At 59.8% G+C, this 211,334-nt stretch carries 161 protein-coding genes, 2 tRNA genes, 2 pseudogenes and 1 riboswitch; of the genes and pseudogenes, 71 read left to right on the top strand and 94 right to left on the bottom strand.

What is annotated here, in order from left to right:
* Positions 1–165: 165 nt before the first annotated feature.
* The 8 genes from JJD74_RS14570 to JJD74_RS14605 all read left to right on the top strand — a co-directional run bounded on the left by JJD74_RS14570 (position 166) and on the right by JJD74_RS14605 (position 10,792).
* A complete protein-coding gene (locus JJD74_RS14570) occupies positions 166–1,047 on the top strand; it encodes an EI24 domain-containing protein (protein WP_200614980.1) in 882 nt (293 codons plus the stop codon).
* Positions 1,048–1,081: 34 nt separating this feature from the next.
* Positions 1,082–1,960 (top strand): 50S ribosomal protein L11 methyltransferase, encoded by an 879-nt coding sequence (gene prmA / locus JJD74_RS14575; protein WP_200614982.1) that lies wholly within the window; start codon positions 1,082–1,084, stop codon positions 1,958–1,960.
* Positions 1,961–1,990: 30 nt separating this feature from the next.
* Positions 1,991–3,253 (top strand): DUF3426 domain-containing protein, encoded by a 1,263-nt coding sequence (locus JJD74_RS14580; RefSeq protein WP_200614984.1) that lies wholly within the window; start codon positions 1,991–1,993, stop codon positions 3,251–3,253.
* Positions 3,254–3,438: 185 nt separating this feature from the next.
* A complete protein-coding gene (dusB, locus tag JJD74_RS14585) occupies positions 3,439–4,449 on the top strand; it encodes a tRNA dihydrouridine synthase DusB (RefSeq protein WP_042557469.1) in 1,011 nt (336 codons plus the stop codon).
* A complete protein-coding gene (fis, locus tag JJD74_RS14590) occupies positions 4,446–4,766 on the top strand; it encodes a DNA-binding transcriptional regulator Fis (protein WP_003221275.1) in 321 nt (106 codons plus the stop codon). The genes dusB and fis overlap by 4 nt, the downstream gene beginning before the upstream one ends.
* A gap of 82 nt (positions 4,767–4,848) precedes the next feature.
* Positions 4,849–6,456 carry a bifunctional phosphoribosylaminoimidazolecarboxamide formyltransferase/IMP cyclohydrolase gene (purH, locus tag JJD74_RS14595; RefSeq protein ID WP_200614986.1) on the top strand — a complete coding sequence of 536 codons (1,608 nt, stop codon included), beginning with the start codon at positions 4,849–4,851 and terminating at the stop codon, positions 6,454–6,456.
* A 166-nt stretch (positions 6,457–6,622) separates the two neighbouring features.
* Positions 6,623–7,918: a phosphoribosylamine--glycine ligase gene (purD, locus tag JJD74_RS14600; protein WP_042557467.1), complete on the top strand. Its 1,296-nt coding sequence runs from the start codon at positions 6,623–6,625 to the stop codon at positions 7,916–7,918.
* Between the two features lie 99 nt (positions 7,919–8,017).
* Positions 8,018–10,792 carry a hybrid sensor histidine kinase/response regulator gene (locus JJD74_RS14605; protein WP_200614989.1) on the top strand — a complete coding sequence of 925 codons (2,775 nt, stop codon included), beginning with the start codon at positions 8,018–8,020 and terminating at the stop codon, positions 10,790–10,792.
* A 5-nt stretch (positions 10,793–10,797) separates the two neighbouring features.
* Here JJD74_RS14605 and JJD74_RS14610 read toward each other — a convergent pair whose 3' ends face one another.
* From JJD74_RS14610 to JJD74_RS14620, 3 genes are read right to left on the bottom strand one after another with little or no spacing between them, the layout of a single operon-like run.
* Positions 10,798–11,439 (bottom strand): hypothetical protein, encoded by a 642-nt coding sequence (locus JJD74_RS14610; RefSeq protein ID WP_200614991.1) that lies wholly within the window; start codon positions 11,437–11,439, stop codon positions 10,798–10,800.
* Positions 11,424–12,137 (bottom strand): hypothetical protein, encoded by a 714-nt coding sequence (locus tag JJD74_RS14615; RefSeq protein WP_200614993.1) that lies wholly within the window; start codon positions 12,135–12,137, stop codon positions 11,424–11,426. Before JJD74_RS14615 ends, JJD74_RS14610 begins: the two co-directional genes overlap by 16 nt.
* Positions 12,138–12,194: 57 nt before the next feature.
* Positions 12,195–12,983, bottom strand: a complete 789-nt coding sequence (locus JJD74_RS14620) for a hypothetical protein (protein WP_200614995.1) — start codon at positions 12,981–12,983, stop codon at positions 12,195–12,197.
* A gap of 231 nt (positions 12,984–13,214) precedes the next feature.
* On the opposite strand from JJD74_RS14620, the gene JJD74_RS14625 reads away from it, so the two are divergent.
* Entirely contained in the window at positions 13,215–13,808 is a 594-nt protein-coding gene (locus tag JJD74_RS14625; RefSeq protein WP_042557462.1) for a MarC family protein, read from the top strand.
* A gap of 56 nt (positions 13,809–13,864) precedes the next feature.
* Here JJD74_RS14625 and JJD74_RS14630 read toward each other — a convergent pair whose 3' ends face one another.
* The 5 genes and pseudogenes from JJD74_RS14630 to cobG all read right to left on the bottom strand — a co-directional run bounded on the left by JJD74_RS14630 (position 13,865) and on the right by cobG (position 25,673).
* Entirely contained in the window at positions 13,865–21,007 is a 7,143-nt protein-coding gene (locus JJD74_RS14630) for a TcdA/TcdB pore-forming domain-containing protein (protein WP_200614997.1), read from the bottom strand.
* A gap of 306 nt (positions 21,008–21,313) precedes the next feature.
* Positions 21,314–23,011, bottom strand: a complete 1,698-nt coding sequence (gene cobJ, locus JJD74_RS14635) for a precorrin-3B C(17)-methyltransferase (protein WP_200614999.1) — start codon at positions 23,009–23,011, stop codon at positions 21,314–21,316.
* The gene (locus JJD74_RS14640) at positions 23,011–23,745 is read right to left on the bottom strand and encodes a precorrin-2 C(20)-methyltransferase (protein ID WP_390896383.1); all 735 of its coding nucleotides are present in this window, start codon (positions 23,743–23,745) and stop codon (positions 23,011–23,013) included. Before JJD74_RS14640 ends, cobJ begins: the two co-directional genes overlap by 1 nt.
* On the bottom strand, positions 23,742–24,368 hold the full coding sequence (locus tag JJD74_RS14645; RefSeq protein ID WP_042557460.1) for a precorrin-8X methylmutase: 627 nt from the start codon (positions 24,366–24,368) through the stop codon (positions 23,742–23,744). Before JJD74_RS14645 ends, JJD74_RS14640 begins: the two co-directional genes overlap by 4 nt.
* Positions 24,361–25,673: pseudogene (gene cobG / locus JJD74_RS14650) on the bottom strand (precorrin-3B synthase). The gene JJD74_RS14645 and the pseudogene cobG overlap by 8 nt, the downstream one beginning before the upstream one ends.
* A gap of 132 nt (positions 25,674–25,805) precedes the next feature.
* Between cobG and cbiE the strand changes: the two are divergent.
* From cbiE to JJD74_RS14695, 8 genes are all read left to right on the top strand, one after another.
* Entirely contained in the window at positions 25,806–27,017 is a 1,212-nt protein-coding gene (gene cbiE, locus JJD74_RS14655) for a precorrin-6y C5,15-methyltransferase (decarboxylating) subunit CbiE (RefSeq protein WP_200615001.1), read from the top strand.
* The gene (locus JJD74_RS14660; RefSeq protein ID WP_200615004.1) at positions 27,010–28,107 is read left to right on the top strand and encodes a cobalt-precorrin-5B (C(1))-methyltransferase; all 1,098 of its coding nucleotides are present in this window, start codon (positions 27,010–27,012) and stop codon (positions 28,105–28,107) included. The genes cbiE and JJD74_RS14660 overlap by 8 nt, the downstream gene beginning before the upstream one ends.
* Entirely contained in the window at positions 28,104–28,832 is a 729-nt protein-coding gene (locus JJD74_RS14665) for a cobalt-precorrin-6A reductase (RefSeq protein ID WP_200615007.1), read from the top strand. Before JJD74_RS14660 ends, JJD74_RS14665 begins: the two co-directional genes overlap by 4 nt.
* A 701-nt stretch (positions 28,833–29,533) precedes the next feature.
* Positions 29,534–29,932, top strand: coding sequence for a DUF2946 domain-containing protein (locus tag JJD74_RS14675; protein WP_042557454.1), 399 nt, complete (start codon positions 29,534–29,536; stop codon positions 29,930–29,932).
* Between the two features lie 48 nt (positions 29,933–29,980).
* Positions 29,981–30,460: a copper chaperone PCu(A)C gene (locus JJD74_RS14680; protein WP_042557453.1), complete on the top strand. Its 480-nt coding sequence runs from the start codon at positions 29,981–29,983 to the stop codon at positions 30,458–30,460.
* 21 nt (positions 30,461–30,481) lie between these two features.
* Positions 30,482–30,913 (top strand): DUF2946 domain-containing protein, encoded by a 432-nt coding sequence (locus JJD74_RS14685; protein ID WP_200615010.1) that lies wholly within the window; start codon positions 30,482–30,484, stop codon positions 30,911–30,913.
* A gap of 84 nt (positions 30,914–30,997) precedes the next feature.
* Entirely contained in the window at positions 30,998–33,118 is a 2,121-nt protein-coding gene (locus JJD74_RS14690; RefSeq protein WP_200615020.1) for a TonB-dependent copper receptor, read from the top strand.
* A 125-nt stretch (positions 33,119–33,243) separates the two neighbouring features.
* Positions 33,244–34,617 (top strand): PepSY-associated TM helix domain-containing protein, encoded by a 1,374-nt coding sequence (locus JJD74_RS14695; RefSeq protein ID WP_047299524.1) that lies wholly within the window; start codon positions 33,244–33,246, stop codon positions 34,615–34,617.
* A gap of 125 nt (positions 34,618–34,742) precedes the next feature.
* Here JJD74_RS14695 and JJD74_RS14700 read toward each other — a convergent pair whose 3' ends face one another.
* The gene (locus tag JJD74_RS14700; protein ID WP_200615023.1) at positions 34,743–39,431 is read right to left on the bottom strand and encodes a DUF4329 domain-containing protein; all 4,689 of its coding nucleotides are present in this window, start codon (positions 39,429–39,431) and stop codon (positions 34,743–34,745) included.
* A gap of 319 nt (positions 39,432–39,750) precedes the next feature.
* Between JJD74_RS14700 and urtA the strand changes: the two genes are divergently transcribed.
* From urtA to ureC, 11 genes are all read left to right on the top strand, one after another.
* Positions 39,751–41,016: an urea ABC transporter substrate-binding protein gene (gene urtA, locus JJD74_RS14705; RefSeq protein ID WP_042557449.1), complete on the top strand. Its 1,266-nt coding sequence runs from the start codon at positions 39,751–39,753 to the stop codon at positions 41,014–41,016.
* Positions 41,017–41,177: 161 nt separating this feature from the next.
* Positions 41,178–42,680 carry an urea ABC transporter permease subunit UrtB gene (gene urtB, locus JJD74_RS14710; RefSeq protein WP_115145909.1) on the top strand — a complete coding sequence of 501 codons (1,503 nt, stop codon included), beginning with the start codon at positions 41,178–41,180 and terminating at the stop codon, positions 42,678–42,680.
* Positions 42,680–43,759, top strand: a complete 1,080-nt coding sequence (gene urtC, locus JJD74_RS14715; RefSeq protein ID WP_042557447.1) for an urea ABC transporter permease subunit UrtC — start codon at positions 42,680–42,682, stop codon at positions 43,757–43,759. Before urtB ends, urtC begins: the two co-directional genes overlap by 1 nt.
* Positions 43,756–44,625: an urea ABC transporter ATP-binding protein UrtD gene (gene urtD / locus JJD74_RS14720; RefSeq protein ID WP_200615031.1), complete on the top strand. Its 870-nt coding sequence runs from the start codon at positions 43,756–43,758 to the stop codon at positions 44,623–44,625. The genes urtC and urtD overlap by 4 nt, the downstream gene beginning before the upstream one ends.
* 140 nt (positions 44,626–44,765) lie before the next feature.
* Positions 44,766–45,464 carry an urea ABC transporter ATP-binding subunit UrtE gene (gene urtE / locus JJD74_RS14725; RefSeq protein WP_042557445.1) on the top strand — a complete coding sequence of 233 codons (699 nt, stop codon included), beginning with the start codon at positions 44,766–44,768 and terminating at the stop codon, positions 45,462–45,464.
* A gap of 43 nt (positions 45,465–45,507) precedes the next feature.
* Positions 45,508–46,347, top strand: coding sequence for an urease accessory protein UreD (locus tag JJD74_RS14730; protein WP_200615033.1), 840 nt, complete (start codon positions 45,508–45,510; stop codon positions 46,345–46,347).
* A gap of 157 nt (positions 46,348–46,504) precedes the next feature.
* A complete protein-coding gene (gene ureA, locus JJD74_RS14735) occupies positions 46,505–46,807 on the top strand; it encodes an urease subunit gamma (RefSeq protein ID WP_042557443.1) in 303 nt (100 codons plus the stop codon).
* A 9-nt stretch (positions 46,808–46,816) separates the two neighbouring features.
* Positions 46,817–47,350: a GNAT family N-acetyltransferase gene (locus JJD74_RS14740; protein ID WP_200615035.1), complete on the top strand. Its 534-nt coding sequence runs from the start codon at positions 46,817–46,819 to the stop codon at positions 47,348–47,350.
* A gap of 5 nt (positions 47,351–47,355) precedes the next feature.
* Positions 47,356–47,889, top strand: coding sequence for a GNAT family N-acetyltransferase (locus JJD74_RS14745; RefSeq protein ID WP_200615038.1), 534 nt, complete (start codon positions 47,356–47,358; stop codon positions 47,887–47,889).
* Entirely contained in the window at positions 47,889–48,194 is a 306-nt protein-coding gene (locus JJD74_RS14750; RefSeq protein ID WP_042557440.1) for an urease subunit beta, read from the top strand. The genes JJD74_RS14745 and JJD74_RS14750 overlap by 1 nt, the downstream gene beginning before the upstream one ends.
* A gap of 123 nt (positions 48,195–48,317) precedes the next feature.
* A complete protein-coding gene (ureC, locus tag JJD74_RS14755) occupies positions 48,318–50,018 on the top strand; it encodes an urease subunit alpha (RefSeq protein WP_042557439.1) in 1,701 nt (566 codons plus the stop codon).
* Positions 50,019–50,087: 69 nt separating this feature from the next.
* Here ureC and JJD74_RS14760 read toward each other — a convergent pair whose 3' ends face one another.
* The 3 genes from JJD74_RS14760 to JJD74_RS14770 all read right to left on the bottom strand — a co-directional run bounded on the left by JJD74_RS14760 (position 50,088) and on the right by JJD74_RS14770 (position 52,922).
* Positions 50,088–51,425: a hypothetical protein gene (locus JJD74_RS14760; protein WP_200615040.1), complete on the bottom strand. Its 1,338-nt coding sequence runs from the start codon at positions 51,423–51,425 to the stop codon at positions 50,088–50,090.
* Positions 51,426–51,642: 217 nt separating this feature from the next.
* The gene (locus tag JJD74_RS14765) at positions 51,643–51,948 is read right to left on the bottom strand and encodes a chaperone modulator CbpM (protein WP_042557437.1); all 306 of its coding nucleotides are present in this window, start codon (positions 51,946–51,948) and stop codon (positions 51,643–51,645) included.
* Positions 51,949–51,971: 23 nt separating this feature from the next.
* Positions 51,972–52,922, bottom strand: coding sequence for a DnaJ C-terminal domain-containing protein (locus JJD74_RS14770; protein WP_042557436.1), 951 nt, complete (start codon positions 52,920–52,922; stop codon positions 51,972–51,974).
* A 291-nt stretch (positions 52,923–53,213) separates the two neighbouring features.
* On the opposite strand from JJD74_RS14770, the gene JJD74_RS14775 reads away from it, so the two are divergent.
* The gene (locus JJD74_RS14775) at positions 53,214–54,482 is read left to right on the top strand and encodes an Hsp70 family protein (RefSeq protein ID WP_200615042.1); all 1,269 of its coding nucleotides are present in this window, start codon (positions 53,214–53,216) and stop codon (positions 54,480–54,482) included.
* A 102-nt stretch (positions 54,483–54,584) separates the two neighbouring features.
* Here JJD74_RS14775 and JJD74_RS14780 read toward each other — a convergent pair whose 3' ends face one another.
* The 3 genes from JJD74_RS14780 to JJD74_RS14790 all read right to left on the bottom strand — a co-directional run bounded on the left by JJD74_RS14780 (position 54,585) and on the right by JJD74_RS14790 (position 57,009).
* The gene (locus tag JJD74_RS14780; protein ID WP_042557434.1) at positions 54,585–55,598 is read right to left on the bottom strand and encodes an AI-2E family transporter; all 1,014 of its coding nucleotides are present in this window, start codon (positions 55,596–55,598) and stop codon (positions 54,585–54,587) included.
* A 247-nt stretch (positions 55,599–55,845) separates the two neighbouring features.
* A complete protein-coding gene (locus JJD74_RS14785; RefSeq protein ID WP_042557433.1) occupies positions 55,846–56,151 on the bottom strand; it encodes a PsiF family protein in 306 nt (101 codons plus the stop codon).
* A gap of 63 nt (positions 56,152–56,214) precedes the next feature.
* Complete coding sequence (locus JJD74_RS14790; protein WP_042557432.1) at positions 56,215–57,009, bottom strand: AraC family transcriptional regulator; 795 nt, start codon at positions 57,007–57,009, stop codon at positions 56,215–56,217.
* A 96-nt stretch (positions 57,010–57,105) separates the two neighbouring features.
* Here JJD74_RS14790 and JJD74_RS14795 point away from each other — a divergent pair, with 96 nt between their 5' ends.
* On the top strand, positions 57,106–57,993 hold the full coding sequence (locus JJD74_RS14795; protein ID WP_200615044.1) for a DMT family transporter: 888 nt from the start codon (positions 57,106–57,108) through the stop codon (positions 57,991–57,993).
* Between the two features lie 121 nt (positions 57,994–58,114).
* On the opposite strand, the gene JJD74_RS14800 is transcribed toward JJD74_RS14795, so the two are convergent.
* Together JJD74_RS14800 and JJD74_RS14805 are read right to left on the bottom strand one after the other, a co-directional pair.
* Positions 58,115–58,993 carry an esterase/lipase family protein gene (locus tag JJD74_RS14800; RefSeq protein WP_200615046.1) on the bottom strand — a complete coding sequence of 293 codons (879 nt, stop codon included), beginning with the start codon at positions 58,991–58,993 and terminating at the stop codon, positions 58,115–58,117.
* A 120-nt stretch (positions 58,994–59,113) separates the two neighbouring features.
* On the bottom strand, positions 59,114–59,761 hold the full coding sequence (locus JJD74_RS14805; protein ID WP_200615048.1) for an FMN-dependent NADH-azoreductase: 648 nt from the start codon (positions 59,759–59,761) through the stop codon (positions 59,114–59,116).
* A gap of 120 nt (positions 59,762–59,881) precedes the next feature.
* On the opposite strand from JJD74_RS14805, the gene JJD74_RS14810 reads away from it, so the two are divergent.
* Together JJD74_RS14810 and JJD74_RS14815 are read left to right on the top strand one after the other, a co-directional pair.
* Positions 59,882–60,829, top strand: a complete 948-nt coding sequence (locus JJD74_RS14810; RefSeq protein WP_042557428.1) for a LysR substrate-binding domain-containing protein — start codon at positions 59,882–59,884, stop codon at positions 60,827–60,829.
* Positions 60,830–60,920: 91 nt separating this feature from the next.
* Complete coding sequence (locus tag JJD74_RS14815; protein WP_042557427.1) at positions 60,921–61,454, top strand: ferritin-like domain-containing protein; 534 nt, start codon at positions 60,921–60,923, stop codon at positions 61,452–61,454.
* Positions 61,455–61,571: 117 nt separating this feature from the next.
* Here JJD74_RS14815 and JJD74_RS14820 read toward each other — a convergent pair whose 3' ends face one another.
* Complete coding sequence (locus JJD74_RS14820) at positions 61,572–63,647, bottom strand: AsmA family protein (RefSeq protein ID WP_200615050.1); 2,076 nt, start codon at positions 63,645–63,647, stop codon at positions 61,572–61,574.
* Between the two features lie 385 nt (positions 63,648–64,032).
* Here JJD74_RS14820 and JJD74_RS14825 point away from each other — a divergent pair, with 385 nt between their 5' ends.
* The 7 genes from JJD74_RS14825 (at position 64,033) to JJD74_RS14855 (ending at position 69,272) form a co-directional block, all read left to right on the top strand.
* On the top strand, positions 64,033–64,410 hold the full coding sequence (locus tag JJD74_RS14825) for a hypothetical protein (protein WP_200615052.1): 378 nt from the start codon (positions 64,033–64,035) through the stop codon (positions 64,408–64,410).
* Between the two features lie 170 nt (positions 64,411–64,580).
* The gene (locus JJD74_RS14830) at positions 64,581–65,213 is read left to right on the top strand and encodes a TetR family transcriptional regulator (protein WP_042557424.1); all 633 of its coding nucleotides are present in this window, start codon (positions 64,581–64,583) and stop codon (positions 65,211–65,213) included.
* Positions 65,214–65,514: 301 nt separating this feature from the next.
* On the top strand, positions 65,515–66,015 hold the full coding sequence (gene ureE / locus JJD74_RS14835; protein ID WP_115145917.1) for an urease accessory protein UreE: 501 nt from the start codon (positions 65,515–65,517) through the stop codon (positions 66,013–66,015).
* Complete coding sequence (locus JJD74_RS14840; RefSeq protein WP_115145918.1) at positions 66,012–66,686, top strand: urease accessory protein UreF; 675 nt, start codon at positions 66,012–66,014, stop codon at positions 66,684–66,686. The genes ureE and JJD74_RS14840 overlap by 4 nt, the downstream gene beginning before the upstream one ends.
* Positions 66,687–66,724: 38 nt before the next feature.
* Entirely contained in the window at positions 66,725–67,339 is a 615-nt protein-coding gene (gene ureG / locus JJD74_RS14845; protein ID WP_042557421.1) for an urease accessory protein UreG, read from the top strand.
* Between the two features lie 27 nt (positions 67,340–67,366).
* Positions 67,367–67,939, top strand: a complete 573-nt coding sequence (locus tag JJD74_RS14850) for a HupE/UreJ family protein (RefSeq protein WP_200615055.1) — start codon at positions 67,367–67,369, stop codon at positions 67,937–67,939.
* A 199-nt stretch (positions 67,940–68,138) separates the two neighbouring features.
* Entirely contained in the window at positions 68,139–69,272 is a 1,134-nt protein-coding gene (locus JJD74_RS14855; protein ID WP_200615057.1) for an AGE family epimerase/isomerase, read from the top strand.
* A 94-nt stretch (positions 69,273–69,366) separates the two neighbouring features.
* Here the strand turns inward: JJD74_RS14855 and JJD74_RS14860 are convergent, their stop codons facing one another.
* From JJD74_RS14860 to amaB, 9 genes are all read right to left on the bottom strand, one after another.
* Positions 69,367–70,272 (bottom strand): cation diffusion facilitator family transporter, encoded by a 906-nt coding sequence (locus tag JJD74_RS14860; protein WP_042557418.1) that lies wholly within the window; start codon positions 70,270–70,272, stop codon positions 69,367–69,369.
* A gap of 198 nt (positions 70,273–70,470) precedes the next feature.
* Positions 70,471–71,235: an SDR family oxidoreductase gene (locus tag JJD74_RS14865; RefSeq protein ID WP_115145921.1), complete on the bottom strand. Its 765-nt coding sequence runs from the start codon at positions 71,233–71,235 to the stop codon at positions 70,471–70,473.
* Between the two features lie 837 nt (positions 71,236–72,072).
* Entirely contained in the window at positions 72,073–72,789 is a 717-nt protein-coding gene (locus JJD74_RS14870) for an ABC transporter ATP-binding protein (RefSeq protein ID WP_042557417.1), read from the bottom strand.
* Positions 72,786–73,658, bottom strand: coding sequence for an ABC transporter ATP-binding protein (locus JJD74_RS14875; protein ID WP_016985385.1), 873 nt, complete (start codon positions 73,656–73,658; stop codon positions 72,786–72,788). Before JJD74_RS14875 ends, JJD74_RS14870 begins: the two co-directional genes overlap by 4 nt.
* Positions 73,655–74,956 carry a high-affinity branched-chain amino acid ABC transporter permease LivM gene (gene livM, locus JJD74_RS14880; protein WP_115145922.1) on the bottom strand — a complete coding sequence of 434 codons (1,302 nt, stop codon included), beginning with the start codon at positions 74,954–74,956 and terminating at the stop codon, positions 73,655–73,657. The genes JJD74_RS14875 and livM overlap by 4 nt, the downstream gene beginning before the upstream one ends.
* A 3-nt stretch (positions 74,957–74,959) precedes the next feature.
* Positions 74,960–75,874 carry an ABC transporter permease subunit gene (locus JJD74_RS14885; RefSeq protein WP_042557415.1) on the bottom strand — a complete coding sequence of 305 codons (915 nt, stop codon included), beginning with the start codon at positions 75,872–75,874 and terminating at the stop codon, positions 74,960–74,962.
* Between the two features lie 240 nt (positions 75,875–76,114).
* Positions 76,115–77,248, bottom strand: a complete 1,134-nt coding sequence (locus JJD74_RS14890; protein ID WP_042557414.1) for an ABC transporter substrate-binding protein — start codon at positions 77,246–77,248, stop codon at positions 76,115–76,117.
* Between the two features lie 368 nt (positions 77,249–77,616).
* On the bottom strand, positions 77,617–78,900 hold the full coding sequence (gene amaA / locus JJD74_RS14895) for an L-pipecolate oxidase (RefSeq protein ID WP_200615060.1): 1,284 nt from the start codon (positions 78,898–78,900) through the stop codon (positions 77,617–77,619).
* Between the two features lie 152 nt (positions 78,901–79,052).
* The gene (gene amaB, locus JJD74_RS14900; RefSeq protein ID WP_042557412.1) at positions 79,053–80,543 is read right to left on the bottom strand and encodes an L-piperidine-6-carboxylate dehydrogenase; all 1,491 of its coding nucleotides are present in this window, start codon (positions 80,541–80,543) and stop codon (positions 79,053–79,055) included.
* Positions 80,544–80,706: 163 nt separating this feature from the next.
* On the opposite strand from amaB, the gene JJD74_RS14905 reads away from it, so the two are divergent.
* The 3 genes from JJD74_RS14905 to nadE all read left to right on the top strand — a co-directional run bounded on the left by JJD74_RS14905 (position 80,707) and on the right by nadE (position 83,875).
* Positions 80,707–81,609, top strand: coding sequence for a LysR family transcriptional regulator (locus tag JJD74_RS14905; RefSeq protein ID WP_200615069.1), 903 nt, complete (start codon positions 80,707–80,709; stop codon positions 81,607–81,609).
* 210 nt (positions 81,610–81,819) lie between these two features.
* Positions 81,820–83,043 (top strand): nicotinate phosphoribosyltransferase, encoded by a 1,224-nt coding sequence (gene pncB / locus JJD74_RS14910; protein ID WP_042557410.1) that lies wholly within the window; start codon positions 81,820–81,822, stop codon positions 83,041–83,043.
* A 4-nt stretch (positions 83,044–83,047) separates the two neighbouring features.
* The gene (gene nadE / locus JJD74_RS14915; protein WP_042557409.1) at positions 83,048–83,875 is read left to right on the top strand and encodes an ammonia-dependent NAD(+) synthetase; all 828 of its coding nucleotides are present in this window, start codon (positions 83,048–83,050) and stop codon (positions 83,873–83,875) included.
* A 173-nt stretch (positions 83,876–84,048) separates the two neighbouring features.
* Here nadE and azu read toward each other — a convergent pair whose 3' ends face one another.
* On the bottom strand, positions 84,049–84,495 hold the full coding sequence (azu, locus tag JJD74_RS14920; protein ID WP_042557408.1) for an azurin: 447 nt from the start codon (positions 84,493–84,495) through the stop codon (positions 84,049–84,051).
* 344 nt (positions 84,496–84,839) lie between these two features.
* On the opposite strand from azu, the gene JJD74_RS14925 reads away from it, so the two are divergent.
* Complete coding sequence (locus JJD74_RS14925) at positions 84,840–85,427, top strand: TIGR00730 family Rossman fold protein (RefSeq protein ID WP_047299503.1); 588 nt, start codon at positions 84,840–84,842, stop codon at positions 85,425–85,427.
* A 68-nt stretch (positions 85,428–85,495) separates the two neighbouring features.
* Positions 85,496–85,684, top strand: a complete 189-nt coding sequence (locus tag JJD74_RS14930) for a hypothetical protein (RefSeq protein WP_042557406.1) — start codon at positions 85,496–85,498, stop codon at positions 85,682–85,684.
* Between the two features lie 133 nt (positions 85,685–85,817).
* Here the strand turns inward: JJD74_RS14930 and JJD74_RS14935 are convergent, their stop codons facing one another.
* The 4 genes from JJD74_RS14935 to JJD74_RS14950 all read right to left on the bottom strand — a co-directional run bounded on the left by JJD74_RS14935 (position 85,818) and on the right by JJD74_RS14950 (position 95,148).
* Positions 85,818–86,708 carry a transglutaminase family protein gene (locus tag JJD74_RS14935; protein WP_200615072.1) on the bottom strand — a complete coding sequence of 297 codons (891 nt, stop codon included), beginning with the start codon at positions 86,706–86,708 and terminating at the stop codon, positions 85,818–85,820.
* Complete coding sequence (locus JJD74_RS14940) at positions 86,708–89,194, bottom strand: circularly permuted type 2 ATP-grasp protein (RefSeq protein ID WP_200615074.1); 2,487 nt, start codon at positions 89,192–89,194, stop codon at positions 86,708–86,710. The genes JJD74_RS14935 and JJD74_RS14940 overlap by 1 nt, the downstream gene beginning before the upstream one ends.
* A gap of 88 nt (positions 89,195–89,282) precedes the next feature.
* The gene (locus JJD74_RS14945; RefSeq protein ID WP_200615077.1) at positions 89,283–92,558 is read right to left on the bottom strand and encodes a transglutaminase family protein; all 3,276 of its coding nucleotides are present in this window, start codon (positions 92,556–92,558) and stop codon (positions 89,283–89,285) included.
* 277 nt (positions 92,559–92,835) lie between these two features.
* Entirely contained in the window at positions 92,836–95,148 is a 2,313-nt protein-coding gene (locus JJD74_RS14950; RefSeq protein WP_047299499.1) for a YgiQ family radical SAM protein, read from the bottom strand.
* A 221-nt stretch (positions 95,149–95,369) separates the two neighbouring features.
* On the opposite strand from JJD74_RS14950, the gene JJD74_RS14955 reads away from it, so the two are divergent.
* From JJD74_RS14955 to JJD74_RS14970, 4 genes are all read left to right on the top strand, one after another.
* Positions 95,370–97,157: a leucine-rich repeat domain-containing protein gene (locus JJD74_RS14955; RefSeq protein ID WP_200615079.1), complete on the top strand. Its 1,788-nt coding sequence runs from the start codon at positions 95,370–95,372 to the stop codon at positions 97,155–97,157.
* Positions 97,158–97,251: 94 nt separating this feature from the next.
* Positions 97,252–99,825, top strand: a complete 2,574-nt coding sequence (locus JJD74_RS14960; RefSeq protein ID WP_200615082.1) for a hypothetical protein — start codon at positions 97,252–97,254, stop codon at positions 99,823–99,825.
* Positions 99,826–99,912: 87 nt separating this feature from the next.
* On the top strand, positions 99,913–102,522 hold the full coding sequence (locus JJD74_RS14965; RefSeq protein ID WP_234451756.1) for a hypothetical protein: 2,610 nt from the start codon (positions 99,913–99,915) through the stop codon (positions 102,520–102,522).
* Positions 102,523–102,588: 66 nt separating this feature from the next.
* A complete protein-coding gene (locus JJD74_RS14970; protein WP_234451757.1) occupies positions 102,589–107,235 on the top strand; it encodes an NEL-type E3 ubiquitin ligase domain-containing protein in 4,647 nt (1,548 codons plus the stop codon).
* Positions 107,236–107,280: 45 nt separating this feature from the next.
* On the opposite strand, the gene dnaB is transcribed toward JJD74_RS14970, so the two are convergent.
* The 7 genes from dnaB to rnr all read right to left on the bottom strand — a co-directional run bounded on the left by dnaB (position 107,281) and on the right by rnr (position 114,578).
* Complete coding sequence (dnaB, locus tag JJD74_RS14975) at positions 107,281–108,678, bottom strand: replicative DNA helicase (protein WP_042557399.1); 1,398 nt, start codon at positions 108,676–108,678, stop codon at positions 107,281–107,283.
* A gap of 121 nt (positions 108,679–108,799) precedes the next feature.
* On the bottom strand, positions 108,800–109,246 hold the full coding sequence (gene rplI / locus JJD74_RS14980; protein WP_042557398.1) for a 50S ribosomal protein L9: 447 nt from the start codon (positions 109,244–109,246) through the stop codon (positions 108,800–108,802).
* A gap of 18 nt (positions 109,247–109,264) precedes the next feature.
* Positions 109,265–110,158 (bottom strand): hypothetical protein, encoded by an 894-nt coding sequence (locus JJD74_RS14985; RefSeq protein WP_042557397.1) that lies wholly within the window; start codon positions 110,156–110,158, stop codon positions 109,265–109,267.
* A gap of 36 nt (positions 110,159–110,194) precedes the next feature.
* Positions 110,195–110,425 carry a 30S ribosomal protein S18 gene (gene rpsR / locus JJD74_RS14990; RefSeq protein ID WP_003171373.1) on the bottom strand — a complete coding sequence of 77 codons (231 nt, stop codon included), beginning with the start codon at positions 110,423–110,425 and terminating at the stop codon, positions 110,195–110,197.
* A gap of 28 nt (positions 110,426–110,453) precedes the next feature.
* Positions 110,454–110,876: a 30S ribosomal protein S6 gene (rpsF, locus tag JJD74_RS14995; protein ID WP_003236224.1), complete on the bottom strand. Its 423-nt coding sequence runs from the start codon at positions 110,874–110,876 to the stop codon at positions 110,454–110,456.
* A gap of 307 nt (positions 110,877–111,183) precedes the next feature.
* On the bottom strand, positions 111,184–111,951 hold the full coding sequence (gene rlmB, locus JJD74_RS15000; RefSeq protein WP_042557396.1) for a 23S rRNA (guanosine(2251)-2'-O)-methyltransferase RlmB: 768 nt from the start codon (positions 111,949–111,951) through the stop codon (positions 111,184–111,186).
* A complete protein-coding gene (rnr, locus tag JJD74_RS15005; protein WP_042557395.1) occupies positions 111,948–114,578 on the bottom strand; it encodes a ribonuclease R in 2,631 nt (876 codons plus the stop codon). The genes rlmB and rnr overlap by 4 nt, the downstream gene beginning before the upstream one ends.
* 225 nt (positions 114,579–114,803) lie before the next feature.
* On the opposite strand from rnr, the gene JJD74_RS15010 reads away from it, so the two are divergent.
* The 4 genes from JJD74_RS15010 (at position 114,804) to JJD74_RS15025 (ending at position 118,044) form a co-directional block, all read left to right on the top strand.
* Positions 114,804–114,890 (top strand) — tRNA-Leu (locus JJD74_RS15010).
* Positions 114,891–115,071: 181 nt separating this feature from the next.
* Positions 115,072–115,158 (top strand) — tRNA-Leu (locus JJD74_RS15015).
* A 310-nt stretch (positions 115,159–115,468) separates the two neighbouring features.
* Positions 115,469–116,479 carry an iron ABC transporter substrate-binding protein gene (locus JJD74_RS15020; protein ID WP_200615084.1) on the top strand — a complete coding sequence of 337 codons (1,011 nt, stop codon included), beginning with the start codon at positions 115,469–115,471 and terminating at the stop codon, positions 116,477–116,479.
* Complete coding sequence (locus JJD74_RS15025; RefSeq protein WP_200615086.1) at positions 116,479–118,044, top strand: ABC transporter permease; 1,566 nt, start codon at positions 116,479–116,481, stop codon at positions 118,042–118,044. Before JJD74_RS15020 ends, JJD74_RS15025 begins: the two co-directional genes overlap by 1 nt.
* Before the next feature lie 90 nt (positions 118,045–118,134).
* On the opposite strand, the gene JJD74_RS15030 is transcribed toward JJD74_RS15025, so the two are convergent.
* The 12 genes from JJD74_RS15030 to JJD74_RS15085 form a co-directional block, all read right to left on the bottom strand.
* Positions 118,135–120,069, bottom strand: coding sequence for a methyl-accepting chemotaxis protein (locus tag JJD74_RS15030; RefSeq protein ID WP_115145934.1), 1,935 nt, complete (start codon positions 120,067–120,069; stop codon positions 118,135–118,137).
* A gap of 139 nt (positions 120,070–120,208) precedes the next feature.
* The gene (locus tag JJD74_RS15035) at positions 120,209–121,498 is read right to left on the bottom strand and encodes an adenylosuccinate synthase (protein ID WP_042557391.1); all 1,290 of its coding nucleotides are present in this window, start codon (positions 121,496–121,498) and stop codon (positions 120,209–120,211) included.
* 54 nt (positions 121,499–121,552) lie between these two features.
* The gene (locus JJD74_RS15040) at positions 121,553–122,740 is read right to left on the bottom strand and encodes an ATP phosphoribosyltransferase regulatory subunit (RefSeq protein WP_042557390.1); all 1,188 of its coding nucleotides are present in this window, start codon (positions 122,738–122,740) and stop codon (positions 121,553–121,555) included.
* 313 nt (positions 122,741–123,053) lie between these two features.
* On the bottom strand, positions 123,054–123,923 hold the full coding sequence (gene hflC, locus JJD74_RS15045) for a protease modulator HflC (protein ID WP_200615094.1): 870 nt from the start codon (positions 123,921–123,923) through the stop codon (positions 123,054–123,056).
* Complete coding sequence (gene hflK / locus JJD74_RS15050) at positions 123,923–125,092, bottom strand: FtsH protease activity modulator HflK (protein WP_042557388.1); 1,170 nt, start codon at positions 125,090–125,092, stop codon at positions 123,923–123,925. Before hflK ends, hflC begins: the two co-directional genes overlap by 1 nt.
* Positions 125,093–125,188: 96 nt before the next feature.
* Positions 125,189–126,490: a ribosome rescue GTPase HflX gene (hflX, locus tag JJD74_RS15055; protein WP_042557387.1), complete on the bottom strand. Its 1,302-nt coding sequence runs from the start codon at positions 126,488–126,490 to the stop codon at positions 125,189–125,191.
* Between the two features lie 12 nt (positions 126,491–126,502).
* Complete coding sequence (gene hfq, locus JJD74_RS15060; RefSeq protein ID WP_007902656.1) at positions 126,503–126,763, bottom strand: RNA chaperone Hfq; 261 nt, start codon at positions 126,761–126,763, stop codon at positions 126,503–126,505.
* Positions 126,764–126,857: 94 nt separating this feature from the next.
* Entirely contained in the window at positions 126,858–127,829 is a 972-nt protein-coding gene (gene miaA, locus JJD74_RS15065) for a tRNA (adenosine(37)-N6)-dimethylallyltransferase MiaA (protein ID WP_047299491.1), read from the bottom strand.
* Positions 127,829–129,739, bottom strand: a complete 1,911-nt coding sequence (gene mutL, locus JJD74_RS15070; RefSeq protein WP_200615095.1) for a DNA mismatch repair endonuclease MutL — start codon at positions 129,737–129,739, stop codon at positions 127,829–127,831. The genes miaA and mutL overlap by 1 nt, the downstream gene beginning before the upstream one ends.
* On the bottom strand, positions 129,736–131,166 hold the full coding sequence (locus JJD74_RS15075; RefSeq protein ID WP_042557384.1) for an N-acetylmuramoyl-L-alanine amidase: 1,431 nt from the start codon (positions 131,164–131,166) through the stop codon (positions 129,736–129,738). Before JJD74_RS15075 ends, mutL begins: the two co-directional genes overlap by 4 nt.
* On the bottom strand, positions 131,167–131,637 hold the full coding sequence (gene tsaE, locus JJD74_RS15080) for a tRNA (adenosine(37)-N6)-threonylcarbamoyltransferase complex ATPase subunit type 1 TsaE (RefSeq protein ID WP_042557383.1): 471 nt from the start codon (positions 131,635–131,637) through the stop codon (positions 131,167–131,169).
* Positions 131,625–133,124, bottom strand: coding sequence for an NAD(P)H-hydrate dehydratase (locus JJD74_RS15085; protein ID WP_200615096.1), 1,500 nt, complete (start codon positions 133,122–133,124; stop codon positions 131,625–131,627). The genes tsaE and JJD74_RS15085 overlap by 13 nt, the downstream gene beginning before the upstream one ends.
* Positions 133,125–133,187: 63 nt before the next feature.
* Here JJD74_RS15085 and queG point away from each other — a divergent pair, with 63 nt between their 5' ends.
* Positions 133,188–134,249, top strand: a complete 1,062-nt coding sequence (gene queG, locus JJD74_RS15090; RefSeq protein ID WP_047299486.1) for a tRNA epoxyqueuosine(34) reductase QueG — start codon at positions 133,188–133,190, stop codon at positions 134,247–134,249.
* A 63-nt stretch (positions 134,250–134,312) separates the two neighbouring features.
* On the opposite strand, the gene JJD74_RS15095 is transcribed toward queG, so the two are convergent.
* The 6 genes from JJD74_RS15095 to orn form a co-directional block, all read right to left on the bottom strand.
* The gene (locus JJD74_RS15095) at positions 134,313–138,893 is read right to left on the bottom strand and encodes an RHS repeat domain-containing protein (RefSeq protein ID WP_200615197.1); all 4,581 of its coding nucleotides are present in this window, start codon (positions 138,891–138,893) and stop codon (positions 134,313–134,315) included.
* 348 nt (positions 138,894–139,241) lie between these two features.
* Entirely contained in the window at positions 139,242–140,183 is a 942-nt protein-coding gene (locus JJD74_RS15100; protein WP_042557379.1) for a hypothetical protein, read from the bottom strand.
* Positions 140,184–140,540: 357 nt separating this feature from the next.
* Positions 140,541–142,931: a leucine-rich repeat domain-containing protein gene (locus tag JJD74_RS15105; protein ID WP_200615097.1), complete on the bottom strand. Its 2,391-nt coding sequence runs from the start codon at positions 142,929–142,931 to the stop codon at positions 140,541–140,543.
* A gap of 189 nt (positions 142,932–143,120) precedes the next feature.
* Complete coding sequence (locus JJD74_RS15110) at positions 143,121–144,152, bottom strand: hypothetical protein (RefSeq protein WP_047299483.1); 1,032 nt, start codon at positions 144,150–144,152, stop codon at positions 143,121–143,123.
* A gap of 175 nt (positions 144,153–144,327) precedes the next feature.
* On the bottom strand, positions 144,328–144,939 hold the full coding sequence (locus tag JJD74_RS15115; RefSeq protein ID WP_042557376.1) for a trimeric intracellular cation channel family protein: 612 nt from the start codon (positions 144,937–144,939) through the stop codon (positions 144,328–144,330).
* Positions 144,940–145,021: 82 nt separating this feature from the next.
* The gene (orn, locus tag JJD74_RS15120) at positions 145,022–145,564 is read right to left on the bottom strand and encodes an oligoribonuclease (protein ID WP_042557375.1); all 543 of its coding nucleotides are present in this window, start codon (positions 145,562–145,564) and stop codon (positions 145,022–145,024) included.
* Between the two features lie 107 nt (positions 145,565–145,671).
* Between orn and rsgA the strand changes: the two genes are divergently transcribed.
* The 4 genes from rsgA (at position 145,672) to JJD74_RS15140 (ending at position 148,769) form a co-directional block, all read left to right on the top strand.
* Complete coding sequence (rsgA, locus tag JJD74_RS15125; protein ID WP_042557374.1) at positions 145,672–146,703, top strand: small ribosomal subunit biogenesis GTPase RsgA; 1,032 nt, start codon at positions 145,672–145,674, stop codon at positions 146,701–146,703.
* Between the two features lie 211 nt (positions 146,704–146,914).
* Positions 146,915–147,322 (top strand): TIR domain-containing protein, encoded by a 408-nt coding sequence (locus tag JJD74_RS15130; RefSeq protein WP_200615098.1) that lies wholly within the window; start codon positions 146,915–146,917, stop codon positions 147,320–147,322.
* A gap of 2 nt (positions 147,323–147,324) precedes the next feature.
* A complete protein-coding gene (locus tag JJD74_RS15135) occupies positions 147,325–148,284 on the top strand; it encodes a caspase family protein (protein WP_042557372.1) in 960 nt (319 codons plus the stop codon).
* Entirely contained in the window at positions 148,284–148,769 is a 486-nt protein-coding gene (locus JJD74_RS15140) for a toll/interleukin-1 receptor domain-containing protein (RefSeq protein WP_047299480.1), read from the top strand. The genes JJD74_RS15135 and JJD74_RS15140 overlap by 1 nt, the downstream gene beginning before the upstream one ends.
* 212 nt (positions 148,770–148,981) lie before the next feature.
* Here JJD74_RS15140 and JJD74_RS15145 read toward each other — a convergent pair whose 3' ends face one another.
* The 3 genes from JJD74_RS15145 to motA all read right to left on the bottom strand — a co-directional run bounded on the left by JJD74_RS15145 (position 148,982) and on the right by motA (position 152,128).
* Positions 148,982–150,115, bottom strand: a complete 1,134-nt coding sequence (locus tag JJD74_RS15145; protein ID WP_200615100.1) for a sterol desaturase family protein — start codon at positions 150,113–150,115, stop codon at positions 148,982–148,984.
* Between the two features lie 90 nt (positions 150,116–150,205).
* Positions 150,206–151,273 (bottom strand): flagellar motor protein MotB, encoded by a 1,068-nt coding sequence (motB, locus tag JJD74_RS15150; RefSeq protein WP_200615102.1) that lies wholly within the window; start codon positions 151,271–151,273, stop codon positions 150,206–150,208.
* A gap of 3 nt (positions 151,274–151,276) precedes the next feature.
* Positions 151,277–152,128: a flagellar motor stator protein MotA gene (gene motA, locus JJD74_RS15155; RefSeq protein WP_200615104.1), complete on the bottom strand. Its 852-nt coding sequence runs from the start codon at positions 152,126–152,128 to the stop codon at positions 151,277–151,279.
* Between the two features lie 166 nt (positions 152,129–152,294).
* Here motA and JJD74_RS15160 point away from each other — a divergent pair, with 166 nt between their 5' ends.
* From JJD74_RS15160 to JJD74_RS15175, 4 genes are all read left to right on the top strand, one after another.
* Positions 152,295–153,833, top strand: a complete 1,539-nt coding sequence (locus JJD74_RS15160) for an HDOD domain-containing protein (protein WP_200615107.1) — start codon at positions 152,295–152,297, stop codon at positions 153,831–153,833.
* 42 nt (positions 153,834–153,875) lie between these two features.
* The gene (gene rhdA / locus JJD74_RS15165; RefSeq protein ID WP_042557366.1) at positions 153,876–154,691 is read left to right on the top strand and encodes a thiosulfate sulfurtransferase; all 816 of its coding nucleotides are present in this window, start codon (positions 153,876–153,878) and stop codon (positions 154,689–154,691) included.
* 18 nt (positions 154,692–154,709) lie between these two features.
* Positions 154,710–155,570, top strand: a complete 861-nt coding sequence (gene asd, locus JJD74_RS15170) for an archaetidylserine decarboxylase (RefSeq protein WP_042557365.1) — start codon at positions 154,710–154,712, stop codon at positions 155,568–155,570.
* 166 nt (positions 155,571–155,736) lie between these two features.
* Positions 155,737–157,488: a molecular chaperone gene (locus JJD74_RS15175; protein ID WP_200615111.1), complete on the top strand. Its 1,752-nt coding sequence runs from the start codon at positions 155,737–155,739 to the stop codon at positions 157,486–157,488.
* Between the two features lie 129 nt (positions 157,489–157,617).
* Here the strand turns inward: JJD74_RS15175 and serB are convergent, their stop codons facing one another.
* Entirely contained in the window at positions 157,618–158,832 is a 1,215-nt protein-coding gene (serB, locus tag JJD74_RS15180) for a phosphoserine phosphatase SerB (RefSeq protein ID WP_047299476.1), read from the bottom strand.
* A 134-nt stretch (positions 158,833–158,966) separates the two neighbouring features.
* Between serB and JJD74_RS15185 the strand changes: the two genes are divergently transcribed.
* Complete coding sequence (locus tag JJD74_RS15185; RefSeq protein ID WP_047299475.1) at positions 158,967–160,478, top strand: AhpA/YtjB family protein; 1,512 nt, start codon at positions 158,967–158,969, stop codon at positions 160,476–160,478.
* 259 nt (positions 160,479–160,737) lie between these two features.
* Here the strand turns inward: JJD74_RS15185 and JJD74_RS15190 are convergent, their stop codons facing one another.
* The 9 genes from JJD74_RS15190 to JJD74_RS15230 form a co-directional block, all read right to left on the bottom strand.
* The gene (locus JJD74_RS15190) at positions 160,738–161,451 is read right to left on the bottom strand and encodes a PqiC family protein (RefSeq protein ID WP_042557361.1); all 714 of its coding nucleotides are present in this window, start codon (positions 161,449–161,451) and stop codon (positions 160,738–160,740) included.
* 176 nt (positions 161,452–161,627) lie between these two features.
* Positions 161,628–163,892, bottom strand: a complete 2,265-nt coding sequence (gene parC, locus JJD74_RS15195; protein ID WP_042557360.1) for a DNA topoisomerase IV subunit A — start codon at positions 163,890–163,892, stop codon at positions 161,628–161,630.
* Positions 163,893–163,899: 7 nt separating this feature from the next.
* On the bottom strand, positions 163,900–164,424 hold the full coding sequence (locus tag JJD74_RS15200; RefSeq protein WP_042557359.1) for a retropepsin-like aspartic protease family protein: 525 nt from the start codon (positions 164,422–164,424) through the stop codon (positions 163,900–163,902).
* Positions 164,421–165,410: an esterase-like activity of phytase family protein gene (locus tag JJD74_RS15205; RefSeq protein ID WP_200615114.1), complete on the bottom strand. Its 990-nt coding sequence runs from the start codon at positions 165,408–165,410 to the stop codon at positions 164,421–164,423. The genes JJD74_RS15200 and JJD74_RS15205 overlap by 4 nt, the downstream gene beginning before the upstream one ends.
* Positions 165,410–167,314, bottom strand: coding sequence for a DNA topoisomerase IV subunit B (parE, locus tag JJD74_RS15210; RefSeq protein ID WP_150602659.1), 1,905 nt, complete (start codon positions 167,312–167,314; stop codon positions 165,410–165,412). Before parE ends, JJD74_RS15205 begins: the two co-directional genes overlap by 1 nt.
* Before the next feature lie 41 nt (positions 167,315–167,355).
* Positions 167,356–167,964: a YqiA/YcfP family alpha/beta fold hydrolase gene (locus JJD74_RS15215; RefSeq protein ID WP_200615116.1), complete on the bottom strand. Its 609-nt coding sequence runs from the start codon at positions 167,962–167,964 to the stop codon at positions 167,356–167,358.
* A gap of 222 nt (positions 167,965–168,186) precedes the next feature.
* A complete protein-coding gene (gene cpdA / locus JJD74_RS15220) occupies positions 168,187–169,002 on the bottom strand; it encodes a 3',5'-cyclic-AMP phosphodiesterase (RefSeq protein WP_200615119.1) in 816 nt (271 codons plus the stop codon).
* A gap of 98 nt (positions 169,003–169,100) precedes the next feature.
* On the bottom strand, positions 169,101–169,553 hold the full coding sequence (locus JJD74_RS15225; protein WP_042557354.1) for a DUF1249 domain-containing protein: 453 nt from the start codon (positions 169,551–169,553) through the stop codon (positions 169,101–169,103).
* On the bottom strand, positions 169,544–170,161 hold the full coding sequence (locus tag JJD74_RS15230; protein ID WP_042557353.1) for an NUDIX domain-containing protein: 618 nt from the start codon (positions 170,159–170,161) through the stop codon (positions 169,544–169,546). Before JJD74_RS15230 ends, JJD74_RS15225 begins: the two co-directional genes overlap by 10 nt.
* Positions 170,162–170,389: 228 nt before the next feature.
* Between JJD74_RS15230 and JJD74_RS15235 the strand changes: the two genes are divergently transcribed.
* The gene (locus JJD74_RS15235) at positions 170,390–171,136 is read left to right on the top strand and encodes an RsiV family protein (protein ID WP_042557352.1); all 747 of its coding nucleotides are present in this window, start codon (positions 170,390–170,392) and stop codon (positions 171,134–171,136) included.
* Here the strand turns inward: JJD74_RS15235 and cytX are convergent.
* Complete coding sequence (gene cytX / locus JJD74_RS15240) at positions 171,105–172,397, bottom strand: putative hydroxymethylpyrimidine transporter CytX (RefSeq protein WP_047299470.1); 1,293 nt, start codon at positions 172,395–172,397, stop codon at positions 171,105–171,107. The genes JJD74_RS15235 and cytX overlap by 32 nt on opposite strands.
* 103 nt (positions 172,398–172,500) lie before the next feature.
* Entirely contained in the window at positions 172,501–174,390 is a 1,890-nt protein-coding gene (gene thiC, locus JJD74_RS15245; RefSeq protein ID WP_042557350.1) for a phosphomethylpyrimidine synthase ThiC, read from the bottom strand.
* Positions 174,391–174,536: 146 nt separating this feature from the next.
* Positions 174,537–174,642, bottom strand: a riboswitch (TPP riboswitch).
* A 196-nt stretch (positions 174,643–174,838) separates the two neighbouring features.
* Between thiC and JJD74_RS15250 the strand changes: the two genes are divergently transcribed.
* A complete protein-coding gene (locus JJD74_RS15250; RefSeq protein ID WP_115145951.1) occupies positions 174,839–176,272 on the top strand; it encodes a TolC family outer membrane protein in 1,434 nt (477 codons plus the stop codon).
* A gap of 84 nt (positions 176,273–176,356) precedes the next feature.
* On the opposite strand, the gene waaA is transcribed toward JJD74_RS15250, so the two are convergent.
* Positions 176,357–177,631 carry a lipid IV(A) 3-deoxy-D-manno-octulosonic acid transferase gene (gene waaA / locus JJD74_RS15255; RefSeq protein ID WP_200615121.1) on the bottom strand — a complete coding sequence of 425 codons (1,275 nt, stop codon included), beginning with the start codon at positions 177,629–177,631 and terminating at the stop codon, positions 176,357–176,359.
* A gap of 11 nt (positions 177,632–177,642) precedes the next feature.
* On the bottom strand, positions 177,643–178,545 hold the full coding sequence (locus tag JJD74_RS15260; protein WP_115145953.1) for a LysR family transcriptional regulator: 903 nt from the start codon (positions 178,543–178,545) through the stop codon (positions 177,643–177,645).
* A gap of 102 nt (positions 178,546–178,647) precedes the next feature.
* On the opposite strand from JJD74_RS15260, the gene JJD74_RS15265 reads away from it, so the two are divergent.
* The 4 genes from JJD74_RS15265 (at position 178,648) to JJD74_RS15280 (ending at position 182,160) form a co-directional block, all read left to right on the top strand.
* Positions 178,648–178,980: a DMT family transporter gene (locus JJD74_RS15265; protein WP_042557345.1), complete on the top strand. Its 333-nt coding sequence runs from the start codon at positions 178,648–178,650 to the stop codon at positions 178,978–178,980.
* A 201-nt stretch (positions 178,981–179,181) separates the two neighbouring features.
* Complete coding sequence (locus JJD74_RS15270) at positions 179,182–180,357, top strand: NAD(P)/FAD-dependent oxidoreductase (RefSeq protein ID WP_200615130.1); 1,176 nt, start codon at positions 179,182–179,184, stop codon at positions 180,355–180,357.
* Positions 180,354–181,166: an aldo/keto reductase gene (locus JJD74_RS15275; RefSeq protein ID WP_047299466.1), complete on the top strand. Its 813-nt coding sequence runs from the start codon at positions 180,354–180,356 to the stop codon at positions 181,164–181,166. The genes JJD74_RS15270 and JJD74_RS15275 overlap by 4 nt, the downstream gene beginning before the upstream one ends.
* Before the next feature lie 31 nt (positions 181,167–181,197).
* A complete protein-coding gene (locus JJD74_RS15280; protein WP_047299465.1) occupies positions 181,198–182,160 on the top strand; it encodes a hypothetical protein in 963 nt (320 codons plus the stop codon).
* 7 nt (positions 182,161–182,167) lie between these two features.
* On the opposite strand, the gene JJD74_RS15285 is transcribed toward JJD74_RS15280, so the two are convergent.
* The 7 genes from JJD74_RS15285 to msbA all read right to left on the bottom strand — a co-directional run bounded on the left by JJD74_RS15285 (position 182,168) and on the right by msbA (position 190,411).
* Positions 182,168–182,968, bottom strand: a complete 801-nt coding sequence (locus tag JJD74_RS15285) for a hypothetical protein (RefSeq protein WP_200615132.1) — start codon at positions 182,966–182,968, stop codon at positions 182,168–182,170.
* 49 nt (positions 182,969–183,017) lie between these two features.
* On the bottom strand, positions 183,018–183,704 hold the full coding sequence (locus JJD74_RS15290) for a hypothetical protein (RefSeq protein ID WP_115145957.1): 687 nt from the start codon (positions 183,702–183,704) through the stop codon (positions 183,018–183,020).
* Entirely contained in the window at positions 183,705–184,679 is a 975-nt protein-coding gene (locus JJD74_RS15295) for a glycosyltransferase family protein (RefSeq protein ID WP_200615134.1), read from the bottom strand. It abuts the gene before it with no gap.
* Between the two features lie 130 nt (positions 184,680–184,809).
* Positions 184,810–186,231, bottom strand: a complete 1,422-nt coding sequence (gene hldE / locus JJD74_RS15300; RefSeq protein WP_200615143.1) for a bifunctional D-glycero-beta-D-manno-heptose-7-phosphate kinase/D-glycero-beta-D-manno-heptose 1-phosphate adenylyltransferase HldE — start codon at positions 186,229–186,231, stop codon at positions 184,810–184,812.
* A gap of 64 nt (positions 186,232–186,295) precedes the next feature.
* The gene (locus JJD74_RS15305) at positions 186,296–187,696 is read right to left on the bottom strand and encodes a PIG-L deacetylase family protein (RefSeq protein WP_200615151.1); all 1,401 of its coding nucleotides are present in this window, start codon (positions 187,694–187,696) and stop codon (positions 186,296–186,298) included.
* Positions 187,697–187,700: 4 nt separating this feature from the next.
* A complete protein-coding gene (locus tag JJD74_RS15310) occupies positions 187,701–188,597 on the bottom strand; it encodes a GNAT family N-acetyltransferase (RefSeq protein WP_047299462.1) in 897 nt (298 codons plus the stop codon).
* The gene (gene msbA / locus JJD74_RS15315; protein ID WP_200615160.1) at positions 188,591–190,411 is read right to left on the bottom strand and encodes a lipid A export permease/ATP-binding protein MsbA; all 1,821 of its coding nucleotides are present in this window, start codon (positions 190,409–190,411) and stop codon (positions 188,591–188,593) included. The genes JJD74_RS15310 and msbA overlap by 7 nt, the downstream gene beginning before the upstream one ends.
* A gap of 124 nt (positions 190,412–190,535) precedes the next feature.
* Between msbA and JJD74_RS15320 the strand changes: the two genes are divergently transcribed.
* Positions 190,536–191,189: a lipopolysaccharide kinase InaA family protein gene (locus tag JJD74_RS15320; RefSeq protein ID WP_200615162.1), complete on the top strand. Its 654-nt coding sequence runs from the start codon at positions 190,536–190,538 to the stop codon at positions 191,187–191,189.
* Between the two features lie 3 nt (positions 191,190–191,192).
* On the opposite strand, the gene JJD74_RS15325 is transcribed toward JJD74_RS15320, so the two are convergent.
* The 12 genes from JJD74_RS15325 to JJD74_RS15380 all read right to left on the bottom strand — a co-directional run bounded on the left by JJD74_RS15325 (position 191,193) and on the right by JJD74_RS15380 (position 206,260).
* Entirely contained in the window at positions 191,193–192,632 is a 1,440-nt protein-coding gene (locus tag JJD74_RS15325) for a hypothetical protein (RefSeq protein WP_325166995.1), read from the bottom strand.
* A 74-nt stretch (positions 192,633–192,706) separates the two neighbouring features.
* Positions 192,707–193,615 carry a glycosyltransferase family 2 protein gene (locus JJD74_RS15330; protein WP_042557332.1) on the bottom strand — a complete coding sequence of 303 codons (909 nt, stop codon included), beginning with the start codon at positions 193,613–193,615 and terminating at the stop codon, positions 192,707–192,709.
* A complete protein-coding gene (locus JJD74_RS15335; protein WP_042557331.1) occupies positions 193,608–195,362 on the bottom strand; it encodes a carbamoyltransferase family protein in 1,755 nt (584 codons plus the stop codon). The genes JJD74_RS15330 and JJD74_RS15335 overlap by 8 nt, the downstream gene beginning before the upstream one ends.
* Positions 195,363–195,708: 346 nt before the next feature.
* The gene (locus JJD74_RS15340) at positions 195,709–197,157 is read right to left on the bottom strand and encodes a lipopolysaccharide kinase InaA family protein (protein ID WP_200615168.1); all 1,449 of its coding nucleotides are present in this window, start codon (positions 197,155–197,157) and stop codon (positions 195,709–195,711) included.
* Positions 197,157–197,909 (bottom strand): lipopolysaccharide kinase InaA family protein, encoded by a 753-nt coding sequence (locus JJD74_RS15345; protein ID WP_042557329.1) that lies wholly within the window; start codon positions 197,907–197,909, stop codon positions 197,157–197,159. The genes JJD74_RS15340 and JJD74_RS15345 overlap by 1 nt, the downstream gene beginning before the upstream one ends.
* On the bottom strand, positions 197,906–198,640 hold the full coding sequence (locus JJD74_RS15350; RefSeq protein ID WP_042557328.1) for a lipopolysaccharide kinase InaA family protein: 735 nt from the start codon (positions 198,638–198,640) through the stop codon (positions 197,906–197,908). Before JJD74_RS15350 ends, JJD74_RS15345 begins: the two co-directional genes overlap by 4 nt.
* Positions 198,640–199,446 (bottom strand): lipopolysaccharide core heptose(I) kinase RfaP, encoded by an 807-nt coding sequence (rfaP, locus tag JJD74_RS15355; protein WP_200615170.1) that lies wholly within the window; start codon positions 199,444–199,446, stop codon positions 198,640–198,642. The genes JJD74_RS15350 and rfaP overlap by 1 nt, the downstream gene beginning before the upstream one ends.
* Positions 199,447–200,568: a glycosyltransferase family 4 protein gene (locus JJD74_RS15360; RefSeq protein ID WP_200615172.1), complete on the bottom strand. Its 1,122-nt coding sequence runs from the start codon at positions 200,566–200,568 to the stop codon at positions 199,447–199,449.
* Positions 200,568–201,629, bottom strand: coding sequence for a lipopolysaccharide heptosyltransferase I (gene waaC / locus JJD74_RS15365; RefSeq protein ID WP_047299457.1), 1,062 nt, complete (start codon positions 201,627–201,629; stop codon positions 200,568–200,570). Before waaC ends, JJD74_RS15360 begins: the two co-directional genes overlap by 1 nt.
* A 1-nt stretch (position 201,630) precedes the next feature.
* Positions 201,631–202,665 (bottom strand): lipopolysaccharide heptosyltransferase II, encoded by a 1,035-nt coding sequence (waaF, locus tag JJD74_RS15370; RefSeq protein WP_042557324.1) that lies wholly within the window; start codon positions 202,663–202,665, stop codon positions 201,631–201,633.
* 461 nt (positions 202,666–203,126) lie between these two features.
* The gene (gene glnE / locus JJD74_RS15375) at positions 203,127–206,066 is read right to left on the bottom strand and encodes a bifunctional [glutamate--ammonia ligase]-adenylyl-L-tyrosine phosphorylase/[glutamate--ammonia-ligase] adenylyltransferase (RefSeq protein WP_200615181.1); all 2,940 of its coding nucleotides are present in this window, start codon (positions 206,064–206,066) and stop codon (positions 203,127–203,129) included.
* The gene (locus tag JJD74_RS15380; RefSeq protein WP_150596034.1) at positions 206,063–206,260 is read right to left on the bottom strand and encodes a hypothetical protein; all 198 of its coding nucleotides are present in this window, start codon (positions 206,258–206,260) and stop codon (positions 206,063–206,065) included. The genes glnE and JJD74_RS15380 overlap by 4 nt, the downstream gene beginning before the upstream one ends.
* A 190-nt stretch (positions 206,261–206,450) precedes the next feature.
* On the opposite strand from JJD74_RS15380, the gene aceE reads away from it, so the two are divergent.
* On the top strand, positions 206,451–209,096 hold the full coding sequence (gene aceE, locus JJD74_RS15385) for a pyruvate dehydrogenase (acetyl-transferring), homodimeric type (protein ID WP_042557322.1): 2,646 nt from the start codon (positions 206,451–206,453) through the stop codon (positions 209,094–209,096).
* A gap of 11 nt (positions 209,097–209,107) precedes the next feature.
* A complete protein-coding gene (gene aceF / locus JJD74_RS15390; protein WP_200615189.1) occupies positions 209,108–211,078 on the top strand; it encodes a dihydrolipoyllysine-residue acetyltransferase in 1,971 nt (656 codons plus the stop codon).
* Between the two features lie 137 nt (positions 211,079–211,215).
* Here the strand turns inward: aceF and JJD74_RS15395 are convergent.
* Positions 211,216–211,334: pseudogene (locus JJD74_RS15395) on the bottom strand (IS30 family transposase); the annotation flags it as partial.

Consider the following 211,334-nt stretch of genomic DNA (forward strand, 5'->3'; position numbering starts at 1 on the left):
CCATGCCACCCCCTTACACAAATTACATGGATTATACTATTTACCTATATGGCGGAAAGATCAAGAAAAAGCCACCCGAAGGTGGCTTCTTATCAAAATTACGCACTTTTACGTGCTATATGTAACACACTGCGGCCTTTTCTCATTCTGCAAGGACGCAAAACGATGACACTAAAAACCCGCTGCCAAGCCATTGGCAGTGCCTTCGGCGAAGCCATGACCTGCCTGGCCCTGGCATTACGCTCCAGCCTGCGCACCGGCATCCTGTTTCGCTCGAGCCTTCTGTGCCTGCTGGCTTTCGGCCTGTGGACCTGGCTGTTCTATAACCACTTCGAACTGATCAGCGTGGCCTCCGGCTACCTCTCGGTGTTTATCGTCGCCGGCGGTGCGGTGCTGGGCTTTATCCCCACCGGCAGTCTGGGGCTGGGACTCGGAGGTGTAGGGGCCGGCGGCGGTTTCACCGGGATGGCCAGCGGCGCCGGCGCTCTTGGCATGCTGTTGGTTTATGCGGCCCTGCTGACACTGGCGGTGATCGCCCTGTTATATCTCATCCTGATTGTGCTGAGCATCCGCCTGGCCATGCGCTGGGTGCTGATGGGTAGCCTGCGTGAGCGCGCCCTTGAGCAATACCCACACCTGACACAGCGGACACGCGGATCTTCGGAGTTGCTCAGCGGCGCACGCTACTACCTCGCCCCGTGGTTGGGCCTGGGTATCGGGCCGCTGCTGTGTCTACTGGTTCCGCTGATCAATGGCGTACTGCTGATCGCGCTGCTGGCATACCTGAATGTGCGTTTTCTCAGTGCCCCCGCGCTCTCGGGCATCGCCAGTGGCAGCGAACAACTGCAAGCCGTCCGGCAGCAACGAGGCGCGATGATTGCCTTCGGCCTGCTAATCTTTCTGATCGCACTGGTGCCGGTACTCAATTTGCTGGTCCCTGCGCTACTGGGTGCTGGCTCTTGCCATCTGGCCTATCGCGGGATGGACCGCGCACAAAGCCCGGCTGGCGTGGCCTGCGCACCTCAAGTAAGCTTGCCGCCCCTGTAAAGGTCCATTTTTTCAGCGTCTTCGAGGTTCCGCCATGCCCTGGTTACAAGTCCGTCTCGCCATCACCCCGCAACAGGCCGAGACCTACGAAGACGCTTTCCTTGAAGTGGGCGCTGTTTCGGTGACCTTCATGGACGCCGAAGACCAGCCGATCTTCGAGCCGGAACTCAACACCACACCCCTGTGGGCACACACTCACCTGCTGGCCCTGTTCGAGGGCGGCACCGAGCCTGCCCCGGTGCTGGCCCACCTCGAATTGCTGACCGGTAGCCCGCTGCCCGAGCACCACAGCGAAATTATCGAAGACCAGGATTGGGAACGCAGCTGGATGGATGGTTTCCAGCCAATGCGTTTCGGCCAGCGTCTGTGGATCGTCCCGAGCTGGCATGCCGCGCCCGAGCCTGACGCAGTCAACCTGCTGCTGGATCCGGGCCTGGCGTTCGGCACCGGCACCCACCCGACCACCGCGCTGTGCCTGGAATGGCTCGACGGTCAGGACCTCAAAGACTGCAACGTGCTGGATTTCGGCTGCGGCTCGGGGATTCTGGCCATCGCCGCCCTGCTGCTCGGTGCCAAGGAAGCCGTCGGCACCGACATTGACGTGCAGGCGCTGGAAGCCTCGCGCGACAACGCCGGGCGCAACAATATCGCCGATGAGCTGTTCCCGCTGTACCTTCCGCAAGATCTGCCGCAGGTCAAAGCCGACGTGCTGGTCGCCAACATCCTCGCCGGCCCGCTGGTTTCGCTGGCACCGCAATTGTCCAGCCTGGTCAAATCCGGCGGGCGTCTGGCGCTGTCGGGCATCCTCGCCGAACAAGGTGATGAAGTCGCTGCTGCCTACGCTCAGGACTTCGATCTCGACCCGATCGCCAATCGCGATGGCTGGGTGCGCATCACCGGGCGTCGGCGCTAGAATGGCCGCCTGCATAATCCGGATCGCCGCATGACCGACAGCTTCGTCACTCAGTGCCCGCATTGCCAAACCAGTTTCCGCGTCAGCCACGCTCAATTGAGCGTGGCCCGCGGGGTGGTTCGCTGCGGCTCCTGCCTGCAAGTGTTCAACGCCGCCAAACAGCTGCTTGAGCAGCACGCGGGCAAGGATGCGGTGACGCCGGTTGCACCCGCCAATGCCGAACAACTGCCGGTTGCACCACCGCCGGTGGTTGAATCGCCCGCGGTCGTCGAGCCACCCGTCACCCGCGCCATCAGCCAAAAGCAATGGAGCGCCTCGGAGCTGGACCTCGACAGTCTCGACCTGGACGAAGAACTCGCCCGCCTCGAACAACGGGAAATCCAGCCGACCACCGAATTCGGTCGCCCGCGCGAAGACTCCCTGAGTGCCCGCCGCGACAGTCCGGAACCGGATGAAGCGGTCTGGCCCGACAGCCTGTTCAGCCAGCCTGCCGATGAGAGAGCAGAGCCTGAAGCCGAACCGCAAGTGATCGAGGATCCGATCAAACCCGCACGCACCGAGCCCTCGCTGTCGCTGGAGCCGGTGGATCTGGATGATGAACCGGCGATCCCGCAGTTGCGCCTGCACGATCCAATCGATCCGAATGCCCGCCGCGAACGCTTGTCCGCCAGTGACGACAGCGATGACGATCTGCCATTGCTCGAACCGCAGCGCAAAAAACGTGAGCGCGCAGACTCCGGCGTACGCGCCGAAGTCTTGCAGGACCTGACTGACGACCCGCTGCAACTGGACTGGCAAAAGCGCCGCTCACCCTGGGCCCGTCGCCTGCTGTGGCTGGTGTTGGTGTTGCTCGCCGCTGGCGGCCTCGCCGCCCAGTACATCAGCTACCATTTCGACGAACTGGCGCGGCAGGATCAATACCGGCCATGGTTCCAGCAAGTCTGCCCGCAAATCGGCTGCACGGTGCCGTCCAAGGTCGACATTGCCAGAATCAAAAGCAGCAACCTGGTCGTGCGCAGCCATCCGGAGTTCAACGGCGCGCTGGTAGTCGACGCGATCATTTATAACCGCGCAACGTTCTCCCAGCCGTTTCCTTTGCTGGAGCTGCGGTTTGCCGACCTCAACGGCCACCTGATCGCCAGTCGGCGCTTCAAACCCGGCGAGTACTTGAGCGGCGATCTCGAAGGTTTGGCGGAGATGCCGCCACAAACGCCGATCCACATCGCGCTGGATATTCTCGATCCAGGCCCTAAAGCGGTGAATTACAGCCTGAGTTTTCACTCGCCCGAGTGAATCGCTTCATCGTTTCTGAATTGACGGCAATTTTCTGACTTCGCGCCGGGCTACCGAACCGCTGGCGATAAGAAAATAACTGTTCAGATTTTGTTCAATTCAGCCTTTATCCAGTCATCGAGAGCGGGTATCATGCCAACCCTTTTTCGAACTCTCATGATCCGGCCCCACTTCAGGGAAGTCCTATGTCGGCGGTACGCATCGGCCCATATACATTACAGAACGGCTTGATTCTCGCCCCGATGGCGGGGGTCACCGACCAGCCCTTTCGTCAGCTTTGCAAGCGTTTGGGCGCAGGGCTTGTGGTCTCGGAAATGGTCACCAGTGACATGAGCCTGTGGAACACCCGCAAGTCGCGCATGCGCATGATCCACGAAGGCGATCCCGAGCCACGCTCGGTGCAGATTGCCGGTGGTGATGCACAGATGCTGGCAAATGCGGCCCGCGCCAACGTCGAACTGGGCGCACAGATTATTGATATCAACATGGGTTGCCCGGCAAAGAAGGTCTGCAACAAGGCCGCCGGCTCCGCGTTGTTGAAAGATGAAGCACTGGTGACCGAGATCCTGCAGGCCGTCGTGGCTGCGGTTGATGTGCCGGTCACCCTGAAGATCCGCACTGGCTGGGATCGCGACAACAAGAACGGACTGACTGTGGCGAAGATCGCCGAGCAGGCCGGGATCACCGCGCTGGCAGTGCATGGCCGCACTCGCGCCGATCTTTATAAAGGTGAAGCCGAGTACGACACGATTGCCGCGATCAAGCAGGCCGTGTCGATCCCGGTGTTTGCCAATGGCGATATTGATTCGCCGGAAAAGGCCCGTTACGTGCTCGACGCGACCGGTGCCGATGGCCTGTTGGTAGGCCGAGCCGCCCAAGGGCGGCCATGGATTTTTCGCGAGATCGATCACTTCCTGCGCACTGGCGAGAAATTGCCGGCACCGGAGCTGACCGAGGTGGAACACATTCTGCTAGAGCATCTGGCCGCACTTCACGCTTTCTATGGGGATGTGATGGGCGTGCGTATTGCTCGAAAGCATGTGGGCTGGTATCTCGCAACCTTGCCGGGCGCCAAGGAGTTTCGCGCCCACTTCAATCGTTTGGATGGTACGGAAACACAATGCGCCAACGTTCGGGAGTTCTTCGCCGAGCGTTACAAGAGCCTGACAGGGGACGAAGAAGGGGTGGCCGCATGACGATGATGACCGAGACTTTAGTGAGTGGAACAGCACCCGTGAGCGACAACGTGAATTTGAAACAGCACCTCAATACGCCGAGCGAAGAAGGTCAGACCCTTCGCGGGAGTGTTGAGAAGGCGCTGCACAATTATTTCGCCCACCTTGAGGGCGCGTCCGTCACGGATGTGTACAACCTTGTGCTCTCCGAAGTCGAGGCTCCCCTGCTCGAAAGCGTGATGAACTACGTCAAGGGCAACCAGACCAAGGCCAGCGAGCTGCTCGGACTCAACCGAGGCACGCTGCGCAAGAAACTCAAGCAGTACGATCTGCTGTAAGCATTCAATCAAACCAGAAAGGCGCCCGCGTAAAACCGGTCGCCTTTTTTGCTGACTTCCTTTGCTTTTGATGGAAATTGAGATGACCGACCAGACTACCCGCCTGCCGATCCGCCGCGCCTTGATCAGCGTTTCCGACAAGACCGGGATCCTCGAATTCGCCAAGGAGCTTGAAGCCCTGGGCGTCGAGATCCTCTCCACCGGCGGAACGTTCAAGCTGCTGCGCGACAACGGCGTTGCCGCAGTGGAAGTCGCGGATTACACCGGTTTCGCGGAGATGATGGACGGTCGGGTGAAGACCCTGCACCCGAAAATCCACGGTGGCATCCTCGGTCGTCGCGGTATCGACGACGCCATCATGAACGAACACGGCATCAAGCCGATCGATCTGGTAGCGGTCAACCTGTACCCGTTCGAAGCGACCATCAACAAGCCAGGTTGCGACCTGCCGACCGCCATCGAGAACATCGACATCGGCGGCCCGACCATGGTCCGTTCGGCAGCAAAAAACCATAAAGATGTCGCGATCGTGGTCAACGCCAGCGATTACGCCAACGTCCTCGAAAACCTCAAGTCCGGTGGCCTGACCTACGCTCAGCGTTTCGACCTGATGCTCAAGGCGTTCGAACACACCGCCGCCTACGACGGCATGATCGCCAACTACATGGGCACCGTGAACCAGGCCGCTGAAACCCTCAGCACGCAAGGTCGCAGCGAATTCCCGCGCACCTTCAACAGCCAGTTCATCAAGGCTCAGGAAATGCGCTACGGCGAGAACCCGCACCAGAGCGCGGCGTTCTATGTGGAAGCCAAACCTGCCGAAGTCGGCATCGCTACCGCGACCCAACTGCAAGGCAAAGAGCTGTCGTACAACAACGTGGCCGACACCGACGCTGCGCTGGAATGTGTGAAGAGCTTCGTCAAGCCAGCCTGCGTGATCGTCAAGCACGCCAACCCGTGCGGCGTTGCGGTGAGCCCAGACGCCGAAGGCGGCATCCGTCAGGCCTACGAACTGGCTTACGCTACCGACACCGAATCGGCGTTCGGCGGCATCATTGCCTTCAACCGTGAACTGGATGCCGAGACCGCCAAAGCGATCGTCGAGCGTCAGTTCGTTGAGGTGATCATCGCCCCTTCCGTGAGCGAAGAAGCCCGGGCCATCGTTGCCGCCAAAGCCAACGTGCGCCTGCTGGCCTGTGGCGAGTGGTCGGCTGACCGCGCTGCCGCGTGGGACTACAAGCGCGTCAACGGCGGCCTGCTGGTGCAAAGCCGCGACATCGGCATGATTGGCAGCGAAGACCTGAAAGTCGTGACCAAGCGCGCGCCGACCGAACAGGAAATCAACGACCTGATCTTCGCCTGGAAAGTGGCCAAGTACGTCAAATCCAACGCGATCGTCTACGCCAAGAACCGCCAGACCATCGGTGTCGGCGCTGGCCAGATGAGCCGCGTAAACTCCGCACGAATCGCTGCGATCAAGGCTGAACACGCGGGTCTGCAAGTGGCGGGGTCGGTAATGGCATCGGACGCGTTCTTCCCGTTCCGCGACGGTCTGGACAATGCGGCCAAGGTCGGCATCACTGCGGTGATCCAGCCAGGTGGCTCGATGCGTGATGCTGAAGTGATTGCCGCTGCCGATGAGGCAGGGATTGCGATGGTGTTCACAGGTATGCGCCACTTCCGCCATTGAAGCAGCCACAAGTTTCAAGCTGAAAGCTGCAAGAAAGAGCAGACAGGTGTCGCTCCCTCTTGCAGGTGCAGCCTTATTAATTCAAAGCACAAGCTGTAAATGAGCGCCACGCAGTCGCTCCAACTTGCAGCTTGTAGCTTGCAGCTTTCTCCGAAGGAGTCTCTCTTTGAATGTTTTGATCATTGGCAGCGGTGGCCGTGAACACGCTCTGGCCTGGAAAGTGGCTCAGGATCCGCGCGTGCAGAAGGTTTTCGTTGCCCCGGGCAACGCCGGTACGGCGATTGAAGCCAAGTGCGAGAACGTCGCCATCGACGTGCTGGCCCTTGAGCAGCTTGCCGATTTCGCCGAGAAAAACGTTTCCCTGACCATCGTCGGCCCGGAAGTGCCGCTGGTGGCTGGCGTTGTCGACTTGTTCCGTTCCCGTGGCCTGGACTGCTTCGGTCCGACCGCTGGCGCTGCACAGCTGGAAGGCTCGAAGGCGTTCACCAAGGACTTCCTGGCGCGCCACAAGATCCCGACCGCCGACTACCAGAATTTCACCGAGATCGAGCCAGCCCTGGCTTATCTGCGTGAAAAAGGCGCACCGATCGTGATCAAGGCCGATGGCCTGGCCGCCGGTAAAGGCGTGATCGTTGCCATGACCCTGGCTGAAGCCGAAGACGCCGTGCGCGACATGCTTGCCGGCAATGCTTTCGGCGATGCCGGTTCGCGCGTGGTCATTGAAGAATTCCTCGACGGCGAAGAAGCCTCGTTCATCGTCATGGTTGACGGCAAGAACGTCCTGCCGATGGCCACCAGTCAGGACCACAAACGCGTCGGCGACGGCGACAGCGGCCCGAACACCGGCGGCATGGGTGCTTACTCCCCTGCCCCGGTAGTGACCGCCGACGTGCACAAGCGCGTGATGGACCTGGTGATCTGGCCGACCGTGCGCGGGATGGCCGATGAAGGCAACGTCTACACCGGTTTCCTCTATGCCGGTCTGATGATCGACAAGGCCGGCAACCCGAAAGTCATCGAGTTCAACTGCCGTTTCGGTGATCCGGAAACCCAACCGGTGATGCTGCGTTTGCAGTCGAGCCTGGTGCTGTTGGTTGAAGCTGCCCTGGCGCAAGCGCTGGACAAGGTCGAGGCGCAGTGGGATCCACGTCCGAGCGTTGGCATCGTGCTGGCCGCTGGCGGCTACCCGGGCGACTACGCCAAAGGCGCCGCGATCAACGGTCTGGACGCTGCGGCAAGCCTGGAAGGCAAAGTCTTCCACGCCGGCACTGCGCTGAAAGATGGCCAGGTCGTAACCGCCGGTGGTCGCGTACTCTGCGCCACCGCAATGGGCGCCAGCGTCAGTGATGCGCAACAGCAAGCCTACAAGCTGGCGGCCGCGATCGACTGGGAAGGCAGCTTCTACCGCAAGGACATTGGCTACCGCGCCATTGCCCGTGAACGTGGCGAAACCCAGGAATAAGCTGTCCATGAAGTCCGGCGAGGGATACCGCTCCTCGCCGGGCTGTTCCGCCGCCGCGCGTCGTTATACTCTGGCATCAACCTAAGAAGGGATTTCGCCGTGCGCTGGCTCAGGATTGCCATAAGCTTCACCGTCACGTTGCTGACCTTGCTCTGCATGCTCCCGGCCCAGGCCACGCAAGGCAGTGGCTGGTCGGTATTGCTCGACGATCAGGGCAATCTGCAACTGAGCGATATCCGCTCAGCCCGTTACACCAACCAATTCAGCCCCATCGACCTTGACCGCCTCACCGCGGCCGAGCCCGAGGGAGCACTGTGGCTGCGCTTCAGGCTCGCGCCCGGCAAGCACGAACAAGTGCTGCGGATCTTCGCCCCGGACCTGTCACACCTCAATCTGTACGTGCTCGACGGCGACCAACTGATCGAGCAACGCAACACCGGCACCGACCAACCCCAGGCTGAACGGCCGCTACCGAGCAGCGACTTCATGCTGCCGCTGCCGCAAAGTAGCAAGCCTCTCGACGTCTACGTGCGGCTGGTTTCCGACCATCAGTTACGCCCGCACATCACCCTGCAATCGGCGGTCATGAGCGCGGCCGACCAGAACCAGACACTGATCTTCGGCCTGCTGTTCGGCTGCCTCGCCATGCTGTTGCTGCACAATCTCGTGCGCTACGCCTACTCCCGTTCACGCAGCAGCCTGTGGCTGGCGATCTGCGAGGGTCTGTTGGGACTCAGCCTGTTGCTGTTGCTCAACCTCGCCGGCCCCTGGCTACCTAACTGGCATGCGATCCAGACGCCCGGAGCTTATCTCGCGTTGCTGCTGACCGCGCCGGCCGGTTTGATGTTTGCCCTGCGCTTCTTCGCCCCGCTGGGCCCGCATCCGCTGAACAAACTGTTGCTGGGCGACATTCTGTTCATCGTGACGTGCAGCTTGCTGCTGTTGTTCGTCAACACCTTGCCCCTGAACATCATCACTTACGCGCTGGTGGCACTCGCCGGTCTGAGCATGTTGTTCGTCGCGTTCTATCACTGGCAGAAGGGCTACCGCCCGGCGCGGTTGTTTGTTGCTGCCATGGTGGTGTTCAACATCGGTACGCTGATCATTCTTCCGGCATTGCTGGGCCTGACACTGGTCGCGCCGCAAGGCCTGATCATGACGTTGATGGTGTTTATCTGCATCAGCGGGCTGTTGATGAGCATTGCGCTGGGCGAGCGTCAACGCAGCATCACCGAAAGCCGTTTCAGCATCAGTCGCGACCTCGCCGCAAGCAACGCCGAGATCAACGCCAAAGCCGAATTCCTCGCCAAGATCAGTCACGAGATTCGCACGCCAATGAACGGCGTGCTGGGCATGACCGAGTTGCTGCTCGGTACCCCGTTGTCGGTCAAACAGCGCGATTACGTGCAGACCATCCACAGTGCCGGCAACGAACTGCTGACATTGATCAACGAGATTCTCGACATCTCCAAACTCGAATCCGGGCAGATCGAACTGGACGACGTGCAGTTCGATCTCAACGCGTTGATCGATGACTGCCTGAGCATCTACCGCGCCAAGGCCGAACAGCAGAACGTCGAGTTGATCAGCTTCATTCAGCCGCAAGTGCCGCGGGTGATCAGCGGCGACCCGACCCGTCTGCGCCAGACCCTGCTGAGTCTGCTGGAAAACGCCCTGAAAAAAACCGACGAAGGCGAAGTGCTGATCGTCGTCGCCCTCGATGAGCGCAGCAGCAAACCGCGCCTGCGCATCGCCGTGCAGGACAGCGGCCAGCCGATGGAGCAGGAAGAGCGTGACGCGCTGATGCACGCCGAGCTGCACAGCAAGCATTTCCTTTCGGCCAATCGACTGGGTGGCAATCTGGGCCTGGTGATCGCGCGGCAACTGATCCGGTTGATGCAGGGTGAATTCGGCATCAAAAGCGGCACCAATCAGGGCAGCACCCTGTGGCTGACGCTGCCGCTGGACCCGGATCGCCTTGAACACCCGACCTCCGACCTCGACAGCCCGTTGCAAGGCGCGCGGGTGTTGGTGGTCGATGACAACGACACCTGTCGCAAAGTGCTGGTGCAGCAATGCAGTGCCTGGGGCCTGAACGTCAGCGCCGTGCCGTCGGGCAAGGAAGCGCTGGCGCTGCTGCGCACCAAGGCGCACCTGCGTGATTACTTCGATGTGGTCCTGCTCGATCAGAACATGCCCGGCATGACCGGCATGCAACTGGCGGCCAAGATCAAGGAAGACCCGAGCCTGAACCACGACATCCTGTTGATCATGCTCACCGGCATCAGCAACGCGCCGAGCAAGATCATCGCGCGTAACTCGGGGATCAAAAGGATTCTGGCCAAACCGGTGGCCGGGTATACGCTCAAGACCACCCTCGCGGACGAACTCAACCAGCGCAACAAAGGCCAGGTGGTGTTCCAGCCGCAAGTGGTGACCGCGGCCACCGTGGCCAAAGTGCCGAGCGATTTCCGCATCCTCGTTGCCGAAGACAATACGATTTCGACCAAAGTGATTCGCGGCATGCTCGGCAAGCTCAACCTGCAACCCGACACCGCCAGCAACGGTGAGGAAGCACTGCAAGCGATGAAAGCCCAGCGTTACGACCTGGTGTTGATGGACTGCGAGATGCCAATCCTCGACGGTTTCTCCGCAACTCAGCAATTGCGCGCGTGGGAAGTCAGCAACCAACGCATCCGCACGCCGATCGTCGCGTTGACCGCGCACATTCTCGCCGAGCACAAGGAGCGCGCACGCCAGGCCGGAATGGACGGGCACATGTCCAAACCGGTCGAGCTGTCGCAATTGCGCGAATTGATCGAGCATTGGGTGGCCCAACGTGATCAACAGAACCGCACGGCGTCGACCTTCTGATTCGCTCAGATCTCCAGACTGCTCAGGTAGTTGAGCGAGCCGGTCAGCACCGACTTTTTGACCCTATCCCGAAACTGGGCGTAATGAAGGGTGTTGAACGTGATGGCGGCGATCTGTTCGACGCTGTTGTGGATGAGTGTCTCGTCTTCGCCAAACAGAAATCCCGAGACCTGTCGCCTGATCCTGAACTGACGATGGTAGATGCCCATCTCAACCTTGTTCGGGCCGCTCATGACGCAGGGAATTATCTGAAAGTAACCGGCATCGCCACGAATGCTCGTGGACTCGAACCGTTTGAGCGCCAGGGTATTACGCTCAATTGCCAGCAGCGCACGACGCATTGGCTCGGAAAATTCCTCGCCCATGATGGTTGAGATCCGTTGCGTCGCCTGGCCGGCCATCAGACTGTTGCGTGATGGCGTCAGGGTCTGTGGTTTCGGCACATCCCAACCGATAAACCTGAGTACCTTGCAGTAGTACTCAAACCAGTCAGTCGCTAGCCCGTCCTCAATTGCCGCGCGTGTCGCCATTTGTGCATGAGCGGTGCTCATGTAGATGTCATCTCGATGGGGCGTCGGCACACCGCTGGCGAATGCGACAACACTGGCGCCCACCACGGCGGCCTGAGGTGTCACGGGATCCGACATGACTTCACCTCCGCTGGCAGGGTCAACGTCGCAACATTGCCCGCAAGCCTGTCCCTGACTTTCACAGCAATCGCCGCACGCACAGGACCGTAGAGCTGTTCAACAAGGGTTTCACACGCGTGATGCACATGAACCAAACCGTGCAAATCATCAGATTGATACGACGGCTGGAATGGATTGGGGCTCAATACTTTTCGCGTCTTGAACTCGACATACGCACTGGTAATCGAGGTGGGAGATTTCGCGTCTATCACCAGCAAACGTACACTCGTCAACGGAGCTGACACTTTGGCTGGCGCAGGCTCAACTAATGCTTGCATGTGACTTCGCAGCAGTTGGAGCGCCGGCTCTTTGTCCGGCAACTTTGCAATTCGCGCCAGAACCGCGGCGATTGTATGGGCGTCACCTAATGCACCGTGATTCAACATAGCGGTAAACACATTTGGCACGAGTTCTTCTGTGTTGTGTCTGAACCCCCATGTCTGATGCGCCTTTTCTGGACGTAACCAGTAGGCATCGAGTACTTCCATATAGGCGTCATACCAGATTAACCCAGGCGTTTTTTCAATCTTTTTATTAGCTACCAGTTGTGCAAGCAAGATCGAGTTGATCAGATCATCGTAAGCCGCCGCACCATCAACTTCAGGCACAAGCACAATGGAATTTCCCACCACCATCGTCAAACATTCGTCGACCATGTCACCCTCCCGAATATAAAAAAGGGCAGCCGACCCCGACCGCCCTTCCAGCACTGATTAAATCTCGAACTCTTCGATTTTAGAAAGTGCATTCAGACCCAACTTGGTGCGTATATAGTCGCGAGTCGCATTGGCGGTATCCGTATTTTTTTCAAATACGGTCTCGCCCCGATACATTTTCACGTTACGAACATCCACATCGACGAACAGCACTTTGTCCGACGTATTGCGGCGCTGAAAACGAACTGCACCGACAGCCATCAAGGGCACACCATTTACTTCGGTGCAGGCTCCGGTCGAGATGCCACCCACGCCGTTATTCAAAAGGTTTCGCTCATACAGCGTTAAGGCGGTCTCACGTTTGCTCAGTGCTGCAATTGCATCGGTTGCCACTTTCAGCATCAATGCACTAGTCGGACCGGGCAATGCCAGACCCGAGATAACCGAACCCAGAATTTCCAGTACCAGTTTGTCCATACGGACACTGGTACCGCCGACTTCAAGGTTATTGTAATAGATGCTGGTAGAAGACCAGCCCGCTTTGTTCATCACGTCACGGAACAACAAGTACCAATCCTGGCCCTGGTCTTCCCGCGGATACTTTTTGTTCGCTACCAGACTTGCGAAAAGATAGGCATTTTGTGCATCGGTTCGATTTACCTCACTGAGATAACCCGTAAAGGTCAAAATACCTTCACCAACGATAGAGGCTTTTTCCGGCACCACAACAGTAACGCCCGATGAAAAACTGCGGCTACGAATAGCAGGCATGTCACCAACATCATATTGCTGAATATCGCTCAAACACTTATCAACAAACGCCTTCTGCATTACCTGGTCACTCATCACGAATTCCTTATCATTATTAAAACAAGTCCTCATGAACTTGCGAGAGCAACCATAACCAGCCAATCAAGAACATACAAACCTGAACATGTAACACAATCATCAAGCAAACAAAACTACAACTAACTACCAAACAACAGCAACTCGAAACACTTTAAAAAGTCGCTACCGACAAAAACCTGAACGACTGATAGACTCCATTCCCACACTCTCCTGTCGTGAGCCCAAACCATGCTCCACGTGTTATTCAGCGTTTACCTGAAGATGCTGGTGCTCTACAGCCCGTTCTTCGTGTTGTCCTGCTTCATCAGCCTGACCCGTGGTTATTCGCGCAAGGAGCAACGGCGCCTGGCGTGGAAAGTGGCGATCGCTACCCTGGTTTCCAGCGTCCTGCTGTATTTGTTCGGGCGAGTGATCTTCGACGTGTTCGGCATCACCGTGGACGCGTTCAGGATCGGTGCCGGCAGCGTGCTGTTCATCTCGGCGCTGGGCATGGCGCAAGGCAAGTCGGTGGTGCAAACCGACAATGTGCAGCAGGATGTGACCATCGTGCCGCTGACCATTCCGTTGACCGTCGGCCCCGGCACTATCGGCGCCTTGTTGGTCATGGGCGTCAGCCAGCCACACTGGGACGACAAACTCACGGCGATCGTGAGCATTGCGCTGGCCAGTTTCACCGTCGGCGTGGTGCTGTACCTGTCGAACCGCATCGAGCGGATTCTCGGCGATCAGGGTTTGCAGATTGTCAGTCGTTTGATGGGACTGTTTGTGTGCGCACTGGCGGCGCAGATCATCTTTACCGGGATCAAGGGTTATCTGGGGTAAAAAGGGTCGTGAGCTGATCCGCTCACGACCCTTCGTGTTCAGTTTGCCGTGAAATGTCAGGTGATCTTTTCAACGACTGCTTTGAGCGTGGCAACCCCTTGGTCATTTTTGGTTTGTGAAATGGCGCTCAGCCATTGTTCGACCGGGAATGCGCAATGCTCGTCTGCAACTCTGACGCTTATCTGCATCGACATGCCCGGTTTGCCCTCTTCGGGTATGACATGTCGCACGATCAGACTGTGTGCGTTGTCCGGATCGGTGAACACCAGTTGCCCATCAACCTGCGACATCAGCAGGCGCTCATTGCCAGCCATGTCCAGAACCAGCGTGCCCTCACCGGCGACTTGCCGGGCGGATGGCCGGCGACTATCAACCACAATGCAATCCAGGCGCTGCCACGCGTCATCCAGGATCCGGTAGCTTGACGTCTGCGCACCAAAAGCCAGTACCAACGTGTTGATCCCGTCCGGCAGCAGCGCCACGAGATCGATGACCTCGCCACTCACTTCAAGCGACAGCAACTCCCCTTCACGCTGTGCGTAACTGCCCGCCAGCCAGATGTCCTTCTGCGCACCACGGCTGAAAATCAAGCCGTCCACCGGATCGAACAGCAGCGGCACCGACTCATCGCGATTCCCCAGAAACACCGCCCACTGCCCGTCGGCACGACCGGTAACATCGAACAGCCGGTCCAGTTGCGGCACGTAGTACGTGTAGCGACCCGCATGACGTTTGATTGGCAGGAACGGCGCGTGGTTTTGCTTGTTCAATAGTGCTCGCAAGCGCTCCTGCAACTGTTCGGGACGTTGGCCGGCCCCATCCGACCATTTGTTTTCGAAACTGATAATGCGTGCAGGCTGCTGATCTATCAGTTCCAGGTTGACGCCTTCGCGGGTTTGTCCGATCAGGCCTTGGCCGTCCATCAGCACTTGGGTAAAGGACCATTGCGACCAAACCATTTCCGCATCTGGCAAATGCTCCGGATGTAACAGGCGACTGCCACCGGCAAACGCCCGACGCAGTGCCTCGATATTCGTCAGAGGCTGGCGATAGAGCCGTCCCCAAATATCCATCAACCACGCGGCCTGTTTGTCAGGGGTCAGTCCAACCAGATCCAGCTCCGTGGTACCAGCGATTTTGGCCAGCAAGAACTTGTCGTCGACGCACCACATTGCCAGCGAATGTGTGCCGCCGACATTTTCCAGACCATTGATCGAGAACGGCGCAGTTTTCCACGTTTCGGCAAGCGCCGGTAAAGCGGCGAGCCAATCCGTATGTTTGTGCAACCACTGCGTCCCGACGCCCACAAACTTCATCACGCCTTGCTTGTTGACCTCGAACAACAGGCCGTCTTCCCGGGTGGCGATGAAACGCTGAGCGAATTGGCTGACATCGATGACGTCGGTTGCGATAACTTGCGAGTCATCCGTTCCGGCCCCCCGCTGCAGCAGTCCGGCGCTTTTGCTGTAGAACAGCGGGAGATCACCCAGACCTGCATCCCAAACCAGCATCTTCGTATCCAGATCGAGGCCACTGGCACGGTCTAACTGGAAATGCAGACCATCGGCCAGACGAATCCAGCCAACATCTCGAACCTCTTGCTGGACGTGACCGCGTATCTGCACAAACTGAGCTGGCCGCCAAATGGCCAGGCCCGCCGCCATGCCGGGGGTGCTGTCGGCGTAGTCACGCGGCGTTTTGAAGCGATCAACCAATGAGCGCCAGTAACTGGCCGGCCGGCGCGGTGTGTAATCGCCCCAGGCAGCCGAAGTGTTGATGCACTCAAGCGTTACCGTGGACTCAGTCAGAAAATATTCAAAACCGGTCTCTACGCCGCTGTCGACCGCAAGCATCGTTTGCCGCACCCGAATGCCGCCGACAGTCTGTTCACAACCGACAATCCTTGAGCCACTGGCGGGATTCATCAACCGGTAGCGCTGGTTGACCGTGCCGGTGATCATGTCGACGCGCCAGACCGTCGCATGCTCGGGGTGATAGAACCAGGCGTGCCTGGCATCGACTGCCGCCAGTGTCACGCCATCATTGATGGCCTCAGGCAGGTTGCGCGCATACAACAACCGCGCGTTCGCCACGTCATAGTAGGCGGTGACGAACACCGGTTGGTTTGCCGCGCTCAGCGGCACCCTGAACTTGTTCAATGGCACATAAGCGGTGGCGACGCGTTGCTCTGCCGCCAGCATTCGAATTCGCGCCAGCACCGCTGCCTGCGAAGTTTCTCTGCCTATCGAAATTTGCAATGTAGAAGCATTGGCCAAGGCAGTGGGATGCTCCAGCGTGATGGACACCAGCATCAGCCGCACGGCTTTCCAGTCGAGACGGAACAACTCACCGTTCGCCAGCTCGATGAAATCCACATGACCTTCGATGCGAATCCCGTCGACGTTGAGCGACACGCCGTCAAAACCAACGCTTTTTTCGCTGGCCCACGGCGCATGAAGTATCCACTGCGTCGCCGCATAGTTGCGCAGGGAAACCGCAACAAGGCCCGGCGTCAGCCAGAGCTGACGCGTGCCTGGGGAGTGGCTGAAGATCTCGTAGGAAATGCACTGCTTCCACTCCTTCGGCAACTGCGGGACGACCAACTGACGGACATGTTCATCCAGCTGCACGTCTATGTTTGTCGGCTTATGGACCGGTAGCAGTTTGTAGAGGATGTGTTTCAGCGATGGAGTGCTGTACAGGTAAAACCGTTGGTTACCTTGTTTGTCATACTCCAACTTGTAAGCCGCACTGTTGCGTAACTGGGGATAGCGGGTATAGATGCCATCGTTGAAGCTGTCGACAATCGCTTCAAGGGCCACAGCAATAGGCGAACGGTATGAATACCAATGCGGCCCGGGGGCCTCACTCGAGGTACGCGGCGCAACCACCTCTCCTGGCTTTGGCACGTACTTGTGTCCCGTGCCCCCCAGTTGATACTCGTATCCGTAAAAGCAGACAGGCGTACACGGCAGCACGACCGTATGGCGATCGCCGGCTCGGCCCTTGTCGAGCGTCATGACTTCGGGCAGTTCGAATGCCTCCCGAATGTTGATGGCGCGGTGCATGTGCTCTGGGGCAGAGGTGGACTGTGGTAACTCCGACCAACTGCCCACCCACGGGTAAAAACTCTGGCTGTTGAACCGGACCTGATTATCTTGCAGATCAAGGCTCGTGATGACCGCCTCGGCCGGGAACTGCAAAACCCCGTGTTCGAGGGTATAGGCGCCGGGAGTGTAGGCATTCTGGATATCGCGCAGATGGTTGCCGACGGCCGTGGCCTTGTCCCGGATCTGCCCCAGATTGCTGGCGATGGCTGTCACGCCGATGCCGATACCGAGCAAAGGCACAGACAGGAAAGCCGCTGCCCCGCCAACGACGCCACCGGCCGCCAGCGCAACGATATCCAGCCCCAGCGCCGCCACGTTGAAGGCCAGCGACGTGGAAAACCTCGATCGCTGCTCATGGTTTTCGGCAATCGACAGGTTGTAAATATCGAACCCGATATTCGCCAAGGAAAATACGAAGCCGGCGCCAGTGGCAGCACGACCGGCCAAGCGCCCCGAAACCGAGGTCTGTTTCAGCGCTTGCTCGGCAGCCGACACCTGTTGCACCAGCCGGGCGATCTGCACCACATCGCTGACCACGCCGAAACCCAGCTGTGCATAGTTCACATACACCTGAACCTGAAGGGCAATCGCCAATGTCGGCATCTGTCCTTCACCGTCCTGGTAATCCCGTTGGCGCATTTCGGTAATCAGCGTCTGAATCGCAAAGGCAAAACTCAAGCGGCTCCCGCCGTCGGCTTCACCCGCATGGGTGGGCTCGCCGGCCAGGGTTTTCACCAGTCGCTGAAGGTGGTGCCTGATCTTGCTGAACCGCGCGTCGGTGGTGGAAACCTTGAGTGTGTTCTGCGGGTGAAGAACGTCAGCCATGGTCAGCGAGTAACCCGCCTCCGGCGTTTTTTCGACGGTGTCCAGCAACGGCAGATATTCACGTCCCAGTTTGTATTCGGCACGCAAAAGGTCGGTGGCCTGGGCAAATTCCTGCGTCCAGTAACGAGCATCCAGCTGCGCCAGACTGGACCCCATTCGAGCGTTTTCACTCAAGGAGCGGGTGCGCCCGAGCGCCTGCTTTTCCCAGACCGAAACACCTTGAACATCCGTAATCGCCTGATTTTTCAGAAAGCTGTCGAGTCGCAGATTCGAAGAAAGCACTGTGTCGGCAATCTTCGTGGTGTTCAGTTCGGTCACATTGAATTGTGCTTTGGCGATGTCGCCCAGACCGTAAAGCCTGGCCATCGCGCCGTTTCCGGCACTCAAGTAGAGCGCCATGCCCAGCGACAACTGTTGCGCCCCGGCAAAGCCGAAAATCGCGAAGTTGGGGTCGTAAAAACGAAAAACCGGCGTGTCGCCCTGCATGACTTTGGCCACCAGCAACGCGTGATTACCGGTATCGAGCAGCATGACGGCGGGTGCCGTTTTCGCTTGCAGCATCTGCACGACAGCCTCAACCCCCTGCAGACCGTGCGCGGTTCCGTGATCGGTGACTGGCGTTTGATGCAGCTCATCCAGCGCCAGCAGCAACGCTCGGGAATCAGCGTCAGCCGGTGTCTTGCCAGCGTTGGCAACACGCCCGATCAGTGCCCGCTCGGCCGCATCGCCCTGGGCCAGAGCCGACGCCGTCAGCAGGGCCAGCGGATAGCAACGCCGGCCGGGATCGCCCGCGGTGTTCATCAGCAGATCCTGCGGCATTTGCCGGGTGGAAATGGCCCCGGCCTTGAAAAACAGTTCACGCACCTGACCGCCGCGCTGAAGGATTTGCCCGCGGTATTCACGTTGCGCAGTGCGGCTGATCTGCTCGATCCGTTCATGCCATCTGTTCAGCGTCAGCGGCTCGGTCAAGGCGAGCACCTTGAGCTCCCGCGTGGTGTGCGTGTCAGGCTGGCCGCGCGGCACTGGTGCGCTTTCGTTGTCTGCAGACTGGCGCTGACGCACGGCGTTCTCGATGGCGTTGTAGCGAGCGAACACACCGCCTTCCGAGGTTTGCCTAGCGATATTCGACACTTGCTGCCAAGCGTCGACGAATCCCGCGTCACCCAGGCTCGTGGCGCCGAAGATGCCACCCAGTATCACCCGCAGCATCGGGCTCAAGTGCTCAGGGTGGAGCGAGCCGTGGGCGACGTGGGTAAACAGTTCATTCAGGTTGCTGGTGAGCTCGACGCCATGGGATGCGGGAATCTGGGTGTCGGATTGCGCGATGATTTGCTGACGCGTTTCAAAATCAATGGTGAAGGCTGTGTCGAAGGTGAAGTCACCGCTCAACTTGTCCTTCATCACGCGAATGAAGGAACCGCCCAGTTCATCCATCAAGTGTTGCAATACCGAAGTCAGCAACACCGGTTTGCCTTCGATCACCGGCCAGCCTTGCTTGAACGTCAGGGTCTTTTGCTTCAGCAGGTCAGCCAATTGGCCGGCGTAACGCGCTTTCAGTTGTCCGGTTTGCCATTTTTCCTGCTCTTTAGCCAGCCATTGCTCGGGGTCGTCGTTGACGGTCCAGCCGGAGATCCTTTCCTCTTCCGTGACATCGTTATAGCCTTCGAGCAACTGCAGGTGATGGCTTATCTGATCAATCTGATCGGGCATCAGTTGCTGCTCGATGTACTGGGTCAGCCCCGAACTTGCGGCACCGGGACCGGTAAGAGTGACGGTGCCTCTCGCGCCGATTCGAATGCCGTCCGCGTAGTAGCTACCAATGGCATCAATGAGTTTGTACGCACGAAAAAGCGCGTCTGATTCAGGCAGTTTGCCCCGCGCCTGCATTTCATTGACCACGTCTTGAATTACATCAAATAACCGACCTTCATCCGCTGTGTCGATTCCGGCTTCAATGGAACGGCGCTCTACTTCCTGCAGACAATCATAATTCACCCGGATCATCTGCAAATACGCCATGGTCATGGCACTGCCCGGATGAGCAATGAAGTGAGCATTGACTTGCCCATTCTTCGAAAAGCCATGGAGCGTGCCGAGGCGAAGAGCGTCTAACGGGGCAGAGCGATCTTGCGGTGCAACAAAGATTTCATGAGCGGCGGGTTTGCTGCGCGCGAATGTGGTTAACGCCTCTGCATACTGAACAGGAATTTCTCCGGTAATGTCTTTGTAGCGAACTGCGTCGCGACCCGGCATCAACGCTTCGTTGTGATCCAGTAAAAGTTTCAGAACCCAAAGTTGCTGGTTGACATCAAAACCACTGATATCCACGCCACCCAACTTGCTGGCCAACGGTGGCAAGTAATCCATGTCACTGTAACGGCCACCTTCCAGATGCACGGCCTGCAAACGCACGACATCGCTCGCCGCTGCAAAGTTACCGCGCATGGCGATTTCGCGCTGATAGACATCCTGTAAAAAGTGCCCGGCGAACTCTTGGCGAACATCTCGCAATTGCAGGTCGGGACCGACTATTGCCAAATGCGTTTCCAGGCGTCGTTGGCGAAGGGCTTCGAGCGTCGATCGATCCATGCCGTAGGCGCGGACCATCAGGTCAATACGCGCATCATCTGCCCTGCCGCGCCACTGCGGTTGTTCGATGTACGCGAACATCTGCTGTTTCAACACCCGCGCCCGTTCCTCGATCATCTGCGACAACCGGGTGGATTTGGTGGCTTTATCGCCTCCCGATTCCATCGCATCAGCTCGTGCACTTTCGAGAATTACCCGATTCATCTCATGCGCCAACATTGCATCGCTGTCGTACCAGAGATTGAACTTGTATTCCTGAGACTTCAGCACCTCGCGCCAGATGTTCATATAGTCACGCTGGATACCGCCGACTTCACCACCGCCCACCCAGACAAAGTGCATGATTTTCGGCACGGGTTTGCCTACTCCAGCAAGCAGGTCCGCCGTCGCTGAAAGCCTCGCGATGTATTGACTCAATTCGGACTGAATCCGATTGATCGCCACGGGGGCGGATGGCCTGCTTTGGCTCAGTAATGACCCAAGCTTCTCCTGAAACAGCTTCACCGCCAGCAGCTTTTCGGCGGCATCGACGGTTTGACTGGCAACTTCATGAAGCGCAATCAGCGCCGCATATTCCGTAGAGCCGGCAAGCTCGACCAACGCCTGTTGCAGTACTAAAAAATCTTCCGCCGAAACAAACCCACTCTTGTTTGTAGAACTATTCAAAGTCCCCATCAGCCTTCATCCTTGAATCAATAGTTAATAGATCAAACAAAACTATTGATTAAGTCGGACGAGCTCAAATATCAAAAAAAACAATCAGTGTCGCGTGCAACATCGATCAACATTCAAACTGCATAACGGTAGGATCCAGCGACAAGTTCATCCGCAATACTTTCACCTGCAAACGCACAAGGCCGCGAACCCAAAGGGGTCGCGGCCTGGTTTTAGTTATCGCACTTTAAAATTGAAAGTATTAACCCAATGTCACGCCAACTGTAAGTTACTTACAACTTACCTCCGTGATCAACGGGCGACTGTTCAAGAAATCGGCTTTTCACCATACCAACGTGGCGTATAAACCCATTCCCCTCCTCCAGCCCGCGCAAAAGTGCAAGTAGTGGAGGAACCGATCAACACCATGGTGCGCATGTCCACCTGGTCCGGCATCAAAGCGCCGAGAGTCGTGGTGCGCAGGGTCTGCCCCGGCCGCCCGATGTCACGTCCCAGCACCACAGGGGTTTGCGGTGTGCGATGTTGCGCGACGATTTCCAGGGCCCGCCCCAGTTGCCACGGACGGGCGCGCGAGATCGGGTTGTAGAACGCCAGCGCCAGATCCGCCTGCGCGGCCAGGTCGAGACGCTTCTCGATGATCGACCACGGTTTGAGGTTGTCCGACAGCGACATCACACAGAAGTCATGGCCCAGCGGCGCGCCTGCCTGGGCAGCGGTGGCGAGGGACGCTGAGACGCCCGGGAGGATTTCCAGATCGACACGGTGCCACGCCGGATCATCGGACTCGTGCAACGCTTCGAGCACCGCCGCCGCCATGGCGAATACGCCCGGATCGCCGGACGACACCACGATCACCGAACGGCCCTCGGCCGCCAGTCTGAAGGCGTGGCGGGCGCGCTGCATTTCTTCGCGGTTGTCGGTGCAATGCTGCACTTGATCGTCGCGGAACGGGCCGGCCATGCGCACGTAGGTTTCATAGCCGAGCACGTCGGTGGCGCGAGCCAGTTCCGCTTTTACCGCAGGCACCATCAGTTCGGCAGCGCCGGGGCCAAGGCCAATCACAGCAAGACGACCGCGCGGGCGACCGATGTGCGCGACGTCCAGTGGCTGCTCGGCGACAACGATGGCCAGGCCGTTTTGCTCAATGATTTTGGCCTCTGGCACCGCAACGCGCGCCAGTGCGCCGATGTCGCTTTGCGCCGTGACAAACCGCAATGGCACATTCAGTTCAAGTGCGGCGTCGCGCAGGTTCGCCGAAGCCATCTCGGTATCAGCCGCCACCAGACAAGCCAACGCCTGAACCGCTACGTTCGCCTGCTGCAACGCCGCACGAATCACACTCGGCAAATCCGCCACGTCTGCGCTCACCGCCACCGCCACACTGCGCGGATAGATCAGCAACTCATTGGCACTCGCCGCACGCTCGGCACTGCCGACATGAATCGAACGCTGCGCCTGTGGATCTTCCAGCAGTTGCGCCTGATCCAGCCACGGCGCCGCGCCTTCGATGCGCACGCTATGCCCGGCCAGCAGATCGGAGACGAAGCGTTTACCCAGCTCCAGATCCGCCAGCGCGTAGCCGCTCGGAGGATTGAGCAGGCAGGTGCCAAAGCGCAGTTCGCCGCTGGTGGTGATCGCTGCCGCGACTTGCAGCCCCGCAGCGATCTCCCGCGCCATGACATTCACCCCGCCAAGGCCACCGAGCAACGGCACCACGGCGCTGCCGTCTTCGGCGACGGCCAGTACCGCAGGCTCGGCGCCTTTCTCCAGCAACAGCGGCGCCAGTGTGCGGATGACAATGCCGGCTGCGCACAGGGCAATGATCGGCGTGGCCTGCTGGTACAACTCGCGCAGGGTCGCGCCGAATTCCTGATACGTGCAGTCGGCGCCTTCGACACGACCGGCGAGACCGTGGATCTGCGCCGGATACACCTGCTGGATGCGCCGGGCAGTGGCCAGGCTACCCTGACCAAGAATGACAATCGCGGGAGTGGATGAAGTCATCAGCCTTGCCACCGTTCGCCGGGCACGATGATCAGCGAGAAGTACGGCGACGACATCGGCTCGACCTGGTCGATCGGCACGATCTTCTGATTGGCCATGGTCGCACGCTCGACGTACAGCGCCCGTTCGGCCAGGCCAAGTTCTTCCAGCACCTGCCGCACTTTGTGGAAATTGCGTCCCAGCTTCATGATCACTGCCGCGTCGGCATCGGCCAGACGTCGCTTCAATTCTTCATGAGGCAACACGCCGGAGAGCACCGACAAACTCTGATTGCGATACACCAACGGCGCGCCCAGCACCGACGCGCCGCCAAGCATCGAGCAAACACCCGGCACCACTTGCGCCTCATAGCGGGTGGCCAGTCGATCATGCAAATACATGTAGGAGCCGTAGAAGAACGGATCGCCTTCACAGATCACCGCTACGTCACGGCCGGCGTCCAGATGCGCCGCAATCGTCTCGGCGGCTTCATCGTAGAAATCACTGATCACCTGTTCATACGACAGCGGCGCCGGCAGCGCTTCGGTGGTCACCGGGTACACCAGCGGCAGCAGATTCTGCGCGTCCTGCAAGTGCGCTTCGATGATGCCGAACGCGTTGCCCTTCTTGCCCTTGGCGACGAAGTACGCCACCACCGGCGATTCGCGCAGCAGGCGCAAGGCCTTGACGGTGATCAGTTCCGGATCACCGGGGCCGACGCCCAGACCAATCAAACGTCCTTTGGCCTGCATCATTCGATCTCCGTCGCGAGGGCGTTGACCGCCGCAGCCGCCATGGCGCTACCGCCGAGTCGACCTTGCATGATCACAAACGGCACGCCACGGCTGTCGGCGGCCAGCGCCGCTTTCGATTCTGCCGCGCCGACGAAGCCCACCGGGAAGCCGAGAATCAGCGCCGGTTTCGGTGCGCCGGCATCGAGCATTTCCAGCAGATAAAACAGCGCGGTCGGCGCGTTGCCGATCACCACGACGCTGCCCTCCAGGTGCGGGCGCCACAGTTCCAGCGCGGCGGCGGAGCGGGTGTTGCCCAGTTCACGCGCCAACCCCGGCACGCTGTCGTCGCGCAGGGTGCAGATCACTTCATTGTTGGCCGGCAGGCGCGCGCGGGTCACGCCTTCGGAGACCATTCGCGCATCGCAGAGGATCGGCGCACCCGCGGCCAGCGCAGCACGTCCGGCCTTGCCCGCCCCCTCAGAGAATTGCAGACCGTCGATGGCCTCGACCATGCCGCAGGCGTGAATGACTCGCACCGCGAGTTTCTCCAGATCGGCGGGGATGCGCGCCAGATTGGCCTCGCTGCGAATGATCGCGAAGGAGTTGCGATAGATCTCCTGACCATCGCGGATGTAATCAAGCATCAAGGGGGCTCCGGGAGCGGGCGTCGGGCAAGCATCGATAAGGACTGCCGCGGCCGCTTCAATAGTAAGGTTGCGTGCGTGCAGCGTGCCGAAACCCGGCTGTGCTGCATCGCGAAAATAGAGGTCGTATTGACCGGCACTGACGGCCAGCAAGGTCGCCGGGGCACAGTGCGCGGCGGCGCACGAACGCGTGCAACCGGACAGGTGCACGCTTTGCGCTTGCGGCAGCAGCGTCGCCAACAGACGGGCATCGCTTTTGGTGTCGGCCAGGCCTTTGCCACAGCCGTTGGCGCCGGTGCAGGCGATCATTCTCGACAGTGGCTCAGCGGCATCGGTCAGCAGGTGCAGTTGTTTGAGGCCTTCGATCACCTGGTTTACGTCGGTCTGCGTCACGTTCGGCAGCAGCAGGCTTTGCCACGGCGTGAAACGCAGGCTGCCGTCGCCGAAACGACGAGCCAGTTGGGCTACACCGCGCAGCATGGTCGGGTCGAGGCGACCGAGTGGCGGCACGCCTGCGACGTAGACAAGGTTGTTGGTGTTTTGCGGATGAGGGCCGATGTGCAGATCGTCCGCAACCGGCAGACGTTGCCAGCCGCTGATCGCTTTGATCGGCAGGCGTGCTCTGAGCTGCTCAAGAAACGCCAGCATCGGCAGTTCATCGAGCAAATGGCGCATGCGCGTTTGCTCGGGCCGCGCCAGTTCGAGGAACAGCTCCAGCACCGCGACCACCAGCGCATGGCCATTTTCCAGCGTCACCGCCCCGACCGCGCGATCGGTCGGGCACCCGGCCAGACCAAACGCCAGCAACGTCTCGCCATCGCGCTCGAACGCCGACAACCACAGGTCGTGGGGATGTTCGAGCATCGCCAGCGCTTCACCGCCATCGAGTTGCACGGCGAACTTGGCGCTCAACTCGTGGAAACGTGGATGGCTTTGCAGCGTGTCGAGGATCTGCTGGGCGAGTGCGCGGGTGTCGAAGCGCATCTGCCGGTCGATCCCCGCGGTTGGGCTGAGCATCAGATTGCGCACATCATCGCCTGCGGCGGTGCGCGGCCCGAGTCCGGCAGCCAGCAAACTGTCGATCAGGGCAGCGGATTGCTGGCCGATGCCACGAATTTGCAGGTTGGCGCGATTGGTCGCCTCAATCGCCCCGCCAGCGAACTGCTCGGCGGCATTGGCCACCGCGTCAGCCTGATCGGCGCTGATTGAGCCGCCATCGAGCTTGATCCGGCAGATGCCCCCGTCCAGTGCCTGGACGATACGCAGCAACCCCGGGCAAGCCGAGGGGCGTATGGCGGTGGACATCGGGCGTTCGTTCAAGGGGCTGACCGGCTGCGTGGGAAAGGCGCTTCGCGGGCGAAGGCGCGGTATTATGCCTGCTTTGTCCGGCGGCATGAAAAGACTGCCCGTCGGAACGGCATGTTTAGAGGAATATAGATGTCACCCTGGCTGACGGTTGTGGGAATCGGTGAAGACGGCTTCAAGGGCCTGGGCAAAAACGCCCGGCGTGCCCTGATGGGCGCCTCGCGGATCGTCGGCGGTCAGCGCCAACTGGACTTGTTGCCGCCGTGCATTGGCGGCGAGCGGCAGTTGTGGCCGAGCCCCTTTTCGCTGGCGCCGGTGCTTGAGCAGCGCGGTGCAGCGGTGTGCGTACTGGCCAGCGGTGACCCGATGTTCTACGGCGTCGGCGCCAGCCTCGCGCGACAACTGCCGAGCGACGAGATGCTGATCCTGCCCGCGCCATCCTCCTGCTCGCTGGCCGCCGCCCGCCTCGGCTGGCCATTACAAGACGTCGTGACACTGTCGCTGGTCGCCCGTCCGCTGGCCGCGCTCAATGCGCAGTTGTTCAGCGGCGTGCGTCTGTTGCTGCTGAGCAATGACGGCGCCAGTCCCGCGGCAGTCGCGCAATTGCTGCGTGAACGCGGCTTTGGTTCGAGCCGCATAAGCGTGCTGGAACATCTGGGCGGCGACGCCGAGCGGCGCATCGACGGCAGCGCCAATGACTGGTGCGACCCGCCGATTGCCGATCTGAACGTGATCGCCATCGAATGCCGCGCCAACGCCGACACCCCGAGGCTGTCGCGTCTGGCCGGCCTGCCCGACTCGGCATTCCAGCATGACGGCCAACTGACCAAACGCGACGTGCGCGCGATCACCCTCGCCCGCCTCGCCCCGACTCCCGGCGAACTGCTGTGGGATGTCGGCGCGGGCAGTGGTTCGATTGGCATCGAGTGGATGCGTGCTCACCCAAGCTGCCGCACGCTGGCCATCGAAGCCGATGACGGCCGGCAGCAATTGATCGAACACAATTGCGATGCGCTGGGTGTGCCGGGGCTGCAATTGATTCGTGGCAAAGCACCGCAGGCATTGGCCGGACTGGAGCGACCGGACGCCATTTTCATCGGCGGTGGCGTGACCCGCGACGGTGTGTTCGAGGCCTGCTGGGAGCAACTCAAACCCGGCGGTCGACTGGTCGCCAACGCGGTGACCCTGCAAAGCGAAGTCACCCTGATGCACTGGCGCGAACGCTACGGCGGCGAGCTGACGCGCATCCACGTCGCTCAGGCGCAACCGCTCGGCGAGTTCGACACCTGGCGTCAGGCGCTGCCGATCACGCTGCTCGATCTGGTCAAACCTTTCGATGCGTGACGAAACCGCCGAACAACCCGCGCCCCTGCGCAGCGGCCTGACCACCGGCAGCTGCGCCACCGCCACCAGCCTCGCCGCCGCCCGCCTGCTGCTTGGCGGAGCCTGCGCCGATGCCGTGCAAATCATCTTGCCCAAGGGCAAACAGGTGCAGATGCGGCTGGAGTTCTGCCGATTGACCGACGACGGCGCCGAAGCCGGGACGATCAAGGACGCCGGCGACGACCCGGACGTGACCCACGGCGCCTTGCTCTATTCGCGGGTGCGGCTGTCGGCCGAACCGGGGATTAGCTTCAGTGCCGGTGCGGGCGTTGGCACCGTGACCCGCCCGGGACTTGTGCTGGCCGTGGGGGAGCCGGCGATCAATCCGGTGCCGCGCAAGATGATCAGCGACCACTTGAGCCTGCTCGCGGCCGAGACCGGTTATGCCGGCGGCTTCGAGGTCACCGTCAACGTCGAGGGCGGCGAAGCCCTGGCGCTGAAGACCATGAACCCGCGCCTGGGCATTCTCGGCGGCTTGTCGATCCTCGGTACCAGCGGCATCGTCCGGCCATTTTCCTGCGCGGCGTATATCGCCTCGATTCATCAAGGCATCGATGTCGCCAAGACCAACGGCTATCTGCACATCGCCGCCTGCACCGGCAACGCCAGCGAAGACACCATGCGCCGGGTGTACAACCTGCCGGAAATCGCCCTGATCGAAATGGGCGACTTCGTCGGCGCGGTACTCAAGCATTTGCGCAAAGTGCCTGTGGATAAACTCAGCCTGTGCGGCGGTTTCGGCAAAATCAGCAAACTGGCGGCCGGGCACATGGATCTGCACTCGCGCCATTCCAGCATTGACCTGCCGCAACTGGCCGACTGGGCGGCGGCGATCGGCGCCGATGAGACTTTGCAGCAGAATATTCGTGAGGCGAACACCAGCCAGCAGGCGTTGGCGATGGCCAGTGCCGTGGGCATCGCACTGGGAGATGAGGTGTGTCGTCACGCGTTGGAGTTTGCTCGCAGCGTGGTGCCGGCGCAGGTGCAGGTCGAGGTGTTTGCGATAGATCGTCAGGGCGGTGTCGTTGGCCATGCCGGAGGTTTTGCATGAAGCGGATTCTGTTGTTGGGCGGCGTGACTGAGGCGCTGGCGATTGCCCGTACCCTCGACCCGCAACATATTTACAGCCTGGCCGGGGTTGGTCGTGTGCCCACCGATCTGCGCTGTCAGGTGCGCGTCGGTGGCTACGGTGGCGCTGAAGGTCTGGCGCAGTTCATTCGGGATGAAGGCGTTGATCTGCTACTCGACGCCACCCATCCCTATGCCGCACAAATCAGCCAGAACGCCGCCACCGCCGCGCAACAGACCGGCATCCCCTGCTGGGCCCTGCGCCGTCCGGCGTGGCAGCCGCAGCCCGGTGATGACTGGCGTGAAATCAGCGACTGGTCCGAACTGATCGACGCCCTCAAACCGTTTCGCCGCCCCCTGTTCACCTTGGGCCGCGAACCGTTACAACACCTCGACGAAATCCCCGCCGAACAATTCTGGACCCTGCGCGCCCTCGACGTTTATCCCGGTAACGAACGCTGCGAAGTCATCGGCGCACGTGGGCCGTTTGTGCTTGAGGATGAACGGGCGCTGTTCGAGCGGCGCCAGATTGATGTGCTGATCAGCAAGAACAGCGGCAGTACGGCGACCGAACCGAAGCTGGAAGTGGCGCGGGAGCGTGGGGTGCCGGTGATTGTGTTGAAGCGGCCGGAGTTACCGGGGGTTGATCGGGAGTTTGCCTCGGTCGACGAAATTCTCGCTGCCCTCTCGACCTTTAACCGTATCTGAAAATAAGCACAGATCTCACGGCCGCCTGCGCGGGCAAGTCGAATCGTCGCACCGCCCCTCCCACTGTGTTCGCGGGGTAAACAGGTTATGTGGTCGCCACCGACCACTGTGGGAGCGAGCCTGCTCGCGAAGACGTCGGCAAAGTTTGCACATCCATTGCCTGACCCAATGCTTTCGCGAGCAGGCTCGCTCCCACAATGTCACGGGCTCGGCTGGATATCTGACGTGAATCCTACAACCAAGGCAGACACTGCCCACAACAACTTAACGAACCGCTGATTATCGGCAGCCAGGGTCTACATTTACGCTCACCGTCTTTGATTCCAAAGGCGTATACATCCAATGTCAGAAAAATTCTCCCGTTTCGACGTCAAGGATTACCTGAAAACACCTGTCGATCTTAGCGAATACATCAAGGGCTGTGAGATCGAAGACTCCGGCGATGGGTAGCTCAACCGGGTAGCACTTCGAGACGTCAAGCAGACCATTCGCGCACGAATGGAAAGCGACTCGGATTTCGCCCAGGCAATGCGAATCGAAGCCGCTACACTCATTTATAACGGCGAAATCGAGCTGGGCCGCAGACTTCTCAAACTCTTGCAGGAAGCTCTGCGACACCAAACCGCACGACGCTTTTTTACTTATCGACCCTGATCAGGCTAAATAGCCACGCCTGATCGCCCACCCTATGGATCTGTCCCATGAACCGACAACGGCTCGCGCTTGCCTGGATTGCCTGCTTTGCAGTGCTGTTCAACATGCTCGCCATGCCGATGACGGGAGCGATGGCACAGGCGGCCAATTCACCGGCCGAGCAATTGTTGTGGAGCAGTTTCTGCACTGGCAGCGGGACGAAAATGGTAGCGATCAACATCGGCACCACGGATCAGCAAGCCCCGCCGAATGACACCCATTCCAACATGCAGCATTGCTGGTGTTGCTCAGGCTCAGCGCCGCTGGTTGCGCTGCCGGGGCATGCACCGCAGCTGTATTTCGCGCGTTTCGAAAGCAATCGCAGCGTGGCGCCCGTCTCATTGCAAACCCCCACGCCGCGCCAGCAATGGCCGAGCCTGAACCCCCGCGCCTCCCCTCTGGTTTGATTTGTTCGCGCAATTAATCTGCGTTTCAAATCGTTCTGGAGAACTGCCATGTTGAACAAATTCATCGTCATCGCTGCGCTGTTGCTGCCTGCGTGCTTCGCCCATGCCCACGAATACAAGGCCGGCGAGCTTGAAATTGCCCACCCGTGGTCACAGGAATTACCGCCCAATGCTCCCACGGTTGCCGCGTATTTCGTGATTCACAACAACGGTAAAACCGCCGACCGTTTGCTCAGTGTCGACTCGCCCATCGCCCCCGAAGCACAGCTGCATGAGCATGTGATGCAGGGCGATCTGATGAAGATGCAGCAGGTGCCGAGTGTCGCTATTCCTGCGGGCGGCAACGTGACCTTCGCGCCAATGGCCTATCACGTCATGCTGCTCAACCCGACGGACCGCAGCCTGCTCAGCGACGGCAAACGCTTCCCGTTGACCATGCACTTCGAGAAAGCCGGGGACGTCACCGTCGAAGTCGCCGTGCAGAAGAAACCGCCGGAAACTACAAAGGCCCACGCGCACGCTCAGTAATCAGCCCGGCTGATCCTGCCCATGCGCCCGCCTCGCGCCAGGTCCATCGACAACCGCCGTCAGCACGGCAGTTGGATCGCCCTGTTCGCCATGTTGATGATCTTCATCGGCCCACTGATTTCTCAGTCGATGCCGATGAATCAACACGCCTCGACATCCACGCCAATGAGCATGGACATGTCGATGGACATGCCCGGCATGGATCACGCCGGGCATGGCGCAAAACCCTCCGCCGAACATTGCCCGCCACAATCCTCGCAGCATGTGCTGTGGGAAAAATGCGGCTATTGCAGCCTGCTGTTCAATTGCCCGGCACTGACCGGCGGCGGCGATTTCGTTGCCTTCAATATCCTGCCGCTGAGCACCTACACTTCACCCTCGCCACGCCTGGGTCATGCCCGGCCAACCTTCTTTCCCGGCGCCCGCCCCCGCGCCCCGCCCGTCACAGCGTAAACACGCACCTTTGATTGCACACGGTTGAGAAGACAGCCTCAGGCTGCCGGCCGTGTCGTTTACGACTGTTTGATGGAAATTGTCATGTCCAGGTTTTCTGCTGTTCCCCGCTCGGGCTCTGCCCAGGCGTCCTTCGCTTTGAACGAATCGCGCATTCGTTTCAGGCACGCTATCGCCGTCCTTTGCGGCATCCTGCTGTCCCCGCTGGTGCTGGCCGATGATCACGCCGATCACCGTGAAGAACTGAGCCCGACGGTGATTACCGCCATCGCCCCAAGCTCGCCGCTGAACATCGTCACCAACCCCAAAGACCCGCGCCAGCCAGTGCCGGCCAGCGATGGCGGCGATTACCTGAAGACCATTCCGGGCTTTGCGCTGGTGCGCAACGGTGGCACCAACGGTGATCCGGTACTGCGTGGCATGTTCGGGTCGCGCCTGAATATTCTTACCAACGGCAGCATGATGCTCGGCGCCTGCCCAGGCCGGATGGACGCGCCGACCTCGTACATCTCGCCGGAAACCTACGACAAACTCACCGTGATCAAAGGCCCGCAAACCGTGCTCTACGGCCCGGGCGCCTCGGCCGGCACCGTGCTGTTCGACCGTGAACCGGAAAGCTTCGGCGAACTCGGCACGCGGGTGAACGCCAGCATTCTGGCCGGCTCCCACGGGCGCTTCGACAAAGTCGTCGACGCCGCTGCCGGCGGGCCGCTGGGCTACGTTCGGGTGATCGGCAACACCGCGCACTCCGACGACTACCGCGACGGCAACAACGACATCGTCGCCTCGCGCTACGACAAGTGGAACGGCGATGTCGCCGTGGGCTGGACGCCGGACGCCGACACTCTGATCGAGCTCACTGCCGGCAAGGGTGATGGTGAAGCCCGCTACGCCGGACGCGGCATGGACGGTTCACAGTTCCTGCGTGAAAGCCTCGGCCTGCGTATCGAAAAATCCAACATCACCGACGTGCTGGAAAAGCTGGAAGCGCAGGTCTATTACAACTACGCCGACCATGTGATGGACAACTACACCCTGCGCACCCCGTCCGGCACCGGCATGATGGCGGGGCCAATGGCATCCAATGTCGACCGCCGCACCCTTGGCGCACGGGTCAAAGCAACGTGGCGCTGGGCGGACATTCAACTGATCACCGGTCTCGACGCGCAGACCAACGAACACCGCCAGCGCAGCGGCATGGGCATCAATACCTACAAGGATCAGCCCTACACCAAGGACGCCGACTTCCATAACTACGGCGTATTCAGCGAAATGACCTGGTACGCCGCCGACCGTGATCGGCTGATCACCGGCGCCCGCGTTGACCGTGCATCGGCCAAGGATTACCGCCAGACCAGCGGTTCGGGAATGATGGCCCGGCCCAATCCGACCGCCGATGACACCCGCGCCGACACCTTGCCGAGCGGCTTCGTGCGCTACGAGCATGATCTGGCCGACAGCCCGACCACGCTCTACGCCGGGATTGGCCACGCGCAGCGCTTCCCGGATTACTGGGAGCTGTTTTCGCCGAAATCCGGACCTGCCGGCTCGGTCAATGCATTCGACTCGATCAAACCGGAAAAGACCACCCAGCTGGATTTCGGCGTGAACTACAAGAGTGCCGATCTTGAGGCCTGGGCCTCTGGGTACATCGGCGTGGTGCGCGACTACATCCTCTTCGACTACACCCCGGGAATGATGGGCATGAGTACTTCGCGCGCCGAGAACATCGACGCGCGGATCATGGGCGGTGAACTCGGCGCCGCGTACAACCTCACCGACCACTGGAAGGCCGATGCGACCCTGGCTTACGCCTGGGGCAAGAACAGCAGCGACGGTTCGGCCCTGCCACAAATGCCGCCGCTGGACGCACGTTTGGGCCTGACCTATAGCGAAAACAACTGGAGCGCCGGCGCACTGTGGAGGGTGGTTGCTGCGCAAAACCGTATCGATCAGAACAAGGGCAACGTGGTCGGCAAGGATTACGACAAGAGTTCGGGCTTCGGCGTGTTCTCGCTCAACGGTGCCTACCGGATCAACAAAAACTGGAAGGTCAGCAGCGGCGTCGACAACCTGTTCGGCAAAGCTTACGCCGAACACCTGAACCTGGCGGGCAACGCCGGTTTCGGCTACCCGGCCAACGACCCGCAAGCCATCAATGAGCCGGGGCGCACGCTCTGGACCAAGGTGGACATGAGTTTCTAACAAAAAAATCAAAAGATCGCAGCCTTCGCCAGCTCCTACAGGTTGAACGCTGTCCCCATGTAGGAGCTGGCGCAGCCTGCGATCTTTTGATCTTGAAAAATGATTCGCCAAGCGGAGCAAACGTGATGCAAAAGCCCAAACCGAATTTCTACAACCTGGCCTGGCGTTGGCATTTTTATGCCGGATTGTTCGTCGCGCCATTCATGGTGATGCTGGCCCTGACCGGCATCATTTACCTGTTCAAACCGCAACTCGATTCGCTGATGTACAGCAGTCTGCTCAACGTCCCGGCCGGTCATCACACCGTGCCCGCCGATGACCTGCTGCAGCGGGTCAAAAGTGCTTATCCCCAAGGCCAGATCACTCAGTACCTGCCACCGGTCAACCCCGAGCGCAGCGCGCAATTTGTCGTGACCAATGCCGGGCAGGAGCTGAACGTATTCGTCGATCCGTACCACGGCGACATCCTCGGCGAACAGGATGCCAAGCAGAATCTGCAAGCCATCGCCCGCGCCATCCACGGCGAGTTGATGATCGGCACCGTCGGTGACCGACTGATCGAAATGGCCGCCGGTTGGGGCGTGGTGCTGGTGGTGTCGGGGCTTTTCCTGTGGTGGCCGCGCGGTCAGGCGGCGGGGATTCTGTGGCCACGCCTGAACAGTCGCGGCCGCGTACTGTGGCGTGATCTGCATGCGGTCACCGGGTTCTGGGGCGCGACACTGCTGCTGGTGATGCTGCTCAGCGGCATGACCTGGACCGGTTTCTGGGGCAAGCAATACGCGCAGGTGTGGAACGTGTTCCCGGCGGCGATGTGGGAAAACGTGCCGACCTCCGACGTCGAGGCCCGCAGCCTCAACAGCGCCACGCGCCAGACCGTGCCATGGGCGATGGAAAACACGCCGATGCCAATGTCCGGCGACCACGCCGAACACATGGCCCACGGCGCTGCCCCGGCCGGCCCGGCCGCGCCGAGCATCAGCCTGCAAGATGTGCAGAACATCGCCTCTGAACGCAAAGTCGAACCGGGCTACAGCATCACCCTGCCCACCACCGCGACCGGTGTGTTCACCATCGCCGTGTTTGCCGACGACCCACGCAACGACGCCACGCTGCATGTCGATCAGTACACCGGCAAGGTGCTCGCCGACGTGCGTTTCGAGCATTACGGCACGGTCGCGCGAGCCACGGAAATCGGCGTGATGCTGCACGAAGGCAAGATGTTCGGCACCTTCAACCAGATCGTCGTGCTGCTGATCTGCCTGATGATTCTGCTCAGCGCCGTCAGCGGCGTGGTGATCTGGTGGAAACGTCGCCCACAGGGCAAGTTCGGCGTGCCACCGCTGCGTCATGACCTGCCGAAATGGAAAACCGGCGTGGTGATCATGCTTGCGCTGGCGGTGATCTTTCCGCTGGTGGGGGCTTCGCTGGTGGTGGTGTGGTTGTTGGATAAGTTTTTTATCGCACGGCTCAGTCAGCAAACCGCGGATTCGGTTAACTGACCGTTCTCTGAGCCTCTCCCTGATGGCGTTGCCATGGGCGGCGATTGTTTGATCCTGACACTGAATCAAACAATCGCAACTTGTGGCAGCCCATCAGAGATTCAGCATTGCGCGCTCAGCCGTAATCAGAGTTCGTCATGGCTGCGGGTCAGTCCGGCGCTCGGCGGTTGCTGGCGATGGGTTCTCCAGTGGTTTGCGATGCGACCGGTCTGCCTCCAGTAATAGCCTGCTACCAGTACCCTTAATTCACCAAGTTCGCTGAGCCTGGAAATGAATTCGCCGGGGCTCAATCGACTGATCCACCGCCCGCCTTCGAATGCCACCGTTCGGGTCAACAGCAGATCTCGCTCCTCGTCCTTATAGACGGGGGTGTATTTGAGCAGCACACCGCCAGGGCTTGAATAGTAGTAATCCAGAATCGCAAAACCCTGTTTTTTCAATTCATGCGTATGCGCGTACAAGAGGGCGGGCGCGGCGAAATTCGCATGGACTTCGTCAGCGTCACCGCCGAGTGTGGTGTTCCCTGACAGATGGAACTGGTGGCTGGCGACAAAGGTATAGCCTGCAGGATAGCGTGGTTCCGGATTGCGCAAATTGGTCGCCGGATCGCCGGGAGCGCGGAATATCCGGTTCAGCGGACTGTCCCCATTAGCCGAGTAGGCAATCGGTTCCAGCGGGACAAACCGGTTGGCCGCAGACGTTACGAGAATCGCCCCCTCGTAACCGATACCCAAGACCGGCTCGCGACCCGCTTTCGTGCCTGCATGGCGTGCGGCGTCATCGGCATGATGAAAAATCGGCCCCAGCGCCGGAGAGTGGTTGCCTATCCATCTATCAGCGCTGGACACGTCGCTCATGCGAGGCTGCCAGTCATCACCCAGTACGCCATGGCGGGACCAGTGTTCACTGGTTTCGATAACCTCCAGCGTACCGGCCCTGGCCATGCGCCGAACGTAATCGGTGAAATTGAATGTCCCGCTGGCAATGTCACGCTCATCGTTCGCGGCTTGTTCCGGCGTAGCAAACGAGTTGGGCCGCAATTCAATCTGGCCGAGCCGGTCGAAGAAGGTTCCGGGCTCGTACGAATGCAGTGACAGCTTGAGCAGCGCGCCATCGGCGCAGGAGAAGTAAACGGGTTTGTACCCGTGGGGAGCGTCGGCCCTGGCGCGTGCCTGCTGCACGTCAGTGGGCATGACGAATACATGCCGGACGTCATCAAAACCCGAGCCCAGAGGTGGCAGCGCTGCGCGAATACAGATCGAGTCCAGCTCAAAACCGGCAGGCAGCTGGCCGTTCTGGAATACCCGATCCAGCGCTAACGACGAACGTTGAACCTCGACGGGCACACTGGCCATGAACGAACCTTCCGCGGGACGGAGGATGAAGCCAAAGGTCTGGTTGTTTCGGCTCAGCCCGGCTTCATGAACGTAGCGGGCGGCTGCATCTGCCTGGATGAACAGCGGACTGCATACTGGCGCGTTGAGGGCTTTGCGGTACTGCGTCGGCGCAAGCGAATCTGCGGAAAATGCCGTCCAATGGGTCACGGCTCGTGGAGCACCCCATAACTGACTGCCGACGATGACTCGCAGATTGCCGGCCTTGGCCAATGAGTCGATCCAATCTCCCGATTTCAATTCTCCGGTGCGGATGAACTGTTTGATTGCCTTGGCGTCGAGATCGGCGGGCAGCCCCTTGTAGTCTTTCAACAAACTGGCGATATGCGCGCGAACGCGATCGAGTACTCCGCACTGGTAGCAAACGAGCGAACCGTCGGGGTTGAACAGGTACTCGTCCAGTGCGTCGATCGAAGCCTGCGTGAGCGCCGTGAAGAGGGTATCCACCGATAGCATGTTCAGATACGCCTGTTTCTCGACTGACGAAAGCAAGACTGACACGCCCCTGCCGATGCGGGATCGATATCGCGCCATGACCTGGCAGCCGGCGGGAAACAGCCCCGTGGTCTTGCTGCTTTCGGGGTAGATCTCAGTAACGTCGAAATCCTCTCGGGAAACTTCGATCGGTACAGTGGCCACGTATAACCCATCAGGTCTTTTCAGGATCAGGCCGCCGTGGGTCTTTTTCGCAAAAGCGGGTATTTGCGAGCGGGCATGGACTGCCGCGTCGCCTGGGCTCTGAAAAACCGGGCCGAGCCACCGCCGCTCAAGATTCATCCAGGGCCTCCAGTCTGCATCAACGCGGCCCGCTCCATTCCAGCACAGGCTCGTACGAAGAACGTTGAGTTGGCCACTGCCGGCAACAATCCGGACAAACTCCTCGGGCAGCAACTTGCCCTGCTTCAGATTTCTATTGATGAATTCCAGGGTCAGGTCGAGATTCGGTGCGGCGGCGTCGAACAGCCGACTGCTACTGCTTCGTTCATATTTCAGCAAGGCGCCGTCTTGGGTCGACATATACAGAGGGATGCCTTTATTGGACTCCACCACGGAACGGCGTTGGGTGTAATACGTTGCGATGGCGATGTCTTCTGGCGGGATGAAGTACTGCGCCAACCAGGAGCGGGGATCGCTCAGCGAATGTTTCACTCGTTGGCGCGAATAAAAAAACGCGTGCCGATCGAAGCCTTCGGGGAACTGGTACCACGGCGGTGCCAGTTGTCGAGCAAACATGCTTTGTAGCTGGAACACGTTGTTTCTGGACTCGCCGACGGGAAACATCTCCGTGGCGACGTATTCCTCGCGATCCTTGTGCTTGAGGATAAATCCGAACCAGGCACGCTCGGAGTCATGCAGACGCGTGTCACGAGCATAGCGTTCCTGCGCGGCCTCATCGGCCGACGCCCAGACCGCGCCGAAGGCGACGTGCTCGGGACGCTTCCACGCCCAAGGCGCGGCAGGCGAAATCCAGTCAGGCGTTATCTGCCCTCGCTCTCCCCATAGCTCACTGTTGAGCAGTACCGTCAAGCGACCGGCCGACGCTTGCTCCTTGATGAACGCCTGCGGCAGGGTTTCGCCAGTCGCCAGCGAACGGGCCAGTGCACCGGGATGTTTTGCAGTGCCCAAACGTCGGGCCAGGTCCTGGGCCATTGCAGTCTGGTCGGGCACGAACATGACCAGCCCATTCTGCGCGGCGGACACATACAGCGGGATGTTATCCAGAAAGACCTGTCGCGCTTCCTCGACGCTGACCATTTGCAGACTCAAAGCAGCATCCTGCCGGCTCCATCGGCGTACCAGCAAATCCGTGGGCTCAAGCTGCGAGAGTGCTTTGTGAGACACATAACGGGCATACAGAACATGATCGTCAGGGAAAACCGGATTGCCCTTGGTGTCGCAGGGATAAAGCTCACCGCGGCTGATGACAGCGATGTCACCTTCGAGCGGTTCGGTCACCACGAAGCGTTTGTCTTCGCGCTGAAAAACATAGCCTGCGTACGTGTGCTCGCGCCGCTGGCCAATCTGCTCATGGGCATATCTAACGGCGTCGTCGGCCGTTAAAAATGCACGGCTCAATATTGGCCAGGAGAAGTTCGCAAACGGCGTCCAGTCGATATCCACTGGACCGAGTCGCGCCCACAGGGCACTTCCGCGCAACACCTGCAGGCTTCCGGCGAGAATCACGACAGAGACGAACTCCCGCGTGCGCAGAGAGCCACTGCGAAGTCTGGCTTGCAGGCCCGCCCCGTCAGTTCCCTTGACGCCAAGCGCGGTCTCGACCTGACTGCCGCTGAAGGTGTACTTCAACAACGCGTCATCTTTTGCCTGCATGTACAGCGACAGAGGTTGGCCCGACGCGGCCAATCGTTCGGCCTTGGCGCGGCTGGCGATGGCATCGGCCATCTCCTGCGGGGTGAAGAAATTCTCGTAGAGCCAGTGCTGGGAAGGCGGAAACTCCTCGGGACGGGGACGTGAAGCGAAGTAAAAACCCTCCAGCGCATAGCCTTTGGGCAGCTTTAATTGCCCGTCGGATCCGGGAGGGAACCAATTTTCCGGATCCCACGCCGCCAGCCCCGCCGGACGCGGATGGGTCGCCACGTATTTTTCATCTGTCAGGCTCTTGAGCACCAGACCTGAAGTCTGTGCGTCAACAGTCTTGAGCGCGGCACGAACCGCCCCTTCGGCACTGACACAAACCCGGGTCATGAGGGGAAAGTCCGACACTGTCCCTCCAGAAAAGGACTGCCCGGCTTTCCAGTCCGCTGGCACGCGGCCGACGGAATTGCCCCAGTCTGCATTCGAGGCAATGACCTTGAGCTCCCCCACCGATGCAACCTTGTTGATGATACTCATCACGTCATAGGTACCCACCGGATTGCCGGTGGGCGAACCCGCCCGACGCCAAAGGTAATAACTGTGCTCAGCGCTCGAGCCGCTGGGGGAATACTTGAGCAACGTCCCGTCGGGACCGGAGAGGTAGGCGGCGGGAAAAAAATCCCGTGCAGCCACATCAGCCACAAAATCGAGATCAGAAAAAAAGCTGATGAATAACCTGACCAGCAATTCGTCCCACTTCGGATTGTGCTCGCGGATCTTGTCGTGAAGCGCCGCGTGGCAATGCAAATTCGCGACACATTTATAACCGTTGGGATGAACGTAACTTCCCTTTGCGTCGACTTCGATAACAGTGCCGAAATCGAAACGGGTAACCTCCCCCGCGATCGGCACAGTGGCGACAAATCCGCCATCGGGTCGCTGCAGGATTACGCTGCCATATTCCCTGTCCGGCTTGAGTGGAATTTTGCGGTGAGCCCAATAAGCGGCATCTTCCTGCGTTAAAAAAGCCGGGCCCACTTGCGGTAACTTCGGCTTTCCGGGGGGATTGGCGGCACGGTCGATCCGGCCTGGTACATCGTCCATGATAAAAATCCTGCGAGTAAAATCGGGATATCGAATCAGTGACTGTGCGCGCACGCCCCTCGTGATTTGCATTACATAATTATTGGTTGTGTAACCATTCTTGTGCGTGAGGCCTTTTCTTACGCACAGCACCATTTGCGCGCAAGGCCCTGCACTCGTGTGGCCATCCTGCCTGTTTTTAGTGCGGTGTCCGCCGGCTTACGGGCCTGCATCCTCAAGATCACGCCATTCCCTTTTTGGGCACAGCCCTTGCAAAACACCCTTCAGTCGTCCGCATCTGCCAACCATAAAAAACTTTAACGTTCATGGAGATCGCACAATGAAGCGTCGCAGTTTGATCAAGGCTTTCACACTCACGGCATCCATTGCCGCGATGGGCATGACCTGGACTGTCCAGGCAGCCGAGACCATCAAGGTCGGGATTCTGCATTCGTTGTCCGGGACCATGGCGATCTCCGAAACGTCGCTCAAAGACATGGCGCTGATGACCATCGACGAGATCAACGCCAAGGGCGGCGTGAACGGCAAGATGCTCGAACCGGTGGTGGTCGACCCGGCCTCGAACTGGCCGCTGTTTGCGGAAAAGGGCCGACAGTTGCTGACCCAGGACAAGGTTGCGGTGGTGTTCGGCTGCTGGACCTCGGTGTCGCGTAAATCGGTGCTGCCGGTGTTCGAAGAACTCAACGGTCTGCTGTTCTACCCGGTGCAATACGAAGGCGAAGAGATGTCGCCGAACGTGTTCTACACCGGCGCCGCGCCGAACCAGCAGGCCATCCCCGCTGTTGAATATCTGATGAGCGAAGAAGGTGGCAGCGCCAAGCGCTACTTCCTGCTCGGCACCGATTACGTCTACCCGCGCACCACCAACAAGATCCTGCGTTCTTTCCTGCATTCCAAAGGCGTCGCCGACAAGGACATCGAAGAGGTCTACACCCCGTTCGGACACAGCGACTATCAAACCATTGTTGCCAACATCAAGAAATTCTCGGCCGGCGGCAAGACTGCGGTGATCTCGACCGTCAACGGCGACTCCAACGTGCCGTTCTATAAAGAACTGGCCAACCAGGGCCTGAAAGCTACCGATGTACCGGTGGTGGCGTTCTCGGTAGGCGAAGAAGAATTGCGCGGTATCGACACCAAACCGCTGGTGGGCAACCTCGCCGCGTGGAACTACTTCGAGTCGGTGGAGAACCCGGCGAACAAGAAATTCGTCGCCGACTGGAAAGCCTACGCGAAGAAACACAACCTGCCGGGTGCTGACAAAGCGGTGACCAACGACCCGATGGAAGCCACTTACGTCGGCATCCACATGTGGGCGCAGGCCGCAGAGAAAGCCAAATCCACCGACGTCGACAAAGTCCGCGAAGCCCTCGCCGGCCAGACTTTTGCCGCACCGTCGGGCTACACCCTGACCATGGACAAGACCAATCACCACCTGCACAAACCGGTGATGATCGGCGAGATTCAGGCCGACGGTCAGTTCAACGTGGTGTGGCAGACCGAGGGGCCGATTCGGGCGCAACCGTGGAGTCCGTTTATCGATGGCAACGACAAGAAGCCGGATTATGCGGTGAAGAGCAACTGAGTCACTGGATGTCGGTCTTGCGCCTGACGCAAGGCTGACGCAATTCCCTGTGGGAGCGAGCCTGCTCGCGAAGACGTCGGCACATCCAACATTGATGTGACTGACAGAACGCTTTCGCGAGCAGGCTCGCTCCCACAATGTCCGCGTCAAGGCGACTGACTATGCCCACTGCCCTCTACCGATTCATCTGTGCCATCGCACTGCTGTTGCCGATGGCTGCCTTTGCCGGCGACGCCGAAGACTTCGTCGCCGCCAATCCCATGCAACAAGCCAAACTGCTGGAAACCTGGGCCGCGCAGCCCGACCCGGCCCGTATCGAACTGATCAACGCGCTGCAACAAGGCGAGTTGACCGTCGACGGCCAACCGAAAACCCTGCGCCTGAACAATCGCCTGCGGGGTCTGATCGACACCGCTCTGGCCAGCCACCAATTGCTCGCCGCCGACGCCAAAATCCGTCTGAGCGCCGCGCAGCAATTGCAGAAAAGCGCCAAACCGGCGCAGCTGAAATTCCTCGACCAGCAACTGGCTGGCGAAAAAGATGAAAGTGTCCACGCGGCCCTGAGCCTGGCGCTGGCCAATCTGCAACTGGTCGACAGTGATCCGGCAGTGCGACTCGCCGCAGTGCGGCTGCTCGGTGAAACCGGCGACCCACTGGCGCGTACTCGCCTCGAAGGTTTGCTCGAACCCGGCGTCGAAACCGATGCCGGCGTGCGCACCGCCGCGGAAACCAGCCTCGCCCAGGTCAAACGCAAACTGCTGATCGGCGAAGTGCTCGGGCAGGCGTTCAGCGGCATGTCGCTGGGTTCGATTCTGCTGCTTGCGGCACTGGGTCTGGCGATCACGTTCGGCCTGCTCGGCGTGATCAACATGGCCCACGGCGAGATGCTGATGCTCGGCGCGTACTCCACGTATGTGGTGCAGTTGATGTTCCAGCGCTACGCCCCGCAGGCCATCGAGTTCTATCCGCTGATCGCACTGCCGGTGGCGTTTTTCGTCACCGCCGCCATTGGCATGGCGCTGGAGCGAACGGTGATTCGTCATCTCTACGGCCGACCGCTGGAAACCCTGCTCGCCACCTGGGGCATCAGCCTGATGCTGATTCAGTTGGTGCGTTTGCTGTTCGGTGCGCAGAACGTCGAAGTGGCCAACCCCGAGTGGCTGTCCGGCGGGATTCAGGTGCTGCCCAATCTGGTGCTGCCGTACAACCGCATCGTCATCATCGCTTTCGCGTTGTTTGTGGTTGTCCTCACCTGGCTGCTGCTGAACAAGACACGCCTGGGCCTCAACGTTCGCGCGGTCACGCAGAACCGCAACATGGCCGCCTGCTGCGGCGTGCCCACCGGTCGCGTCGACATGCTCGCCTTCGGCCTCGGTTCCGGTATCGCCGGACTCGGCGGCGTGGCGCTGAGCCAGATCGGCAACGTCGGCCCGGATCTGGGCCAGAGCTACATCATCGACTCGTTCCTGGTGGTGGTGCTCGGCGGTGTTGGCCAGTTGGCCGGTAGCGTACTCGCGGCATTCGGCCTGGGCATCGCCAACAAGATTCTTGAACCGCAGATCGGTGCGGTGCTCGGCAAGATCCTGATCCTCGCGTTGATCATTCTGTTCATCCAGAAACGTCCGCAAGGCCTCTTCGCATTGAAAGGACGGGTGATCGACTGATGAACCAGCCCCTGCTCGTTACGGCCACGCAAAAGGCCGGCCCGAAAATCACGATTGCGGTGGGTGGTGTGATCCTCGCACTGCTGATCGCCCTGCCGCTGCTGTCACTGTTATCGCCGGACAATGCGCTGCATGTCTCGGCGTACACCCTGACGCTGGTCGGCAAAATCCTCTGCTACGCCATCGTCGCTCTGGCGCTGGATCTGGTCTGGGGGTACGCCGGTTTGCTGTCGCTGGGCCACGGGCTGTTCTTCGCCCTCGGCGGTTATGCGATGGGCATGTACCTGATGCGTCAGGCTGCCGGCGATGGCCTGCCGGCGTTCATGACCTTCCTGTCGTGGAGCGAATTGCCGTGGTACTGGACCGGCACCAGCAGCTTCCTCTGGGCCATGTGTCTGGTGGTGCTGGCGCCGGGATTGCTGGCGCTGGTGTTCGGCTTTTTTGCCTTCCGCTCGCGGATCAAAGGCGTGTATTTCTCGATCATGACCCAGGCCCTGACCTTCGCCGGCATGCTCCTGTTTTTCCGCAACGAGACCGGGTTTGGTGGCAACAACGGCTTCACCAATTTCCGCACGATTCTGGGTTTCGGCATCACTGAGCCGGGCACTCGCGCCGTGCTGTTTCTGGCGACGGTTCTGTTGCTGGTGGCGAGTCTGTTTATCGGCTGGCGTCTGGCGCGCAGCAAGTTCGGTCGGGTGCTCACCGCGCTGCGTGATGCGGAAAACCGTCTGATGTTCTGCGGCTATGACCCCCGCGGTTTCAAGCTGTTTGTCTGGGTGTTGAGCGCGGTGCTGTGCGGCTTGGCCGGTGCGTTGTACGTGCCGCAAGTCGGGATCATCAACCCGAGTGAAATGTCGCCGACCAACTCGATTGAAGCGGCAGTGTGGGTCGCCCTCGGCGGACGCGGCACCTTGATCGGCCCGTTGCTGGGCGCTGGCGTGGTCAATGGCATGAAGAGCTGGTTCACCGTGGCGTTCCCTGAATACTGGCTGTTCTTCCTCGGTGCGCTGTTCATCATCGTGACCCTGTATTTGCCCAAAGGCGTGATCGGTCTGCTGAAAAAACGAGGTGAATCATGAGAGTCACAGCCAGCGCAGAATTCATGCTTGAACCCGCCTTCTTTCCCGTCGAGCCGAACAAGGATGCCGGCACCAGCCGCGATTCCATCGGCCTCGGCCAAAGCGTCGGCCCGGGCCTCGATACCCGCCATGGGACGATCCTGACCCTGGAAGACATCAGCGTCAGCTTCGATGGCTTTCGCGCACTGAACAATCTCAACCTGTACATCGGCGTCGGCGAATTGCGCTGCATCATCGGCCCCAACGGCGCAGGCAAAACCACGTTGATGGACGTGATCACCGGCAAGACCCGTCCCAGCCACGGCAAAGCCTGGTTCGGCGAAACCCTGGACCTGACACAGATGAGCGAAGTGCAGATCGCTCAGGCCGGCATCGGTCGCAAATTTCAGAAACCCACGGTGTTCGAAGCGCTGAGTGTGTTTGAAAACCTTGAACTGGCGCAGAAAACCGACAAATCGGTGTGGGCCAGTTTGCGTGCGCGCTTGAGCGGCGAACAACGTGATCGCATCAGCGAAGTGCTGGACACCATTCGCCTGACCACCTCGGTCAATCGTCAGGCCGGGTTGTTGTCCCACGGGCAGAAACAGTTTCTGGAAATCGGCATGTTGCTGATGCAGGACCCGCAACTGCTGCTGCTCGATGAACCGGTGGCGGGCATGACCGATGCCGAAACCGAGTTCACGGCAGAACTGTTCAAGCGCCTGGCCGGCAAGCATTCTCTGATGGTGGTGGAGCATGACATGGGGTTTGTCGGCTCGATTGCCGACCACGTGACGGTGTTGCACCAGGGCAGCGTGTTGGCGGAAGGATCGCTTGAGCAGGTGCAGGAAAACGAGCGGGTGATCGAGGTCTACCTCGGCCGCTAAGGTTTGCGAATACAAAACCTGTGGGAGCGAGCCTGCTCGCGAAAGCGGTGCATCAGGCGCTGAAATGGCTGAATGTCATGCCGCCTTCGCGAGCAGGCTCGCTCCCACAGGGTTCTGCGTAGAACAGAAGGAATTTGGACATGCTGCAAGTCGAAAAGCTGCACCAGTATTACGGTGGTAGTCACATCCTGCGTGGCCTGAGCTTTGACGTGAAGGTCGGCGAAGTTACCTGCCTGCTCGGGCGCAACGGCGTAGGCAAGACCACGCTGCTCAAATGCCTGATGGGCCTGCTGCCGGCGAAAGAAGGCGCGGTAAATTGGGAAGGCAAACCCATCACCACGTTCAAACCGCACCAACGGGTCCACGCCGGAATTGCCTACGTGCCCCAGGGTCGCGAGATCTTCGGCCGGCTGACGGTGGAGGAAAATCTGCTGATGGGCCTTTCGCGGTTCCCCGGCAGCGAAGCCAGGGAAGTTCCTGCGTTCATCTACGAATTGTTTCCGGTGCTGCTGCAGATGAAACAGCGTCGCGGCGGCGACTTGTCCGGCGGGCAGCAACAGCAGCTTGCCATCGGCAGAGCACTGGCCAGCCGTCCGCGCCTGCTGATCCTCGACGAGCCCACCGAAGGCATTCAGCCGTCGGTGATCAAGGAGATCGGTGCGGTGATCAAGAAGTTGGCGGCGCGTGGCGACATGGCGATTCTGCTGGTGGAGCAGTTCTACGATTTCGCCGCGGAGCTGGCCGATCAGTACCTGGTGATGTCCCGGGGCGAGATCGTGCAACAGGGTCGCGGCGAAAATATGGAGGCCGAAGGTGTGCGCGGGCTAGTCACGATTTAACGATACGATCTAACCTGTAGCTTCCTAACGATAATTACAAACCATGAATTTACCCATTTCCACTGCCCTGTTTACCCCGAGCTGGCACGCTGAGCTGGAGCTGGCCTACGCACGCTTCGGCGATTGCACGCGCCCGGTCATGCGCCGTCACCTCGGCCCGCTGCGGGTGCAAAAGCATCTGTACGCCGAAGGTCCTGAAGTGTGCCAACACATCATCGTCCACCCGCCCGGCGGGATCGCCGGCGGCGATCGGCTGAACATCAGCGCCCGCGTCGAACAACACGCCTGGGCGCAGATCACCAGCCCCGGCGCGGCCAAGTGGTACCGCGCGGCAGGTCCTGCGTATCAGCAGCTGGATCTGAAGGTTGCTGCCGGGGCGACGCTGGAATGGTTGCCGCAAGAGACTATCGTCTACAGCGCCGCGCAGGCTGAACTGACGACGTCGATTGATCTTGAAGGCGATGCACGGTTGTTCTACTGGGACGTGGTCGCGCTGGGTCGTCCGGCCAGTGGCGAGCGCTTTGATCTGGGCCATTTTCAGAGTCATCTGGATATTCGTCGTGATGGTCGATTGCTCTGGCATGAACGTCAGCGCATTGTCGGCGGTGACGGTTTGCTCGACTCGCCGATCGGGCTGGACGGGCAACCGGTGTTTGCGACGTTGTTGGTGACCGGTGAAATCGATGCTGAATTGCTTGAGCGTTGCCGCTCGTTGGACCACGAGGTACGTGGGGATCTGACTCAGCTGCCGGGGCTATTGGTCGCTCGGTGTCTGGGGTCTGAAGCTCTGCTCGCGCGTGCTTGGCTGATCGATTTATGGCGCTTGCTGCGCCCAGCCTTGCTAGGCCGCGACGCCCAGCCGCCGCGAATCTGGAACACCTGAAATGCAATTCAATGTGGGAGCGAGCCTGCTCGCGAAAGCGCTGTGTCAGCCAACACATGTGCTGAATATGAGTCCGTATTCGCGAGCAGGCTCGCTCCCACAGGGATCTGTGCCAACAGTCCCGACTCTTTTCAATCTGCCCTGATGGAACCCCACAATGGACCTGACCCCACGCGAAAAAGACAAGCTGCTGATCTTCACCGCCGGCCTCGTCGCCGAGCGGCGTTTGGCTCGCGGCGTGAAGCTCAACTACCCGGAAGCCATGGCCTACATCTCCGCAGCCCTGCTCGAAGGCGCCCGTGACGGCCGCACCGTGGCCGAGCTGATGCACTTCGGCACCACCCTGCTCAGCCGCGATCAAGTGATGGAAGGCATCCCGGAAATGATCCCGGAGATTCAGGTTGAGGCAACGTTCCCCGACGGCACCAAACTGGTCACCGTCCACCAACCGATTGTCTGAGGCCGCGCCATGACTTACGCCATTCGCGATGCCCTCCACGCCGACCTGCCGGCGATCCGCGATATCTACAACGACGCGGTGCTCAACACCACGGCGATCTGGAACGAATCGGCCGTCGACCTCGGCAACCGGCAAGCGTGGTTCGCCGCACGCCAGGCTCAGGCTTACCCGATTCTGGTGATCGTCGACAGCGACAACACGGTGCTCGGCTACGCTTCGTTCGGTGACTGGCGGCCCTTCGACGGCTTTCGCCACACCGTCGAGCATTCGGTTTACGTGCGCAGCGACCAACGCGGCAACGGCCTCGGTCCGCAACTGATGACGGCACTGATCGAACGCGCAAAAACCTGCGGCAAACACGTCATGGTCGCTGCCATCGAAAGCGGCAACGCCGCCTCCATTCGATTGCACGAGCGCGCCGGTTTCCTCGTCACCGGGCAGATGCCGCAAGTCGGTACCAAGTTCGGCCGTTGGCTGGACCTGACCTTCATGCAACTGACCCTCAACCCTGGCGCGGAGCCGCCCGACACCAACAAGGAGTGACACCGATGAACGCCGCCCAACTGCGCCGCGTCAACGCTGAAAGTTTTGCGCATTATCGTCAGGGACTGATCGATCTGCTGCTTGATGCCGTGGGGTATGGCGCCAGTGTCGGCTTCATGGCCGACCTCGATGCCGCGCAGGCCCGCGCCTATTTCGATGAGGTGCAAGACAACATCAACAAGGGCAGCGTGTTGCTTTGGGTGGTGGTCAACGACGAGCAAGTGCTGGCCAGTGTGCAGTTGGGTCTGTGCCAAAAGGCCAATGGCCTGAACCGTGCCGAGGTGCAGAAATTGTTGGTGCGCGAACACGCCCGTCGTCGCGGCCTCGGTCAGCAATTGATGAGTGCGCTGGAGCTCGAAGCGCCCAAGCACAAGCGCGGCATGCTCTACCTCGATACAGAAGCGGGTTCGCCGGCTGAAGATTTCTATAAAGCCCTGGGTTACACCCGCGCCGGGGCCATCCCCGACTACGCCTGCGACCCGCACGGCACGTATCGACCGACCGCCCTCTATTACAAAATTCTGCAAGGAGCCCAGTGATGATTCCTGGCGAATACCAGATCCAGCCCGGCGACATTGAACTCAACGTCGGCCGCCGCACCCTCAGCCTGAAAGTCGCCAACAGCGGCGATCGGCCGATCCAGGTCGGCTCGCACTATCACTTTTTCGAAACCAACGACGCCCTGACGTTTGATCGCGCGGCCAGCCGTGGCATGCGCCTGAACATCCCGGCGGGCACGGCGGTGCGCTTTGAGCCGGGGCAGAGCCGGGAAGTCGAGCTGGTGGATTACGCCGGGCATCGGCGGGTGTTCGGTTTTGCCGGGCGGATCATGGGTGAACTCTAAAAAGGCAGCTTCAAGCTGCAAGCCGCAAGCTGCAAGAAAAAGCAGTCTTGTGGCGCTCGCACATTCGCTTTTACTTGAGGCTTGCAGCTTGAAGCTTGCAGCTCAGTTCCGAGGAACGAGGAAATGAAGATCTCCCGCCAAGCCTACGCCGACATGTTCGGCCCCACCGTCGGCGACAAGGTGCGCCTGGCCGACACCGAACTGTGGATCGAAGTCGAACAGGACTTCACCACCTACGGCGAAGAAGTGAAATTCGGTGGCGGCAAAGTCATCCGCGACGGTCAGGGCCAAAGCCAACTGCTGGCCGCCGAAGTCGTCGACACGCTGATCACCAACGCGCTGATCATCGATCACTGGGGCATCGTCAAAGCTGACGTCGGCCTCAAGGATGGGCGCATCGCCGCAATCGGCAAGGCCGGCAACCCGGACGTGCAGCCCAACGTGACCATCGCCATCGGCGCCAGCACCGAAGTCATTGCCGGTGAAGGCATGATCCTCACCGCGGGCGGCATCGACACGCACATCCACTTCATCTGCCCGCAGCAGATCGAAGAAGCGCTGATGAGTGGCGTCACCACCATGATCGGCGGCGGCACTGGCCCGGCCACCGGCACCAACGCCACGACCTGCACTTCCGGGCCTTGGCATCTGGCGCGCATGCTTCAGGCCGCCGACGCGTTCCCGATGAACATCGGCCTCACCGGCAAGGGCAACGCCAGCCTGCCGGAGCCGTTGATCGAGCAGGTCAAGGCCGGTGCCATCGGCCTCAAGCTGCACGAAGACTGGGGCACCACCCCGGCGAGCATCGATAACTGCCTGAACGTCGCCGATCAGTACGACGTGCAGGTGGCGATCCACACCGACACGCTCAACGAATCCGGTTTTGTCGAAACCACCCTCGGCGCGTTCAAGGGCCGCACCATCCACACCTATCACACCGAAGGTGCCGGGGGCGGCCATGCACCGGACATCATCAAGGCCTGCGGTTTCGCCAACGTGCTGCCCAGCTCGACCAATCCGACCCGACCGTTCACCCGCAATACCATCGACGAACACCTCGACATGCTGATGGTCTGCCACCACCTCGACCCAAGCATTGCCGAAGACGTGGCGTTCGCCGAGAGCCGCATTCGCCGCGAAACCATTGCCGCCGAAGACATTCTCCACGACCTCGGCGCGTTCTCGATGATCAGCTCCGACAGCCAGGCCATGGGTCGCGTCGGCGAAGTCATCACGCGCACCTGGCAGACTGCCGACAAGATGAAAAAGCAGCGCGGCCCGCTGCCACAGGACGGCGCCGGCAACGACAACTTCCGCGCCAAACGCTACATCGCCAAATACACGATCAACCCGGCGATCACCCATGGCATCAGCCATGAAGTGGGCTCCATCGAAGTGGGGAAATGGGCGGATCTGGTGCTTTGGCGTCCGGCGTTTTTCGGCGTGAAACCGACGTTGATTCTCAAGGGCGGCGCCATTGCGGCAAGCCTGATGGGCGACGCCAACGCCTCGATTCCTACGCCGCAACCCGTGCACTACCGGCCGATGTTCGCCAGTTATGGCGGCTCGCTGCACGCCACCAGCATGACGTTTATCAGTCAGGCGGCGCAGGAAGCCGGGTTGCCGGAACAACTGGGACTGAAGAAGAAAATCGCGGTGGTCAAAGGTTGCCGCGATGTGCAGAAAACCGATCTGATCCACAACGATTACTTGCCGAACATCGATGTCGATCCACAGACCTATCAGGTCAAGGCCGACGGTGTGTTGTTGTGGTGTGAACCAGCAGAAACCCTGCCGATGGCGCAGCGTTACTTTCTGTTCTGATCGCGACCTGTCTTCGGGAGGTGGAAAGCTCGACACCTCCCCAAGCACATGGCGCGCCTCAGTCGCTCGTTATGGGAAGAGCAGCTTCATCGCTTCATCAGAGTAGTTGTAGTCCCAGCGCAATTCCGTTCCGGCCGCAATATCCTGCGTCGCAAAGAATGCATTCAACGAGTATTTGTTGCGGTTCGGTTTGTCGCCCATCAACAGGTCAGCCTCGACCGTGAAGCCGACCACCTGAAGGTTATAGCCATCGCGCGCCTGCGCGATGGGCTTGCCAGCGGCATCGTAAATAAAACAGGTGTTGATTCTGGAGATGATGTTGTCCCCGGCGACATGCATTCCGGGGATGGCTACGCTGGCCTTAAGCGTATTGTCGGAGACAGACATGGCGAACGTCAGCTCGTTGGGCTGCAGGAACCGTCCTGGGCGTAATGTGCCGCCGTAAACACCGATCAACTCGCCACTGGCGATGCGTCTGTTGGCAACCACCATGGATTGTCCGATCAGCGCAGCCTCGCCGGGGACCTTTACATCCGCTTCGGTGAACCGCCGCCACTGCAACTTTTCTTCGTACAACCTGGCGACCTGCTCATATCCCTGAAACTTGATATAGGGCTTGATCTGCTCGGACGTGTAGCGCTCGCCTGATTCCAGAACGACTTCGCGCTCAAGCTTGCGAATGCGCACAGGCCTGCCAAAACGGTCTCTGAACGGGTACTTGCCATTGTTGATGCGGTCGTAGGAACCCAGCGTGTTGGTGTCGGCGGAGTAGTGCTCTTCGCGCCTCATGCCCACCAGCTCCCGCTCAGTGAAGTGCGCGATCAGCATCGATTCGGAAGCCAGCTCGAACTCGTCATCAGATCGACCCGTATCAGGCTCCCTGGTCGACTTGTTCGTTGCCGCCTCAGCCTGGCCGGACGCTCGTTTCAGCGTGGAAGGGACCCAGAACTTGCTGACAGGGTCGAACACAAGCTCCGGACCTGAGGGAATCCGCTCACTCGGTTTCTTGGCGCGGTATCGCCCGGTTTGCGGGTCGACACCGATTTGCAGAACGCCGTCAGGCAAATCGACGTACAGGCGATCCTTGAACATCCGGAACCCTTGGGCATCCGCCTCGGGCAGGCCGAACTGCGCAATAACCGGTCGGTGACGCTCACCCAATGCAGCGGCGGAGTCGGTCGTTGGCGTAAATATCTCTGTGACCCGGATCGAAGCAGTCGCCGTCGGCAGGTCGGGGTCGACTGAGCCTGTTACGGGCTCTCTGGAGGATGAGGAACGCAAGGTGTGCGATGAGCCGACGTCGACACGTAGCGGCGGTTCTGATCGCGAATGTGCATCGGTGGTCTGGGCGGGGCGAGGGTGTACATCGGCCGAGCCGCTCGCTCGGCGGGAGGGTCTTTTGAGCATTGCTGTTCATCCTTGAAAGGTTATCTGGCGTCGTGGCCCGTTGAGGCGGCACCGGCAAAGCCGCAATGCTCGTAATCAACGGTGTCACTGGCGCGCATATCCATATGCGCGGCGCCGACTTAATCACACCCGGATGAAAAAATGAAACCGAATAATCGATACTGAAAGTGGCTCGCTGACGGAAAATTACGCCCGCCCATACCGAGGCGCGATTCGATTATTCGACGACCAGTCGCCCCAACCGCTGCTTGAGCATAAGGTTCTCGGCGCGCAGTTCACGAACCTCTTCGAGCAGGTCAAGCGCCAGTGCGACGCCTTCCCACTCCAGATCGAGATCGCGCCGCAGCTTGGCGGCGCGTTTGGCCAAAGCCAGTTCGTAATCGGTGAAGCGCCATTCCCGGGGCTGCGCGCCCTGAGGTTCGAGGATGCCGTGTTCGACGATTTCGATCACGTAGACGTCCGACAAATCGGCCGCCTCACAGAATTCTGCCATGTCCAGTTGAACGATCAGGGGGCTGCTCATGATGGGCTACTCCGTCGTCGGGTTCAGAAGTTCTCTCGCGGATTGAAAGCGGCTTTCTTCGCCAGTTCCTGCCACAGCGCCTTGACCTCGTCATCGGCGGTCTTTGGCATGACGGCTTTGAGCTGCACGAACAGATAACCACGCTCACCGGCCTTGTTTTTCAGACCATGGCCCTTGGCGCGCATGCGCTGGCCGTTCTGGCTGCCGGCCGGCACCTTGAGGTTGATCTTGCCGGTCAGGGTCGGCACGGCCACTTCGGCACCCAGCGCCAACTCCCACGGTGCCAACGGCAGCGTGATGATCAGGTTCTCGCCTTCGACATCAAATTTTGGGTGCGGCGCCAGACGGATGGTCAGGTACAGGTCGCCACTCGCTCCCCCCCCCACACCCGGTGCACCCTGGCCCTTGAGGCGGATGCGCTCACCGTCGGTCACGCCCGCTGGGATCTTCACGTTCAGGCTTTTGCTGGTGTTGCTGACGTGCTGGCCCGCTGCGTTGTATTGCGGCACCTGGAAGGTGACCTTTTTCGATTCGTTCGAAAGGGTTTCTTCGAGGAAGATCGGCAGTTCCATTTCCACGTCTTGCCCTCGGCGCCCTGCACTGCGTTGTTGCCGACCGTCACCGCCACCGAAACCGGGGCCGCGATTGCCGAAGATCGAACTGAAGAAGTCCGAGAAGTCGCCGGTGTCCTGACCGCCGCCGCCAAAACCGCCACGGCTCTGCCAGCCCGGTGGCCCCTGGAACGGCTGACCGTGCTGGCCGTAGCGGCGCAGCTCGTCGTATTCGGCGCGTTTGTCGGCGCTTTTCAGCGCTTCATAGGCTTCCGACGCGTCCTTGAATTTGGACTCGGCGTCTTTTTCCTTGCTGACATCGGGGTGGTACTTGCGCGCCAGCTTGCGATAGGCAGCCTTGATAGCCTTGTCGTCTGCTGTCGGCTCCACGCCGAGTATCTTGTAATAGTCTTTGAAGTCCATTGAAGGAATCACCATCCGTTATCGATTTCGCGCCCATGCAGCATGCGCCGATTCGCGCGTGCCGGGTTGACCGATCTCAAGTTTGTGACCGGGTGGCGCTGCAGAAGTTTATCGGCAGTGGACGGCGGTTCTTGCGACCGCCGGTGTATCTGCCGGCCCATGCCAGCAAGTTTGGGGCAAAGCTGCGAGTTTCAAGCGAGATTAGTCATCAAATAGCAGATGACCGGCCTACGAATCTGCCGCGCACTGACATACACTGCGCGGCCGTTTTTTTGACCGGAACCGAAAGACATGAAAGACGCCTCTCCAGCCCGTGCCTGCGGCATCGACTTCGGCACGTCCAACTCCACCGTCGGCTGGCTGCGCCCCGGCATGGAAACGATGATCGCGCTGGAAGACGACAAGATCACCCTGCCGTCGGTGGTCTTCTTCAACTTCGAGGAGCGCCGCCCGGTGTACGGTCGCCTGGCGCTGCACGAGTACCTGGAAGGCTACGAAGGCCGCCTGATGCGCTCGCTGAAAAGCCTGCTCGGCTCCAAGCTGATCAAGCACGACACCAGCGTCCTCGGCACGGCGATGCCGTTCAAGGACCTGCTCGGCCTGTTCATCGGCCAATTGAAGAGCCGCGCCGAAACCGCCGCCGGTCGGGAATTCGAGCAAGTGGTGCTCGGCCGCCCGGTGTTTTTCGTCGATGACGATCCGCTGGCCGACCAGGAAGCCGAAGACACGTTGGTGGACGTGGCGAAAAAGATTGGTTTCAAAGACGTCTCGTTCCAGTTCGAACCGATCGCTGCGGCCTTCGACTACGAGTCGACCATCGAAAAGGAAGAGCTGGTCCTGATCGTCGACATCGGCGGTGGTACATCCGACTTCTCGCTGGTCCGCCTGTCGCCCGAGCGTCGCGGTGTGGATAACCGCCACGACGACATCCTCGCCACCGGCGGCGTGCACATCGGCGGTACCGACTTCGACAAACAGCTGAGTCTGCAGGGCCTGATGCCGCTGTTCGGCTACGGCAGCCGCATGAAGAGCGGCGCCTATATGCCGACCAGCCACCACATGAACCTGGCGACCTGGCACACGATCAACTCGGTGTACTCGCAAAAATCGAGTTTGGCGCTGGGCAGCATGCGCTACGACATCGAAGACACGGGCGGCATTGATCGTCTGTTCAAGTTGATCGAACAACGCGCCGGGCACTGGCTGGCGATGGAAGTCGAGGAAACCAAGATCGAGCTGACCCACGCCGACAGCCGCCATGTGCCGCTGGACCGCATCGAAGCCGGGTTGAGTGTGGAACTGACGCGAGCATTGTTTGAATCAGCGATCGATGCGCTGCTGGAGCGGGTGCGCGGCAGCGTCACGAATTTGCTGAACGACGCCAATGTGCGCGTCGATCAAGTCGATACGGTGTTCTTCACCGGTGGTTCCAGCGGCATCCCGGCGCTGCGCAACAGTGTTTCGGCGATGTTGCCGAATGCGCGACATGTCGAGGGGAACATCTTCGGCAGCATTGGCAGCGGCTTGGCGATTGAAGCCCGTAAACGGTATGGCGTTTAACGCCAGCTGCAAGTTGCGAGCTTCAAGCTGCAAGCAGGATCAAAAGCGCATCTGCTTTTGCCCTTACTTGCAGCTTGCAGCTGAAAACTCGAAGCTGCCGTTTTAAACCATTCCGCCGAGCTTCAACTCACTCTTCAGATACGCATAATAAATCGGCCCCGCCACTACGCCCGGCAGGCCGAATGCGGCCTCGAACACCAGCATTGCCAGCAGCAACTCCCACGACTTGGCACTGATCTGCCCGCCGACAATGCGCGCGTTGAGGAAGTATTCGAGCTTGTGGATAAAAATCAGATAACCCAGTGCGGCCATCGCCACCCAGATCGACAGCGACAGGCCGACGATGGTGATCAGCGTGTTCGATATCAGGTTGCCGATCACCGGCAACAGGCCGAGCAGGAAGGTCAGGACGATCAGGGTTTTGGTCAGCGGCAGATGAATGCCGAACAGCGGCAGGACCACCGCGAGGAAAATCCCGGTGAAAAACGTGTTCAGCAGAGAAATCTTGATCTGCGCGAAAACAATGTTGCGAAAAGCCTGAACCAGCAGGTGCAGACGGTCGAACAGTGCGGCGGCCAACGGTTTGCGCTTGGTCACGTCCGGTATGCGCTGCAAGGCTATGATCGCGCCGAGCACCATGCCGATCAGCAAGGTCACGAACATGTGCGCCGCGTCTTTGCCCACCAGTTGCAGATCGGACAGGTGTTTGCTCATCCATTCGCCGATGGCCACGCGAAATTCAGCGGCGCTGGCCGGCAAATAGGCGTCGATGAACGGCGGTAATTGACCGCGCGCACGGTCGACCACGCCCATGAATTTGTCCAGAGAGGCGCCGGGATTCTCCGCCTCGTGCAGGAGGAAACTGATAGCCCCGGCGAAGAGCAAAGCCAGCGCACTGACCACCAGCGTACCGAGCAGTGCCACCGCCAGCCAACGGGCACGCCGGCCTTCGATCAGCCGTTGCAGTTGTGGGGTGAGCATGTTGACCAGCTCGAATACCAGCAACCCGGCCAGCAGGCTGGGCAACAAACGCAGCGGCAGGACGAGCAGCAACCCGCCGAAAATGATGATGCAACTGACCCAGAACACAACATGACGCTCAGAAAACGTTGGCATACAGCCTCAAAACGAACGGCGTTAAAGGATGGGCAGTCTGCCAGCGATCGAGGGGGAGCACTAGGGATATGCTGGGGCAAGCCTGATCGGGGCCATGAGTCAAAAGCTCAGGGGGCTATCTGGCCTCATCGCTGGCAAGCCAGCCCACAGTGATTGCGTCGTACACAAATTATCTGAGCCCACCAAAACCCTGTGGGAGCGGGCTTGCCCGCGATGAGGCCGGCACGCTCACCACAAGGTCAGAGGATCACTTTTTCTTCAGGCACTCACTCATGAATGCCTTGCGCGCATCGCCGCTCAGGGCTTTGGTTTTCGCATCGGCGTTGCACGTGGTCATCTTCTGCTGCTGCGGGGTCAGGGCCTTGGCGTCATTGGCCGCTGGCGCTGCCTTGAGGCAAGTGCTCATGAAGGTTTTGCGCTCATCGCCTTTCAGACTCTTGGCGGTCGCATCGGCATTGCAGGTGGTCATCTTGTTCTGTTGCGCCGTGGCGGCGAAACCCTGGGAACACAGGAGCAAACCAATCATCAACAAAGGGACACGCAACATCTTCATGGAGTTTTCTCCTTGTCGCCGCTTCGATGGAGGCGGCCTTCGCTGGAGTGTAGCCAAATCCTGTTACATCTTCCTGCCTTCCAGGTGACTGCGGCGGTACTGCTCCGGCGTGCAGCCGGCCTGCCGCGCGAACATGGCGATAAACGCCGAGCCGCTGCTGTAGCCGAGATCAAAAGCGATTTCCTGCACGCTGCGCGGCGTTTCCAGCGCTTCAATGGCCGCGAGATAACGCAGGCGCTGGCGCCACTCACCGAAACTCATCCCCAGTTCTCGAACAAACTGCCGCGCCAACGTGCGCTCGCTGACATGCACCTGCAACGCCCAGTGCGCCAGCGGCTGGTTGTTGCCTGGCTCCGCTTGCAGGGTCTCAAGAATCGCCAGCAGTCCGGGGCTGCTTGCATACGGCAGATAACACTCATGCACCGGCGCCTGTTGCAGTTGATCGACCAGCACCTGAGCCAGACGCTGATCAGCCTCCCGTTCGGGAATCTTCACGTCACGGGCGGCGAAGTCCTTGAGGATCGCCTTGAGGATATCGCTGATCGCCAGCGTACAGGCCCGCGCCGGCAGCTCGGCGCAAACCTTGGGATCGAGACATACCGCCCGGTAATTGACCGGTTGATGACTGTAGAAACTGTGCTCGACCTGCGGTGGCACCCACACTGCGTATTGCGGCGGCGACATGAAACGACTGCCGTCGACGTCCATGTGCAACACCCCGTGAGCGGCGTATTCCAAAGTGCCCCACGGGTGACGGTGCGGCGCGGCAAACTCATGGGCGTTGAAATCGGCGTAACGGAAGTACACCGCTGACGGCAGTTCGCTGAAGTCGAGCAGATCGATGTGTTTACTGTTCATGCTGTCCGCTTTCAGTGGCAGGTTGTCTGGTTCGAAGTATAGGGCTGCATCCAGACAGGGGATAATCACGTTTCATCAACGTACTGGTTTCAACGCATGCAATACGCTTTTCCCCTGCTGACGATCTTTATCTGGGCCGGCAACACCGTGATCAACAAACTCGCGGTCGGCGCGATCTTCCCGGCCGAGATCGGTTTCTACCGCTGGCTGCTCGCCGGTTTGCTGTTCACCCCGTTCATGCTCAAACAAGTGATCGCGCATTGGCCGCAGATCCGCCCCAACCTGGGCAAGATTTTCGTCCTCGGCGTGCTCGGCATGGCGGTGTATCAAAGCCTCGCCTACTTCGCCGCGACCCTGACCACGGCAACCAACATGGGCATCATCCTGTCGCTGATGCCATTGATGTCGCTGGCCATGGCAATCATCAGCCTCGGCCAGCGCCTGACTGCCGGTGCGTTGGTGGGCGCGGTGCTGTCGTTTGCCGGTGTGCTGGTAGTGGTGTCGTCGGGCAGCCTCGGCGCGTTGCTGCAACACGGCGTGAACCTGGGCGATGCGATGATGCTGATCGCCACGCTGGCCTATGCGATTTACAGCACGTTGCTGAAGAAATGGCAGCTGCGTCTGCCACCGCTGGTGTTGCTGTATCTGCAGGTGCTGGTGGCGATTGTGGTGTTGTTTCCGCTGTTTGCCGCCTCACCGAAAACCGGGCTGACGCTGCAGAATATTCCGCTGGTGTTGTATGCGTGCCTGCTGGCCTCGATGCTCGCGCCGTTGGCGTGGATGCAAGCGGTAATGCGCCTGGGGCCGAGCCGGACGACGTTGTTCTTCAACTTGCTGCCGTTGATTACCGCGCTGATTGCCGCGCTGGTGTTGAAGGAGCAACTGGCGATGTATCACCTGGTGGGTGGTTTGCTGACGTTGGGCGGGGTGATTCTGTCCGAGCGGTGGACGACGGTGTTGGGCCGCAAACTCAGCGTTGCCTGATCTGGCCTCAATCGCTGGCAAGCCAGCTCCCACAGTTTTTGTGTCGAACGCAACTTTTGTGAACGACCTCATCACTTGTGGGAGCTGGCTTGCCAGCGATGAACGATGACTCGGTTGTGAGTTAAAGCCCGGCAGCTTTCAGACGCGCCGCATGCTCGACAAACAGCCGCACCGGATCCGCGCCCTTGCCCACCAGCCCCAGCGACTGGTTGACGATGTCGAAGTGATCCAGCGGATAGTCGTCGCCAATCACCGTGCCCAGGTGCGAGCTGTAACGCCCGACCATCCCGTCGCACTGCCCCGGCTCACGGACAAAGGTTTTCGCAAACAACCGACAGCTGCGATTGGTCCCGTCGAACAAATTGCCGCCACGATCCGTCTTGCCCGGCTGCAAGGTCCCTGACCACGAGTAATACCGAACGCCGTTGACCTCTTCCGGCCCGTGGCCGCCCCAGGTTTCAGGCAGGCCCTGTGGATAACGCTGATTGAACAGCGCCACGCCTTCAGTGGTCAGCGATTGATGCGAGGCATGGATATCCACCGGCAGTTTCGGCCCGTGATAACCGGTATCCAGCAACGCCATCAGCCAGCCGACAACACGCAGCAGCACCTCGAGGATACGACCCTTGGCGCTGTCTGCAGGATAGTGTTTGTGCAGATAGTCGGCCAGTTCCGAACCATGATTGGGCCCGGCCACCGAAGTGACCGACGCCACCAGATCCGGACGTTTAGCTGCAGCGTAACGCGCCGTCAACGAGCCCTGACTGTGGCCAAACAGGTTGACCTTCTGCGCCCCGGTTTCACGCAAAATCTCGTCGATGCGCGCGAGCAACTGCTCGCCACGCACCTCGGTCGAATTGAGCGGCGACACCTGCACCGCAATCACGGTTGCACCACCGCGGCGCAACGCCTTGATGATCCCGTACCAATATGGATAAATCACCAGCCGGATAAATCCGAGCATTCCCGGCACCAGCACCAATGGATAACGCGTCGACATAGGCAAACATCCTTGTAGTCGGTGAGTGGATGCAAGGCGTGCAAAACACCCGCCAAGCATCCGCTGTAATGATGACAACGCAGCGTCCAGCCTACTTCAGCCCTGCAACCCCCGCCACAATCAGGCCACCTGGAACTCCCTCGCGAGTTCGAGCAGGCGCTGCTCCGCCTCGGCCACCGATACTGCGAAAGTGCGTTCGGCAGACTCCTCGCCTTCGGCCGCGACCACCGTGACGTCGTTGATACCGATGAAGCCCAGCGCCGTGCGCAGCCATGGGTCGGCGTGATTCAGTGCCTCCAGCTCTGCGCCCGGACCGAACCCGAAGCCGCCGCGACTGGTGACGATCAACGCCCTCTTGCCCTGCAACAGCGGCGTGTACTGGGCCACACCGTTGTCGAGCGTGTGATCGAAGGTCAGGCCCAATCGCACAATCTGATCGACCCAGGCCTTGAGGCCGCTGGGCACGCTGAAGTTGTACATCGGCGTGGAAATCAGCAGCAGGTCGTTATCGAACAACTCGCCGACCAGTTGATCGCTGAGCGCCAGATCAGCCTGCATCGACAGCGAACGAGCTTCGGGCTCGGGATGGAATGCCGCCGCGACAAAGGCCTCGTTGACCGCCGGAATCAACGTCCGGCCGACTTCACGACGAGTCACTTGGGCCTGTGGATAACGCACCTGCCAAGCGCTGAGAAAACCTTCCGCCAGACGCCGCGAGTGCGAACGGTCGCCACGCGGGCTGGCATGAATTACAAGAATTTTGCTCATCTGTACGTCCTCCGGACTAGAATCCAACTGCTTGTGGCTTGCAGCTTGAGGCTCGTAGCCGCCCGTCTTCAAATGAGCAAAAATCATTCAGGATGAATCCATTTCATCCATGGAGTTTCAATGTTCGCCTCCTTGCCGTTGACCGCCCTGCGCGCCTTCGAATCCGCTGCACGCTTGCTGAGCTTCAAGGCTGCAGCCGAAGAATTGTCGGTAACGCCCACGGCGATCTCCCATCAGATTCGGGTGCTGGAGGATTGGCTCGGCGTTGCCCTGTTCGAACGTCTGCCGCGCAAGGTGCGCCTCACAGAGGGCGGCGAGCGGCTGTTTCGCAGCCTGCATGGCGCGCTGCTGGAAGTGGCGCAAAGCGTCGACACCCTGCGCCCGCAACGCAGCGGCAGCAGCCTGACGCTGTCGACCACTGCCGCGTTTGCCGCGCTGTGGCTGGTGCCGCGCCTCGGGCGGTTTTATGCCAGGCACCCGAACATCAATGTGCGCCTGGACACGCACTGCGAAGTCATCGATCTGCATCAGGACGCCAGCGTCGATCTGGTGCTGCGTTACAGCCTCGACGACTACTCGAACCTGTATGGCCTGTGTCTGTTCGATGAATCGTTCGGGGTCTATGGATCGCCCGAACAAGTCGCGTTGGCCGGGCGACGCACGCCGACGCTGATCAGCGTGCGCTGGCACAACTCGAAGCTGTATGCCCATGGCTGGGAAGCGTGGTGCGCGAAGTCCGGTGCGAACTGGCTGAATCAGCATCCAGCGATTCGCGAATACGATGAAGAGCATTACGCGTTGCAAGCGGCGATCGCCGGGCAAGGCTTGGTGCTGGCGAGCAATATTCTGGTTTCGGAAAGCATCGCCAGTGGTTTGCTGGTGCCATTTCAAGGCGATGTGCAAGTCGACGGTGCCGGCTACAGCGCGCTGTGTGTGCCGGGGCGCGAGCGGCATCCGCCGGTGCGGGCGTTTTTTGCGTGGTTGCAGGAAGAGGCACTTTTGTCAGGGCTGGCACCAAGGTCACAGCCTTTGGCAACGCACACAGGGCAAGCCTCGCAAATCTCATAAAACTTTTTGCATCGCGTATGACTCACAACCTGGGTAGGCGATCGCGCCTGTAGAGCGTGGCGCCAATCGGATTAGCCTCCAGGAGACTGAAATGAGCGACGACCTGCATCTGTCTGATGTCCAAACCCTGCGCGAACGTGCGCGCCAACACGTCGAGAACGGCGCCGTAACCGAAAGCTACAGCGCCAACCGCGAAGAAGTGCTGCGTTTGCTCAACGAATCGCTGGCCACTGAACTGGTCTGCGTCTTGCGCTACAAACGTCACTACTTCATGGCCAGCGGTCTGAAGGCCAGCACCGCTGCCGATGAGTTTCTCGAACACGCCAAGCAGGAAAGCGAACACGCTGACCGACTGGCCGAGCGTATTGTGCAATTGGGCGGCGAACCGGAGTTCAATCCGGACATGCTGTCGAAAATGTCCCACGCACAATATGTAGCCGGCAACAGTTTGAAGGAGATGGTCTACGAAGACCTGGTGGCCGAGCGGATCGCGATCGATAGCTATCGCGAAATCATTCAGTACATCGGCGAAAAAGACCCGACCACCCGCCGCATCTTCGAAGACATCCTCGCGCAGGAAGAAGAGCATGCGGATGACATGGCCGACATTCTGAAAGATCTGTAAACCTTCAAAATCTCATTCGCGAGCAGGCTCGCTCCCACAGTTGACCGCATTCCTTCAGATGGATGCGGTTAAATGTGGGAGCGAGCCTGCTCGCGAAGGGGCGCTTATGGGCACTCGCTATTTTGTAGGTTTTACGGTCACCGGTGCCTTACCGGCCTTCATCTGCTCCAGCAACGGCGCACACTGATTCGGCTCGCCACCGCTCGGCGCCACCAGTGCCAGCAGCCCAGCCGCCGGCGCCGCAATCACTCCCAACGCCACCATCCCCGCGCCGCGCAACAACAGCGGGACTGGTTTAACGCCAGCGTCGGGTTTGATGAACTTGCCGCGTACATACAGCGGCGAACGCAACGAGATCAAACGCCAGCCCTTGGATTCCGGCGTCACCGTCAGGTCCAGTTGCTCGGTCGCCATGTTCGCCGTGCCGTCGATATAGATGATCGCGTTCTCGGTATCGAAGACAAACAGCCGCGTGGACGCCAAACCAGTCTTGATATCGAAGTCCGCCGCCGCGCAGTTGATCTTCACTTCTTTGTCGCCAAAGATTTTGCCGACCACGTAGTTGCCGACGTTGAGACCTGCAAGCTCCATCAGTTCGCGACTGATCGCGCCGTCGTTGATCAGCATCTTCAAGCTGCCGTTAGCGCCGCCCAGCAGTTTCGCCACCGAGTTACCGCGCCCACTGATATTGGCGTCGCCATTGAGCTCGCCGAAGCTGGTTTTCATCGGCTCGAAGGTCGGGAACAGTTCCTTGAGTTTGAACCCGCGCGCCGTCAACTTGGCCCGGCCTTCCAGCGGCTCGGTGCGCCCGTTCAGACGAATTTGCGCATCGAGTTTGCCGCCAGCCACGCCGAAGCGCAGCGGCTCCAGACTGAGTTCGCCGTCGTTGAGTATCAGATGGGTATAAAGGTCGGTGAACGGCAGTTTTTCGCTGTGGACGATACGCTTGCCAGTGAACTCGACATCGGCATCCATCGCGCGCCAGCGGTCAGTCTTGAATTCGTCCACCGGCAGGACTTTGTCCGCCGGTTGCTTGCTCTGTGCACTGCCAGTTTTTGGCTTGTCGTTGGAGTCGGCACCGATCAACGGCCCGAGGTCAGCGAACAGCAGTTGGTTGGACACCAGCGCGCCGCTGAGCTTGGGCCGAGGCTGACTGGCAACGTAAGTCAGGTCGCCGTGGATGTCGCTGCTGCCGATCTTGCCGTTGAATTTTTCATAGGTGAATTTCGCGCCGGCATCATCGTGCAACTTGGCGATGAGATGACCATCGGTGGCGTACGGAGGCGTGTCCGGCAGGGTCACTCCGGTCAGCGGATAGAGGTTACCGAGGCTGTCACCGGCCAGTTTCAGACGCAGGTCGAGGGCGCCGAGATTGAGCGGATCGGTCAGGGTGCCGGCCAGTTCAATGCGGGTATCGCCGATTTTCGCCTGGGCCTGCAGCGGGAACGGTTTGCTCGAGTCCTGCAAGGCCAGCAGCCCGCCGATTTTGCCCTGACCACTGAGATTCTGGCCGTGATACTGACCTTTCACCTTTAATGCAAAAGCGTAATCCTGCGGCACGCCAACCTTGTCCTGAGTGGTTTTCGCCGCTTTGTCGCCGACGATATCGCTGTAAGGAATCGGCTTGCCCAGTGGATCGATCAACACATCAAGGTTGGTCCTCAAGGTCTGATCGTCAAGCGTGACGTGGCCCTTGTCGAACTTGATGGCGCCGATATCAACGACCCAGTTCGACGGCTCGGCATTCGGATCCTTGGGATCGAACTTGAACGTCCAGTTGGCGCGGCCGTCAGCCAGGCGTTGCAACTCGGCGTTGGGTTCGGTCAGGTCGATGCGCGGGATCACCACACGTTGCGCCAGCAAGGCCAACGGCGAAATACGCAACTCGACGCGCTTGAGCGTGACCATCTGCGGCTGCTTCGACCAGTCCGGGTTGCCCAGGCTCAAATCCTCGGCGACCACATGCGGCCAAGGCACCCAGGCGCGCCAGCCGCCTTCATCCGGCTCGCGTTGCCAAATCACCGCAAGGTTGCCGTTGATGGCAAACGGTCGGTGCAATTCTTCCGAGACTTTGGCATTGAGCGGCGGTTTGATCCGGTTCCAGTCGAAGAACACGATGATCAGCACCAGTACAGCCAATAGCAGTACGAGGATGGAGAAGGTCCAGCTGAAGATTTTTCCAGTGCGCGTCATGCACAAAACTCCTGATCACGACCGCACGCCCAAGCCACGGCGTACGGCTGAAACGGCGGGCCAAAGCGGCCCCTATGAAATCTGTGACTGGCAAAAGGCCCGCAGGTTTAATCGAAAGACCGATTAAGACGCAAAAAGCCGCGCCAAATCCGACCGATCGGTCAGGCAGCGTTACCGCCACCCGCACTTTTGCGAGGCACGAGTGGGTCGAAAATACCCACTGCGGTGCAAAAGCGCCCCTCTGGAAGGCCCGTTCTAGAGCCTCCCGCTTGAACAATCAATTCTGTTGATTATTACCATTGCGTTTATGAACTTTTATATCGACTTATCGAGAGTAGCATTGCCCTCGTACCCACTTTATCGCCCTCCCAAGGAGCAACCCATCATGAAACGCCAATTACTACTGAGTCTTACCCTTTCGATGCTAGCCAGCACTGCTTTCGCTCTGCCCGCTGCCGAACAAGCCACTCCGCAAGTCAAAGACAGCCACTCGGTGTTCAGCCAAACCCTGGCCGAAGACGGCTATGACAAAACGCCACAAGGTCAACTTGCCGAGAACGGTCGCAATCGTCTGGAAGAAAAAGGTCTGGTTGAAGACGGCTACGACAACACCCCACAAGGCCAGGCTGTGGCCGAAAACGGTCGTAATCGTCTGGAAGAAAAAGGTCTGGTCGAAGACGGCTATGACAAAACCCCACAAGGCCAAGCGCTTGCCGAAGGTGGTGGTGACCGTGTGATCGAACGCAACAGCGCTGTGAGCTGAGCCCATGGCGGCCCTGAAAAAAAGCCCAATCCCCGGATTGGGCTTTTGCCTTTTTAGCCGCAGCCCTCAATAAGTCGCCATTTCCCCGCTACCTGCCCCGCTGCCGTTCGACGCCGATAAAGCCGATTTGCTAGAGTGCGGCGCTTGTCCTGCCAAAGAACACACCTGCGATGCTGCCCCGCGCCGAACAGAAGCAACAGACCCGCAACGCCCTGATGGACGCTGCCCGCCACTTGATGGAAAGCGGCCGAGGATTCGGCAGCCTGAGCCTGCGCGAAGTGACGAAAACCGCCGGCATCGTGCCCACCGGTTTCTATCGGCATTTTGCCGATATGGACGAACTCGGTCTGGTGCTGGTCAGCGAAGTGGGCCAGACCTTCCGCGAAACCATCCGCTTGGTGCGCCATAACGAATTCGTCATGGGCGGCATCATCGATGCGTCGGTGCGGATCTTCCTCGATGTGGTCAGCGCCAACCGTTCGCAGTTCCTGTTTCTGGCGCGCGAGCAGTACGGTGGTTCGCTGCCGGTGCGCCAGGCGATTGGCCGTCTGCGCGAGAACATCAGCTCCGACCTCGCGGCCGACCTGACGATGATGCCCAAGCTTCAGCATCTGGACGCTGACGGCCTGAGCGTGATGGCCGATCTGATCGTCAAATCGGTGTTCGCCACCCTGCCGGACATCATTGACCCGCCAGCCGACGCCTTGCCCGAGCATTTGACGCCCCAGGCGAAGATCACCCAGCAGTTGCGCTTCATCTTCATCGGGCTCAAGCACTGGCAAGGCCTGGGCAGTACTGAATAGCCCCCTCTCTTTGTGATGTAGCCGAATTCCCCTGTGGGAGCGAGCCTGCTCGCGAAAACGGTTTGTCATTCACCCTTTCCGGTGACTGAAAGATTGCCTTCGCGAGCAGGCTCGCTCCCACAATGGCTCAGCGTCACAGCCTCTATTTGGTGCATGTAAAAATCTTCATGCACCAAAACGCTTCAAATCCCCGCAACATCCTGCAACACCCTCTACGATCCTACAGGGATTTCCTACATATCGTCCGATTGGCAAGCCCCTTGCTCTAGCCTGAGTATTGTCCACTGCTGGAAGCTTTCCGATGTTGGTGATTCATCGCAGAATCGACCCTCAACCCGTCTGGGCCGCCGAGTTGCACCTGACCTTCGAAGCCCGAAGCAAGAGCCGTTTGCGCTGTTTCAGTGCCGAGAACGAAGACGTCGGGTTGTTTTTGGAGCGAGGGCAGCCGCCGTTGTATGACGGCGAATGCCTACAAGCCGAGGACGGTCGCATCGTCCGTGTCTGCGCCCGCGCCGAACAACTGCTGCACGTCACCTGCGCCAATGCCTTCGAACTGACCCGCGCCGCGTATCACCTGGGCAATCGCCACGTCGCCCTGCAAGTCGGCGATGGCTGGCTGCGCTTGCTCGACGACTACGTGCTCAAAGCCATGCTGGAACAACTCGGTGCGCAGGTCGAAGCGCTTGAGGCCCCGTTCCAACCGGAACACGGTGCCTACGGCGGCGGCCATCACCATTCGCGGCACGGCGACGAAGATTTCAACTACGCGCCAAAACTGCACCAGTTCGGCGTTCGTTTATGAACCCAGCCTGGGCGCTGCTGCGCCTGGCCAGTCCGCAATTGCCGATTGGCGGCTACAGCTATTCGCAAGGCCTGGAAATGGCTGTGGATAACGGCCGCGTGAACAACCCGGACAGCGCCCGCCGCTGGATCAGCGATCAGTTGCTGCTCAATCTCGCCCGTTTCGAAGCACCGCTGCTGCTTGCCCATTGCCAGGCTGCCGCCGAGGAAAACTGGGGCGAACTGCAGCAAATCTGCGAAACCCACCGTGCCAGCCGCGAGACTCGCGAGTTGCACCTGGAAAGTCGGCAGATGGGTTACTCGCTGCAGCAGTTGCTCAACGGCTTGCCAGAACTCGACGCGCCGGCGCGCAGCTTTCTCGAGCAATGCGCCGAACCGCATCTGGCGCTCGGCTGGGCACTGGCTGCTCGCGCCTGGGGGATCAGCCCCCAAGACGCCCTCGCCGCCTGGCTGTGGAGCTGGCTGGAAAACCAGCTCGCCGTGCTGATGAAAACCTTGCCGCTGGGCCAGCAAGCCGCCCAGCGCCTGACCAGCGAATTGCTGCCGCTGCTGCAACAGGCGCAGCAAGACGCGACCCACATCAAACCCGAACACATGGGCAGCGCCGCGTTCGGCCTGTCCCTGACGTGCATGGCCCATGAGCGCCAGTACAGCCGTCTGTTCCGTTCCTAGGGCCCGTCATTTTGGGCCTTTTATTTTGGAGAAGCCGTATGAACACACAACCTTTGCGTATCGGTATCGGCGGCCCGGTCGGTTCCGGTAAAACCGCGCTGACCCTGGCCCTGTGCCTCGCCTTGCGCGAGCGCTACAACCTCGCCGTGGTCACCAACGACATCTACACCCGCGAAGACGCCGACTTTCTGGTGCGCAACGAAGCGCTGGCGCCGGAGCGGATCATCGGCGTGGAAACCGGCGGCTGCCCGCACACGGCGATCCGCGAAGACGCCTCGATCAACCTAGAAGCGGTCGATCAGTTGAACCGGCGTTTTCCAGGGCTGGACCTGATTCTGGTGGAGTCCGGCGGCGACAACCTGTCGGCGACGTTCAGCCCGGAACTGTCTGACCTGACCATCTACGTGATCGACGTCTCGGCCGGCGACAAGTTGCCGCGCAAGGGCGGGCCGGGCATCTGCAAATCTGACCTGCTGGTGATCAACAAGATCGACCTGGCGCCGCTGGTCGGTGCCTCGCTGGAAATGATGGATAGCGACACCCGACGCATGCGCAACGGCAAGCCGTTCGTGTTCAGCAACCAGAAAACCGGTCAGGGTCTGGACGCAATCATCGCCTTCATCGAACGCCAGGGCTTGCTGACCGCAGCCTGATTCATTTATCAACAAGGAAGCTTATCCATGACACTCAAACGTATTTTCAGCGCCGTTGCGCTACTGCTGACCCCGGCACTGGCCTTCGCACATCCGGGTCACGGCGACAGCGGCTTGATCGCGGGCATCAGCCACCCGATTGGCGGCCTCGACCACTTGTTGGCGATGGTCGCCGTCGGCTTGTGGGCCGCGCAGCAAAAAGGCGCGGCGCGCTGGGCGCTGCCTTGCACTTTTGTCGGCACCATGCTGATCGGCGGCATGCTCGGTTTTGAAGGGCTGGAACTGCCGGCGCTGGAAAGCGGGATCGCCGCATCGGTGCTGGCGCTGGGCCTGGCCGTGGCGCTGGCGGTGCGTCCGCCGCTGGTAATGGCGGTAGCGGCGACGGCGCTGTTTGCGTTGTTCCATGGTGTCGCGCATGGCCTTGAGTTGCCGGAGATGAGCAGCCCTTGGGCGTACGCGGCAGGTTTTGTAGCTGCGACTGCGGCCCTGCATGCGGCCGGTTATGGCGTGGTCCGCGTGTTGCCGCAGGCTGCGGCGCCACTGGTGCGCTTGGCAGGTGCGGCTTCGGCGGCGACCGGGGTCTGGTTGCTGGCTGGCTGATCTCTGTCGCCTGTACCGGCCTCATCGCTGGCAAGCCAGCTCCCACAGCTCATTTGGTGTAGCCACAATCATGTGAACACCGAAGATCCCTGTGGGAGCTGGCTTGCCAGCGATGACGACCGATCAGACTCCGAGCCTCTAAAGGCTGCCGCTCTGCTACCATGTCGCGCAATCGCCCCAGCCGTGACGACGTCCGCCAATGCCCCATGCTTCCCGCTCCAAATCCCTGCCTGAATTGACCGCCCTGTTCACCGAGGTGCAGCAGCACTTCGTCAACGTGATCGTGCCGCTCTGGCAAGGCCCGGGCTGGAATGCCGAGATGGCATTGCCCTACGAAGCACTCGACGCCGCGCACCAGCCCTTGCCAGCGCAACGTTATCGGGCGATGGCCTGTGCACGGCAGCTGTATCTGTTTTCCAGCCTGATCGGCGTTGTGGATAACGCAGAAGAGCGTGCGGCCGCGCTGTTCCGTTCTCTGCAACGACACTTCCACGATGCCGAGCACGGCGGCTGGTTCTACAGCATCGATGCCCAGGGCAAACCGCTGGATCAGCGCAAGGATCTCTACACCCACGCGTTCATCCTGTTTGCCTGCGCGCATTACTGGGAAAAATCCCGCGAGCCGCTGGTGGAATCGACGTTGAACGCCGCGCTGGAAGTCATCGGTCAGCGTTTCGCCACCGGCGATGGCCTTTACGAAGCCTGCCTTGACCGCAACTGGCTCACCCTCGAAACCGGCCCGTTGCAAAACCCGTTGATGCACCTGGCCGAAGCCTTCCTCGCCACTCTGCACGTGCGCCAGGACAGCGCTACGCAACAGGCGCTACTTGAGTTATGCACAGCCATGCACAAGCGTTTCATCGACCCGCAACATGGCGTGTTGATGGAAAAACCTTTGGGCGCTGTGGATAACTGGTACGAGCCAGGGCACCAGTTCGAATGGTATTTCCTGCTGCAATCGTCAGCGTTGCTGCGCGGTTCGAAATTGCATTCGGCGCTTGATAAGGCGTTTGCCTTCACCGAGCAATTCGGCGTGGAGCAGCCCAGCGGTGCGGTGCGGGCGATGCTTGATCTGGAAATGGACGGACGTCCAAAAGATTCGACTCAGCGGATCTGGGCGCAGGCCGAATATCTGCGCGCGCTGACCTTGCGCCCCGACAGCGAAGCCGTGGTGCTGCATCAATTGCAGGCATTGCAACAGCGCTTTCTGCATGCCGGTGGCTGGCATGAGTGCCGCGATGAGCAGGGCGAAGTCAGCCGCAAGGACATGCCCTCGACCACCCCGTATCACCTGGCGACGTGCTACCGCGGCCTGGCTGAATATCTTCTTTGATTGATCTACCGTTATCGCGAGCAGGCTCATTCCTATAGTTGGAATGAATTCCTCTTTAAGAGTGAGCCTGCTCGCGATGGCCGTTATACGGTGTCTAGGCGATCCACTTCTTGTCGCCCGTGAAGCTGATGGTCAACCATCGCGCCGCATCCGGTTTGCCCAGCTTCGCGGAAATCTCTTCACGCAGGGCATCCAGTTGCCCGACGTTCTCCAGCCGGTAATCCGCCGGCAACACCACATGAATCTCGATAAACCGCGCCCGTCCGTGCTTCTGCACGTAAGACACATAATCGTCGAAACCATGCTCGGCCTTCGCCGCGTCCATCACCTGGCGCACGTGGTCATTCAGCGTGTCCGGTGCAATGCCAAGCACATCGCGTAATGCCGGGCCGAGGATCTTGAAGGCCGGTGTCAGCATGGTCAGGGCCAGTACGATCAGGATCAGCGGATCGACGTAAACCGCCCATTCGCCATAGCCCTGGGACTTGAGCAGCAGCGCCGTGAGAAAACTGATCAACAGGCCCACAGAAAGCATCGCGTCCACCAGCCAACTGATGTTGTCGAACTGGATCAGGCTGGATTTGAGCTTGCGATTGCGCCGACGCACGTAGAAGAAGTACGCGAACTCGACCACGGTAAACACGGCGGCATAGATGATCACCAGCCCCAACTCAATGTCCCGGCCACCGTCGATGATGCCGAACACACCGTTGAGAAACGCGTAGATGGCAATCAACAGCAGGAAACTGCCTTCAATCAGCAGCACCATGGGCTCCAGATGCCAGAAGCCGAACTGGAAACGGTGATTGCTTTCCTTGGCGATCAGCTTGGCAGTGATCAGCATCAGTACTTTGATGAAGGTTGCGATCAGCGAGAAAAAACCATCGAACAGGATGGATTGCGAACCTGAAACAAAACCGGTGACGATCCCGGCAATCGACACTGCAAACATCAGGATGGTCGATTGTTTGAGCAGCGACTGCTCACCTCGGTTACTCACGTAGCCTCCTCTAAAAACCTTGAAAACCGCGGGGTGCGGTGGGGTTGCTGGGAGAGGAGTCTACCTTATCGGGATTTATTGCCTGTTTTGGCCCATCGCTGGCAACCCAGTTCCCACAGGATCGTCGGTGTACACAAACCTTGTAGTCGACTTGTTACCTGTGAGAGCTGGCTAGCCAGCGATAGCCGTTATGCGCTCTTAAGCCTTGTTCCGCTCGATGGCAAACCCGGCCCAGGTCTGGCTCACCGGCATCAATTCCAGGCTATTGATGTTGATATGCGCCGGCGCATTCATCACCCAGAAAATCGTCTCGGCGATGTCTTGCGGCTGGATCGGCTCGGCCCCGGCGTAGGTGGCGTTGTACCGTTCCTGATCACCGGCAAAACGCACCAGCGAGAATTCGCTCTCGCACAGCCCCGGCTCAATGTTGCTGACGCGCACGCCGGTGCCCTGCAAGTCGCAGCGCAGGTTCAGCGAAAACTGCTTAACAAACGCTTTGGTCGCGCCGTAGATATGGCTGCCAGGGTACGGATAGTTGCCGGCGATGGAGCCGAGGTTGACGATGCCAGCGCCACGACCATGGGCGATCAGGCGCGGCAACAGCAAGCGAGTGGCGTACATCAGGCCTTTGACGTTGGTGTCGACCATGGTGTCCCAATCATCCAGATCGCATTTCGGCGCAGGGTCCACGCCCAACGCCAGGCCCGCGTTGTTGATAAGGCCACGCAGTTTGGCGAACGATGGCGGCAGGTTGGCAATCGCCTCCTCCATCGCCTTGCGATCGCGCACATCAAGCACCAGGCCATGCACTTCAGTCTGCCTGGACAACTCAGCGCACAGAGCGTTGAGGCGTTCTTCACGACGACCGGTTAGCACCAGTTTCCAGCCAGCCTCGGCAAAACGACGGGCGCAAGCTTCACCAAAACCGGACGTCGCGCCGGTGATAAACAGGGTGTTGGACATCGTGTTCTCCTTGCTTCGACCGCGAGGGCAGCCATTGGAATAGAAAATCAGCAGGCAGCATGCCCGGCCGCGCAAGCACGGGCAACACCCGCTCACTGTATAAAAAACAAACAATCGTTCCGACGCCATAGCCAGCGTGGCCTGTAGCCATGTGCACGCATGTTATCCACAGTCCCTTCCACAGTTTCCGGGGGCAAGTGGAAGCGCGCAAAGCCGCGCCACACAAGGCTTTGCGGGCGAAATGGAAAGTTTTTTGCTTGACCATGGAGCGCTACCTGTGCGGGACATGGCATTTTGCACGACAGGTCGGTTGGAGCAGTGATTGCGCGAGGCCAGTAATTACGGCCCTTAGCGGGGTCTTTCCAGAGTTTAATCACAGACTTATCCACAGGCTTGCACCCATCAAAAGTGCGGCGATGCAGCCCCCACAAAAAGGTTGACAAAGACGTCTGCCACTCCAGCAAAAACACCTGATCAAAAAACAACCACACGCCTGAAAGCCACGGTTTTAAAGGGATTCAGCCAGCTACTCCCACGTTATTCACAGCCAGCTCCACAGCAAACGGGGACAAGTCAAAACTGTGGAAAAACAGCCATTTGCAGCGTCTATATGTCGCGCTTTGGCAGGTAGCGGAATTTGTTTTCCACAATTCTGGAAATTACACAATTCACCCGTGGGAGCGAGCCTGCTCGCGAAGTCGATGGCACATGCAGATAATCAGGTGACTGATACACCGCATTCGCGAGCAGGCTCGCTCCCACAGGGGGTTGTGTTGAATTTGAAGGATAAAAAAGCCCCGAGGCTCGCGCGTCGGGGCTTGTGCATAACGATGTAACTCAGTGCCCGCCCAGATAGGCGTTACGCACCTCCTCGTTCACCAGCAACTCCTTACCGGTGCCCGTCAGGCGAATCTCGCCGTTGACCATCACGTACGCCCGATCCGACAGCTTCAACGCATGGTTGGCGTTCTGCTCGACGAGGAAAATCGTCATGCCGGTTTTGGCCAGTTCCCGCAGGGTCGCGAAGATCTGCTTCACAACAATCGGTGCCAGACCCAGGCTCGGTTCATCGAGTAGCAACAACTTCGGTCGGCTCATCAATGCGCGAGCAATGGCGAGCATCTGCTGTTCACCGCCGGACATGGTCATCGCCCGCTGCGTGCGCCGCTCTTCAAGCCGTGGGAACAGCTCGAACATGCGCTGCATATCCTCTTTGGCATACTTGTCACCAATCGGGATGGTGCCCATCAACAGGTTTTCCTCGACGGTCATGTCAGGGAACACCCGCCGTCCTTCCGGCGACTGCGCAATGCCGTTGGACGCGATGTAGTGCGATGACTTTTGGGTAATGTCGACGCCTTGATAAATGATCTGCCCGTTCGCCGCCCGGGGCTGGCCGAAGATCGACATCAGCAATGTTGATTTACCCGCTCCATTGGAGCCGATCAGGCTGACGGTTTCCCCTTCATTGATCTGCAGCGAAACGCCTTTGAGTGCCTGGATCGGGCCGTAGAACACGTCCAGGTTCTTCAGTTCGAGGATCGGTTGGCTCATACCAGCTCCTCTTCGTCGGCGCCCAGGTAGGCGGCAATCACTTTCGGGTCGTTACGGATAGCTTCAGGTCCGCCTTCAGCGATAACGATGCCGTGGTCCAGCACCACGATGTGGTCGGAAATGCTCATTACCATGCCCATGTCGTGTTCGATCAGCACCACGGTCAGATCATGCTCGTCGCGCAGCAGCCGGATCATTGCGCTCAGCGCTTCGGTTTCCTGAGGGTTGAGGCCGGCGGCCGGTTCGTCGAGGCAGATGATCTGCGGCCGCGTGCACATGGCCCGGGCGATCTCCAGACGGCGTTGCTGGCCGTACGAAAGCTCACCGGCGAGACGGTTGGCGCAGTCGACCAGATCGACCACTTCCAGCCAGTAGAACGCACAATCCAGCGCGTCGCTTTCGGCTTTGCGATAGCCCTTGGTGTTAAGGATGCCGGCGAGCATGTTGCGGTTGACCCACATGTGCTGGGCCACCAGCAGGTTTTCCAGCACGGACATTTCCTTGAACAGACGAATGTTCTGGAAGGTACGAGCCAGGCCTGCGCGGTTCACCAGATGGGTGCCGCCGAACATCTTGTAGTACATCCGGCTGAGAAAGCTTTTCGGCGAAACGAAGTCGGTCGGTTTGAACGACTCACCCAATAGCTGAATGACGTTGGTCTGCTGCCCGCGCACGTTGAGTTCGATCTTGCCACCGGACGCCTTGTAGAAACCGGTCAGGCAGTTGAACACCGTGGTCTTGCCGGCACCGTTGGGGCCGATCAGGGCGAAGATCGAGTTGCGTTTGACCTTCAGGCTGACATCGCTCAACGCCTTGATGCCACCGAAATGCATCATCAGTTTTTCAACAGAGAGTACGACTTCACTCATGGCGCAGTCCTCTCGTAGTGAATGGCACCTTTGCGTGGTTTGACCCCGGTACGGCTGATGCGAATCAACCCGCGTGGTCGCCAGATCATCATCAACACCATCAGAATGCCGAACAGCAGCACGCGATACTCAGCAAACCCGCGCAGCAGTTCCGGGGCGACGGTCAGCACAAACGCTGCAATCACCACACCGATGGTCGAGCCCATGCCGCCGAGCACGACGATGGCGAGGATCAGGGCCGATTCGAAGAACGTAAACGAGGTCGGGTTGACGAAGCCCTGATAAGTCGCGAAGAACACACCCGCCAGACCCGCCGTCGACGCGCCGATGGTGAAGGCCGAGAGCTTGACCAGTACGTGGTTGAGGCCCATCGAGCGGCAGGCGATTTCATCTTCACGCAGGGCTTCCCAAGCGCGACCGACCGGCATCTTCACCAGTCGATGCTTGATGTACAGCACGGCCAGCACCACGAGGAACAGCACCGCGTAGATGAAGTAGTACTTCACGTCCGGGTTGTAAGCGATGCCGAAAAACTCATGAAACGGCACCCCGCCATCCTTCGCGCGCTTGCCGAGTTCCAGACCGAAGAACGTCGGCAGCGGCGCCGCCATGCCGTTCGGGCCGCCGGTCAGGGACAGCCAGTTGTTGAGGACCAGACGAATGATCTCACCGAAGCCCAGGGTCACGATCGCCAGATAGTCGCCATGCAGGCGCAGCACCGGGAAACCGAGGATGCAGCCGGCAAGCCCCGCGGTGATCGCCGCCAGCGGCAGCACCGTCCAGAAACCCAGCCCCAGATATTGATAACCGAGCGCCAGACCGTAGGCACCGATGGCGTAGAACGCCACGTAACCAAGGTCGAGCAAGCCGGCCAGGCCAACCACAATGTTCAGCCCAAGCCCCAACAGCACATAGATCAACCCGAGGATGACCACGCCAAGCAGGTACGAGTTGGAGAAGAACGGCACGGCCACTGCCAGCAGAACCACCAGCGGGATAATCCAGCGTAGGCTTGATTTATGATCGGCGGGCAATACATGCACACCCGACCCGGCGCTCTCGAATCCGTCGAGAATTTTCAGGCCCTTGGGCGTTTGCAGAAACAGGCTGAGGGCAAAGCGGCCGGCCATGACGATGGCAATGATCCAGGCCACGCGGGTCATTTCAAGGTTGAAGCTGTAACCGTCGAGTACGACACCGACAATTGGCCCGAAAACAATCAAGGCAATCAGACCGGCCAGAATCGCCTCAACCAGGCTTTTTTTGACATCAATGGATTTTTTAGTGGTTGAAGACATCGCTTACACCTTCGACACAAGAGGACGGCCCAACAGGCCCTGCGGCCGGAAGACCAGAACAAGTACGAGCAGCGAGAAGCTGAACACGTCTTTGTAGTCGGAGTTGACCAAGCCGGAGAACAGCGACTCGGAGATGCCGAGGATGATCCCGCCCAACATGGCGCCGGGCAGCGAGCCGATCCCGCCGAGTACCGCTGCGGTGAACGCCTTGATGCCGATGATGAAGCCGGCGTAGAAGTCGAAGGTGCCGTAGTTCATGGTGATCAGCACACCAGCGAGTGCAGCCATGGCGGCACCGATGATGAACACGTAGGAAATCACCCGATCGGTGTTGATCCCCAGGATCGAGGCCATCTTGCGGTCTTGCTGGGTGGCGCGGCACATGCGGCCGAGCTTGGTGTACTTGATGATGTAGGTCAGCAGCCCCATGCCGACGAACGCGGCCACCAGAATGAAGACTTTGGTGTAGGTCAGTTGTACGAAGCCGGTACCGACTTCAACCCGCCATGCACCGGTCAGCAGCGTCGGAACGCCCTGTTGTTTGGCGCCTTGGGCGATCTGTGCATAGTTTTGCAGGATCAGCGAAATACCGATGGCGCTGATCAGCGGCGCCAGCCGTGTGGAGTTACGCAGGGGTTTGTAGGCAACACGCTCGATGACCCAGCCATACACCGCCGTGACAACGATGGTGAAGATCAGGGTGCCGAGCATCAGCAGAGGGAAAGATTCGATACCGAAGTACGCCAGCAGAGCCAGACTGATTGCCGCCAGGTAAGCAGAAATCATGTAAACCTCGCCGTGGGCGAAGTTGATCATGCCGATGATGCCGTAGACCATTGTGTAGCCGATGGCGATCAGGCCATAGACCGACCCGAGGGTCAGGCCGTTGACCAGTTGCTGCAGGAAAATACCATCCATAACGCAATCTCACGCAGTGAGAACCTGCACATCGTTGATGTGCGGTCCTTCTAGGAAAAATACAGAATTACGTCGGAGCAATGTCAGCCACGATCCGCCCGTCCCACACCGTTCCTGTGGGAGCGAGCCTGCTCGCGAATGCGGTCGATCATTCAACACATGTGTTGGCAGTCATTCCGTCTTCGCGAGCAGGCTCGCTCCCACATTGGATTGGTGGGGTTCAGGCAATCACGTCAGCCCTTACTTCTGTTTTTCCAGCTGGTGGTATTTGCCGTCCTTATCCCACTGGTAAACCACGTAGTCGGAGACTTTCAGGTCGCCTTTGGAGTCCCAGGCTTTCTCGCCCATGACGGTTTTCACCGGGTTTTTCTTCAGCCAGGCAGCAGCTTCTTCGCCCTTGTTGGACTTGGCGCCGTTGAAAGCGGCGGCCAGGGTCTGGACCGAAGCGTAGGCGTACAGGGTGTAGCCTTCAGGCTCGGTACCAGCCTTGCGGAAGGCATCTACCACAGCCTTGCTGTCCGGCAGCATGCGTGGGTCGGCGCCGAAGGTCATCAGCACGCCATCGACGAATTGCGGGCCGCCAGCGGTGGTCACCAGTTCGTCGGTAACGATGCCGTCATCGGACATGAACTTGACGTCTTTGAGGCCTTGCTCACGCAGTTGACGAACCAGTGGGCCGGCTTCCGGGTGCAGACCACCGAAGTAGACAACGTCGGCGCCAGCGCCGCGGATTTTGGTGACGATGGTGCTGAAGTCTTTTTCACCACGGGTCAGGCCTTCGTACAGCACCGGGGTCACGCCGCGCTTGACCAGTTGGGCCTTGGTGGCATCGGCCAGGCCCTGACCGTAGGTGTCCTTGTCGTGCAGCACGACGACTTTCTTGCCCTTGAGCACGTCGACGATGTAATCGCCGGCAACGATACCTTGCTGGTCGTCACGGCCGCACATACGGAACATGGCGCTCAGGCCGCGCTCGGTCACTTGCGGGTTGGTGGAACCCGGGGTGATCGCGATGATGCCCGCTTCGTCATAGATTTCCGACGCTGGAATGGTCGAAGAGGAGCAGAAGTGACCGACCACGCCGGCAACTTTCTGGTTGGTGAGGTCCTTGGCGACCGTCACGGCCTGCTTCGGTTCGCAGGCGTCATCGCCTTTGACCAGTACGATTTTCTCCCCGTTGACGCCGCCTGCTGCGTTGACCGCATCAGCCGCTGCCTGTGCCCCCTTCATGTACTGCTCGCCAAATGCCGCGTTGGCGCCAGTCATTGGTCCCGCTACACCGATTTTCACATCAGCTTGAGCAAACGCAGAAACACCCAACGCAGTAGCTACTGCGAGGGCCAGAAAGCCTTTCTTGTAAAACGTCTGGGACATGAGGTGGTGCTCCAAGGTTTTTTTTAGTTGGCACTGCGACTTCACTTCTCCTGATGCTCAGAGCAAGGGCCGTGCCATCGGTTTTTTATTCTTCAAAAAGTCGCTGCTTTCTTGTTATTTCGACTGTTTCGTTCCCATTTTCATTGGGCGTGCAACCGTCTAAACCGCGGAAGGTGAAACCATTTATTTCTTCAGGCGCAACCCGCTCGCGCCATCATTGCAACCGCGGCACCAATCGACGTGCAACCAGCCTGTAACAGCCCGCGTCACCGAACTGCACACTGCTGGTGCGGGACTGCTACAACCCGCACCATTACAGGCTAGTCGCTAAGCGAAAAAGCGCCGCTCCACGCAACATATTTCAACAATCAGATGACGATGCGCAGGCACTGGCCCGCGTGATACAGCGAAAACCCGGCCTCGTAGAGACAACTGCGCAACCCCACGCCTGCCAGCGGCTGCATCGGTGCAAAGGGAATTGGCAGGGCCTGAGGATTGCCATTACACAGGTAATCGGCGAAGGCCTTGCCCACCACGGTGCCGGTCGTCACGCCACGGCCGTTATAACCGGTGACGGCAACCAGACCGGGCGCCGGTTCGAACAGGCGCATCAAGTGATCGGGCGTGAACGCAATACGCCCTGTCCAGGTGCATTCCCATTCGACAGGTTTCAGATTGGGGAAATAATGCTGTTGCACCCGATCGGCCCAGGCCTTGAGAAACCAGGCCGGTTTCTGATTGCCGTTGCCGAGACTGCCGAGCAATAACCGCCCTTCTTTGTCGCGGCGAATGCTGCTCAACACTTGCCGCGTGTCCCACGACCCCTGACCGCCCGGCAGAATGTCCTGCGCGGCATCTTCGGTCAGTGGCACCGAGGCGACCTGATAGTAGTAACCGGGGAAGAAGTTGCGCTTGAGTTCGGTCCAGTCGCCTTCGGTGTAGGCGTTGGAGGCGATCACCACTTGCTCGGCCAGCACCGAACCGTGCTCGGTCTGCACTGACCATTGTTGCCCCACGCGCTCAAGTCGAGTGACCGGAGAATGATCAAACATCTGCCCACCGAGGCTCATCACGGCATTCGCCAGCCCGGTGACATAGGCCATCGGATTGAGCGTGCCGGCGCGACGATCAAGCAGGGCAGCGGCGATTTTCTGGGTACCGGTGGCTTGCTCACAGGCCTTGCCGGTCAGCAATTCGACCGGTGCGCCGCGGCGTTTCCATTGCTGCTCACGACTGCGCAGATCCGCCTCGCCCTTGGCGTTGTGCGCCATGTGCAACGTGCCTTCGCGGCGTAGCTGGCAATCGATTTTGTACTTATCCACAAGGCTGAACACCAGTGAAGGCGCTGCCCCGAGCATGCTGTTGAGCTGGCTGCCGACCGCCTCGCCGAAACCGGCTTCGATCTCGTCCGGCGGGATCCACATGCCGGCGTTGACCAGCCCGACATTGCGCCCGGAGCCGCCGTGACCGGCACGATGAGCTTCCAGCACGCAGACGGTTTTGCCTTTTTCCAACAGATGCAGTGCCGCCGACAACCCGGTGAACCCGGCGCCGATCACGCAGACATCAACCTTGACTTCACCCTTGAGCGCCGTGTTATCGGGCCTCAGTGGCGTGAGCTTTTCCCACAGACATTCTTCGCGTAACGGCATTGCCAGACTCCAACAGAAACCTGCCAAACACACTGCTGATCCTGTGGGAGCGAGCCTGCTCGCGAAAGCGGCGTTTCAGCCAACATTGATGTCGACTGACTCATGGTCTTCGCGAGCAGGCCCGCTCCCACAGGGAAAGAGCCGCCCTGATATCAGTCGAACGTAATGCCCTGCGCCAGCGGCAACTCCAGCGAATAGTTCACGGTGTTGGTCTGGCGGCGCATGTACCCGCGCCAGGCATCGGAGCCCGACTCACGACCGCCACCGGTCTCCTTCTCGCCACCAAACGCGCCGCCGATTTCCGCGCCGCTCGGGCCGATATTGACGTTGGCGATGCCACAGTCGCTGCCGACCGCCGACATGAACCGTTCGGCCTCGCGCACATCCGTGGTGAAAATGCACGATGACAGGCCTTGCGGCACAGCATTGTTCAGGCGCAGCGCTTCCTCGAAATCGCTATAGCCGACCACGTACAGGATCGGCGCGAAGGTCTCGCTGCAGACCACGTCGCTCTGCTCCGGCATTTCAACAATCGCTGGCGAAACGTAGTAAGCATTGGGAAATTGATCCTGCAATTGACGCTTGCCGCCGAACACCCGGCCGCCCTCGCTCAACGCCTGCTCCAGCGCATCCTGCATGTTTTCGAAGCTGTGTTTATCGATCAGCGGGCCGATCAGATTGCCTTCCAGCGGATGGCCGATACGCACTTTCGCGTACGCAGCCTTGAGGCGAGTGACGATTTCTTCCTTCACCGACTCGTGGGCAATCAAGCGACGCAACGTGGTGCAACGCTGGCCAGCAGTGCCGACCGCGCTGAACAGGATTGCGCGCACGGCCATGTCGAGGTCGGCGCTCGGGCCGAGGATCATCGCGTTGTTGCCGCCCAGTTCGAGAATGCTGCGCGCGAAACGCGCGGCGACTTTCGGCGCCACTTCGCGGCCCATGCGGGTGCTGCCGGTTGCACTGATCAGCGCCACTCGCGGGTCATCGACCAGCGCCTCACCGGCGTCACGGCCACCGATGATCACTTGGCAGAGACTCGCCGGAGCATCGCTGAAATTCTTCACCACGCGGTCAAACAGCGCCTGACAGGCCAGCGCCGTCAGCGGGGTTTTCTCCGAGGGTTTCCACACCACCGGGTTGCCGCAGACCAGCGCCAGCGTGGTGTTCCACGCCCACACGGCAACCGGGAAGTTAAAGGCGCTGATGACGCCGACCACGCCCAATGGATGCCAGGTTTCACGCATGTGGTGGCCCGGACGCTCGGAGGCGATGGTCAAGCCGTACAGTTGGCGGGACAGACCGACGGCGAAGTCGCAGATGTCGATCATCTCCTGCACTTCACCCAAGCCTTCCTGAGTGATCTTGCCCGCCTCCCACGAGACCAGTTCGCCGAGATCGGCTTTGTACTCGCGCAACACTTCGCCGAATTGGCGCACCAGTTCGCCGCGGCGCGGGGCCGGCACCTTGCGCCAGGCTTCGAACGCATGATCTGCGCGACTGATGTGCTGCTCGACTTCGGCCGGGCCTTCCCAGTTGACGGCGGCAATGCGGCTGCCGTCGATCGGCGAATGCACCGGCACTTTGCCGTTCTGATAAAGGGCCGGGTTCACACCAAGACGATCAAGCAATGCGGCAACCATGGGTCACTCCTCAAGCAAAAAACTGAATGTGTGCGGTCGGTTTTTCACGACCGGGCAGGCCTTTAGTTGTAGCGTCAGTACGGCGAGGCAACAAACGACCTTTACGCGAGATATCATTCCGTTTATTCATGCTGCGCATAGAAAGACAAGAAAAGGATCGGCCATGCTGAACAAACGCCACTTGCCTTCGATCACCGCATTGCAGTGCTTCGAGGCCGTGACCCGGCACCTGAGTTTCACCCGGGCCGCCGAGGAACTGAACCTCACCCAAAGCGCCGTCAGCAAACAGGTCGCGCAGCTAGAGGAATTGTTGCAGCACTTGTTGTTCCGCCGGATACGTCGGCGTTTGCAGATGACCCCGGCCGGGGATTTGTACCTGGTGGAAGTCAGAAAAATCCTCACGCAGGTAGAGATGTCGACCCACTACCTGCGTTCCTACGGCGGTGAAACCGAAGTCCTGCGCGTCTCCACGCCTTCGACCTTCGGCGCCCGCTGGCTGGTCCCCCGCCTGAAAGGCTGGCGCTTGCGCCATCCGTCGATCCATCTGGACCTGTGCAACGAGCAGGAGGCCGACGATTTGCTGCAAGGGCGCAGCGATCTGGCGTTCTATTTCGGCCAAGGCTCACGCCCGGGGACTGAATGCCTGAAGCTGTTCGGCGAAGAGCTTGTGCCGGTGTGCGCGCCTGGCAGCTTGCCCGACCAGCCTTTCACTGATCCGACGCAACTCACCGACCTGGTGCTGCTGCAGAATGCCTCGCGCCCACAGGCCTGGCACGACTGGTTCGACAGTCAGGGTGATCAGACCGAACACAGCTACCACGGCCCGCGTTTTGAAACCTTTTACATGTGCATCCGCGCCGCACAGGTCGGCTGCGGTGTAGCGCTGCTGCCACGCTTTCTGGTGGAAGAAGAATTGGCCGACGGCAAACTGGTCATTCCCTGGCAGCATGCAATGCCCAGCACCGACGCCTATTACCTGGCCTACCCGGAACATTCTGCGGAAGTGCCCAAGGTGAGGGATTTTGTGAAATGGATGCTGGAGCAGATCGACAGTCCCATTGCCTGATCATATTCAAACTGTGGGAGCGAGCCTGCTCGCGAAAAGGCCGTCACATTCAATATCAATGTCGATTGCCATGACGCTTTCGCGAGCAGGCTCGCTCCCACAGAGATTGATGTTGTCTAAAAAAGCGCTGGCAATCCCCACCGCTGATATGCGCCACTAGCGCCATTGTTCGAGACCGCGCTACGGCGCGGCGCACCTGGAGACCCCGTTATGAGCGAGAGTGTGTTTGCCGATCGCATCGTGCAGAACCTGCTCGACACCGACTTCTACAAGCTGACGATGATGCAGGCGGTGCTGCACAACTACCCCAACGTCGAAGTCGAATGGGAGTTTCGTTGCCGTAACAGTGAGGACTTGCGTCCGTATCTGGCCGAGATCCGCTTTCAGATCGAGCGTTTGGCCGAACTGAGTCTGAGCGCCGATCAACTGAGTTTTCTGGAGCGCATCAGCTTCCTGAAACCGGACTTCCTGCGCTTCCTCGGCTTGTTCCGCTTCAATCTGCGCTACCTGCACACCGGCATCGAAAACGGCGAACTGTTTATCCGCCTGCGCGGACCGTGGCTGCATGTGATCCTCTACGAAGTGCCGCTGCTGGCCATCGTCAGCGAAGTGCGCAACCGTTATCGCTACCGCGAGACCGTGCTCGAACAGGCGCGAGAACAGCTCTATCGCAAGTTCGACTGGCTCACCGCCAATGCTTCGGCCGATGAACTATCGCAATTGCAGGTCGCCGATTTCGGCACCCGTCGCCGGTTTTCCTACCGGGTACAGGAAGAAGTGGTGAACGTGCTCAAGCACGATTTCCCCGGCCGATTCGTCGGCACCAGCAATGTGCACCTGTCGCGCGAGCTGGACATGAAACCGCTGGGCACCATGGCCCACGAGTGGATCATGGCGCACCAGCAACTCGGCCCAAGGCTGATAGACAGCCAGATCGCCGCCCTCGACTGCTGGGTCCGCGAGTACCGGGGGTTGCTGGGGATCGCCCTCACCGATTGCATCACCACCGATGCTTTCCTTGGTGATTTCGACTTGTTCTTTGCCAAGCTTTTCGACGGTTTGCGCCACGATTCCGGGGACCCTGTGGCCTGGGGCGAAAAATGCATCGCCCACTATCACAAGCTCGGCATCGACCCGATGAGCAAGACGCTGGTGTTCTCCGACAGCCTGACATTGCCCCGGTCGCTGGAGATATTCCGCGCACTGCACGAGCGGATCAACGTGAGCTTCGGCATCGGCACCAACCTGACCTGTGACATTCCGGGTGTCGAACCGATGAGCATCGTGCTTAAAATGACCGCCTGCAACGGCCAACCGGTGGCAAAGATCTCCGACGAGCCAGGCAAGACCCACTGCAAAGATCCGAATTTTGTCGCCTATTTGCGACACGTTTTCCAGGTTCCTGCCGATTCCAGTCTATCTAGCAAGGAGTGAATTCATGCAAGCCGTACAGCGTGAGATTGCTGAACAGCTCAAGGTGCAACCGCCGTTCGCCGACCATCAGGCCCTGCAAGCCGAGATCGCCCGGCGCATTACCTTCATTCAGGACTGCCTGGTCAATTCCGGGCTCAAGGCGCTGGTGCTGGGCATAAGCGGCGGCGTCGACTCGCTGACAGCCGGGCTGCTGGCCCAGCGCGCGATGCGCGAATTGCGCGAACGTAGCGGCGACAATGCGTACAAGTTCATCGCCGTACGCCTGCCGTATGAAACACAGTTCGACGAGCACGACGCGCAGGCCTCGGTGGATTTCATCGATCCGGACGAACGCCACACCGTCAACATCGGCCCGGCGGTAAAAGCGCTGGCCAGTGAAGTCGCGGCGTTCGAAGGCAAGCACGCGGTGTCGGTGGATTTTGTGCTCGGTAACACCAAGGCGCGGATGCGCATGGTTGCGCAGTACACGATTGCTGGTGCGGCGGGTGGTCTGGTGATCGGTACCGACCATGCAGCGGAAGCGGTAATGGGGTTTTTCACCAAGTTCGGCGACGGTGCCTGCGACCTCGCCCCGCTCAGCGGTCTGGTGAAAAACCAGGTACGGGCGATCGCCCGCAGCTTCGGCGCGCCGGAGTCGCTGGTCGAGAAAGTCCCGACGGCGGACCTCGAAGACCTGTCGCCGGGCAAACCGGACGAAGCGTCCCACGGCGTGACCTACACCGAGATAGACGCGTTCCTGCACGGTGAGCCGCTGCGTGAAGAGGCGTTCAAGATCATTGTTGATACGTACAACAAGACCCATCACAAACGCGTGATGCCGTTCGCACCGTAATCCGTGAACGAATGAAAAAGCCCGCTGGGGAGTGATCCTCAGCGGGCTTTTCTTTGGCCAGATTATCTGTCGATGCAGCTGGCCCTTTCGCGAGCAGGCTCGCTCCCACAGTTGATCGCGGTCGAATGTGGGAGCGGGCCTGCCCGCGAAGAACGATGACGCGGTGAACCTGATTACTTCAGAGTCACAGTGCCTTTCATCATCGAGATGTGGCCAGGGAACGAGCAGAAGAAGCCGTATTTTTCACTGGCATTGAGCTTCGACACATCGAAGGTCACCGAGTCGGTTTCCTTGGCGCCGATGATTTTGGTGTGAGCGATGACGCGAGCATCACCGTCCTTCAGGTAGTTCTTGTCGATACCGGCAGCCAGGCCATCGGTGGCGATCGGCTGCATGTCAGCTTCTTTGCTGATCACCAGGTTATGGCCCATGACGTTCTTCGGCAGGCTGCCGGAGTGGGTCAGTTCGATGGTGAAGGTCTTGCAGCTCTTGTCGATTTCAATGGCCTTGGTGTTGAAGGACATCTGGTCGGTGGAGTCAACGGTGGTTTTGCACTCGGCAGCCATCAATTGGCTGCTGGCCAGCGCCAGCAGGGATACCGCAACAACTTTGGAAAACATGGTGAATCTCCAAGGCAGGGTTAACAAAAACACTAATGGTTGAAAGACTGCCTGAAATCTTCGCAAGTTCCTATGACTTGAATCAAAAATTGTATACAACTTTCAGGCTATGACACTCATCGACACAATCTAACGGCCAGATCACCCGGCTGAGTCCATGATCGGCGCATCTCACTGAAACGGAGCGTCTGTCATGATCTTTAACGGCCTGTTGTGCAGCTTGCTCGCCGCCTATGCCTGTGGCGCCAGCGGTACCTTTGAATCGCCGGAGCGCGAACGCTAAACCTTGGATCGAGGCGTGCCAGCCAGTACCCTGTGCGACTGATTCGATACCGGAGAAAGGCATGTCTCTCACATCCGTTTGTGTATTTTGCGGTGCCAACGCCGGCACTGACCCAGCTTATACCGAAGCCGCCGTGGCCCTTGGTCGCGCATTGGCCGAGCGCAAGTTGACGTTGGTCTATGGCGGTGGCGCCGTCGGTTTGATGGGCATCGTGGCCGATGCCGCACTGGCCGCCGGTGGCGAGGTGATCGGCATTATCCCGCAGAGCCTGATGGACAAGGAAATCGGTCACAAAGGCCTGACGCGTCTGGAAGTGGTCGACGGCATGCACGCCCGCAAGGCGCGGATGGCCGAACTCAGCGACGCGTTTATCGCGCTGCCCGGTGGCCTCGGCACCCTGGAAGAACTGTTCGAAGTCTGGACCTGGGGCCAGCTCGGCTACCACGGCAAGCCTTTGGGCCTGCTGGAAGTGAAGGGTTTCTACAGCAAACTTACTGCTTTTCTCGACCATATCGTCGGCGAAGGCTTCGTTCGCGAGCCACACCGTGACATGCTGCAAGTGAGCGAATCGCCGCAAACGCTGCTCCACGCCCTGGATAACTGGAAGCCGACCGTCACGCCAAAGTGGGTCGACCAAAAACCCGGCTAACCGCCGGGCACCGATACAGGGCAGAATACGCGCCGCTCAACCTCACCTTCGACCCTAGAGGATCGCCCATGGCCAAACCCAATTACTCCTTCGCCAAACGTCAACGAGACCTGGAAAAGGAAAAGAAGAAAGAGGAAAAGCTTCAGCGCAAGAAACAAGTAGCTGAAGAAGCGGCACTGAACCCTGACGGTGAAGTGGCGACGGATGATGATGTTGATGCAACCGAAGCACCGAAAGATCAGGCGCCCGACGCCTGAGCCCCACCGGGTTTGATGATCGAAATCAGACCCCGCGGATCCGTGAAGGGGCTGGCGGTACGACCGCCGGCCCTCACAGTTCTCCCCTCCGCATCCGAACACCACACGAGAACCCGCCCCCACAGGGATTGTGTCACTCGACTGGCATCACCGTGACCCGCACTTCCGGATCATGGCTCCCCCCGCCCAGAATCACCCCGCGCAACGGCGACACATCAGAAAAATCCCGTCCCCACGCCAAAGTGATGTGCTCCAGCGCCGGCTGCACATTGTTGGTCGGATCGAAATCCACCCAGCCCAGCACCGGGCAAAACACCGATACCCAGGCATGCGACGCATCGGCGCCGATCAATCGTGGCTGCCCCGGTGGTGGCCGAGTCAACAGATAGCCGCTGATATAACGTGCCGCCAGGCCTCTTGAGCGCAAGCAGGCCAGCATCAGATGCGCGAAGTCCTGACAGACCCCACGACGGCGCTCAAGCACTTCCACGAGCGGCGTCGCCACCTGAGTGGCTTCGGCATCAAAGGTGAATTCGCTGAAAATCTTCTGCATCAGAGCCTGCACGCCCAACAGTAACGGCTGCCCGGGTGGAAAACAGCTTTGCGAGAACTCGACGAAACTGCGTTTCAAATGCACGTACGGTGACTGGAAGCGATAACGGCAAGCCTCAAGCAGATCGGAGGGCAGCGGCTGGCTGCTGTAGGTCAGTGCATTGCGTGTCAGCTCCCACGCCGGAGACTGATTGAAATCGAGCGACAGTCGCGTCAGCACTTCAACGGTGAGCCGGGCGTTGACCTGCAACTCATCGTGCGGTCGCTCGAACGCCAGCCGCGTCAACGGATTGCCGAACACATCCAGCTCATCGCGCCGTGCCGATGGTTGCGGGCTGATCAGCAATTGTCGTTGCGTGCAGCGCTGCCAACTGCACTCGCGCGGCCACAGGTGCGCCAATTGCTGGGCCAGGGAAACCGGGCTGTCGTAGTGATAACAGGTGTCGTGGAAGATCTGGTAATGCGCGCTCATCAGACGGACACCGTGCGCTGGCTGACATCATCGACATGGGCGAAATGGCGCAGGGCCAGTCGATCCGAGACTTGCCCACTGGCTTCGGCGATCTCTTGCAGCAGATCCGCCAGACCATCGAGCGCCGAGCGCACGCTGGATGCTCCGAACAATGGATTCTCCAGGCAGCCCAGATCAAATCGTGCCAGACGTTCAACCAGTTGCGGCAATCCGGCCTCCCGTGGCACGCCGAAATCATCGTTCAGGCGTTTCAACGTACGAGTCACCAGTTTCAGCTGGAACAACACCGCATGCGGGTTCTGTTCATCGAGCAGCAACAGGTCGAGCACCGGAATCAACTGCGCCACCGCCAGATAACGTGAGCGGTAAGTGATGCTGCTATTGCCCAGTTCCAGCAACCACTCAAGCCCGGCCTGATCGAACGCACCGGCGCCACGCAGAAACCCCGCCAGACTGCTGCTGAGAAATTGCAGCCGTTCGATACGCCGACCGATCATCAGGAAGCGCCAGCCTTCGTCACGGGTCATGTCGTCCAGGGCAAACCCTGACAGCGCCGCCAGCGACATCACCAGACGGTTGAGAAAGTCCAGCAACTCGCCAAAATCCGGCTCGTCGGTCTCCAGCTCCAACGCTTCACGCTGCAACTCGACCAGCGCCTGCCAGTTTTCCCGGGAGAGTTTACCGCGCACCTGCGAAGCCGCCCACTGCAAGCGTTGCAGGTTGGAGCGCAGGCTGAACGACCAGTCTTCGCCGAGCAGCGCGGCCAGCAAACGCTCCGGCAGTTCACCTTCGTCCGGCAACAGTGACAGTCGCTCGCCGAGATCGACCGCGGCTTGCAGCGCTTGCGGGTCGTCGCCGTCGACATACCGCGCGAGCATGATGCGCAGCAGCCGCGCACTGTCGTCGCAGCGCTCGCAGTAACGACCGAACCAGAACAGGTTTTCCACCACCCGCGACGGCAGATAAGGATCACGCCTGACCAGATCGTGAACGCCGACGTTGCGCTGGGTCTTCCACTGTTCGCCGCTCGGCGGACGATCGCCCAGCACCCAGGTGTCCTTGCTCGCCCCGCCGCGCTGCATCGACACCACTTCGGCATCAGCCTCGGCCGCTACTCGGGTCAGCCCGCCCGGCAGCACTCGATAGCCATCACCGCTGGCCGCGGCGTACACACGCATACCGATCGCTCGAGGTTGCAACTGGCCGTCTTCGGCTTGCCAGATTGGCGCCTGGGAGAGCTGGGCCAACTCTTGCGCAACATAGGCGTAAGGACGCGCCTGCATGCGCTCAGCGAGGGATTGGCGCTGCTTTTCACTCAGATCGCGGCCGAATACCGGCGCGAAGCTTTGTGAAGGAAAGGCCGGTTTGATCAACAGTTCAGGCAGTTTTTCCAGCGCCTGAGCCAGCACCGGCGCCTCACCACACCACCAGGTTGCAATGGAGGGCAGGATCAATTCTTCGCCGAACAGGAATTGGTTGATCCTTGGCAGAAAACCCAGCAACCCCGGCGACTCCAACACGCCGCTGCCCAGCGCGTTGGCGACCAGCACCCGCCCCTGCCGCACCGCCTCAAGCAGGCCGGGGACGCCAAGCGCCGAGTCCGTGCGCAGCTCCAGTGGATCGCAGAAGTCGTCGTCGAGCCGCCGCATTATCGCGTGCACCCGGCGCAGGCCGCTGAGGGTTTTCAGGTAGACCGTGGCATCACGCACCGTCAGATCACCGCCCTCCACCAATGGATAACCGAGCTGACGCGCCAGATAGAGGTGTTCGAAATAGCTTTCGTTGAACCGCCCCGGCGTCAGCAACACCACCAGCGGCGCCTCGTCATCAGTGGGCGCCTGTCGAGCAAGTGTTTCCTGCAACGTGCGAAAGAAGCCGGCCAGATGCTGCACCTTCAGATCACGGTACAACTCGGGGAAGGCGCGGGACACAATGGTGCGGTTTTCCAAGGCGTAACCGGCACCCGAGGGTGCCTGCGTGCGATCTGCCGTCACCCACCAGCGCCCGTCCGGCGTGCGCGCCAGATCCACGGCGTACAGATGCAGAAAAGCACTGTCCGGCGGCACAATGCCCTGACACGGCCACAGAAAATTGTTGTGACCAAATACCAGTTCCGCCGGCAACAAGCCTTCGCTGATCAAGCGCTGAGGCCCATACAAATCGGCCAGCACGGCATTGAGCAGTCGTGCTCGCTGGGCGATCCCGGCCGACAATTGCTGCCACTCATCCGCCGCAATCACATGCGGCAGCAAATCCAGTTCCCACGGCCGATCCGCGCCTTTGGGATCGGCGTAGACGTTATAGGTGACGCCGTTTTCCTGAATCTGCCGCGCGAGCAACGCCTGACGCTGCACCAGTTGCGCCGGGGTGCTGCGCTGCAGTTGGTCGAACAGCCGCTGCCAATGCGGGCGCACCGCACCGCTGGCATCCAGCAATTCGTGATAAGTGCCCGCCGTCAGCGGGTAGCGGTCTAGCAGGTCAGGCATGGAAAGCTCGGCAGACAGCAGGGAAAGGTCAGACTAACGCAGGCACATGACGCCCGGATAGACGAAAAATCCGGGCGCTGTGTGCGATTCAGAAACGGCGTAAATCGATTGTCATCGGTAGCTCGTCGTTTATTTCCACATTGGGTATAGGAAGTTTCCCCGGGGTGTGTCCCACCCGGAAGAAACGCGCCATGCGCCGGCTCTCCGCTTCGTTGGCGTTGACCGGCAGCGATTCGTAATTGCGCCCGCCCGGATGCGCAACGTGGTACTGACAGCCGCCCAGAGAGCGCGCCATCCACGTATCGAGCAGGTCGAACACCAGCGGCGCGTGCACAGGTATGGTCGGTTGCAGGCAGTTGGCCGGTTGCCAGGCGCGGTAACGCACGCCGGCGACAAACTCGCCGACTCGCCCGGTCGGATGCAATGGCACCGCGATGCCGTTGCAGGTCAGCAGGTAGCGTTGCGGTGGCAGGCCTTTGAGCTTGACCTGCAAGCGTTCCAAGGATGAATCGACGTAACGTACCGTGCCACCCGCCGTGCCCTCCTCACCCAGCACGTGCCACGGTTCAAGGGCCTGACGCAGCTCCAGTTCGATACCGTTGACCGCGTAATCGCCAACCTTGGGAAAACGAAATTCCAGATGCGCCGCGAACCACTCGGCCCGCAGCGGATAACCGGCACTGTTGAGTTCAACGATAACGTCGGCGAAATCCTGTTCGATGAAGTGCGGCAACATGAACCGATCGTGCAGTTCGGTGCCCCAGCGCGCCAGTTTCGACGGCGCATAAGGCTCGCGCCAGAAACGTGCGACCAGTGCCCGCAACAACAATTGCTGGGCCAGACTCATGCGCGCGTGCGGCGGCATTTCAAAGGCGCGCAGCTCCAGCAAGCCGAGGCGCCCGGTGGCGCCGTCCGGCGAATAGAGTTTGTCGATGCAGAATTCTGCGCGGTGGGTGTTGCCGGTGACGTCGATCAGCAAGTTGCGCAGCAGTCGATCGACCAGCCACGGTGCGCACGCTTCGCCCGGCTCCGGCATCTGCGCGAAGGCGATTTCCAGTTCATACAAGGCGTCGTTACGCGCCTCATCGACGCGCGGTGCCTGCGAGGTCGGGCCGATGAACAAGCCGGAAAACAGATAGGACAACGACGGATGGTTGTGCCAGTAACTGATCAGGCTGCGCAGCAGATCCGGGCGGCGCAGAAACGGTGAGTCCGCCGGCGTCGCGCCACCGAGGACAAAGTGGTTGCCGCCGCCGGTGCCGGTATGGCGCCCGTCGATCATGAACTTCTCAGTGGTCAGGCGGGTTTGCCGCGCCTCTTCATAAAGAAACTCGGTGCGCTCGACCAACTCGTCCCAGGTCGCCGACGGCTGCACGTTGACCTCGATCACGCCCGGGTCCGGGGTGATACGGAAGTTGCTCAGCCGCGGATCGCCGGGCGGCTCGTAGCCCTCCAGCAGCACCGGGCAGCGCAGCTCTTCAGCGGTGGCTTCGATGGCAGCGACTAATTCCAGATAATCCTCGACCCGCTCCAGCGGCGGCATGAACAGGTACAAACGGCCCTCACGGGCTTCGGCGCAGAACGCGGTGCGGGTCAGCCAGTCGGCGGATTCGTCGATTTTCGGTTGGCGTTCGTCAGCCGAGGCCGGTTCGCCGTGACTGTTGAGTTGCGCAGTCTGCGGTAGCTCGGGGAAGTCCTGGTTCGGGTCCTGCGGATGGATAAACGGATACTCGGCCGCTTTTACCCAAGGCTGCGCGCCCAACGGCAAACGATAGCCCAGCGGAGAGTCCCCCGGCACCAGACGGCAATGCTCGTCGCGCAGATACCAGCGCCCGCTCTGCCATTGATCGCCCTTGGCGGTGCGCGCCAGCGGCAGCACCTGGCCGATGACCTTGTCGAGTCCCTGACTGAAGACTTTGCGCAGCCGCGCACGCTCCAGCGGTTCTTCCAGACGCGAATCTTCGGCGCTGACGTTGCTCGGCAAAGTGCCCTCACGCCACAGGTAATAGAAATTGTCCTCGTAGGCCGGAAACACAAACCGCGCAGGCAGTTTCAGACGTTCGGCAACACTGGCCAGAAAGCGTCCGGCCAGTTCGCCATCGGCGGCGTAATCCTGCTGTTCATCGGCGATCAACGCGTTGTTGCGCCAGATCGGCACGCCGTCGCGGCGCCAATAGCAATTGAGCGACCAGCGTGGCAGCTGTTCGCCGGGATACCACTTGCCCTGGCCGAAATGCACCAGCCCCTGCGGCGCGTAATGTTTACGCATGCGCTGGAACAGCTCGGCTGAGAGCCGACGCTTGTCTTCGCCGAGGGCGGCGGTGTTCCATTCGGCGCCGTCCGGGTCGTCGATGGAGACGAAGGTCGGCTCGCCGCCCATGGTCAGGCGTACGTCGCCCTCCAGCAGGTCGGCGTCGATCTGCCGGCCCAGCGCCTGAATCGCCAGCCACTGCTCGTCGGTGTAGGGCTTGGTGACCCGTGGCGCCTCCCAAATCCGTTCCACGGACATTTCATGGCTGAACCGGGTTTCGCAAGGCTCGACCATGCCGCTGATCGGTGCCGCCGAGGACGGATCGGGACTACAGGCCAACGGAATGTGCCCTTCACCGGCGAACAGCCCTGACGTGGCGTCGAGGCCGATCCAGCCGGCGCCCGGCAAATACACTTCGCACCAGGCATGCAGGTCGGTGAAATCGATCTCGGTGCCGGATGGTCCGTCGAGGCTTTTCACGTCGGCGGTCAGTTGAATCAGGTAACCGGAGACAAACCGCGCCGCCAGTCCGAGGTTGCGCAGCAATTGCACCAGCAGCCATGCCGAGTCGCGGCACGATCCAGAGGCATGTTCGAGGGTGTGCTCCGGCGTTTGCACGCCCGGCTCCATGCGAATCAGGTAGTTGATGTCTTCGCTCAGACGCTGATTGATCGCGACCAGAAAATCCACAGCGGGCAGCGGCGTGCGATCGATGCCGTCCAGATAGGCTTTGAATGACGGCGTCAGCGGCAGGGTTTCAAGGTAGGGCGCCAACTCCTTGCGCTCATCGGCGGCATAGGCGAAGGGAATTTTCTCGGCGTAGGGTTCGAGAAAGAAGTCGAAGGGGTTGAACACCGCCATTTCCGCCAGCAGGTCGACTTCAATGCGCAGTTCGTCGGTTTTCTCCGGGAACACCAGCCGGGCGAGGTAATTGCCCTGGGGGTCCTGCTGCCAGTTGATGAAGTGCTGCTCGGGCGAGACTTTCAGCGCATACGAAAGAATCCGCGTGCGGCTGTGGGCAGCCGGGCGCAGGCGAACGATCTGCGGGCCGAGTTCGACAGCGCGGTCGTAGCGGTAATGCGTGACGTGATGCAATGCGACATGAATCGACACGGCGTGCCTCCTGCGAGCCTAAGCGTATTCGAAAGCGCGCAAGACTTATGCCATGCACAGGCTTGGGCGCTTTTGCGGAATGCTCAGGGCAGTACAGCACCAAAATCGGGCGATGCGGGGAAATGGTTTGGCGAAGTTGCGCCTAATTGTGGCGAAGATCAAAAGATCGCAGCCTGCGGCAGCTCCTACAGGGAAACGCGAATCCCACTGTAGGAGCTGTCGCAGGCTGCGATCTTTTGACTCAAAAAAAACGCCAACCCGAAGGTTGGCGTTCTGTTTAGCGTGGCACGACCGGTTTGCGTGTCGGCTTCGGCCCTTTGCCTTTAGCCGCGTCCTTGCGCTCCTTGGCAGCCTGCTGGTTGCGGGCGAACGCCGCAGCCTTGGCCTGTTCACGCTTGTCCCACGGATTGCCGCCATCACTGGCACGCGGCGGCAGGCCGGTGTGCTGAGTGAGAATCCTGGTGGTCTTCTCTTTACCTTCCTTCGCCACTTTATGGCTGCCAGCCGGCGTCGAGTTCTTGCGACGGGCGCTCTGGTAGGTGTCGGTAGACGGCTGATGCAACGGAATCAATTGATCCTTGCCCGGCCCGATCAGATCGCTACGGCCCATGCGTTGCAGCGCTTCACGCAGCATCGGCCAGCCTTTCGGATCGTGATACCGCAGGAACGCCTTGTGCAGACGACGTTGCTCTTCGCTCTTGACGATGGTCACGCTGTCACTCTTGTAGCTGACCTTGCGCAGCGGGTTCTTGCCCGAGTGGTACATCGCGGTGGCGGTGGCCATCGGCGACGGGTAGAACGCCTGCACCTGGTCGGCACGGAAGCCATTGCCCTTGAGCCACAGGGCCAGGTTCATCATGTCTTCGTCGGTGGTACCCGGGTGTGCGGCGATGAAGTACGGAATCAGGTACTGCTCTTTGCCTGCTTCCTTGGTGTACTTCTCGAACATGCGCTTGAACTTGTCATAGCTGCCAATGCCCGGTTTCATCATCTGGTTGAGCGGACCTTCCTCGGTGTGTTCCGGGGCGATCTTCAGATAGCCACCCACGTGGTGGGTCACCAGCTCCTTGACGTACTCCGGCGACTCGACCGCGAGGTCATAACGCAGGCCGGAAGCGATCAGGATCTTCTTCACACCCGGCAACGCACGGGCGCTACGGTACAACTGGATCAGCGAGGAATGATCGGTGTTCAGGTTCGGGCAGATCCCCGGAAACACGCAGGACGGCTTGCGGCACGCGGATTCGATTTCCGGCGTCTTGCAGGCGATGCGGTACATGTTCGCGGTCGGGCCGCCGAGGTCGGAAATGACGCCGGTGAAGCCTGGCACCTTGTCGCGGATCTCTTCGATTTCGCGAATGATCGACTCTTCGGAACGGTTCTGGATGATCCGGCCTTCGTGCTCGGTGATCGAGCAGAAGGTGCAGCCGCCGAAGCAGCCACGCATGATGTTCACCGAGAAACGGATCATGTCGTAGGCCGGGATTTTTTCCTTGCCGTACGCAGGGTGCGGGACACGTGCGTAAGGCATGCCGAACACGTAGTCCATTTCTTCAGTGGTCATCGGAATCGGTGGCGGATTGAACCAGACGTCGACTTCGCCATGCTTCTGCACCAGCGCACGGGCGTTGCCCGGGTTGGTTTCCAAATGCAGCACGCGGTTGGCGTGGGCGTACAGCACCGCATCGCCACGCACCTTTTCCATCGACGGCAGACGGATCACGGTCTTGTCGCGGGTCATGCGCGGGCTGGCCAGAATCTGCACGACCTTGGCTTCTTCCGGATCATCGACCGGTCCCTTCTCCTGCTCGATGGCGCAGGCCTGGGTGTCCTGGGTGTTCACGTACGGGTTGATGATCTTGTCGACCTTGCCCGGACGGTCAATGCGCGTGGAATCGACTTCGTACCAGCCCGCAGGCGTGTCACGACGGATGAACGCGGTGCCGCGCACATCAGTGATGTCTTCAATCTTGTGACCGTAGGACAGACGCTGGGCGACTTCGACAATCGCCCGCTCGGCATTGCCGTACAGGAGGATGTCGGCGCAGGCGTCGATCAGGATCGAGTTGCGCACCCGATCCTGCCAGTAGTCGTAGTGCGCGATGCGGCGCAGCGAAGCTTCGATGCCGCCGAGCACGATCGGTACGTTCTTGTAGGCTTCCTTGCAGCGCTGGCTGTAGACCAGACTGGCGCGATCCGGACGCTTGCCGGCCATGCCGCCCGGGGTGTAGGCGTCATCGGAACGGATTTTCTTGTCGGCAGTGTAGCGGTTGATCATCGAGTCCATGTTGCCGGCCGCGACGCCGAAGAACAGGTTCGGCTCGCCGAGCTTCATGAAGTCGTCTTTGGACTGCCAGTTCGGTTGGGCAATGATCCCGACGCGGAAGCCTTGCGACTCCAGCAGCCGGCCGATGATTGCCATGCCGAACGACGGATGATCGACGTAGGCATCTCCCGTAACAATGATGATGTCGCAGGAATCCCAGCCAAGCTGATCCATCTCCTCCCTGCTCATCGGCAGGAATGGCGCTGGCCCGAAACATTCGGCCCAATATTTTGGATAGTCAAATAACGGCTTGGCTGCTTGCATGTCGGACGACCGGTGTTGAGATGAAAAATCGCGGTCGCGGAATATAGCACAAAATTTAACCAATTCCGACGGCAATGGTCGGTTTCTCTTCATCCCTGCATCACAGAGGCCGTCGGACGCCCACTCCCCTGCCGGGGCAAGCGCACCGGCCATGCAATCACGATATTCAAGCCTTGCATTATTGCGGGGCGAACATGACAACGACTCAAGGATGAGTACTCATGATCGGCAAGACCAGCAAGGGCGCCAGCGGCGCCACCACGACAACGTTACCGAAAACCGGCGCGCCGGGACCTGATGGTCATCCGCGCATCGACGTCCCTGCGGTTCATCCTGCGGTCCTGCCCCATCGACCTGCGATCACGCGCCCTGATGGCGTCGACCCTGACGCCATCAGGCCCGCGCCCACCGTACAGGTGAGCGCCATGCAATCGCCGCTGAACGCGACGCTGCCCCCGCTATCGCGTGGCCTGGAAGATTACCGGGTGACGCCGCCGGGTTGGGACGACTCCCCTGCCCAGGGTGCGCGCATCATCAAGGGGCGCACCTACGTCACACTGCCCGATAAACACATCGTGCAGATCGCGATGGATCCTGAAACCGGGTTCTACCGGGCCAGGCACTCAAGCGAGCGCACGCCGTCCGGGCCACCCCTGCAACCCGACGCCGACGGCCAGTTCTGGCGCGAAGTCCCTCGCCACGAAGCATCACCGCGCCACCTGAGCGACAGTCGTCTGGAGGCCTTTCGCAGCGAGATCGATTTCACCGGCATCGCGCCCGACGCCGATGGCCTGCACCGTTTTGACGGCAGGCTTTACGCCCTGATCCGCAGCCACGGCTATCAAGTCGTGCGTGACCTTGAAGTGTCTACACCGACCACACCGGTCTGGCGCATCGTTCGCGCCCAAGACCCCGTCGCTGGCGATGCCGACAATGTCTACGTGGGCACTCGACCGGGCCGCTCGGAGCCGGTGGTTTTCGACCCTCGGCACGGCTGGATCGAAGCGGATGTGCCGGGTGTCGGTGGCCTGTACCGCGCCGAGACACCCAGACCGTGGTTCATCCCGGACTCCTACAGCGAAAGGTTGCGCGCGCTGCTGTCACCGCAGCGCCGCGTGCGCGCGCTATTCCCCTTCCTGGACGAGAACCAGATCAACGCAATGCTGCAGAACATGGGCGTGGATACACCGACGCGCCTGGCGCAGTACGAGCGGGAACTGAGCACCTTGCAGCACCAGTTATCGTTCTGGCACCACGGCGACCAGGCTGTCGCCCGTCAACGAGTTATCGATTGCTGGAAAAAGAAGGTGATTCTGCATCTGGCCGCCGCCGGCCCGCTGCCGGGCGAAAAACTTGATCTGAGCGGTCTGGGCCTGACCAACCTGCCCTCTCTGGACGGCATCGACTTCCGTCATGTGACCGCCCTGGATCTGAGCAACAACAAATTGATTCTTGCCACGCACCTCAAGCCTTTCAAACACATCACCAGCCTCGACCTGTCGAGAAATGAACTGATCGACCTGCCCTACGACCTGCGTGAAATGCACGGTCTGACCCACCTGAACCTTGAGAAAAACCGGATTACCATCGACAAGTACAGCTCACCGCTGCCCTTGACACTGGAGGTGGTGGTGCTGAACGACAACCTGATCAAGGAAAGGCTAAACCTCATTCGCCTGCTTTTTCTGCGAAAGCTCGGACTGGCGCGCACAGGGCTGACGCAATGGCCGGAGGGTGTGAACGAGGCAGCGTTTCTTGAGATTCTCGATCTGCGGTCCAACCGGCTTACCGAAATTGCCGACTCGATTATCTCGCCCTCTCAAGACCAGCTGGTGCGGTCGGGAATGTTGAGCAACAAGATTTATGTTCGGGACAATCCGCTTTCCGCTGCCACCCTCGAAAAATTGAGGCTGTATCTGGTACGCCTGCGCATCGCCGGCTTCACCGATGCGCGCCCGCAGACTCTGCTGAGCGAAATCGCCGCGCCACTGCCCCCTCAGCAACCGTAGGACGCGAGGCACCTTCGCGGACACAAACCTTCACTGGACTTGCAGCAGCCCTGCCTGACAGGGCTGCTCGACGATTGCTCAAGGATGAGTATTCATGATCGGCAAAACACCCAAGGCCCCGTCCGGGCCCACCGCAGTAAAACCCGCGAAAACAAGTACCTCGGGGGCTGATGCCCTGGCGCGGATTGATCCCGCTGGCGGCACCTTTCATGCACATCACGGTACGGCAGCGCCCACGCGCGCGGGCGGCGACATCGACGCAATCACCCCGGCACCGGCCGTGCAGGTCAGTGCCTTGCCTGCGCACACTTACCTTGCGGCGCAAACGGCGGCGCCGACGCTGGAGGACTTCTGGATCGCGCTGCCCCCGGGCTTACCGGAGCCCGATGTTCAGGGGGTGCGCACGATCGAAGGGCGCCAGTACGTGACCCTGGCGAACGGCCGCTTCGTGCAGGTTGCGGCGGACCCGGAAACGGGTGGTTATCGGGCCACGCGATCAAGCGAGCGCGTACCGTCGGGGCCGCGACTGGTGGCCGATGCCGATGGCCGATACTGGCAGGAAGATCGACCTCAGGCGCCCCATGACCTGTCCGATACCCGCCTCGAAGCTTTTCGCTGTGACCTGGACTTCACCGGTATCGAACCCGGCAGCGACGGCCTCTACCACTTTGCCGGCAAACTCTACGCCGTCATTCGTACTCGCGCTTATCAGGTTCTGCATGACACCGATGCCTCAACACCCGACACCCAGGTGATGCGTATCGTGCGCGCCGGGAACGCCGTGGCCCATGATGAAAACAATGTCTACTTCAGCACGCGGCCTGGCCGCTCGGAGCCGATCGTGTTGGATGCCCGGCGTGGGTGGGTCGGCACCAGCATCCATGGCGCAGGCGGGATGCAGCGCGTGCACCGAGGCCAAGCCATGCACCAGCAACTTGTCGACAAGACACTCGCCCTCGAAACCGAAGGATTGCTTGTGCAGGCAGCCGGTGAAAAACGCTCAGAGGCAACCGATAACTGGCGCGCTCAGGAGCAGGGCAGCCAAGGTGAAAGAGGCGCACTGGCAATGCTGGAGGTGCGTCTTCGTCAAGAGCTGGATCTGCTCAAGGCCTACATCGGCCGGTATGTAAACGAGCAGTACTGGATCAGCCGGGTCAAACCGGAAGGCATTTTCAGGAACGAACTGCACGAATTGCGCGTGCTGAGCGTCGACAATTGTGACCGTCTGATTGGCGCCAGCGACCGGCGCAAGCTCATCGAGCTGGGTGATTTGCGCGGCACGCGCGCAATGTACGAGGCCATTGCCGAGCACCTGTGGAAAAAACGCGAGATCCTGCAGATCCGTCAGCAACTGGTCGACGACATTCTCAGACAGTCACGCTCTTCGGCGCTCGAAACCGCCCTGCCCACGACGCATTCTATGGACTTGCAGGTGATTACCTCCGGTTGGGTCGAGGCCCGCAGCCGACTGCTCAGCAGCGACCCCGGCGATAGCCAATCAGCGTTGGCGCAATGGGCCCGCTCGTACATTGAGACGGCTTCGGCGTTCCATGACATCGACAGCGTTCCGCAACCGGCGCGCCTGGCGATCATCACCGGCCTGCTGGACCAGACCGCCGCGATCAAGGCCTCATACGAAAACCTCGCGTTCGCGCCGGATTCTGCCGAGGCCGGTGTCCGCCGGCAAATCATCGAGGTCATGCAATCATTTGAGGAAACCCTGGAAACGCGGGCAAGTCGCTATCACCGCGAACAGCTGACCACTCTGGCGATGCCGGCGCAGGACGAGGTCATCGACTTTGACTTCGTGCCCAATCAGGAATACGCCGGGCCGGCACCTGCACGCCGGCGCCTGTTTCGGGCCCGCCACCACGACGTTTACAAAATCAGTGTCGGCCTTCCCCGACGCACCGCTTCAGGCGAAGAAGTGATTGATGTCACAGACCCCGGCAGTGTCGAGCAGGTCTGGCAGACGTACGAGCGCCGCGATGGCGAATGGCGCCGACAGGCACCGCCTCCGGACATGGCGTTGCCCACGCTGATGGCGCTGGCCAATGAGCGAATGGGGCAATGCGAAGCCCACCTTAGGAGCGCCAGACAGGATGAAAAAGCCAGGCGCAATGCCAGCAACATCGTGGAGTTTCTCGGCGCAAAAGCCGAGCAGCTCGATGACGTCGCGTTACAGCTGGAACGACAGCCGAATGCGGCCGACGATGAGATCGCTGTGCTCATCAGCCAGTTGCGTCAGAACAGCCAGCGACTGCGCCAGGAAGGTGAAGACATCCGCGTGCGGCTCTACAAGGACAAGTCGTTCCTGAGTGCCAGCCGAGTGGCTTACCTGCTCGGCCAGAACCAGATTGTCGCCATGAAGACCCACACCCGGCTCGAACGAGGCAAGGGCAGCAACAAACACTATCTGGATATCTATTCGCTCAATGACAGGCGCACTGGCGAACCGCTCTGGCATGCACATTTTCATTACGCAAAGGCAGACAGCGCCGCCGGTGATTTCACCGTTCAGGGCGGCCACCTGAAAACCCTCGAACAGAGCGGTTCGGGTCTGGCCTCCCAACGCCGGGATCAACAGGCCGGGCGGGTGCACGTCCCGATCTGGCGTGAAGCAATCGACAGCAGGACCGCGCAGAAGATTTTCGATGTTGCGCAGTGATGACTCGCCCGTCCCCGCCAGCACACCTTCCCCCATCAGCCCTTGTACCCGCAGGGCTGATGGAGCCACCACTCAAGGATGAACACAATGGGAACCAAAACCCCATCCCGCGTCACCGTCTCGGTCGATGTCCACACGCCGCCTCGGCACACCGCAGATGGCAGCACCGCGCATCGTCAGGACGGTAACTCGTCGAATACTCATGCGCCACGACCGGCAAGGCCAGGCGTGACGCCTGACACCGTGGACGTCGATGCGATTCATCATGTGCCAGCACTGACGGTGGGAAAAATTGGCACTACCACGGCCTCAATACCGCCCCATATGCAGACGACCCTGACGCTGGAGCAGTACCGGATCAACGCGACACCCACCCATGTGCCGCTCGACGCAAACGATTTGCGCCTGCACAAGGGGCGCCATTACGCCGACCTGCATGGCGGAGGCGTGACGCAGGTTGCAGTGGATGTGGACACTGGCCTGTACCGAGCCACCCGGTCCAGCGAGCGGATCGCGTCCGGCCCGCTGCTGCGGCGCGACCCTCACACCCGGGTCTGGCATCCGCTGACTGACGCCGATACCGCGACATTCCCTCTGACCGAGGCACGCCTGCAGCCTTTTCGCACCGAACTGGATTTCAGCGGGGTCGAGCCCGGCAGTGACGGTCTGTGGCATCACGACGGCAAACGCTACGTGATCATCGCCAAAGAGGCGTATCAGGCGCTGCAGGATCTCGAAGCTTCCACGCCCGGGCAGCCTGTCATGCGCATCGTCAAGGCAGCCGATCCGGTGGCCGCCGATAGCACGAACATCTATCACGCCAGCCGCGGTGGCGTGAGCCTGGCCGTGGCTCGAGAGTCCGCTGACACCTGGGTTGGCGTCGCGGTGGGTCTGCAGGGCGGCATGCGTCGCAGTGCGCAGGCCAGGCTCACCAAAGACATGCTGATGGAGCGGTACCGTCCAATCAGTGAGGCTTTTCAGGTGATGAGTCAATCACACGCAACCTACGAGCAGCTCTGGAGCAAGGCGCGTGAATTGCCGGATGCCAGCGATGAAAAAACCAGGGCCTTGATCGGCCTGGAAGTGCACTTGCTCAAACACATCAAATTAGAGGCTGACTTCGTACAGTCCTGCGTCGATAACAGGGAATGGCTGATTCACCTGAAGACCAGTGGGCTGTACAGACAGGAACTGCATACCTTCCGCAAAGAAAGGGTGCAAAGCCTCAACCGGCTCATGGTGGTGATGGACTTGCGGGTACGGCCCACGATCGCGGCGCTTACGTTCGACAGTTTCAGGCGGTCCCTCACCCACCTGAACAAAAAGCTCAAGTTGCTTGATGAGCGTCAGACCGTGATCGATCAAATCCTCAAGGACTCACGCGATTCCGCCGATGAAATCATCGAACTCAACAAGACAGTACCCGGCCACGATCAGGTCAACGGTAACAGGCTGACCCTCTATCTGCGCCTGCTGTCGGACAACCCTGAACACCCGCCGGAGGTCGGGACTCAGTCACTGCATGCGATCAAGCTGCTGACCGCCGATATCGATAGCATTCCCGAGGCAGAGCATCCCTTTGCCCTGATCTACGCGCTTGATTGCCTCAAGGAAGACAAGTTGCACATCGCATCGCTGGCGACCTCCAGCAGCCCGGAAAAGGCCGGCTACATCAGGGAAATCCTGGCGCTGATCGAGCCGTTCGAGCAGCGCATCGAAAGCCGCTTGAACCAGCAATATGAATCGTGGGGCGGTGATACGGAGCTGCCAGGTCTGGATCAGGACATCGACTTCGACTTCGTTCCGCGCCAGCCAGCGACGAGCGAAACCGCCGCGCCGCCGCTGCCACGCAAAATGTTCCGCACCCGTCATCACGGCACCTACAAGGTGTTGATCGGCGAGACCGAAACGGCGCCCGACGGCAACGTTACGATCAATGTTCCTGACCTGTTCAGCCCGGATGCACCGCCTCAGCGATACGAAAAAAGACAAGGCGAATGGCAGCCTGTGCGGCCTGCAGTCGCCCCCGCCTCAAGGCCGGAATTGATCCTTGAAGCCAACCGGTTGCTGGATGACGTTGAGGTACACCTGGCCGAAGCAAAGGCGAAAGAAGCCAGGAATGAGTACCCCGGCGAAATCATCCGATACCTCGGCGAGCACGCCGATCATTGCAGCGATCAGGCCACTGCGCTGGAAAACAGCCACGGTGCTGCCGAGGATCCGGTCATGACCAGCCTGTCCAGACGTTTGCGGGCGGCTGGCGCGGCACTGATTCGCGGCGGACATACCGTGCAGGTCCGGATGTACAAGAACAGGCAGGTGCTGGACATCATGCGCCTGAATTTCCTGCTGGATAACGCCGAGCTGACGGCGACACGAACCGTGGTTCGCAAACCATTGGGCAAGGGCAGCAAGAAGTCTTTTCTGGACGTCTACAGCCTCCAGGATCGTACCGGCCAGGCGCCCTTGTGGGAGGCGCACTTTCACTATGACAACGAGCACAGCCCGGCGCTGAACTTCCGGGTCAAGGGCGGCCATCTCAAGACGCTTGAGCAAAGCCGGCTGGGCCTTGAATCCCAGCGCCGGGATGCCGGGGCCGGACGCCCGCACCTGGGCATCTGGCGCGAGACGTTTGATGGCAAGACCGCACGCAAGATCTTCGACCTCGCGGCCGCGACGCCCGCCAGCCCGCGCTGACAGACCAGCGCGATAACCGACCCGACCGGGTCACCCATGAAATGACAAACCTTCAAGGATGAACGCATGTCACCCAAACAGCCTGTCAGAGGCAAAATCACTGTCGATATCCACGCACGGCCTGACGAACCTGACCTCGCGGCAGCGCAACGGCGCGATGCGTCGACGCGCACCAATGCAGGGCCTGACGACGCGCTATCGCCAACCGTTACCTTGCGCCACGGCATGCCCCTCGATGAGGCCGGCCTGGACGCGATCACGCCTGCACCGGTGTTGACCATCAAACCCACGGAAACCGCTGCTGCCCGGCCAACCACTGAGTCAATGCCACTGGCGCATTACTGGATCAGCGCGGACATCACCTTGGCGCCTGCCAACGAACACGGGGTCAGAATCCACAAAGGTCGGCAGTACGTGGATGTCGCCGAGGGAGGCATTGTCGAAGTGGCGCCGATTGCTGCCACAGGCCAGCTTCGCGCCCGCCTGCCGAGCGAGCTGCACCCTTCCGGGCCGGTGCTGGTGCGCGATCCGACCAGCCACCTGTGGCAGCCACTGGAGGTTGTGCCCATCACTTTCGCCTTGAGCGCAGCGCGCCTGCAGGGATTTCGCACAGCGCTGGATTTCACCGGTATCACCCCCGGTGACGACGGACTTTTGCGCCTGGACGGCAAGCTCTACGTAGTAATCGACAATCACGTCTACCAAACCCTGCACGACCTCGACGCATCGACGGCACTCACACCGGTGATGCGGATTGTCCGTGCCGAAGACCCGGTGGCCGGCGCTACCGACAACCGCTATGTCGCCACGCGCCCAGGCAGGTCGCAAGCCATCGTGTTCGACGCGGTGGACGGTTGGGTGGGCGTCAACGTCCCCGGCGCGGGTGGCATGCAGCGAGGGCAAAGTTCTCAGCCCTCCAGCTGGAAGGATCATTTCAGCTCGGCGCTCAATCGCCTGAAAAGTCCGGCGGCGCGCGTGCGCAAACTGTATCCAGCCTTGACCGAGGCGCAAGTGACTGCCTTGGTCCGATCGTTTGGCACTGAGGCCACAGCGCTGCTGACTCGTCAGGAAGCCGATTACCGGACGCTGAAAAACGAGTTGGCCGCGTGGTCACGTGACAACACCGCAACATCGACCCAGGGTTCCGGCACAGAATGGATGGCCTCTGTAGTCAATGACATAAAGCGTTGCTGGAGACAGGAAACCACCGCGCTGAAAATTGTCTTTGCAGACGAACATCCGACGCTGCCACGGCTCACGGTCGACCTGGCGAATGTGCGCACCCTTGAGCTGGACTCCCTCACCTGGTCGGACGCCGCCGACGCCTTTCTCAACCGGTTCAGCGACCTGTCTCGACTCGTCGTGAACCGTTCCACGCTGGACAAGCTGCCTGTGGCCAACACCGCCATGCGCAACCTGATCACGCTGGATCTTGGCGGCAATCAGATCCGCCTCGATCAACGATCCGCCGCGCGCCTGGCCAGGCTCCAGCGACTGCGGCATATCGACCTGTCGGGCAACCCCCTGGGGCGAACGCCGGATTTTGCTGCGATGGATCAATTGCAGACCTTGAACCTGAGCAACACCGGCATCGAACAATGGCCGACAGGTTTGCACCGGCAATCAGGCCTCACGCTGGTCGACTTACGGCACAACCAACTGAGTGAAGTGCCTGAAGCAGTGCTCAATCCGCCAGCGGATCAACTGCCGGCCAGCGCCCGGATCAACGGCGTGACGCGGCTGGAAGGCAACCGTTTTGCAGCGGACTGCTGGAAATCCCTTGAGGGCTTCTGGGAGCGGGTCGGCACCGATCATCCCGAACTGGTCAGCCGCGCTCACCCGGCCGCGTTCCGGCTCGACGCTGACATCCCCGAGGTGGGCCTGATACGTCGATTGCACCCCGACAAGGATGCCCAGACGGCCAGGGTTTACCTGATGGGGCTGGATGAAGCAACGCGTAACGGGCTGGCCGGGCGGGTGGAAGCGTTGGAGCGCATCGACGTGCAGCTGAAGGAATACGTTGAAAACGCGTCCACGGCCCATCCGCGATTCAAGCTCTGGAGGCAAGAGGTCGTTGAAACGCTCAGGCAATGCTGGCTCGACAAATCCGCAGACACGCTGACACTGCCCAAGGCCCTCGGGCCACTCCCGGCATTGCAGGCGGACTTCAGCCACGTCAGGACGCTGGTGCTGCGAACCGTTGACTGGTCGGATGCCGGCGACATGTTCCTGCGCAGCTTCACCAGCCTGGAATCGTTATCCATCACCCATTGCGGCCTCAAGTCCCTGCCCGACAGCGTGGGTGAAATGAGCAAACTGACCCAACTGGATCTGAGTTCGAACACCCTCGTTCTTGATGAACAAGCGGCTGCGCGAATCAGTGGTCTGAGCCGGTTGACGACCCTCGACCTGTCCGCCAATCCGCTGGACGTGATCCCCGACTTCAGCGCCATGACGCAGCTGGAATATCTCCTGTTGTCCGACACAGGGCTCAATCGCTGGCCCAGCGGACTGCACGACAAAACAGCGCTGAAACGGCTGGACCTGCGTAATAACAGCCTGAACGAGGTGCCAGCGCAGTTCCTCGACCCCGCGCCCGAGCAATTGCTGACCATTGCCCGGATCAACAGCGTCACCGCGCTCGATGGCAACGACTTCCCGTCCAACTACTGGCGCAGGTTCGACGACTACTGGCGGCGGGTGAACGAAGTGGACCCCGAACTGCTGACCTCTGGCCCCGATGACGTCATTTTTGACAGTGAAAATTCCCAGGCACAACGGTATCGCCGATTGTATCCGCGCAAAAACATCAAACAGTGCAGGGAATACCTGTGGAGTCTGGAAGAAGATGCCGCGTCCGCCCGGCTCACTGGCCTTGAACAGGACTTCAGCGGCCTGAAACGTCAGCTCGACGATTGGGTTTATTCCGGAGCAGGCAACCTCATGGGATACATTCCGGCCAATCAGTTGGCAGCCAACGCCAACTCGCGGCGCGACCGTCTGAAGGCCAGCGAGCGGATTATCAGTTGCTGGCGCCAGGAGACGCTGCAAAAACTCGCCTTCGACCGCACGCCCATCGGGCTCGAACTGGACCTGAGCGGCCTGAGGCTGCCCAGCCTGCCGGACATCGACGTCGACTTCAGCCACGTCGGCTCGCTCAAACTGAACAATATGGATCTAAGGGCTTCCCCGGAAGGTTTTCTGACGCGCTTTCGCCATGTGCGCTGGCTGTATCTGTCGCGCAATCAACTGCGCGAACTGCCGCCGGCCATTGGAGAGATGCACGGGCTGACGCGATTGTCGCTGGATAACAATCAACTGTCCCTGACCGCCGAGACTGCCCGCGTACTGTCCGAGCGCACGACACTAAGAGCGCTGAATCTGCAGGACAATCCGCGGCTGGGCATCTGCCCGGACTTCAGCCGCATCACCGACATGCGCCATCTCGACCTGGCCAATACCGGCATCGATACATTCCCCGCCGGCATTGTCGATCAGCCACTACTGGACACGTTCAACCTGAGCAACAACCGCATCGTCGACATCCCTGACGCCGTCATCGCGCCAACGGACGAGCGCCTCCCGCATACCGTGCGCATCAACAATGTCACCAACGTACGCAACAATCTCCTGTCCGATGCCACGCTAGCGCGCATCAATCAGTACAACGAACGATTGCTTCAGGCCGAGACACCGCTTTCGGGCCCGAATAATCTGGTCGACACGGCACGAGGTCATGTTCCTGCGGCCATCCATACGACCGCTGCCGATCCAATGGCACGCTGGACCAAGGGGATGGCCGCCGATGCCGTGCAGGCCAGAAGGATTCAATGGCAGGCCCTGGAAGCTCAGCAAGGCTCGGGCGGCCTGTTCGATACCCTTGAACGCCTGTTGTTGCCAGAGAGTGCCGGCCGCGCCGACCTGCAGCAGCGGGTGTGGAAACTGATCGACAGCATCAGCGAAAACAGCGAGCGATCCGAAAACTTGCGCCGGGAAGTGTTCGATCGGGCGGGAGAAGCCACCTGCTGTGATCGCGCTGCATTCACCTTCGCCAACCTCGAAACCAGAGTCATGATGCATCACGCGCTCGCCCAGGCGGGCGACAGGGAACAGGGGCCGGCGCTGTTCCAACTGTCCAGAGCCCTGTTCCGGCTACACGAGGTCGACACCCTCGCGGCGGCCGATATTGCCCAACGCGAGGCCGCAATCGCCGAGTCCAGGACGCCTGAAGAGGCGCGCCGGTTGCCCGCGCCGCAGATACCGGAAGAGGTGGAAATCAGATTGTTCTATCGCCACGCCCTGCGCGACCGCCTGCTACTGCCCGGGCAACCTGAGCGCATGGGCTTCGGTCGCCTGGTCAATGTTTCAGATGAGCAGGTGAACGCGGCTCACCAGAGCGTGCTGGCGCTGGACAACTCCGTGCAAGAGTTCCAGGCGCTGGTGGCCAGGGAGTTCTGGCAGAAATTCATCACCAACAAGTACCAGGTGGATTTTGAAACGCAGCGGCAACCGTTTCAGGATCGCCAGGCAGCGCTCGACGATTTGCACGCGGCCAACGAACTGGCGCCGGATGATTACCAGACGCAGTCCAATTCACTGCAAGCATCATGGATCGTTGCGGAAAGCGCGCTGATCGAAACCCTGACCCGCCAGGAGTTGGCCGGGTATCCAACCGGCAGCACCGTTGAGGAGGCGGCAGGCACAACGGTCTGACGCCATTGCGCCACGAGGCTGGCCAAGCGCGATTGCGGCCAGCCTTTATTCGTCGTCGTCGAAGTTGTAGCTGCCTGGTGCGAGGTTTTCGAAGCGCGTGTATTTACCGATAAACGCCAGCCGGATAAAGCCGATCGGGCCGTTACGCTGTTTGCCGATGATGATTTCGGCGATGCCTTTGTGCTCGGTCTCCGGGTGATACACCTCGTCCCGGTAAACGAACATGATGACGTCAGCATCCTGCTCGATCGCTCCGGATTCCCGGAGGTCGGAGTTGATCGGGCGTTTGTTCGGCCGTTGCTCCAGGGAGCGGTTGAGCTGGGACAGTGCGACCACCGGGCAATTGAATTCCTTGGCCAGGGCTTTCAAGGAACGCGAGATTTCGGAAATCTCGTTGGTCCGGTTGTCGCCACCGGAACCTGGAATCTGCATGAGTTGCAGGTAGTCGATCATGATCAGGCCGATGTCACCGTGTTCACGCGCCAGCCGCCGGGTGCGGGCACGCATCTCTGACGGGCTGATGCCGGCGGTGTCATCGATGAACAGCTTGCGATCATTGAGCAGGTTGACGGCCGAAGTCAGGCGCGGCCAGTCATCATCTTCCAACTGACCGGAACGCACCTTGGTCTGATCGATCCGGCCGAGGGACGAGAGCATACGCATGATCAGCGATTCGCCTGGCATCTCGAGGGAGTACACCAGAACGGCCTTGTCGCTGCGCAGTACGGCGTTTTCCACCAGGTTCATCGCGAAGGTGGTTTTACCCATCGACGGACGGCCAGCAACGATGATCAAGTCAGCCGGCTGCAGGCCGCTGGTCTTCTCATCGAGGTCGGTGTAACCGGTCGACAGGCCGGTAATGGCGTTGTCGGTGTTGAACAGCGTGTCGATTCGGTCGATGGCCTTGGTCAGCAACTCGTTCACACCCACCGGGCCGCCGGTTTTAGGCCGGGCCTCGGCAATTGCGAAAATCTGGCGCTCGGCTTCGTCGAGAATTTCCTCGGCAGTGCGGCCTTCGGGGTTGAAGGCACTGTCGGCGATCTCGGTGCTGATGCCGATCAGTTGGCGCAACGTCGCGCGCTGACGAACGATCTGCGCATAGGCCTTGATGTTGGCGACGGACGGCGTGTTTTTCGCCAGTTCGCCCAGGTAACCGAGACCGCCAACCTGAGACGTCTGACCTTCCTTGTCCAGTTGTTCGGCAAGGGTCACGACGTCAATCGGGGAGTTCTGATCGGCCAGTTTGGCGATCGCACGGAATATCAGGCGGTGGTCATGTCGATAGAAATCGCCGTCGGAGACTTGATCGAGCACGCGTTCCCAGGCGTTGTTGTCCAGCATCAGACCACCGAGAACAGCCTGTTCGGCTTCGATGGAATGCGGCGGCACCTTCAGGGCAGCGGTTTGCAGATCGTATTGCTCGGGAGCGGAGATATCGTTCATGGCCACTTGAGTTGTTTAGTAAAAACAGGGAATGCAGAAAGACAAAGGGCACGACCTGTAAACAGGATCGTGCCCGATGTTAACCGTCTGACGTACAAGCCGCCAGCCGATCAGGTATTGCTTAAGCTGCTACCACTACAACGCGTACGGTGGCTTCAACTTCGGCGTGCAGGTGCACGGCTACGTCGAATTCGCCTACGTTGCGGATGGTGCCGTTCGGCAGACGAACTTCGCTCTTCTGCACTTCAACGCCGGAAGCGGTCAGTGCGTCAGCGATGTCGTGAGTACCGATCGAACCGAACAGCTTGCCTTCGTCGCCAGCGGTGGCAGTGATGGTCACTTCCAGCTCGGCCAGTTGGGCAGCACGGCTTTCAGCCGATGCTTTACGGTCTGCAGCAGCTTTTTCCAGCTCGGCACGACGCTCTTCGAACGCAGCGATGTTCGCTGGGGTCGCTGCGGTAGCCTTGCCGTAAGGCAGCAGGTAGTTACGGCCGTAACCGGCCTTAACGTTTACTTTGTCACCCAGGTTGCCCAGGTTGGTGACTTTTTCCAGAAGGATCAGTTGCATGTGAAAATCCTCTAACTTTTAACCTTCACCGTTCGCGCTGTCGGTGTCTTTCGACACGTGACGACCGCGAAAATCAATCAGGCTGTCGACAATGGCCAAGACCACTAGCAACGGATAGATCAGCTGCATGAACAGCAACAGCGTGACGTACAACCCCACCAGCCAGAAACCGGCCAGTCGCTTCTGCCCGACCAGCCCATGAATCAAGGCAAGTCCGGCGAACACAAGCGGTACACTGCACAACGGCGTCAACATGGCCATCTGTGCACCGAGATTCGGGCCCAGAAGCATCAACGCCAGCAGTAACATCGCCGGCCCCAGCGGGATCCGGATGGCGCGAAACTCGCGACCAAAACCACCCGGGTTGTACAACAACGCCTGCCAATGACGCCCGACAATCAGGCTCAGCACGCTGACGATCTGCAACAAAGCCGCAATCAGTCCGGTCAGGACTGGCGCAATCAGGGACGCGAAACGCGCTTGCTCATCAACCGACAATTGCTTGTAGGTCTCACCGAGAAGCGCTGGCATGACCTTTACAAGGGCCTGCGCGAGCATCTCGATCTGGGCCGCAAACGCCGCCCCGAGCACCACTGAAAACACCACTCCAACGGCTACGCTGACCAGCAGCGTACGAACCCAAGACTCACTTGCGCGCAAAACCAACGCAAGCCCCGAAGACCCCAAAAGCACCAGAAGTGCCCGTGGGTCATCGGCATACAACCACCAGATCAACGCTGGCAGCAGCCCCAGTGAAAGAACGCCAAGAGCGTCTTTCAATCCGCGCCGCAGAAGCACAAGGCTCCCGGCGGCAGCACCCAACCAATACAACAACGGCAATGTTGCACATCCGGCCACTACGAGAGTGGCCTGCATACGGCCTCGCATAATGAACTCAGCTATGGCACGCATGCATTCAATCCTTTGCTACTTGTCGACTGCCCGGTCTCAGCGGCCGTGGCTGTCGGTGTAGGCCAGCAGGGCCAGGAAGCGGGCGCGCTTGATAGCGGTGGCCAGCTGACGCTGATAACGAGCTTTGGTACCGGTGATGCGGCTTGGAACGATTTTGCCGGTCTCGGATACGTAGGCTTTCAGAGTGTTGAGATCTTTGTAATCGATCTCTTTCACTTCTTCAGCAGTGAAGCGGCAGAATTTACGACGACGGAAGAAACGTGCCATTTGATAGGCTCCTTAAAAGGTCCGTGGATTACTCGTCAGCGTTATCGCTGTTGTCGCTGTCATCACTATCAGCGCTATCAGCGCCTTCGTGCTCAGGACGGTCGCGACGCTCACGGCGCTCACTGCGGTTTTCTTCAGCCTTGAGCATCTCGGATTGGCCGGTAACGGCTTCTTCGCGACGGATGACCAGGTTACGGATCACTGCATCGTTGTAGCGGAAGTTGTCTTCCAGCTCGGCCAGAGCCTTGCCAGTGCACTCAACGTTCAGCATCACGTAGTGAGCCTTGTGAACATTGTTGATTGCGTAGGCCAGTTGACGACGGCCCCAATCTTCCAGACGGTGGATTTTGCCGCCGTCTTCTTCGATCAGCTTGGTGTAACGCTCTACCATGCCGCCGACTTGCTCGCTTTGATCCGGGTGGACCAAAAAGATGATTTCGTAATGACGCATGAATGCTCCTTACGGGTTGTAGCCTGCCGCTCAAAAACGGTCAGACAAGGAGTGAATGACACTTATGGACTTGCTGGCGCGGGGCACATGCGTGCCTGCCGTCACAGCAAGGGGCGCAATTGTAGAGAAGGGACTGAAGAGGTGCAAGGCAATTGGTGATTATTTGAACAATCACCGATTCATGCCACACCACAAAACACTGTGGGAGCGAGCCTGCTCGCGAATGCGGTCTGTCAGGCAACATTTACGTCGACTGACACTCCCCTTTCGCGAGCAGGCTCGCTCCCACATTTGAGCCGCGTACGACTCAGGACTTCTTCGCGGAAGCCTTGGCCTTGGCACCGCGCTGACGCTGCGCCTCAAACAGGCACACACCGGTTGCCACCGAAACGTTGAGGCTGCTGACGCTACCCGCCATCGGCAGGTTCACCAGATAGTCGCAATGCTCACGGGTCAGACGACGCATGCCCTTGCCTTCAGCACCCATGATCAGGATGGTCGGGCCGGTCAGGTCCTGGTCATAGATACTGACCTCGGCCTCGCCCGCCGTGCCGACAACCCACAGACCGCGCTGCTGGAGCTTTTCCAGAGTGCGCGCCAGGTTGGTCACTGCAACGAGCGGAATCACTTCCGCCGCGCCGCAGGCCACTTTACGCACGACAGGTGTCAGGGTGGCTGACTTGTCTTTTGGCACGATGACTGCCAACGCACCGGCAGCATCTGCCGAACGCAGGCAGGCGCCGAGGTTGTGCGGATCGGTCACGCCATCGAGCACCAGCAACAATGGCGCACCGTCGGTGCGATCGAGCAATTCGTCGAGCATTGCCTCGCCCCAGACCTGGCTCGGACTGACGTCCGCAACCACGCCCTGGTGCACGCCTTCAACCCAGGCGTCCATCTCGCGACGCTCGGCCTGACCCACCTGGACACGATTCTCGTTAGCCAGTTCGATCAAGGTCTGCACGCGCGGATCGTTGCGGCTTTCAGCCAGCCAGATCTGTTTGACGCGCTTGGGGTGGTGACGCAGCAACGCTTCTACCGCGTGAACGCCGTAGATTTTTTCCAACTGACTCATGACTTCGCCTTCGGTTTACGTGCCCCGCCACTTTTGGCTGGAGCCGAACCCGCTTTCGGCGGGCCTTTACGGTGTTTGCTCGGTTTGGCTGGCTTGCCGCCGGTCGCATTTTCAGGCGCCGACCGTCCGGTCTTTCCCCCGGACGCCGCTTTACCACCGTTTTTCGCATCGGCGAGCAAAGCCTGCTTCAGTTCACGGCTTTTGCGCAGCTCGGCGTTTTTCGCCACGGCATCGCTTGGGCGATAGGCGTCACTGACCTTTTCCTTGGCAGGACGGCGGCCAGCGGTTTTCGCTGGAGCCGGTTCTGCCGCGGCTTTGGCAGCGGGCGCAGCAGTTTCCGCGCCACGCTTCTTGCGACCAATCGGTGCGCTGATGGTTTTTTCGGCCATCTCGAAGTCGATCTTGCGCTCGTCGAGATCGACACGCATGACGCGCACCTCAACGGTGTCGCCAAGACGGAAGCTGCGACCGGTGCGCTCGCCCGCCAAGCGGTGATGCACAGGGTCGAAGTGGTAGTAGTCGCCCGGCAGCGCGGTGACATGGACCAGACCTTCGACATAGATATCGGTCAGCTCGACGAACAAACCAAAACCGGTCACGGCAGTGATCACGCCCGGGAACGATTCGCCCACGCGATCCTTCATGAACTCGCACTTGAGCCAGTTCACTACGTCACGAGTGGCTTCGTCGGCACGGCGCTCGCTCATCGAGCATTGCTCGCCGAGCTGCTCCAGCGCTGCCTCGTCGTACGGATAAATACGCGCCTTCGGAATGGTCATCGCACCGGCACGACGAACGTGCGGGGTGTCCTGTTTCGAATGGATCACGCTGCGGATGGCGCGGTGCGTGAGCAAGTCAGGGTAACGACGGATCGGCGAAGTGAAGTGGGTATAAGCTTCGTAATTCAGACCGAAGTGGCCCTGGTTGTCAGCGCTGTACACCGCCTGGCTCAGCGAACGCAGCATCACGGTCTGGATCAGATGGAAATCCGGACGGTCCTTGATGCTGGCCAGCAGTGCCTGGTAATCCTTCGGCGACGGGCCTTCCTTGCCTTTGTGCAGGGACAGACCAAGCTCACCGAGGAACGCGCGCAGTTTTTCCAGACGCTCCGGCGGCGGGCCGTTGTGAACGCGATACAACGCAGGTATTTCGTGCTTCTTCAGGAATTCAGCGGTGGCCACGTTGGCCGCCAGCATGCATTCCTCGATCAGCTTGTGCGCATCGTTGCGAACGGTTGGACGGATCTCGGCAATCTTGCGCTCGGTCCCGAAGATGATCCGGGTTTCCTGCGTTTCGAAATCGATGGCGCCACGTACGTGACGAGCGGCCAGCAAAACCTTGTACAGCGCATAAAGCTGCTTGAGGTGCGGCAGAACGTCGTTGTACTCGCCGCGCAGTTGACGCGCCTCGGTAAGTTTCGGCGTTTCCAGCATTGCACTGACCTTGTTGTAGGTCAGGCGAGCGTGGGAGTGAATCACCGCTTCGTAGAAGCAGTAGTCGGTCATCTCGCCGGATTTGGAGATTGTCATCTCGCAAACCATGGCCAGGCGATCGACGTGCGGATTCAGCGAGCACAGGCCGTTGGACAGTTGCTCAGGCAGCATCGGCACGACACGCTCGGGGAAGTACACCGAGTTGCCGCGAACCTGAGATTCATTGTCCAGCGCCGAACCGATCTTCACGTAGCTGGAGACGTCGGCAATGGCCACGTACAACTTCCAACCGCCGGAGAACAGGCGCAACTTGCCAGGTTTGGCTTCGCAGTAGACCGCGTCATCGAAGTCGCGAGCATCTTCACCGTCGATGGTCACGAACGGCAGATGGCGCAGGTCGATGCGCTTCTCTTTGTCTTTCTCTTCGACTTCAGGCTTGAGCTTGGCGGCTTCTTTCAAGACCGCTTCAGGCCAGACGTGCGGGATATCGTAGGCGCGCAGGGCGACATCGATTTCCATGCCCGGCGCCATGTAGTTGCCCACGACTTCAACCACATCGCCTTGCGGCTGGAAGCGTGGTGTCGGCCAGTGAGTGATCTTCACTTCGACAAACTGACCGATTTGGGCGTTGGCGTTACGGCCCGGCGTGACCAGCACTTCCTGCTGGATCTTCGGATTGTCCGCAACGACGAAACCAATACCGCCCTCTTCGAAGTAGCGGCCGACGATGGTTTCGTGAGCACGCGAGACCACTTCGACGATCATGCCTTCGCGGCGACCACGACGGTCGAGGCCGGAGACACGGGCCAGCGCACGGTCACCGTCGAACACCAGACGCATTTGCGCCGGGCTCATGAACAGGTCGTCGCTGCCGTCGTCCGGCACCAGGAAGCCGAAACCGTCCCGGTGCCCGCTGATGCGGCCCAGGATCAGGTCGAGTTTATCCACCGGCGCATAAGTGCCACGACGGGTGTAAATCAGTTGAGCGTCGCGCTCCATTGCGCGCAGACGGCGACGCAGGGCTTCGATCTGGTCTTCTGTGGTCAGACCAAACTCTTCGACCAGTTGCTCGCGGGCAGCTGGCGAACCTCGATCAGCAAGGTGCTGAAGGATCAGTTCGCGGCTTGGAATAGGGTTTTCATATTTTTCCGCTTCACGAGCGGCCTCGGGATCGAGGGACTGCCAATCGGCCATTAGAGAGTTTTCACCTTGTCTATATACGGGTTAGTTTGGCATAGGCGCCATCAAACGGGAAATTTCAGACTATAAAGGCCCATCTAAAGCACTGTATCGCCGTTTTAAAGCGGTTTTGAACACCGCTGGTAAAAAAAATCAAAATATTTGGCAGCAGGGGTTTACAGTTAAAAAAACGCTCCGTATAGTGCGCGCCATCGACGACGCACAAGCGCTGCCGATACTGCCCAGATGGTGAAATTGGTAGACACGCCAGCTTCAGGTGCTGGTGACCGCAAGGTCGTGGAAGTTCGAGTCTTCTTCTGGGCACCAATTTCGAGTTTGAGACTAGATCAGTTTCAAGACTCACACAAAAACCCGCGAAAGCGGGTTTTTTGCATTCTAAGGAAAGGATTTGTTAAAACCGATTTATTAAAATTAAATCAGGGGTTTACAGATCAAAAAGCGCTCCGTATAGTGCGCCACATCAACAGCGGCAACGCTTGCGATGATTGCCCAGATGGTGAAATTGGTAGACACGCCAGCTTCAGGTGCTGGTGACCGCAAGGTCGTGGAAGTTCGAGTCTTCTTCTGGGCACCAATTCAAATTCAAGGTTACGACCCTGGATTTCTCAAAAACCCGCGAAAGCGGGTTTTTGCGTTTCTGCCTTTCTGAAATCCAAGCGACCTACTCAAAATTCGATTGCACCCCTGTAGGAGCTGCCGAAGGCTGCGATCTTTTGATGTTGCTTTTAAAACAAGATCAAAAGATCGCAGCCTTCGGCAGCTCCTACAGAACGAGCAACAACTGCAGTATCAGACCCCGTCCAGCCCCGCAAGGCGCACTTGAGAAACAATATCGTTTATCATTGTTGCAAGATTTTGCAATGCGACAGTGAGGAACCCTGAGAATGACGTTTCGAAATACCCTGCGCCGAGGCTTGACCTTCACCCTTCTCGGCCTGGCACTCGCCACTCCCCTCAGCCAGGCTGCCGATGCGGTTTCCCTGACTCTCTACAATGGCCAGCACAAGGAAGTCGGCGATGCGATCGCCAAAGCCTTCGAAGCCAAGACCGGCATACACGTCAATGTCCGCAAGGGCAGCAGCAATCAGCTTGCCAGCCAGATCGTCGAAGAAGGCGATCGCTCCCCTGCCGACGTGATCTACACCGAAGAATCCCCGCCACTGAACAAACTTGGCGAACAAGGCCTGCTGGCCAAGGCCGATGACGCCACGCTGGCCGTGCTGCCGGAAAAATACGTCGCGAGTAACGGCACCTGGATCGGCGTGACGGCCCGGGTCCGTGTGGTTGCCTACAACCCGAAACTGATCGATGAGAAAGACCTGCCGAAATCGGTGATGGAGTTCTCCGATCCGCAATGGCAAGGCAAGGTCGGCTTCGTGCCAACCAGCGGCGCGTTCCAGGAACAGGCCGTGGCCATTATCAAGATGCACGGTCGCGACGCCGCCGAAGAATGGCTGACCGGTCTGCGCGCATTCGGCAAGACCTACAGCAACAACATGGTCGCGCTCAAAGCGGTGGAAAACGGCGAAGTCGCCACCGTGCTGGTGAACAACTACTACTGGTTCGCCCTGCAACGCGAGAAAGGCAAACTGGATTCGAAACTGCACTACTTCACCGGCGGCGACGTCGGCGGCTTGATCACCGTCTCCAGTGCCGCCGTGCTGAAATCCAGCAAGCATCCAAAAGAAGCCCAGCAATTCCTCGCCTATATGGCCAGCGAAGAAGGTCAGCGGGTGATCACTCAGACCACCGCCGAATACCCGCTGCATAAAGGAATGGAATCTGATCGCGGCCTCAAGCCGTTCAGCGAACTGGAAGCGCCGAACGTCACACCGGCCGACCTGGGCAATGCTGAAGAAGCGCTGGATCTGGAACGCGAAGTTGGCTTGAACTGATGACCGCATCGTTAGCCACCCCCGCCATGCGCGGGGGTTACATGCCACGACGCAAGCGGCCGTCGATCTGGCTGTTGCTACCCGTGTTGTTGCTGGTGGTGATGAGCCTGCTGCCGCTGGCGTATGTCGGGCTGAAAACCTGGCAGGCCGGCTGGGCCGAAGCGCTGCACTTGTTGTGGCGCCCTTACGTTTTCGGCCTGCTGCGCAACACCTTGGCATTGATGGTCGGCGTGACCGTCACCTGCGGCGTGATTGGTCTGTCGCTGGCCTGGCTGCTGGAACGCAGCAATTTGCCGGGACGACGTCTATGGGGCGTGATTTTATGCCTGCCGTTCGCGGTGCCGGCATTTGTCAGCAGCTTCACCTGGGTGTCGTTGAGCGCACAGTTCGAAGGCCTTGGCGGTGCGATTCTGGTGATGAGCCTGTCGAAATACCCGCTGATCTTCCTGCCTGTCGCCGCAACCCTGCGCAATCTCGATCCATCCCTTGAAGAATCCGCCCGCACCCTGGGCCAGAACCGTTGGGGGGTGTTTTTTCGCGTCACCCTGCCCCTGCTCTGGCCATCGCTGCTGGCCGGTTCGCTGTTGATTGCCTTGCACATGCTGGTGGAGTTCGGCGCGCTGTCGATCATCGGCCTGCAAACCTTCACCACAGCGATCTATCAGCAGTTCGAACTGGAATTCAGCAACGCTAATGCGGCGATGCTTTCCGCGGTATTGCTAGCGCTGTGCCTGGTGCTGTTGTGGCTGGAACTGCGCGTGCGCGGTAAAGGCCGACACGTACGCACCGGCCAGGGCGCGGCGCGTCAGGCCGAGCAAGTCAGGCTGGGACCCTGGGCCGCTGTCGGTCAGGTGTATTGCCTGACGCTGGCGATTATCGGCAGCGGGATTCCGCTGGGCATGCTGGCGTATTGGCTGGCCGTCGGGTCATCGGCGGCATTCCCGGTCGCGGCAATTACCGAAGCGCTGCTGTCGTCGCTGGCATTGTCACTGGGTGGCGCAGCGCTGTGCCTGCTGCTGGCGGTGCCGGTCGGCCTGCTGGTGGTGCGTTACAAAGGTCAACTGGCGATCTGGGCCGAGCGCCTGCCCTATCTGCTGCATGCACTGCCAGGTCTGGTGATCGCACTGACGCTGGTGTATTTCGCCCTGCATTACGTGCCGGCGCTGTACCAGACATCTGGTTTGCTGCTGATTGCTTATGCGCTGCTGTTTCTGCCGCTGGCTCAGGCACCGATTCGCACCGCGCTGAACAAGGCTGCACCGCAATTGGAAGAAGCGGCGCGCACGCTGGGCGCATCGTCGTTCACGGCATTTTGCCGGGTGACGCTGCCGATCATTTTCCCGGCATTGGGCGCAGCGTTTGCGTTGGTTTTTCTGGATGCGATGAAAGAGCTGACGGCGACCTTGCTGTTGAGTCCGACCGGACTCAATACGTTGGCGACCGAAGTCTGGGCGCATACCGCGAATGTCGAGTTTGCAGCGGCGGCACCTTATGCGGCGCTGTTGATATTGGTCTCGGGATTGCCGGTTTATTTGCTGACTACCCGGATGTATCTGAGCCGCTGAAAAAGCAAAAAGATCGCAGCCTGGGACGGCTCCTGCATGGGATTTTGCGTTTCCCTGCAGGAGCCACCGCAGGCTGCGATCTTCTGATCTTCAGGCCCGGAATTGTCCCAGGCTCGCCTTAAGCTGCGCAGCCAAGCCATCCAGCACCTTGCCACTGGCCGTGGTTTCCACTACAGCCTGGGCCGCTTTCTCGGCCTGCACGTGGATCGTTTCGACGCGCCCACGTACCGCTTGCGCACCCGCAGCCTGATGCGCCGCCGCCTGCGTTGCCAGACCAATCGCTGCATGCACCTGCTCGACCGAAGCCTGCACCGACTGTTGCAACCGCGCACTGTCGCGCAGCACCAGTAAACCCTCACTGGCCTGACGTCCGGCCTGCCCGATCGCTTCCACCGCCTCACGCGCGCCTTGCTGCAACGCGACGATGTGCGCCTGGATGTCGCCGGTAGAGCTTTGTGTCTTGCTCGCCAGCGCCCGAACTTCGTCTGCCACAACAGCGAACCCCCGCCCGGTTTCGCCTGCCCGTGCCGCTTCGATCGCAGCGTTCAATGCCAACAGGTTGGTCTGCTCGGCAATCCCGTGAATGACCGTCAGCACCACTTCAATCTGTTCACTCTGCTGCGCGAGCCGCTCGATGACTTTCGCCCCCGTGTCGACCTGCCCCGCCAGCGCCTCGATCAGACTGCCGACCTTGGCCGACGTGCGGGTGTTCTCATCAGTGGCCTGACGAATATCAACCACCTGCTTCAACGCTGCCTGCATCGCGTGGCTTTCCGATTGGGCCTCGTCCGCCATTTGCGAAAGCGCCCGCAGACTTTCCGCGACTTCGTCCCGCTGCATCCCGGCCGCCGCATCGGCACCGGCATTGCGCAGGGTCATCGCGCCGATTTCCACGCCTGTGCGCTGGGCCACATCACCCGCCTCACGCACGATCGGCTGCAACTTGTCGACAAAGCGGTTGACCGCTGCAGCCATGTCACCGATCTCGTCCTTGCTGTTGATCTGCACACGTTTGGTCAGGTCACCCTCGCCCGCTGCAAGGTCGTCCATCGCTGCATTGAGCATCTTCAAGCGGTTGACCACGCGATGACCAAGCACCACAGCCAGCAGCAACAGCACGCCGCAGCCGACTAGCGCGAGGCCCATACCGATGCGCCAACGCAAGGTCGCGGCAGCGTCCTGCACTGTGCTGGCTGTATTGGCTTTCATCTCGGTAGCGGTGGATTGTGCCGATTGCAGACGCGCGCGCATCGCAGTGGCGCTATCGGCTGCGGCACCTTTGAGGCTGTCACCGACCAATTGATCGCTGCTGGCGATCAATGCCAGGAAACGCTTGTCGAGCGCAGCCAGATCGGTCTCTACCGAGGCCGTGGAGACGCCCATCAGCACCTTGCCGATTTCAACGCCGTTAGGGCTGATCGACGCTTCAAGGTAATAAACCGAAGGATCGTTCTTTGCCGCATCCAGCACTTTATCCAGTGCACGTTCGCCCTGCCCCTTCTCCAGCAAGGCCTTGTTGATCGGGTTTTCGCGATTGAGGTAACGGGTCAAATGCTGCCCAGTAGCGTCGTCGTAGACCACGAACAGCACATTGGGATTGCGCTGGGCGCGCCGGGCAAACTCGGACAGGGTCGGCACGTCGCTGTCCCACATGGCGCGGGGTGCGACCGAAGCCAGCAATTGGGCCATGTCATTGGCCGAATCCTTCAAATCCTTTTCCAGCGTCGCACGCAATTGCGTTTGTTCGTCCTTCAGGCGAGAAGACAAACCGGCGGTAAGACGCTGTCGGGTACTGGCGGACAAGGCGTCGAGACTCGACGTGACTTCACGCCCGGCCTGCTCCAGTTCCCCGGAGAGTTTCTGGCTGTCGGCACCGAGGCGCACCGCCAGATCCGCTTCCAGTGCCGTGACCGTGCTCCGCGTCAGGGCAACGGCCACCAACACCTGCACCAAAAGGGCGATACCAAGGGTAACGAACACGGGCCGCAACAGACGGCTTTGTAACAGTGAGAGAACGGCTGACACTATGAATCCCTCTACTTCTGACGCCATTAAATTGATGGCACTCTTGTAGGAAGATTCACAGCAAAGGTCATGCCGTCCTACAGGCATAAACGACAAAGGCCCCGATTAAGGGGCCTTTGTTTTTTACATCAACGACTTATCAAGCAAACGGATGACGCAGAACGATGGTTTCGTTGCGGTCCGGGCCCGTCGAAATAATGTCGATCGGCGCGCCGATCAACTCTTCAACGCGCTTGATGTAGGCACGAGCGTTAGCTGGCAGCTCTTCCAGGGTTTTGGCACCCACGGTCGATTCGGTCCAGCCCGGCACTTCTTCGTACACAGGCTGAAGGCCAACGTAGCTGTCAGCGTCTGTCGGGGCAACGTCTTTGCCTTCGGCATCTTTGTAGCCGATACAGATGTTGATCGTTTGCAGGCCGTCGAGTACGTCCAGCTTGGTCAGGCAGATGCCCGAAATGCTGTTCACATCGATAGCGCGACGCAGGATAACGGCGTCGAACCAGCCGCAACGACGGGCACGGCCGGTGGTAGCGCCGAACTCGTGACCTTGTTTGGCCAGGTGCGCACCCACTTCGTCAAACAGCTCAGTCGGGAACGGGCCCGAACCTACGCGAGTGGTGTAAGCCTTGGTGATGCCCAGGATGTAGTCCAGGAACATCGGGCCAACGCCCGAACCGGTCGCCACGCCACCCGCGGTGGTGTTGGAGCTGGTCACGTACGGATAGGTACCGTGGTCGATGTCGAGCAACGAACCCTGGGCGCCTTCGAACATGATGTCTTTGCCGGCGCGACGCAGGTCGTGCAGCTCGGCCGTCACGTCGAGCATCAGCGGCTTGAGCAGTTCTGCGTATTCCTTGCACTCGGCCAGGGTTTTTTCGAACTCGATGGCAGGCTCTTTGTAGTAACCAACCAGCATGAAGTTGTGGTAATCCACCAGTTCACGCAGCTTGTCTTCAAAGCGCGGCATGTTGAGCAGGTCGCCCACACGCAGGCCACGACGTGCAACCTTGTCTTCATAAGCCGGGCCAATGCCGCGACCGGTAGTACCGATCTTCAGCTCGCCACGGGCCTTTTCACGAGCCTGGTCCAGCGCTACGTGGAAGGACAGGATCAGCGGGCAGGACGGGCTGATACGCAGGCGCTCGCGCACCGGTACGCCTTTCTCTTCCAGCTTGGTGATCTCGCGCAGCAGGGCGTCAGGTGCAACCACCACGCCGTTGCCGATCAGGCACTGCACGCCTTCGCGCAGCACGCCCGACGGAATCAGGTGCAAGACAGTTTTTTCGCCGTCGATCACCAAGGTGTGACCAGCGTTGTGGCCACCTTGGTAGCGCACTACGGCGGCAGCATGTTCGGTCAGCAGATCAACGATCTTGCCTTTGCCCTCATCACCCCATTGGGTGCCCAGGACTACGACATTCTTACCCATAACACTTGTCCTCATTCGCGCAAACTTGGTGCCGGCGATGGCCGGCAGGAAAACTCAAGAAGCCAGTGGCGATACTTGCCAAAGCCCGTTCTGCTGAATCAATTGCCGGTCGCAGTCCGCATCACGGGCGGCGGCCAAAGGTTGCCCAGGCAATGCCTGAACGACACGCTGACCCTCACTGCGCAACTGACAAACGTGCTGCCAGAGTGCTGCATCCGTACTGTCAGGCATCCAGATACCGCCAGACGGTAACTCGATCTCAGCACGCCCCAGGGTCACCAGGGTTTTCAAATCGGTGGAAAAGCCAGTCGCCGGACGCGCGCGACCGAAGTCGGCGCCGATGTCGTCGTAACGGCCGCCCTGAGCGATGGACTGACCAACGCCCGGTACGAACACCGCGAACACCACACCGGTGTGGTAGTGATAACCGCGCAACTCGCCCAGATCAAAGTACAGCGGCAGCTCCGGGAAGCGAGCCGACAGGCGCTCGGCTATCGCCAGCAAATCTTCCAGTGCTTCCAGCACCGGCGCCGGCGCATTAGCCAGACGCTCGCGGGCAGCGCTCAACACTTCACGGCCGCCGCACAAGTCAACCAGCGCACGGAGCATGCCGGACAGGTCGGCAGGCAAGCCTTCGGTCAAGGTAATGACCTCGTCGATGGCCTTGCGTTGCAACGCATCGAACAACTGCTGTTCGACTTCGCCGGACAGACCGGCGGCGCGCGCCAGACCACGGTAGATACCAACGTGACCGAGATCCATGTGCACGTCCGGCACATCGGCCAGTTGCAACATGGCCAGCATCAGACTGATCACCTCCACGTCGCTGCTCGGACTGGCATCGCCGTACAACTCGGCACCCAACTGGATCGGACTGCGCGACGACGACAATGCACGCGGTTGGGCGTGCAATACGCTGCCGGCGTAGCACAGACGGCTCGGGCCCTCGCGACGCAGGGTGTGCGCATCGATGCGCGCCACTTGCGGCGTGATGTCGGCACGGAAACCCATCTGCCGCCCCGACTGCGGGTCGATGACCTTGAAGGTACGCAGATCGAGGTCCGAGCCTGCACCGGTCAGCAGGGATTCCAGGTACTCGATATGGGGAGTCACGACAAACTCGTAACCCCAGCTCTGGAACAGATCCAACACCTGACGACGCGCAACTTCAATGCGCGCCGCTTCCGGTGGCAGTACTTCTTCGATGCCATCTGGCAGCAGCCAGCGGTCTACCGTTGCCATTACGCCATTCCCCTTTGATCCGGGCGGCCAGCACTAGGGCGAGCCTTGAGTGAAGCAGAAAATGACCGGTCCGTTCAAAACGCACGCGCATGAACGACGCAGCGAAAGGCCTTTAACCGGCTTCGCCCATCACTTTCCTCGAAAAACTGTCGAGCCATTCAACCCGATGTTCTGCAGTAAAAACAGCAATCAAACGTGCAGACGCAAAAAAGCCGGGAATTTCCCGGCTGCCGCATCATACACACGTTTTCCCAAAGGATCACCCCGCCCGAGGTTTTAGCCGCCGGGCGGAATGATTCAGGTCAACGCCGTATCAAGGCTTGGACTTTTCCAGGTAGCGGAAAAAGTCACTGCTTGGGTCGAGGACCAAGACGTCGGATTTGTTCGCGAAGCTTTCACGGTAGGCGCGCAGGCTACGGTAGAAACCGTAGAACTCCTGATCCTGACCGTAGGCCTTGGAGTAGATCGCAGCGGCCTGGGCATCACCATCACCGCGAACCTCTTCAGATTCACGATAGGCTTCAGCCAGCAGCACGCGGCGTTGACGATCGGCGTCGGCACGGATGCCTTCAGCCAGCTCGTTACCCTTGGCGCGGTGCTCACGAGCTTCACGCTCACGCTCGGTGCTCATACGCTCGAACACACTGCGGTTCACTTCTTTCGGCAGATCGATGGCCTTGACCCGGACATCGACGACTTCGATACCCAGCTCTTTCTCTGCCATCTTGTTCAGCGACGCGGTGATGTCAGCCATCAGCGCATCACGCTCGCCCGACACGACTTCGTGCAGGGTGCGCTTACCGAACTGGTCACGCAGACCGGATTCCAGTCGACGGGAAAGACGCTCGTCGGCAATCTGCTTGAGGCCGGAAGTCGCGGTGTAGAAGCGCTCGGCATCTTTCACGCGCCACTTGGCGTAGGCATCGACCATCACGGCTTTCTTTTCCAGAGTCAGGAAGCGCTGCGTCGGCGCATCCAGCGTCAGCAGGCGGGCGTCGAACTTGCGCACCTGGTTGACGTAAGGCACTTTCATATGCAGACCCGGCTGGACATCGGCCTGAACCACACGACCGAACTGCAGCATCACCGCACGCTCGGTCTGAGCCACGATGTAGAAGCAGTTCCAGCCCACCAGTACGACAACGACGCCAACGATCAGGGCGATCAGCGATTTATTGCTCATCAGCGGGTCTCCCTTGTACGCGACTGCGGCACGTCAGTGACATGCGGCGTGACGTCCGTGTTGCTGCTGGCGGCGGCCGAACCGGTTACCGGTGCGTTGCCCGAACTGTTCTGGATCATTTTATCCAACGGCAGGTAAAGCAGATTGCTCTGGCCGTCCTTGTTGCCGGTCACGAGTACCTTGCTGGTGTTACTGAAGACTTCCTGCATGGTGTCCAGGTACAGACGCTGGCGGGTGACTTCAGGCGCCTTGCGATACTCGGCAACCAGTTTGGTGAAGCGATCCGCCTCACCCTTGGCGCGCGAGACCGTTTCGTCGCGGTAACCATTGGCATCCTCGAGGATACGCTGGGCCTGACCACGAGCTTCCGGCACCACGCCGTTGGCGTAGGTTTCTGCCTGGTTACGCGAACGCTGCTCGTCTTCACGGGCGCGGATCACGTCATCAAAGGCTTCCTGTACTTCACGCGGTGCAGCGGCGCTCTGTACGTTGACCTGAGTAACGGTGATACCGGTGCGATAGGTATCGAGGAAACGCTGGAGACGTTCCTTGATTTCGCTGGCCATCAGTTCACGACCTTCGGTCAGCACCTGATCCATCGCGGTGGAACCCACCACATGACGCAGCGCACTTTCGGTCGCGTGCTGCAGGCTGATTTCCGGCTGGTCGACGTTCAGTACGAAGTCCTGCAGGTTGCTGATCTTGTACTGCACGGTCAGCGGCACTTCGACGATGTTCTCGTCTTCGGTCAGCATCTGGCCCTGCTTGGAGTAGGCACGCTCACGCGTGACGTTCTCCATGTACTTTTTATCGATCGGCGGGAAGTAGATATTCAGACCCGGGCCGACGGTTTCGTAGTATTTGCCGAAGCGCAGCACTACGGCTTGCTCCTGCTCGTCCACCACGTAAACCGCGCTGTACAGCCAGACAGCCGCCAGCACAACGAGGGCAATACCGATCAGACCGCCGAAACCGCCGCCGCTCTTGCTCGAACCACCGCCGTCATCACCACGTTTCTTGCCACCACCGAACAATCCGTTCAGGCTTTCCTGCAGCTTTCGGAAGGCCTCGTCGAGATCCGGTGGCCCCTTGCGGTCGCCGTTATTGCGGCGCTTGCCACCCCAAGGATCCTGATTATTCGAGTTGCCACCCGGCTCATTCCAAGCCATAGCGCTCTCCATCTGATAAAGCAAAGACGCACCCACGGCGCGCCGACCAATGCTACAGAATGCCTGACGTTGCGGCACAACCGCTTTGTCAGGCTTTTATTGCAAAGTGTGTTGCTCGATGAATTCCATCGGCTGCAATCCTTCGCGGCTTACCAGTCGATTCAACTCGACCCGGGGCAAGCGAACGGCCAGCAGGCTGATGCCTTCTTCGTCGTGCTCTTCTTTTTGCACCGCACCGAGTTCGAAAAACTGCGCACGCAGTCGAGCGAATTGTTGCGGCAAGCGCAATGTACCCACAAACAAATCACCGCCCAGCAACTCGGAAATGGCTTGTTCAAGTAATTCCAGACCACTGCCATCACGCGCCGACAACCAGACCCGTTGCGGTTTGCCATCGGCATCGCGCTGGATTTGCGGCTCAACGCCTTCAAGCAAATCGAGTTTGTTATAGACCTCGAGGATCGGCAAGTCCTGGGCGCCAATCTCGCCCAACACCACCATCACCTGCTCGATCTGCAACATGCGATCCGGCTCGGCCGCGTCGATAACGTGCAACAGCAGGTCGGAGTTACTCGACTCTTCGAGCGTAGACCGAAAAGCCTCGACCAGCTTGTGTGGCAAGTGACGAATGAAACCTACCGTGTCGGCCAGGACAATCGGCCCCAGGTCGTCCAGCTCCAGACGGCGCAAGGTCGGGTCCAGCGTGGCGAACAATTGATCAGCCGCGTACACGTCGGATTTCGTCACGTTGTTGAAGAGCGTGGATTTACCGGCGTTGGTATAGCCCACCAGAGACACGGTAGGAATATCCGCACGCGAACGGCCGCGCCGCGACTGCTCGCGCTGGCTGCGCACTTTTTCCAGCCGGCCCTTGATCTGCCGCAGGCGAACCCGCAACAGACGACGGTCGGTTTCAAGCTGGGTTTCACCCGGACCGCGCATGCCGATACCGCCACCCTGACGCTCAAGGTGAGTCCAGCCACGAACCAGCCGCGTGCTCATGTGGTCAAGCTGGGCCAGTTCGACCTGGAGCTTGCCTTCATGGGTACGGGCGCGCTGAGCGAAAATATCGAGAATCAGACCGGTACGGTCGATCACGCGACACTCGAAAACACGTTCGAGGTTACGTTCCTGACTGGGCGTGAGGATGTGATTGAAAATCACCAGATCGGCCTTTTCGGCATGGACCAGGTCGCGCAGTTCCTCGACCTTGCCGCTGCCGATCAGGAATTTGGCAGTTGGCCGATGACGCGGCACGTTAAAAAACGCAACGGTCTCGGCGCCTGCCGAATTAGCCAGTTCCTGAAACTCCTGCGGATCTTCGCGCGCCTCAGGGTCCTGTCCATCCAAGTGAACGAGGATTACTCGCTCACCACCACCGTGGCGCTCAAAGAACAAAGGAGACTCCTATCAGGCGTTACCTGGCTCAGCGTCACCTGCTTCGGATTCGGTTGCGCTAGGCAGACGAATTGGACGAACCGGCACGACTGTCGAGATAGCGTGTTTGTAAACCATTTGGCTGACGGTGTTTTTCAGCAGGATCACGAACTGGTCGAACGACTCGATCGTGCCTTGCAGTTTGATACCGTTGACCAGGTAGATGGAAACCCCAACTTTCTCTTTACGTAAAGTATTCAGGTAAGGGTCTTGTAGCGAATGCCCTTTTGACATGTGCCGCACTCCTTTAAGGATTCAATAATAAAAATAGGTAATTCAGATGGCTTTAGCCGTCACACCCCCAAGGATAGACGGCAATTGCAAGGACTCAGCTCAATATGGAGATGGTCCCTAAGTATTTCAAGGCGCGTGGCAGATTGTCGCAATCAAGACTGTCCAGCCAATGTAAATCTTCCCAGCTTCGTAGCCAGGTGAACTGGCGCTTGGCCAATTGGCGCGTGGCGATGATGCCGCGCTCCTGCATGTCAGCCAATGTCAGTTTGCCATCCAGGTAGTCCCAGACTTGGCGGTAGCCTACCGCACGTATAGACGGCAACCCCGAATGCAGGTCACTTCTTTTACGCAGGGCTACGACCTCGTCGATGAATCCCTGTTCCAACATATTTGTGAATCTTTGTTTAATGCGCTCGTGCAGTACCTGACGATTCGCCGGGGCAATGGCCAAGTTCGCGACAGTATAGGGCAATTGTTGCAGTCCCGAAGCGGCTGCTTCAGTACTTTGCGCAGATTGTTGCTCACGCAGCGCAGTCATGCTCTGACCACTGACCCGATAGACTTCCAGCGCGCGACTCAAGCGTTGTGGATCGTTCGGATGAATCCGGGCAGCGGACACCGGATCAATCACCGCCAATTGATCATGCAGGGCTTGCCAGCCAAGGCGTGCAGCCTCTTCTTCGATCTGCGCGCGCACCTCGGGATCAGCCGCTGGCATATCCGCCAGACCTTCGACCAAAGCCTTGTAATAGAGCATCGTGCCGCCCACCAGCAGCGGAATTTTTCCGCGCGCGGTAATTTCAGCCATGGCTTGCAAGGCGTCGCGACGAAAATCCGCAGCCGAATAGGCTTCAACCGGATCGAGAATATCGATCAGACGGTGAGGATATTCGGCGAGAAGCTCTTTTGAGGGCTTGGCGGTGCCGATGTCCATGCCGCGATAGACCAACGCCGAATCGACACTGATCAGCTCGCACGGCAACACTTTGGTCAGCTCGATGGCCAGATCGGTCTTGCCCGCAGCGGTCGGGCCCATCAGGAAAATCGCTGGAGGAAGCTGGCTCATCAACGACCGCGCAAAAACAGTTTGTCCAGATCGTCCAGGCCCAATTGGGTCCAGGTCGGTCGGCCATGGTTGCATTGACCGCTACGCTCGGTGTTTTCCATATCACGCAGCAGACCGTTCATTTCCGGCAGGGCCAGACGCCGGTTGGCGCGGATTGCGCCGTGGCAGGCCATGGTGCCGAGCAGTTCGTTCAGGTGTGCCTGAATCCGGTCGCTGGTGCCGTATTCCATCAGGTCCGACAGCACGTCGCCAACCAAACGGTTGGCCTCAGCCTGCTTGAGCAGTGCTGGAATCTGGCGAATCGCCAATGTTTCCGGGCCCAGACGCTGCAATTCAAAGCCCAGGCGCTGGAACCACGCAGCGTGTTCTTCAGCGCAATCAGCCTCACGCTGACTGACCGCCAGCGATTCCGGTACCAGCAACGGCTGGCCGCTGAGGCCTTCGCTGGCCATGGCGACCTTCAGGCGCTCATACATGATCCGCTCATGGGCAGCATGCATGTCCACCAGCACCAGGCCTTGGGCGTTCTCGGACAGAATGTAGATGCCTTTCAACTGCGCCAATGCGTAGCCGAGCGGCGGAATGTCTTCCTGACCGGCCGGCAATGCGTTGGCATTGGCTTCTGGCAAGGGCGCGAAAAACTCGCGATAGGCGGCTTGAGCCTCAGCGACCGGCGGCACAGCGGATTGCGGACGCGGCGTGTATTGATACTGATAAGCGCCGCCAGCGCTGGCGCCCGACGACGTGTTGAACGCCGGTTGTGCCTGCGGTTGCTCCAGCAGCGCATTGGCCGCCAGACGCATTTCGCCCTGCGGCCCGAACTCACCGGCATCAAGCCCTGTCGGGCGGACCACGGCAGTGGTGACCGAACCGGCAAGCTGATCTTCCGGACGCACATCGCCCAGCGCCCGGTGCAGCGTGCCGTAAAGGAAATCATGCACCATGCGCCCGTCACGGAAGCGCACTTCGTGTTTGGTCGGGTGAACGTTAACGTCCACAGCAGCCGGATCAACCTCGAAAAACAGCGCAAACGTCGGGTGGCGACCGTTGAACAGAACATCGCGATAAGCCTGGCGCACCGCGTGCGCCACCAGTTTGTCGCGCACCGCGCGGCCGTTTACAAAGAAATACTGCAAGTCCGCCTGACTGCGGTTGAAGGTCGGCAAACCGACCCAGCCCCACAGGCGCAAGCCATTGCGTTCGATCTCGATCGGCAGCGCCTGTTCAAGAAAACCCGAGCCGCAGATCGCCGCCACACGCCGGGCACGGGCCGCATCATCGTGGGCCTCGTGCAGGCTGAGGATGGTCTTGCCGTTGTGGCGCAGATGGAAAGCCACGTCGAAACGCGCCAGTGCCAGCCGCTTGATCACCTCTTGCAGGTGATCGAATTCGGTTTTTTCGGTCTTGAGGAATTTACGTCGTGCCGGCGTATTGAAGAACAAGTCGCGCACTTCCACCGAAGTGCCCACCGGATGCGCGGCCGGCTGAACGCGAGGCGCCATGTCTCGACCTTCGGTCTCGACCTGCCAGGCCTGATCGGCATCACGGGTGCGCGAAGTCAGGGTCAGGCGCGCCACGGAGCTGATCGAGGCCAGGGCTTCACCGCGGAAGCCCAGGCTCATCACCTGCTCCAGGTCTTCCAGATTGCGGATCTTGCTGGTGGCGTGCCGGGCCAGCGCCAGTGGCAGGTCATCGGCAGAAATGCCGCTGCCATCGTCGCGCACCCGCAGCAGCTTGACGCCGCCCTGCTCGACGTCGACATCAATGCGCTTGGCACCGGAGTCGAGGCTGTTTTCCAGCAACTCCTTAATCACCGACGCCGGGCGCTCGACCACCTCGCCGGCGGCGATCTGGTTCGCCAGCCGTGGGCTGAGCAGCTCGATGCGGGCCATGTTCAGGACCTGAGTCATTCTTTGGACGCCAGTTCGGTGCCAGGAATGGTCAGGTGCTGGCCCGCTTTCAGGTCATCGCTTTTCAGATTGTTGGCGCTGCGCACCGCTGCCGGCGAGACCTGATAACGCACGGCGATCATCGCCAGGGTTTCGCCCGGATTGACTCGGTGATCACGCGGGCCCTGGGCAATCTTGCCGGAATCACGCAGCCAGGCAATGTAGGTGCCAGGCGGCGGGTTCTGTTGGAAGAACTGGCGCACGCCACTGCTGATCGAACGCGCCAGCGCTTGCTGGTGGCTCGACGCCGAGAGCTTGTTCGCTTCGTTGGCGTTGGAGATAAACCCGGTTTCGACCAGGATCGACGGAATGTCCGGCGACTTCAGCACCATGAACCCGGCTTGCTCCACGCGCTGTTTGTGCAGCGGCGTAACCCGGCCGATGTTGGTCAGGACTTTCTGCCCGACGTTGAGGCTGGAGGTCAACGACGCCGTCATCGACAGGTCAAGCAGCACGCCCGCGAGCATGCGGTCCTTGTCGTCGAGGCTGACGTTGCCCGCACCGCCGATCAGGTCGGAACGGTTTTCACTGTCGGCCAGCCAGCGAGCGGTCTCGGACGTCGCACCGCGATCAGACAGGGCAAACACCGAAGCACCGAAGGCCGCCGCAGATGGCGCGGCATCGGCGTGGATCGAGACGAACAGATCAGCTCCCTTCTTGCGGGCAATCTCGGTCCGCCCGCGCAACGGGATGAAGTAGTCACCGGTACGGGTCAGTTCAGCGCGGAAGCCTTTCATGCCATTGAGCTGACGCTGCAGTTCACGGGCGATCTGCAGCACCACGTCTTTCTCACGCTGCCCGCGCGAGCCGGACGCACCCGGGTCTTCGCCACCGTGGCCGGCGTCAATCACCACAATAATGTCGCGCTTGCCGGCCGGGGCTGGCGGCAGCTTGATGGTCGGTTCGGTCGGGGTGACCGGCACGGCCGGCACCGTCGCAACCCGCGGCGCAGGTGCAGGCGGCGGAGCGGCATCGGCCGGGTTGTCGAACAGATCGACCACCAGACGGTTGCCGTATTGCGCGTTCGGCGCCAGCGAGAAGCTTTTGGGCGTGACGGCTTTTTTCAGGTCGATGACCACCCGCAGGTCGGACGGCGTGCGCTGGGCCGAGCGCATCGCGGTGATCGGCGTGTTCGCGGTCTGCACATTCAAAGGCGCGCCGAGGGTGGCGCCATTGATGTCGATCACCAGTCGATCCGGTGAAGTCAGGGTGAAAACGCTGTGCTGCACCGGGCCGCTCAGGTCGAAGACCAGTCGCGTGTTATCCGGCGCCCGCCACAGGCGCACGCTGTTGACCTTTGAATCGGCCACAGCGGTGACGGTTACTGCCATCAACATCAGTCCTGCGGCAGCCACCAACGCGCGAAAGCGCATACCTAACCCCATCATCTAATTGGTTTCCAATGCCAAAGCGGCACACCAGGCCTCGCCACGCGAGCCCTGGGACAAAATATTCAGCGAACGCCCGCTGTCTTGCGGGCTAATGGTAATGGTCAGGTCAGGCTTTGGCAAAAAGCCTGCACCTTTATCGGGCCACTCGATCAGGCAGAGGGCGTCGTCGTCGAAGTAGTCGCGGATCCCGAGAAACTCCAGTTCCTCCGGATCAACCAGGCGATACAGGTCGAAATGGAAGGCGCGGATGTCACCGATTTCGTAGGGCTCGACCAATGTGAAGGTCGGACTTTTTACCGCTCCGACATGGCCAAGCCCGCGAATAATCCCTCGCGACAGCGTGGTCTTGCCCATGCCCAGGTTACCAACAAGAAAAATCAGGCCATGGCCCTGGGTCACGCGGGCGATCCGTGTGCCAAAGTCGCTCATGGCCTGTTCATCGGCCAGGTACAGGGTTACTTCAGACACGGTGCATGCTCCTCCAACAACTGACGAATGGCTGGAATCAGATCACTGGCCGCCAGCCCACGGCCGAATTTTCCTTGGTGCATCCCGGCATTGGCGTGCAGCCAGACCGCCAGGCACGCGGCATCGAAGCCATCCATACCTTGTGCCAGCAGCGCGCCGGTCAAACCGGCCAGCACATCGCCGAGCCCGGCGGTGGCCATGGCCGGATGCCCCTGATGACACAACGCCAGACGCCCATCGGGATGGGCGATCAGGCTACCGGCGCCTTTGAGCACCACAACCGCTGTATATTTTTTGCTCAACGCCAACGCAGCGGCAGGACGATCGGCCTGCACCTGCGCGGTGCTGATCCCCAGCAACCGAGCAGCCTCACCCGGATGCGGCGTGATCACGCAATCCCTGGGCAAGCTGACAAACCCTTCGGCCAGCAGGTTCAATGCATCGGCGTCCCACACCTGTGGCAACGGCGCATTGGCTGCCGCCGACACCAGCGCCCGCCCCCAGCCAGCCTGCCCCAGCCCCGGCCCGACCACCAGCACGGAAACCTTTTCCAGCAGGCCCATCAATTGATTGGCCGAGGAAACACCCAGGGCCATGGCTTCCGGAATGCGGGTCAATGCCGCTGGCACATGTTCCGGGCGAGTCGCCAGCGAAACCATGCCGGCACCGCTGCGCAAGGCACTTTCGGTGCTGAGCAGGATCGCCCCGCCAAAACCGTGATCGCCGCCGATCAGCAGCACATGCCCGAAGCGGCCTTTGTGGGAACCGGGTAGACGTGGTGCCAGCCGTGGAAGATTAGCCGCGTGCAGGCGCCTGGCATGGACGGGAATGTCACCACAGGTTTCGGCCGTCGCCTGCAAATCATTAAACACCAGCTCGCCGACATGATCCGCCGCATCACCGGTGAACAGCCCGACTTTCAAGGCGATGAAGGTGACGGTGAGGTCGGCGCAAACGGCAGTACCCAGCGCATGCCCGGTGTCGGCGGACAGTCCGGAAGGAATATCGACTGCCGTTACCGGCAGGCCACTGGCGTTGATCGCCGAGATGGCCGTGCGATAGGGCTCGCGTACGTCACCGGTCAGGCCGGTGCCGAGCAAGGCATCGACAATGACCCCGCGCAATTCGTTTTGACCGGCCCAGCCCAGCACACTGACGCCCTCGGCGAGCGCTTCGGCATGCGCCTGTGCGGCATCACCTTGCAGGCGCTGCGCATCGCCGACCGCCAGCACGCGCACCCGCCAACCCGCCCGATGCGCCATTGCGGCGAGCAAATAGCCGTCGCCAGCATTGTTGCCGTGGCCGGCAAGCACAGTCATTTCATCGGCTGTCGGCCATTGCCGCACCAACGCCCGCCAGGTCGCATGCGCGGCGCGCTGCATCAATTCGAAGCCCGGCGTGCCCGCGGCAATCAGCCGTGCGTCGATCTCGCGCACCTGTGCAGCGCCATACAGCGCGTCGGGTAATTCATCTTTCGTGTGCGGCATGCGTCTTCGGGCTCCGATGTCTGGCAGAATTATACGCACCTCAGCTCCGGTTTCTCTCGCCTCATGTCCGCCATCACCACAGACCTGCCCGCTCTGGCCCAATCGATCAAGGATTGGGGCCGGGAGTTGGGCTTTCAGCAAGTCGGCATCAGCGGCCTCGATCTGGCCGAGCATGAGCAGCACCTGCAGCGCTGGCTCGAGGCCGGCTACCACGGCGAAATGGATTACATGGGCGCCCACGGCAGCAAGCGTTCGCATCCCGAAGAACTGGTGCCCGGTACTTTGCGTGTGGTTTCCCTGCGCATGGACTACCTGCCAGGCGACACCGAGATGGCCAAACGTCTGGCCGAACCGGAAAAAGCTTACGTGTCGCGTTATGCCTTGGGCCGCGATTACCACAAATTGATCCGTAAACGTGTTCAACAATTGGCGGACAAGATTCAAGGCGAGATCGGCCCGTTCGGGTTTCGCGCTTTCGTCGACAGCGCGCCGGTGCTGGAAAAAGCCATCGCCGAGCAGGCTGGGCTGGGCTGGATCGGCAAAAATACGCTGGTACTGAACCGTAAGGCTGGCAGCTATTTTTTCTTGAGCGAATTGTTTGTCGATCTACCGCTGCCAGTGGATGAGCCGCACAGTACCGAACACTGCGGGCGCTGCACTGCATGCCTCGATATCTGCCCGACCAATGCTTTCGTCGGCCCGTATGTGCTGGATGCGCGACGCTGCATTTCGTATCTGACCATAGAACTGAAAACCGCCATCCCCGAAGAGCTGCGGCCACTGATCGGCAATCGGGTGTTCGGCTGTGACGATTGCCAGATCGTTTGCCCGTGGAACCGCTTCGCGCGGCCCTCGACGGAAAGCGATTTCAAGCCACGGCACAACTTGGACAACGCCGGACTGGCCGAGCTGTTTTTGTGGGATGAAGAAAAGTTTTTGAGCAGCACCGAGGGCTCGCCCTTGCGGCGAGCCGGGTATGAGCGCTGGTTGCGCAATCTGGCAGTGGGGTTAGGCAATGCGCCCTCAACGATTGCGGTGCTGGAAGCGTTGAAGGCGCGACGGGATTATCCCTCGGCGCTGGTCAGGGAACACGTCGAATGGGCGTTGAAGCAACATTCGTCATAAAGGGTATTCCCCCGCATTCGAACGCCGCGCAAACCCAATCGTTTTCTCGTCTCAGACCAGTCATTACCTGGCGACATGCGCCGATCCCCAAGCAGGCTCGTGCGCCCCTAACTGCATAATGCGAACCTGTTTTTTCTGGCCATTCACCAGATAAAACAACCGATGCTCTTGGCTTAAACGCGTATGCACGTGGGAAAATCCTTCGTGCAAGCTGTTTGGATAGAAGAATTTGTAATTGGGATAAGGATCCTGCTTGCTTCCGGGATAAGCCCGGGCAGCGTCACTGGGGCTGATATTGCTTTCAACTGCCGTTTTGAATTCAGCATATTTAGCCCTGGAACCCGCACCAAGTTTACCCGGCGGCAGGTAGTCGTGATTCTGGAACTCCTCAATCAATGTCCAGTTTGCTGGCGGCTCGGGCGGCGCGGCACTAGCCCCGGCCTTGCCTGATTTGCCACCGTGCTTTCTGCCGCCAAAGGTCGCGTATTCCTTTTCCACGATTCTGACCGGCGGTTCGTCGGCCAATTTCACGAGATAGGGACGAGGCCTCAGGCTTTGCGCAACAGCCTGTCGGACAGCAAGGGCCCCTGCGGCAGCAGACGCAATGCCAAGCCCCAAACTTACCCAGCCAAGTATCGCCCCGACCTGGGACTGTGGCGCCAGTTCATTGGCCAACTCACTGCCTATGGCAGCCGCTCCGGAAGCGATGCCCAACCCCATGCCCAACAGGGCCAGTGGCGAGGCTGCACCCAACGTAACGATACTGGCGACTATCCCGATAAAACCCAGCGCAATCCCTGCAATTGCCTGCCAGGAGATATGGCCCGTGGGGTCAACTCGATTGACCGGATCGCCCAGGCAATAGGCGTAGGCATTCAGTCCACCCGCGCCAAACGGGCTCATGCTGTCAGGTCCGGTGAAACGCATCAGGGTCGGGCTGTAGGCGCGGTAGCCGTTGCCCAGCAAATACAGACCTGTAACGGTATCCAGTTGCTCGCCATTGAAGGCCGCCAGACTGAACTGCCCGCCGTCAGCCGGGCGATGCCCGTAGGGGCAATAAGCGCTGTCGTCCCATTGCTCGTCATGCAACCGGGTCAGCACGCTTTGCTGTTGATCCGTGCCGAAGATCCGACTACCCGCATCCGCACCGAGTTGCTGCTGGCCCAATACAAACCCGCCATCACGCACCACACTGAGCGCGTCATTACCGCAAATTTCGCTACTCACGCTGGCGTTGTGATAGTAGCGCTGCACATCCAGCTTTCGCGGTTGCGACAACTCAACGATTCGATCAAAACCGTCGTAGTGATAGCCACGCACCACCTCCCCTCGCTCATTGGTCAACCGGATAAGACGTCCAAACGCGTCATACGCCAGGGTGCGCGCGTGGTCGTCCTTGATCATCCGGCCGTCGGCGTCGTACTCCAGCGTAACCGGCGCCGGATAATCGGCATGTGAGTGGGTTACCCCAACGAGCTGTGCAGGATCGATTTCGCTGTAACTGAAGGTCGTTACGTTAACGCCTTGGGGAAAAGTGGTTTCCAGGGTGAGGATGTTGTCCAGCGCGTCGAAGGTAAAGGTTTGCCGGATGATCTCTTTGCCGTAAGGATCTCGAGGTTGCTGGCTGCCGTCGCAGTTGTACTGAGTGAGGCGGCCGCGCACGTCGTAAGCGAATCGTTCATCGCGCAGCACGAAAGCGCCGCGTTTCAGGACTTTCTGCGACAGCTTGCCAACCACGGTATAGGTGGAGGTCAGCGTCTGGGTGACCAAACCATTGGCCTCAAAGCTTCGGCTGGCCTCGCGCCCGAGGTCATCGTAGGTCAGGCGCGTCGTCAAGAGCTTGCTAGAGGAGGTATCGCGAGTTTCAATGCGTTCCAGCAAAGCGGTTTTCTTGTCATAGAAAAAATCAGCCTGCACCGCCCCCTGCTTGAACGAGACTCTGCGTCCCCACGTGTCGTATTCGGTCTTGTGCTTTACGCCCAGCACGTCCACGTACGTCAGGGGACGACCGGCGAAAGTATAGGTATGGGAGACGGTCTGGCGCTGATCGCCAAATTGCGTGGTTTGCGATTTGAGGCGCCCGGAGGGAAAGTACTCAAAATGACTCTCGCGGCCCTGTTCGATACAGCTTTGGGGTTTCCCGTTGAGGACATCGTAGGTGAATCGAGTGGTCAACCCATCGTCTTCGGCCTCGGTCAGCTCGTCACCCTCAATGAGCGATCCGCGAGCGATGACAGCCTTGCGTTCAGTCAATAATCCACCCAAGGCCGGCTCATGAACGAACTCGGTCCGCTGGCCTGAGGCGTCGGTGTGCGATTTGGGCAGACTGCGGCCGGCCTCGTAACTGGCGAACGACTTGCGCCCTCCCACGGACATCTCGGTCACACGGTTCAAACCATCGAACGTCTGCTGCCCCAACCGCACGCCCGCCACTTTGATGTCCACCGGCAACTCATCGGTGCTGTGGGCTGCAAACGTGGTTTCAACTGCATGTCCGTCTGGCAAAACAGTGCGCACCAGGCGGTCGAACACGTCGTATTCGAAAGAGGTCTTGTTGCCGGCCGGATCGGTCTGGCTGAGGGTTCGGCCCAACCCGTCATAGGTATAAACGGTTTTACCCAGGCTTTGCTCTTTTAGATCGAATACCTCGACGCTGTCTGGCTTGCCGAAAGCATTGACGACAGTGACCGTTTTGCCCATGCCCTGCTGCCAGTTCTTCTGCTTGCGGCTAACGGGATCAAATTCACTGTGTTCGATTCGCCCGTCGCCATGGCGGGTCTCTTTGGTCTGGCCCCAATCGTCGTAGAAAAACTCCGATTTGACCTCGCGCGCAACGCCATCCCACCAATCGCTGTGCTCAACCGTTACGGGTCGTCCAGTGTTGTCATGGACGCAGGTGTAAACAGTGCGCATAGGGCAGTCGCCCTGCGGGTCCGGGTTATCGCAGTCCTTTTCCTGAATTTTGACGATGCGCCCCAGTGCATCGTAAGTGGCCTCTTGCATGCCCCCGGACGAGTCATGGGTGATCAGTGTCGCCGGCTCGCGGCCCTTGGCAGTCTCATAGCGCCACTGGGTAAAGGAGGCGTAAGCCGTGCCGGGCGCCAGTGTCTTGCGTATCCGCCGGCCAAGCTTGTCGTATTCATGCTCGATGACTGCGTCGTCGGCATCGCGCTCGGACACCGTCAATCCACTCAGGGTCGAAAGCTTTTGTTCGCTGGAACTGGTGGTGCCGTCAAACCCGTGAACGGTTTTCTTCAAGGACAGTGTGGTCTCTTCAAGCTCATACGAATATTCGATGCGGGTCGTTGTGGCATTGCGCGTAACACTCTGCTGTTGCAACACGCCGTGCAGAGTCGGGTCCTTGGGCGAGCTCAAATAGGTAAGGTCAACCTTTGAACGCAGAATCTCGACACCGTCAACCAACTCCAGAAAACTCTCCTGAACGGGCTGGACACTGGCCAGCGTCGAGCCGTCAAGGGCGGGGTGCAAAGCATAGCGATAGCGGGTAATGGTCGAGGCGCCACCGCCTGCCGCTGGCACCACGGTTTTCTGCTTGAGAAAACGGATAAACCCCAGAGGGTCTTTTGGGCAACCTTCTGAATCGCTGGCCGGGTAGTACTCGAACTGCGTACTCACGCCGCTGGCGTCCACCTGACTGAGCAAATTGCCGGCGGCATCGAACTCGGTGATGGTGGTTTCCGTGCGTTTCTGCCCGGTTACGCTGTTCGCGTAACCTCGGGTCTGAGACTTGGGCATGCGAAATTGCGCCGGCTGCTCAGTGAAAGGCTTGCCGACTTCACAGTGATAATCGGTAGTAACCGAAGCCACCGACTCACCACATGTGGTCACTTCAAAGACCAACAGATGAAACTTGTTGTAGGTGCGCTTGGTGTGGGTATGAGTCTTCGCCCCCACAATCAAACTTTCCACGCAACTGTACTCATAGCTCTTGGGCGCACGGTACAGCGGGTCACCATCATCGGCCGGGTCGGACGGCACGCCATGCCCCAGATAATTCCAGTCCGAATACGTGTAGGTCTTGCTAACCTTCGGCTGCCCTTGCTTGACGAAAACTTCATGGGCAATCACGTAGGGCAGGCTTTGCGTCGCTCCTGAGGCAGGAAGCAGGTGTCCGACCCTTTTGTAGCGAATGTTTTCCACGGCACCGAGTGGCGATTCCACGCGTTTGAGGTACCTGATGCCATCAATCTCTTCGTACTGCAGATCCCAACCTCTGCCAACCGGTAAACCGATTGCTGTGACGTGGTCGTTCTTGAGCGTCATCGTGAATTCAGCGCTAGATGGCGTGTCGGGATACTGGGTCAACGTCAGCCGGCCAGCGGTACGACTGACCTTAAGCAATGTCCTTTTTGCATCGCTGATTTCCACGAGCATGGGTTGCTCGTTGAACGTCGCGTATTTCAAGGAAATGCTCGTTCCGTTCGCGGCGATGATCCTCATGGGCACGGCAATATGGGTGGCGCCGTAAACCTCAAGCTCTTCGCGCCGGCCATCCTTGTAACGAACTTCATAACGCCCGACAGCGACTTTCAGTACCTTGGCGCTCTCAAGTTTCATTTCCTTGAATTGCAGAGCATCGCCTGTTTCAACGGCCTTATAGCGCTCACCGCCGTTGAGCGTCATGACTTTGCTACGCAAATCATAACGACTGGTGGGCAGCGACCATCCCGTGCCATAACCGGCGTTGTGAGTGTTGAGTGGGTTGAAACCCAAGGCAAGATTGAATGAAGGGCCGTTGAGGTCCCCGGAACGAATAACCCCAAGTGTCAGGGCGCAGGTATAAATGCCTGTACGGGGATCAACACCACCGGCAACAAAACCTCCAAAATTGAATGCATTCGAATGCACTGAATCCTGAGTTTTAGTACTCATGAATAACATCCTGTAAGTTGCAGAAACGAATAGACACGCAAGAGTTCCGACTGCTGCACCGAAAACACCATGATTAGCGAAACTCTTGAAAACCCTACATCAACCAAGCGAGTACGAGCGGTTCGCAATATCAGGATTGATCCGAACACTGTGCGCGGTACCGTATTCATCCAACACCAGCAACTCCAGCGTTTCCTTATTCTCTGGCTTGCGAGGATGTTCTTCCGTTACATGACTGAGGATCGATATTATTCCGGGATCCTGCTCCATGGTTCGAAGGCCGGTTGGCGTGCGCGTCACCACCTGCGCACCATAAATCGGCGCTATATAGCCGGTATAACTTCTCGGGCCGACCGAGACGTTTATGGCATTGCCAGAGGAGAAGAACTCGACCGCATAGTCCGCGTCATATTTCACTTGCAGGCTGGACCAATCGAGCAGGTTGATTTGTCGACCTTCTGCATATAAAGCAAGACTATATTGTTCGAACTTTTCAAAAAGACTGGGCGTAGCCCTGACCCTGTTTTTCTTGAGACTGAAACTGGTGCGTGGATAACGTTTAGGCGCAATCGCTTCAAGCGTCACACTGCTGTCGTAACCATTGCGCCCATTGCTTCGATACTTCTTTCCATCCAGGGTCAGTTCAGCGGCAATCTGGAGTGCGCCAGGACGGCTGCAAGTGACCCAAAACTCGAAAACCTGAACACTGTCCTCTGGCGCGGAAATCCGATTGCTGGCAGCAGGCACCAATGGCGTCACGCGCGGGGCGCCACCCGCCATGTCGTGTGCGTAGCGGTTTTCCTGTAAATCGACATGCCAATCGCCGCTCAGCGGCGCAGAGGTGTCATAGCTGATCAGCTTGAGCGTCTCCAGTGCCGGATGGCCGTGCAGCGAGACTTCTTCGGCCTGCGAGTTTTCTCCCGCCACCAGCACCAGCACACGAACTTGCATACGGCCATTGGCATACAGTGTTTTATGGCGAACGGCAGAAGAGTAAAACTTCACTTCAAGGCGCTGGATACTCAGACTTTCTTCAAACATATAAATTTCTTCCTGAAAGGCAAATTGAAAACATGCTCCTGGGTGATGACGCTGGAGCATTGACACACACACGCCAGACAAAAAGAAGTCATGCTTTATATCCGCATGTAATGTCGCAAAAAGAAACACCCGACAGTGCAAACCAGGAGACTTACATTCGCCTAATATCGCCCCCTGCAATCAAGTAACCACAACCATTCAGAAAACGATCAAATCCTGCAATAAAAAATCTTTCCCATATATTAAAAAGCCCACCTTCATACCATTGTTCGAGAACGAGGCAGAGAGTGGGCCAAACTGATATTGGCTACAACTGAAAGAAGGCTTTACTGGATTAACAACTACCAGGCAATGTCGTCAGTCACTCGACGATTCAATCCCGGTATCAGGAGAGTCGAAAACATCAACAACGTCATTCGCCACAGGCTCTCGCAACCTGATTACAACCTGCCTGTCCATACTGGCGCCCTGAACATATTGACCTATACGCATCAACGCGACGTCGTCGAGTGGATTGTCAATCAGGTTGATATCCAGATTTTGTGTATCAGGAAGTTCGAAAAACTCCTCTCTGATATTGACGATATTATTGTCGTGCACATCAAGCACCCTCAAGCTTGCCAGTTGTTCTATCCCGGAAGGAATCTGCGTCAGCCCGGCATCACTCAGGTACAACTCGCCCAATTGGTGCATAAATCCCACATGTGGCGCGACACCCAACGGATTTTCGTCAAGCCTCAACAGCGTCAGTGTCTCGATTCTTGATAGCCCCTCGGCATCGAAGTCAGACAGTTGCAGTGAGCAATCCTGCAAGACCAGATGGCGCAGGTCGCGCATCTGAAAAATGCCTGGAGCGAACGTCTCCATACGCACCCTTTGGAGGATCAGGTAGCGCAGATTGGGAAAGCTGTCGAGCAATTTGCCGAGCTTGACGCTCGGGTTGCGTGCCTCCAGCACCAACTCTGTCACATGCTCGAATCTTGCGGATGTGTGCGGCAACTCACCGGCGAAGTCGATGAACGAAGAAAAACTTTCGCCTTGAGCGTCATGGGGTGTTATCAATTTTTTCTGCCAGAGAGCTTGCAGATTTTTACTGAAGCCCTGTCGCAACTGTAGTTGATGGGCAAGTGCTGCAGGGCTCCATACCTCCCCCTCAGTGTGATGTGGAGGGACGATCGCGCTCCAGGCGCTTAACTCCTGCCGCAACGTTGCGAACTCTTTTTCCAAACGAATCAAAACCCCGGACGGATCGCTGTGCAGATGCTCATTGATAAATCGCGCTACATCCTCGTCAGAGAGCTCCGGATACAGATCACGAACGCGTTTTTCAACAAACCTGCCCGGCTCGGGATTTTCATCGGCTCCGCCCCGCAGATACCCCGCCTGCCGGTATTGCGCAGTTACAGCTTCGATGGCCAATGGCAACGGTTCCAGTCCCAGCACTTCGCTCACGGTCTGCCGCGGAGGTAACGGCTGGGCACGGACCCATCGCTGCAATGTCGGGCCAGCGGCTTCAGGCATGCCCAGCGCCTTGCGCTGCGCGGGCAGCAGCAACAAGCAGACTGCCGAATACAGATCATGCAACGCCTGGGTTGATTGACCATCGGCGCGTTGCACCAAATACCCTGCGTCCTGTCGAATCAGCACGTGACGAACCGGCGACCGGCCATCACCGATCGCGCTCAAGACCTCCCCGTCCAGCACGCCCTGACGCATCTCGATTCGAATCTGTTGCGGCCAATCTGCGAGATTGCCAATCATATAAAGCGCCAAGCGGTCACTGTCCAAATTGGACACCGCATTCAAGTAAAGCCCTTCGCCAGCCCTGGCCAGGCGAGCCTCTCGCAGGGCCACCAACGTCTCTGTCGCCACTCGCGGTGGTAGGCCCGACTGATTGTGCATATGCAGACGCTCGGCGGCAGTTGTATTACGCCATATCGCCTCGGCCACAGTTTTAGGCAAATCAGGAAAAATTCGTCGCATCTGCAAGGTATTTTCATCACAGTCGACTTCGAATGCCCGCTCATGCGCCTTAAAGACTGCGGCGCGATCCTCTTTTGGCCAGCGCGCCATTTTCTGATCGAGGCTGAATCGCCTGAGGGTGTCCTGGAGCAGTGCGGGGGGATGAACGTCAGCGTCGGTATGGCGCGCCAGCGTTCCATCAACGCCACTCACTGCGAGGATGCGTGCAAGCGTGATGTCGGAGAATTCGTCGATGGCATACCCCATACGGTGAAACAGGTCCGCTATGTGCTCATGCGCGGAGTTGCTGCTCTCGACCGGATACCAGAGTTTGCCCTCGCTATCCGGTTTGAGTAGCGGGCCGGACGGCTCGCGCTCTCGGGTGACGGTGGCGCGGAACAGACCACTGTCGGCGTCCTTGACCACTTGCACATAATGCTCTTCATCTACAGCGACATATTGGCGTTGCTTGAGCACCCGAATGCCTTGCTCATTGGCCTCTCCCATGTTTCTCGAAACGGGTATCCAGTAGTTCGACAAGGTGCTGATCGCGACAACCCCACCAGGGTGACTGATCGGGATGGCGGGCGGCATCAGGTTCGGGATAACGCTGATGACTTCCACCGATTCTGCCGTGTGCGGTCGGGAGGAAGGCTGCAGCGGATCCGGTTGACGAAGCACCGAAGACGACGGGAGATTACCCCCTACCGGCCGATGAAAGCCGTCAGTGTTGATATCGGGGATTTTGTTTGGCGCAGGTTTGATTTTTGGTGGTTTGCCAGCCATGAATTCTCATCCTTGAGATGTGTGGTTGCGCAGACTCCGCACGAATGCGGAGCCCGCGCATGACATATAGACAATCACGCAGTATTGCGAACTTTGACGATTGACCCGACCAGCTTACCGGCCTGCTCAATAAGAAGCGGTATATATCTTTACCACAATGTCATGGATACAAATTTTGAACGGCCAACCTTACCCGCGCTCCAGACCAAAAGTGCGCGCGACAAAGTCCGTGCGAATCGCCAGTTTATGTTCCGTACCGTGTTGATCGATGGCGCGAAAGTGGAATACATCGCCTTTTTTGTAGGCGCGATCCAAACTCGAATACTCAGACAGTGCCTGCACCACCGTGAGTTCTCCATCGCGATCATTGACCCTCACGGAATAAAACTTCTTATCTCGCGTAATTGCATCAGCGGAAAACGTGAACGCAATAGGGTCACCGTTGAATGGCAATCCGATGTTCAAGCTGCGCTCCTTTGGACGAGCCAGAACACCTGTCAGAAAATTAGTCACGTACTCATTGAGCTTGTTGGCCATGGCGAACATAGGATCGGTATCGGCGGGGACATCGGCAATCCAGTCGACAAGCTTGATCTGCTGTCCTTGTGGATACAAGCCGAGGTAATAGTTCCAGATTCGATTGCCCGGCTCTTCATTGCCGCGACGGGTCGCCTGCCAGCGGAACTGGTCAATGGCGTAGGCCAATGGTTGTTGTGCTTCCAGGGTTACGCTGCTGTCGTGGACACTGGCCAGCGTCGTCCCGTTGGTACGAATCGTCTGCCCGGCCAGGGTCAGGCGTGCGGCAATCTGGGTCGTGCCGGCAACGGAGCAGGAGACCCAGAAAGTACGGACCTGCGGATGGAGTATGTCCTCGTCGGTCTCTTCGTCTGGAATCGAGGTGGTCACGGCCGAAGGTTGCGCCTCAAGGGTATAGGGCCCTTGCTCGATACTGGCGGACCAGCCATCCCGTAACGTCCTGCCCGTACCATAATGAATAAGTTCGATGCTATTCATTACGTCAGCCGGTACATGCACCGTATTACCGTTGATATCAGCGGCGGCAACAAGCACTTGCACTTTAACTTGCATACGACCATTACCGAACAGCGACTTGCTTCGAGTAACCTCGCCGGCATCAAATTTGACTTTGAAACTGATGATAGAGTCAGCGACTCCCAAATGACTTTGCTGGCTTTGTGTTACTTCCATGTTTTCACTCATAATGCAAATCCTTTGACATTGTATTTAATTGGCAGATAGACCTTGAGCAAGCTATCTACCAAAGAAATAACACGACCATCAAAACAACAGCAAAGCGAAAAATGTAAGAAGCCTATATACACGCGCACAAAACGCTGACCATCGACTCAGCGCAAGTTACTGACTGCGAGGACTATCAATGCTCGTCGTTATAGACAAACTTTGGCATTTCCCAATGAAAACGAATTGCCAACAGACGTAACAGGAATCCGCCGAATAAAGTTATCAGGATCGCCTGTTCGCTCGGAAGATTCAGAAACAGGCAGAACATGTAACACCATGCCGCCGCAAAAGAGACGCTGGCGTAAAGTTCGCGCCGGAAGATCAGCGGGATGTCGTTACAGAAGATATCGCGCAGGATGCCGCCGAATACACCGGTGATCACGCCGCTGACCGAAGCCACCAACATGCCGTGGCCCATTTCCAGCGCGGTCATGCAGCCGATCAGGGTGAAGGCCACCAGACCGACAGCATCGAGCACCAGAAACAGCGAGCGCAGGTGGCGCATCCAGCGTGCGGTGAACACCGTGAACATCGCGGCGAGCGAGGTCAGCACCAGATATTCCGGATGTTTGACCCATGTCAGCGGGTAATGCCCGAGCAGCACATCACGCACCGAACCACCGCCCAACGCCGTGACACAGGCGATCAGCACCACACCAAACCAGTCCATGCCACGACGACCGGCAGACAGTGCGCCGGTCATGGCTTCAGCGGTGATGGCGACGAGGTAGAGCATTAGCAACATGGTGGCGATCCTTGCAGGAAGGCGCGCAGTCTACTCACTTCGCCATGGCACCAAAAGAGGGCAGCAGCGCAGTCCACCGATGTCAGAACTTGATGAAATGCTCGCGGTAGTGCTGCAGCTCGGCGATCGACTCGCGGATGTCGTCGAGCGCCAGGTGCGTGCCGCCCTTCTTGAAGCTGTCGCGTACGTCCGGCGCCCAGCGGGCCGCCAGTTCCTTGAGCGTCGAGACGTCGAGGTTGCGATAGTGGAAGTAACTTTCCAGCGCCTTCATATGGGTATAAAGGAAGCGACGATCCTGGCAGATGCTGTTGCCGCAAATCGGAGACTTGCCCTTCGGCACCCACTTTTCGAGGAAGGCGATGGTTTCGGCTTCGGCTTCCGCCATGCTGACGCGGCTTTCGCGTACGCGCTGGGTCAGGCCGGAGTTGCCGTGGGTGCGGGTGTTCCACTCGTCCATGCGCGAGAGGACTTCGTCGCTATGGTGGATGGCGATGACCGGGCCTTCGGCCAGGGTGTTGAGGTCGCTGTCAGTGACGATAGTGGCCATTTCGATGATGACGTCGTTTTCCGGATCCAGACCGGTCATTTCCAGGTCGATCCAGATCAAGTTCTGCGGGTTCTGCATATTCGGGCTCCTAGGCAATGCTGCGCAGTTTAGCTTAGGCCGGTGGCCGGGCGTGCTAAACTCGCGGCCGTTTTACCTAATCGCTGCATTCTTCAGACGGAACACCCATGGCCAAACGCCAACTCAATCGACGTCAAAACTGGCGCATCGAAAAAATTCAGGGCGAGCGCGCCGCACGCGCCGCCAAACGCGAGTCCTCGGCTGTCGAGGCACTTGAAGGTGGCGACCTGGGCCCAGAACAGACCGGCCTGGTGATCGCGCACTTCGGTGTGCAGGTCGAAGTCGAGGCCAAGGACGGCGAACTCGCCGGCCAGGTGTTCCGTTGCCACCTACGCGCCAACCTGCCGGCGCTGGTGACCGGCGACACCGTCGTCTGGCGTGCCGGCAACCAAGGCATCGGTGTGATCGTCGCGCAATTGCCGCGCACCACCGAGTTGTGCCGCCCGGACAGCCGTGGCCAGCTCAAACCGGTCGCCGCCAACGTTGACATGATCGTCATCGTTTTCGCCCCGCTGCCCGAGCCACATGCCAACCTGATCGACCGCTATCTGGTCGCGGCCGAACACGCCGGCATCCGTCCGCTGTTGCTGCTGAACAAATTCGACCTGATCGACGAGCAGAACGCCCCGGCGCTGAACGCGCTGTTGGCGGTTTACCGCACGCTCGGCTATCCGGTGCTGGAAGTTTCCGCGCACCACGGCAACGGCATGGAACAACTGCAACAGCAGCTCGATGGGCGCATCAGCGTCTTCGTCGGCCAGTCCGGCGTCGGCAAGTCGTCGCTGGTCAACAGCCTGCTGCCGGAGGTTGAAACCCGCGTCGGGCCGCTGTCCGAGCTCTCCGGCCAGGGCACGCACACGACGACCACCGCGCGTCTGTTCCACTTCCCCGGCGGTGGTGAACTGATCGACTCCCCGGGCATCCGCGAATTCGGCCTCGGCCACGTCAGCCGCGCCGACGTTGAAGCCGGTTTCATCGAGTTCAACGACCTGCTCGGCACCTGCCGCTTCCGCGACTGCAAGCACGATCGCGAACCGGGTTGCGCACTGCTCAAGGCATTGGAAGATGGCCGCGTGCAGCAGCAACGGATGAACAGCTATCGCTCGATCATCGCCAGTCTGCCTGAAAGCGGCTATTAAACAGCCAAGTCGGCAGCGCCTGTCTCGGGTGCTGCCGGTTGTCGGATCCGCCCTTACAAATCCCCTGTTTTTTAAACATCAGAATTTTCTGTAAGGCCTGCACACGCCTGTTTGCAGGACATTTCTCTTTTGCCTTGCACATCTTGTAGGCATCTCCCAGATGCCTACATTCAGTTCCTCGTCCGCACTTTCGCGACCTCCGAGGAACCCCATGCAAACCTACCATTTGTTCATCAGTCATTCGTGGAACTACTCCCATGCCCACGACAATCTGGTACGCCTGCTCGGCGCTCAGGCGGATTTCACGTTCAAGAATTTTTCCGTACCGCCGCACAACCCGATCTTGGGCGCGCAAACCGACAAGCAACTTGAACTGGCCATCGAAGACAAGATCCGGCCCTGCTCGGCAGTGCTGATCATGGCCGGGATGTATTCGACCTACAGCAAGTGGATCAACAAGAAGATCGAGATCGCCAAGCGGATGGGCAAGGTGATCATCGCGATCAAACCTTTTGGCGCCGAGCGAATTTCCACCGTGGTGCGTAACGCTGCACAGGCCGAATGCGCGTGGAACACCAACAGCATTGTCAGCGCGATTCGTCTGCATACGGCGGTGTAATCATGCGCAAGGGACTGTTTATCGGGATCAACGACTACAAACATATTCCGCGCTTGAGCGGGTGCAGCAATGACGCCATGGCCATGGCGTCCGTACTGAAAACCGACGCCAATGGCGACCCCAACTTCAAGAACGTGGTGCTGACATCCGCCGAGGATCACTTGAGCAGGGAGAAACTCGAAGACCAGATTCGCGAACTGTTTTCCGGCGACTGCAACGTCGCGCTGCTGTACTTCGCCGGGCATGGCGGCTTCGACAATGACAATGATGAAGGCATGCTGTTGCCGCAGAACTACCGAAACGCCAAGGACGGCATCCGCATCAGTGACATCCTCAACTGGGCAACCAAAGCCACCAGGATCAAGAACAAGGTGATCATCCTCGACTGCTGCCAAAGCGGCGCGGCCGGCGAGGCGCGCGCGTTGCGCAGTGAAAGCAGCGTGGTCGGCGAAGGCATGACCATCCTGACCGCGTGCAAAAAGGAAGAGTCGGCCATGGAAGGCGCGCAACACGGTGTGTTCACCGGGCTGCTGTTGCAGGCGTTACATGGCGGCGCAGCCAACATCCTCGGCAAGATCACTCCCGGCAGCCTCTATTCCTTCGTCGACAATGCGCTCGACGCCTGGGAACAGCGCCCGGTGTTCAAGACCAACGTGTCGCAATTCATTTCCCTGCGTGAAGTCTCGCCGCTGATCCCCAAGGAAATCCTGCGCAAACTCCCCGAATGGTTTACCGAAGCCGAGTCGGTTTTCCCGCTCGATCCCAGCTACGAACCCACCGAAGCCACTTTCAATCCGGACCACGGCGAAGTCTTCGCCCAACTGCAAAAGTGCAACCGCCACAGCCTGATCGAACCGATGGACGCCGAGCATATGTATTACGCGGCCATCCACTCGACCGGCTGCCGCCTCACCGCCCTCGGCGCCTATTACCGCGAACTCGCCCTCAAAGGACATTTCTGATGCCAGTCTTCATCAGCTACCGCCACATGGATCGCGCCTACGCGATGGCCATCAACAACCGCCTGATCGGGGCCAACATCAAGACCTACCTTGACGTGCTGGACCTGGAATCGCAGACCACCGATGACATCACCGGGGTCATTACGCGCAACATCACCGAATGCACGCACTTGCTCGCGGTGGTTTCGGAAAAAACCGCGCTGTCGTGGTGGGTGCCGTTTGAAATCGGCGAAGCGACCATCAGCAACCGGCGGATCTGTTCCTTCAGGACCGGGCCGGCGGAGTTGCCGCTGTATCTGGACAAATGGCCGAAGCTGAGCACGGAAAGTGATCTGGATTTCTTTATTGATGCGTATCGTGAGGAGGTGTCGAACAAGCGGTCGATGTCACTGGAGTCGATAAGTGAATCCGTGAAGGGCAGCTACAAACGCGATGCCGACATGTTCCACGAACAATTGAAGAACCGGATTCGGCGCGGGTTCTGAAAGCTCATCGCCTTCGAAAGCCCTCACCATGGCCCTCTCCCAGAGGGAGAGGGGACTGACAGAGGTGGATGTTCGAGTTACACCGACGTGAAGGACCGAGTCGAACTCAGGTTTCGTGCAGCGTGAAGATCGAAAGAACACAACAACTTTCAGGACGAGACAACAGACGCAAAAAAGCCGCGATCATCGCGGCTTTTTCGCATCCGCCCGCCCTACTTCGGCTCAGGCTTCTTGAACGCATAGAGATGCTGACGCACGATCCCGCCCGGCAATTCCTTGCCGAACACGCCATAACGCACTGGCCATTCTTTCGGCGGTAGCTTGAAGGTGCCGAACAGCATGTCCACCAGAGGCGTGTGAATCGCGTAGTTTTTGTAGATGTAGTCTTTGTGCCGGGCGTGGTGCCAGTGGTGGTAGCGCGGCAGGACGATCAGGTAATTCAGCCAGCCGCCGTTGATCCGCACATTGGCGTGGGCCAGCACCGCTTGAACGCCGACCAGAATCACGTAAGCGTTCAACGCTTGCGGCGCGAAGCCCAGCAGCATCAGCGGCACCAGGACGCCGGTGCGGGTCAGCAGGATTTCGATGAAGTGCACGCGCGAGCCTGCGAGCCAGTCCATGTGGGTGCTGGAGTGATGCACCGCATGGATGCGCCACAGCCATGGCACCACATGGTAGAGCCGATGCAACCAGTATTGACCAAGATCCGCGACCAGTACGGCGAGCAGGAACTGCACCACCAGCGGCAGGCTTTGCACGCCGGTCTGCAAGCTCGGCGACATCGCCCATCCGGCGATGTAACTCGACGAGGCGGTGATAAAAATCAGGATGAACTGCACCAGCATGTGGCTGACAAAAAAGTAGGTCAGATCGGTGCGCCAGTGCGGACGCAGGATGTTTTGCTCAGGGTCTTTGGAATAGAGTTTTTCCAGCGGAATGAACACGATGGCCGACACCAGCAACGCCAGGACAAACCAGTCCAGACCGAGTGAATACGGCGTCTGTCCGATCTCGCTGACCTGCACATTGGTACCACCGAGAAACACCGCCAGCCCCGACGCAACCAGCCCGGTAATCCCCAATCGTTTACGTTTGTTGAGCAGGATATTCAGGGTGCCGAGGCTGAACGACACCACCAGCCCGAGCAACAGCGTGGTGCGCGCGAATTGCTCATCGTAGACCTTGCGCAATTCGGCTGTGGTCAGCCATTCGGGAAACAGGAAGCAGAACACCGCCAGCAAGCTCAATAGCCCGAGGGTGGCCGAAATATAGCCACTGACCCTCCCCTCACCGAACTTGAAGGGTGCGCTGCCGTGCCGCTGAAAATAGGCTTTGAGTCTTTCCATAACTGATCTTCCGTGATTGCGAAAACTGCGACTGCTCATTGCGACGCAGGCAGAAACAAAAAAGCCACGGTTAACGTGGCTTTTTGTCGATCACTTCGGCGCGGGGGCCGGCGCAGTGGCCGGTGGCGTTGTCGGCGCCGCACTCCCCGGCTCAGCCGGTTTGGGCGCGGCGTCGTCGAACAGGTTCAGCCGTTCGCGCAGCTCGTGCGCGGGCACCGGCTGCTGATCCGCTGGCAAGGCGTTCGGGTCGACCGGGGTTGCCGGCGCGGCATCGTTCTGACCTTGTTCGGCCGGCTTCGCAGCGTCGGGGCCTTGCGCACCTTCGATGGCCGCCTGAGCCTTTTTGGTCAGCACCACGATGTCGATGCGACGGTTGATCGGGTTGAACGGTTTTTCCTTGTCGAACAACGCCGACGAGGCGTAACCGACCACCCGCGCCACTTGCGTGTCTGGATAACTGCCCGCAATCAGCGCACGCCGTGCAGCGTTGGCTCGGTTGGCTGAAAGCTCCCAGTTGCCGTAGTCGCCGCTGCCGATATAAGGCTTGGCGTCGGTATGGCCGCTGATGCTGATCTTGTTCGGCACCGCTTTGATGGTGTCGGCCATGGCCAGCAGGATGTCTTCGAAATAAGGTTTCAGGCGCGCGGAACCCGAGTCGAACATCGGCCGGTTCTCGGCGTCCATGATCTGGATGCGCAAGCCGTTCGGCGTGATCTCGAAGAGGATCTGATCCTTGAATTTCTGCAGTTGCGGGTTCTCGTCGACCTTGTTCTGCAGTTCTTGCAGCAACAGTTCCAGGCGTTCTTTCTCGACCATTTCGGCCATGCCTTCGACTTGTTCGGTGTCGACGGTGACCTTGTCCGGTTGCGGCTGGGACTTCACCTCGGGGTTGAGGGTGTTTTCCGGCGCCAGCGTCGGCGTACCGCCCAGATCGATGATGTACGGCGTGCCGCTTTCGGAGAAGCCGACCGGGTCCTTGAAGTAACCGGCGATAGCAATCTTCTGCTCCGGCGTTGCGGTAGACAGCAGCCACAACACCAGGAAGAACGCCATCATCGCCGTCGCGAAGTCGGCGAAGGCGATTTTCCACGCCCCGCCGTGATGCCCGCCGGCTATGCGCTTGACGCGCTTGATGATAATCGGCTGATTATTTTCCATGACTTAGCGACCGCGAACCGCTTGTTCCAGCTCGGCAAAGCTTGGACGGTGGGCCGGGTACAGAACCTTGCGACCGAACTCGACCGCCAGCGATGGCGGCATGCCGGACGCAGAAGCCACCAGCGAGGCCTTGATGGCTTCGTAAACGTTCAGTTCTTCCTTGGCATCATGGGCCAGGGAATGCGCCAACGGACCAAAGAAACCGTAGGCGGCGAGAATACCGAAGAAGGTACCGACCAGTGCCGCACCCACGTGCAGGCCGATGGATGCCTGATCACCTTCGCCCAGCGAGGCCATGGTCACCACAATACCCAATACCGCCGCGACGATACCGAAGCCGGGCATGCCGTCGGCAATGCCGTTGACCGCGTGGGCCGGATGATCGAGGTCTTCCTTGAGACTGTAGAGTTCCATGTCGAACAGGCCTTCGAGCTCATGCGGAGCCATGTTGCCGGACGACATGATGCGCAGGTAGTCGCAGACGAACGCAGTCATGCGCTCATCCTTGAGCACTGCCGGGTACTTGGCGAAAATCGGGCTCGCGGCGGCATCTTCGATGTCGCCCTCGATGGCCATCATGCCCTCGCGGCGACTCTTGTTGAGGATCTCGTAGATCAGCCCAAGCACCTCAAGATAAAAGGTGTGACTGAAACGCGAACTGAACATGCTCAGGGATTTTTTGAGCACGTGCATCGTCATGTAGCTTGGGTTGGCCTGGAGGAAAGCGCCGAGTGCAGCACCGCCGATAATCAGCACCTCGAAGGGTTGCACCAGGGCGGCAATCTTACCGTGAGAGAGCACGTAGCCGCCGAGAACGCTCGCGATTACGACGATGATGCCGATAATTTTAGCCATAGGTAGAAAGTACTTATTTAAGTCGGGTTCAAGGTCATATTCGGAAGTTAAAAAATCTCTTCTTCTACTTATCGGCAAAACTGCGCCAGACTATAGCCAGTTCAGGCGAAAAGCCAATTTAGCCCATGCCGGGCGCGTCTACAGTCAGTGAAGATCTTGTCCAGACATGGCTAATGAAACGAACGTCCCACACGCAAAACCGACCACCCTCGACGGCTGGGTCAAGCTGCTCGACAGCGTCCCCCTGCCCGTACCGCAAGAGGCGCACGACAAGGTCTGCCGCGCGATCCGCGACAATCGCAGCTCGCTTCGTGACATTGCCGACCTGATGCAGGACAGCCCGGCGCTGGCCTTGAGCATCATCCGTGAGGCCAATCGTCACACCCACGGCAACATGGCCACGCCGGCAGAAAATCTGGAAGTGGCGATCAATCGCCTCGGCCTCGCCCGCACCGAAGAATTGCTCTCGCGCCTGCCCGCCGTTGCGCAGATGCAGATCCCCAAGGCCCTGCGCCAACTGCAAATGATCAGCCAGCACGCCACGCAACAGGCCAACGGTTTTTTTGCCAGTCGCCTGGCGCGGCTGTGGCAGGACATTCATTGGGGCAGTCTCCTGTTCCTCTCACCGCTGTGGCCGCTGGCGCTGACTTATCCACAATTGCTTGAAGAGTGGGAGCTGCGCGTTATCCACAAGGGCGAATCGGCGCGCACTGTCGAGAAGCAATTGTTTGGCGTGCGTCTGCTGAAAATCGCTGAAGCATTGGTCGCTGTCTGGCATCTGCCGATCTGGGTGCAACAGGGCTATAGATTGTTGCTCAGCGAGCAACGCGAACTGGTCAAAGTGCTGCGCATCGCCCGCGACAGCGAACATCCGCTGCGCCAGCAAAACCGTCTGGACGATGATCCGACTCTGCGCCGCTGGCTCAATCAGCCAGCCAATACCGTGTTGCTGGCCAACGGCCTGGCGCTGTCGGCGCAGCAGGCGTGGGACAGCCCGCACAGTGAGCGCTGGCAGTACCTGACCAGTCTTTATCTGCAGATTTCGATGGACGAGGTGCAACAACAACTGCACCAGCAAGCCGCCAACAGTGCGCGCCAGCATGCGATGCCTGACCTGTGGCACCCAGCGGTTTCGTTGCTGTGGCCGTGGGGCACGCGTCGCTTGCCCGCTGGCATGCTGCCTGCTGCGGCGCCCAGTTCCGATGATTTGACTCAGTGGCGTCGGCAATGCGCCGAACTGTTGGCCGAGCCGAGTCGTTTCACCAATGCTATGAGCCTGACCGTCGCCGCTCGCGATGCGCTGGTGGCCAGCGGTATGCGGCGGGTGATGATCCTGATGGCTGATCGCACGCAGTCCAATCTGCGCGTACATCAAACCGTTGGCCTGCCGAAAGAAGCTGGCGCGCTGAATTTTGTCGTCAGCCAGAGCAAAGTCCTGCAACGGTTGCTCGCGCAGCAGGCACAGGTGCGGATCAATCCAGAGAACAACGCGCAATTCTCCGCGCTGTTGCCGCCGGGCCTGCGCACGCTGTTTCGTGGCGAGCATCTGTTCCTGCGTTCACTGGTCAACAACGGCCGGGTGATCATGTTCGTCGTTGCCGATCAGGGCGGCGGGCCGTTCGCCGACATCACCGTGCAAGCCTTTGGCAAAACCGCGCAGTGCATCGAAAAAGCCCTGCACAGCTTTAGCAGCCGTGGCCGATGAGGCTGCGCTACAATCCCCCCCTTTGTGCTCTGGAGACCTCACATGTCTGACTTCTCTGGCTTGCCGCTCGTTATCGAACCGAGCGACCTGCTCCCTCGCCTCGATGCCAGCGAACTCATCCTGGTGGACCTGACCAGTCCCGCCCGCTATGCCGAAGGTCATCTGCCCGGCGCACGCTTTGTCGATCCGAAACGCACCCAGCTCGGCCACCCGCCGGCGCCGGGACTGCTGCCGGGGAAAGCCGATCTGGAAGCGCTGTTCGGTGAGCTGGGCCACCGCAAGGATGCGGTCTACGTGGTCTATGACGACGAGGGCGGCGGCTGGGCCGGGCGCTTCATCTGGCTGCTCGACGTGATCGGACACGACAAGTACCACTATATTGATGGCGGTCTGCCGGCCTGGCTGGCGGAAGGTTCGCCGATGTCGATCCAGGTGCCACCCGCTGTCGGTGGCCCGGTCGCACTGACCCTGCATGACGAGCCGACCGCCACTCGCGAATACCTGCAAAGCCGCCTCGGCGCTGCCGATCTGGCGATCTGGGATGCACGCGGGCCGCTGGAGTATTCCGGCGAGAAAGTCCTGGCTGCCAAGGCAGGTCATATTCCCGGCGCGGTCAATTTCGAGTGGACTGCCGGCATGGACAAGGCGCGTCAGTTGCGCATTCGCACTGACATGCCGCAGATCCTCGAAGACCTGGGAATCACCAAGGACAAAGAAATCATTACCCACTGCCAGACCCATCACCGGTCGGGCTTCACCTATCTGGTGGCCAAGTCCCTCGGTTATCCGCGGGTCAAAGGCTACGCCGGTTCCTGGGGCGAATGGGGCAACCACCCTGACACGCCAGTCGAGATTTAAGGTTTTTAAGGACAACTAATGAAAGAGCGTCTGTTTATCCTCAGCCAATACCTGCTGCCTCATCACCTGCTGTCGCGCCTGGCCGGCTGCATTGCCGAGTGCCGCGTGCGCTGGTTCAAAAATGCTTTCACCACCTGGTTCGCCAAGCGCTATCAAGTTGATATGTCGCAGGCGCTGGTTGAAGACGTGACCGCTTACGAGCACTTCAACGCCTTTTTCACCCGCGCCCTGAAAGACGGCGCACGGCCGCTGGACGAAACCCCGGGCGCGGTCCTCAGCCCGGCCGACGGTGCGGTCAGCCAACTCGGCCCGATCGAACACGGTCGCGTGTTCCAGGCCAAGGGCCACAGCTTCAGCGTGCTGGAACTGCTCGGCGGTGACGCGGCCAATGCCGCGCCGTTCATGGGCGGCGACTTCGCCACCATCTACCTGTCGCCGAAGGACTACCACCGCGTGCACATGCCGCTGGCCGGCACCCTGCGTGAAATGGTTTATATCCCGGGCCGGATCTTCTCGGTCAACCAGACCACCGCCGAAAACGTCCCGGAGCTGTTCGCCCGCAACGAGCGTGTGGCGTGCATTTTCGACACCGAGCGCGGGCCGATGGCTGTCGTGCTGGTCGGCGCGATGATCGTTGCTTCGATCGAAACCGTCTGGGCCGGTCTGGTCACGCCGCCGAAGCGCGAGCTGAAAACCTTCCGCTACGACGAAGCCGCCCGTGCGCCGATTCATCTGGAAAAAGGCGCGGAACTGGGTCGCTTCAAGCTTGGTTCTACCGCGATCGTGCTGTTCGGCCCTGATCAAGTGAAGTGGGCTGAAACACTGGTTGCCGGTTCGCCAGTACAGATGGGCCAGGGTCTGGCACTGCCGAAAGCCTGATTCTCAAAACACCGCCCCCTGTAGGAGCTGCCGAAGGCTCGGGCCGCGTTCGGACGATCTTTTGATTTTGTTTTTACAAGCAAGATCAAAAGATCGCAGCCTTCGGCAGCTCCTACAGTGTTCGCCGTAGCGACAGACCCCAATTTTTGCTGCTATGGTTTTTGGCATGAGCCAGACCATTTCCCCCCAGCTACGCGCCACTACCCCGACGCAAACGCGCCTGTCGTTTTGCGAAGCCACTACGCGCGATCTCAAGCGCTGGATCGCCGGCCTGCCCAAGGCCAACATCGGCGAAACGGCCCGTCAGTTGTACCAAGGCCTCGGCGAACTCAACCAATTGCTGACCCCCAGCGACAATCGCCTGCAACTGCTCGAGCTGCTGCGGCCCGAGGTGTATTTCGTCTGCCAGCATCTGGAGCGGCACTTTCTGCATCAGGCGATCATGCTCGACGAGCGTTCACGCAAGGTCAGCAACCTGTGTCAGGCACTGCAAAGTCATCTGGCCATGGGCTACAAGCAGATCGTCCTGCGCATCACGCCGAAATACAGCAAGGACCGTGCGGCATTGCTCAGCCTCGCCCTGCAACGGGCGACCCATGCGCTCAAAGGACAACTGGTGCGCGCGACGCAGTTATACAGTTCGCCGCCGGAGCATCTGTGGTTCGAACTGCATCAGCTGTATCGCACCGCGTGCGCGTTGCAGCTGCAACAACGTCGCGTACACGATGATCTCGCCAGCCTGACAACCGAACTGAGCGTCGAACAGACTTACATCGCCACTTTGTTATTGGGCAGTGCCCGCTGCAATCAACTGCGCCAGAACCAGATCGCACGGCTCGCGGAAGTCCTGGAGTCGTGGAGTGCGCTGCTCAAGCTCCACCCCGGCAGCCCCGACGATGGTTTGTTTGCGGTCAGCGCAGAAATCGACGCCGGGCCGCGCTATCGCAATATGTTCCGCAGCGAGCAAAAGGCCGGACTGCTCGGCTTTGATCCTCAGCTATTGGTGAATGCCATCGAAGCGCAACTGCTGCGCCAGGACACCTCGACGCCGTTGCCCGTCCCGGCGGGGCTCAGTTTCGACACCCTGCAACATTTGCACGCGACCTGGGGTCAGGCGGCCGAGCGCAGTTTTCAGCGCACCGTGGGTCAGGGCAGCCTGACCGTCTGCGTCGGTATGAGTGCCCTGCACTTCTTCCTGAGTGGCGAGCGTACGTTCAGCGATCTGCTGAAACATCCTGGCACCCGTGCAGCAAACTTCAGCAGCGTCGTCGCCAAGGGTGAAAAGGACAGTTGGAGCCAGGCGTTCGACGCCGCGCCGCAGAGCAAGGCTGACGAGTTTTTACCCTACGAAGAAATCCAGTACGACCGTCTGCTCGAGGACGAAAATAGTACCGACAGCACGACGCACTACCCGACTTATGCGTTGCCGGTGATCAATCATAGCCCCGGCGGGTATTGCCTGGGCTGGCCGCAAGAAGCGCCCGCCGAATTACAGGCCGGGGAAATGCTCGGGATTCAGGACAGCGTGAGTCTTGGCTGGAGCATTGCGGTGATTCGCTGGATTCGTCAGGTGCGCGGCAGTGGTACGCAGATGGGCATCGAACTGGTGGCGCCGCATGCCGAGCCGTGCGGCCTGCAACTGGTGCGCTCGCGGGACGATCACAGCCAATACTTACGTGGATTGCTGTTGCCGCAGATCAGCGCGATCGATCTGCCAGCAACGTTGCTGGCACCACGCTTGCCGTTTCAGGAAGGCAGCAAAGTGCTGATCAACACCCATGGCGAGGAACACTGCGCCGGGCTGGACCGACGGGTGGCGAGTACGCACAGCTTCAATCAGTTTGCTTATCGCTCGCTGGAGCCTGCGCAAAATGGCGGGAGCGAGGAGGATTTTGATTCTCTCTGGAAGTCGCTTTAGGTATTCGACGATAAATCGGCGGTGCAGCCTTCGCGAGCAGGCTCGCTCCCACAGGAAATTTGTGAACGACACAGATCCAATGTGGGAGCGAGCCCGCTCGCGAAGGGGCCCGCTCTGGTTATCGAGAACTCACAGCTGTCCGTCGCGATCGCGCAAGCCCAGCAGGTACAGGACACCGTCCAGCCCAAGCGTGGAGATCGCCTGTTTCGCCGACTGCTTCACCAGCGGCTTGGCGCGGAACGCCACACCCAACCCGGCAATCGCCAGCATCGGCAGGTCATTCGCGCCGTCGCCAACCGCAATGGTCTGCTCCAGACGCAGACCTTCCTTATGCGCCAACTCTCTCAGCAGATCAGCCTTGCGCTGCGCATCGACAATCGGCTCGATCGCCACGCCGGTGCACTTGCCGTCGACCACTTCCAGCTCGTTGGCGAACACGTAATCAATGCCGAGTTTGGCCTGCAATTGCTTGGCAAAATAGGTGAAGCCGCCCGACAGGATGGCGGTCTTGTAGCCCAGACGCTTGAGTTCGGCGAACAGGGTTTCGGCACCTTCGGTCAGGCGCAGCGAAGCACCGATCGAATCGAGCACACTGACGTCGAGGCCTTTGAGCAAAGCCAGACGCTCCTTGAAACTGGCACGGAAATCCAGTTCGCCGGCCATCGCGCGCTCGGTGATCTGCGAAACCTGCTCGCCAACACCGGCCGCCTTGGCCAGTTCGTCGATGACTTCGGCTTCGATCAGTGTCGAGTCCATGTCGAACACCGCCAGACGACGGTTGCGACGGAACAGCGAATCTTCCTGGAAAGCGATGTCGACGTTCAATTCGTGCGCGACACTGAGAAACTCGGCACGCAAGGCCTGCGGATCGGCCGCTTCGCCACGCACGGAGAACTCGATGCAGCCCTTTCCCTTGTCGGCCGGGGTGTCCAGCGGCATGCGACCCGACAGACGGTCAATGTGATCGATGTTCAGGCCGTATTTGGCCGTGATCGAACTGACAGCCTGCAATTGGCCGGCCGTCACTTTGCGGGTCAACAGGGTGACGATGTGGCGTTTCTTGCCCTGATTGCCCACCCATTGCTGGTAATCCTCTTCGGACACCGGAGTGAAGCGCACCTGCTGGTCGAGCTCGTAGCCCTTGAACAGGATGTCCTTGAGCACGGATTTGCCTTGCTCGGAGTCGGGAATTTCAACCAGGATGCCGAACGACAGGGTGTCGTGGATCACCGCCTGACCGATGTCGAGAATGTTCACGCCACCTTGGGCCAGAACACCCGTAATGGCCGCCGTCAGACCAGGACGGTCGACTCCCGTGATGTTAATCAGGACGATTTCGCGCAACGCGCACCCCCGCAACTGGAAAAAAACCGCATTCTACCCACTTTCAGTGACCATCGGGCACAGCGAGCGCTTTGCCGGTCTAGGGCCTGTCGCTATACTGCGCGTCAACTTCACGGACAAAAGAGCCGAGCTCAGTGAACCGGCCTACGCCAGTCAAAACCGATAACTTCTTCCTGCTGATCTTCCGTGCACTGCGCCACCGCCGTGTACCGATAGCATTGCGCATTGCCAGCCATAACGTGATCCTGGTCGCTCTGGCCCTGGTGATCTATGCCGGCGTGATGGGTTTGCAATTCAAGCAGGCCATGCACGAGCAGGCCGATGCGCTGGGCGAAAGCCTGACCACGCAGACCGCCACCTCCGCCACGGAGCTGTTGGTGTCCAACGACATCCTCAGCCTTAACGTGCTGCTCAATAACCTGACCAAGAACAAACTGGTCGCCCACGCGGCTATCTATAGCGTGGATAACCGCATCCTCGCCGAATCCGGTCAGCGCCCCAAGCACAGCCTGTTAGGCGAAGCCGAAGGCATGTACGAGAGCAAGATCACTTTCCAGGACGTGACGGCCGGGCAACTGCGCATCAGCCTGGACATGGATCAGTTCCAGCAGCCAATGACCATCAGCTTGCAGAGCATGGGCATTCTCAGTGCAATTCTGTTGGCGCTGTCGCTGGCCTTGAGCCTGCGCATGGGTCGTTATCTGTCCACACCATTGCTGCAATTGCGCGTCTGGCTGCGCCGGATCGACGAGCACACGCCGGGCATAGAACGTCAGGATGAAATTGGCGATCTGGCGCGGCAACTGCACGCCAACTACGCGCCGGAACCTGCGCCCGAGCCTGAGCCGGAACCTGAGTTCGAGGACGAAGAAGACGAGCCGGAGTTCGAAGTGCGCAACCTGCGCGACCCGAGCTTTGACGAAACCCGCCCGCTGGCCGCGCACAAGCCTGCTCCGCGCCATGTGGTCAGCACTGTCGAAGACGATGATGACGACGACGCGTTCGCCGACCTGCGCGACGAGTCTTTGACTGCCGTCGCGCAACCGGCCGTGCGCAAAGCAACGCCGAACGTACCGCAACATACGGCAGTGCTGGCGGTGCAATTGGGCTCGCAAGAGCAACTGCGCCGTTTGCCTCGGGCACGTCTGGAAGAATTGCAGGCGCGCTACCGCGACTGTCTGGATCAAGCCGCTTCGTTGTACCAGGGTGAAATCGAAACCCTGAACGACGGCAGCACGCTGATGCTGTTCCACACCGAAGACAGCGGCGACGACTACCTGACCAACGCGATTTGCTGCGGCGAGTTGCTGCGCGCACTGGGTCATCAGTTGCAAATCGAAGTCGCCGACAGCGGCATCACGCTGCAATTGCAACTGGGCCTGACCCTTGGCGATGAATTGTTCGGTTTGAGTCAGATCGATCTGCTGCTGACTGATTCGGCGCAGGATGCCTTGGCCCTGTCGCAACACAGCCGCAACCTGCTGCTGGTCGAGCGCAAGATCAGTGATGACGCGCTGATCCGCCAGCGTGCGCGGATCCGGCCGATAGCCAGCCCTGAGGGCGCTTGCTGTGTCGAGCGGTTGATGGAGCCTTATCCATCGATGCTGGAGCGGCAACTGGCGCGGATGCATGAGCGTCGGGCTTAAGCCTTAGCCCTGATACGCAAAAGCCCGCAGACGAGTGATTGTCTGCGGGCTTTTTTGTGGTCACCTGAAAGGATCTTCGAACGCGGAATTGGATCGTGTAGGAGCTGCGGCACGCTGCGATCTTTTGATCTTGATCCTGAAGACCAGATCAAAAGATCGCAGCCTTCGGCAGCTCCTACAGGGTTCGCGTGTGTTATTCGTTCGTCCAGACACAACAAAGCCCGCACAAGGGCGGGCTCTGTCTTGACTCGATCCAGCCTTAGAAGCGAAACACTTCCATGTCTGTACGAATCGGCGATGCCATCGGGATCTTCGGCTGCTTCTCGGCTTCGTCGGCCCGCGCTGCCGGTTTCTGCGCCGCTTTACGAGGTACTTCTGCCACAGGAGGCTGATTGGCCAATGGCTTGAGCGCTACCGACAGTTGCTCGGCCAGACGTTGCAACAGAATGCCTTGCGCCTTTACCTGCGACGCCGTGCTGCCCGCATGCAACTCTTGCAGATGAACGATGCGGTTATCGCGCACCTTGCCGCGGCGGTCGATCAAGCGCCATTGCGCATCGAGAATCGCCGGTTGTTTCGCACCGGAGTCCAGACGCGTGATGGTCAGCAACACCTGCACATCCGGGGTGAACCCGCCAGTGGCCGGTGCCAGCACGACACGCTGACTGTCCAGATGACCGGCAACCTGACGCATCAGCAACTGATCAATATCCGACGAAAGGCTGCCAGCCCAACGACCGTCGGTCGCTGCTTGCAGACTGCCATCCGGTTGACGTTGCAGCAGGGTTTCACGTTGCAGGTAATCGGCTACGACTACCGGGCCCAACAAAACCGCCATGCCCGCGCTTTGCGCAGGCTGAACCGGACTTCCGCTGTCCAGTTGATAGAGCGACACCGGCTGGTGAACGCTGCAACCCGCCAGGCCAAGAACGCCGGCGAGTAACAAAATAATTGGAAGGCGCAGCGCAGTCATCATCCCGTCCAGGTGGCCGCCACAAAGCTGACCACAGTGAAAATACTCAATAAATATGAAGAACGCTCGGCCACGCCGGCGCTTGAAAGGCCATATCATCCGTGAATATGCGTTCCGACTCCAGCGCCAAAGCGTCGATCTACGCGTTAAATCGTAGATCGAGCTCTCTAGGACGCCTAATTGAGGTTTTCGACGAGCAGCGCATCCACTCGCTGGAAGCCACGCGGAAGCTTGTTACCGCGACGCCCACGCTCACCTTTGTAGTGTTCGAGATCGTCAGCCTTCAGCGACAACGTGCGTTTTCCGGCCTGCAACACCAAGGTCGAGCCTTCCGGAATGACGGCGATGTCCGTGACATATTCTTCGCGACTGGCGACACGCTCACCGGGAATACCGATGATCTTGTTGCCTTTGCCCTTACCTAATTGTGGCAGATCGCTGATTTTGAAGATCAGCAGGCGACCCTCGGTCGTGACCGAGGCCAGCCAGTTGTTCTCACGATCAGCCACCGGACGCGGCGCGATGACCTTGGCGTTGTTCGGCAGGCTCAACAGCGCCTTACCGGCCTTGTTCTTGGCTTGCAGGTCTTCACCTTTAACCACGAAACCATACCCGGCGTCGGAGGCGATGACATACAGCGCATCGTCTTCGGGCATCAGCACGCATTCAAACGTCGCACCCGGTGGCGGTGTCAGACGACCGGTCAACGGTTCACCCTGTCCGCGAGCCGACGGCAACGTGTGCGCGGCGACCGAATAGCTGCGGCCGGTGGAGTCAATCACCACGGCAGACTGGTTGGAACGCCCCGCCGCCGAGGTCTTGAAGCCGTCGCCAGCCTTGTATGACAGACCGGTGGCGTCGATCTCGTGCCCCTTGGCAGAACGGATCCAGCCTTTTTCCGAGAGCACGACGGTGACTTTCTCGTTCGGCAGCAGATCGTGTTCGGTCAGCGCTTTGGCTTCGGCGCGCTCGACGATTGGCGAGCGGCGGTCGTCGCCATAGGTCTCTGCATCCTTGATCAGCTCGGTGCGCACCAGTTTCTTCAGCTTGGCTTCGCTGCCCAGCAGGGCTTGCAGCTTGGCTTGTTCCTTGAGCAGTTCGTCCTGCTCATCACGCAGCTTCATCTCTTCCAGTCGCGCCAATTGACGCAGACGCGTGTCGAGAATGTAGTCGGCCTGAATTTCGCTGAGGGCGAAACGCTCGATCAGCTTGGCTTTCGGGTGCTCCTCGGTACGGATGATGTGAATCACTTCATCCAGGTTGAGGTAGGCAATCAACAAACCGTCCAACAGGTGCAGACGACGCTCGACCTTGTCGAGGCGGAATTGCAGGCGGCGACGCACGGTCTGCACGCGAAATTCCAGCCATTCGACCAGCAATGCGCGCAGGTTTTTCAGCTGCGGTTTGCCATCCAGACCGATGATGTTGACGTTGACCCGGTAGGTCGACTCCAGCTCGGTGCTGGCGAACAGATGCTGCATCAGTGCTTCGTGATCGACGCGGCTGTTGACCGGAATGATCACGATGCGGCACGGGTTTTCGTGGTCGGATTCGTCACGCAGGTCAGCAATCTGCGGCGCTTTCGACGGTTTGGCCTGCATCAGCCCGGCGATCTGCTCCAGCACTTTGGCCCCGGAGACCTGATGCGGCAGCGCGGTGACGATGATGTCGCCGTCCTCGACGTGGTACACGGCGCGCATGCGCACCGAGCCCTTGCCGGTTTCGTACATTTTCAGCAGGTCGGCGCGCGGTGTGATGATTTCCGCTTCGGTCGGATAATCCGGGCCCTGAATGTGTTCGCAGAGCTGTTCGACCGTGGCTTTGGGCTCATCGAGCAAGCGCACACACGCGGTCGCGACTTCGCGCAGGTTGTGCGGCGGTACGTCGGTGGCCATGCCCACGGCGATACCGGTGGTGCCGTTGAGCAGAATGTTGGGCAGGCGCGCCGGCAACACCAGCGGCTCCTGCAGGGTGCCGTCGAAGTTCGGGCCCCAGTCCGCGGTGCCTTGGCCCAGTTCGCTGAGCAGCACTTCGGAATATCGCGACAGACGCGCTTCGGTGTAACGCATGGCGGCGAAGGACTTGGGATCATCCGGCGCACCCCAGTTGCCCTGACCGTCGACCAGCGTGTAGCGATAGCTGAACGGCTGGGCCATCAGCACCATCGCTTCGTAGCACGCCGAGTCACCGTGCGGGTGGAACTTGCCGAGCACGTCGCCGACGGTACGCGCCGATTTCTTGTGCTTGGAATCGGCGTCCAGCCCCAACTCGCTCATCGCGTAGATGATCCGCCGCTGCACTGGTTTCAGGCCGTCGCCGATATGCGGCAGGGCACGGTCCATGATCACGTACATGGAGTAGTTGAGGTAGGCACTTTCGGTGAAGTCAGCCAGCGAGCGGCGTTCAACACCGTCCAGGCTAAGATCAAGGGGATTGCTCATGCAGGCCTCATCGGTTCGTTGTCTGGCGCAGCAGCATGGTGCCACCGCGCTGAGTAAATTCAAGTTTGTTCAGGGCGCTCATGCCGAGCAGCACCTGATCACCATGCAACCCCGGCGCCACCAGTGCGCGGACATCCCGCAACACGATGTCGCCCAGTTGCAGGCGAGCGATTTTTGTACGATAGCCCTGGCTCAGGCCATTGGCCGTGCTCAGGGTCACACCGAAACCTTCTTCCAGCTTCAAACGTTTGGCCAGATCCGCCGGGATCGCGACGTCGGTCGCGCCGGTGTCGAGCATGAACTCCACCGGTTCGCCGTTGATCTGACCGCTGGCGACAAAATGCCCTTGGGCATTGCTCGCCAGTTTCACTTCGATAAATCCTGCGCCCTGCTCCGAACTCACGACGACGTTCGGATTCTGCTGGCGTTGTTCCCACTGGCCAAAAAACCGCGTGGCCAGAAACAGCGCTGCGCACCAGGCCAGAATCATCAGCACCCGACCGGCGCGCTTGCCCGGCGGTTGCTGGCTCATGGCTTGGCGCTCCAGCCACCTTGCGGCGCTGCGAAGCGCCAGACAATAGGGCGGTTCTCGCCATCGGCACGCGGGCCGAAATTATTGTCGACGCCAATCCACGCACCGTCGGCATCGACGATCAACGCTTCTTCCAGCCCATAGTCCTGTGAATAACGGCGATTTTCCTGCAACAGTTCGGCGGCATACGACCAGCAGCGCTCGACCTTGGCCGTCAGCGGATCGCGACGGCAAATCTGAAAGGCGTTGCGCTCGAGGGTGAACAGCTTGCCGTTGAAAAATGACAGGTCGGAAAAATCCCGGTCGACCGCTTTGGCATTGGGAAACTGCGCCGGCTGCATTTCCTTGCCGCCTTCGCTCAGCAGTACACAGCGACCGTCGCAGTCCCACACCGTCTGCTGGCGCTTGATCAACAGCAAGCCACGGCTTTGGCGCTCGGCAGCCAACCACATCTGATCCCCCGCCGGATTGATCGCCAGACCTTCGAATATCGCGTTGAATTTCTGCAACATGCCCTTGGCTCGCGCTTCGCGAACCACAATCGGCGAGATCTTCAGCCAGTTCGCCGGGCCGCTCACAGGCAGTTGCAACACCGCCGCATGCCCCTCGCTGACGATGTAGCGATTGCCGGCGCTGTCGCAACTGATGCCTTCGAAATCCAGATCGCCGCCGCGCACAAAGGACGCCGCCCAGTTGCGCGAACGCAAACCCCAGGGCAGCCCGGTCTCGGGTAACTCAGGCACGTCGATGTGCACGGTTTCGGCCTGCCAGGTGGTTTGCCGCGTATCAAGGCGATAGATCTGATCATCGTCGCGATCGGACACCGTCCACAACTCGTTGCCACACTGCGCCAGCCCCGACAGGTTGCCGCCGCGCATGCCGTCTACCGGATGCTCGGACAGCACGCGCAACTCCGGCACCGGCTCGGCAAGCGCCGAAACAGAGGTCAGGAGTAACGCACACGCCAGGGCAAAGCCAACCCGCATCAACCAAGAACCTCGGCCAGGTTGCCTTTGGATTCCAGCCAGGATTTGCGATCACCGGCGCGTTTTTTCGCCAGTAGCATGTCCATCATTTCCGAGGTCGCGTCGAAGTCTTCCAGAGTCAACTGCACCAGACGCCGAGTGTTCGGGTCCATGGTGGTTTCACGCAGTTGCGGCGGGTTCATTTCACCCAGACCTTTGAATCGGGTGACCTGTGGCTTGCCGCGTTTCTTCTCGGCCACCAGACGGTCGAGAATGCCGTCACGCTCAGCCTCGTCGAGGGCGTAGTAGATCTCTTTGCCCAGGTCGATGCGGTACAGCGGCGGCATCGCGACGTAGACGTGACCGGCGTCCACCAGCGGGCGGAAATGCTGTACGAACAACGCGCAGAGCAAGGTTGCGATGTGCAGACCGTCGGAGTCGGCGTCGGCGAGGATGCAGATCTTGCCGTAGCGCAGTTGGGCGATGTCGGCCGAGCCTGGATCGACACCAATGGCCACGGCGATGTTGTGCACTTCCTGACTGGCGAGCACTTCGCTGCCGTCGACTTCCCAGGTGTTGAGGATCTTGCCGCGCAACGGCAGGATCGCCTGGAATTCCTTGTCCCGCGCTTGCTTGGCGGAACCGCCGGCGGAATCACCTTCGACCAGAAACAGTTCGGAACGCATCGGGTCCTGCCCGGCGCAGTCGGCCAGTTTGCCCGGCAGTGCCGGCCCCTGGGTGACGCGTTTGCGCTCGACTTTCTTGCTCGCTTTCAGGCGACGGCCGGCGTTGTTGATCGCCAGTTCGGCCAGCGCCAGGCCGGTTTCCGGGTTGGCGTTGAGCCACAGGCTGAACGCGTCCTTGACCACACCGGAGACAAACGCCGCCGCTTCACGGGACGACAGACGCTCTTTGGTCTGGCCGGAGAATTGCGGCTCTTGCATCTTCATCGACAGAACGAAGGCAATGCGCTCCCAGACATCTTCCGGCGCCAGCTTCACGCCGCGCGGCAGCAGACTGCGGAATTCGCAAAACTCGCGCATCGCATCGAGCAGGCCCTGACGCAGGCCGTTGACGTGGGTACCGCCCTGCGCCGTCGGGATCAGGTTGACGTAGCTCTCCTGCACCGCGTCGCCACCTTCCGGCAGCCACAGCAATGCCCAATCGACCGCTTCTTTATTACCGGCGAAAGCGCCGCAGAACGGTTCGTCCGGCAGGCGTTCGAACTCGCTGACAGCGTCGACCAGATAGGAGCGCAGGCCGTCTTCGTAATGCCACTCGATTTTCTCGCCGGTGCCTTTGTCTTCAAAGCTGACCAGCAGGCCCGGGCACAACACAGCCTTGGCCTTGAGCACGTGCTTGAGGCGGCTGATGGAGAATTTCGGTGAATCGAAATACTTAGGGTCCGGCGCGAAATACACGCTGGTACCGGTGTTGCGCTTGCCAACGGTGCCGACGACTTCAAGTTCGGTGGCCTTGTAGCCATCGGCGAACGTCATCTGGTACTCGTTGCCATCACGCTTCACGCGCACCCGGACTTCGGTCGACAAGGCGTTGACCACGGAAATACCCACCCCGTGCAGACCGCCGGAGAACTGGTAGTTCTTGTTGGAAAACTTGCCGCCCGCGTGGAGCTTGGTGAGGATCAGCTCAACACCCGACACCCCTTCTTCAGGGTGGATGTCGACCGGCATGCCGCGGCCATCGTCGCTGACTTCCAGCGAGTGGTCGGCGTGCAGGATGACCTGCACCGATTTGGCGTGGCCGGCCAAGGCTTCGTCGACGCTGTTGTCGATGACTTCCTGGGCGAGGTGGTTCGGCCGACTGGTGTCGGTATACATGCCGGGGCGTTTACGCACCGGGTCGAGGCCCGAGAGGACTTCGATGGCGTCGGCGTTATAAGAGCTAGCGCTGGGAGTGGCCATAGGGTCTCGTCGTCAGTCATTCATGAAATAGGGGCAAGACTTCACAGTGCGGTGAAATCGATTGCCTGATACAAATCGGCGCCAATGCCGGCAAAACTCAGCAACGCCGGCAATTGCCCGGCGAAACCCTGGAAACTGTGGTCGCCGCCGGCCTGGATGCGCAAGGCACAGGCGCGGTAATACTGCTGGGCGAGGCGATAATCCAATGTTTCATCGCCGGTCTGCAACCAGACCTGAAAACGCTGCGCATCCTGGGGCGCCGGCACTTCCAGTTCGGCCAGGGCCGCAACGTGGTCGTGGGTCAATTCCCAGGTTTCATCGGTGTACAGGTTTTTCTGCGTGCCCAGATAGCCGTCGAACATCCGGTGCGGGCTGACCGCCGGGTTGACCAGCAGGGCTTTCAGGCTATGGCGCTCGGCCAGGTGAGTCGCATAGTAGCCGCCGAGTGAGCTTCCCACCAGCAACGGCTGGCCTAGCTCGGCAATCGCCTGTTCCAACTGACCGATGGCTTCACGCGGATGGTGATGCAGGGCCGGGACACGCAATTGCTCGCTCAAACCCATCCGTTCCATCACCGCCACCAGCTGACAGGCCTTTTTCGAGGTCGGAGCGCTGTTGAAACCGTGGATATAGAGGATCGAACCGGACATTTGAGCTCCCTGGGTGTCGGCGAAAGATAGCGGAGTTTACAGGGAGTCACAGCAGGATGGGCCATACAAATAATGCCCATGCTGAGCATGTTGCCTCTTGTAGGAGCTGCCGCAGGCTGCGATCTTTTGATTGTAAAAACAGGGTCAAAAGATCGCAGCCTTCGGCAGCTCCTACAAGGTAGCGTTAGCCGGGGTTGGCATTAGCCGTTGGGAAAAGGAGTTTCAGTACCCGTTGGAGCCATAGTCGACGGTGAAGGCGAAATCAGTCACGCGCTCAACCCCGGTTTCCAGCCGTCCATCCGGCAACAACCGCAACCAGCGATACCCCGGTGCCTGCTCACCGACCTTGAAGTCTTCACTCCCCGGCTCGAACTGAATGCAGGTCGAAGGTGACGCCATCAAACGCACGCCATTGCGCTGGCGATCAATTTCCTGATGCACATGCCCCCACAGCACCGCCCGCGCCTGCGGAAAACGATCCAGCACTTCGAAAAACGCCTCTGGATTGCGCAAACCAATCGGTTCCATCCACGCACAACCGATCGACACCGGATGATGGTGAAAGCACACCAGATGATGACGCTCCGGCGCTTCGCTCAACGAGCGGGCCAGCAGTTGCAACTGATCGTCCTGCAAATACCCCGGCACCGAACCCGGTACCGCCGAATCCAGCATCGTCACACGCCAGTTGCCGAGATCGACCACCGATTCGAGCAACGCGCTTTGCACGGCGGCCTCAGCCATGATCATCGGTTCGTCGTGGTTGCCGGGAATCCAGCGCGCCGGCGCATCGATCTGCGCGGTCATTTCACGAAATTGCTGATAGGACTCCAGCGTGCCGTCCTGGGAAATGTCCCCGGTGGCCAGCATCAGATCGATCCGTGACTGCTGCTCCAGGACCAACTCGATGACCTTTTGCAGGCTCTGGCGGGTGTTCATGCCCAGCAGCGAGCCATCCGCTTCGGCGAACAGATGGCTGTCGGACAACTGCACCAGCAACGCCGGATCGGCGGTGGTCAATGTGGATACGCTCGGCAAGGCGTTCTCCCAAGGCAAAAGCACGGAATCGTTAAGCGCCGCAATTATGCTGGGGGATTACTGAAAGAGGAAACCGAGGAACCGGACGCAGTTCACAACTAGCGTACGACTTCGTACTCGTGCCCCAGCGCCAGACAATGACTCAGCCATTCCCCCAGGAACAGATTCAGCTGAGCCTTTTCATCGGGCTGATGCATCGCGGCGTTCGGGTAAGGATAGATGCCGCGAAAGCGTCGTGCATGTTCGGCGCTGATCACTTCAGCCATACGCGCGTCGTGATAGACCTGAACTTCCAGTTGCGGCACCGGCAACCACGGCAGGCTGTGCTCCTGGCGCACCTGCAACGTGGTGGTATACGGGCAGGTTTGCAGCACTTCGAGGGCCAGTACGCCGAGCATCTGCTCGCCCTGAGTCACGGCGATGCGCCGCGCCTCGGGCTCGTTGCGCATGTCCGGCACCAGTCGCATCAGGCGCGCGTAGTTGGCCTCGCAGGCAGCCTGTAGCCCCACGAGGTCGACTCGATAACGATCGCGCAGCTTGTTTACAACCATAACCCCCTCACTTCGGCGCGGTTGAGCGCCAGCCACTGCAAAGCGATGATGCTCGCCGCGTTGGCAATGCGTCCGTCACGGACGGCCTGCAAGGCATCTTCAAAGGCCCAGACCGTGACGCGGATATCTTCTGCCTCTTCCTCCAGCCCATGCAGGCCGCCAACGCCATCGGTGCTGCAACGCCCCAGATACAGATGCACGAACTCGTTGCTGCCGCCCGGTGACGGGAAATATTTGGTCATCGGCCACAGGGCCTTGATGTCCAGCCCAGCTTCCTCCTGCGCCTCGCGGTGAGCAACTTCTTCCGGTTGTTCATCCTTGTCGATCAGACCAGCGACCAGTTCTACCAGCCACGGATTGTCAGCCTTGCCCATCGCGCCGACGCGAAACTGCTCGATCAGCACCACTTCGTCGCGCTGCGGATCGTACGGCAGAACGCACACGGCATCGTGACGCACGAACAATTCACGATTGATCTCGCGACTCATGCCCCCGGCGAACAGCTCATGGCGCAGGTGCACACGGTCGAGCTTGTAGAAGCCCTGATAGCAGCTCTCGCGGCGCACGATGTCGACGGCGGTCGGAATGGCGTTGGCAAAATCAGTCATGAGCATCCTCGTTTACTGCGAATCCATTACGAGGTTGCTTATCGTTACTGGCAACCTCGACTTCGCGCCATCCTAACGCGCCCGTACCGTTTGATGCAGCCCCTTTACCGTCATCGGGATGGACGGTGGCGGCGAAACCCACTCTAATTAGCTTAGTGGCGAACTGACTGCTTCGTTGAGAGTCGAAGCGGTAACTTTTTGCCTTCCCCTGCTTTCGAAAGGACGCCCATGTCGCTTTTCAAAATTGCCTCCGTGGCCGCCATTGCCCTGACCCTGGGCGCGTGCGCGAGCCTGTTCCAGCCCAACTATCGCACGCCGCTGGAAACCACCCGTGATGCGTCGGAACAGCTGAAACCGGGATGTTCCACCCCTGATTGCCCACTGGTGAACATCGATACCCTGCGTTTCCCGGCAGAGCCCGCGCTGGACCCGATCATCGAAAAACGCCTGCTGCAAATGACCCGAACCGAGCCGGGCGCGCCTGTTGCGCCGACGCTGGCGGCCTATCGCGAGCAGTTCCTGGCCAACGCCGGCCCGCGCAACAGCAGCTATCTGCAAGCGAAAGTACGTGAACAGCATGACGGCTTGGTGATCATCGAATTGTCGAGCTACCTCGACACCGGTGGCGCCCATGGCACACCGGGTCGCGGTTTCATCAACTATTCGCGCCAGCAGCACAAAGTGTTGAACCTGTCCGACATGCTGATGCCGGGGCAGGAAGAGGCGTTCTGGAAGGCTGCGCAAGTGGCGCACAACAGCTGGCTGATCAGCACCAAGCTCGATCAGGAGCCCGAGTTCGTCAAGAGCTGGCCATTCGTGAAAACCCCGCACGTGGCGTTGACCTACGGCGGGGTGATCCTCAAGTACGAAGTGAGCACCATCGCGCCTTACGCGCTGGGCCACGTCGAACTGAAGATCCCTTATCCACGTCTGAACGGCATTCTCAAGCCTGAGCTGTTTCCCGGCCGTAACTGAAGGCCCGACCGAGCACAAATTGCAGCAGCCCTGCCAGCACCAGCGCCGGCAGGGTGGCGCCGATGTCCGGATACAGATTCGCCAGCAAGTGATAGGTGCTGACACCCCCCAGCCACGCCAACAACGCCGGCCAGCGCAACGCGGCTGATGCGACCTGCCCCCGGCGCTTGCGCAGGATGAAGTGATCCACCAGCACCACGCCGAACAACGGCGCAAACACCGAGCCGATCAGCAGCAGGAAATTCTGGTATTGCGCCAATGGCGCCAGCAGTGCGATCAGCGTGCAGATGACGCCGATGGCGAGCGCCAGATGCTCGACTCTCAGGCGCAACAGAATCCCGCTGGACACCGCTGCCGAATGAATGTCGGCGAAGGCGTTTTCCGATTCGTCGAGCAGAATCAGCAGCAGCGGAATACCCAACCCGGCACCGGCCAGTGCCAGCAGCAACGCATTGACTTCACCGCTCGGCGCGAACGCCAGGGTGTAGGCGACGCCAAGGCTCATCAGCCAGAAATTGCCGATAAAGAAACCGACGGCGGTGCCGCCGAAAACGTTCTTCGCACGCTTGCCGAAACGCGAGTAGTCGGCGATCAGCGGCAGCCACGACAGCGGCATGGCGATGGCGATGTCGAAGCCCACGGCGAATGGCATCGAACCGTCACCGGCACGCGCCCAGAGCGCCGTCAGATCCGCCTTGGCGAACAGGTTCCAGGTCAGCCAGAGGCACGCAGCCAACAGCAGCCAGATCCCCCATTTGCGCAGGATCTGCCGGACAAACGTCAGCGGCCCGCTGACGGCAAGCAGGGTTGCCAGAGCGCCGAAGAACAGCGTCCACAACACCGGATTGGACCACAGCGAACCTTCGCTGAATGCGCGGGTGCCGAGCAGGCTGGCCGCATCACGCATGACGATGATTTCGAACGAGCCCCAACCGATCAGTTGCAGCAGATTGAGCAGCGCCGGCAAGCTCGCACCTTTGCTGCCGAGGCTGAGTTTGAGTGCAGCCATCGAAGACAGACCGGTGTCGCTGCCGATCACGCCGACGGCCGCCAGCAGCAGAACACCGACCAGCGTGCCGAGGAAAATGGCCAGCAGCGAACCGGACAAGCCCAGACCCGGCGCGAGCAATGCGCCGGTCTGCAGCACCATCAGGCCGATGCCGAGGGAGAACCACAGGGAAAACAGATCGCGACCGCCGAATACACGCCTGTCGGCGGGCACGGCGAGATCGGGGGAGTAGGTACCGGGTTGAATGCTCAAGGGTGTTGATCTCACGGAGTGATAGCTACAAGTTGCAAGCCACAAGCTGCAAGAAAAAGCAGGTTTCGCATCTGCCTCTAACTTGCAGCTTGCAGCTTGCCGCTTACACTTTTTTATAAAGCTGACTGCCTTCCTTCTTGAACCGCTCAGCCTGTTCCGCCAGGCCTTGGGCGACGTCCACGTCGACCGCTTCGATACGCTGGTTGGCCGCGTATTCGCGGACTTCCTGAGTGATCTTCATCGAGCAGAATTTCGGCCCGCACATCGAGCAGAAATGCGCGACCTTGGCCGAGTCTTTCGGCAAGGTTTCATCGTGATACGAACGCGCGGTATCCGGATCGAGGCCGAGGTTGAACTGGTCTTCCCAACGGAATTCGAAACGCGCCTTGCTCAAGGCGTTGTCGCGGATCTGTGCGCCCGGGTGCCCCTTGGCCAAGTCCGCTGCGTGCGCGGCGATCTTGTAGGTGATGATCCCGGTCTTCACGTCATCCTTGTTCGGCAGACCCAAGTGCTCCTTCGGCGTCACGTAGCAAAGCATGGCGCAACCGAACCAGCCGATCATCGCCGCACCGATACCGGAGGTGATGTGGTCGTAGCCCGGCGCGATGTCAGTGGTCAACGGGCCAAGGGTGTAGAACGGCGCCTCGTCGCAGCATTCCAGCTGCTTGTCCATGTTCTCTTTGATCAACTGCATCGGCACGTGGCCCGGGCCTTCGATCATGCACTGCACGTCGTGCTTCCAGGCGATCTTGGTCAGCTCGCCGAGGGTTTCCAGCTCGCCGAATTGCGCTTCGTCGTTGGCGTCGGCAATCGAGCCCGGACGCAGGCCGTCGCCCAGCGAGAAGCTGACGTCGTAGGCCTTCATGATTTCGCAGATTTCGTCGAAATGGGTGTAGAGGAAGTTCTCTTTGTGGTGCGCCAGGCACCACTTGGCCATGATCGAACCGCCACGGGAAACGATGCCCGTCACACGTTTGGCGGTCAGCGGCACATAGCGCAACAGCACGCCGGCGTGGATGGTGAAGTAGTCGACGCCCTGCTCGGCTTGCTCGATCAGCGTGTCGCGGAACAACTCCCAGGTCAGGTCTTCAGCGGCGCCGCCCACTTTTTCCAACGCCTGATAGATCGGCACGGTACCGATCGGCACTGGCGAGTTGCGGATGATCCATTCGCGGGTTTCGTGAATGTGCTTGCCGGTGGACAGGTCCATCACCGTGTCCGAACCCCAGCGGATGCCCCAGGTCAGTTTCGCCACTTCTTCTTCGATCGAAGAACCCAAAGCACTGTTGCCGATGTTGCCGTTGATCTTCACCAGGAAGTTACGGCCGATGATCATCGGTTCCAGTTCGGTGTGGTTGATGTTGGCCGGAATGATCGCGCGACCACGGGCAATTTCTTCTCGAACGAATTCAGGGGTGATGACTTTCGGCACGCTGGCACCGAAGCTGTGCCCGGCGTGTTGCTGGTCCAGCAGGCCGGCGGCGCGAGCCACTTCGAGTTTCATGTTTTCGCGGATGGCGACGTATTCCATCTCGGCAGTAATGATGCCTTTGCGCGCATAGTGCATCTGGCTGACGTTGGCCCCGGCCTTGGCGCGACGCGGGTTGTTCACGTGGGCAAAGCGCAGTTTGGTCAGCTCGGCGTCGGCCAGGCGTTCCTGGCCAAAATTGGAACTCAAGCCAGGCAGGCGCTCGGTGTCGCCACGGGATTCGATCCACGCCGAACGCACATCGCCCAGGCCTTTGCGCACATCGATGATGACGTTGGGATCGGTGTACGGGCCCGAGGTGTCGTACACGACGACCGGCGCGTTGATCTCGCCGCCGAAGTCGGTCGGGGTCACGTCGAGACTGATTTCGCGCATCGGCACGAGGATGTCCGGGCGGGAACCCTGAACGTAGACTTTTTGCGAACGGGTGAACGGCTTGACCGATTGCTCGTCGACCTTGGCCGAGTCACTCAGGTTGATCGCGTTTTTTGGTTTTGTAGTCATCACGGGCTCTCCAGACATCATCCAGGCAGTGGATTGTCGGAGCAGAACCTGAAAGGCACGGACGCACCAGGACTGGTGCTGTGCATCGTCGTCGAGCGTTCGATTGTCGAACAATTTCCCGGACGAAGCACAAGAGGACTCGCCGGGTGACGAGAAATCTTGTTCCCTACGCAGGCGCTAACCTGATCAGGTTCAACGGGATCCGAAATTATTCGATCTCAGCCTCATAGCAAGGCACCCCGACAAGAACCCGGCCAGTCTAGACACAACCGGCAAAGAACGCCAACACCGCGGCAAACACCATGATGAATGGCGCAATTAACGGATTGTTGCCGAACGCAGGCGCAACTACACTCGCTCTGCCCCGCCGGGCCTTGACGCTACGGGGGGTGCGCCTTACCTTTGGCGCCCGGATTACTTCCATAATATTCATGCTAGGGATCGCCTCATGCTGCGCAAACTTTCACTGGCTCTTGCCGTGTCTTGTGCGTCCAACGCAATGGCCTGGGCAGCAGAAGCGCCCTTGTCGACCAAAACCGATCTGGTCAGCGTCTATCAGGAAGCGGTCGACAACAACGCCGACCTGGCCGCTGCCCGCGCCCAGTACGGTGCACAGAAAGAAGTGGTACCGCAGGCTCGCGCCGGATTGCTGCCGAATCTGTCCGGTGGCGCCGAAGTCGCTGACGTGCGCACTTCGCTCGACCAGCCTTCAGCCATCGCCAACCGCAGCGCTCACTCGTATCAGGCGACCCTGGCTCAGCCGCTGTTCCGCGCCGATCGCTGGTTCCAGTACCAGGCTGCCAAAGACGTCAACGAACAAGCCGCGCTGCAACTGTCGGCCACCGAGCAGAACCTGATCCTGCAATCGGCCGAGAGCTACTTCAACGTGCTGCGCAGCCAGGACAACCTGGCCTCGACCAAGGCTGAAGAAGCCGCGTTCAAGCGCCAGCTCGACCAGTCCAACGAACGATTCGACGTCGGCCTGTCGGACAAGACCGACGTGCTGCAATCCCAAGCCAGCTACGACACCGCGCGCGCCAACCGGATCGTCGCGCAGCGTCAGGTCGATGATGCGTTCGAAGCGCTGATCACCCTGACCAACCGCCAGTACAACTCGATTCAGGGCATTGTCCATACGCTGCCGATCCTGCCGCCGGCGCCGAATGACGCCAAGTCGTGGGTCGACACCGCCGCCCGACAGAACCTCAATCTGCTCGCCAGCAACTACGCTGTCAGTTCCGCCGAACAGACCCTGAAACAGCGCAAGGCCGGCCACTTGCCGACCCTCGATGCGGTGGCCAAGTACGAAAAAGGTGACAACGACGCCCTCGGTTTCGCCAACCCGAACGCCTTTGGCACACCCTACGGTGGCAACGTCGAGCAAAGCACGCTGGGCCTGCAACTGAACATTCCGCTTTACAGCGGCGGGCTGACCAGCTCCCAGGTGCGTGAGTCCTACTCACGCCTCGATCAAACCGAGCAGCAGCGCGAAGCCCTGCGCCGGCAAGTCGTCGAAAACACTCGCAACCTGCACCGCGCGGTGAACACCGACGTCGAGCAGGTGCAGGCGCGCCGCCAGTCGATCATCTCCAACCAGAGCGCGGTGGAAGCCACGGAAATCGGTTATCAGGTGGGCACGCGCAACATCGTCGACGTGCTCGATGCGCAGCGCCAGTTGTATACCTCGGTGCGCAACTACAACAACACGCGTTATGACTACATCCTCGACAACCTGCGCTTGAAGCAGGCCGCGGGGACATTGAACCCGGGTGATCTGGAGGATCTGCGCCGTTACCTGAAGGCCGATTACAACCCGGACAAGGATTTCCTGCCGCCGGATCTGGCCAAGGCTGCCGAGGCGCAGCTCAGGGCCCGCCCTTAAAAGCAAAAGACCGCAGCCTTCGGCAGCTCCTACATTGGAATGCATTTCCATGCAGGAGCTGCCGAAGGCTACGATCTTTTTGCTTTATTTGATCAGTCGGCCCAAGCCATCCAGCAAACGCTGCAACGCGCCCTGATTGCGGCGCATCACCGCCAGCCCCGCATCAGCCATACGCTGTGCATCCCGTGGCAGTTCGAACAGGCGCTGGACTTCCACTGCCAGCCCTTCGGCATCATCCACTTCAACCAACGCCCCGGCCTCGCGCAACTGCGCGGCGATGTCGAGGAAGTTGAACAGGTGCGGGCCGCTGATCACCGGTTTCGCCAGTGCGGCGGGCTCCAGCAAATTGTGTCCGCCATTCGGCACCAGGCTGCCGCCGACAAAGGCGCTGTCGGCCAAGGCGTAGAGAAACAACAGCTCACCCATGGTGTCGCCGAGCAGCACCGAAGTTTGCGCATCGACATTGGCGGCGGTCGAACGACGCAGTGTGGCAAAACCTTCGCGCTGACACAGTTCGAACACCGAGTTGAAGCGCTCCGGGTGACGCGGTACCAGAATCAGCAACGCATCCGGATGATTGGCCAACAAACGCCGATGGGCGTTCAACACCACTTCATCCTCGCTTTCATGGGTGCTGGCAGCGATCCACACCGGTCGCTCCAGCGCCTGCCACTGGCCACGCAATTGGGCGGCGCGTTGCAGCAGTTGCGGGTCGATGGTCAGGTCGAATTTGATCGAACCAGTGACTTCGACGGTCTCCGGACGCGCACCCAGATCGCGGAAGCGCTGAGCTTCGGCCTCGGTCTGCACGGCAAAAAAACTCATCTCGGCGAGCATCGGCGCAGTCAGTTTGCTGAAGCGGCCATAACCCTTGGCCGAGCGTTCGGACAATCGTCCGTTGGCGAGCGCCACCGGGATGCCGCGTTTGGCGCACTGATGAATATGGTTGGGCCACAGTTCGGTTTCCATGATCACGGCCAGTTTCGGCTGTGCGCGATCAAGGAAGCGCGCCGCTGCACATGGCAAGTCATAGGGCAGGTAGCAGTGCTGGATGCGCGGCTCGTTGGCGAACAATGCCTGAATCCGCTCCGAACCGGTCGGCGTCATGCAAGTCACGGTGATCGGCAGCTGTGGATAACGTTGCAGCAACGCGCGGATCATCGGCGCGGCGGCGATGCTTTCGCCCACCGACACCGCGTGTACCCAGATGCCGCCGGGTTGCAGCGCCGGCATCGCGTAAGAGAAACGTTCGCCAATGCGCTTGGCATACGCCGGCGCCTTGCGCGCCCGCAGCCACAGCCGAATCGCCACCAATGGCAGCCCCAGGTAAAACAGCGCGGTGTAGAGAGTTCTATTCATGGCGGCGGAGTTTATCGACTTTTTCCGTCGATCGCGCGCAAGTGCACGGCAAAACGCTCGGCCAGCCAACGCGCAGCCGGGCCGAGCGGCTCGTCACGCCGCCAGACCAGCTCCACCACCAGCGCTGGCGGCGTCCATTCGCTGTCGAGTTCGACCATCAAGCCCTGATAGGCCGAGTACTGCACCACGTGCCTGGGCAGCCACGCCCAGCCTAGATCGCGCACCAGCCATTCGGCCATCACGTAAAAACTGTCGGCACGCCACACCTGTGGGCTGGCCGGCTCGTTGCCGGGGTAGACACTGGTTTGCGTCGACATCAACAGTTGCCGGTGTTGCGCCAGTTGTTGGCAGGTCACGTACGTCTGCGTCGCCAACGGATGATTGATCCCGCAGACCGTGACCATTTCCACGCTCCCCAATACTCGTCGCTCCAGCGCCTCGGGGATTTCATCGTGATAGAACAGCAAGCCGAGATCGGCGCGGCGCTCGACGAGTTTGCGTGCGACTTCGCCTTGAGCAGCGCTGGTGAGTTGTACTTCCAGGCTGGGAAATTGATCGGCCAGCGCGCCGAAACTTTCCACCAGCGCCTGATAGGGCATCGCCTCATCCTGCGCCACGCGCAGTTGCGCTTCCTGGCCGCGCATCATCGCCATGGCCCGGCCATTCAGGCGCTCACACTGGCGCAAGACTTCTCGCGCCTCCTCGAGCAGCGCCTCCCCCGCTTCGGTGAGCCTCGGCTGACGACCGCTGCTACGCTCAAACAGGCTCACGCCCAGATCGTCCTCGAGCATGGCGATGGCACTGCTGATCGCCGACTGCGCCTTGCGCTGCTGCCGGGCTACGGCGGAGAACGAACGCTGTTCGGCGACCGCGATAAACACGCGTAGCTGATCCAGATTCCACTGCATACTCATCGCGCAACCCATCTCCCAAACAGATAGGTAATGACTTTACCGCATCTGAACAACCTCTAAAATGCCGACCTCAGAAAGTAACGCTACACACGAGGATTACACATGAACGCCTACGCCTACCTTGCCATCGCCATCTGCGCCGAAGTCATGGCCACCGTTTCGATGAAAGCGGTCAAAGGCTTCAGTACACCGCTGCCGCTGCTGGTAGTGATCGTGGGTTACGCCATCGCGTTCTGGATGCTGATTCTGGTGGTGCGCACGGTGCCGGTGGGCGTCGCTTACGCGGTGTGGGCCGGGATGGGCATTGTGATGGTCAGTATCGCGGCGCTGTTCATATATGGGCAGAAGCTGGATGTGCCGGCGATCTTGGGGATGGGGTTGATTGTTCTGGGCGTTGTGGTGATTCAACTGTTCTCGAAAACTGCGGGCCATTAAAAACCAATCGCAGTACCTGTGGGAGCGAGCCTGCTCGCGAAGAGGGCATGTCAGTCGACAACGATATTGCCTGACACAGCGCTTTCGCGAGCAGGCTCTCTCCCACATTTGATTTTGCATCCCGCCTGTTGATCATCGACAAATCCGCCTCTTTCCCGAGTCTGTATACTGCGCCCTCGTCTTGAACACTGAGGTCGCTGCATGCCATCCGTTATTTCCACCGACGTTCTGATTGTCGGCGCTGGTGTCGCCGGCCTCTGGCTGAATGCGCGCCTGCGCCGTCAGGGGTTTTCGACCGTGCTGGTGGAAAGTGCCAGCCTCGGTGGCGGGCAGAGTGTGAAATCCCAAGGCATCATCCACGGCGGCGCCAAGTACGCGCTGCACGGCGCGTTGACCGGCGCTTCGGAAGCCATCGCCGACATGCCGCGACGCTGGCGTGAAGCGCTGGCCGGCAACGGCGAGCTGGATCTGAGTGGCGTGCGCCTGCTCTCCGAAGCCCATTACCTGTGGTCGCCGGGCACCCTCGCCGGCAACCTCACCAGCTTCTTCGCCAGTAAAGCCGTGCGCGGCCGCGTCGATCAGGTCAAGGGCGATCAACTGCCGCCAGCCCTGCAAGACAAACGTTTCAAGGGCAAGGTCTATCGCCTGGCCGAACTGGTGGTCGATGTGCCGAGCCTGATCCAGCGTCTGGCCGATCTGGCCGGTGACGGTCTGCTCGCCGGGCAGACCATCGAGCCGTTGCTGGAAGCAGGCGTGCTGGTGGGCCTGAAGGTCGACGGTCGCGAGATCCGCGCCCAGCGCATCGTGCTCAGTGCTGGCGAAGGCACCGCGCATTTGCTTGAGCACCTGGGCCTGAGCAAACCGGCCATGCAGCGCCGGCCGCTGCACATGATCCTCGCCAAAGGCCCAGGCCTGAAACCGCTGTACGCCCACTGCCTGGGTGGCGGTACCAAACCGCGCATTACCGTCACCACGCATCCGGCGGCTGATGGTCAGTGGGTCTGGTACATGGGTGGCGACATTGCCGAAAGTGAAGGCGTGAACCGCGAACCCGCCGAACAGATCGCTACCGCGCAAAAAGAAATCTCCCAGTTGTTGCCGTGGATCGACCTCAGCACTGCACAATGGGCGACGTTGCGCGTCGACCGTGCCGAGCCGCTGCAAACCGGCCTGACGCGCCCGGACAACGCGTTCCTCGCCGAAGAGGGTCGCCTGCTGGTCGGCTGGCCGACCAAACTGGCGCTGGCGCCGGACTTTGCTGACCGAGTGATGGCCTCATTGCAGCGCGACGGTATCCAGCCGCAACCCGGCGAACCGTTGCCGTCGCTGCCAAAACCACCGATGGGCGTTCCGGCCTGGGAGCAACTGTTGCCATGAGCATTGCCACCCTGCATGACTTTCACCGCCCGCTGGGCAGTACCGGCCTGACGGTCTCACCGCTGGGCCTGGGCACGGTCAAACTTGGCCGCGATCAAGGGGTGAAATACCCCAACGGCTTCCAGATTCCCGATGACGACGAAGCGCGGATGCTGCTCAGGCAGGCACGCGAGTTGGGCATCAACCTGATCGACACTGCCCCGGCCTACGGTCGCAGCGAAGAGCGTCTTGGCCCGCTGTTGCGCGGCCAGCGTCAGGATTGGGTGATCGTCAGCAAAGTCGGCGAAGAGTTTGCCGACGGCCTCTCGCGACACGATTTCAGCGCGGCGCATACGCGTTTGTCGGTCGAACGCAGCCTGAAACGTCTGGAAACGGACTTTATCGACCTGGTGCTGGTGCATTCCGATGGCAACGACCTGGCCATTCTTGAGCACGAAGAGGTTTATGCCACACTCGCCGCGCTCAAGGCCGAGGGCAAGATTCGCGGCTTCGGTTTTTCCGGCAAGACCGTCGAAGGTGGCCTCAAAGCATTGGAGCAAGGCGACTGCGCGATGGTCACCTACAATCTGAACGAACAAAACGAGAAGGCTGTCATTGACTATGCTGCTGCGCACGGCAAAGCCATTCTGGTGAAGAAGGCCCTGGCCAGCGGTCACGTTTGCCTGAGCCCGGGCGTGGATCCGGTGCGCGCCAGCTTCGAGTTGCTTTTCGCGCAACCTGGCGTCGCCAGTGCTATCGTCGGGACGATCAATCCGCTGCACCTCGCCCACAACGTTGCGACCGTTGCCCAAGTCCTTCGTAGTCATTGACGCCGCCCCGCGGCCTTAAGCAGGAGCCGATATGCCGCGCACGCTCATCAGAAAGAACCCGAGCAACTTCAAGACTCTGCCGCTGTTCGTCGAAGCTACGCCCGAAGGCCTGACGTATCAGAGCGTCGGGATGCCGCTGAATTTCACGCAGACCTTGCAGCGACGCAAACCGGTCAGCGTGGCGGACGCCGAGCGCTTCTCGCTGGAACTGGCGAATCTGGGAGTCTCGGTGCGCCTGACCCTGCATTGGCAGAATCGCGACTACTGGGTGTTGGTGCGCCAGCGCCGGCAGGATCGCGGCGATGTGGTGCTGAAGTTGATTTCCGGTTACGTACCGGCTCACGAACTGAATATTCCGTTGCACACGGCCATTCAGGAAATCGCCGAAGAGTGTTTGCTGGAAACCCCCGAAGGCTGGCTCGGCGGGCGCTTCAACGACACCTGGCTGCCGGCGCCCTACTCCTCGGCCCTGCACTATCGCGAGGCTTTGCCGTTTCGGTTGACGCCGTTGTCCGGTTCGGCACGCCCCATTCGTAGCGCCAATCTGCAATTGCTGGAGCGGCCGCGGGCCTATGTGCACTTGCCGACAGCGTCGCTGCAATTGATCTACGACTTGCGCCTGGACGTGCCCAAGGAAGCCAAGTCCCTGAGCCTGTTCCACGTCGATGAGCGTCTGGAAGGCGATCAACTGGTGGCGCGGCTCGACCGCAAGCGCCCCGATCTGTACTTGATGCCACTCAAGGACGGCGCGCCACTGGCCGAGCTGTACACCCTCAAGCGCGACAAACTGCTACCGGCCAGCACACGCGGGCTGTATCTGGCCGAGAGCTTTGCGAATCAAGAAGGCTGGGTAGTGCGCGAAGAGCGCATTCGCTGGAAAGACTGGCTCGTGCAACAGGGCCTGCAACCGGCAAAGCCCCCTCGTGCGGGCCTCAAGCAGCTAAGTCTCAAGGCGTTGCGCCTTGTGGGCCTGGGCAAGAAGCGCGCGCGCTGACTGCCGGTTAGCGCCGGCGATCCAGCCATGTACGCAACGTGGCGAAGAAGTGGAAGTATCGATTCTCGCGTTTGCCCATGCCGCGCTTGGGCGAAAACGACTCCTCGGCAAAGGCGCCGGTAATACGCACTCGCGAAGCCTGGGTCTTCAGTGTGCAAACCTTGGCGTCGGCCTGCTGCAACGCGAATTTGAGCAAGCGTTCGGAATGCAGCTTCCTCCCCGTTGCCTTGCAGAACTCGAAGATGCGCTCGATGCGTTTGCCATACGCGACGTAAGTATCGCGACCGCAAATGGCAAAGCGGTCGTTCAACCCACCCCACCATTGCCAGTCGGGAATGTAGGCATTGTGCCGCCGCGCCTCTGGATGATTGAACACATAAGCAGGTAGCGGGTTGTGGAAGAAATTGTCCGGACGCACGAACACCACGAAATCGGGATTGAAGGATTCAATCATGCTGGTGACGGTGTGCAGTGAGTTGAGCTGATAGATCAGGTTGCGCAACGATGCAAAATCATCCGCCCAGGTGTCGCCCTGTGCTTTGACTTGCTCGAAATCCCAACGCTCCAGCACGCCTTCGGTCGAGGTCAGCGTCCCGCTCATCGACTCGAATGGCTGGTAGTTGTCCGCCGCCAGCTCGCCTTTCTCGCCTGAACGGGAGTTCTGCACTTCATCGATTTTGTACAGGTGATAAAAGCACTTCACGTCGCTGCCCGCAGGTAACTGCGCCAGTACGTTCTGCTCGATGGAAGGAAAACAAATCGGCGAGTTTCTCGGGATACCGAAAAAAGCCACGGCAATTTTCAACACTCAACAGCACCTTTTCGAAAGTTGTACGGGTCGGCCGGCACGGACTCGCTTATTTGCGGCGAAACAACTTCTGCCACCAGCGGCGGGGTTGCAGCGGCACGACGATGACGTCCGATTTCTGCAGCCAGTCGCGCTCGTAATCCCACGCATGCCCACCCCACAGTTTTCCAGCTTCGTTGGAAAAACCCAGGGTCATGAGCTGATAGGTGTACCCGACGTGACCGCGCAACCAGTCGAACAGCACGAGCGTGTTGAAACCGGTGGAGGGGCCAACGTAGCGCTTGCCGCCCGGCCGGTCGACCGGATAGTTCCAGAGCGGTGGCAGCGGAATGCGATCCCAGTACATGGCCACCCGAGTCAGCGGACTCATCGGTGCGGCACAGCCGACCAGCATGGTGAAACAGCGCTCACCCGCCTGATCAAACAGCCGCTGCACGTCCGGCCCCAAGGGCAGGCCAAAAAAGTACGCGTCCTGAGCGTTATAGCCATGCACGACGACGTTCACGCTTCGCGAGTCGAGCAGAGACGCCTTGATGCAGGTATTGAAGCTGACCACGACGTCATCGACGCCAATGTTCAACGCCTGAAAATCCGCCGCCGTAATGGCTGGATTGTTGGCAATCAATACGACCCGAGGCGCACGGCTCAGGCATGCCTGCAATGGCGCGGGCAGCGCCTGCAGAACAGACTGGTCACCGCCAGGCAGCGCATCCAGCGCCATGTGTTCGTCCTTCATTCAGGTCGGCACCTTCATCCCGTGGCGTAGCTTGACCCAGAACTGCGTGAACGCCGAAGGCGGCTGCCATGGGCGCATTTCACGCTGGATTTCCGTGGCCAGGGTCTGGCCAACGCGAGCGAAGGAATAGCGACTTTGCGCAAACTCCTGCCCCTTCATGGCGATACGCTGCGCCAGCTCCGGGTCGTCCTGCAGCAGTTTGATCTTCGCAACGGCCTCGTCTGCGCTGCGGTAAAACACGGTGTTGTGCATGTCTTCGAAGCCGAGCAACTGGTCTTCTTCGCCCTGGCTCCAGGCCAGCAGCACGCAGCCACAAGCCATGGCTTCAAAATTCTTGATCATGAACTCGTTCATGCCGATGTCAGCACTGACGAAAATCTTGATGCGATTGAGTGTTTCGAGGTATTCCGTACCCGATTTCGTGCGAGTCACCAGCATGCCGGTACGTTGCGCGAGCGACTCAAGCATTGCCTTGCGCTCGGCGTACTCGGTGCTTTTCAGGCTGCCCAGAAAACCGATGGGGATATCGCGCTCGGCGCCGGTATTGCGCAGCATCTGCTCGTCGTAACCCTTGGAGACGAAGACTGTGTCGATGCCTTCAGCGAGCATTTTGCGGGCAACAACGGCGCCGGACACCAGCGCGCGGCAGCTCGGTAGACGACTGTAGAGACGCGAATACACGCCACGATATTTACTGGCGGGCATGTAGTTCTGGTAGGCGTCGTGCTCGAGGAACACCAGCCCGGGAATGCACTTGAGCACCCGCAATTGCGTGGCCAGGCGCTTGACCCGAGAGAAGATCACCACGCGGTCGAACGTTTGATAGTCAACCGAGGCCAGAAACGGCCCGAGATTCATCTGTTGCTGCTTGCTCAGACGGAAGATGACGCATTCATCACAGTTCTGCTGCACGATGTCGTAGAGCCGGTCGAGAATGACCCGCTGCTCGTCCATCACCAGTAGCATGACTTTCATAGGTTAATTGACCACGCGACGTAGGCAGGCAAGCGCATCGGATTCAAACCTGCCGACATCAACGGAAACGGCTAGATCCCCATGGCAAAATCCGTTCACACGCAGTACACAAAGGTAAAAATTCATCTGATCAGCGACTGCGGATTTTTTCGACAATTGCGGTCGTCGAGCTGTTTTCCACAAGCCCCAGCACTTTCACGGTACCGCCATAAGACGTCACGATGTCGGCGCCGACCACTTGGTCGATCCCGTAATCGCCGCCCTTGACCAACACGTCCGGCTTGACCTCCCGCAGCAGGTTTTCCGGGGTGCCTTCAGGGAAACTGATGACCCAGTCCACCGCGCCCAACCCTGCCAGAACTGCCATGCGGCGGTCGACACTGTTGATCGGACGACCCGGCCCCTTCAAGCGACTGACCGAAGCATCGTCATTGACCGCGACAATCAGACGATCGCCCTGGGCGCGCGCCTGTTCCAGATAGGTCACGTGGCCGGCGTGCAGAATGTCGAAGCAGCCATTGGTGAACACGATCTTTTCGTTATGCGCCCGAGCATCGGCCACCGCGAGAATCAACTGTTCCAGGCCCAGCACACCGCGCTCGGAGCCTTCTTCACGCTGAATGGCGCGACGCAGTTCCGGAGCACTGATGGCCGCCGTACCGAGTTTGCCGACCACAATGCCTGCGGCCAGATTGGCTAGCGCCACAGCGTGAGGCAGCTCTTCACCGGCGGCGATGGCAGCAGCCAGCGTCGAGATCACCGTGTCACCGGCACCGGTAACGTCAAACACTTCTCGCGCACGGGCCGGCAGGTGCAGCGCCGGATGATCAGGACGCAGCAGGGTCATGCCGTGTTCGCCACGGGTCACCAGCAGCGCACCGAGCTCAAGGTCGTGCATCAGCGCAGCGCCCTTGCTCACCAGTTCATGCTCATCGGTGCAACCGCCGACGATGGCTTCGAATTCGCTGAGGTTGGGGGTGATCAGGCTGGCGCCACGGTAGATCGAGAAATCCTTGCCCTTCGGGTCGGCCAGCACCGGGATATTCCTGGCGCGGGCAGCCTGAATCAGCGCCTGATGGTTTTTCAGCGCGCCTTTGCCGTAGTCGGACAACACCAGCACCTTGATGCCTTCCAGCAGATCATCGACCTGCGAGGCGAGGGCCAGGGCATCGGTGGCAAACGGTTCTTCAAAGTCAATTCGCAGCAATTGCTGGTGCCGGCTCATGACCCGCAGCTTGACGATGGTTGGCTGGTGCGCAATGCGCTGGAACAAGGCACGTACGCCCGCGCCCTTGAGACTGTTGCTCAGGCTGTCGGCAGCTTCGTCGTCACCGGTCACACCGACCAGGGACGCCGGCGCACCCAGCGCGGCAATGTTCAAGGCAACGTTCGCGGCACCGCCCGGACGATCTTCGATTTGCTCGACTTTAACGACCGGCACCGGGGCCTCAGGGGAGATCCGTGAGGTTCCGCCATGCCAGTAACGGTCGAGCATGACATCGCCGACTACCAAGACCGGGGCTTGATCGAAACGCGGCATGGACAACTTCATGGAGCAACCCACATACAAAATGAACAGGGGCGCGATATTAACACAGGGAAAAGCGCCGTCCGCCTCAATCTGAAAGGTCGCGCACCCAGAACAATTCGTGGCGCCGGACAGCCTTGCGGAAAAATTCGTTACTGCCCGTTACAGGCCAGCGGCGCCCGGCCAGAGCCTGCTGGATCCAGCGGCGCAATTGGCGCTTGCACACTTGCCCGCCCTGCAAGTCATGCTCCATCGCCAGTGCCATGGCCTTGTCCAGCTGCGTATCCGCCGACAGCAACGGGCTCCACAAGCGGTCAGCCGGCAACGGCTCGATCGCAGGCGGCAAGGCGATACCGGCACCGGCAGGCCCCATCGGCCAGCGGTCGTTGTCATGCAGGTGATTGGCGTACATCAGGAACGTCGTCGGCTTCCAGTTGCTCAGGGCAATGGCTTCAAGCAGCGCTTGAGTGGAGGCGACGTGATCGCTGTGGGGATCGAGCTCAGGATGCGGCGTGACCAGCACCTCGGGACGATAGTGTTCCAGCAGTTTCGCCAGGTCACCGACCAGATTCTGCCAAGTCGGTTGCCCGTCGATGTCGGCGGGCAAGGCCAGAGGATTATGCCGGCGCACGCTGCGCACATCGCTTTCCTGCGACTCTCGGGAGCCGAACGCCTTGCCCGGTTCTGCAGCCATCGCAGGCAATTGCAGGCAGTAATAACCCAGTTGCACGCAACGCTCGGCGGGCACCCCGCCCCACTGCGGAATCGCCAGACTGTCCCAACTGCGCAAACGCCCCTTCAACCGGGCAGCCGCAGCTTGATCCAGACCCAGGCGCTGGAAATCTTCAGCCTCGATCTCGCCTTGGGTCAGAGTGACGATGCTGACGTCCTCGCAGCGGCTATACAGGCCGAACGCTGCCAACTCGGCATCATCGGCATGGGGCGCGATGACCATCACACGCTGGCGGCTGTAGTCAGGGCTGGCCATGATCCACAATGTGCCGGCGGTACCCGCTGCACAATAGCGGCCGCGCAGGGTCAGTGATCCCTGCTGCAATGCCTTGGCTTGACCGGACAGATTCAGAAAACGCCGCCCGCTGACCCCGCGCTCAAAATCCTGGCGATCATCGCCGACCTGAACGTAAGGATCGAGCCAGCGCCCCAGCCAGCCAGCCTTCAATTCAAGTTCGAGAACAAGCGTCTCGCCTGCTGCCAACGGCTCGCTCAGACGCACAACACCAGCGCTCAGGCTCACCGCCTGACGCGCCGTGTCTGCAGGAAACGCGTATTGATAATCGTCAGAGGGCCGATAGAACAAATGATCGGCAAACCACGCCTCGTGGGCGATCCAGGCCAGCACCAGCAACAGCGGCACCAGCCACCACGCGATGAGCAACCCGATCACAAGCAGCGCGACCAGAAAGGCTACGAGGAACATGCGCTTGTTACGTCGATGGGCCTTGAGAAGCTGTTGCTTGCGAGCGCTCATGAATTCAGACCTTGTAGACCGGCACCGTGTGGCACCAGCGATCCTTGTACTCACGGTCGGCACGACCGAATGAATAACGCAGAGGCTTGCCCAGCGCCTGCGCATCTGCCCAGGCCTGCTGGGTGTTGACGAAGCTCAGGACGCTGCCCGGGCTGAACTCGCGGCTCTGCGGGTCGACGCCACCATTGACGTATTCAAGCGACACCCACTCGGGCGCCTCGACGCGATACAAAACCTGAATGGCCACGGGGGCCGATTCGAGCATGACCACCGAGCCGGTCATGAATTCGCGCAACAGTGTGAAGACCTCGACCAGCCCGGCCTTGCCCGGCACTTCAAAGCCCCAGCGACGCTGAAACAGATCGCCGTAAGCGGCGGCCTGCTCTTGCGGGGTAAATCCGGACATCGGCACCAGCGAGCCACCCGCCTCTTCCAGCAAGCGCTGCTCGCGACGCTGGTTGTAGCGAAATTTCTTCGAATACTCTTCAGGCAACCGGGCAAGGGCCAGGCCCTCCGGCTGCGCTTTCAAGGTGCTGATCTGCTCGGCATTCAGCTGGGAAACATAGGCCATGCGCTGGCGGACCGGCACGACGATATCGGGTGCGATCGGCAGGATGATTTCTGCATTGCCCATGTCCAGCAAGCCGCGCTTGCCCTCACGCTTGAGCACTTCCTTGGACAAGGCGACGTGACGCCCCCAGCAAGGAATGGCGGCAAGCACCTCACCGCCAACGATCCAGCCCAGGTAACGCAACTCGATGCCAACGAAGGCCGAAAGCCGTTCGACCACCTCGGGATGTGTCGCGAAACTGCCACCGAAACGCTGCCAGGCACCCGCGTACGCATCCCGGTCGATTTCAGTCCAGCCGCGCTCACGAAAGCTGCGAAACATTGTCAGCATACGTTGGTCACGTGGGCCGGCTGAGGTTCGTCACCCTCTTCAAACTCTTTGGCATGCAGACGCGAGTAGTAGCCGTTCTGCTCGAGCAACTGCGCGTGAGTGCCACGCTCGACGATGCGGCCTTCATCCATGACCAGAATCAGGTCGGCCTTCTCGATGGTGCTCAAACGGTGAGCGATGACCAGCGTCGTGCGGTTCTGCACCACATGATCCAGTGCTGCCTGAATGTGCCGTTCCGACTCCGTATCGAGAGCCGACGTGGCCTCGTCGAGAATCAGCAACGGTGCATCCTTGAGCAGGGCCCGGGCGATCGCGATGCGTTGGCGCTGGCCGCCGGACAGCAATACGCCGTTTTCGCCGACCATGGTCTCGTAACCCTCCGGCATCTTGACGATGAACTCGTCAGCATAAGCCTCGGTAGCCGCGCGTTTGACCTCTTCGAAAGGGGCGCCAGCCAGATCGCCGTAAGCGATGTTGTTGGTCACCGTATCGTTGAACAGCGTGACGGCCTGGGTAACCAGAGCGATCTGGCGACGCAGGCTGCGCAAGGTGAAATCCTGAACCTCTACCCCATCAAGCAGAATCTGACCCTGCTCATGCTGGTAGAAGCGCGGAATCAACCCGGCCAGCGTCGACTTGCCGCTGCCCGAACGCCCGACCAGAGCAACCATCTGCCCAGGCTCGACGACAAAGCTGATGTCGTTGAGCACCTTTTTGTCGGTGTCCGGGTACTGGAAGCTGAGATTGCGCACTTCCAGACGACCTTCAAGACGATCGCGCTCGACCGTGCCATGATCCACTTCCGCCGGCTCATCCAGTTGCTCGAAAATACTCTCGGCACCAGCCACGCCTTTCTGGATGGTCGAGCTGACTTCGGAGAGCTGGCGAATAGGCTTGGGCAACAAACCGGCCATGGTGATGTAGGCCACCAGATCGCCCGGCGATGCGTCACCGCGAAGATAAAGCACGAGGAACATGACCACCGCCATGGCGCTGTACGTCACCAGTTGCAGCATCGGTGTGTAAACCGCGCCGGTCTTGGTCATCGTCAGCTGCTTGTCGGTGTTGCTTTGGCTGGCGTCGCGAAAGCGGTCTTTTTCGTAGACTTCGCCACCAAAACTGCGCACAACGCGATAACCATGAATGGTCTCGGAGGCAACGTGCGTGACGTTGCCCATGGACACCTGGATCTTTTTGCTTTGCTTGCGAAATTTCTTGCTGGTGCTGTTCACCATAATGCCGATCACCGGCAGGATAGCGACCATCACCAGGGTGAGTTTCCAGTTCATCCACAACAGGGTGCAGAACAGGAAAATCACGGTCATGCCTTCACGGATGACCACTTTGATCGCATCCGTCGCCGCCCCCGTGACCATCGTCACGTTGAAGGTGATTCGGGAAATCAGATGACCGGAGTTGTTCTTGTCGAAGAAGCGGTTGGGTAAATCCAGCAACTTGTTGAACAGCACGACCCGCAAGTCATGCACCAGGCCCAGAGAAACCCGCGCCAGAAAAAAGTTGCCGAGAAAAGAACCCACACCCTGCAATACGGCGATGAACACAATCATCAGTGGTACGGTTTCGAGCAACTGCAACTTGCCCAGATAAGGGTTGCCCGGAAACAGACTGGCTTCAGGATTGGCCAGACCGTCGACAAAGTACTTGAGAATGTAAGCGAGCATTGGCTGGGTCGATGCGAAGAGCAGGAACCCGACGATGCTGAGAAGGAAGAGACCGGCGTAAGGCCGCACGTAAGCCAAAAGGCGGAAATAGATCGCCAGCGTTGACTGGGCTTTCGGTTCAGGACTGCTCATGGTGATCCGCACAATTCAGTGAGGCGCGGATGATATCACACGCGTTTTTCCCCCGATAAACATGACTTCACGCCAGCCTTGGAGCAAGTCGGTTAAGATACGCCGCTAATGATGGGAGCCAGATATGCAATCGATTGATCACAGCACTTACGAGGCACTGCGCGAAGGTGCACACGTACTGGAAGCCGACGACTCCGGCGACAAGGTGCTCAGATTGGCCGATGGACGCATGCTCAAACTGTTCCGTCGCAAGCGGCTGCTCAGCTCTGCGCTGTTCTACCCCTACGCGCAACGCTTTGCCGACAACACCCGGGCCCTTGAACAACGCGGCATCCTCTGCCCCAAAGTCATCGCGGTGTACCGCATCCCGAGCATCGAGCGTGACTGTGTGTATTACAGTCCGCTGGCGGGCAATACCGTGCGCCAGTTACAAGGCACCAGCGAAGAGACTGACTCACTGAGATTCCAACTGGGCGGGTACTTTGCTCAATTGCACGAGAAGGGTGTGTACTTTCGATCGCTGCACTTCGGCAACGTGGTGCTGACCCCCGACGGCCATCTGGGCCTGATCGACATCGCCGACCTGCGCTGCCAGAAGCGCTCGCTCAGCGACAGCAAACGCCTGCGCAATTTCGCTCACCTGCTGCGCTACAAGGAAGATCGGCAATGGTTGCTGGGCCAGGACGCCGGCGACACCTTTATCGAAGGTTACCGACAGGCCCTGCCGAGCAACCGGCAAGCGCCGCTGATCTCGCGCCTGCGCCCGCTGCTTGCTTGAACCCTAGCGACCAATCACCACAACGGTCGCGCCTTTGCGATTGGCGAAATGCTCAAGGATGCGCAGCTTGTGTGCTGCCAGCCACTCGTTCAGCCATGGCTCGTCACCCTTCGCCTCGATCACGAAATAGCGGTAGTCGCCAGCATGCGCTGGCGATATTGCCTCTTCCTGCGTCAGGACTGGCAACACGTAGCCGCGACCCGCGTAATAGCTGATCCGCCCATCCGAGAAGTAAGTCGGCGCGTCCGGTTCGACATGGGAGGACATCCAGCGGCCGGCCTCGATATAGTGGGTTTTCCCGGCCCCGGTGGAGATGACGTTCGAGAGCATCACCAGCAGCGCCAGCACCACCAGCCCCTTGCCCAGACGCGGAAATTCGCGAGCAAACGCTGCCAACCCCATCGCCAGCACAGGCACAAACAACAGATTCAGAAAACTCATGTAGCGCGCGTTCATGAACTGTTGCTTGATGAAAAACAGTACCAGTACCACCAGATAGAGCAACGCTGCCCAGGCGAAAGGACGATAGTCGCGCCAGTAGATGCTCAGTACGCCCCAGTTGCGCCGCAATATGAACGGGACGGCAAACGGCCCCATCAACTTGACGAAAGTAATCGTCATGGTCGCAAGGATGCCGAAGAAAATGATCCGGCCCGCTTCATCCTGGGAATACTTGTTGATGAGTGAATTGGCGAACTGATCGCAGAGCATCTGGAACGAGGCGAACACACCACGCGGCTCAATCATGTCCAGATACAGCACCACGCGCGCCGACATGAGCACACCTGTCACCGACACGACCAGCAACCCAAGAATCGGCAACAACGAAAACTGAAAGAACGACAGGCGTCGGCTCGACGACCATAGGCTGGGCAATTGCCACAGCGCCAACGCCGGCATCAACAACAGCGCCTCCAGCCGAAACAAGGCTGCCGCGACAATTGCCATATGAATGAATGCCGCACGCAACCAGCCTCCACGTGCCTGCCAGCGCAACGCGAGCCACAGCGCCAGTGTGCAAAAAAACCAGAAGCCGCACTCACGGATGATGTCATTTCGAAAGGCATTGACCGCCGGCATTGCCAGCATGACAAGACAGGCCCAACGGGTGATGTCGGGCGAACGCTGACGGACGCAGTCCACCATCAACGCGCTGGTGCCGGCAAAGAAGAGACCACACCAGAGGTAGGCGCTCAGTTCCAATGGCAACCGCAGGATGGAATGGGTAGCGGCAAGCAGAAGGGAAAACCACGGCCAGTCGAAGGAGGCCCAGGCGACATTGGGACCATGCTCGGTGACTTGTTGTGCGACATCGATGTAAAGCGCGGCATCACGCCCTACTGTCGCAGTCCCCATGACCGCTATCAGCGATAGCAGCAAACTGCCAAAAAATGCCAGCCATACCGGGTATTCGTCGATGATTCTGGAGACCTGAGTACCCACTTTCCCGCTCCTGCCTTTCACCCAGCCACCTCACCAACACTCATTACAAGGTACGCGCAGTCACGGCGGACCATTTATCGAAACAGCAAACGCAAAGCCTTGCGAGTGTAGGACCAGCGCGAAAACGTGCGCCAGTCTGCACGCAGTGCCTGAAAATAGAAGCCCTTGGCCAGGCTGTATTCGCCATGTGAGTAACAATCGCGAAACAGCGACAAGCAACGCTGTGCCAAAAAGGCCTGACGCAGGTCGTGCATCTCTTTTGGCATGCGTCGACTCGAAAACACCTCGCTGACGACCTGCTCCGTACCGGCAGCAAGGCTTTGGCGCAAATCGTGACGCATGCTGTCGGCGTGCTTGTAGATCAGCGCCAGAGGCTTGTCGAGAACGGTGCAAGGATAGCGCGCCAATACCTGGGCAAACACCGGCAGATCCTCAACGTTGCGCAAATGTTCCGGGTAATTGCCCGGAGCGAATACATCGCGATGCATTGCGCAGGCGCCGTTGGATATCGATACAGTCTTGTCCAGCAGGTAGCCCTGCAAACGCTGACGAGACGTCAACGGCAAAGGCTTGGCGCTCTGCAAGCTGCGCCTGCCGTCAGCAAATACTGACCAATGCGCGCCAATGATCATCAGAGTTTGCGGGTTGCTGGCAATGTGCTGCGAAATCGCGGCCAGTGCACCAGGTGCCATTTCGTCGTCGGAATCGAGAAAAACCAGATATTTCCCGGTCGTTTCTTCAAGCCCCAGATTGCGCACCGTAGACAACCCGCCATTGCTTTTGCGCAGCGCGCGAAAACGCCCGCCATGCTTGAGCAACAGCGATTCCACTACCTCAGGCGTCTCGTCCGTCGACCCATCGTCGATGACCAGCAAATCCGCCGTCGCTTCATCCAACTGCGCCAACACCGACTCCACTGCGCGGGGCAGGGTTCGCGCGTAGTTGTAAACGGGGATCACGACGCTGATCAGGGTTTCAGTCAATTGCGTATCCTTTTACACCCTCTTTAACGACCAGAATATCTTCCATGATCAGGTACTCCAGATCGGAGCCGAAAAACATGTTCAGCGCGTCAGTCGGCGAGCAGATCATCGGTTCGCCACGACGGTTGAGCGAAGTGTTCAGCGACACGCCGTTGCCAGTCAGGTTTTCCAGCGCTTTCATCATGTCATAGTAGCGCGGATTGTATTCGCGCTTGAGCACCTGGGCGCGAGACGTGCCATCTTCGTGGACAACTTCGGGCACACGGGTCTTCCACTCTTCAGATACCTCGAAGGTGAACGTCATGAACGGCGCCGGGTGATCGATCTTGATCATCTGTGGGGCGACAGTGTCGAGCATCGACGGGCAGAAAGGCCTCCAGCGCTCGCGGAACTTGATCTGGTGGTTGATCCGGTCAGCTACGCCGGCCACGCTTGGGCAGCCAATGATCGAACGACCGCCCAATGCGCGCGGACCGAACTCCATGCGACCCTGGAACCAGGCCACCGGATTGCCATCGACCATGATTTTGGCGATCTGCTCCGGCATGTTGTCGAGCTTGCGCCAGACAGGCTTGCTCTCGTGCCGGGCACACGCGGCGATCACATCTTCGTTGCTGTACGACGGGCCGAGGTAGACGTGTTCCATCTTCTCGACCGGAACGCCGCGAGCGTGTGACACATAGGCTGCTGCGCCAACCGCGGTGCCGGCATCGCCGGACGCCGGCTGCACGAACAGTTCCTTGATGTCATCGCGGGCGATGATTTTCTGGTTCAGCTTGACGTTCAACGCACAGCCGCCGGCGAAAGCCAGTTTGCCGGTCTCCTTGAGCACGTCGCCCAAGTAGTGGTCGATCATCTGCAACGCCAGTTTTTCGAACAGCGCTTGCATGCTCGCGGCGTAGTGGATGTAAGGTTCGTCAGCGATGTCGCCTTCGCGTTTCGGGCCCAGCCATTCGATCAGCTTCGGCGAAAAGTAGAAGCCTTTGCCCTTCTCTTTGTAGCGACGCAGGCCAATGACGTTGGCGTAGTCGGTGTTGATCACCAGTTCGCCATTTTCGAACGAGGCCAGACGCGAGAAATCGTATTTGCTGGCGTCACCGTAGGGCGCCATGCCCATGACCTTGAACTCACCGTCGAGCATCTCGAAACCGAGGAACTCGGTGATTGCGCCGTACAGGCCGCCGAGGGAGTCCGGGTCGAAGAATTCCTTGATCTTGTGGATCTTGCCGTTTTCGCCGTAACCGAAGAAGGTCGTGGCGTACTCACCCTTGCCGTCGATACCGAGTATCGCGGTTTTCTCTTTGAAACCGGAGCAATGGTAAGCGCTGGAAGCGTGGGCCAAATGGTGCTCAACCGGTTCGATCTTGATCTTTTTCGGATCAAAACCCAGTTGCTCGAGGCACCAGACGATCTTGTTGCGGTAGCGCTTGTAGCGACGATTGCCCATCAGGATCGCATCAAGCGCGCGGTCCGGGGCGTACCAGTAGCGCTTGGCATAGTGCCAGCGGGCCTTGCCGAACAGACTGATCGGCGCGAAAGGGATTGCCACTACGTCGACATCGGACGGCTTGATGCCGGCCTGTTCAAGACAGAACTTCGCCGACTCGTAGGGCATGCGGTTCTTTGCATGCTTATCGCGTACGAAGCGCTCTTCTTCAGCCGCCGCCACCAGCTTGCCGTCGATGTACAAGGCTGCTGAAGGATCGTGGCTAAGGGCGCCGGACAGGCCAAGAATCGTCAATGCCACAGGGGTCTAGCCTCTTTAGTCTGCGTGCAGGCGCGATGCGCCTTTTAAATTGATGTGTCCTCGCATAAGGCGATAGACAGCTAAAGAGCGGGATTATAGCGTAAACGTGACGGGAATTACCCTGTGCGAATTGCCCCGGGGTGAATGGTTTGCATATTCCTCGTCCGCTGACTCTATAACCGCCCACGCGTCGAAATTTTCGATGCGATCGTGCTGCGTTCTACTGATTTTCGTCCCGGGCTACCGATGGCAATCTCTGAAAATCAGCACCGAGGCCGTTGTGGGCACAGCTCATGGCTTGCGAAGAAACTGCAAGACACTTCAAAGCCCTTATCTCTCACCCGACTCAGACACCACTCGAAATATCTTTCGGCAATCGCTGATCGATCACTTGATATAACGCACTGCTCTCGGGCCAGTTACGCATGAATCGCGCCCGGTCCCGCGCATAGGCGGGGGCAAAGCTGCCCGGCGAGCCATGCTGACACATCGAGTCAAGATCGATCAGCGCCCAGCGATCGTTGTGCCAGAACAGGTTGTGGCCCTTGAAATCGCCATGACTGATGCGCTCGGCAATCAATCGGGCAAACAACCGATCCAGTGCCTGCAACTCCGATTCCGGTGCTTCGCCATTTTCAACGTACGGCGCAAAGCGCTCGATGATGTCCGGCCCCGGCAGGAACTCGGTCACCAGATAGGCACGGCTGCGCAACCACAGGAAGCGCTTTTCCAGCACCGCCAGAGGCTTGGGCGTGGCAATCCCGAGAAACGCCAGGCGATTGCCTTCGCGCCACGAATGCCAGGCACGACTCGGACGCCAGAACCGCTTGAGCCAATGCGCAAAATCCTTGATGTTGTAGCGCTTGATCACCAATTGGCGCGCCCCCACTTCGACCTTGCCGACGCTTGCCGCGCCGCCGGTCTTGTAGAGATGGCCGCGCTCAAGCAGCGCATCCGCCTGTTCAAGCACCGGAACCATGGCCGCTTCTTCCTCGCGACGAATCGCCTGCAGGCCAAACGCACCACGGCGGACGCTGAACAGGGTGCATTCGCGGCCGACCTTGATCAGGTAATCCTTCAGGCGCCAGCGGCGTACCTTGTCGATCTGCTTCTGCAAGGCTTCCAGCGGCAAAGCGTGCTCGCTGTTGCTCAGCAGGTAATACACCAGCAGCTCTTCGGTGAACGGCTCCAACGCCTTGGGCAACTGGGCGAAAAACACGCCGAGATTTTCCAGGACTTTTTCCCGCGACAACGGCTGACCGGCGGTTTCCACGCAAATGCCGGCACCGTCGATTAAGTACAACTGACCGCCGTGGCGCAGCAGATTGTCCAGGTGCAGGTCTTCCTGCCAAAGCCCTTTGCCGTGCAACTGGCCAATGGCGGCAAGCGCCTCGGCCAGCACCGCGGTTTGTTCATCCGCCAGCGGCGGCAGTGCCTCGACTTGCGCCCAGGCATCGCCAAGGCTTTGCGCGCCTTCCAGGAAGTCGAACAGCAGCCAGCCACCCTCACCGCTCAGGCCATCGGCCAGCAGCAGCGGTGTCGTCAGCCCTTGTGCGGCCAACAGGCGCACGCCTTCCAGTTCACGCTGAAAATGTCGAGCAGCCTTGCTGCCGACCAGCAATTTGGCCAATACCGGACGACCACGCCAAACGCCGGCACCGACGTAACGTTGCCCTGGCAACACGCGCAGCAGGCTCAGCAACTGCAAATCCGCAGCACCGGCCGCATCGGCCAGGGTGACTGTCAGCGGCAATTGCGGGGTACGCCCGACAGTGGCCAGCTCGGACAATTGCATCAGCGAGTCTCCTTGTGACTGCGGCGCGCAGTCAGCCGGGCGAGCCAGCTGTCGAGCAGCGAACTGTCCACAGGCTGATCGAGATAGGCCGACAGTAACTCGCGCAGTTGCGCCTCGTTCCACTGCGGTGCGCGGCGCTGCAGCGGCTCCAGATCCTTGATCCGGTCACGCATGCCGAACAACAACGGCCGGGTTTTCTCCAGGTCGATCAATTGCGCCTGATACCCGTCGCCACGGGCCTGAAGAAAAATGTGTTTGGGATAAAAACAGCCATGCACCTGACGCACGCCGTGCAACTGCCGCGCCAGCAACCCGCAGGCCTTGAGGATGGCCGACTGTTGCCCAGCGCTGAGCTGCGACCAGCGTGCAAGCAGCGACTCCAGGTCGCTCCAGCCATCCAGCGCACGCGTCAGCAGAATCGCGCGGACTTCGCCAGCGACTTTGCGCTCACCGAAAAACGCCGCTTGCAGCGCGGGTATACCGAGCTTGCGGTAGCGGCTGATATTACGAAATTCGCGGGCAAAACTTGGCTCGCCGAACGGCGCATGCAAGGTGCGGGTCAGGTAATTGCTCTGGCGCTTGAGGTAGAAACCCTGACCTTCGAGATCGAGACGGAACACGCTGCTCCAACCGCCACGGGCGGTATTGGGCTCGTCCACCGCCTCAAGCTGTTTGGCCCACAGGGCGTCAAAAGTGCCCAGGCCGTGGCGCTCAAGCAACGCACGGTCTTCATTGGCGAGAAAGTCAGTCATTCGCGTCCCTCGAAAAATCTCACCACGTGCCGAATCCGATTCTTGTCGGCAGTATTGAGCCGATCGCACTGGCGGTATTGCATATAAAAGCGCAGGCGTTGGGTATTGGACAGGTGATATTTGGCGAGCTTGTCGAGACAGGCCAGATCCTTGGTGATCCGATACTTGAGCCAGAAGCCGCGCCAGAATTCGCCATTGGGGCAATCAATAAGAAATATGCGCGCCTGATCGTCGATCAACAGGTTGCGCCATTTCAAATCGTTATGGGTAAAACGGTGATCATGCATCGTGCGCGTATAACCGGCCAACTGTTGGCTGACGGCGTCCACCCAGGCGCGATCCTTGAGCTTGGGATCCTTGCGCTCGGCGAGTGCGGCGAGGTCTTCGGTATTGGGCAGTTCGCGGGTGATCATCGCACCACGGTCGTAAGCCGCGCCGCGTCGCTCAAGCCCCCACGCCACCACTTCAGCGGTGGGAATGCCCCATTTGGCGAACCGTTTGAGGTTCTGCCATTCCATCTTCACGCGCGGTTTACCGAGGTAACGGCGCAGGCCCTTGCCTGCACCGACGTAGCGTTTGACGTAATAGTTGACGCCACCGCGCTGCACGCGAACCACTTCGGACAGCAGATCGCGCGTAAGCCGCTCGCCTTGCAGGGCAAATACGGCTTCCAGACTGCCGAAATCTTCGGCCAGATCGCTGTACGTCGGCTCAAGAGTCCAACCCGCCATCAGAGCGCATCCCCGTAACGCTGTTTACGTGCGTAGAGCTTGCTGGCTTTACCTTCCAGCCAGTTAAGCAGCGGCGCTTCTTGCGCCAGAATCTGCCGTAGCGGCTGCTGGAAATAGCCCTTGAGGAATCGCAGCTTGTCGCGACGGGTCAGGCCGATGTCCAGGGCGGAAAAGTACAGCGCCGCCAGATCCTTGTCGCGCCAGCGTTGCGTGATTCTGACGCGGGTCTGGGCGCGGTGCAGGTCGATCACCGAGAGTTTGAAATCATCCGCCGTCACCGGTTTGTCGGTGTGCAGCAGGAAGTGGCAGATGTAGCAGTCGCGGTGATTGACGCCCCCGCGGTGCATCATGCCGGTCATGCGCGCCACTTCGGCAATCAGCGCGTGCTTGAGTTTCGGCTGCGGTGGCTGCTTGAGCCAGTCGATGCTGAAGTCTTCGAGGCTGATGGTCGGCGCCAGTTCTTCGGTGACGATGAACGAATGCTGGTCGGCCGGGTTGCTGCCCTTTTCGCCATACGCCACGGCAGTCATGGTTGGCACGCCGACTTCCTGCAAGCGCTGGATGGCTTTCCACTCCTGACCCGCGCCGAGCACCGGCAGCTTGGCGGTCAGCAGGTTCTTGAAGATCTCACCCCAGCCGATGCCACGATGGATCTTCACAAAAAATCCATGGCCGTCGACTTCGGTGCGCAGCGTCCGGCGCGCTTCGAGCTCGCGGTACACCTCGCCCTGCAAGCCCTCGACTTCGGCGAACGGGTCGCGTCCGGCCCAGAGGCTCTTGAACGGTTCAGCCAGCATCAACTTCATTTAAGCGTGCTCCGCCAGAATCACATCCGCCGCGTGTTGCGGCATGCTGTAAAGGTCGGCCGTTTCGGCGAACGCCAGACCATTGCGGCTCAAGGCCGCGCGTGCAGCGTCGTCGTTCAACATATCGGTCAGGTATCGCGTCAGTTGCGCCTGATCGAACGGCTCGTCCAGCACTCGCCCGGCATCCGCCTCGGCAATGTAGTGGGCATAACCGCACACCGCGCTGACCAGCACAGGCAGGCCTGCAACCAACGCTTCGAGCAGCACTGTACCGGTATTTTCGTTGTACGCCGGGTGGATCAACAGATCGGCGCCGAGCAAGAACCGCGGAATATCGCTGCGGCCCTTGAGGAACGTCACGTTGTCGCCCAGGCCCAAAGTGGCGCTCTGCATCTGGAACAATTTGGGGTCATCCTGGCCGATTACAAACAGCCGGGTGCGTTTCTTCAGTTCGGCGGGCAATGCGGCCAGGGCTTTAAGACTGCGATCGACGCCTTTGGTCTTGAATCCGGAACCGATCTGCACCAGTAGCAGGTCGTCGTCCTTGAGCTTGAATTCCGTACGGAAACCGGCGCGAATCTCATCGGCATCCGCCGGGCGGCGACGATCCTGAGCAATGCCCGGCGGCAGCAAATGGAAGCGCTCGAGTGGCGTGTCGTAGTGCTTGATGAAGAGCGGCTGCTGCACTTCGGAAATCATCAGCACTTCGGTTTTCGCCTCTTTGGCGAACACCGCGCGCTCGTACTCGGCGAAGTGGCGATAGCGGCCCCAGCGACGGTACAGCGAATTGCGCAGGTTCTGCGCCTTGTCTTCGAAGCAACCGTCGGCGGCGTAATACACATCCAGACCGGGCATTTTGTTGAACCCGATCAGGCGATCCACCGGGCGCTTCGCCAGATCCGCTTCCATCCACGCACTGAGTTTTTCGTTGCGACGGTGATTGAAGAACGCCTTGACCGGCGCCACCAGCACTTCGAAACCGGGCGGCACGTCGCCTTCCCAGATCAGCGTGTAGACGCGGATCTGGTGGCCGCGCTTCTGGCATTCGAGGGCGATGCGCATGAAATCGCGCTGCAAGCCACCGAACGGGAAATATTTGTACAGGACGAATGCCAATTGCATCAGCGCAGCTCCTCAGCCATTAACAACGTGCTCAGTCGGCTGGCGACACGCTCGGGGTTCAGACGCGTAAAGCACAGAGGCTGTTCACGCTTCAGGTCAAACTGACGGGCATCCTGCTCGGTCGGTTGATAAGTGCATTTTTTCTGCAGGCACGGCGCGCATGGAAAGTCGCTGGCCATGTGAATCTGCAACTTGCCGTAGGCGCCGGTCAGGCCCGGGTTGGTCGGGCCGAACAGCGAGATGGTCGGCACGTCCAGCGCCGCCGCCAAGTGGCCGAGACCTGTGTCCACTGCCACACAGGCTTGTGCGCCGGCAAGGACTTTGCCGACACCGGCCAGATTCAGCTTCGGCAGGACTTCGGCGTGTTTGAAACCGGCGGCGATGCGCTCGGCGCGAGCCTTTTCCAGCGGGTTGCCCCATGGCAGTTTCACGCCAACGCCGAGATAACCGACACGCTCGGTCAGCTCCCGCCAGTAAGCTTCCGGCCAGTGCTTGGTGTCCCACGTCGTACCGTGGAGAAATACCACGAAGGCGTTCTTGCGCGGCAGCTCGACCAGACGCTCGACGTTGAGACCATAATCGCCCAGGCCTTTGGGCAGGTCATAACCGAGAGCGATGGCAAACAACTGACGCACGCGTTCAACGGCATGTTGACCGCGGGCCACGGCCAGTTTGCGATCATAGAATCGCGCAGCCATCGGCTCACGGGCCGAGCCTTTATCGAGACCGGCCACCGGTGCTTTGACGTAACGGGTCAGCCAGGCGCTTTTCAGCAAGCCCTGCGCGTCGATCACCAAATCGTATTTGTTCGCGCGCACGCTCTGCTTGAAGCGTTTCCACTCGCCGCTGGTGATGGTTTTCCAAAGACTTTTGCGCCAGCGACGGATCGCCACCGGAATCACTTTGTCAACGGCCGGGTGCCAGGTCGGAATCTCGGCAAAGCCTTCTTCCACCACCCAGTCGAACTTGATTCCGGGAATGGCCCGGGCCGCGTCGGTCAGCGCCGGCAACGCATGGATCACGTCGCCCAGCGATGAAGTCTTGATCAGCAATACCCGCAACTTAATGAACCTCGACCACAGAGCCGTGCAATTTCTGCAAGGCATCGTTGACCGCGTCCGGCATCAGCTGGCGCAGGCAGTTGTAATGGCCGAAACGGCAGGTTCGGTCGAAGCACGGGCTGCAATCGAGGCCCAAACGGACGATTTCGACGTGCTCGGCCAGCGGCGGGGTAAAGCCTGGGGAGGTCGAACCATAAACCGCCACCAACGGGCGGTTCAGCGCGGCGGCGACGTGCATCAGGCCGGAGTCATTGGAGACTACCGAGTCGGCGCAGGACAGCAGGTCGATGGCTTCGGCCAACGAGGTGCCACCGCTGAGATTCACCGCCTCTTCACGCAAGCCGGGAATCAGCCGCGCGCGGATGTCTTCGCCGACCGAGTGATCGTTTTTCGAACCGAACAGCCACACCTGCCAGCCTTCACGAATCCGCGCTTCGGCAACTTTGGCGTAATGCTCGGATGGCCAGCGCTTGGATTCGCCGAACTCGGCGCCTGGGCACAGAGCCAACACCGGGCGGTCGAGGCTCAAGCCAAACTTGGCCAGCGCCGCTTCGCGGGTGACCGGGTCGATTTGCAAGCTTGGGCGTGGATACGGTTTCGGCAGTTCGGCGTTCGGTTCATAGGCCAGGGCCATGAAACGCTCGATCATCAGCGGATAGCGCTCTTTATCAAGCGTGCGCACGTCGTTGAGCAGGCCATAACGGAACTCGCCGCGCCAGCCGGTGCGTTTCGGGATGCCGGCAAAGAATGGCACCAGCGCCGATTTCAGCGAGTTTGGCAGCAGGATCGCCTGGTCGTACTGGCCGCGCAGGGACTTACCGATCCGTCGACGGGTCGCCAATTCAAGCGCGCCGTGGCCGAGCGGAAAGCTCAAGGCCTTGCGTACTTCGGGCATGCGCTCAAGGATCGGACGGCTCCACTCGGGGGCCAGCACGTCGATTTCGCATTGCGGGTGGCGTTGCTTGAGACACTGAAACAGTGTCTGCGCCATCACCATGTCACCGACCCAACTGGGCCCAACGATCAGAATATTCATGTGGTTTCCAAAAACGAACCGGGGAGGCCAATGCCTCCCCGCCTCGAGAATTCTACAAACACTGTAGATCTACTGTGGGAGCGAGCTTGCTCGCGATGGGGGCGTCACATTCAACATTATTGTCGTCTGATACTCCGCTATCGCTGGCAAGCCAGCTCCCACAGGGTTTTGCATCCGTTCCAACATCCGCGATTCACCGCAGATCACTGTGGGAGCGAGCCTGCTCGCGATGGGGTCGTCACATTCAACATTATTGTCGTCTGATACTCCGCTATCGCTGGCAAGCCAGCTCCCACAGGGTTTTGCATCCGGTCACACATCTGCGATCCACCGCAGATCACTGTGGGAGCGAGCCTGCTCGCGAAAGGGCCGGCACATCCAGCATCAATGTCGCCTGACACTCCGTTTTCGCGAGCAGGCTCGCTCCCACATTTGAATCTCACAGCCCTCACTGGCCTTTTTCAGCTTAGCCCCAGCTCACGCCATATTCGCAAAACCTGTCGCCGTTCTTCAGCAAACTGGTCGCCTGCAATCACCCCGGCGTTCTTCTGCAAGGCCTGCCGGTGGGCGGCGGAGCGGTAGGCTTTATAGGCCTCACGCAACAGACTGGCATCTTCGGCAGGCATCAGCCCTTCGTGCTCCAGCTCTTCCAGAATGCGGATGTTATCGGTCCAGCGCAGCAATGGCGGGTGGCTTTGCGACCACGCAAGAGCCGCGTATTGCACCATAAATTCAATATCGACGATACCTCCGGCGTCCTGCTTGAGGTCGAACGGCGCCGTGGCCTCGAAGGCGTTCGCCGCGGTGCCGGCTGCGGTGCTCTTGCTGCCGAGGTTATCGCGCATCTTCGCGCGCATCTCGCTGACTTCCTGCTGCAGCTTGGCCAGGTCCCGGGTTTTACCCAGTACTTGGGCGCGAACCTTCTCGAAGGCCTGCCCGACATCCTGGCTGCCGACCAGCACCCGCGCCCGCACCAGCGCCTGATGCTCCCACGTCCAGGCTTCGTTTTCCTGATAGCGGGCGAACGCACCCAGCGAACTCACCAGCAACCCCGACGCACCGGACGGCCGCAAACGCATATCCACTTCATAAAGCTGACCGGAGTTGGTCTGCGCCGTCAGCAAGTGGATGATCCGCTGCCCCAGCCGCGTGAAGAATTGCGCGCCATCAATCGGTTTCGGGCCATCGGTTTCTGCCTGTGGATCGCCGTCGTGGATGAACACCAGATCGAGGTCCGAACCATGCCCCAATTCCAGGCCGCCGACTTTGCCGTAACCGACAATGATGAACCCGGGATCGCACAACGTGCCGTCGGTACGCAACGGCGTGCCGTACTTGGCCACGGTCTGGCGCCAGGCCAGCGCCAGCACTTGCGCAAGAATTGCCTCGGCCAGCCAGGTCAGATAATCGCTGACCTTCATCAGCGGCAAACTGCCGGCGATTTCCGACGCGGCGACGCGCAAGCGGTGCGCCAGTTTGAAATGGCGCAGGGCTTCCATCTGTTGTTCGAGGTCGTCTTCGGGAATCCGCGTCAGACGCTCGCGCAATTCAGCGGCAAGTTCCGGCGCCAATGGCGGCTTGAACAAGCGTCCTTCGTTGAGCAATTCATCGAGCAACAGCGGAAAGCGGGTGATCTGTTCGGCAATCCACGGACTTGCCGCACACAACGTCAACAAGCGACGCAGCGCACCGGGGTTTTCCGTCAGCAACACCAGGTACGCCGAGCGCCGCGCCACCGCTTCAACCAGTGGCAGCACACGCTCAAGCACCAGATCAGGGTTGTCATGCTCAACCGCTTGGGCGATCAGGCGCGGGATGAACAAATCCAGACGTTCGCGCCCCAGACGCTGCATCGCCCGCAATTGCGGACTGCCGCGCAGCCCGGCCAAGGCCTTCAGCGCTTTCGGTGCATCACTGAAACCGCCCTCCTCCAACTGACGGCAGGCAGCCTCTTCGTCCTGCGCCTCTTCCCACAACGGCAGCCATTCACCGCCAACCACCACTTCGCTTTCGGTGCCCTCTTCCTCATCAGGATCAGCGATCACCTGCGCGAAGTGCCAGGCCACCCGGCCGCGCCAGAACATCAGTTTTTCGTGGAAGGCTTCCCAGTCGGCAAACCCGAGCATGAATGCGATACGCGCCTGATCCTGAGCGCCATCCGGCAGCATCTGGGTCTGGCGGTCGGCAATCGCCTGGATCGCGTGCTCGGTGTAACGCAGAAACTCATACCCCTCGCGCAACTCGCTGATCACCGCGGGTGGCAGATAACCCTGACCTTCCAGCGTGCTCAACACCTTTAATAGAGGACGCTGTTGCAGACTCAGATCACGCCCGCCGTGGATCAGTTGAAAAGCCTGGGCGATGAACTCGACCTCGCGGATCCCACCCGAACCGAGCTTGATGTTGTCGGCCATGCCCTTGCGCCGGACTTCCTGCTGAATCAGCTGCTTCATGGTGCGCAGCGCTTCGATTGCCGAGAAGTCCAGATAACGCCGGTAAACAAACGGCCGCAGCATATCGAGCAACTGCGCACCCGCCACTTGATCGCCGGCCACCACGCGAGCCTTGATCATTGCGTAGCGTTCCCAGTCGCGACCCTGATCCTGGTAATACTGCTCCAGCGCATTGAAGCTCAGCACCAGCGCGCCCGATGAACCATATGGACGCAGACGCATGTCGACACGGAACACGAAACCATCGACGGTCATTGGGTCCAGCGCCTTGATCAGGCGCTGGCCCAGTCGGATGAAGAATTCCTGATTATCCAGCGCGCGCTTCACGCCAACGGTTTCGCCGCCCTCGGGGTAGGCGAAGATCAGGTCGATGTCCGAGGACAGGTTCAACTCAACAGCGCCGAGCTTGCCCATGCCAAGAATGACCATCTGCTGTGGCAAACCGCTGCGACGCCCGGTCGGCGTGCCGAACTGCTGACAATGGCGGCTGTACAACCATTGATAGGCTTGATCGATAGAGGCATCGGCCATGTCCGACAGATCACGGCAGGTCTGCACGAGATCGGCCTGGCGGGTCAGATCACGCCAGATAATCCGCACCTGATGGCGTGCGCGCTGACGGCGCAGGACGTGACCGAGTTCATCTTCGGTCTGGGCGGCCGCCACTGCAGCGGCTATTTGCGCGCACAATTCGCCGGGGGCAAACGGCCGGTCGAGCTCACCGGACTGCACCAGCGTCAGTAACATCAAAGGGTCACGAACGCTCTGTTCAATGACGAACTCGCTGGCGCCGCTGACGCGGGCAAATTGCGCCCAGCGTTCGGATGTCCAGTTCGAGAAGCCATGATCGTCTTCAAGCGCGGCGACGGCCGTACGGAACGACTGCTCGGATCGAGTGACCAACGGCAGGAGAATGGCGGGCAGTTCGGCAAGCACGGGCAGGGTCATGGTCTATCCTTGATCGGCGTGTAAATGGCCGCTTGTAGTGAACGGTGAAAACCCGCTACCTGAAAGACTGTCGAACAAAAGTTAGAAATAGCTGATATTTCTTTTTCTTTGGCAGCCAGCATCAAACTTTCACCTTTTTCGGATGGCAATCGACCAACCTTAACGATTATTCTCACAACGTAGTCGGAGGCCACAAGCCTTTCATCTGTAGTTTTACTACTCGTCTATACATTCGAAAGGCTGAAATGCCGGAAGATTTGTAGTAAAACTACACGCCGCCGGAACAACCTGTCGGCAATCCAAGAATTTTAAATCGTCTGCCCACAAGGCCAGTCGCAAACTCAGGCAACCGATTCTGGAAGCCTTTCCGCCCTGGAGCAAGCCATGCAAGACCTCGATCCCGTCGAAACCCAGGAATGGCTGGACGCCCTGGAATCGGTTCTCGACAAAGAAGGCGAAGACCGTGCTCACTATCTGATGACCCGTATGGGCGAACTCGCGACCCGCAGCGGCTCGCAGCTCCCTTACGCCATCACCACGCCTTACCGCAACACCATCCCCGTGACCCACGAAGCACGCATGCCTGGCGACCTGTTCATGGAACGCCGCATTCGCTCGTTGGTACGCTGGAACGCGATGGCCATGGTAATGCGTACGAACCTGAAAGATTCTGACCTGGGTGGTCACATCTCCAGCTTCGCTTCCAGTGCGACCCTGTATGACATCGGCTTCAACTACTTCTTCCAGGCCCCGACCGACGAACACGGCGGCGACCTGATCTACTTCCAGGGCCACACCTCGCCAGGCGTTTACGCCCGTGCATTCATGGAAGGCCGCATCACCGAAGACCAGATGAACAACTTCCGCCAGGAAGTAGACGGTCAGGGCCTGTCGTCCTACCCGCACCCTTGGCTGATGCCTGATTTCTGGCAGTTCCCGACCGTATCGATGGGTCTGGGTCCGATCCAGGCGATCTACCAGGCACGTTTCATGAAGTACCTGGAAGCTCGTGGCTTCATCCCGGAAGGCAAGCAAAAAGTCTGGTGCTTCCTGGGCGACGGCGAGTGCGACGAACCAGAATCCCTGGGCGCCATCTCCCTGGCTGGCCGCGAGAAGCTCGACAACCTGATCTTCGTCATCAACTGCAACCTGCAGCGCCTCGACGGCCCGGTTCGCGGTAACGGCAAGATCATCCAGGAACTCGAAGGCGTGTTCCGCGGTGCTCAGTGGAACGTGACCAAAGTCATCTGGGGCCGTTTCTGGGACCCACTGCTGGCCAAAGACGTCGACGGCATCCTGCAACGTCGCATGGATGAAGTCATCGACGGCGAGTACCAGAACTACAAAGCCAAAGACGGCGCGTTCGTGCGTGAACACTTCTTCAACTCGCCAGAACTCAAGGCGATGGTTGCCGATCTGTCCGACGACGAGATCTGGAAACTCAACCGTGGCGGCCACGACCCGTACAAGGTCTACGCGGCGTACCACGAAGCGGTCAACCACAAAGAACAACCAACCGTCATCCTGGCCAAGACCATCAAGGGTTATGGCACTGGTGCCGGCGAAGCGAAAAACACTGCGCACAACACCAAGAAAGTCGATGTCGACAGCCTGAAGTTGTTCCGCGATCGCTTCGACATCCCGGTCAAGGATGAAGAGCTGGAGAACCTGCCGTTCTTCAAGCCAGAGCCAAACAGCGCCGAAGCCCGCTACCTGAGCGAGCGCCGCACTGCACTGGGCGGTTTCGTGCCACAGCGCCGCGCCAAGTCCTTCGACATTCCTACACCGCCACTCGATACCCTCAAGGCTATCCTCGACGGCTCGGGCGACCGTGAAATCTCCACCACCATGGCTTTCGTGCGGATCCTCGCGCAACTGGTCAAGGACAAGGAAATCGGCTCGCGTATCGTGCCGATCATCCCGGACGAAGCCCGTACCTTTGGTATGGAAGGCATGTTCCGTCAGTTGGGCATCTACTCGTCCGTCGGCCAGCTCTACGAGCCAGTCGATAAAGACCAGGTGATGTTCTACAAGGAAGACAAAAAGGGCCAGATCCTCGAAGAAGGCATCAACGAAGCGGGCGCCATGAGCTCCTTCATCGCTGCCGGTACTTCGTACTCCAGCCACAACCAGCCAATGCTGCCGTTCTACATCTTCTACTCGATGTTCGGCTTCCAGCGTATTGGCGACCTGGCTTGGGCAGCAGGCGACAGCCGTACCCGTGGCTTCCTGATCGGCGGTACCGCGGGCCGGACCACCCTGAACGGTGAAGGCCTGCAACACGAAGACGGTCACAGCCACATCCTGGCTGCCACCATCCCGAACTGCCGCACCTTTGATCCAACCTACGGCTACGAGCTGGCGGTGATCATTCAGGACGGCATGAAGAAGATGACCGAAGAGCAGCAGGACGTTTTCTACTACATCACCGTGATGAACGAGTCCTACCAGCAACCCGCCATGCCGGCCGGTGCAGAGGAAGGCATCATCAAGGGCATGTACCTGCTCGAAGAAGACACCCGCGAAGCAGCACACCACGTACAGCTGATGGGCTCCGGCACCATCCTGCGCGAAGTGCGTGAAGCGGCGAAGATCCTGCGTGAACAGTTCAACATCGGCGCCGACGTGTGGAGCGTCACCAGCTTCAACGAACTGCGTCGCGACGGCCTGGCCGTAGAGCGCAGCAACCGTCTCAAGCCTGGCCAGAAGCCTCAGAAGAGCTACGTTGAAGAGTGCCTGAGCGGCCGTAAAGGTCCGGTCATTGCCTCTACCGACTACATGAAGCTGTTCGCCGAGCAGATCCGTCAGTGGGTACCGTCCAAGGAATTCAAGGTCCTGGGCACCGACGGTTTCGGCCGCAGCGACAGCCGCAAGAAACTGCGTCATTTCTTCGAAGTCGACCGTCATTTCGTGGTGTTGGCAGCCCTGGAAGCACTGGCTGACCGTGGTGATATCGAACCCAAGGTTGTGGCTGAAGCCATCACCAAGTTCGGCATCGACCCGGAAAAACGCAACCCACTGGACTGCTGAGGAGACATTTTGTGAGCGAACTCATTCGCGTACCTGACATCGGCAGCGGTGAAGGTGAAGTAATTGAACTGTTTGTGAAGGTCGGCGACCGTATCGAAGCCGACCAGAGCATCCTGACCCTGGAATCGGACAAGGCCAGCATGGAAGTGCCAGCCCCGAAAGCCGGCGTCATCAAGAGCCTGAAAGTGAAGCTGGGCGACCGTCTGAAAGAAGGCGACGAACTGCTGGAGCTGGAAGTCGAGGGCGCCGCTGAAGCGGCCCCCGCGCCTGCCGCGGCGCCTGCTGCAAAAGCTGAAGCCAAACCGGCTGCCGCTCCTGCTGCTGCCGCGCCAGCCGCTGCCCCTGCTGCCGCTTCGGTTCAGCAAGTGCACGTGCCGGACATCGGTTCGTCGGGCAAGGCGCAGATCATCGAGATCCAGGTCAAGGTCGGCGACACCGTCGAAGCTGATCAATCGCTGATCACCCTTGAATCCGACAAGGCGAGCATGGAAATCCCGTCGCCTGCCGCTGGCGTGGTCAAGGCCATCAGCGTCAAGCTCAACGACGAAGTGGGTACCGGCGACCTGATTCTGGATCTGGAAGTGGCGGGTGCTGCGGCCCCTGCTGCTGCCGCTCCGGCTCAGGCTGCTGCGCCAGCCGCTGCTGCTGCGCCTGCCCCGGCAGCCGCGCCAGCTGCACCGGTGGCTGACAGCGTTCAGGACATCCACGTTCCGGACATCGGTTCGGCCGGCAAGGCCAAGATCATCGAAGTGTTGGTCAAGGCTGGCGACACCGTCGAAGCTGATCAATCGCTGATCACTCTGGAATCCGACAAGGCGAGCATGGAAATCCCGTCGCCTGCCGCTGGCGTGGTCGAAAGCGTTTCCATCAAGCTGGATGACGAAGTCGGCACTGGCGACCTGATTCTGAAGCTGAAAGTCAAAGGCGCGGCACCTGCTGCTGCCCCGGCTCCAGCTGCCGCTGCAAGTGCTCCAGCACCTGCCGCTGCTGCCCCGGCTGCCGCTGCACCTGCACCTGCACCCGCTGCTGCCGCACCAGCCGCCGCCCCGGCCAAGCCGGGCGCGAAAGTTCACGCCGGCCCTGCCGTGCGTCAACTGGCCCGCGAATTCGGCGTTGAGCTGAACGCAGTCGGCGCCAGCGGTCCGCACGGTCGTATTCTGAAAGAAGACGTGCAGGTTTACGTCAAAGCGATGATGCAGAAGGCCAAGGAAGCACCGGCCGCTGCTGCTGGCGCTACCGGTGGTGCGGGCATCCCGCCGATTCCGGTTGTCGACTTCAGCCGTTTCGGCGAAATCGAAGAAGTGCCGATGACTCGCCTGATGCAAATCGGCGCGTCGAGCCTGCACCGCAGCTGGCTGAATATTCCGCACGTGACTCAGTTCGACTCGGCTGATATCACTGAGCTGGAAGCGTTCCGCGTCGCACAGAAAGCCGTTGCAGAGAAGGCCGGCGTCAAGCTGACCATCCTGCCGCTGCTGCTCAAGTCGTGCGCGCACATGCTCAAGGAGCTGCCGGACTTCAACAGTTCGCTGGCACCAAGCGGCAAGGCGATCATCCGCAAGAAGTACGTGAACATCGGCTTCGCCGTCGACACCCCGGATGGCCTGCTGGTACCGGTCATCAAGAACGTCGACCAGAAGAGCCTGTTGCAACTGGCAGCCGAAGCCGCTGCGCTGGCCGCCAAAGCCCGCGACAAGAAGCTTACCGCTGACGACATGCAAGGCGCCTGCTTCACCATTTCCAGCCTAGGCCACATTGGCGGCACCGGCTTCACGCCGATCGTCAACGCGCCGGAAGTGGCGATCCTCGGTGTTTCCAAGGCAACCATCCAGCCAGTCTGGGACGGCAAAGCCTTCCAGCCGAAACTGATGCTGCCGCTGTCGCTGTCCTATGATCACCGTGTGATCAACGGCGCCGCTGCTGCACGCTTCACCCAGCGTCTGGGCAGCCTGCTGGCGGACATCCGCACCATCCTGCTGTAATCCAGGCGGCCCTCCGGCGACGGAGGGCCGCTTGTGCACACATTTTCGAGCGCCACACGCTCGTACCTCAACCCCGCCAATTGGCGGGGCTTTTTTTGCCTGAAATAAACCAAGCTTCGTGTTTTTCCTACCTGAATTCAACACATAAGTGCAACGCTCACCCCTGTATGCACTTCGTACGGCGTCTTCCAGCCCAAGCGCTTGCGCGGGCGTAGATTGATCCTCGCTACTGTCCGATTGACGGCTTCGACGGTCA

Origin of the sequence: Pseudomonas sp. MF6776 (genome assembly GCF_016613125.1) — a bacterium.
Taxonomy (GTDB): Bacteria; Pseudomonadota; Gammaproteobacteria; order Pseudomonadales; family Pseudomonadaceae; genus Aquipseudomonas; species Aquipseudomonas iridis.

Bases quoted from the DNA above. Each gene is read 5' to 3' on its own strand.
- hfq (WP_007902656.1), bottom strand. From the start codon at position 126,763: ATGTCAAAAGGGCATTCGCTACAAGACCCTTACCTGAATACTTTACGT.
- dusB (WP_042557469.1), top strand. From the start codon at position 3,439: ATGTCGGCGGTACGCATCGGCCCATATACATTACAGAACGGCTTGATT.
- JJD74_RS14645 (WP_042557460.1), bottom strand. From the start codon at position 24,368: ATGCTTGATTACATCCGCGATGGTCAGGAGATCTATCGCAACTCCTTC.
- JJD74_RS14815 (WP_042557427.1), top strand. From the start codon at position 60,921: ATGAGCGACGACCTGCATCTGTCTGATGTCCAAACCCTGCGCGAACGT.
- livM (WP_115145922.1), bottom strand. From the start codon at position 74,956: ATGTCTTCAACCACTAAAAAATCCATTGATGTCAAAAAAAGCCTGGTT.
- JJD74_RS14830 (WP_042557424.1), top strand. From the start codon at position 64,581: ATGCTGCCCCGCGCCGAACAGAAGCAACAGACCCGCAACGCCCTGATG.
- hflK (WP_042557388.1), bottom strand. From the start codon at position 125,092: ATGGCTTGGAATGAGCCGGGTGGCAACTCGAATAATCAGGATCCTTGG.
- JJD74_RS15130 (WP_200615098.1), top strand. From the start codon at position 146,915: ATGCAAACCTACCATTTGTTCATCAGTCATTCGTGGAACTACTCCCAT.
- JJD74_RS15140 (WP_047299480.1), top strand. From the start codon at position 148,284: ATGCCAGTCTTCATCAGCTACCGCCACATGGATCGCGCCTACGCGATG.
- JJD74_RS15225 (WP_042557354.1), bottom strand. From the start codon at position 169,553: ATGGTTGTAAACAAGCTGCGCGATCGTTATCGAGTCGACCTCGTGGGG.
- JJD74_RS14825 (WP_200615052.1), top strand. From the start codon at position 64,033: ATGAAACGCCAATTACTACTGAGTCTTACCCTTTCGATGCTAGCCAGC.
- rsgA (WP_042557374.1), top strand. From the start codon at position 145,672: ATGGCCAAACGCCAACTCAATCGACGTCAAAACTGGCGCATCGAAAAA.
- rplI (WP_042557398.1), bottom strand. From the start codon at position 109,246: ATGCAACTGATCCTTCTGGAAAAAGTCACCAACCTGGGCAACCTGGGT.
- JJD74_RS14885 (WP_042557415.1), bottom strand. From the start codon at position 75,874: ATGGATGGTATTTTCCTGCAGCAACTGGTCAACGGCCTGACCCTCGGG.
- amaA (WP_200615060.1), bottom strand. From the start codon at position 78,900: ATGCCGTTACGCGAAGAATGTCTGTGGGAAAAGCTCACGCCACTGAGG.
- JJD74_RS15040 (WP_042557390.1), bottom strand. From the start codon at position 122,740: ATGGCAACGGTAGACCGCTGGCTGCTGCCAGATGGCATCGAAGAAGTA.
- JJD74_RS14685 (WP_200615010.1), top strand. From the start codon at position 30,482: ATGCGCCCGCCTCGCGCCAGGTCCATCGACAACCGCCGTCAGCACGGC.
- JJD74_RS14840 (WP_115145918.1), top strand. From the start codon at position 66,012: ATGAACCCAGCCTGGGCGCTGCTGCGCCTGGCCAGTCCGCAATTGCCG.
- JJD74_RS14955 (WP_200615079.1), top strand. From the start codon at position 95,370: ATGATCGGCAAGACCAGCAAGGGCGCCAGCGGCGCCACCACGACAACG.
- cobJ (WP_200614999.1), bottom strand. From the start codon at position 23,011: ATGACTTCATCCACTCCCGCGATTGTCATTCTTGGTCAGGGTAGCCTG.
- asd (WP_042557365.1), top strand. From the start codon at position 154,710: ATGAAAGAGCGTCTGTTTATCCTCAGCCAATACCTGCTGCCTCATCAC.
- JJD74_RS14570 (WP_200614980.1), top strand. From the start codon at position 166: ATGACACTAAAAACCCGCTGCCAAGCCATTGGCAGTGCCTTCGGCGAA.
- rfaP (WP_200615170.1), bottom strand. From the start codon at position 199,446: ATGAAGTTGATGCTGGCTGAACCGTTCAAGAGCCTCTGGGCCGGACGC.
- purH (WP_200614986.1), top strand. From the start codon at position 4,849: ATGACCGACCAGACTACCCGCCTGCCGATCCGCCGCGCCTTGATCAGC.
- JJD74_RS14765 (WP_042557437.1), bottom strand. From the start codon at position 51,948: ATGAGCAGCCCCCTGATCGTTCAACTGGACATGGCAGAATTCTGTGAG.
- JJD74_RS14665 (WP_200615007.1), top strand. From the start codon at position 28,104: ATGAAGCGGATTCTGTTGTTGGGCGGCGTGACTGAGGCGCTGGCGATT.
- hldE (WP_200615143.1), bottom strand. From the start codon at position 186,231: ATGAAGTTGTCCATGCCGCGTTTCGATCAAGCCCCGGTCTTGGTAGTC.
- ureG (WP_042557421.1), top strand. From the start codon at position 66,725: ATGAACACACAACCTTTGCGTATCGGTATCGGCGGCCCGGTCGGTTCC.
- JJD74_RS15135 (WP_042557372.1), top strand. From the start codon at position 147,325: ATGCGCAAGGGACTGTTTATCGGGATCAACGACTACAAACATATTCCG.
- JJD74_RS14925 (WP_047299503.1), top strand. From the start codon at position 84,840: ATGTCTCTCACATCCGTTTGTGTATTTTGCGGTGCCAACGCCGGCACT.
- JJD74_RS15035 (WP_042557391.1), bottom strand. From the start codon at position 121,498: ATGGGTAAGAATGTCGTAGTCCTGGGCACCCAATGGGGTGATGAGGGC.
- azu (WP_042557408.1), bottom strand. From the start codon at position 84,495: ATGTTTTCCAAAGTTGTTGCGGTATCCCTGCTGGCGCTGGCCAGCAGC.
- JJD74_RS14675 (WP_042557454.1), top strand. From the start codon at position 29,534: ATGAACCGACAACGGCTCGCGCTTGCCTGGATTGCCTGCTTTGCAGTG.
- JJD74_RS15100 (WP_042557379.1), bottom strand. From the start codon at position 140,183: ATGTTTGAAGAAAGTCTGAGTATCCAGCGCCTTGAAGTGAAGTTTTAC.
- JJD74_RS15095 (WP_200615197.1), bottom strand. From the start codon at position 138,893: ATGACGCTCAACGGCGGTGAGCGCTATAAGGCCGTTGAAACAGGCGAT.
- JJD74_RS15075 (WP_042557384.1), bottom strand. From the start codon at position 131,166: ATGATGGGGTTAGGTATGCGCTTTCGCGCGTTGGTGGCTGCCGCAGGA.
- JJD74_RS14785 (WP_042557433.1), bottom strand. From the start codon at position 56,151: ATGAAGATGTTGCGTGTCCCTTTGTTGATGATTGGTTTGCTCCTGTGT.
- JJD74_RS14790 (WP_042557432.1), bottom strand. From the start codon at position 57,009: ATGAACAGTAAACACATCGATCTGCTCGACTTCAGCGAACTGCCGTCA.
- JJD74_RS14745 (WP_200615038.1), top strand. From the start codon at position 47,356: ATGAACGCCGCCCAACTGCGCCGCGTCAACGCTGAAAGTTTTGCGCAT.
- JJD74_RS15295 (WP_200615134.1), bottom strand. From the start codon at position 184,679: ATGAAAGTCATGCTACTGGTGATGGACGAGCAGCGGGTCATTCTCGAC.
- urtD (WP_200615031.1), top strand. From the start codon at position 43,756: ATGAGAGTCACAGCCAGCGCAGAATTCATGCTTGAACCCGCCTTCTTT.
- pncB (WP_042557410.1), top strand. From the start codon at position 81,820: ATGAGCGAGAGTGTGTTTGCCGATCGCATCGTGCAGAACCTGCTCGAC.
- JJD74_RS15115 (WP_042557376.1), bottom strand. From the start codon at position 144,939: ATGTTGCTAATGCTCTACCTCGTCGCCATCACCGCTGAAGCCATGACC.
- JJD74_RS15265 (WP_042557345.1), top strand. From the start codon at position 178,648: ATGAACGCCTACGCCTACCTTGCCATCGCCATCTGCGCCGAAGTCATG.
- JJD74_RS14960 (WP_200615082.1), top strand. From the start codon at position 97,252: ATGATCGGCAAAACACCCAAGGCCCCGTCCGGGCCCACCGCAGTAAAA.
- JJD74_RS14680 (WP_042557453.1), top strand. From the start codon at position 29,981: ATGTTGAACAAATTCATCGTCATCGCTGCGCTGTTGCTGCCTGCGTGC.
- JJD74_RS14875 (WP_016985385.1), bottom strand. From the start codon at position 73,658: ATGAGTGAAGTCGTACTCTCTGTTGAAAAACTGATGATGCATTTCGGT.
- rlmB (WP_042557396.1), bottom strand. From the start codon at position 111,951: ATGAGTCAGTTGGAAAAAATCTACGGCGTTCACGCGGTAGAAGCGTTG.
- JJD74_RS14610 (WP_200614991.1), bottom strand. From the start codon at position 11,439: ATGTCGGATCCCGTGACACCTCAGGCCGCCGTGGTGGGCGCCAGTGTT.
- rhdA (WP_042557366.1), top strand. From the start codon at position 153,876: ATGTCTGACTTCTCTGGCTTGCCGCTCGTTATCGAACCGAGCGACCTG.
- JJD74_RS14775 (WP_200615042.1), top strand. From the start codon at position 53,214: ATGAAAGACGCCTCTCCAGCCCGTGCCTGCGGCATCGACTTCGGCACG.
- queG (WP_047299486.1), top strand. From the start codon at position 133,188: ATGTCCGCCATCACCACAGACCTGCCCGCTCTGGCCCAATCGATCAAG.
- JJD74_RS14985 (WP_042557397.1), bottom strand. From the start codon at position 110,158: ATGCGTGCCATAGCTGAGTTCATTATGCGAGGCCGTATGCAGGCCACT.
- waaF (WP_042557324.1), bottom strand. From the start codon at position 202,665: ATGAATATTCTGATCGTTGGGCCCAGTTGGGTCGGTGACATGGTGATG.
- JJD74_RS14865 (WP_115145921.1), bottom strand. From the start codon at position 71,235: ATGTCCAACACCCTGTTTATCACCGGCGCGACGTCCGGTTTTGGTGAA.
- JJD74_RS14690 (WP_200615020.1), top strand. From the start codon at position 30,998: ATGTCCAGGTTTTCTGCTGTTCCCCGCTCGGGCTCTGCCCAGGCGTCC.
- JJD74_RS14810 (WP_042557428.1), top strand. From the start codon at position 59,882: ATGTTCGCCTCCTTGCCGTTGACCGCCCTGCGCGCCTTCGAATCCGCT.
- mutL (WP_200615095.1), bottom strand. From the start codon at position 129,739: ATGACTCAGGTCCTGAACATGGCCCGCATCGAGCTGCTCAGCCCACGG.
- JJD74_RS14730 (WP_200615033.1), top strand. From the start codon at position 45,508: ATGAATTTACCCATTTCCACTGCCCTGTTTACCCCGAGCTGGCACGCT.
- JJD74_RS15230 (WP_042557353.1), bottom strand. From the start codon at position 170,161: ATGACTGATTTTGCCAACGCCATTCCGACCGCCGTCGACATCGTGCGC.
- JJD74_RS15345 (WP_042557329.1), bottom strand. From the start codon at position 197,909: ATGACTGACTTTCTCGCCAATGAAGACCGTGCGTTGCTTGAGCGCCAC.
- hflC (WP_200615094.1), bottom strand. From the start codon at position 123,923: ATGAGCAATAAATCGCTGATCGCCCTGATCGTTGGCGTCGTTGTCGTA.
- JJD74_RS15020 (WP_200615084.1), top strand. From the start codon at position 115,469: ATGACGTTTCGAAATACCCTGCGCCGAGGCTTGACCTTCACCCTTCTC.
- JJD74_RS14820 (WP_200615050.1), bottom strand. From the start codon at position 63,647: ATGACGCGCACTGGAAAAATCTTCAGCTGGACCTTCTCCATCCTCGTA.
- amaB (WP_042557412.1), bottom strand. From the start codon at position 80,543: ATGGTTGCCGCATTGCTTGATCGTCTTGGTGTGAACCCGGCCCTTTAT.
- JJD74_RS14625 (WP_042557462.1), top strand. From the start codon at position 13,215: ATGCTCCACGTGTTATTCAGCGTTTACCTGAAGATGCTGGTGCTCTAC.
- JJD74_RS14640 (WP_390896383.1), bottom strand. From the start codon at position 23,745: ATGATGCAGGCCAAAGGACGTTTGATTGGTCTGGGCGTCGGCCCCGGT.
- JJD74_RS14660 (WP_200615004.1), top strand. From the start codon at position 27,010: ATGCGTGACGAAACCGCCGAACAACCCGCGCCCCTGCGCAGCGGCCTG.
- JJD74_RS15360 (WP_200615172.1), bottom strand. From the start codon at position 200,568: ATGCAATTGGCATTCGTCCTGTACAAATATTTCCCGTTCGGTGGCTTG.
- urtE (WP_042557445.1), top strand. From the start codon at position 44,766: ATGCTGCAAGTCGAAAAGCTGCACCAGTATTACGGTGGTAGTCACATC.
- JJD74_RS15105 (WP_200615097.1), bottom strand. From the start codon at position 142,931: ATGGCTGGCAAACCACCAAAAATCAAACCTGCGCCAAACAAAATCCCC.
- JJD74_RS15280 (WP_047299465.1), top strand. From the start codon at position 181,198: ATGCCGCGCACGCTCATCAGAAAGAACCCGAGCAACTTCAAGACTCTG.
- JJD74_RS15190 (WP_042557361.1), bottom strand. From the start codon at position 161,451: ATGACTGCGCTGCGCCTTCCAATTATTTTGTTACTCGCCGGCGTTCTT.
- JJD74_RS14965 (WP_234451756.1), top strand. From the start codon at position 99,913: ATGGGAACCAAAACCCCATCCCGCGTCACCGTCTCGGTCGATGTCCAC.
- waaA (WP_200615121.1), bottom strand. From the start codon at position 177,631: ATGAATAGAACTCTCTACACCGCGCTGTTTTACCTGGGGCTGCCATTG.
- JJD74_RS14950 (WP_047299499.1), bottom strand. From the start codon at position 95,148: ATGCAAGCAGCCAAGCCGTTATTTGACTATCCAAAATATTGGGCCGAA.
- JJD74_RS15290 (WP_115145957.1), bottom strand. From the start codon at position 183,704: ATGAAGGACGAACACATGGCGCTGGATGCGCTGCCTGGCGGTGACCAG.
- rnr (WP_042557395.1), bottom strand. From the start codon at position 114,578: ATGGCCGATTGGCAGTCCCTCGATCCCGAGGCCGCTCGTGAAGCGGAA.
- JJD74_RS15145 (WP_200615100.1), bottom strand. From the start codon at position 150,115: ATGGAAAGACTCAAAGCCTATTTTCAGCGGCACGGCAGCGCACCCTTC.
- JJD74_RS14615 (WP_200614993.1), bottom strand. From the start codon at position 12,137: ATGGTCGACGAATGTTTGACGATGGTGGTGGGAAATTCCATTGTGCTT.
- JJD74_RS14795 (WP_200615044.1), top strand. From the start codon at position 57,106: ATGCAATACGCTTTTCCCCTGCTGACGATCTTTATCTGGGCCGGCAAC.
- JJD74_RS15270 (WP_200615130.1), top strand. From the start codon at position 179,182: ATGCCATCCGTTATTTCCACCGACGTTCTGATTGTCGGCGCTGGTGTC.
- parE (WP_150602659.1), bottom strand. From the start codon at position 167,314: ATGGCCACTCCCAGCGCTAGCTCTTATAACGCCGACGCCATCGAAGTC.
- ureC (WP_042557439.1), top strand. From the start codon at position 48,318: ATGAAGATCTCCCGCCAAGCCTACGCCGACATGTTCGGCCCCACCGTC.
- rpsR (WP_003171373.1), bottom strand. From the start codon at position 110,425: ATGGCACGTTTCTTCCGTCGTCGTAAATTCTGCCGCTTCACTGCTGAA.
- JJD74_RS15350 (WP_042557328.1), bottom strand. From the start codon at position 198,640: ATGGCGGGTTGGACTCTTGAGCCGACGTACAGCGATCTGGCCGAAGAT.
- JJD74_RS15250 (WP_115145951.1), top strand. From the start codon at position 174,839: ATGCTGCGCAAACTTTCACTGGCTCTTGCCGTGTCTTGTGCGTCCAAC.
- aceE (WP_042557322.1), top strand. From the start codon at position 206,451: ATGCAAGACCTCGATCCCGTCGAAACCCAGGAATGGCTGGACGCCCTG.
- JJD74_RS14850 (WP_200615055.1), top strand. From the start codon at position 67,367: ATGACACTCAAACGTATTTTCAGCGCCGTTGCGCTACTGCTGACCCCG.
- JJD74_RS14770 (WP_042557436.1), bottom strand. From the start codon at position 52,922: ATGGACTTCAAAGACTATTACAAGATACTCGGCGTGGAGCCGACAGCA.
- JJD74_RS15275 (WP_047299466.1), top strand. From the start codon at position 180,354: ATGAGCATTGCCACCCTGCATGACTTTCACCGCCCGCTGGGCAGTACC.
- JJD74_RS15305 (WP_200615151.1), bottom strand. From the start codon at position 187,696: ATGAGCGCTCGCAAGCAACAGCTTCTCAAGGCCCATCGACGTAACAAG.
- cbiE (WP_200615001.1), top strand. From the start codon at position 25,806: ATGTCACCCTGGCTGACGGTTGTGGGAATCGGTGAAGACGGCTTCAAG.
- JJD74_RS14800 (WP_200615046.1), bottom strand. From the start codon at position 58,993: ATGTCGACGCGTTATCCATTGGTGCTGGTGCCGGGAATGCTCGGATTT.
- rpsF (WP_003236224.1), bottom strand. From the start codon at position 110,876: ATGCGTCATTACGAAATCATCTTTTTGGTCCACCCGGATCAAAGCGAG.
- JJD74_RS14780 (WP_042557434.1), bottom strand. From the start codon at position 55,598: ATGCCAACGTTTTCTGAGCGTCATGTTGTGTTCTGGGTCAGTTGCATC.
- JJD74_RS14935 (WP_200615072.1), bottom strand. From the start codon at position 86,708: ATGAGCGCGCATTACCAGATCTTCCACGACACCTGTTATCACTACGAC.
- urtB (WP_115145909.1), top strand. From the start codon at position 41,178: ATGCCCACTGCCCTCTACCGATTCATCTGTGCCATCGCACTGCTGTTG.
- JJD74_RS15320 (WP_200615162.1), top strand. From the start codon at position 190,536: ATGCAATCGATTGATCACAGCACTTACGAGGCACTGCGCGAAGGTGCA.
- JJD74_RS14855 (WP_200615057.1), top strand. From the start codon at position 68,139: ATGCCCCATGCTTCCCGCTCCAAATCCCTGCCTGAATTGACCGCCCTG.
- JJD74_RS14580 (WP_200614984.1), top strand. From the start codon at position 1,991: ATGACCGACAGCTTCGTCACTCAGTGCCCGCATTGCCAAACCAGTTTC.
- JJD74_RS14890 (WP_042557414.1), bottom strand. From the start codon at position 77,248: ATGTCCCAGACGTTTTACAAGAAAGGCTTTCTGGCCCTCGCAGTAGCT.
- fis (WP_003221275.1), top strand. From the start codon at position 4,446: ATGACGATGATGACCGAGACTTTAGTGAGTGGAACAGCACCCGTGAGC.
- thiC (WP_042557350.1), bottom strand. From the start codon at position 174,390: ATGACTACAAAACCAAAAAACGCGATCAACCTGAGTGACTCGGCCAAG.
- ureA (WP_042557443.1), top strand. From the start codon at position 46,505: ATGGACCTGACCCCACGCGAAAAAGACAAGCTGCTGATCTTCACCGCC.
- JJD74_RS15025 (WP_200615086.1), top strand. From the start codon at position 116,479: ATGACCGCATCGTTAGCCACCCCCGCCATGCGCGGGGGTTACATGCCA.
- JJD74_RS14750 (WP_042557440.1), top strand. From the start codon at position 47,889: ATGATTCCTGGCGAATACCAGATCCAGCCCGGCGACATTGAACTCAAC.
- JJD74_RS14695 (WP_047299524.1), top strand. From the start codon at position 33,244: ATGCAAAAGCCCAAACCGAATTTCTACAACCTGGCCTGGCGTTGGCAT.
- JJD74_RS14630 (WP_200614997.1), bottom strand. From the start codon at position 21,007: ATGGGGACTTTGAATAGTTCTACAAACAAGAGTGGGTTTGTTTCGGCG.
- msbA (WP_200615160.1), bottom strand. From the start codon at position 190,411: ATGAGCAGTCCTGAACCGAAAGCCCAGTCAACGCTGGCGATCTATTTC.
- JJD74_RS15205 (WP_200615114.1), bottom strand. From the start codon at position 165,410: ATGCGGGTTGGCTTTGCCCTGGCGTGTGCGTTACTCCTGACCTCTGTT.
- JJD74_RS14940 (WP_200615074.1), bottom strand. From the start codon at position 89,194: ATGCCTGACCTGCTAGACCGCTACCCGCTGACGGCGGGCACTTATCAC.
- motB (WP_200615102.1), bottom strand. From the start codon at position 151,273: ATGGAAAATAATCAGCCGATTATCATCAAGCGCGTCAAGCGCATAGCC.
- JJD74_RS14805 (WP_200615048.1), bottom strand. From the start codon at position 59,761: ATGAGCAAAATTCTTGTAATTCATGCCAGCCCGCGTGGCGACCGTTCG.
- ureE (WP_115145917.1), top strand. From the start codon at position 65,515: ATGTTGGTGATTCATCGCAGAATCGACCCTCAACCCGTCTGGGCCGCC.
- urtC (WP_042557447.1), top strand. From the start codon at position 42,680: ATGAACCAGCCCCTGCTCGTTACGGCCACGCAAAAGGCCGGCCCGAAA.
- miaA (WP_047299491.1), bottom strand. From the start codon at position 127,829: ATGAGCCAGCTTCCTCCAGCGATTTTCCTGATGGGCCCGACCGCTGCG.
- JJD74_RS15215 (WP_200615116.1), bottom strand. From the start codon at position 167,964: ATGTCCGGTTCGATCCTCTATATCCACGGTTTCAACAGCGCTCCGACC.
- JJD74_RS14870 (WP_042557417.1), bottom strand. From the start codon at position 72,789: ATGAGCCAACCGATCCTCGAACTGAAGAACCTGGACGTGTTCTACGGC.
- JJD74_RS14740 (WP_200615035.1), top strand. From the start codon at position 46,817: ATGACTTACGCCATTCGCGATGCCCTCCACGCCGACCTGCCGGCGATC.
- JJD74_RS14905 (WP_200615069.1), top strand. From the start codon at position 80,707: ATGCTGAACAAACGCCACTTGCCTTCGATCACCGCATTGCAGTGCTTC.
- JJD74_RS14620 (WP_200614995.1), bottom strand. From the start codon at position 12,983: ATGAGTGACCAGGTAATGCAGAAGGCGTTTGTTGATAAGTGTTTGAGC.
- JJD74_RS15340 (WP_200615168.1), bottom strand. From the start codon at position 197,157: ATGCAATTGTCCGAGCTGGCCACTGTCGGGCGTACCCCGCAATTGCCG.
- dnaB (WP_042557399.1), bottom strand. From the start codon at position 108,678: ATGAACGATATCTCCGCTCCCGAGCAATACGATCTGCAAACCGCTGCC.
- nadE (WP_042557409.1), top strand. From the start codon at position 83,048: ATGCAAGCCGTACAGCGTGAGATTGCTGAACAGCTCAAGGTGCAACCG.
- JJD74_RS15310 (WP_047299462.1), bottom strand. From the start codon at position 188,597: ATGCTGACAATGTTTCGCAGCTTTCGTGAGCGCGGCTGGACTGAAATC.
- JJD74_RS15200 (WP_042557359.1), bottom strand. From the start codon at position 164,424: ATGAGCCAGCAACCGCCGGGCAAGCGCGCCGGTCGGGTGCTGATGATT.
- JJD74_RS14970 (WP_234451757.1), top strand. From the start codon at position 102,589: ATGTCACCCAAACAGCCTGTCAGAGGCAAAATCACTGTCGATATCCAC.
- motA (WP_200615104.1), bottom strand. From the start codon at position 152,128: ATGGCTAAAATTATCGGCATCATCGTCGTAATCGCGAGCGTTCTCGGC.
- parC (WP_042557360.1), bottom strand. From the start codon at position 163,892: ATGAGCAATCCCCTTGATCTTAGCCTGGACGGTGTTGAACGCCGCTCG.
- JJD74_RS14760 (WP_200615040.1), bottom strand. From the start codon at position 51,425: ATGCTCAAAAGACCCTCCCGCCGAGCGAGCGGCTCGGCCGATGTACAC.
- JJD74_RS14700 (WP_200615023.1), bottom strand. From the start codon at position 39,431: ATGGACGATGTACCAGGCCGGATCGACCGTGCCGCCAATCCCCCCGGA.
- JJD74_RS15160 (WP_200615107.1), top strand. From the start codon at position 152,295: ATGGCTAATGAAACGAACGTCCCACACGCAAAACCGACCACCCTCGAC.
- JJD74_RS15260 (WP_115145953.1), bottom strand. From the start codon at position 178,545: ATGAGTATGCAGTGGAATCTGGATCAGCTACGCGTGTTTATCGCGGTC.
- JJD74_RS15085 (WP_200615096.1), bottom strand. From the start codon at position 133,124: ATGCCGCACACGAAAGATGAATTACCCGACGCGCTGTATGGCGCTGCA.
- urtA (WP_042557449.1), top strand. From the start codon at position 39,751: ATGAAGCGTCGCAGTTTGATCAAGGCTTTCACACTCACGGCATCCATT.
- prmA (WP_200614982.1), top strand. From the start codon at position 1,082: ATGCCCTGGTTACAAGTCCGTCTCGCCATCACCCCGCAACAGGCCGAG.
- JJD74_RS15235 (WP_042557352.1), top strand. From the start codon at position 170,390: ATGTCGCTTTTCAAAATTGCCTCCGTGGCCGCCATTGCCCTGACCCTG.
- JJD74_RS15110 (WP_047299483.1), bottom strand. From the start codon at position 144,152: ATGAGTGAAAACATGGAAGTAACACAAAGCCAGCAAAGTCATTTGGGA.
- glnE (WP_200615181.1), bottom strand. From the start codon at position 206,066: ATGACCCTGCCCGTGCTTGCCGAACTGCCCGCCATTCTCCTGCCGTTG.
- JJD74_RS15175 (WP_200615111.1), top strand. From the start codon at position 155,737: ATGAGCCAGACCATTTCCCCCCAGCTACGCGCCACTACCCCGACGCAA.
- orn (WP_042557375.1), bottom strand. From the start codon at position 145,564: ATGCAGAACCCGCAGAACTTGATCTGGATCGACCTGGAAATGACCGGT.
- JJD74_RS14930 (WP_042557406.1), top strand. From the start codon at position 85,496: ATGGCCAAACCCAATTACTCCTTCGCCAAACGTCAACGAGACCTGGAA.